At 70.9% G+C, this 227,162-nt stretch carries 202 protein-coding genes and 1 tRNA gene (2 of these 203 running past the window's edge); 106 read left to right on the top strand and 97 right to left on the bottom strand.

Going from position 1 to position 227,162, the window contains the following annotated elements:
• The 8 genes from guaA to LXM90_RS21420 all read right to left on the bottom strand — a co-directional run.
• A protein-coding gene (gene guaA, locus LXM90_RS21385) for a glutamine-hydrolyzing GMP synthase (protein ID WP_020091762.1) crosses the window boundary here: on the bottom strand, positions 1-376 show its beginning. The gene continues 1,181 nt to the left of window position 1, outside the view; the window shows 376 of its 1,557 coding nt (coding positions 1-376); it begins with the start codon at positions 374-376; its stop codon lies off the left edge, out of view.
• A gap of 187 nt (positions 377-563) precedes the next feature.
• A complete protein-coding gene (locus LXM90_RS21390; protein ID WP_020091761.1) occupies positions 564-983 on the bottom strand; it encodes a hypothetical protein in 420 nt (139 codons plus the stop codon).
• The gene (locus LXM90_RS21395) at positions 980-1,372 is read right to left on the bottom strand and encodes a hypothetical protein (RefSeq protein WP_026604729.1); all 393 of its coding nucleotides are present in this window, start codon (positions 1,370-1,372) and stop codon (positions 980-982) included. The genes LXM90_RS21390 and LXM90_RS21395 overlap by 4 nt, the downstream gene beginning before the upstream one ends.
• A 315-nt stretch (positions 1,373-1,687) precedes the next feature.
• On the bottom strand, positions 1,688-2,977 hold the full coding sequence (locus LXM90_RS21400) for an NTP/NDP exchange transporter (protein ID WP_234081037.1): 1,290 nt from the start codon (positions 2,975-2,977) through the stop codon (positions 1,688-1,690).
• Between the two features lie 108 nt (positions 2,978-3,085).
• The gene (locus LXM90_RS21405) at positions 3,086-3,841 is read right to left on the bottom strand and encodes an NADPH-dependent F420 reductase (RefSeq protein ID WP_020091758.1); all 756 of its coding nucleotides are present in this window, start codon (positions 3,839-3,841) and stop codon (positions 3,086-3,088) included.
• Complete coding sequence (locus LXM90_RS21410; protein WP_020091757.1) at positions 3,831-4,736, bottom strand: aldo/keto reductase; 906 nt, start codon at positions 4,734-4,736, stop codon at positions 3,831-3,833. The genes LXM90_RS21405 and LXM90_RS21410 overlap by 11 nt, the downstream gene beginning before the upstream one ends.
• 114 nt (positions 4,737-4,850) lie before the next feature.
• Entirely contained in the window at positions 4,851-5,189 is a 339-nt protein-coding gene (locus tag LXM90_RS21415) for a hypothetical protein (protein ID WP_020091756.1), read from the bottom strand.
• Between the two features lie 75 nt (positions 5,190-5,264).
• The gene (locus LXM90_RS21420; RefSeq protein ID WP_020091755.1) at positions 5,265-5,720 is read right to left on the bottom strand and encodes a CHRD domain-containing protein; all 456 of its coding nucleotides are present in this window, start codon (positions 5,718-5,720) and stop codon (positions 5,265-5,267) included.
• A 259-nt stretch (positions 5,721-5,979) separates the two neighbouring features.
• Between LXM90_RS21420 and LXM90_RS21425 the strand changes: the two genes are divergently transcribed.
• Both LXM90_RS21425 and LXM90_RS21430 read left to right on the top strand, forming a co-directional pair.
• Positions 5,980-6,056: transfer RNA gene (locus tag LXM90_RS21425), tRNA-Met, on the top strand.
• Between the two features lie 519 nt (positions 6,057-6,575).
• A complete protein-coding gene (locus LXM90_RS21430; RefSeq protein WP_020091753.1) occupies positions 6,576-9,821 on the top strand; it encodes a PAS domain S-box protein in 3,246 nt (1,081 codons plus the stop codon).
• Positions 9,822-10,084: 263 nt separating this feature from the next.
• Here the strand turns inward: LXM90_RS21430 and LXM90_RS21435 are convergent, their stop codons facing one another.
• Both LXM90_RS21435 and LXM90_RS21440 read right to left on the bottom strand, forming a co-directional pair.
• Complete coding sequence (locus tag LXM90_RS21435) at positions 10,085-10,741, bottom strand: antibiotic biosynthesis monooxygenase family protein (protein ID WP_020091752.1); 657 nt, start codon at positions 10,739-10,741, stop codon at positions 10,085-10,087.
• Positions 10,742-10,810: 69 nt separating this feature from the next.
• On the bottom strand, positions 10,811-11,047 hold the full coding sequence (locus LXM90_RS21440; RefSeq protein WP_020091751.1) for a hypothetical protein: 237 nt from the start codon (positions 11,045-11,047) through the stop codon (positions 10,811-10,813).
• Positions 11,048-11,219: 172 nt separating this feature from the next.
• Between LXM90_RS21440 and LXM90_RS21445 the strand changes: the two genes are divergently transcribed.
• Together LXM90_RS21445 and LXM90_RS21455 are read left to right on the top strand one after the other, a co-directional pair.
• The gene (locus LXM90_RS21445) at positions 11,220-11,915 is read left to right on the top strand and encodes an ArsR/SmtB family transcription factor (RefSeq protein WP_020091750.1); all 696 of its coding nucleotides are present in this window, start codon (positions 11,220-11,222) and stop codon (positions 11,913-11,915) included.
• 260 nt (positions 11,916-12,175) lie between these two features.
• Positions 12,176-12,538 carry a DUF1428 domain-containing protein gene (locus LXM90_RS21455; protein WP_234081038.1) on the top strand — a complete coding sequence of 121 codons (363 nt, stop codon included), beginning with the start codon at positions 12,176-12,178 and terminating at the stop codon, positions 12,536-12,538.
• Between the two features lie 64 nt (positions 12,539-12,602).
• Here LXM90_RS21455 and LXM90_RS21460 read toward each other — a convergent pair whose 3' ends face one another.
• The 3 genes from LXM90_RS21460 to LXM90_RS21470 form a co-directional block, all read right to left on the bottom strand.
• Positions 12,603-13,025, bottom strand: coding sequence for a DUF2852 domain-containing protein (locus LXM90_RS21460; RefSeq protein ID WP_020091747.1), 423 nt, complete (start codon positions 13,023-13,025; stop codon positions 12,603-12,605).
• A gap of 174 nt (positions 13,026-13,199) precedes the next feature.
• Positions 13,200-15,617, bottom strand: a complete 2,418-nt coding sequence (locus LXM90_RS21465; protein ID WP_026604727.1) for an MASE4 domain-containing protein — start codon at positions 15,615-15,617, stop codon at positions 13,200-13,202.
• A 332-nt stretch (positions 15,618-15,949) separates the two neighbouring features.
• Positions 15,950-16,759 (bottom strand): GntR family transcriptional regulator, encoded by an 810-nt coding sequence (locus tag LXM90_RS21470; protein WP_020091746.1) that lies wholly within the window; start codon positions 16,757-16,759, stop codon positions 15,950-15,952.
• 53 nt (positions 16,760-16,812) lie between these two features.
• On the opposite strand from LXM90_RS21470, the gene LXM90_RS21475 reads away from it, so the two are divergent.
• Positions 16,813-17,742 carry a PfkB family carbohydrate kinase gene (locus tag LXM90_RS21475; protein ID WP_020091745.1) on the top strand — a complete coding sequence of 310 codons (930 nt, stop codon included), beginning with the start codon at positions 16,813-16,815 and terminating at the stop codon, positions 17,740-17,742.
• A gap of 1 nt (position 17,743) precedes the next feature.
• On the opposite strand, the gene LXM90_RS21480 is transcribed toward LXM90_RS21475, so the two are convergent.
• Positions 17,744-18,829, bottom strand: coding sequence for a helix-turn-helix transcriptional regulator (locus LXM90_RS21480; protein ID WP_020091744.1), 1,086 nt, complete (start codon positions 18,827-18,829; stop codon positions 17,744-17,746).
• Between the two features lie 335 nt (positions 18,830-19,164).
• Here LXM90_RS21480 and LXM90_RS21485 point away from each other — a divergent pair, with 335 nt between their 5' ends.
• Together LXM90_RS21485 and LXM90_RS21490 are read left to right on the top strand one after the other, a co-directional pair.
• Positions 19,165-19,368, top strand: coding sequence for a hypothetical protein (locus LXM90_RS21485; protein WP_020091743.1), 204 nt, complete (start codon positions 19,165-19,167; stop codon positions 19,366-19,368).
• 16 nt (positions 19,369-19,384) lie between these two features.
• On the top strand, positions 19,385-20,071 hold the full coding sequence (locus tag LXM90_RS21490; protein ID WP_020091742.1) for a LysE family translocator: 687 nt from the start codon (positions 19,385-19,387) through the stop codon (positions 20,069-20,071).
• A 154-nt stretch (positions 20,072-20,225) separates the two neighbouring features.
• On the opposite strand, the gene LXM90_RS31935 is transcribed toward LXM90_RS21490, so the two are convergent.
• From LXM90_RS31935 to LXM90_RS21505, 4 genes are all read right to left on the bottom strand, one after another.
• On the bottom strand, positions 20,226-20,354 hold the full coding sequence (locus LXM90_RS31935; RefSeq protein ID WP_020091741.1) for a hypothetical protein: 129 nt from the start codon (positions 20,352-20,354) through the stop codon (positions 20,226-20,228).
• Between the two features lie 108 nt (positions 20,355-20,462).
• Positions 20,463-20,699, bottom strand: a complete 237-nt coding sequence (locus tag LXM90_RS21495; protein ID WP_020091740.1) for a DUF6894 family protein — start codon at positions 20,697-20,699, stop codon at positions 20,463-20,465.
• A 143-nt stretch (positions 20,700-20,842) separates the two neighbouring features.
• Positions 20,843-22,198, bottom strand: coding sequence for a sigma-54-dependent transcriptional regulator (locus tag LXM90_RS21500; protein WP_020091739.1), 1,356 nt, complete (start codon positions 22,196-22,198; stop codon positions 20,843-20,845).
• Positions 22,195-24,057, bottom strand: coding sequence for an ATP-binding protein (locus tag LXM90_RS21505; protein WP_020091738.1), 1,863 nt, complete (start codon positions 24,055-24,057; stop codon positions 22,195-22,197). Before LXM90_RS21505 ends, LXM90_RS21500 begins: the two co-directional genes overlap by 4 nt.
• Before the next feature lie 295 nt (positions 24,058-24,352).
• Here LXM90_RS21505 and LXM90_RS21510 point away from each other — a divergent pair, with 295 nt between their 5' ends.
• Entirely contained in the window at positions 24,353-25,696 is a 1,344-nt protein-coding gene (locus LXM90_RS21510) for a dicarboxylate/amino acid:cation symporter (RefSeq protein WP_020091737.1), read from the top strand.
• Between the two features lie 160 nt (positions 25,697-25,856).
• Here the strand turns inward: LXM90_RS21510 and LXM90_RS21515 are convergent, their stop codons facing one another.
• Positions 25,857-26,933, bottom strand: a complete 1,077-nt coding sequence (locus LXM90_RS21515; protein WP_020091736.1) for an HD-GYP domain-containing protein — start codon at positions 26,931-26,933, stop codon at positions 25,857-25,859.
• Positions 26,934-26,956: 23 nt separating this feature from the next.
• Positions 26,957-27,508 carry a protein phosphatase CheZ gene (locus tag LXM90_RS21520; RefSeq protein WP_020091735.1) on the bottom strand — a complete coding sequence of 184 codons (552 nt, stop codon included), beginning with the start codon at positions 27,506-27,508 and terminating at the stop codon, positions 26,957-26,959.
• Positions 27,509-27,971: 463 nt separating this feature from the next.
• On the opposite strand from LXM90_RS21520, the gene LXM90_RS21525 reads away from it, so the two are divergent.
• Genes LXM90_RS21525 through LXM90_RS21535 form a run of 3 tightly spaced genes read left to right on the top strand, consistent with a single transcriptional unit; the run spans position 27,972 to position 30,534 of the window.
• The gene (locus LXM90_RS21525) at positions 27,972-28,565 is read left to right on the top strand and encodes a TadE/TadG family type IV pilus assembly protein (protein ID WP_020091733.1); all 594 of its coding nucleotides are present in this window, start codon (positions 27,972-27,974) and stop codon (positions 28,563-28,565) included.
• Positions 28,565-29,203 (top strand): TadE/TadG family type IV pilus assembly protein, encoded by a 639-nt coding sequence (locus tag LXM90_RS21530; RefSeq protein ID WP_042673245.1) that lies wholly within the window; start codon positions 28,565-28,567, stop codon positions 29,201-29,203. The genes LXM90_RS21525 and LXM90_RS21530 overlap by 1 nt, the downstream gene beginning before the upstream one ends.
• The gene (locus tag LXM90_RS21535; protein WP_234081039.1) at positions 29,137-30,534 is read left to right on the top strand and encodes a TadE/TadG family type IV pilus assembly protein; all 1,398 of its coding nucleotides are present in this window, start codon (positions 29,137-29,139) and stop codon (positions 30,532-30,534) included. The genes LXM90_RS21530 and LXM90_RS21535 overlap by 67 nt, the downstream gene beginning before the upstream one ends.
• Positions 30,535-30,549: 15 nt before the next feature.
• On the opposite strand, the gene LXM90_RS21540 is transcribed toward LXM90_RS21535, so the two are convergent.
• Entirely contained in the window at positions 30,550-31,167 is a 618-nt protein-coding gene (locus LXM90_RS21540; RefSeq protein WP_026604724.1) for a helix-turn-helix domain-containing protein, read from the bottom strand.
• A gap of 139 nt (positions 31,168-31,306) precedes the next feature.
• Here LXM90_RS21540 and LXM90_RS21545 point away from each other — a divergent pair, with 139 nt between their 5' ends.
• Genes LXM90_RS21545 through LXM90_RS21560 form a run of 4 tightly spaced genes read left to right on the top strand, consistent with a single transcriptional unit; the run spans position 31,307 to position 34,765 of the window.
• A complete protein-coding gene (locus LXM90_RS21545; RefSeq protein ID WP_026604723.1) occupies positions 31,307-32,080 on the top strand; it encodes an ABC transporter substrate-binding protein in 774 nt (257 codons plus the stop codon).
• Between the two features lie 5 nt (positions 32,081-32,085).
• Complete coding sequence (locus LXM90_RS21550; RefSeq protein ID WP_012317380.1) at positions 32,086-32,739, top strand: amino acid ABC transporter permease; 654 nt, start codon at positions 32,086-32,088, stop codon at positions 32,737-32,739.
• Positions 32,736-33,467, top strand: coding sequence for an amino acid ABC transporter ATP-binding protein (locus tag LXM90_RS21555; RefSeq protein WP_020091727.1), 732 nt, complete (start codon positions 32,736-32,738; stop codon positions 33,465-33,467). Before LXM90_RS21550 ends, LXM90_RS21555 begins: the two co-directional genes overlap by 4 nt.
• Before the next feature lie 8 nt (positions 33,468-33,475).
• The gene (locus LXM90_RS21560) at positions 33,476-34,765 is read left to right on the top strand and encodes an NAD(P)/FAD-dependent oxidoreductase (RefSeq protein WP_020091726.1); all 1,290 of its coding nucleotides are present in this window, start codon (positions 33,476-33,478) and stop codon (positions 34,763-34,765) included.
• Positions 34,766-34,781: 16 nt separating this feature from the next.
• On the opposite strand, the gene LXM90_RS21565 is transcribed toward LXM90_RS21560, so the two are convergent.
• From LXM90_RS21565 to LXM90_RS21575, 3 genes are read right to left on the bottom strand one after another with little or no spacing between them, the layout of a single operon-like run.
• Positions 34,782-35,945: an MFS transporter gene (locus LXM90_RS21565; protein ID WP_020091725.1), complete on the bottom strand. Its 1,164-nt coding sequence runs from the start codon at positions 35,943-35,945 to the stop codon at positions 34,782-34,784.
• 30 nt (positions 35,946-35,975) lie between these two features.
• On the bottom strand, positions 35,976-36,413 hold the full coding sequence (gene arsC, locus LXM90_RS21570; protein ID WP_020091724.1) for an arsenate reductase (glutaredoxin): 438 nt from the start codon (positions 36,411-36,413) through the stop codon (positions 35,976-35,978).
• The gene (locus LXM90_RS21575) at positions 36,406-36,765 is read right to left on the bottom strand and encodes an ArsR/SmtB family transcription factor (RefSeq protein WP_020091723.1); all 360 of its coding nucleotides are present in this window, start codon (positions 36,763-36,765) and stop codon (positions 36,406-36,408) included. Before LXM90_RS21575 ends, arsC begins: the two co-directional genes overlap by 8 nt.
• Before the next feature lie 50 nt (positions 36,766-36,815).
• On the opposite strand from LXM90_RS21575, the gene arsH reads away from it, so the two are divergent.
• On the top strand, positions 36,816-37,583 hold the full coding sequence (gene arsH, locus LXM90_RS21580; RefSeq protein ID WP_020091722.1) for an arsenical resistance protein ArsH: 768 nt from the start codon (positions 36,816-36,818) through the stop codon (positions 37,581-37,583).
• A gap of 49 nt (positions 37,584-37,632) precedes the next feature.
• Here the strand turns inward: arsH and LXM90_RS21585 are convergent, their stop codons facing one another.
• Both LXM90_RS21585 and LXM90_RS21590 read right to left on the bottom strand, forming a co-directional pair.
• Entirely contained in the window at positions 37,633-37,953 is a 321-nt protein-coding gene (locus LXM90_RS21585) for a hypothetical protein (protein WP_020091721.1), read from the bottom strand.
• A gap of 175 nt (positions 37,954-38,128) precedes the next feature.
• Positions 38,129-38,305, bottom strand: coding sequence for a hypothetical protein (locus LXM90_RS21590; RefSeq protein WP_020091720.1), 177 nt, complete (start codon positions 38,303-38,305; stop codon positions 38,129-38,131).
• A gap of 382 nt (positions 38,306-38,687) precedes the next feature.
• Here LXM90_RS21590 and LXM90_RS21595 point away from each other — a divergent pair, with 382 nt between their 5' ends.
• Positions 38,688-40,670, top strand: coding sequence for an acyl CoA:acetate/3-ketoacid CoA transferase (locus LXM90_RS21595; RefSeq protein ID WP_020091719.1), 1,983 nt, complete (start codon positions 38,688-38,690; stop codon positions 40,668-40,670).
• A gap of 81 nt (positions 40,671-40,751) precedes the next feature.
• Here LXM90_RS21595 and LXM90_RS21600 read toward each other — a convergent pair whose 3' ends face one another.
• Positions 40,752-42,164 carry a class I SAM-dependent methyltransferase gene (locus LXM90_RS21600; RefSeq protein WP_026604721.1) on the bottom strand — a complete coding sequence of 471 codons (1,413 nt, stop codon included), beginning with the start codon at positions 42,162-42,164 and terminating at the stop codon, positions 40,752-40,754.
• Positions 42,165-42,274: 110 nt separating this feature from the next.
• Here LXM90_RS21600 and LXM90_RS21605 point away from each other — a divergent pair, with 110 nt between their 5' ends.
• The 3 genes from LXM90_RS21605 to LXM90_RS21615 all read left to right on the top strand — a co-directional run bounded on the left by LXM90_RS21605 (position 42,275) and on the right by LXM90_RS21615 (position 44,922).
• Complete coding sequence (locus LXM90_RS21605) at positions 42,275-43,087, top strand: glycosyltransferase family 2 protein (protein ID WP_042673236.1); 813 nt, start codon at positions 42,275-42,277, stop codon at positions 43,085-43,087.
• 90 nt (positions 43,088-43,177) lie between these two features.
• A complete protein-coding gene (mdcB, locus tag LXM90_RS21610; RefSeq protein WP_020091716.1) occupies positions 43,178-44,092 on the top strand; it encodes a triphosphoribosyl-dephospho-CoA synthase MdcB in 915 nt (304 codons plus the stop codon).
• Positions 44,093-44,187: 95 nt separating this feature from the next.
• Complete coding sequence (locus tag LXM90_RS21615) at positions 44,188-44,922, top strand: DUF3750 domain-containing protein (RefSeq protein WP_020091715.1); 735 nt, start codon at positions 44,188-44,190, stop codon at positions 44,920-44,922.
• A 52-nt stretch (positions 44,923-44,974) separates the two neighbouring features.
• Here LXM90_RS21615 and mqo read toward each other — a convergent pair whose 3' ends face one another.
• The 4 genes from mqo to LXM90_RS21635 all read right to left on the bottom strand — a co-directional run bounded on the left by mqo (position 44,975) and on the right by LXM90_RS21635 (position 50,117).
• Positions 44,975-46,705: a malate dehydrogenase (quinone) gene (mqo, locus tag LXM90_RS21620; RefSeq protein ID WP_020091714.1), complete on the bottom strand. Its 1,731-nt coding sequence runs from the start codon at positions 46,703-46,705 to the stop codon at positions 44,975-44,977.
• Positions 46,706-47,273: 568 nt separating this feature from the next.
• Positions 47,274-47,822 (bottom strand): lipocalin-like domain-containing protein, encoded by a 549-nt coding sequence (locus LXM90_RS21625; RefSeq protein ID WP_234081041.1) that lies wholly within the window; start codon positions 47,820-47,822, stop codon positions 47,274-47,276.
• A gap of 146 nt (positions 47,823-47,968) precedes the next feature.
• Positions 47,969-49,093 carry a DUF2778 domain-containing protein gene (locus LXM90_RS21630; RefSeq protein WP_020091712.1) on the bottom strand — a complete coding sequence of 375 codons (1,125 nt, stop codon included), beginning with the start codon at positions 49,091-49,093 and terminating at the stop codon, positions 47,969-47,971.
• Between the two features lie 229 nt (positions 49,094-49,322).
• A complete protein-coding gene (locus LXM90_RS21635; protein WP_020091711.1) occupies positions 49,323-50,117 on the bottom strand; it encodes a lytic murein transglycosylase in 795 nt (264 codons plus the stop codon).
• A 676-nt stretch (positions 50,118-50,793) separates the two neighbouring features.
• On the opposite strand from LXM90_RS21635, the gene LXM90_RS21640 reads away from it, so the two are divergent.
• Together LXM90_RS21640 and LXM90_RS21645 are read left to right on the top strand one after the other, a co-directional pair.
• Positions 50,794-51,480 carry a class I SAM-dependent methyltransferase gene (locus LXM90_RS21640; protein WP_020091710.1) on the top strand — a complete coding sequence of 229 codons (687 nt, stop codon included), beginning with the start codon at positions 50,794-50,796 and terminating at the stop codon, positions 51,478-51,480.
• 50 nt (positions 51,481-51,530) lie between these two features.
• Positions 51,531-52,142, top strand: coding sequence for a membrane protein (locus tag LXM90_RS21645; RefSeq protein WP_020091709.1), 612 nt, complete (start codon positions 51,531-51,533; stop codon positions 52,140-52,142).
• A gap of 40 nt (positions 52,143-52,182) precedes the next feature.
• Here LXM90_RS21645 and LXM90_RS21650 read toward each other — a convergent pair whose 3' ends face one another.
• Positions 52,183-53,874, bottom strand: a complete 1,692-nt coding sequence (locus LXM90_RS21650) for an aminotransferase class III-fold pyridoxal phosphate-dependent enzyme (protein ID WP_020091708.1) — start codon at positions 53,872-53,874, stop codon at positions 52,183-52,185.
• A 32-nt stretch (positions 53,875-53,906) separates the two neighbouring features.
• On the opposite strand from LXM90_RS21650, the gene asd reads away from it, so the two are divergent.
• Positions 53,907-54,818, top strand: a complete 912-nt coding sequence (asd, locus tag LXM90_RS21655; RefSeq protein ID WP_020091707.1) for an archaetidylserine decarboxylase — start codon at positions 53,907-53,909, stop codon at positions 54,816-54,818.
• A gap of 10 nt (positions 54,819-54,828) precedes the next feature.
• Here the strand turns inward: asd and LXM90_RS21660 are convergent, their stop codons facing one another.
• The 4 genes from LXM90_RS21660 to LXM90_RS21675 form a co-directional block, all read right to left on the bottom strand.
• Positions 54,829-55,365 carry a methyl-accepting chemotaxis protein gene (locus LXM90_RS21660; protein ID WP_020091706.1) on the bottom strand — a complete coding sequence of 179 codons (537 nt, stop codon included), beginning with the start codon at positions 55,363-55,365 and terminating at the stop codon, positions 54,829-54,831.
• A complete protein-coding gene (locus tag LXM90_RS21665) occupies positions 55,365-56,576 on the bottom strand; it encodes a Tar ligand binding domain-containing protein (protein ID WP_081636447.1) in 1,212 nt (403 codons plus the stop codon). The genes LXM90_RS21660 and LXM90_RS21665 overlap by 1 nt, the downstream gene beginning before the upstream one ends.
• Before the next feature lie 318 nt (positions 56,577-56,894).
• The gene (locus tag LXM90_RS21670; protein WP_020091704.1) at positions 56,895-57,197 is read right to left on the bottom strand and encodes a hypothetical protein; all 303 of its coding nucleotides are present in this window, start codon (positions 57,195-57,197) and stop codon (positions 56,895-56,897) included.
• A 138-nt stretch (positions 57,198-57,335) separates the two neighbouring features.
• On the bottom strand, positions 57,336-58,046 hold the full coding sequence (locus LXM90_RS21675) for a GntR family transcriptional regulator (protein ID WP_026604719.1): 711 nt from the start codon (positions 58,044-58,046) through the stop codon (positions 57,336-57,338).
• Positions 58,047-58,158: 112 nt separating this feature from the next.
• On the opposite strand from LXM90_RS21675, the gene LXM90_RS21680 reads away from it, so the two are divergent.
• From LXM90_RS21680 to LXM90_RS21740, 13 genes are all read left to right on the top strand, one after another.
• Positions 58,159-59,217: a zinc-dependent alcohol dehydrogenase gene (locus LXM90_RS21680; protein ID WP_020091702.1), complete on the top strand. Its 1,059-nt coding sequence runs from the start codon at positions 58,159-58,161 to the stop codon at positions 59,215-59,217.
• Positions 59,214-60,230 (top strand): NAD(P)H-quinone oxidoreductase, encoded by a 1,017-nt coding sequence (locus LXM90_RS21685; protein ID WP_026604718.1) that lies wholly within the window; start codon positions 59,214-59,216, stop codon positions 60,228-60,230. The genes LXM90_RS21680 and LXM90_RS21685 overlap by 4 nt, the downstream gene beginning before the upstream one ends.
• Entirely contained in the window at positions 60,230-61,957 is a 1,728-nt protein-coding gene (locus tag LXM90_RS21690; RefSeq protein ID WP_234081042.1) for an acetolactate synthase catalytic subunit, read from the top strand. The genes LXM90_RS21685 and LXM90_RS21690 overlap by 1 nt, the downstream gene beginning before the upstream one ends.
• A gap of 67 nt (positions 61,958-62,024) precedes the next feature.
• Positions 62,025-63,245: an ABC transporter substrate-binding protein gene (locus LXM90_RS21695; RefSeq protein ID WP_020091699.1), complete on the top strand. Its 1,221-nt coding sequence runs from the start codon at positions 62,025-62,027 to the stop codon at positions 63,243-63,245.
• A gap of 56 nt (positions 63,246-63,301) precedes the next feature.
• Entirely contained in the window at positions 63,302-64,189 is an 888-nt protein-coding gene (locus LXM90_RS21700; protein ID WP_020091698.1) for a branched-chain amino acid ABC transporter permease, read from the top strand.
• An 11-nt stretch (positions 64,190-64,200) separates the two neighbouring features.
• Positions 64,201-66,042 carry an ABC transporter permease subunit gene (locus LXM90_RS21705; RefSeq protein ID WP_020091697.1) on the top strand — a complete coding sequence of 614 codons (1,842 nt, stop codon included), beginning with the start codon at positions 64,201-64,203 and terminating at the stop codon, positions 66,040-66,042.
• Positions 66,029-66,733 carry an ABC transporter ATP-binding protein gene (locus LXM90_RS21710; RefSeq protein ID WP_020091696.1) on the top strand — a complete coding sequence of 235 codons (705 nt, stop codon included), beginning with the start codon at positions 66,029-66,031 and terminating at the stop codon, positions 66,731-66,733. Before LXM90_RS21705 ends, LXM90_RS21710 begins: the two co-directional genes overlap by 14 nt.
• 1 nt (position 66,734) lies before the next feature.
• Positions 66,735-67,541: a 3-oxoacyl-ACP reductase FabG gene (gene fabG / locus LXM90_RS21715; RefSeq protein WP_020091695.1), complete on the top strand. Its 807-nt coding sequence runs from the start codon at positions 66,735-66,737 to the stop codon at positions 67,539-67,541.
• A gap of 40 nt (positions 67,542-67,581) precedes the next feature.
• Positions 67,582-68,391 carry a shikimate dehydrogenase family protein gene (locus tag LXM90_RS21720; protein ID WP_026604716.1) on the top strand — a complete coding sequence of 270 codons (810 nt, stop codon included), beginning with the start codon at positions 67,582-67,584 and terminating at the stop codon, positions 68,389-68,391.
• A gap of 33 nt (positions 68,392-68,424) precedes the next feature.
• Positions 68,425-70,047: a GMC family oxidoreductase gene (locus LXM90_RS21725; RefSeq protein ID WP_020091693.1), complete on the top strand. Its 1,623-nt coding sequence runs from the start codon at positions 68,425-68,427 to the stop codon at positions 70,045-70,047.
• 142 nt (positions 70,048-70,189) lie between these two features.
• On the top strand, positions 70,190-70,474 hold the full coding sequence (catC, locus tag LXM90_RS21730) for a muconolactone Delta-isomerase (protein ID WP_020091692.1): 285 nt from the start codon (positions 70,190-70,192) through the stop codon (positions 70,472-70,474).
• Positions 70,475-70,487: 13 nt separating this feature from the next.
• Positions 70,488-70,784 (top strand): YciI family protein, encoded by a 297-nt coding sequence (locus LXM90_RS21735; RefSeq protein ID WP_020091691.1) that lies wholly within the window; start codon positions 70,488-70,490, stop codon positions 70,782-70,784.
• Positions 70,785-70,866: 82 nt separating this feature from the next.
• The gene (locus tag LXM90_RS21740) at positions 70,867-72,084 is read left to right on the top strand and encodes an ABC transporter substrate-binding protein (RefSeq protein ID WP_042675772.1); all 1,218 of its coding nucleotides are present in this window, start codon (positions 70,867-70,869) and stop codon (positions 72,082-72,084) included.
• An 83-nt stretch (positions 72,085-72,167) separates the two neighbouring features.
• Here LXM90_RS21740 and LXM90_RS21745 read toward each other — a convergent pair whose 3' ends face one another.
• The 7 genes from LXM90_RS21745 to LXM90_RS21775 all read right to left on the bottom strand — a co-directional run bounded on the left by LXM90_RS21745 (position 72,168) and on the right by LXM90_RS21775 (position 77,578).
• Complete coding sequence (locus tag LXM90_RS21745) at positions 72,168-72,896, bottom strand: winged helix-turn-helix domain-containing protein (protein WP_020091689.1); 729 nt, start codon at positions 72,894-72,896, stop codon at positions 72,168-72,170.
• A gap of 144 nt (positions 72,897-73,040) precedes the next feature.
• Positions 73,041-73,331, bottom strand: a complete 291-nt coding sequence (locus LXM90_RS21750) for a hypothetical protein (protein ID WP_020091688.1) — start codon at positions 73,329-73,331, stop codon at positions 73,041-73,043.
• 118 nt (positions 73,332-73,449) lie between these two features.
• The gene (locus LXM90_RS21755) at positions 73,450-75,336 is read right to left on the bottom strand and encodes a CHASE2 domain-containing protein (RefSeq protein WP_234081043.1); all 1,887 of its coding nucleotides are present in this window, start codon (positions 75,334-75,336) and stop codon (positions 73,450-73,452) included.
• Complete coding sequence (locus LXM90_RS21760) at positions 75,333-75,854, bottom strand: FecR domain-containing protein (protein WP_020091686.1); 522 nt, start codon at positions 75,852-75,854, stop codon at positions 75,333-75,335. Before LXM90_RS21760 ends, LXM90_RS21755 begins: the two co-directional genes overlap by 4 nt.
• 23 nt (positions 75,855-75,877) lie before the next feature.
• Positions 75,878-76,558 (bottom strand): Crp/Fnr family transcriptional regulator, encoded by a 681-nt coding sequence (locus LXM90_RS21765; protein WP_020091685.1) that lies wholly within the window; start codon positions 76,556-76,558, stop codon positions 75,878-75,880.
• A 310-nt stretch (positions 76,559-76,868) separates the two neighbouring features.
• A complete protein-coding gene (locus LXM90_RS21770; RefSeq protein WP_020091684.1) occupies positions 76,869-77,009 on the bottom strand; it encodes a hypothetical protein in 141 nt (46 codons plus the stop codon).
• Between the two features lie 89 nt (positions 77,010-77,098).
• The gene (locus tag LXM90_RS21775; protein ID WP_042675771.1) at positions 77,099-77,578 is read right to left on the bottom strand and encodes a cupin domain-containing protein; all 480 of its coding nucleotides are present in this window, start codon (positions 77,576-77,578) and stop codon (positions 77,099-77,101) included.
• Between the two features lie 233 nt (positions 77,579-77,811).
• On the opposite strand from LXM90_RS21775, the gene LXM90_RS21780 reads away from it, so the two are divergent.
• Positions 77,812-79,242, top strand: coding sequence for a sensor histidine kinase (locus LXM90_RS21780; protein ID WP_020091682.1), 1,431 nt, complete (start codon positions 77,812-77,814; stop codon positions 79,240-79,242).
• Positions 79,239-79,904, top strand: a complete 666-nt coding sequence (locus tag LXM90_RS21785; RefSeq protein WP_026604713.1) for a response regulator transcription factor — start codon at positions 79,239-79,241, stop codon at positions 79,902-79,904. Before LXM90_RS21780 ends, LXM90_RS21785 begins: the two co-directional genes overlap by 4 nt.
• A 33-nt stretch (positions 79,905-79,937) precedes the next feature.
• Here the strand turns inward: LXM90_RS21785 and gyrB are convergent, their stop codons facing one another.
• The 5 genes from gyrB to LXM90_RS21810 form a co-directional block, all read right to left on the bottom strand.
• Positions 79,938-82,382 carry a DNA topoisomerase (ATP-hydrolyzing) subunit B gene (gyrB, locus tag LXM90_RS21790; RefSeq protein WP_020091680.1) on the bottom strand — a complete coding sequence of 815 codons (2,445 nt, stop codon included), beginning with the start codon at positions 82,380-82,382 and terminating at the stop codon, positions 79,938-79,940.
• A gap of 178 nt (positions 82,383-82,560) precedes the next feature.
• A complete protein-coding gene (locus LXM90_RS21795; RefSeq protein WP_020091679.1) occupies positions 82,561-83,523 on the bottom strand; it encodes an aldo/keto reductase in 963 nt (320 codons plus the stop codon).
• 5 nt (positions 83,524-83,528) lie between these two features.
• Positions 83,529-84,173, bottom strand: a complete 645-nt coding sequence (locus LXM90_RS21800; RefSeq protein ID WP_020091678.1) for an MBL fold metallo-hydrolase — start codon at positions 84,171-84,173, stop codon at positions 83,529-83,531.
• Between the two features lie 101 nt (positions 84,174-84,274).
• Positions 84,275-84,658 carry a hypothetical protein gene (locus LXM90_RS21805; RefSeq protein WP_020091677.1) on the bottom strand — a complete coding sequence of 128 codons (384 nt, stop codon included), beginning with the start codon at positions 84,656-84,658 and terminating at the stop codon, positions 84,275-84,277.
• A gap of 67 nt (positions 84,659-84,725) precedes the next feature.
• Positions 84,726-86,393 carry an alpha-amylase family protein gene (locus LXM90_RS21810; RefSeq protein WP_020091676.1) on the bottom strand — a complete coding sequence of 556 codons (1,668 nt, stop codon included), beginning with the start codon at positions 86,391-86,393 and terminating at the stop codon, positions 84,726-84,728.
• Between the two features lie 156 nt (positions 86,394-86,549).
• On the opposite strand from LXM90_RS21810, the gene LXM90_RS21815 reads away from it, so the two are divergent.
• Positions 86,550-89,594, top strand: a complete 3,045-nt coding sequence (locus tag LXM90_RS21815) for a penicillin-binding protein 1A (protein ID WP_234081044.1) — start codon at positions 86,550-86,552, stop codon at positions 89,592-89,594.
• A 28-nt stretch (positions 89,595-89,622) separates the two neighbouring features.
• Complete coding sequence (locus tag LXM90_RS21820; RefSeq protein ID WP_020091674.1) at positions 89,623-90,684, top strand: hypothetical protein; 1,062 nt, start codon at positions 89,623-89,625, stop codon at positions 90,682-90,684.
• A gap of 15 nt (positions 90,685-90,699) precedes the next feature.
• Here the strand turns inward: LXM90_RS21820 and LXM90_RS21825 are convergent, their stop codons facing one another.
• The gene (locus LXM90_RS21825; protein WP_020091673.1) at positions 90,700-90,918 is read right to left on the bottom strand and encodes a hypothetical protein; all 219 of its coding nucleotides are present in this window, start codon (positions 90,916-90,918) and stop codon (positions 90,700-90,702) included.
• 268 nt (positions 90,919-91,186) lie between these two features.
• On the opposite strand from LXM90_RS21825, the gene LXM90_RS21830 reads away from it, so the two are divergent.
• Both LXM90_RS21830 and LXM90_RS21835 read left to right on the top strand, forming a co-directional pair.
• Positions 91,187-91,435, top strand: coding sequence for a hypothetical protein (locus LXM90_RS21830; RefSeq protein ID WP_012317333.1), 249 nt, complete (start codon positions 91,187-91,189; stop codon positions 91,433-91,435).
• Positions 91,436-91,611: 176 nt separating this feature from the next.
• Positions 91,612-92,250: a hypothetical protein gene (locus tag LXM90_RS21835; protein WP_026604712.1), complete on the top strand. Its 639-nt coding sequence runs from the start codon at positions 91,612-91,614 to the stop codon at positions 92,248-92,250.
• 15 nt (positions 92,251-92,265) lie between these two features.
• On the opposite strand, the gene LXM90_RS21840 is transcribed toward LXM90_RS21835, so the two are convergent.
• The gene (locus tag LXM90_RS21840; RefSeq protein ID WP_020091671.1) at positions 92,266-92,844 is read right to left on the bottom strand and encodes a polysaccharide biosynthesis/export family protein; all 579 of its coding nucleotides are present in this window, start codon (positions 92,842-92,844) and stop codon (positions 92,266-92,268) included.
• A gap of 189 nt (positions 92,845-93,033) precedes the next feature.
• Here LXM90_RS21840 and LXM90_RS21845 point away from each other — a divergent pair, with 189 nt between their 5' ends.
• Entirely contained in the window at positions 93,034-95,253 is a 2,220-nt protein-coding gene (locus LXM90_RS21845) for a GumC family protein (RefSeq protein WP_020091670.1), read from the top strand.
• Between the two features lie 12 nt (positions 95,254-95,265).
• Here LXM90_RS21845 and LXM90_RS21850 read toward each other — a convergent pair whose 3' ends face one another.
• On the bottom strand, positions 95,266-96,417 hold the full coding sequence (locus LXM90_RS21850; RefSeq protein ID WP_020091669.1) for a GNAT family N-acetyltransferase: 1,152 nt from the start codon (positions 96,415-96,417) through the stop codon (positions 95,266-95,268).
• Between the two features lie 273 nt (positions 96,418-96,690).
• On the opposite strand from LXM90_RS21850, the gene LXM90_RS21855 reads away from it, so the two are divergent.
• Entirely contained in the window at positions 96,691-97,752 is a 1,062-nt protein-coding gene (locus LXM90_RS21855) for a polysaccharide deacetylase family protein (RefSeq protein WP_020091668.1), read from the top strand.
• 25 nt (positions 97,753-97,777) lie between these two features.
• On the opposite strand, the gene LXM90_RS21860 is transcribed toward LXM90_RS21855, so the two are convergent.
• A complete protein-coding gene (locus LXM90_RS21860; protein ID WP_020091667.1) occupies positions 97,778-98,434 on the bottom strand; it encodes a DUF2155 domain-containing protein in 657 nt (218 codons plus the stop codon).
• A gap of 128 nt (positions 98,435-98,562) precedes the next feature.
• Positions 98,563-98,979 carry an NADH:ubiquinone oxidoreductase subunit NDUFA12 gene (locus LXM90_RS21865; protein WP_020091666.1) on the bottom strand — a complete coding sequence of 139 codons (417 nt, stop codon included), beginning with the start codon at positions 98,977-98,979 and terminating at the stop codon, positions 98,563-98,565.
• Positions 98,980-99,493: 514 nt separating this feature from the next.
• Here LXM90_RS21865 and LXM90_RS21870 point away from each other — a divergent pair.
• Both LXM90_RS21870 and LXM90_RS21875 read left to right on the top strand, forming a co-directional pair.
• Positions 99,494-103,225, top strand: coding sequence for a vitamin B12-dependent ribonucleotide reductase (locus LXM90_RS21870; protein WP_020091665.1), 3,732 nt, complete (start codon positions 99,494-99,496; stop codon positions 103,223-103,225).
• A gap of 461 nt (positions 103,226-103,686) precedes the next feature.
• Positions 103,687-104,415 (top strand): SDR family NAD(P)-dependent oxidoreductase, encoded by a 729-nt coding sequence (locus tag LXM90_RS21875; RefSeq protein WP_026604709.1) that lies wholly within the window; start codon positions 103,687-103,689, stop codon positions 104,413-104,415.
• Positions 104,416-104,478: 63 nt separating this feature from the next.
• On the opposite strand, the gene LXM90_RS21880 is transcribed toward LXM90_RS21875, so the two are convergent.
• Entirely contained in the window at positions 104,479-104,874 is a 396-nt protein-coding gene (locus tag LXM90_RS21880; protein ID WP_020091663.1) for a tautomerase family protein, read from the bottom strand.
• A gap of 117 nt (positions 104,875-104,991) precedes the next feature.
• Between LXM90_RS21880 and LXM90_RS21885 the strand changes: the two genes are divergently transcribed.
• The 7 genes from LXM90_RS21885 (at position 104,992) to LXM90_RS21915 (ending at position 113,610) form a co-directional block, all read left to right on the top strand.
• Positions 104,992-105,876, top strand: a complete 885-nt coding sequence (locus LXM90_RS21885; protein ID WP_020091662.1) for a LysR substrate-binding domain-containing protein — start codon at positions 104,992-104,994, stop codon at positions 105,874-105,876.
• 361 nt (positions 105,877-106,237) lie between these two features.
• On the top strand, positions 106,238-106,627 hold the full coding sequence (locus LXM90_RS21890) for a tautomerase family protein (RefSeq protein WP_020091661.1): 390 nt from the start codon (positions 106,238-106,240) through the stop codon (positions 106,625-106,627).
• 280 nt (positions 106,628-106,907) lie between these two features.
• On the top strand, positions 106,908-108,119 hold the full coding sequence (locus LXM90_RS21895) for an ABC transporter substrate-binding protein (protein WP_026604708.1): 1,212 nt from the start codon (positions 106,908-106,910) through the stop codon (positions 108,117-108,119).
• 135 nt (positions 108,120-108,254) lie between these two features.
• A complete protein-coding gene (locus LXM90_RS21900) occupies positions 108,255-109,127 on the top strand; it encodes a branched-chain amino acid ABC transporter permease (protein ID WP_020091659.1) in 873 nt (290 codons plus the stop codon).
• 38 nt (positions 109,128-109,165) lie between these two features.
• A complete protein-coding gene (locus LXM90_RS21905; protein WP_020091658.1) occupies positions 109,166-111,214 on the top strand; it encodes an ABC transporter permease subunit in 2,049 nt (682 codons plus the stop codon).
• Entirely contained in the window at positions 111,207-111,929 is a 723-nt protein-coding gene (locus LXM90_RS21910) for an ABC transporter ATP-binding protein (protein ID WP_010682999.1), read from the top strand. The genes LXM90_RS21905 and LXM90_RS21910 overlap by 8 nt, the downstream gene beginning before the upstream one ends.
• A 379-nt stretch (positions 111,930-112,308) precedes the next feature.
• The gene (locus LXM90_RS21915; RefSeq protein WP_020091657.1) at positions 112,309-113,610 is read left to right on the top strand and encodes a CNNM domain-containing protein; all 1,302 of its coding nucleotides are present in this window, start codon (positions 112,309-112,311) and stop codon (positions 113,608-113,610) included.
• A gap of 124 nt (positions 113,611-113,734) precedes the next feature.
• Here LXM90_RS21915 and LXM90_RS21920 read toward each other — a convergent pair whose 3' ends face one another.
• The gene (locus LXM90_RS21920) at positions 113,735-113,986 is read right to left on the bottom strand and encodes a hypothetical protein (RefSeq protein WP_042674660.1); all 252 of its coding nucleotides are present in this window, start codon (positions 113,984-113,986) and stop codon (positions 113,735-113,737) included.
• A gap of 303 nt (positions 113,987-114,289) precedes the next feature.
• Here LXM90_RS21920 and LXM90_RS21925 point away from each other — a divergent pair, with 303 nt between their 5' ends.
• The 3 genes from LXM90_RS21925 (at position 114,290) to LXM90_RS21935 (ending at position 115,430) form a co-directional block, all read left to right on the top strand.
• Entirely contained in the window at positions 114,290-114,550 is a 261-nt protein-coding gene (locus LXM90_RS21925; RefSeq protein WP_020091656.1) for a hypothetical protein, read from the top strand.
• 222 nt (positions 114,551-114,772) lie between these two features.
• A complete protein-coding gene (locus LXM90_RS21930) occupies positions 114,773-115,036 on the top strand; it encodes a hypothetical protein (RefSeq protein ID WP_042674661.1) in 264 nt (87 codons plus the stop codon).
• A gap of 142 nt (positions 115,037-115,178) precedes the next feature.
• Complete coding sequence (locus LXM90_RS21935) at positions 115,179-115,430, top strand: hypothetical protein (RefSeq protein WP_020091655.1); 252 nt, start codon at positions 115,179-115,181, stop codon at positions 115,428-115,430.
• 136 nt (positions 115,431-115,566) lie between these two features.
• Here LXM90_RS21935 and LXM90_RS21940 read toward each other — a convergent pair whose 3' ends face one another.
• On the bottom strand, positions 115,567-115,851 hold the full coding sequence (locus LXM90_RS21940) for a hypothetical protein (protein WP_020091654.1): 285 nt from the start codon (positions 115,849-115,851) through the stop codon (positions 115,567-115,569).
• Positions 115,852-116,107: 256 nt separating this feature from the next.
• Between LXM90_RS21940 and LXM90_RS21945 the strand changes: the two genes are divergently transcribed.
• From LXM90_RS21945 to LXM90_RS21965, 5 genes are all read left to right on the top strand, one after another.
• Positions 116,108-116,830 (top strand): MarR family transcriptional regulator, encoded by a 723-nt coding sequence (locus tag LXM90_RS21945; RefSeq protein WP_234081045.1) that lies wholly within the window; start codon positions 116,108-116,110, stop codon positions 116,828-116,830.
• 14 nt (positions 116,831-116,844) lie between these two features.
• Positions 116,845-117,564: a hypothetical protein gene (locus tag LXM90_RS21950; protein WP_020091652.1), complete on the top strand. Its 720-nt coding sequence runs from the start codon at positions 116,845-116,847 to the stop codon at positions 117,562-117,564.
• Positions 117,565-117,731: 167 nt separating this feature from the next.
• Complete coding sequence (locus LXM90_RS21955) at positions 117,732-118,733, top strand: catalase (protein WP_234081046.1); 1,002 nt, start codon at positions 117,732-117,734, stop codon at positions 118,731-118,733.
• A gap of 136 nt (positions 118,734-118,869) precedes the next feature.
• The gene (locus LXM90_RS21960; protein ID WP_020091650.1) at positions 118,870-119,418 is read left to right on the top strand and encodes a peroxiredoxin family protein; all 549 of its coding nucleotides are present in this window, start codon (positions 118,870-118,872) and stop codon (positions 119,416-119,418) included.
• Positions 119,415-120,131, top strand: a complete 717-nt coding sequence (locus tag LXM90_RS21965; RefSeq protein ID WP_020091649.1) for an MOSC domain-containing protein — start codon at positions 119,415-119,417, stop codon at positions 120,129-120,131. Before LXM90_RS21960 ends, LXM90_RS21965 begins: the two co-directional genes overlap by 4 nt.
• A 75-nt stretch (positions 120,132-120,206) precedes the next feature.
• On the opposite strand, the gene LXM90_RS21970 is transcribed toward LXM90_RS21965, so the two are convergent.
• Positions 120,207-121,799: an FAD-dependent monooxygenase gene (locus tag LXM90_RS21970; protein WP_020091648.1), complete on the bottom strand. Its 1,593-nt coding sequence runs from the start codon at positions 121,797-121,799 to the stop codon at positions 120,207-120,209.
• A gap of 386 nt (positions 121,800-122,185) precedes the next feature.
• Here LXM90_RS21970 and LXM90_RS21975 point away from each other — a divergent pair, with 386 nt between their 5' ends.
• Positions 122,186-123,808, top strand: coding sequence for an adenylate/guanylate cyclase domain-containing protein (locus tag LXM90_RS21975; protein ID WP_020091647.1), 1,623 nt, complete (start codon positions 122,186-122,188; stop codon positions 123,806-123,808).
• 16 nt (positions 123,809-123,824) lie between these two features.
• On the opposite strand, the gene LXM90_RS21980 is transcribed toward LXM90_RS21975, so the two are convergent.
• Complete coding sequence (locus LXM90_RS21980) at positions 123,825-125,714, bottom strand: M23 family metallopeptidase (RefSeq protein ID WP_020091646.1); 1,890 nt, start codon at positions 125,712-125,714, stop codon at positions 123,825-123,827.
• Between the two features lie 381 nt (positions 125,715-126,095).
• Between LXM90_RS21980 and LXM90_RS21985 the strand changes: the two genes are divergently transcribed.
• Together LXM90_RS21985 and LXM90_RS21990 are read left to right on the top strand one after the other, a co-directional pair.
• A complete protein-coding gene (locus tag LXM90_RS21985; protein ID WP_026604704.1) occupies positions 126,096-126,425 on the top strand; it encodes a CsbD family protein in 330 nt (109 codons plus the stop codon).
• Between the two features lie 435 nt (positions 126,426-126,860).
• Positions 126,861-127,121 (top strand): hypothetical protein, encoded by a 261-nt coding sequence (locus LXM90_RS21990; protein WP_020091644.1) that lies wholly within the window; start codon positions 126,861-126,863, stop codon positions 127,119-127,121.
• 64 nt (positions 127,122-127,185) lie between these two features.
• Here LXM90_RS21990 and bcsS read toward each other — a convergent pair whose 3' ends face one another.
• Complete coding sequence (gene bcsS, locus LXM90_RS21995; RefSeq protein WP_020091643.1) at positions 127,186-128,001, bottom strand: cellulose biosynthesis protein BcsS; 816 nt, start codon at positions 127,999-128,001, stop codon at positions 127,186-127,188.
• Positions 128,002-128,160: 159 nt separating this feature from the next.
• Positions 128,161-130,584 (bottom strand): response regulator, encoded by a 2,424-nt coding sequence (locus LXM90_RS22000; protein WP_020091642.1) that lies wholly within the window; start codon positions 130,582-130,584, stop codon positions 128,161-128,163.
• Positions 130,585-131,010: 426 nt separating this feature from the next.
• On the opposite strand from LXM90_RS22000, the gene bcsA reads away from it, so the two are divergent.
• Genes bcsA through bcsN form a run of 5 tightly spaced genes read left to right on the top strand, consistent with a single transcriptional unit; the run spans position 131,011 to position 140,138 of the window.
• Entirely contained in the window at positions 131,011-133,410 is a 2,400-nt protein-coding gene (gene bcsA / locus LXM90_RS22005; protein ID WP_026604703.1) for a UDP-forming cellulose synthase catalytic subunit, read from the top strand.
• Between the two features lie 5 nt (positions 133,411-133,415).
• A complete protein-coding gene (locus LXM90_RS22010; protein ID WP_043712205.1) occupies positions 133,416-136,007 on the top strand; it encodes a cellulose biosynthesis cyclic di-GMP-binding regulatory protein BcsB in 2,592 nt (863 codons plus the stop codon).
• A complete protein-coding gene (locus LXM90_RS22015) occupies positions 136,004-137,158 on the top strand; it encodes a glycosyl hydrolase family 8 (protein WP_020091639.1) in 1,155 nt (384 codons plus the stop codon). The genes LXM90_RS22010 and LXM90_RS22015 overlap by 4 nt, the downstream gene beginning before the upstream one ends.
• On the top strand, positions 137,143-139,152 hold the full coding sequence (locus LXM90_RS22020; RefSeq protein ID WP_026604702.1) for a hypothetical protein: 2,010 nt from the start codon (positions 137,143-137,145) through the stop codon (positions 139,150-139,152). Before LXM90_RS22015 ends, LXM90_RS22020 begins: the two co-directional genes overlap by 16 nt.
• The gene (gene bcsN, locus LXM90_RS22025; RefSeq protein WP_234081047.1) at positions 139,149-140,138 is read left to right on the top strand and encodes a cellulose biosynthesis protein BcsN; all 990 of its coding nucleotides are present in this window, start codon (positions 139,149-139,151) and stop codon (positions 140,136-140,138) included. The genes LXM90_RS22020 and bcsN overlap by 4 nt, the downstream gene beginning before the upstream one ends.
• Positions 140,139-140,173: 35 nt before the next feature.
• Here the strand turns inward: bcsN and LXM90_RS22030 are convergent, their stop codons facing one another.
• The 5 genes from LXM90_RS22030 to LXM90_RS22050 all read right to left on the bottom strand — a co-directional run bounded on the left by LXM90_RS22030 (position 140,174) and on the right by LXM90_RS22050 (position 144,468).
• Positions 140,174-140,515, bottom strand: coding sequence for a hypothetical protein (locus LXM90_RS22030; RefSeq protein ID WP_081636443.1), 342 nt, complete (start codon positions 140,513-140,515; stop codon positions 140,174-140,176).
• 41 nt (positions 140,516-140,556) lie between these two features.
• Positions 140,557-142,068: a DUF2336 domain-containing protein gene (locus LXM90_RS22035; RefSeq protein ID WP_020091637.1), complete on the bottom strand. Its 1,512-nt coding sequence runs from the start codon at positions 142,066-142,068 to the stop codon at positions 140,557-140,559.
• Positions 142,065-143,174, bottom strand: a complete 1,110-nt coding sequence (locus tag LXM90_RS22040; protein ID WP_234083044.1) for a lytic transglycosylase domain-containing protein — start codon at positions 143,172-143,174, stop codon at positions 142,065-142,067. Before LXM90_RS22040 ends, LXM90_RS22035 begins: the two co-directional genes overlap by 4 nt.
• An 89-nt stretch (positions 143,175-143,263) precedes the next feature.
• Entirely contained in the window at positions 143,264-143,893 is a 630-nt protein-coding gene (locus LXM90_RS22045) for a flavin reductase family protein (protein ID WP_020091635.1), read from the bottom strand.
• Between the two features lie 11 nt (positions 143,894-143,904).
• Entirely contained in the window at positions 143,905-144,468 is a 564-nt protein-coding gene (locus tag LXM90_RS22050) for a nitroreductase family protein (protein WP_020091634.1), read from the bottom strand.
• Between the two features lie 153 nt (positions 144,469-144,621).
• On the opposite strand from LXM90_RS22050, the gene LXM90_RS22055 reads away from it, so the two are divergent.
• On the top strand, positions 144,622-145,539 hold the full coding sequence (locus tag LXM90_RS22055; protein WP_026604700.1) for a hypothetical protein: 918 nt from the start codon (positions 144,622-144,624) through the stop codon (positions 145,537-145,539).
• 30 nt (positions 145,540-145,569) lie between these two features.
• On the opposite strand, the gene LXM90_RS22060 is transcribed toward LXM90_RS22055, so the two are convergent.
• The gene (locus LXM90_RS22060; RefSeq protein WP_103985209.1) at positions 145,570-146,457 is read right to left on the bottom strand and encodes a DMT family transporter; all 888 of its coding nucleotides are present in this window, start codon (positions 146,455-146,457) and stop codon (positions 145,570-145,572) included.
• A gap of 279 nt (positions 146,458-146,736) precedes the next feature.
• On the opposite strand from LXM90_RS22060, the gene LXM90_RS22065 reads away from it, so the two are divergent.
• A complete protein-coding gene (locus tag LXM90_RS22065) occupies positions 146,737-147,135 on the top strand; it encodes a PRC-barrel domain-containing protein (protein ID WP_020091631.1) in 399 nt (132 codons plus the stop codon).
• A 51-nt stretch (positions 147,136-147,186) separates the two neighbouring features.
• Here the strand turns inward: LXM90_RS22065 and LXM90_RS22070 are convergent, their stop codons facing one another.
• Positions 147,187-147,429: a hypothetical protein gene (locus LXM90_RS22070; RefSeq protein ID WP_020091630.1), complete on the bottom strand. Its 243-nt coding sequence runs from the start codon at positions 147,427-147,429 to the stop codon at positions 147,187-147,189.
• Between the two features lie 281 nt (positions 147,430-147,710).
• Here LXM90_RS22070 and LXM90_RS22075 point away from each other — a divergent pair, with 281 nt between their 5' ends.
• The 4 genes from LXM90_RS22075 to LXM90_RS22090 all read left to right on the top strand — a co-directional run bounded on the left by LXM90_RS22075 (position 147,711) and on the right by LXM90_RS22090 (position 149,143).
• Entirely contained in the window at positions 147,711-148,205 is a 495-nt protein-coding gene (locus LXM90_RS22075; RefSeq protein WP_020091629.1) for an HD domain-containing protein, read from the top strand.
• A 109-nt stretch (positions 148,206-148,314) separates the two neighbouring features.
• Positions 148,315-148,521, top strand: a complete 207-nt coding sequence (locus LXM90_RS22080) for a hypothetical protein (RefSeq protein ID WP_020091628.1) — start codon at positions 148,315-148,317, stop codon at positions 148,519-148,521.
• 120 nt (positions 148,522-148,641) lie between these two features.
• Positions 148,642-148,899 carry a hypothetical protein gene (locus LXM90_RS22085; RefSeq protein ID WP_020091627.1) on the top strand — a complete coding sequence of 86 codons (258 nt, stop codon included), beginning with the start codon at positions 148,642-148,644 and terminating at the stop codon, positions 148,897-148,899.
• Between the two features lie 94 nt (positions 148,900-148,993).
• Complete coding sequence (locus tag LXM90_RS22090) at positions 148,994-149,143, top strand: hypothetical protein (RefSeq protein WP_020091626.1); 150 nt, start codon at positions 148,994-148,996, stop codon at positions 149,141-149,143.
• Positions 149,144-149,328: 185 nt separating this feature from the next.
• Here the strand turns inward: LXM90_RS22090 and LXM90_RS22095 are convergent, their stop codons facing one another.
• The 10 genes from LXM90_RS22095 to LXM90_RS22140 form a co-directional block, all read right to left on the bottom strand.
• Positions 149,329-149,517: a hypothetical protein gene (locus tag LXM90_RS22095; protein ID WP_020091625.1), complete on the bottom strand. Its 189-nt coding sequence runs from the start codon at positions 149,515-149,517 to the stop codon at positions 149,329-149,331.
• A 344-nt stretch (positions 149,518-149,861) separates the two neighbouring features.
• On the bottom strand, positions 149,862-151,550 hold the full coding sequence (locus LXM90_RS22100) for a methyl-accepting chemotaxis protein (protein ID WP_026604698.1): 1,689 nt from the start codon (positions 151,548-151,550) through the stop codon (positions 149,862-149,864).
• Between the two features lie 227 nt (positions 151,551-151,777).
• Complete coding sequence (locus LXM90_RS22105; protein WP_020091622.1) at positions 151,778-152,227, bottom strand: DUF3617 domain-containing protein; 450 nt, start codon at positions 152,225-152,227, stop codon at positions 151,778-151,780.
• A gap of 260 nt (positions 152,228-152,487) precedes the next feature.
• Positions 152,488-153,756, bottom strand: coding sequence for an MSMEG_0569 family flavin-dependent oxidoreductase (locus LXM90_RS22110; protein ID WP_020091621.1), 1,269 nt, complete (start codon positions 153,754-153,756; stop codon positions 152,488-152,490).
• Positions 153,753-154,934 (bottom strand): MSMEG_0565 family glycosyltransferase, encoded by a 1,182-nt coding sequence (locus LXM90_RS22115; RefSeq protein WP_234081048.1) that lies wholly within the window; start codon positions 154,932-154,934, stop codon positions 153,753-153,755. Before LXM90_RS22115 ends, LXM90_RS22110 begins: the two co-directional genes overlap by 4 nt.
• Entirely contained in the window at positions 154,931-155,926 is a 996-nt protein-coding gene (locus LXM90_RS22120) for a sll0787 family AIR synthase-like protein (protein WP_020091619.1), read from the bottom strand. The genes LXM90_RS22115 and LXM90_RS22120 overlap by 4 nt, the downstream gene beginning before the upstream one ends.
• On the bottom strand, positions 155,923-156,465 hold the full coding sequence (locus tag LXM90_RS22125; protein WP_020091618.1) for an MSMEG_0567/Sll0786 family nitrogen starvation N-acetyltransferase: 543 nt from the start codon (positions 156,463-156,465) through the stop codon (positions 155,923-155,925). Before LXM90_RS22125 ends, LXM90_RS22120 begins: the two co-directional genes overlap by 4 nt.
• Positions 156,465-157,568, bottom strand: coding sequence for an MSMEG_0568 family radical SAM protein (locus tag LXM90_RS22130; RefSeq protein ID WP_020091617.1), 1,104 nt, complete (start codon positions 157,566-157,568; stop codon positions 156,465-156,467). Before LXM90_RS22130 ends, LXM90_RS22125 begins: the two co-directional genes overlap by 1 nt.
• A complete protein-coding gene (locus tag LXM90_RS22135) occupies positions 157,522-158,598 on the bottom strand; it encodes a Nit6803 family nitrilase (RefSeq protein ID WP_020091616.1) in 1,077 nt (358 codons plus the stop codon). The genes LXM90_RS22130 and LXM90_RS22135 overlap by 47 nt, the downstream gene beginning before the upstream one ends.
• A gap of 69 nt (positions 158,599-158,667) precedes the next feature.
• Positions 158,668-159,150 (bottom strand): MSMEG_0572/Sll0783 family nitrogen starvation response protein, encoded by a 483-nt coding sequence (locus tag LXM90_RS22140; protein ID WP_020091615.1) that lies wholly within the window; start codon positions 159,148-159,150, stop codon positions 158,668-158,670.
• 359 nt (positions 159,151-159,509) lie between these two features.
• Here LXM90_RS22140 and LXM90_RS22145 point away from each other — a divergent pair, with 359 nt between their 5' ends.
• The 3 genes from LXM90_RS22145 (at position 159,510) to LXM90_RS22155 (ending at position 163,864) form a co-directional block, all read left to right on the top strand.
• Entirely contained in the window at positions 159,510-160,949 is a 1,440-nt protein-coding gene (locus LXM90_RS22145) for a PLP-dependent aminotransferase family protein (protein ID WP_020091614.1), read from the top strand.
• A 440-nt stretch (positions 160,950-161,389) separates the two neighbouring features.
• Positions 161,390-162,874, top strand: a complete 1,485-nt coding sequence (locus LXM90_RS22150; RefSeq protein ID WP_234081049.1) for a methyl-accepting chemotaxis protein — start codon at positions 161,390-161,392, stop codon at positions 162,872-162,874.
• Positions 162,875-163,045: 171 nt separating this feature from the next.
• Positions 163,046-163,864 (top strand): hypothetical protein, encoded by an 819-nt coding sequence (locus LXM90_RS22155; protein WP_020091612.1) that lies wholly within the window; start codon positions 163,046-163,048, stop codon positions 163,862-163,864.
• Positions 163,865-163,916: 52 nt separating this feature from the next.
• Here the strand turns inward: LXM90_RS22155 and LXM90_RS22160 are convergent, their stop codons facing one another.
• The 3 genes from LXM90_RS22160 to LXM90_RS22170 form a co-directional block, all read right to left on the bottom strand.
• Complete coding sequence (locus LXM90_RS22160; protein ID WP_234081050.1) at positions 163,917-164,630, bottom strand: hypothetical protein; 714 nt, start codon at positions 164,628-164,630, stop codon at positions 163,917-163,919.
• Between the two features lie 88 nt (positions 164,631-164,718).
• Positions 164,719-166,503 (bottom strand): glycosyltransferase, encoded by a 1,785-nt coding sequence (locus LXM90_RS22165; protein WP_026604695.1) that lies wholly within the window; start codon positions 166,501-166,503, stop codon positions 164,719-164,721.
• Positions 166,503-168,200, bottom strand: coding sequence for a hypothetical protein (locus LXM90_RS22170; RefSeq protein ID WP_026604694.1), 1,698 nt, complete (start codon positions 168,198-168,200; stop codon positions 166,503-166,505). The genes LXM90_RS22165 and LXM90_RS22170 overlap by 1 nt, the downstream gene beginning before the upstream one ends.
• A gap of 158 nt (positions 168,201-168,358) precedes the next feature.
• Here LXM90_RS22170 and LXM90_RS22175 point away from each other — a divergent pair, with 158 nt between their 5' ends.
• Both LXM90_RS22175 and LXM90_RS22180 read left to right on the top strand, forming a co-directional pair.
• A complete protein-coding gene (locus LXM90_RS22175; RefSeq protein WP_020091609.1) occupies positions 168,359-169,354 on the top strand; it encodes a glycosyltransferase in 996 nt (331 codons plus the stop codon).
• Positions 169,355-169,386: 32 nt separating this feature from the next.
• The gene (locus LXM90_RS22180; RefSeq protein ID WP_234081051.1) at positions 169,387-172,590 is read left to right on the top strand and encodes a glycosyltransferase family protein; all 3,204 of its coding nucleotides are present in this window, start codon (positions 169,387-169,389) and stop codon (positions 172,588-172,590) included.
• A 55-nt stretch (positions 172,591-172,645) separates the two neighbouring features.
• On the opposite strand, the gene LXM90_RS22185 is transcribed toward LXM90_RS22180, so the two are convergent.
• Positions 172,646-173,740: an aldo/keto reductase gene (locus LXM90_RS22185; protein ID WP_234081052.1), complete on the bottom strand. Its 1,095-nt coding sequence runs from the start codon at positions 173,738-173,740 to the stop codon at positions 172,646-172,648.
• Positions 173,741-173,835: 95 nt separating this feature from the next.
• Here LXM90_RS22185 and LXM90_RS22190 point away from each other — a divergent pair, with 95 nt between their 5' ends.
• Positions 173,836-174,747 (top strand): LysR family transcriptional regulator, encoded by a 912-nt coding sequence (locus LXM90_RS22190; RefSeq protein WP_234081053.1) that lies wholly within the window; start codon positions 173,836-173,838, stop codon positions 174,745-174,747.
• A gap of 53 nt (positions 174,748-174,800) precedes the next feature.
• Here the strand turns inward: LXM90_RS22190 and LXM90_RS22195 are convergent, their stop codons facing one another.
• The gene (locus tag LXM90_RS22195; RefSeq protein WP_020091605.1) at positions 174,801-175,679 is read right to left on the bottom strand and encodes an SDR family oxidoreductase; all 879 of its coding nucleotides are present in this window, start codon (positions 175,677-175,679) and stop codon (positions 174,801-174,803) included.
• Positions 175,680-175,801: 122 nt separating this feature from the next.
• Between LXM90_RS22195 and LXM90_RS22200 the strand changes: the two genes are divergently transcribed.
• The gene (locus tag LXM90_RS22200) at positions 175,802-176,692 is read left to right on the top strand and encodes a LysR family transcriptional regulator (protein WP_020091604.1); all 891 of its coding nucleotides are present in this window, start codon (positions 175,802-175,804) and stop codon (positions 176,690-176,692) included.
• 54 nt (positions 176,693-176,746) lie between these two features.
• Here LXM90_RS22200 and LXM90_RS22205 read toward each other — a convergent pair whose 3' ends face one another.
• Positions 176,747-177,700 (bottom strand): LysR substrate-binding domain-containing protein, encoded by a 954-nt coding sequence (locus LXM90_RS22205; protein ID WP_020091603.1) that lies wholly within the window; start codon positions 177,698-177,700, stop codon positions 176,747-176,749.
• Positions 177,701-177,808: 108 nt separating this feature from the next.
• Here LXM90_RS22205 and LXM90_RS22210 point away from each other — a divergent pair, with 108 nt between their 5' ends.
• Positions 177,809-179,098 carry a D-serine ammonia-lyase gene (locus tag LXM90_RS22210; RefSeq protein ID WP_020091602.1) on the top strand — a complete coding sequence of 430 codons (1,290 nt, stop codon included), beginning with the start codon at positions 177,809-177,811 and terminating at the stop codon, positions 179,096-179,098.
• A gap of 115 nt (positions 179,099-179,213) precedes the next feature.
• On the opposite strand, the gene LXM90_RS22215 is transcribed toward LXM90_RS22210, so the two are convergent.
• From LXM90_RS22215 to LXM90_RS22225, 3 genes are all read right to left on the bottom strand, one after another.
• Entirely contained in the window at positions 179,214-179,465 is a 252-nt protein-coding gene (locus LXM90_RS22215; RefSeq protein ID WP_020091601.1) for a PilZ domain-containing protein, read from the bottom strand.
• A gap of 117 nt (positions 179,466-179,582) precedes the next feature.
• Entirely contained in the window at positions 179,583-179,888 is a 306-nt protein-coding gene (locus tag LXM90_RS22220; protein ID WP_020091600.1) for a hypothetical protein, read from the bottom strand.
• A gap of 291 nt (positions 179,889-180,179) precedes the next feature.
• Entirely contained in the window at positions 180,180-180,467 is a 288-nt protein-coding gene (locus LXM90_RS22225; RefSeq protein WP_020091599.1) for a hypothetical protein, read from the bottom strand.
• Positions 180,468-181,057: 590 nt separating this feature from the next.
• Between LXM90_RS22225 and LXM90_RS22230 the strand changes: the two genes are divergently transcribed.
• Genes LXM90_RS22230 through LXM90_RS22245 form a run of 4 tightly spaced genes read left to right on the top strand, consistent with a single transcriptional unit; the run spans position 181,058 to position 187,938 of the window.
• Positions 181,058-184,324: an efflux RND transporter permease subunit gene (locus tag LXM90_RS22230; protein WP_020091598.1), complete on the top strand. Its 3,267-nt coding sequence runs from the start codon at positions 181,058-181,060 to the stop codon at positions 184,322-184,324.
• Positions 184,324-185,709 carry an efflux RND transporter periplasmic adaptor subunit gene (locus tag LXM90_RS22235; RefSeq protein ID WP_020091597.1) on the top strand — a complete coding sequence of 462 codons (1,386 nt, stop codon included), beginning with the start codon at positions 184,324-184,326 and terminating at the stop codon, positions 185,707-185,709. Before LXM90_RS22230 ends, LXM90_RS22235 begins: the two co-directional genes overlap by 1 nt.
• A gap of 5 nt (positions 185,710-185,714) precedes the next feature.
• Positions 185,715-186,566: a response regulator transcription factor gene (locus tag LXM90_RS22240; RefSeq protein WP_307188506.1), complete on the top strand. Its 852-nt coding sequence runs from the start codon at positions 185,715-185,717 to the stop codon at positions 186,564-186,566.
• On the top strand, positions 186,553-187,938 hold the full coding sequence (locus tag LXM90_RS22245) for a sensor histidine kinase (RefSeq protein WP_020091595.1): 1,386 nt from the start codon (positions 186,553-186,555) through the stop codon (positions 187,936-187,938). Before LXM90_RS22240 ends, LXM90_RS22245 begins: the two co-directional genes overlap by 14 nt.
• 78 nt (positions 187,939-188,016) lie before the next feature.
• Here LXM90_RS22245 and LXM90_RS22250 read toward each other — a convergent pair whose 3' ends face one another.
• A complete protein-coding gene (locus LXM90_RS22250; RefSeq protein ID WP_020091594.1) occupies positions 188,017-188,310 on the bottom strand; it encodes a hypothetical protein in 294 nt (97 codons plus the stop codon).
• A gap of 562 nt (positions 188,311-188,872) precedes the next feature.
• The gene (locus LXM90_RS22255) at positions 188,873-190,471 is read right to left on the bottom strand and encodes a porin (RefSeq protein WP_419149869.1); all 1,599 of its coding nucleotides are present in this window, start codon (positions 190,469-190,471) and stop codon (positions 188,873-188,875) included.
• 751 nt (positions 190,472-191,222) lie between these two features.
• On the opposite strand from LXM90_RS22255, the gene LXM90_RS22260 reads away from it, so the two are divergent.
• The 4 genes from LXM90_RS22260 (at position 191,223) to LXM90_RS22275 (ending at position 197,790) form a co-directional block, all read left to right on the top strand.
• Positions 191,223-192,995, top strand: coding sequence for an ethylbenzene dehydrogenase-related protein (locus LXM90_RS22260; protein ID WP_020091592.1), 1,773 nt, complete (start codon positions 191,223-191,225; stop codon positions 192,993-192,995).
• A gap of 14 nt (positions 192,996-193,009) precedes the next feature.
• Complete coding sequence (locus LXM90_RS22265; protein WP_020091591.1) at positions 193,010-194,047, top strand: 2Fe-2S iron-sulfur cluster-binding protein; 1,038 nt, start codon at positions 193,010-193,012, stop codon at positions 194,045-194,047.
• A 75-nt stretch (positions 194,048-194,122) separates the two neighbouring features.
• The gene (locus LXM90_RS22270) at positions 194,123-194,932 is read left to right on the top strand and encodes a PstS family phosphate ABC transporter substrate-binding protein (protein WP_020091590.1); all 810 of its coding nucleotides are present in this window, start codon (positions 194,123-194,125) and stop codon (positions 194,930-194,932) included.
• Complete coding sequence (locus LXM90_RS22275) at positions 194,929-197,790, top strand: putative bifunctional diguanylate cyclase/phosphodiesterase (RefSeq protein WP_020091589.1); 2,862 nt, start codon at positions 194,929-194,931, stop codon at positions 197,788-197,790. The genes LXM90_RS22270 and LXM90_RS22275 overlap by 4 nt, the downstream gene beginning before the upstream one ends.
• A gap of 43 nt (positions 197,791-197,833) precedes the next feature.
• Here the strand turns inward: LXM90_RS22275 and LXM90_RS22280 are convergent, their stop codons facing one another.
• The 4 genes from LXM90_RS22280 to LXM90_RS22295 form a co-directional block, all read right to left on the bottom strand.
• The gene (locus tag LXM90_RS22280; RefSeq protein ID WP_020091588.1) at positions 197,834-198,316 is read right to left on the bottom strand and encodes a DUF1203 domain-containing protein; all 483 of its coding nucleotides are present in this window, start codon (positions 198,314-198,316) and stop codon (positions 197,834-197,836) included.
• Positions 198,317-198,414: 98 nt separating this feature from the next.
• Positions 198,415-199,470, bottom strand: coding sequence for an adenylate/guanylate cyclase domain-containing protein (locus LXM90_RS22285; RefSeq protein WP_020091587.1), 1,056 nt, complete (start codon positions 199,468-199,470; stop codon positions 198,415-198,417).
• A gap of 33 nt (positions 199,471-199,503) precedes the next feature.
• The gene (locus LXM90_RS22290) at positions 199,504-199,863 is read right to left on the bottom strand and encodes a response regulator (protein ID WP_026604690.1); all 360 of its coding nucleotides are present in this window, start codon (positions 199,861-199,863) and stop codon (positions 199,504-199,506) included.
• A gap of 49 nt (positions 199,864-199,912) precedes the next feature.
• Complete coding sequence (locus LXM90_RS22295; protein ID WP_026604689.1) at positions 199,913-202,840, bottom strand: response regulator; 2,928 nt, start codon at positions 202,838-202,840, stop codon at positions 199,913-199,915.
• 302 nt (positions 202,841-203,142) lie between these two features.
• Here LXM90_RS22295 and LXM90_RS22300 point away from each other — a divergent pair, with 302 nt between their 5' ends.
• The 10 genes from LXM90_RS22300 to LXM90_RS22345 all read left to right on the top strand — a co-directional run bounded on the left by LXM90_RS22300 (position 203,143) and on the right by LXM90_RS22345 (position 213,296).
• A complete protein-coding gene (locus tag LXM90_RS22300) occupies positions 203,143-203,352 on the top strand; it encodes a hypothetical protein (protein ID WP_020091585.1) in 210 nt (69 codons plus the stop codon).
• 299 nt (positions 203,353-203,651) lie between these two features.
• Positions 203,652-203,792 (top strand): hypothetical protein, encoded by a 141-nt coding sequence (locus LXM90_RS22305; RefSeq protein ID WP_020091584.1) that lies wholly within the window; start codon positions 203,652-203,654, stop codon positions 203,790-203,792.
• A 458-nt stretch (positions 203,793-204,250) separates the two neighbouring features.
• Positions 204,251-204,340 (top strand): K(+)-transporting ATPase subunit F, encoded by a 90-nt coding sequence (locus LXM90_RS22310; RefSeq protein WP_020091582.1) that lies wholly within the window; start codon positions 204,251-204,253, stop codon positions 204,338-204,340.
• Between the two features lie 22 nt (positions 204,341-204,362).
• A complete protein-coding gene (kdpA, locus tag LXM90_RS22315) occupies positions 204,363-206,078 on the top strand; it encodes a potassium-transporting ATPase subunit KdpA (protein ID WP_020091581.1) in 1,716 nt (571 codons plus the stop codon).
• Between the two features lies 1 nt (position 206,079).
• Positions 206,080-206,274 (top strand): hypothetical protein, encoded by a 195-nt coding sequence (locus LXM90_RS22320; RefSeq protein ID WP_020091580.1) that lies wholly within the window; start codon positions 206,080-206,082, stop codon positions 206,272-206,274.
• 106 nt (positions 206,275-206,380) lie between these two features.
• Positions 206,381-208,471: a potassium-transporting ATPase subunit KdpB gene (gene kdpB / locus LXM90_RS22325; RefSeq protein ID WP_020091579.1), complete on the top strand. Its 2,091-nt coding sequence runs from the start codon at positions 206,381-206,383 to the stop codon at positions 208,469-208,471.
• Positions 208,472-208,492: 21 nt separating this feature from the next.
• On the top strand, positions 208,493-209,098 hold the full coding sequence (locus tag LXM90_RS22330) for a K(+)-transporting ATPase subunit C (RefSeq protein ID WP_020091578.1): 606 nt from the start codon (positions 208,493-208,495) through the stop codon (positions 209,096-209,098).
• Between the two features lie 263 nt (positions 209,099-209,361).
• Positions 209,362-212,079: a sensor histidine kinase gene (locus LXM90_RS22335; protein ID WP_026604688.1), complete on the top strand. Its 2,718-nt coding sequence runs from the start codon at positions 209,362-209,364 to the stop codon at positions 212,077-212,079.
• The gene (locus LXM90_RS22340) at positions 212,076-212,804 is read left to right on the top strand and encodes a response regulator (protein ID WP_020091576.1); all 729 of its coding nucleotides are present in this window, start codon (positions 212,076-212,078) and stop codon (positions 212,802-212,804) included. The genes LXM90_RS22335 and LXM90_RS22340 overlap by 4 nt, the downstream gene beginning before the upstream one ends.
• 45 nt (positions 212,805-212,849) lie before the next feature.
• Entirely contained in the window at positions 212,850-213,296 is a 447-nt protein-coding gene (locus LXM90_RS22345) for a PTS sugar transporter subunit IIA (protein ID WP_020091575.1), read from the top strand.
• Between the two features lie 16 nt (positions 213,297-213,312).
• Here LXM90_RS22345 and LXM90_RS22350 read toward each other — a convergent pair whose 3' ends face one another.
• From LXM90_RS22350 to LXM90_RS22360, 3 genes are read right to left on the bottom strand one after another with little or no spacing between them, the layout of a single operon-like run.
• Entirely contained in the window at positions 213,313-214,653 is a 1,341-nt protein-coding gene (locus LXM90_RS22350) for an NCS2 family permease (protein WP_020091574.1), read from the bottom strand.
• The gene (locus LXM90_RS22355; protein WP_020091573.1) at positions 214,653-217,388 is read right to left on the bottom strand and encodes a molybdopterin-dependent oxidoreductase; all 2,736 of its coding nucleotides are present in this window, start codon (positions 217,386-217,388) and stop codon (positions 214,653-214,655) included. The genes LXM90_RS22350 and LXM90_RS22355 overlap by 1 nt, the downstream gene beginning before the upstream one ends.
• Positions 217,385-218,224: an FAD binding domain-containing protein gene (locus tag LXM90_RS22360; protein ID WP_020091572.1), complete on the bottom strand. Its 840-nt coding sequence runs from the start codon at positions 218,222-218,224 to the stop codon at positions 217,385-217,387. Before LXM90_RS22360 ends, LXM90_RS22355 begins: the two co-directional genes overlap by 4 nt.
• A gap of 173 nt (positions 218,225-218,397) precedes the next feature.
• On the opposite strand from LXM90_RS22360, the gene pucL reads away from it, so the two are divergent.
• Together pucL and LXM90_RS22370 are read left to right on the top strand one after the other, a co-directional pair.
• Positions 218,398-219,240: a factor-independent urate hydroxylase gene (gene pucL, locus LXM90_RS22365; protein ID WP_020091571.1), complete on the top strand. Its 843-nt coding sequence runs from the start codon at positions 218,398-218,400 to the stop codon at positions 219,238-219,240.
• 413 nt (positions 219,241-219,653) lie between these two features.
• Positions 219,654-221,138, top strand: a complete 1,485-nt coding sequence (locus LXM90_RS22370) for a methyl-accepting chemotaxis protein (protein ID WP_026604687.1) — start codon at positions 219,654-219,656, stop codon at positions 221,136-221,138.
• 25 nt (positions 221,139-221,163) lie between these two features.
• Here LXM90_RS22370 and LXM90_RS22375 read toward each other — a convergent pair whose 3' ends face one another.
• Positions 221,164-221,883, bottom strand: coding sequence for an HWE histidine kinase domain-containing protein (locus LXM90_RS22375; protein ID WP_026604686.1), 720 nt, complete (start codon positions 221,881-221,883; stop codon positions 221,164-221,166).
• 1,292 nt (positions 221,884-223,175) lie between these two features.
• Between LXM90_RS22375 and LXM90_RS22380 the strand changes: the two genes are divergently transcribed.
• Both LXM90_RS22380 and LXM90_RS22385 read left to right on the top strand, forming a co-directional pair.
• A complete protein-coding gene (locus LXM90_RS22380) occupies positions 223,176-224,906 on the top strand; it encodes a methyl-accepting chemotaxis protein (RefSeq protein WP_106735903.1) in 1,731 nt (576 codons plus the stop codon).
• Positions 224,907-224,941: 35 nt separating this feature from the next.
• A complete protein-coding gene (locus tag LXM90_RS22385; RefSeq protein WP_042672214.1) occupies positions 224,942-225,892 on the top strand; it encodes a substrate-binding domain-containing protein in 951 nt (316 codons plus the stop codon).
• A gap of 48 nt (positions 225,893-225,940) precedes the next feature.
• Here LXM90_RS22385 and LXM90_RS31940 read toward each other — a convergent pair whose 3' ends face one another.
• The gene (locus LXM90_RS31940) at positions 225,941-226,069 is read right to left on the bottom strand and encodes a hypothetical protein (RefSeq protein WP_020091564.1); all 129 of its coding nucleotides are present in this window, start codon (positions 226,067-226,069) and stop codon (positions 225,941-225,943) included.
• 55 nt (positions 226,070-226,124) lie between these two features.
• Here LXM90_RS31940 and LXM90_RS22390 point away from each other — a divergent pair, with 55 nt between their 5' ends.
• On the top strand, positions 226,125-227,162 hold the 5' portion of the coding sequence (locus LXM90_RS22390; protein ID WP_020091563.1) for a cytochrome ubiquinol oxidase subunit I. 405 nt of this gene lie beyond the right edge of the window; only the first 1,038 of its 1,443 coding nucleotides appear in the window; the start codon lies at positions 226,125-226,127; its stop codon lies off the right edge, out of view.

Below are 227,162 nucleotides of genomic sequence, written 5' to 3' on the forward strand. Positions count from 1 at the left end.
TGTGCCAGACGCCCTTGAACAGCGGGCAGTCGGCCAGGATCTCGACCTCGGCGCGGCCGAACTCCGCGTGGTGGCCGCCCTCGACGGCGCCGCCGAGCTGGGCCGCCATGGTTTGCTGGCCGTAGCAGATGCCGAAGACCGGGACGCCCGAATCGAACACGAGTTGGGGCGCGCGGGGCGAGGCCGCGACGGTCACCGATTCGGGGCCGCCGGAGAGGATTACGCCCTTGGGCTTCTGCTCGCGGAACGCGGCCTCGGCCTTCGTGAAGGGCACGATCTCGCAGTAGACGCCCTCCTCGCGCACCCGGCGGGCGATGAGCTGCGTCACCTGAGAGCCGAAATCGACGATCAGGATCTTGTCGTGGTCGGTGTTCATCGCGGGCGATTATCCGAAGCCCGCGGCGCGTGCAACGCACAAGTCCGGATTGTCCGGCCTTCCGACGTGCCGTCACCGACGGAATGCCGGACCCGACCGTCAGGTCCCGCGCGTCGCCGTCGCCCCGTCGGTGCCGGCGCGGCCAGCCGCGCGCGGCGGTCTCGGCTGGCCCGACGCGCGCCAGCTCTCAGTCGAAGTTGCGGACCTTGGCCGAGCCACCGAGGCTGATCGCGGGTTTCGCGGCGGCGCCGGCGAGGCTCACCTTCTTCTGGCCGGGCGGGGTCTTGGCGCGCAGCTGCGGGGCGGGCTCGGGAGTCGGTCGCGACGGCTTCAAATGCGCCTGGCCGTGGATCACCGAGCCGATCTCTCCCGCCACGCGGATCAGGTCGTCGCGCTCGCAGGAACGGGCGACCTTCAGCCCGAGCTTGTGCATGTGGCTCTTGCCGTAGAGGTAGGCGGCGAGCTGCGCGCGCTTCAGCGGCGGGATCTGCTCCAGGATCAGCGGCAGGTCGAAATCGTCGGCCCGGTACACAGAGCCCAGAACCTCGAGGGTCACCGGGCAATCGACTTCGGGCTCGGCGCCGCTGGTCGGATGCGCTTGCGTCATGGATGCCTCTCGGAGGTCGATGGATCGGGACCGGGCTCGGATGCCCCGGAGCCGGGGTCGAGTTCAACCCCTATCGGAACGGTGAGGTTCGCAATCCTGTCCTGCGCGGGCGCAGGCGTCGGTGGCGGGACAGGTTCGGGCTTCCAAGCGCCCAGGCAGCCGGTGCAGACCGATTCGATCACCGCGCGGGCATGAGCCTGCCGGCGGGCCCAGAGCATCTCCCGGGCGAGGCGCGCCGCCTCGGCGTCCGGCAGCGGGCGGATGCGGATGAAGAGTGGCTCTTGCGCGGCGACGGGTGCCGGTGTCAGGGCGAGGAGCCCGACCAGCGCCATCGCGGGATCGGCGGCACGCCACCGGCGCCGCGGCGCCGACCATGCGGGTCCCGCCATGTCACTCTCCCGCCCGGAACGAGCGCGATACCTCACCCGTCAGGGTAAACCGCCTCTTAACGGCCGCCGCGGCCGCGCGGAACTTCACCTCGGGAAGCCGGTAGAACCAGGGGGGACCGAGCGGGAGACGGCTTGATGCCTCAGATGTTCGACTGGATCTTCTTCGCGATCATGCTGCCGTTCCCGGCCTATCTGGTCTGGGACTTCATGCGGCATCGATAGGCGGGGCGAAACGGCGCTCACCCGCCGGGCGAAGCGGCCGCACGGCCGACCGGCGCGGTCCGTTCGGGCTCGATGCCCGGCTCCGCCGCCTGCTCAGCCCCGCCGCTCCTGCGCGCGCCCGAGCCAGACGCTGTTCACGAGCCACGCCATCGACAGCGGGATCGCGGCGCCGGCCACGCTGGCGCTGCCGAGCCCCATGCCCTGGATGCCGGTGAACGACCACGCGCCGACCTGATCGCCCAACCGGTAGACCACCGTGTCGATGAAGCTCTTCGCCTTGTAGCGGTCCTCCCGGGGGACGACGGTGAACAGCACCTCGCGCACCGGCCGGGCGATCGCGAAGTTCCCGGCCCGGCGGAGCACCTGGAACGCCACGATGACGCCGATCGTCGGCCAGAGCGCGAGCGCCGCGAAGCCGAGGATGCTGAAGGCCGGGAGGATCGCCAGCGTGAGGGCGACGCCGATTCGGTTCACGATCCGGCCCGTGAGGAACAGCTGGATGCCCAGCGTGAGGACGTTCACCGCGAGGTCGACGCTGGCGAAGAACGCCGTCTGCGCGCCGCGGTCCGGGAAGCTCCGCTTCGCGATGCCCGCCTGCTCGAAGTACAGGAACGTCGAGGTCACCGAGAACAGCAGCAGGAACAGCGAGATGTTGAGCAGGTAGGGCGATGCGAGAGTCCGGGTGACGCCGGCGAGCACGCTGCCGCCGATCGTCCGGTCCTGCCCGTCCTCGGCGCCCCCGTCGCGGCCCGGCACCTCGTGCAGCTGCGTCGACAGCGCGGCGAGCCCGCGCATGCAGAACACCGCGACCTCGAGGAGCACCACCGCGCACAGCATCAGGCCCCAGGTCGGGACGTTCTTGGCCAGGATCGCCGTGGTCGCCGAGCCCGCGATGGCGCCGAGCGTCGCGCCGGCCGCGATGAAGCCGAACAATCGCTTGCCCTGGGCGTTCGAGAACACGTCGACGATCGTCGCCCAGAAGATCGAGACCACGAACAGGTTGAAGATCGACAGCCAGACGAAGAACACCCGGCCGATCCACACGCCCCACTCGGCGGGCGCGAGGTAGAGCGTCAGCGCGAAGGCCAGGATGTTGGCCGCGAAGAACCGGTACGTGATCGGCACGAACCGCGCCCGCGGCATCCGTTTCACCAGGTAGGCGAAGGGCAGGTTGAGGGCGAGCATCCCCACGAGGGTGGCGGTGAACAGCCAGGGCAGGTTCTCGATGCCGCCGGCGACGCCCATCTGGTCCCGGATCGGGCGCAGCACGTAGTAGGCGGCCAGGATCGAGAAGATGTAGGCCCAGGACCAGGCCAGAGCGCGGCCCTCGCCGGGCTGAACGTCGATCAGGCGCGCGAGCGTGCCGCGGGCGGGTTCAGGCATGGGCCGATCTCACCGGAATGGGCTTCTTCCCCGGACGGGCCTCCCTCGGGGAAGGCTCGGTCGGACCCCTCGCCGTTGCGGGGCCCGGCGAGGGGCCGGACGACGCGCCTACTTCGCCAGTCCGAGTTTCTCGCGCATCTCCGGCGCGGTGACGTCGTGACCGAAGCCCGGGCTGCCCATGGCGAACTTGTCGGCATCCTTGAGCGGGCCGACCACCACCGGGTCGAACCCGGCGTCGCGGACGAGGCCCTCGGCGACCTTCAGCGCCTCCGGGTCGTCCCCGGCGATCGGGATCGCCATCCGCCCGCCCGCACGACCCTTGCCGCCGTCCGCGCCCTCCTTGGCGAAGATCTTGTAATTGGCCGCATTGAAGGCGCGCACGATCTTGGCGCCGGGGAAGTACTTGGCCGAGGTCGCGCCGATCCCGCTGGCCTGGACCTCGTCGTAGAGCGCGCCGTCGCGCTTCTGCGTGGCGTTGCCGGCATCGAGCACGACCTTCCCCTTGAGGGACGGGCCGATCTCCTTCGCGAGGTCCGGATAGGCCTTGTAGGGGACGGCGATGAACACGGCGTCGCCGAACTCGATCGCCTCCTCGGGCGTGCCGGCCCTGGCCTTGGGCCCGAGCTCCGAGACCATCGCGGCGAGCTGCTCCGGGTGGCGGGAGGCGAACATGACCTCGTGGCCGTCCTTGACCCAGAGCGACCCGATCGTGCCGCCGATGTTCCCGGCGCCGATCACGCCGATCCGGATCTTCTTCGCGCCGTCCTGGGCCGCGGCGGGCACGGAAGCGGGAAGAGCGGCGGCCACGGCGAGGCCGGCCGCGAGGGCGAGCGCTGCGCGGCGCGAGGTGAGATCAGACCGCATCGATGAACGTCTCCATCTGCTTGCGCTGCGCCGCGTCGGGCAGCTTGCCCCGCGCGGCCCCGAGGTTGTCTTCGACATAGGCGGCCTTCGCCATGCCGGGGATCGGGCAGGTCACGGCCGGGTTGCCGAGCACGTATTTCAGGAAGAACTGCGGCCAGCTCGCGCAGCCGAGATCCTTGGCGACCGCCGGCAACTCCTTGCCCTGGACCGCCTTGAACAGGCGATCGCGGCCGAACGGCACGTTGGTCATCACCGCCACGCCGCGATCCGCGGCCAGCGGGAGTACGCGCTCCGCGGCGGCACGGTTGTCGATGGCGTAGTTCACCTGGATGAAGTCGAGGCTCTCGCGCTTCATGACGGCCTCCAGGGCGTCGAGCTGGTTGTCGCGCCAGACCGTGACGCCGACGTACCGGACGCGCTTCTGCGCCTTCAGATCGCGCAGGACCGCCAGATTCCCGGTCACGTCGATCAGGTTGTGGACCGCCACCAGGTCGAGGGTGTCGACCTTCATGCGCTTCAGCGATCGGTCGAACTCCGCGAGCGTCGCGTCGCGGCCGGTCGTGTCGACCTTACTGGCGAGGAAGATCTTCTGGCGCAGGCCGGGCTCCGCCAGGATCAGGCCGAGGACGTCCTCGGCGGTGCCGTAGCTCGGGGCCGTGTCGATCACCGATCCGCCGAGTGCGACGAAGGTCTTCACCGCCTCCTTCAAAGGCGCCACCGCCTCGGGCGTCGGCTCGACCTCGTAGCGCCGGGACGTGCCGATCCCCATGGCCGGAAGCATCTCGCCGGTGGAGGGTATCGGGCGGCGGATCAGCGGCTCGGCCGCCGCGGCGAGGCGGCCGGCGAGCGGGGCGATAGCGGCTGCGGCGATGACGGCGCGACGGGATACGGGCATGGCCGGCCTCCGACGGATTCAGGACCTGCCGGGAGATAGGGCGCGTCCGCGCTCTGTGTATTCTTAATTCTCACGCTTCCGCGAGGGATGCGCGCTGCACCTTCGAGGCTCGGTCTAATCTTCCTCGGGCGGGTCCTCGAATTCCGCGCCCTCGGTATCGGGGGCGATGCGGAACCTGTACTCGTCGATCGCCAGGAACGCCCGGTGGGCGACCTGCGGATCGATCCCGTCGCGGACGACCAGGGTCTGGAAGTCGATGAACAGGCGCGCGACGCGGGCCTCCTCCGTCAGGGTGGCCAGGGCGGACGAGCTCGCGCCGGCGCGCATCATGTAGCGCTTGGCCTCTCCGGCCGCGTCTGGCGCGGGCAGGACGACGACCTGCCCGGCGGTCTCCGGCTTCAGATCCGCCCAGCGGACGGGCGTCCAGGCGATGATGGCGTCGGTGTGCTTCATCGAAGGCTCCGGCAGGTGGACGGGGATCCGCCTACCGGGCGCGGCCGGGAACGTCGAGGCTCCCGGCGTTCCGGATCAGGGTGCGCGCTCCATCTGGCCACGGATCTCGCCCTTCGGGTTCGCGGCGGTGTGGAGGTTGAAGTAGACCTTCCCCGCCTCGAGATCGGCGGCCTTGGCGTCATCGAGGGCCGCCTCGCCGGTGAAGGGGCTGCTCGCCGCCGTCACCGGCACGAGCACGCCGGCATTCTCGCCCGCCTTGGCCGGTCCGTGGAAATGGGCGGCCGTGACCGGCCCGGTGAGGCCGCTGTACTGGCCCGACCAGCTCAGGCGCTTGGTGGCGGGATCGAAGGTCGCGGTGATCTCGCCCTTGCCGGAGGACGCGGTTGCCGGGACCTCGCTGCCGCCGGTGAGCGCCGCGCGGTAGGTGACGTCCTTGCCCGCGGCGAATGCCGGACCCGTGGCGAGCGGCACCCCGAGGACGAGAAGGGCGGCGAGGCTGGTGGTCCAGCGATGGCTCTTGCGCGCTGTCATCGAACGCTCCGCGATCTGACGGGCCGTCGAGCGGCCCGTGCCAAACCTAGCGGGCCGGGACAGGTCGGACATGGCGGACGGGCTGTCGCCGAGCGATTCTCGGTGACAGCCAAGCGTTTCCCTCCCGCGCGCGACGGCACGCGGCCTGCCCGACCTCCGGAGGCGCGATTTGCTCACGGGAAGACGTTGACACGGAGCGCCCGCTCTTCCTATACCGCCGCCACTGCACGCATCGTCTCGATGGACGGTCGCGGCTCGTGGCGGGGTAGCTCAGCTGGTTAGAGCAGAGGAATCATAATCCTTGTGTCGGGGGTTCAAATCCCTCCCTCGCTACCAACAGTTTCATTAGTCGACGTCTATAAATTTCAAGTCTCATCTGAGCGTGCCGACCTCTGTGTCGGATCTGGGCCGCAGCCGGAACGCTGATCCTGAGGATCGCAAATCCTTCCGCGAGCGGCCGGTCTCTAGCACAATCAGTTCTTCGCTCGAGCGCTTCGGTCGCACGCGAAGCCACTCACTTTTCAATCCCGTCTCGCTTGCCGCGAAGCAATGGACGTCTGGACTTGCTTCAGGATCTTGTACGGCTTGCTTTCGAGGACGGAGATCGGCGCGTCGAGCGCTACCGACCTTTCGATCTCGGCCGGCCCGACAGCTGATCGGGTCGCGACCCTTTAAGGCAGGCGAAGGTTGATGCCGGCGAACACCGTCCCGTCTTGAAAGTTCAGGACGGTGTCCGTCCATCGCATGACGCGGCGGCCACGATTGCCGGGCGGACCGCGGCTGCCGGTCCGGACCGGCGGGCGACCGTGATCTCTCCAAACGGAACCGGCCGGGACTGGATGGCTTGGCCTCCTGATGCACGACTTCGAAGAGACGCCGGCCATTCGGGAGACGGTGAAATCGATCGGCCCGGACGTCGGCGCGATGTCGCGCGCGCAACTTGAGGCGGAGGTGCTGCGCCTGCGCTCGAGGCTGCCGGAAGCAGGGGGCGAGACCGTCGGCCGGGAGGTGCGCCCGGTGCATCGGACCGCCGGGCAGGACGCGCCAGCGAGCGAATGGCGCCACCGGGTCGTCTTCGACAACGTCAGGGACTTCGCCATCGTCGTCACCGACCGCGACGGCTCGGTCATCGACTGGAACCCCGGCGCCGAGCGGATCTTCGGTTGGACGTCGGAGGAGATGCGCGGGCAGCCCGCCGACCGGATCTTCACGCCCGAGGACCGTGCGGAGGGGCGCCCTGAGGCCGAGATGCGGCTCGCGACGAGCGAGGCGCGCGCCTCCGTCGAGCGCTGGCACCTCCGCAAGGACGGCAGTCGCGTCTGGACGTCGGGCGAGATGATGCCGCTGCTCGACGAGGCCGGTGCGCATCGCGGGTTCACCAAGATTGTCCGCGACCGCACGGCCGAGCATCTGGCCGCGAGGGCGCTGAGGGAGCGCGAGGCCCACCTCCGGCATACCGTCGAACTGAATCCCCAGGTGCCGTGGACCTGCGACCCGGCGGGCAACATCACCTCATACTCGAACCGCTGGCTGGAACTGACGGGCCAGGCACCCGGCGAACCCGACGGCGCGGGCTGGATGAAGGCCCTGCATCCGGAGGACGTCCCCCACACGGTCGCGGTGTTCTCGGCCTGTCTCGCCTCGGGCGAGCCGGTCGACGTGGACTATCGCATCAACATCGCGGCGACCGGCACGTACCGCTGGATGCGGGCGCGCGCGCGTCCCCGCCGCGACGGAGCCGGCGCCATCGTGGCCTGGTACGGGGTGGTTGAGGACATCCACGACCGCCGCCTGGCCGAGGCGGCGCTGCAGGAGAGCGAGGCCCGTTACCGGACGCTGTTCGAGACGGTCGAGGTCGGGTTCTGCATCCTCATGATGCGGTTCGACGCGGACGGACGGGCGGTCGATTACCTGATCGAGGAGGCCAATCCGGCCTTCGCCCGGCAGACGGGGGCCGACGTCGCCGGCCGCTGGGTCAGCACGTTCGCGCCCGACCTCGAACGGCACTGGTTCGACAGCTACGGCCGCGTCGCCCTGACCGGGGAACCCGCCCATTTCGAGAACTACGCCGCCGTGTTCGGGCGCTGGTTCGACGTGCGTGCGCATCGGGTCGGGGACCCGCGCGACCACCGCGTCGCGGTCTTCTTCAGCGACATCACCGCGCGCAGGAGCGCCGAGTTGCTGGCGGAGGCCAGCGCGCGCGAGCTCCGGCTCATCACCGACGCGCTGCCGGTGCTGATCGCGTTCATCGACGCCGGCCACGTCTACCGCTTCGCCAACGAGGCCTACAAGGACTGGTTTTCCGCCCCGCCCGGCGATGTCGTCGGACGCGATGTCCACGCGCTGCTCGGCCCGGCCGCCTACGCCGTGCGGCGACCCTTCATCGATCGGGCGCTCGGGGGTGAGCCCGTCACCTTCGAGACGGACTGGCCGCACCGCGACGGGCGCCACCGCGTCGCCGAGATCCGCTACCTGCCGCGACGGACCGCCGGCGGCCGCGTCGACGGTTTCCACGTCTTCGTGCAGGACGTGACCGTCCGGGTGCAGACGGAGGCCGACCTCGCCCGCCAGGTCGCCGTCCGGACCGCCGAGCGCGACCAGATCTGGCAGGCCTCGTCCGACCTGCTCTGCGTGGCCAACCTCGACGGCTACTTCGTCGGCCTCAACCCGGCCTGGTCGCGAACCCTCGGGTGGACCGACGCCGACATGAAGGCGCGGCCGTTCCTCGATTTCGTCCACCCCGACGACGTCGCGTCGACCGTGGCGGCGGCGGGGGGACTGTCGCGCGGGGAGGCCCAGCTCACGTTCGAGAACCGCTACCGCCGCAAGGACGGCAGCTATGTCTGGCTGTCCTGGAACGCGGTGCCCCGCGACGGGCTGATCTACTCGTCCGTGCGCGACGTGACCGAGATCAAGCAGCAGGCCGAGGCGCTGGCCAAGACGGAGGAGGCTCTGCGGCAGTCGCAGAAGATGGAGGCGGTCGGCCAGCTGACCGGCGGCCTCGCACACGATTTCAACAACCTGCTCGCGGGCATCTCCGGTTCCCTGGAACTGATGCAGACGCGGATGAGCCAGGGGCGGATGGGTGACCTCGACCGCTACATGAGCGTCGCCCAGGGCGCGGCCAAGCGGGCCGCCGCCCTGACGCATCGCCTGCTGGCCTTCTCCCGCCGCCAGACCCTCGACCCCAAACCCACCAACGTGAACCGCCTCGTCCACGACATGGAGGAGCTGGTCCGGCGCACCGTCGGTCCGGCCGTCCACTTGGAGGTCGTCGGTCTCGCGGGGCTGTGGCCGGCGCTGATCGACCCGGGCCAGCTGGAGAACGCGCTGCTCAACCTGTGCATCAACGCCCGCGACGCGATGCCGGACGGTGGTCGCATCACCATCGAGACCGCCAACAGGTGGATCGACGAGGTCGGCGGCCGCCAGCACGACCTCGCGCCCGGCCAGTATCTCGGCGTCTGCGTGACCGACACCGGCACCGGCATGGCGCCGGACCTGATCGGAAAGGTGTTCGAGCCGTTCTTCACCACAAAGCCCACCGGCGAGGGCACGGGCCTCGGCCTGTCCATGGTCTACGGCTTCGCCAAGCAGTCCGGCGGGCAGGTGCGGATCTACTCCGAGGTCGGCGCGGGGACGACGGTCTGCCTCTACCTGCCGCGGCACTACGGCGAGGCCGACGAGGACGCGGTCGCGCGCAGGCTTTCCGAGGTCGAGCAAGCGGGCCAGGGCGAGACGGTGCTGGTCGTCGACGACGAGCCCTCGGTGCGCATGCTGGTCACCGAGGTGCTGGAGGACCTGGGCTACACCGCCATCGAGGCCGCCGACAGCGTCGCCGGCCTGAAGGTGCTGCAGTCGGACGTGCGCATCGATCTGCTGGTGACGGATGTTGGCCTGCCGGGGGGCATGAACGGGCGACAGATGGCGGACGCCGGCCGCGAGCGGCGACCGGACCTGAAGGTGCTGTTCATCACCGGGTACGCGGAGAACGCCGTGCTCGGGAACGGCTACCTTCGGCCCGGGATGCAGGTCTTGACCAAGCCGTTCGTGCTGGAGACCCTCGCCTCCCGCATCAAGGACCTCATCGCCGAGACTTGAACCCCCTCGTCCGAAAGGGCCGCGCCCCCAGAGGGCAGCCGACTGCTCGTGCAACGGGAGCGGGCGAGCCCTGGGGTGCCGCCAGCGAGGTGACCGCCTCGTGGATCGGTCGCCTCGTCCGTGATCCGGTTCCCCGGGCCGGTCGCGCACATGATCGCAGGGCAGGCCGCGGGACGACCGCGTCGTGCCACCGGGTCCGCATTCGCGAGACCGATGACGGAGCGACGCCGAAGGTGTTGATGCCCGGTTCTCGTCGTCGGGCCCTATCCCGGGGCTTGCACGGCCGGGTGATATTGCGGGCTCTCACGCCTGTCGAACATCCCGTAGTCGCGAATGATCCGAACAGCTCGGAGGCGCGTGCCGGCGACCGATGAGACGGCGTTCGCCGCGCCGGCATCTCTCCACGACAGCAGCACCAGCACCTTTCCTGGATTGGTGAAGGAATCGAACGCGTCCCAACTCACCAGCCCCTCGGTCCGCTGGTCGAGACCGAGCATGGCCATGAGGTCGACATCGAAGGGCGTGGGCCGGTCCGCCGACATCGCCTCCGACAGTGTACAGGCCTTGGCTTGGCCGACTTCCGTCTCATCGAGGCGTTGCTCGCGGACCCGATGTCCCGCCGGCGGGTGGGTGTCAGCCGTCACCTCGCCGACGCGGAGATGGTAGTCCGCGAACACCTCGGACCGGCCTTTCCCCTGGATCAGGTGATGACCGGCATGGGTGCGCCAGCGGATCACCGACTTCTCGTCCCGCCACGTCGAGTGCGAAAGGACCCAGCCCGGCCGCGTCCGGCTCGTGAAGCGCTCGTTGTCGATGAAGCCGTCGATGCCCTCGAGCTCAGGCTTCAGCACGCGCGCGTGTTCCAGATAGGCGTCCTTGCGACCGTCGCCGGGTCGGACTTCGAAGATGACGGAGAACATGGGCTCCTCCCTGGGTGTCGATACGGTTCAAGCCGGGACCGGCTCACTCAGACATGTGGCGGAGGCTCGTCAGAGGGCCCTACGCCCGGCCTCGAGATGCATCAGATGCGTGCCGCGCCCGAGCTTGATGTCACGCCGGTCCGGGGTGCCGGAGAAGGCATCGAGCAGCCACGCGGCGTCGGTCGTCAGACCGTCCCGCTCACCCCGGAACTGGGGAGACAGCCGGCGAAGGAACAGTGTGGGCCCGGATCGCGGATCTTCGATCCAATGATGCTCTTCCCTGTCGTCAATCTCATCGGGCGTCATAGGCGTCACCTATGGCCGTGGCGGGCGAACCGTCGGCACAGACGTGGCGCGGTTCTCCAGCTTCACGCTCCACTCTGATCCAGGGATCCCAGCCGAGTCAGCCGTAAACGCTTCGGTCCAAACCGAAGCGTCGTCGGATGCGGCGGGCATTGAGCGCGTGTAGGTTCAGCTCATGACGCAGGGTCCTGCACTCTCTGAGATCGGCGCGCTCGTCGGAGATCCCAGCCGCGCCAATATCCTGTCGACCTTGATCGACGGGCGAGCGCTGACCGCGACCGAACTGGCCTGGACGGCCGGCGTCGCGCCAGCCACCGCGAGCGAGCACCTGACGAAGCTCGTGGCCGGCGGCCTGCTCACGGTGTCGCGCCAAGGTCGGCACCGATACTTCCGCCTCGCCTCCATCGAGGTCGCCCGCATGCTCGAGGCCATGATGGTGATCGCGAACCGGGGCGAGCCGGAGGAAGCGTCGCGCCGAGCGACGCCGCGGATCGATCCAGCCTTGCGCGAGGCCCGCACCTGCTACGATCACCTCGCCGGACGGCTCGGCGTCGGGATCGCCGATGCGCTGGTCGCACGGGGACTGATCGTCCTGGGCGAGGAGGCGGGTGAAGTGACCGCATTCGGCAGTGCGTGGCTGGCCGCGTTCGGTGTCGAAGTCGAACCGGCCGGACGAACCCGCCGCCTGCTCTGCCGCCCCTGCCTGGACTGGAGCGAGCGGAGACCGCACCTCGCCGGCCGTCTCGGAGCCGCCCTGTGCCGCCGCTGCGAGGATCTCGGGTGGATCGAGCGTCAGCGCGACGGGCGCGCCATCCGCGTGACCGAGAGGGGAAGACTCGGCTTCGAGAGCGAGTTCGGCTTGGTCGAGTGACGGTCGGTCGTGATCCGGTCTGCACCCGCCAAAGCGATCAGAACGCCTTCCCCGGCAGGGGAAACAGTCCGGCGAACCGCTGCACGACGTCCCGGTCCCCGCCCGCCGCAGGAGATGGGCACGTTCATGTACGGCCGGAACTTCGAGGATCCGGATGGCCACGTCGTCGAGCTGATGTGGATGGACCCCGAGGCCGTGACGCGAGGGCACTCTCCGGCCTGAAGCCTTTCCGCGCGCACCCCGACTCGAGGAGGCAACCCATGACTTACGTGAGCGGGTTCGTCACGCCGGTTCCCGACGCGAACCGGGAGGCCTATGTCGCGTCGGCCAGGGCGGCCTGGGCGCTGTTCCGTGAGTACGGCGCGCTCCACCAGATGGAGGCCTGGGGCGACAACGTTCCGGAGGGCGAGCGGACCGATTTCCGGCGGTCCGTCGCCCTTCGCGACGGCGAGAGCGTCGTCCTCGGGTGGATCCTCTGGCCCGACCGGGAAACGGCAGACCGGTGCGAGGCCGCGATGCTAACCGATCCGCGCTTCCGCGATCTGACCATGCCGTTCGACGGGGCGCGGATGATCTTCGGAGGTTTCGCCGCGGTCTTCGAAGCGTCGCGCGGGGCGGCGTAGAGGAGACGAGGATCCTGATCCTCTACGGCGTGGCCCCGACGCTTCGGTGCAACCCTGAGGCGACCTAGCCTTTTCGATGTTCGGCCTGATCGGCGGTGCCGGCGATGTCGACCGCTGCCCCCGATCCCGCGGGATGTTCCGCCACGAAGCGCTCGAAGGTCGCGCGATCCTTGGCGCGCTTCAGCGCGTCGACGAAACCCTCGAAGTCCCGGAGACGCGTTTCGAGCGCGCGGCGCTCCCCCTCGATGCGGCCGATCTCGCCGTCGCGCCAGGCGTCGAAGGCGGTGTTGCCGCTGGTCCGGGGCGGCGTGAACCGGCGCCGCTCACGGAACCCGGTGCCGGGCCCGAGCGACCGGCGCAGGCGTTCGAGGCCCGGCAGGCCGGACAGCCCGAGATCGCGCCGCACGAGCGCCTGCCGCGCGACGAGGACGAGGGCGGCGAAGCTGCCGACATAGAGGGCATCGTGGATCCAGGGCATGATGGGCATGGGACAGCTCCTTGCGCGTGTCGGCGCCGTTGATGACGGACGGAGCATGCCGACATGCCGCTGCTGCGGGCTGAACCGGTCGGTTAAGGCCGGGTTAAGCCTTCAGGCCTGTTGACGGACAACCCGTCCGCGACGCCGCGCGATCGCGGGGCGGAATGCCGTGGGTCCGGGGGTTCAGCCCAGGACGACCCGGAGCTTGTTGGCGAGTTCGTCCCGTTGATAGGGCTTGCTCAGGAGAGGCAGGTCGGCCGGCACCGCGTGCTCGTCGAGCGCCGTGCCCGTGTACCCGGACGTCAGGAGCACCCGCAGGCCGGGACGCAGGCGCCGGGCCTCGACCGAGAGCTGCACGCCGTTCATGCCACCGGGCATGACGACGTCCGAGAACAGGATATCGATGCGCTCGGGGCCGCCCAGCCGCTCCAGGGCCTCCGACGCCCGGGTCGCGGTCAGGGTCCGGTAACCGAGCTCGCCCAGGCTCTCGACCGCCATCTCCAGCACCGCCGGCTCGTCCTCGACCACGAGCACCACCTCGCCGGAGGCCGCCCGCCGCAGCGGGAGGGTGTTGTCCGGCCGGGCCTCGACGGCCCTCTCGGCCGAGCGCGGCAGGTAGAGCTCGATGGAGGTGCCGGCGCCGGGCTCGCTCTTGATCTGCGCGTGCCCTCCGGCCTGCCGCACGAACCCGTAGACTTGGCTGAGGCCGAGGCCCGTTCCCTTGCCGACATCCTTGGTCGTGAAGAAAGGCTCGAAGGCGCGGCTGCGCGTGGCGGCGTCCATGCCCTGGCCCGTGTCGGTGACCGAGACGAGCACGTAGGCGCCCGGCCGCAGGTCGGGCCGGTCGGGAATCTCCGCGGCATCGAGGTGCCCGTTGCAGGTCTTGACCGTCAGGACGCCGCCGTCCGGCATCGCGTCCCGGGCGTTGACCGCGAGGTTCAGCACCGCACTCTCGAACTGTCCCGGATCGAGCCGGACCGGATCGAGGACCGCGTCGAGGTCGAACCGGATCTCGACGGTCTCGCCGACGGCCCGCTTCAGCAGGGCCTGGAAGTCCTTGAGCAGCCGGTTGGGGTTGACGGTCTCGGGCCGGAGCACCTGGCGCCGGGAGAACGACAGCAGCTTCTCGGTGACCTCGGCCCCGCGCCGCGCCGCCGTCATCGCCGACGTGGCCAGCCTCTCGACGCGCTGCGGGTTGTCGGGCTTGCGCACGATCATGTCGAGGTTGCCGACGATGATGGTCAGCAGGTTGTTGAAGTCGTGCGCCACGCCCCCGGTCAACTGGCCGATGGCCTCCATCTTCTGAGCCTGGTTCAGGCGTTCCTCGGCCTCGCGCTGGCGCGTCGTGTCCATCACGACGCCCGCCATGGACCGGGGCTGGCCGTTCCCGTCGCGGTAGACCTTGCCCCGCATCGTGACCGAGCGGGCGGCCCCGTCCTCGGCCCGCCGGATGTGGCAGTCGATGTCGAGGCGGCCCGTCCCGATGGCGGCATCGAACGCCGCCCGCACGGCGTCTCGGTCCTCGGGGACGACGTGCTCGACGAAGGTCCCGACGTCCCATGCCGCGACCGGAGCGCTGTGGCCGAAGATCGCGTCGTGCCTCGGCGACCGGCGCGCCGTGTTGCCACGGAGGTCGAGCTCCCAGTCGCCCATCTCGGCCGCTTCCAGCGCCAGGGCGAGGTTGTCGCGGGCACGCTGCAGCTCCGCCCGCCGGGCCTCCCGGTCCTCGGCGGCGGCCGCAGCCTGGGCGTACAGGAAGTCGACCTCGCGCAGGTAGACGCCGAGCAGGATGAAGCCGGCCACCAGGGCTTCCATCCGGCCCGCGAACCAGCCGACCGTGCCGCGGGCGGCGCCCGGAAGCGTGACCATGTTGTCGAAGACGAGCAGCAGAAGCGACACGGCCAGCCAGAGCTGGAGCACGGTCCGCAGGCGGGTCTTCCACCACAGCACGGCCAGCGCGATGACGGTCAGGGCGACCACGCCCGGCCCGATGCCCGAGGTGGTGAGCAGCCAGTAATCGTCGCCCTCGACGCATTTCGGCAGGAGGTGGACGTAGCGGACGGCCACCACGCCGGTGAGCGCGGCGGCCGCGACGGTCCCGGCGACGGTGGCCCAGCCGATCCGTCCGGCCTTTCCGCGCGGGGCCTGCGGCGGACGCTCGTCGCCCTCCAGGAGCGCGTAGGGCAGCGCGAAGAGCGGCGGCCCGAGATGCCAGAAGGTCCAGAGCCACGTCGTGGTGTCCGGCCCGTCACCGAGGAGCCGACCCTGCGCGAGGACGTTCGGGAACGACAGCATCTGCAGGAAGACGACGAGCGTCACGTAGAGGCTGCCGGCCCCGAGCACGAGCAGCGGCGCCGAGCCGATGCGGCGGTACTGCGTGAGGAACAGGTACGTGGTCAGGCCGTAGACCACGATCAGCGCCGATTGGTAGACGGGCACGAAGCCCGGCATCGGCGGCATCGGGCGGTTGGCGAACGGCAGCAGCGCGAGGGTGACGGCCCCGAACAGGAGGCTGACGGCGACCGCGAGCCGACGCTGCGTCCGGCCGGCCCGGGCTGTCGCCAGGGTCGCCAGGGTCGGCGCCGTCGAGGACTCGCTCATCGTGTGCTCCGGACCGAAGCGGGATGGCTGGCTGCGCCGGCTGATCGCTCGCGAGGCATCAGGTGTACCACGGCGCTTCTCGCTGTTCCACGCGAGGCACAGGGGCGTTCCCGTCCGTTAAAAGGGCGAAGCTCGGCCGTCGTTCCCGTGCCGTGACGGCGGTGGGCGACGGATGGCGGCCTCGGCGGAATCGCCTTGCCCGGCGAGAGTGGAGAGCACTTTCCTGAAGGAGGCGGGTCCCCGTCGCGGGCCGGAAGCGGTTCGAGCGGGGCATCGCCCAGCCCGTCGCGCGCACCGTAGGGAAGCGAGTCCGGTTCGGTCAGCCGGGCATACTACGCGCGCAGATTCAGCCGATAGCGATAGGCATCGCCTCGGAACAGGCCTTCCACGTACTCGATCATCACCGAGTCCTGATTGTAGCTGTGGCGCTTGATCAGCAGGCACGGGAGGGGCTGTTCGAAGGCGAAGATCTCGCACTCGTCAGCCGTCGGCATGGTCGCCTCCACCGTCTGCTCGCAGCGCACGAGGCGGCCGCCCGGGTGCCCGCTCAGGAAGGCGTAGACGGAACCGGAGAGGTCGCCGGTCTCGAGGGCGGGCACGGCGCGGATGTTGTACCAGGCGACCTCGCGCGACATCGGCACGCCGTCGCCGGAGCGAACGCGCGTCAGACGCAGGAACGGGGCCGTCGAGGGCAGGCCGAAGATCGATGCGATCGAGCGGTCCTCGGTGACCGCCCGATCGAGGATGCGCGAGGATGGGATCTTCCCCAGCTCCCGCATCTCCTCCGTGAAGCCCTTGAGCCGGTCCATACCCGGGCGCACGGGCTCGGGGGGACGGCGCACGAGGAAGCCGCAGCGCCCGCGCGGGACGAGCAGCTCGTTGTCGCTGAGTTCGGCATAGGCGCGTTGGACCGTCACGCGGCTGACCCCGAGGCTGTCGGCGAGCTGGCGCTCGGCCGGCAAGGTGACGCCCGGCGGCAGCGAGCCCGACAGGATCAGTTCGCGAAGCTGACCCTCGATCTGCCGGTACAGCGGCATCGCCGTGTCGGCGCGCAGGCGGAGGAGAGAGAGCACGGAGGGACGCTCGCCCTCCGCGAGGTCCGCCTCGACATCACCCTTGATCGTCCGATTTTTGGGGCGCACGTCCGATCGGCCTCCGGTACAGCTATTCGCAGTGTACAGGTTCGGAGCGCTCCATGCGCCTGTTCGTCGTCGGAAGCTTCGTGATCGCCTGCTCGGTCAAGGTCGCGCGGCTGCCGCAGGCGGGCGAGTCCCTCGATGGCTTGGCCTTCCTCGCCGAGCCTGGCGGCAAGGGCTTCAACCTCGCGCTCGCCGCGCACCAGCTCGGCGTCGAGGTGGACGGACTCTTCGCCGTCGGCACGGACGTGTTCTCCCCTATGGTCCGCGCCACCTTCGCGCGGGTCGGATTCGCCGAGGACATGCTGGTGCCGCATGCCGGCTCGACGGGCGCCGGCGTCGCGTTCGTCGACGCGGCCGGCGAGAACTGTCTCGCGGTCTGCCTCGGGGCCAACCTCGCCCTCGGTGCGGAGGACGTCCGAGCCGTCGCCGCCCGCCTCGAGCGAGCGGACCTCGTGGCGGCGACGTTCGAATCGCCGGACGCCTCGATCCGAGCGGCGTTCGCGCTCGCTCGGCAGGCGGGCATCCCCACGCTGCTGAATCCCTCCCCGATGCGCCCCATCGACCCGGCGATCCTGGCCGATACCGCGATCCTCGTCGTCAACGCGGTCGAGGCCGCCGACCTCGGCCTGGGGACTCCCGACGCCATCGCGGACGCCACGGAAGCGACGCCGGGGATCGCCGCCCTGCTCTCCGGAGGCCTCGGACTGCTGATCGTGACCCTGGGAGAGCGCGGCGCGGTGGCGTTCCGCCCCGGACTGTCCCCCCTCCGCCAGCCGGCCTTCGCGGTCGCGGCGGTCGACACGGTCGGCGCGGGGGACGCGTTCACGGCCGGGCTTATCGCGGGCCTGCTCGCGGGAGAGCCCCTCGACGCGATCCTGCGGCAGGCCGCGGCCTGCGGTGCGCTCACGACCTGCCAGTTCGGGGCTTTCGAGGCCTTTCCGACCGCGCAGGTGCTGGCCGCCTTCCTCCGCGACGCCGATATGTGAGTCACGCCGCGCCCAGGCGCTTCGTCGTCTGCCCGCTGAAGAGCGCGAGCGACGTGACGATGCTCAGCAAATCGGCCTGCCGCTTCGTTCCGGTCTTGTTGAAGATCGAGTTGAGCTGGGTGCGGACGGTGCTTGTCTGGACGCCGACGCTCTCGGCGTAGCTCTGCAGACGCAAGCCTCCGGCGAGCGCCTGGAGCAACCGCGCCTCCGCCGGGGTCAGGTCGAACAGCATGTTCAGCAGGCCGTCGTCCGGAACCGCCCGCGCGCCGACATGCACGAGAACGAGGAGCACCGCCGAGGCACCGAAGACGTCGCCGGGGCGCTGCTTCAGGCGCATGACATGAGCGATCTGAGGACGGTGATCAGAGTAGCTGCGCACCGGCATGGTCTGCGCCGGGCGCCGGCCGCCAACGACGTTGCCGATCGCGTCCTGCAGCAGCTTGCTGTTGATCAGGCTCTTGAAGAGCTGGCCGCCGTGCTGGCCGGGGGGCAGGACCTCCTCCCGCTCCTGCAGCCGGGCATTCATGGTCAGCACCCGACCCGAGGCCGACAGAACGGCGGCGGGGAGTCCGATCTGGCTGAGCGTCGCGGTCGTGACGCGGCCGCGCTCGCAGCTGAACTGGGCGCTGAGCTCGCAGGCGCGCACGAGGTGTGGTCGCAAGGCGTCAAGTCCGGGCAGGACGGAGGCCTCATGGGGGCCGGTTTGAGCCCGCCGTTCGGCGGTGACGATCGCGATGTCGCCTGTCGAAAGGGGAATCGTTGTGCCCACCTGCCAGAACGGCCTGTCGCCTTCGCGGGGCCAGCCTTCGTAGGAGGCCGGCACGAGGTCGACGTCGCGCGTGAAGCCCGCCTGGGCGTCGGTGCGCCACGGCGCCATCCGACCGCTGCTGCGCCCCGCGCCGGTCTGGTGACCGAGGCGCTGCTCCAGGGCCGGTGAGGCGATCCAGCGGGAGGTCCCGACGGGCGGGAGCACCGTGAGCACAGCGCCGTCCGAGTTCGCCATATCGCCGATGGACTGGAGGACGTCGGGCCAGAGTTCCGGCGTGCCCGCAGCCTCGTAGATCCGGTCGATAAGCGCTTCCCGCATTGGCACGTCCCGCGACGATTCTTCTGACCGCGGTAATACCAATATCAGTCCAAAACCGACATTTGCATCCTTCAAACAGAGGATGCCGTCCGGCAGGGACGGTGCGCCGAGGGCCGTTTCGACGGACTCACCGCCCCCCGGCCCCGGACACGCGGCGTCGACACGGCCGCCCGGAGCGCCGGCGCGGCTGTGTAAGTGCCTGGCGCCACGGTGCTTTGTCGCCCGACCGGGACGCCGGCGGCGAGCGCGGCGCGGCGCTGGCAGCGCCATCCGCCGAACAGAGGATGCCAGGGTTCCCGCCCTCCCTAGTGTGTCGACGCGAGGGAGGAACAGCCATGAAAACAGTCGTCGCCACCGCCGTGGTCGTCTTGTTCTGCGCCGGCGCCCGCGCCGACGAGCTGAACGACATGCCGGACATCGCGTGTGCCCAAGCGTCGTCCGCCGTGGAGCGCGATCACATCGGGTGCCCGGGCACCGACAGGGCGGCCGCGGGGTCCCGGGCGGCCGCCTCGCCCCTCGACCGCGCGGAAGACGACTGACCGGATTCCCGGTGCCATGAGCGTCGTCGCCACGGCACTGCTCACCGGCGCGAGTCTCGGTCTGTCCATCGCCGCGCCGATCGGGCCGACGAGCTTGCTGTGCGTTCAGCGAACGCTGTCAGGCGGCCTGTCGACCGGCCTCGCCACCGGGCTCGGTGTCGCCACCGTGCACCTGACATACGGGGGTCTCGTCATGCGCTGGGGCGCGGAGCTCGCCGCGGTGTGGTCGAACGGCGCCGTTCTCTCCCTGATCTCGGAGGCGGTGCTTCTCGCCCTCGCGGTCCGGGTGCTTCGCAGCGTCTCGGTGCTGCAGGAGGGCCGCGCGTGCTGCGACACCCTGGCGGTGAGCTACGGCAGCGCGGTCGTGCTGGCCCTGACGAATCCGGTCACCCCCGTGCTGTTCCTGGCCGCGATGCCGGCCTTCCTCGAGCGCGGGACCGCACCGTTCCCGGTCCTGGCGGCCGGTGTCTTCGTCGGCTCGTTCGGCTGGTGGGTTGTGCTCAACACCGCGGTGTCCCTGCTCCGGCGCTGCGTGACCAGCCGAGTCCTGAATCGGATGAACACGGCCGCGGGCCTTCTTCTCGCCCTCCTGGCGCTGAGCTTGCTCGTCCGGGGGCTGGACGGTGGCACGGCGGCCCGTTCGAGCAGCGCGGGCGTGAGCGGGGTGTCGGGCGCGGGCACCCGAGCGCCGAGCCGGCTCTGAGCCGCCGCGCAGCGCGGGACGCGATCTCGCCCCGGCTCGCAGCGCGGTCGACAGCGTGGCCGCCCCCGGTCGTGTCGGCGGTGATACCGCGGACCGGATCCGGAGAGCCGCGCCCGTCAGGAGCGTCGGAGGCGTACGGTGGACGCGGGCCGCGTCACTGCCTGCCAGGCACGGTGCCGTGGACGGCGTTGCGCCATGCCTCCGCGCCCCCGGCTTGGTGCCAGAGCCACGCCGTTGCCGCCACCCAGGGGCCACCAATCAGGATGAAGGCGATCAGACCCATGTCGTCCCTCCTCGGCTAGGGAACGCCAGCCTACGCCAAATCGACGCGAACGCCAGGTGGACCTGTCCCGGCCGCGCGCGCGCCGGGGCCGCTCGGCGTCTCGGCACGTCAGCCGACGGGGCCGGCATCGAGCGACACGCGGAAGCGCATCCGCACCACGCCCGTGTCGTCGCGGACCGCCGCGATGTAATCCTGGCGCCCAGGCCGGTCGGAGAGCCCCTGCGCGATCCGCGTCATGATCTTCACGGCCTGCGACCGGGCGGCTTCGAGACCGGGCAGGTCGTAGCCGTCCTTGTCGCGGACGAGCTCGGTTCCGTCGTGCAGGTCGATGAAGAAGCGGGGCATGGGCGGCTCGGCGGGGGGATCCGTCCGCTACGCTAAGCAGTTTCCGCACCGGCCCGCGTACCCCTTTTCGGCAGGTCGCCGTCGCGGCGCTCCCGTGATCGCGCCGGCACCGGCGGTGGCTCGGGACGGGCCGGGCGACGGCCCTAGCGGTAGTCGCCCGGGGTCAGACCGTGCCGGGCCATCTTGTCGTAGAGGGTCTTGCGCGGCAGGCCGAGGGCTTCCGCGGCGGCGCGGACATCGCCGCCGGCCATGATCAGCTCGTCGCGGATCAGCTGCCGCTCGAAGCGATCGACCTGATCGGTGAGGCTGGCGGCGGCCCTCTCGGCCGCGGGCTGCGCCGCCGCCGCGAGGCCCAGCGCGCAGCGCTCGGCGAAATGGCCGAGCTCGCGGACGTTGCCGGGCCAGGCGTGGCGGCGCAGGTGCTCGCGGATCGCCGGCGTGACGGGCGGCACCGGGCGCCCGAACTTCTCCGCGGCCCGGCGCAGGAAGTGCTGGAACAGCAGCAGCACGTCCTCCCCGCGGTCGCGCAGGGGCGGGATCGCGATCGTGATGACGTTGAGCCGGTGATAGAGGTCGTCGCGGAAGGTGCCCTGCGCGGCCGCCTGCCCGAGATCGACCTTCGTGGCGGCGACCACGCGCATGTCGACCGGGCGCACCTCGTTGGTGCCGAGCGGTTCCACGGTGCGCTCCTGGAGCACGCGGAGGAGCTTGACCTGCAGCGGCAGCGGCATGCTCTCGATCTCGTCGAGGAAGAGCGTGCCGCCCTGCGCGTGCTCGATGCGGCCGACCCGGCGCTTGAGGGCCCCGGTGAAGGCGCCGGCCTCGTGCCCGAACAGCTCGCTCTCCACGACGCTGTCGGGCAGCGCCCCGCAATTCATGGCCACGAGGTTTCGCTCCGCGCGGCGGCTCCACCGGTGCAGGGCGCCGGCCACGACCTCCTTGCCGGACCCGGTCTCGCCGAAAACCAGCACGTCGACGTCGGCCTGCGCCACCTCGCGCACCAGGGCGCGCAGGCCCACGATCTCCGGGGAGGTCCCGAGGAAAGCCGGATCCTCCTCGATCGCCGCGTCGAGCCGGGCCCGCAGCGCCCGGTTCTCGATCACGAGCCGCCGCCGCTCCAGCGCCCGGCGCACGGACACGACGAGCGCCTCGGCGGGATAGGGCTTGGCCAGGAAGTCGTAGGCCCCGTCCTGCATGGCGGCCACCGCCATGCGGATGTCCCCGTGGCCGGTGATCAGGATCACCGGCAGGTCGGGGTCGACCCGGCGCAGCCGCGTCAGGAGGGCGACGCCGTCGAGCCCCGGCAGCCGCACGTCGGTGACCACCACGCCGGGCGGCGCGGCCAGGATCGCCGCGAGCGCCGGCTCGGCGGCCGCGAAGGCCTCGACGGTGAAACCCTCGAGCTCCAGGCTCTGGCCGTTGGCCCGGCGCACGTCGGCCTCGTCGTCGATGAAGACGACGCGCTCGGTGCCCGCCTGCGCGTCCGCCGGTCCGCTCACGGTGTCGCTCCCACGGGCTTGCCCACGTTCGGGACTGCGTCCGCCGCCCGGATCATCTCCATCCGGAAGACCGTCCCGGCGCCGTCGCCGCCGGCCAGGATCAGGTTCCCGCCGCAATCCTCCACGATCCCGCGGGATATGGCGAGGCCCAGGCCGAGGCCGTCCGCCTTGGTCGTGAAGAAGGCGTCGAAGATCTGGCCGCGCACCTCCGCGGGGATCCCGGGCCCGGTATCGGCCACCTCGATCGCGACGCGCTCGTCCCCCTCGACGAGGTGCAGGCTGACGCGGGCCTCTTCGCGACCCGCCACGGCGTCGACGGCGTTCTGCAGCAGGTTGACCAGGACCTGCTCCAGCCGCGGGCCGTCCCCGAGGACGCGCAGATCCGGGGCGGGCCGGTCCGCCTCCAGCGGGACGTGCAGCGCGGCGGCGCGCGCCGCCACGAGCTCCAGCGCGTTGGCCACCACCTCACGCAGGGAAACCGGTTCCCGCCGCGGCGAGGCGCGGCGGGCGAAGCCCTTGAGTTGCCGGGTGAGGCCGGCGATGCGGTCGGTGAGCCGCCCGATGGCGGCGGCATTCTCGGCCGCGTCCTCGCCCCGCCCGCGGCGGATCAGGATCGCGGCATTGTCCGCGTAGGAGCGGATCGCCGCCAGCGGCTGGTTGATCTCGTGGGCCATGCTGGCCGCGAACTGGCCCAGCGCCGCGAGCCGGCCGGCCTGCGCCAGTTCGCGGCCGAGGCGCTCGCGCTCGGCCTCGGCGCGCTGCCGCTCCGCGATCTCGGCGCGCAGCTGGGCATTGGTCTCCCGCAGTGCCCGCGTCCGCGCCTCGACGCTCGATTCCAGCTCCGCCCGGCGCGCCGCGGCCTCGGCGAGCCGCGCCCGGGTCCGGCGGCCGCGATCGGTGAGCGCGAAGATCCCGTAGCCAGCGAATGCCGTGACGAGGGCCGCGATGATCCAGGCCTGCAGGCGTTCCCGCTCGACGGCGGTGCCGAGCGGCGTCAGCGTCCGCAGCTGCCAGTCCGTGCCCGGTACGGGCGCCTGCGACAGGATCGCGCTCCAGGCCGGCAGCGACCCGCGCCCGACCCGCACCACGTCCGGCTCGCCCGCGACCGGATGGAGCGGCAGGCGCTCCAGGCGGGCGTTGCCGAATTCTTGTCCCGCCTCGATCCGGGCGCGCTCGGCCGCGTCGACGGCGCTGAGCGTGTCGAAGCGCCAGCCCGGCTCGCTGGTGACGAGGACGATGCCACGGGCGTCGGTGACGAAGGTGACCTCGCGGGCGGCCCGCCACGCCGACTCGACGGCGTCGAACTCGACCTTCACCACGACGACCCCGCTCCCGGCCCCGATCCGGCGCGCGAGGTACAGGCCCGGCCGTCCGCTGACCGTGCCGAGGGCGAACTGGGAGCCGGCCCCGCCGGCCAGGGCCTGCTTGAAATACGGGCGGAACCCGTAGTCCCGGCCGACGAAGCTGCGATCCTCGCCCGCGTTGCTCGCCGCGACCGTGAGTCCGTCGACGCGGATGATGTAGATGACCGCCGAACCCGTGGCGGCGGCGACCTGGGCGAGCCGCCGGTCGACACGGTCGAGGAGGTCGCGCCCGGGATCGGGACCGACCGCGGCGGCGACCTCGGGGTCGGCCGCGAGCGCCAGCGGCAGGGACGCCTGCTTCTGCATCTCCGCGAGCAGGACGCCGACCTGAAGGCCGATCGCCGAACGGGCGCCGCGCCGCAGGTCTGAGAGGGCCCAGCGCTCCGCGGCGCGCCCGGCGAGCCACGCCGTCACGAGGATCGCGCAGAGCCCGACCACGACGGCGACACCCCGGCGCGAAGGCGGGCGGTGACCGGAGGGCGGGTGCCCGGTCACTGACGGCGGGCCAGTGCGGAGATCCGGACCGTTCCGACCGGTGACGTGCGGGAATCCGCAAGACCACCCGCGGCCCTGCCGGGAGTCTGCTTGAAAAAAGCTATCTCCAGCAAGTGGTTAAAGAAATGTAGCGGCCGTCGGTCAATTGGCATGCCGGTTGCCATTCTCGTCACGAAACGCAGCCATGTCGTCAGAGAACGGCTGCGCGCCGGAAGGCCAACAGCAAGCGCGGACACCGCCGGGACACCCCGACGCGAGCCGCCCCGCCCGAAACCCGAGACAGGGAGAACGCCCGATGGCTGTCGTACCGTCACCACTCACCGCCCCGCATCCGCCCGCCAAATCGAAGCCGCTGTACCGGACCCTGTACTTCCAGGTTCTGGTCGCCGTCGCGATCGGCATCCTGCTCGGCCATTTCTACCCGCAGCTCGGCGCCGAGTTGAAGCCGCTGGGCGACGCCTTCATCAAGCTCGTCAAGATGATCATCGCGCCGGTAATCTTCCTGACCGTCGTCTCCGGCATCGCCGGGATGACCAACCTCGAGAAGGTCGGTCGGGTCGGCGGCAAGGCGCTGATCTACTTCCTGACGTTCTCGACGCTGGCGCTGATCGTCGGCCTCATCGTCGCCAACGTGCTCCAGCCAGGCAACGGCCTGCACATCGATCCGAAGTCGCTCGATCCGAAGGCGGTCGCCACCTACGCCGGCAAGGCGAAGGAGCAGAGCATCGTCGACTTCCTGATGAACATCATTCCCACGACGGCGGTCGGCGCGTTCGCGGGCGGTGAGATCCTGCAGGTGCTGTTCTTCTCGGTGCTGTTCGGCTTCGGTCTCGCCTTCCTGGGCGACCGCGGCAAGCCGGTGCTCGACATCATCAAGGTCCTGTCCGAGGCGATCTTCGGCGTCGTCAACATCATCATGAAGGTCGCCCCGATCGGCGCCTTCGGCGCGATGGCGTTCACGATCGGCAAGTACGGGATCAGCTCGCTGGCCAACCTCGCCTACCTCGTCGGCGCCTTCTACCTGACGTCGGCGATCTTCGTGCTGGTCGTGCTCGGGGCGGTCGCCCGCTACAACGGCTTCTCGATCATCAAGCTCATCCGTTACATCAAGGAAGAGCTGCTCCTCGTGCTCGGCACGTCGTCCTCCGAGTCGGCACTGCCCTCGCTGCTGGAGAAGATGGAGCGGGCCGGCTGCTCGAAGCCGGTCGTCGGCCTCGTGGTGCCCACGGGCTACTCGTTCAACCTCGACGGCACCAACATCTACATGACCATGGCGGCGCTGTTCATCGCGCAGGCGACCGACACGCCGCTGAGCTACGGTGAGCAGGCGCTGCTGCTGCTCGTCGCCATGCTGTCGTCCAAGGGTGCCGCCGGCGTCACCGGCTCGGGCTTCATCACCCTGGCGGCGACGCTCGCCGTGGTGCCCTCAGTGCCGGTGGTCGGCATGGCGCTGATCCTCGGCGTCGACCGCTTCATGTCGGAGTGCCGGGCGCTGACCAACTTCATCGGCAACGCGGTGGCCTGCATCGTGGTGGCGCGCTGGGAGAACGAGGTCGACGAGGCCAAGCTCGCCGCGGCCCTGTCCGGCCAGACCATGGCGCCGCTTCCCCCCGCGCCGGCTCTCCAGCCGGCCGAGTGAGCCAGCGGCGTCGCGGGCCGCGCACGGCGCAGCGCGCGACGCCGTGACGGTGGAAAACGCACGCCGCGCCGCGGATCCCACCGCGGCGCGGCTCTCGCATGCCGAAGGAACGCGGCCGAAGGAACGCGACGGAGCCGCGGCCCGACGCCGCCGAACGCTGTCAGGCCGCGTCGAGGGTGTGGGGCGCGAAGGCGGCGACGACCGGCCGGAACGCGCCGACGATCGCGGGGTCGAGCCGCCCCGCCATGCCCTCCAGGATCGCGTAGGCCGCCTCGCTCGCCATGGGCTGCTTGTAGGGCCGCTGCTCGATCAGGGCCGCGTGGATGTCGCAGACGGTGACGAGGCGGACGAGGTCGGGGATCTCCTCCCCCTTGAGCCGGTCCGGATAGCCCGACCCATCGAGCATCTCGTGGTGCGACCGGACGACGTGCAGCATCTGCTGCTCGAAGCCCTGATCGACGAGCATGCTGTAGCCCTTCTCCGGATGCAGCCGCATGACGGCCAGCTCGGCGTCGTCGAGCCGGCCCGGCTTGTTGAGGATCGCGGCCGGGATGTGGATCTTGCCGACGTCGTGCAGCAGGGCCGCCTTGGTCAGGCGGTGGCGCTCCTGCTCGCCGAGGCCGAGGCTCGCCGCGAAGGCCGCCGCCAGACCGGCGACCAGCAGGCAGTGCTGGTGCGTGGCGTCGTCGAACTGGCGGACCGCCCGGACCCAGTCGCGGATCCCGGTGTCCCGGATCGCGAGGTCGATGGCCTGGGTTCCGTTGTCGATGACGCCGGGCGTGATCGGCTGGTCGGGCACGAACACCGAGGCGTAGAATCCGCGCACCGCCGCGGCCGTCCGCACGGCGCAGGCCGGCAGGGGCTCGTCCGCGAAGGTCGCGAGGCGCGCGGTCGCGCGCGGCGCCCCCAGCGTCTCCCGCAGGCGATCCGTGTCGAAGGGCGCGCACAGCGTGTGGGTCGCGCCGAGGGCGACGCCGAGCAGCCGGGTTCGTGGGCTGTCGGTGTGGAGCAGGACGGTCAGCGGAGCGCCGTGCCGGACCTCCGCGAGACGGCGGCGGAGGCGCTCGACGGAGCTCGCGCCCAGATCGTGCACGTCGGTGACGATCGCGGTCGCGCCGCCGAGGGGCAATTCCGCGGCGCGCAGATCGTGGAGCTCACAGGACAGGCCATCGGACAGGTCCTGAGCCAGGACCTGGCTGCGTGCGGGATCGTCCGTGATGAGGAGTATCCGGCCCATCGGCACGCCTTCCGGACCGCGCCTTACGGGAACATCGCGTCGACCGTGTCCTGCGATACCGAGGCGTCGCCGGGCAGGACGGGGCCGTTGAGCAGGGCCGCCTCCTCGCTGCGCGTGTCGGCCGTCGGATTCGGCCGCGACGGCGGGTCGCCGGGACCGGACCAGACGCGCAGCATCTCGCCGATCCGCTCCTCGACGAGGACGATCGTGCGCACGACCTTCGAGATCCGCTGGCCGGTAAGGTCCTGGAAATTGCAGGATTCGAAGATCGTCTGCATCTCGATCTGGATGGCTCGGGCGTCGGCCCGGTTGGCGTCCTCGCCCGACCGTCTGACGATGCCGCGCGCGAGCGTGTCCACCTTCTCCGAAGCCGTCAGGATCGCGTTGGTGGCGTCCTCGGTGCCCTGCACCACGGCGAGGAGCTCGTCCCGCGCGCGGCTCGTCTCCTGTTCCTGCCGGAGGTCGGCGATCTCCTGGCGCGTGCGCGCGATCGCGTCGGAGATCGACAGGAGCTGGGTCCGGAGGAGCCCAACACCCTCTTCGATGGAGGCAACGTCCGGCAGAGCGCGGGCCATGATCGGGGATCGCCATGCGGTTTATATTGCCCGGTGAAACTATCGGCGACCTCTTAAGCCGCGCTTAATGGCACTTATCTCGACGCGATTCTGTGCCGCTCCGGCCGATCGTGACTGTGCAATGTCCTATTTCCACGTCATCCATACGTCAAAGCACGCCGAACGTGCGCCGAACCCGCGCCTCGTCTTGTCGACCGCTTCGCGCGACGTCGACGCGACGATCTCCGCCTGACCGACGAGTGCGATCTCGCCGCGTTACCGATGAGGGCTGGAACAGCGGCGCTCTCAACTGTTGGTTGATGCTAACGAACTATTCCGGCGCCCGCTCGGTAGCACATGTGCGTGAACGGCACGACTTTGAGCAGTGATGCGCGGAGAAAAGTAAGCTTTTGATGCTCTCTCGAGCTCGGTGGTTCCGATTTCGAGTTGGGATGTGAGCAGGGCAATCCGAGCGGCGTCGCGCTTGCTCGACCTCCGAGAACGGGCCGCGCGCTTCGCGCGGGCACGCGGGGGCGCGACGGCCGTGGAGTTCGCCCTGGTGGCCCTGCCGTTCTTCGCGCTGGTCGGGGCCTGCCTCGAGAACGGGATCGTGTTCTGGGAGCAGGAGATCCTCCAGCAGGCGGTGTCCGACGCCAGCCGGCAGATCTACACGGGCACGTTCCAGACGACGAACGCCGGCACAACCGACCCCGCGACGCTGATGAGCCGCTTCCGGACGGCGATCTGCACGCAGCCGAACGGCACGCCCCGGATCACGATCTTCACCTGCGCCAACGTCCGGGTCAGCGTGATGAAGGTGGCCGATTACGGGTCCGCCACCCCGGTCTCGCCGGTCGCGACCAACGCCAGCGGTGCGAGCGACTGGAACCCGAACTTCGCCAGCTACGCCTGCGCCGGGAACTCGGCCATCGTGATCGTGCAGGCCGCGGTCGACATCCCGGTCTTCTTCCCGCTGCTCGGTGCCGCCGTGCCCAACCTGCCGAACAAGCGGCGGGTGCTGCAGGCCGCGACGGTGTTCAAGGTGGAGCCCTACTCCGCGCCGTCGGGGTGCTCGTGATGGGCGGCCTGCCGATCGGCTTGAGCCGCTTCCGCCACGATGAGCGCGGGATCGCCGCCGTCGAGTTCGCGCTCGTCCTGCCCCTGCTGATCGTCCTGTATTTCGGGACCGCCGAGCTGACGCGCGTCGTCGACGCGACCCGGAAGCTGACCCTGTTCGCGCGCACGCTGAGCGATCTGTCCGGACGGGTGGACAACGCTCTGGCGACCCAGAACGGGATGGCTCTGGCGACGCAGGACGGGATGACGAAGATCACCAGCGCGGCGACCGCGATCCTGCGCCCGCTGGACGCGTCCGGCCTGCAGATCGTGGTCAACGCGATGGGCGTGGAAACGGTCAACGGGTCGCTCAAGGGCTTCGTCTGCTCCAGCTGGCCGCAGAACGCCACGAAGCGCCCGGCCAACCAGGCCAACGGGAGCAACGGACTCCCCGCCACGCCGGCCGCCTATCAGTTCGACGGGGCCCGCTACATCCTGGCGGAAGTCACGATGCCCTACACCCCGATCATCGGGAGTGCTCTGTACCGCTGGATCTTCGGCGGCCGCGGATTGACCTTCTCGCGGCAGATCCCGTGGTCCGAGCGCACCCCCAGCGAGATCGTCATGCCGGGCGGCACCGCCTGCCCGGTCTACAACTAGTGTTTGAGGGAAGGCCCGTGTCGGTGTTCCGCATCCGGTTGAACCGCGCTCTCAGGCTGGCCGTCGCGGCGTTTCCGCGGGCGCGCTCCGGTCAGGTCGCGCTGACGTTCGCGCTGGTCACGCTGCCGGTCATGTTCGCCACGGCGGCGGCGATCGATTACGGGCGCCGCAACGCCGCGAAGACCCAGCTCGACACCGCCCTCGACGGCGCCGTGCTCGCGGTGATGTCGCAGAAGACCAACACGATCCCGGCGACGACCTTGCAGAACATGGAGACGCAGTTCCGCGCCGAGGCCGCCAAGGTTCCGGGCGTCACGGTGACCTCGTTCGTCCCCGGCGCGCCGGTGAACAGCGCGAAGACGCTGAGCCTCACCGCCACCTACACGGCGACGGTCAAGACCAGCCTAGCATCGATGATGCAGATCCCGGCCATGCCCATCAGCGGCACGTCCTCGGCGACCCGCAACACCTCGCAGTACATCAACTACTACCTGCTGCTCGACAACTCGCCGTCGATGGGGCTCGCGGCGACCGATGCCGACGTGAGCAACATGAAGCGCGCGACCAACGGGTGCGCGTTCGCCTGCCACCAGCACACCTTCGACAACAAGGGCAACATCATCGGCGACGATCAGAACGACTTCTACCATGTGGCGTCGCGGAACAACATCAAGCTCCGCATCCAGGTTCTGAGGGACGCGGTCTCGGCGCTCGTCGATCAGGCGAATGTCAGCATGTTGCTGCCGCAACAGTTCCAGATGGAGATGTGGACCTTCAACGATTCGGTGACGCAGACGCGGCTGCAGGCGATGACGCCGACCTTAAACAATATCAAGATCGCGACCCCGAATATCGATATCGCCTACGCCTACTACAATCAGTCCGACAATCAGACCGATTTCGAGCGGGCCATCGCGAAGATGAACGCGACGATCCCGGCCAGCGGCGACGGGCTGACGCCGGACAAGCCGATCCGGTTCCTGTTCATGGTCACCGACGGCGTCGAGGACACCGGCGGCAGCGTCACCAACCAGAGCGCGGGTTTCCAGATCCAGAGCAACCGCTTCATCGGGCCGCTGAGTCCCTCGACCTGCACGAATCTCAAGAACAAGAACGTCAAGATCGGGATCATCTACACGCAGTACCTGCCGATCTACGACAACGATTTCTACAACAGCTACGTCAGGCCGTACGAGTCGAAGATCGGGCCGGCCCTGCAGGCCTGCGCGTCCGACGGCATGTATTTTCCGGTGACCACGAACGGCGACATCACCGCCGCCATGCTGAAGCTTTTCAGCACCACGCTCGCGAGCGTGCGCCTGAGCAACTGACGCGCCGCGCCCCGCTCACGTCGTCGCCGGTGATCCGAGGACGTTGACCCACAGGACGGTGGTCTGGCTGCGCGGGTCGGGATTGCTGAAGCGGTGCGGCCGCCGGCTCTCGAAGCGGAAGCTGTCGCCCTCCGCGAGCTGGAGCGTCCGCGCCTCGACGATCAGGGTGAGGCGCCCCGCGAGGACGAGGCCGGCTTCCTCGCCGTCGTGGCTGAACGGCTCGTCGCCGGTGCTCGCGCCGGGCTTCAGCACCATGTGGAACAGGCTCATCCCCTGCGTGCCCCCTGGCGGGGTCAGGAGCTGCTTGGTGATGCCGGCCCGCCAGAGCTGAAGTTCCGGCCGGTCCTTCCGGAACACGACGATGGGATCCGGGTCGGGCGCGTCCGGCCCCGCTTCGAACAGGCCGCCGATCCCGATCTGCAGCGTGTCGGCGAGCAGCGCCAGGACCCGCAGGGACGGCGACGACAGGCCCCGCTCGACCTGGCTGATGAAGCCGATCGACAGGCCCGTGCTGGACGCCACCGCCTCCAGCGAGAGTCCGCGCGCGCGACGCAGGCCGCGCAGGCGCTGACCCACAGCCCGGTCGACCGGTTCCGGACCCGTTGCCTCGCCTCGGGGGATGCTCACCGTCACGCCAGCCTGCCTCTCGTGTGCTTCTTCATGCACGTGAAAGTCGCTTGCGTCGATACCGAAAACGTGCGGTATTCTTCACGAGAATGAAATCGGGCCCGGCTTCCGCCGCGTGACCCGGGCACTGCACGGGAGCGGCACCATGAGAAGACGGTTGGCCAAGCTGTGTCTGTCGTCGGCGCTGCTCCTCGGCGTCCTCGGCGCTCCCGTCGGCGCGCAGGCCCTGAAGGTGGGATCGACGCCCACCGGCCTGCCCTTCACCTTCCTCGATACCAAGACGAATAGCATTCAAGGCGTGATGGTCGACCTCGTCAACGCGGTCAGCAAGGAGGCGGGTTTCACGGTCGCGGTCGAGCCGCTGCAATTCTCGACGCTGATCCCGGCGCTCACCGCCTCGAAGATCGATATCATCGCGGCGGCGATGTTCATCACGCCGCAGCGCAAGGAGGTCGTGTCGTTCTCGGCGCCCGTCTACAGCTACGGCGAGGGGCTGATCGTCCCGAAGACCGACACGAAGGACTACACGTCCTTCGCCGACCTGAAGGGCGAGACGGTGGGCGCCCAGGTCGGCACCGCCTTCGTCGAGCCGCTGAAGAGGTCGGGCCTCTTCAACGAGGTGAAGATCTACGACGCGATCCCCGACATCATCCGGGACGTCAATTCCGGGCGGCTGAAGGCCGGCTTCGCCGACGCGCCGATCCTCGCCTACTACGTCAAGCAGGGCCTGTTTCCCGGCGTCCGCCTCGTCGAGACCTTCAAGCCGACCGTCGTCGCCTCGGTCGGCCTCAGCGTCCGCAAGACCGACACCGAGCTCCTCGCCAAGATCGACAAGGCGCTCGCCAAGCTGAAGGCCGACGGGACGCTCCAGGCGATCCTGACCAAGTGGGGTCTGCCGCCGTCGGCCGACCGGTCCTGACCTTCATGCGCGAGTTCCTCGCCGACGCGCAGGACTACCTGCCGATCCTGCTGCAGGGCGTGCAGCTCACGATCCTGATCACGATCGCGTCCCTGGTGGTCTCGACGCTGCTCGGGCTGGTCTGGGCGGTGATGCGGGTCTCCGGCATCGCGATCCTGTCGGGCTTCAGCGCGGTGATGATCAACATCCTGCGCGGCATCCCGATCATCGTGCAGCTGTTCTACATCTACTTCGTGATGCCCGATTTCGGCCTGTCGCTCACCGCCGTCCAGGCGGCGATCATCGGGCTCGGCATCGCCTACTCGGCCTATCAGGCCGAGAACTTCCGCGCCGGCATCGAGGCGGTGGATCGCGGCCAGGTCGAGGCGGCGCTGTCGATCGGCATGGGCTGGGGCATGACCATGCGGCGGGTGATCCTGCCGCAGGCGATCCGGATCGCGCTGCCGCCCTACGGCAACATCATGATCATGATGCTCAAGGACTCGTCGCAGGCCTCGACCATCACGGTCGCCGAGCTGGCGCTCCAGGGAAAGCTGATCGCCTCGTCGACCTTCAAGAACACCAGCGTCTACACGCTGGTGGCGCTGATGTACCTCGCGCTGAGCCTGCCGCTGATCCTGCTGGTCCGCCACTTCGAGGCGAAGGGACGGCATCGATGATCGTGCTGGAGGACGTCCGCAAGCATTACGGCGCGCTGGAGGTGATCAAGGGCGTCTCGGCCGAGGTCACCAAGGGCGAGGTCGTCTGCATCATCGGGCCCTCGGGATCCGGCAAGTCGACACTCCTGCGCTGCATCAACGGGCTCGAGGCCTACGACGGCGGCGAGATCCGCGTCGACGGGCAGCGTGTCGACCGGGACAAGCGCGGCATCAAGGCGATCCGCACCCGGGTCTCGATGGTCTTCCAGCGCTTCAACCTGTTCGCCAACCGGACCGCGCTCGAGAACGTCGTCGAGGGGCCGATCCACGTGAAGGGCGAGCCCCGGGGCGAGGCCGAGGAGCGGGCGCGCGCCCTGCTCGCCCGGGTCGGGCTCTCGGGCAAGGAGCACGCCCGGCCGAACGAGCTCTCCGGCGGGCAGCAGCAGCGCGTCGCGATCGCCCGGGCGCTCGCCATGCGGCCGGAGGCGATCCTGTTCGACGAGCCGACCTCGGCCCTCGATCCCGAGCTCGTCGGCGACGTGCTGAAGGTCATGCGCGCCCTCGCCGACGAGGGTATGACGATGCTCGTGGTCACCCACGAGATCGGCTTCGCCCGCGAGGTCGCCGACCGGGTCCTCTTCCTCGACGGCGGCCGACTCGTCGAGCAGGGGCCGGCCGCCGAGGTCCTCAACCGGCCGCAGAATCCGCGTACCCGGGACTTCCTGCAGCGCGTGCTGCACCCGCTCTAGGACACGCCGTGGCCGAACCGTTCCCGCTCGCACCCTCGCTCTGGGCCACGACGGCGGCGCCCGCGCCGGACACGCCGCCGCTGGCCCGATCCGGCCTAGCCGAGGTGGTGATCGTCGGCGGCGGGTTCTGCGGCCTGTCCACCGCCCTGCATCTCGCCGAGCGCGGCATCCGACCCGTCGTGCTCGAGGCGCAGGAGGTCGGCTACGGCGGGTCCGGTCGCAACGGTGGCCAGGTCATCCCCGGCCTCAAATACGATCCCGCCGACCTCGTCGCGCGGTTCGGTCGGGAGCGCGGCGAGCGGCTCGCGCGCTTCGCCGGCGGGACCGCCGACGTCGTGTTCGACCTCATCGCCCGGCACGGGATGGACGTGCCGCATTCCCGCGCCGGCTGGATCCAGGGCGCCCACACCGAGGCCGGGCTCGCCGAGGTCGCCAAGCGGGCGGCCCAGTGGGCGGATCTCGGTGCGCCCACCCGCGTCCTCGACAGGGCCGAGACCGAGCAGCTGCTGGGGACCGACCGCTATCTCGGCGGCTGGCTCGACAGCCGCGGCGGGGCGATCCAGCCCCTGAGCTACGCCCGCGGCCTCGCCCGGGCCGCCCAGAAGGCCGGCGCCACGATCCACGGCGGATCGCCGGTCACCGGCCTCGAACGGACCGGATCGGGCTGGACCGTCACCACGGCCCAGGGCGAGCGGGTGACGACCGGCCGGGTCGTGCTGTGCACCAACGGCTACACGGGCGGCCTGTGGCCGAACCTCGCGCGGACGGTGATCGCGGCGAACTCGTTCCAGGTCGCCACGGTGCCGCTGACCGACAACCTGCGGCGCTCGATCCTGCCCGAAGGCCATGTCTCCTCGGACACGCGCAAGCTCCTGCTCTACTTCCGCCTCGACCATACCGGACGCCTGCTGATGGGCGGCCGCGGTCCGTTCCGGGAGCCGCGCGACCCCGCCGACTGGGCCCATCTCGAGCGGATCGTCGGCAAGCTCTTCCCCCAGCTCGACGGGATCGCCTTCGACCATCGCTGGTGCGGCCGCGTCGCGATCACCCGGGACTACCTGCCCCATCTCCACGAGCCGGCGCCCGGGCTCCTCATCGATATCGGCTGCCAGGGCCGGGGCGTCGGCCTCCAGTCGGCGATGGGCCGGGCGATGGCCGCCTACATCGCGACCGGAGATGCCGGCAACCTGCCCCTGCCGCTGACGCCGATCGAGCCGCTGCCGCTCCACGGGCTGAACCGGCTGTACGTCTCGGCGATCATCGCCTGGTACCGCCTGCGCGACGGCGGCATCCGCTGATCCTACCGGCTCGCCGTCACCGCGCGCGCCACAGCGCCCCGATCAGGCCCAGGGCGGCGAGCGCCAGCGCGAGGAGCATCCACCACAGGGCCCCCGGCCCGACATGGGTGAGCACGACGGCCCCAGCCGGCGGCGCCAGGGCCTGGGCGGCCAGGGCCGGCCGGGCGAGGCGGCCGACCACCAGCGGGTAGCGCACGGGGCCGAACAGGGCGAGCGGGACCGTGCCGCGAGCGATCGAGTAGATCCCGTTGCCGCCCGCGTAGAGCACCAGCCAGAGCGCCACGCCCGGCAGCCCGGCCGCAAGGAGCCACAGCCCGAGGGCGATCAGGCCGAAGGCGGCCGTCAGTGTCCAGAGCGGGTGGTGGCGGCCCTTGAGGGAGATCTCGGCGACGCGGGCGCTCACCTGCGCGGGCCCGATCAGCGCCCCGTACGAGACGGCGGCGGCGAGCGACACGCCGCGCGCCTGCAGCAGGGTGAGCAGGTGGACCGACACCTGGGACATGATCGCGCCGCCGAGGACCAGCACCCCCGCGAACAGCAGGAACGCGCGGCGCTCCCGGGTCGATAGCGGCGCGGACCCCGCCTCCTGTGGCCCGTCGGAGACCGGGAGTTCCGGCGCGTGCGGGATCATCGCGAGGATGAGCGGCAGCGTCACGGCGAGGTGCAGGCCGGCATAGGTGAGGCAGGCGCCCCGCCAGCCGACATGGGCCACCAGGAAGGCCGAGAGCGGCCAGCACACGGTGCTGGCGAACCCGCCCCAGAGGGTCAGCGTGGTGATGGCCGGCCGCGCGGCCGCGCCGTAGAGCCGCCCGAGGGTCGCGAAGGCGGGGTCGTACAGGCCGCAGCCCATGCCGGCGCCGAGGATCAGCCAGCCGGCGAGATAGATCGGCAGGCTCGGCGCCACGGCCACGACGGTCAGCCCGGCGGCGAGGAGCAGCGCCGCGAGGGCGAGGACCGGCCGCCCGCCGTGCCGGTGGATCGCCGCCCCGACATGCGGCGAGGCGAGGGCCGCGACGAGGAGGCCGAAGGCCAGTCCGCCGACCACCCAGGCGAGGGGCCAGCCGGTGCTCTCGGCGATGGGGGCCGCCATCACCGCCGGCAGGTAGAACGACGAGCCCCAGGCGAGGATCTCCACGACGCCGAGTGCGGCGATCACCGGCCAGCGGCTGGCTTCGCTCATGTCCGGACCGCCGCCACGGCCCGCGGGCGCTCAGGCCGTGGCGACACGGCGGCCCTGCTCGTCGACCACCGGCTCGCCGTCCTCCTTCACGAACCCGCCCCGCTGCGGCGGCAGGAGATCCAGCACCGCCTCCGATGGGCGGCACAGGCGTACGCCCTTCGGCGTGACCACCAGCGGCCGGTTGAGCAGGACCGGATGCGCCGCGACGGCGTCGAGCAACTGCCCGTCGGTCAGGTCCGGGTTGCCGAGGTCGAGCTCGGCGTAGGGCGTGCCCTTCTCCCGGAGCACGTCGCGCACCGACAGCCCGGCGCGGTCGAGGAGCTGTAGCAGCAGCGCGCGGGCCGGCGGCGTCTTGAGATACTCGATCACGTGGGGCTCGATCCCGGCGTTACGGATCATCGCGAGGGTGTTGCGCGACGTGCCGCAGGCCGGATTGTGGTAGATCACGACGTCGAACGGCTCAGACATGTGCGGCGTCTCCCGAGGGGCTGAGGCAGGCGGCCAGGGTCTCCGCCGCCGGCGTGCAGATCTCCGCGCGGCCCTGGCAGCAATCGCGCATCAGGAACGCGATCAGATCGGCCAGCACCGGGTAGGCGGCACTGTAGAGGATGGAGCGACCGTCGCGCCGCGAGCTGACCAGCCCGGCGCGGCTCAGTTCCTTCAGGTGATGCGACACCGTGGCGGCCGACACGCCGACCGCCGCGGCCAGCGTCCCGGAGGCGAGGCCCTCCGGACCGGCTCTCACCAGCGCCCGCACCAGCCGCAGTCTGTGCTCCTGCGCCAGGGCCGCGAAGGCCGTCAGGGCTTGCGCGTCGTCCATTTTCCCGACAATCTTCAAACGGTTGTTTGAACGTATGAGAAAGCGTCCCGGTGAGCAAGAGCCCGGCCCCTGCCCCTTCGGTCCGTGACGGCCTGCCGAATCTCAGCGCGGCGCATTTCGCAACGCCGACCGACGGGGCCGGTCGGGGGATCCCGCTCGCGCACGCGCCGCGCTTCCTGATCCTGTACGGGTCGCTCCGCGAACGCTCCTTCAGCCGGTTCCTGGCCTATGAGGCCGCGCGGCTCCTGGAGGCGATGGGCGGCGAGGTCCGCATCTACCACGCCGACGGCCTGCCGCTGCCCGACGACGCGACCGCCGACCATCCGAAGGTGCGGGAGATCCGCGCCCTCTCGGCCTGGTCCGAGGGGCAGGTCTGGGTCTCGCCCGAGCGGCACGGCGCGCTCACCGGCGTGATGAAGAGCCAGATCGACTGGCTGCCCCTGTCCGAGGGGAGTCTGCGCCCGACGCAGGGCCGGACCCTCGCGGTGATGCAGGTCTCGGGCGGCTCTCAGAGCTTCAACGCCGTGAACGCCCTGCGCGTCCTCGGCCGCTGGATGCGGATGATCACGATCCCCAACCAGTCCTCGGTGCCGATGGCCTACCGGGAGTTCGACGAGGCGGGCCGTATGAGGCCCGGGCCGCTCTACGACCGGGTCGTCGACGTGTGCGAGGAACTCATGAAGTTCACGCTGCTGACCCGCGGATGCGCCGATTACCTCGTGGACCGCTACAGCGAGCGCAAGGAGCGCGATCCCGACCGGCTCGCCGGTGTCGCGGCCGATATCGGCTTCGCGAAGCCCTCACCGCCGGGCGCCTGAGCCCCGCCGGCCCGAGCGCGCCGCCACGCGGTCCGGCCCGGGCCGGTGCTCACTGGAATCGCCGCATCTCCGGCGCCAGCGAGCGTCCCGCTTCGAGGAGGGCGCGGACCTTGCGGGTCGCGTGCTGGAGGATGTCCGGCCGCGCATCCTCGTAGGACGTCTCCTCGACGAAGCTCCGCAGGGCCTCCGTGATCCGGTCCTCGATCTCGTCCATCAGGGCGAGCCCCTCCGGACCTTCCCGCCGCAGATGCGCGTCTGCGAGCGTCAGGTAGGCGGCGCTCGCCAGCAGGAAGGCGATCCCGTTCGCCTCCTGAGCCGCCGCGGAACTCGCGTCGCCGCCGTCCATGCCGTCTGCGACGTCGTCGTCCATCGGCTCACATACTCCCCGTTCGTTGCTCACGCTGTGCCGCTCCCGCCGCGTCGCGCCAAGTAGAGAAAAAGGGTCGGTCCCCGTCCCCATTCGGGCGACGTCGGGGGCCGATCCGGACCGCCGGCCCCGCGTCGCCGCCGGGCGCCGGACCGGTCCGCTCGCCTCTCCCCGGGCCTCAATGGCCCGGATCGGCGCGGTCCTCGGTCGCGCGCCGCTCGCGCATCCGGAGCAGTGCCCGGCGCCAGGCATCCACCACCGCCGCGCGTGCGCGGGCATCATTCTCGCGGTCGGACTCCGCCGTCCGGGCCTTGCCGTCGGCCTGCCTGCTCCGGGCTCTCGGATCTCGGTTCATGATCGCCTCCTGTCGTGTCCAGACCGAGAGACACCGGATCCCGGGACGCCGCGGTGAGGCGGCGCACGCGGACCATGGAAATCGCGTGCGGCGGAGCACAGGCGGCCGACGGCCCCGCGACGCGCGCAATTTTTCTGATCGTGGACCGAAGAGTTTTTCAGGAGCGCCCACACTCATTTTCGGAGTACTGTCACGGCGCCGGCATGTGCCCTCGTGCGATGCCGCAAATATTGATGCGGTGCAATAACGATCGTATTCAAAACTCAGCCGATCTCCGGGGCCGAGACGTCCCGGCACCACGGGGGCGGCGCATGGCACAGTCGGAGGCGACGGGCATCACGGCCGGCCGCACCTCTACGTGCCGGGGAGGATCACGGGCTCCATGAGGAAGAACAAGGTCATCTCGGCGGAAGAGGCGATCGCGCTGATCCGCGAGAACGACGTCGTGACCACCACGGGGTTCGTCCAGAGCTGCATCCCGGAGGCCCTGCACGCCGCCCTCGAGAAGCGGTTCGTCGAGACCGGATCACCCCGCGGCCTCACCCTGATCATGACGGCCGGCGCCGGCGACAGCAAAGGGCTCGGCACCGGCCGCCTGCACCATGACGGCCTTCTCACGCGGGTCATCGCGGCCAATTTCGGCCGCATGCCCAAGGTCGCCAAGGCCGCGCAGGACAACCTGATCCGCGGCTACAACCTGCCCCAGGGCGTGATCTCCCAGCTCTACCGGGCCTGCGCGGCGGGCCAGCCGGGTCTGTTCTCGAAGGTCGGCCTGAAGACCTATGTCGACCCGCGCCACGGGGGCGCCAAGGTAAACGAACTGACTACCGAGGACATCGTCAAGCTCGTCGAGGTCGATGGCGAGGAGTGGCTGTTCTACACGGCGACCAAGATCGACGTGGCCTTCATCCGGGCCACCTCGGCCGATCCGTCGGGCAACCTCTCCTACGAGAAGGAGGCGCTGACCCTGGACTGCCTCGCCCAGGCCATGGCGGCCCGCAACAACGGCGGCATCGTCATCGCCCAGGTCGAGCGCATCGTTGACGACGGCTACCTTCTGCCGAAGGACGTGCGCGTGCCCGGCATCCTCGTTGACTGCGTGGTGGTCGCCGAACCCGAGATGCACCGGATGAACTACGGCGTGATGCACGACGCGGCGCTCGCCGGCGAGATCCGGGTCCCGGTCACCGGCATCAAGCGGATGGCGCTCAACGAGCGCAAGATCATCGCGCGCCGCGCCGCCTTCGAGCTGCCGCCGAACGGCGTGGTCAATCTCGGCGTCGGCGCGCCCGAGGGCATCTCGTCGGTCGCCAACGAGGAGAAGATCACCCCCTACATCACCCTCACCACCGAGGCGGGCGCGGTCGGCGGGGTGCTGGCGTCCGGTTCGAGCTTCGGCGCGGCCACGAACGCCGACTGCATCATCGACCAGAACCAGATGTTCGACTTCTACGACGGCGGCGGCCTCGACATGACCTGCCTGGGCATGGCCGAGTGCGACGCGGCCGGCAACGTCAACACCTCGCGGTTCGGCGGCAAGCTGAACGGCTGCGGCGGCTTCATCAACATCTCGCAGAACGCCCGCACCGTCGTGTTCGCCGGGACGTTCACGGCCGGCGGTCTCGAGATCGCGGTGTCCGACGGTCAGGTGCGCATCGTGAACGAGGGCAAGGCCCGCAAGTTCGTCACCCAGGTCCAGCAGAACACCTTCTCGGGCCCCTACGCGGTCGAGCGGTCGCAGCCGGTCCTCTACGTGACCGAGCGCTGCGTCTTCCAGCTGACTCCGGAGGGCTTGGAACTGATCGAGGTCGCGCCGGGGATCGACATCGAGCGCGACATCCTCGCCCACATGGATTTCGCGCCCGTCGTGCGCAATCCGGTGCCGATGGATCCGCGCATCTTCCGCGAGGAGCCGATGGAGCTGATCTCTGATCTGCTCAACCTCGATCTGAAGTCCCGCGTCAGCTACGACGGCGAGCGCAACATCCTCTTCGTCAACCTGGAAGGCTGGTACTGCCGGGTAAAGGGCGACATGGACGAGCTGCGCATGACCATCGTCGAGGCCTGCCGGAAGGCGGGCCAGCGGGTCAACGCCGTGATCAATCACGACGGCTTCCGGCTCAACGAGAACTTGGTCGACGACTACGCCGGCATGGTCCAGTACCTGCAGGCGAACTACTACGCGACCACGACCCGCTACGCGACCAGCGCCTTCCTGCGCCTCAAGATGGAGGAGGCCCTGAACAAGCGCGGGGTCGCGCCGCACGTCTTCGAGCGCAAGGAGGAGGCGCAGGCCTTCGTCAGCAGCACCGAGGACAAGAAGGCCCGCAAGCGCATCTCCCCGGCGGTCGCGTCGGCGGCGTGACGGCCGGCCGGGTCCGCTCCGGGCGCGCCGGGCGCGCCGGGCGCCGCTCGCGCCACGGCGCGGTCGGTGCCGCGGCCAGCCTCAGGCGACCGGCAGGCCGAGGACCCGCCGCGATTCCTCGGACAGCACCGCGTGGCGCGCCGATTCGGGGCCGTCATTCGGCGTCCGCGCGGCCGCCTGCGTGACGAGGTCCCGGAACCGCTTCTTGTCGAGGGCGCGGCCGCGCAGGCTTCCGAGCACGGCGTCCAGCACCATGCGGACCGCCCGGGCGCGCTGGCGCTCGCGCTCCAGTTCGGCGGCGAGCAGCGGATCCCCGAACTGGGCCGCGCCGAGCGGCGCCACCAAGACGGCGCCGTCGATGACGGCGGGATCCCGGTCGTCGGTCTCGACCGCAGAATCCGTGATGCCGTCGAGGATCTTGGTCGCTTCGGTCAGCAGGATCTTGTGCTGGACCGCCGCCGAGAGGTTCCCCGGAACCTTCTGGCTCGCCGCGGCGATCAGGCGCTTGAACTCGGCCCGATCCAGCCCGAAACGGCCGATGCTGGCCCGGAGCGCCGCCAGCACGGTGCGGAGCGCCTCGGTCCGGTAGGTCGCCTTGAGGAGCTGATCCCGCAGCGCCCCCGCCGAGGCCATCTCGACGAAGGACGTCTCGGGCAGTTGCTGCACCTGCTCCGCCAGCTCGACGATGGCGCGCTGCATCAGCGCGGTGCGCTGCTCGCGGATCTCGTCCGGCGCCAGCTGCTCGCGTCCCTTGCGGAGCCACACGAAGAATTCCGTCGCGTCCCGGTCGAGGAAATCCTCGACGCGCAGATCGATGTAGCCGAGCTGCGCCAGCTCCAGGATCATCAGATTGAAGCTCGCCGGCACGAACACCCAGGCATGGGCGTCGGCGTAGTAGGGCAGTTGCGCGGCGCCGAGCCACTGCGGCTCGTCGGTGAGCGGATTCGCGGGAATGGCCGGCCGCGTGTCCTGGCCCGACCAAGCGCCGACCGTGCCGTTGTCCTTCAGCGCCATGTTCAGGGCGTAGTCGATGTGGGTCCGGACCGTGTGCCGGTTCCGCTTCTCCAGGAACGCCGCGACCGCGTCCGCCGTCCCGGTGAGGGAACGGTAGAAATCGAAGCATTTGCGCTTGTCGGGCACGGCCAGGATCACCACGCCGTCCGGCCGAAGCAGCGTCTCGGCGGCGCGCAGGAAGGTCACGATGTCGGTCGTGTGCTCGATGACGTGGCTGGCGATGAACGCGTCGAAGGTGCCGTGCTGGTCGACCGGGACCGCGTCCGCGATCGAGCCGCCTGTCCAGACGAAATCCACCTCCTCGATGCGGTCGACCGTCTGGTCGTGATACTTCTCGATGAGCTCCGAGCGCGGCGCGTGATCGATGACGAACGTGTTCCAGCCGTCGCGCTTCGGCGCGAGCGGGCTGAAGCTCGGGCCAATCTCCACGATGCGGGCGTCCTTGGTCAACGACCTCAGGAGTTGCTGCGCACGATCCATTGCCACTAAGCTCCGATCAAACGCTTCGCGAATGCGCTGTAGACGCGCGGTGAAGGCCGCGTTGGCGGGAAGGAATACCGTTGCACAAGAGGCCGCTCGCCGCCGTCACGATGGCCTACAACGAGAAGACCATGCTTCCGCTCTGGCTGAAGCACTACGAGCGACAAGTCGGGGCTGAAAACTGTTATATCCTCGACCACGGTTCCGACGACGGCTCGACGACCGGACTGCGCGCGAACGTCGTCCGGTTGCCGCGGTTGCCCCTGAACGAGTGGGAGCGCGCCCACACGGTCAGGGATTTCTGCGCATCGCTGTTCATCGGCTTCAAATATGTTCTCTATGCGGATAGCGACGAGCTGATCCTCCCCGATCCGGACGTATCGTCTACTCTCTCCGATTACATCGCCGCGCGGCCGCTGCCCCCCATCCTCGATTTGTTCGGGGCCGACGTCATGCACGTCGGGGACGAGGCCCCTATCGACGTCGCGGCACCGATCTCCGGCCAGCGGGGCTACATCCGGCCGATATCCACCCTGTGCAAGGCGACCATCGTGTCGGAGCGGGTCGACTGGCACGTCGGCTTCCACTGCCTGATCCAGGACCACCGCCCCGATTTCCGCGACCTGTTCCTGTTCCACCTGGCGTATCTGGACCACGACATCCTCTTCAGGCGTCAGCAGAAGCGGAATGCGGCCGCGCCGATCGGCATCCCGAACTCCCACCACGCCATCGACCCGACGGAGTTCCTGGCCTTCGTGAAGGCCGATATCGGTCGCGTCCCGCGCCGCCCCGTTCAGATGCGTCCGGGTGAGGCCCATTTCGAGACCACGAAGCGGTTGTTCGCCGACGCGATCGAGCGCAAGAGCGCGATCCAGGCGCCCGACCTCTGGACGCTGCCCGAGCGCTTCGTCGGATCCTTCTAGGGCAGGACAGTCGAACCGGCTCGGAGAACGCCGCGTCTGTGCCGGCACGGCCATCCGGTATATCTCGGGCCGCCCGACGCCGCTTCGGCCATGCCGGCGAACCCTTGGGGAGCTTCGACCCTGCGCGACGATCAGAGCCTCATCGCGCCGGGCGCGGACCGGAGCAACGCCGCCGCGCCCTGGGCCGAACGCGTCGCGGATCTCGCGCACGCGGCGCTCATCGGCGAACTGGAGACCTGGCCCAAGCCCGGCCTCGTGAGCCCGGTCGATTCCGGCAGCCACGACGACATGGATGCGGAGACGCTCCGCCGCAGCGCGGCGGCGCTCCGGCCGTTCTTCGCGGAACTGGTCGCGGCGGGCGCCCGCGATGCCGTAATGGCGGAACTCCGGGCAATCGGTCTGGCCGCCGAGACCGCGATGATGCGGGCGACCGGCGGCGTCAACGCGCATCGGGGCGCCATCTTCTCGCTGGGGCTGATCTGTGCCGCGGCGGGAGCGCGGGGCGTGGGGCCCGGTGCGGAGCGCGCGAGCGCCGAAGGGCTGGCGGAGGCGGTCAGTCACCTCTGGGGGACAGCGATCACCCGGGCGCCGGTCTCGGCCGTCAGCCACGGCGGCCGCGCGGCGCGGCGCTTCGGCGTCGGTGGCGCCAGCGCCGAGGCCGCGGCGGGCTTTCCGACCATCCGCGCCGTCGCCCTGCCCGCTCTCCGCTTCGGCCGATCGTGCGCCCCCCACGATGCCGAGGCGGCCCGCGTGCACTGCTTCTTCGCCCTCCTGGCGGTCGTCGACGACACGAACCTCCTGCACCGCGGCGGTGCCGACGGCCTCGTCGGCGCGCGCGCGGCCGCCGCGACCTTTGTCGACGCCGGAGGCATCGCGGCCCCCGACTGGCGGGCGCGCGCGGCGGCGATCCACCGCGCCTTCGTGGCCGCGCGCCTGAGCCCCGGCGGCTGCGCCGATCTCCTCGCCGCGACGCTGCTGCTGGACGCCCTCGCCTCCCCACCCTGACGCGCGCGCAGCCCCGGGGCGCGTCGGTCGCAGTTTCGCGGATGCGGGCTCTACCTACATGCGGATTCTATCCCGCCCTCCCCCCCGGACCGCCCGTGACCCTGTTCAGGATCGCCCTCCTCGCGCTCGCCGCGCTCTTCCTCGTGCCGGTGGCGATCTCCGCCCTGCTCTACGCGACGCGGGCGAGCGGCGACTGGCGTCTGGCGGATCGATCCAGCGCCGGCCTGCTGCCGCGCGCGGACGCGCATCCCGGCGCCGTGCTGCGCATCTTCTCGGCGCGGACCGTGAGCTGGCGCGGCATCGTGGCCACGCACAGCTGGATCGTCGTCAAGGAGCGCGGCGCCCGCGCCTACAGCCGGTTCGACTACACGGCCTGGGGCCAGCCGATCTGGATCGACCGGTTCGTGCCGGACGGACGCTGGTTCGGGAACCCGCCGACGGTGGTGTTCGCGGCCGACGGCGCCGAGGCGGAGGCGATGCTCCCGCGGATCCGGCAGGCCGTGGCCGAATACCGGTTCAGCCGGCCCGGCGACTACGTCGTGTGGCCCGGCCCGAACTCGAACACCTTCGTGGCCGCCGTCATGGCGGCGGTGCCGGAGATCCGCGAGAGCCTGCCCACCACCGCGATCGGCAAGGACTTCCCCTATGACGGGCGCTGGATCGGCCTGACGCCGTCGCGGACCGGGATCCGCATCAACCTCGGCGGCTATGCCGGGGTAACCCTCGGCTGGGTCGAGGGCCTGGAGCTGAACCTGCTCGGCGGCGTCGCCGGGATCGACCTGCGCCGGCCCGGTCTCAAGCTGCCGGCCCTGGGTCGGGTCGGGCTCTGAGCACCGACGCGCTCCCGGGGCGCGCGACCGTCGGCGCCCCGGGACGCGCCGCTCACGGCGCGAGGTCGTGGACCGGCTCCTTCACCGGCGTGGCGCTGCTGTTCAGCACGGTGCTGCCGGTCGAGACCGGCTTCAGCACGGCCCGGTCGATCTGCGGCGGGGTCGGGAGCTGGAGCTGCGCGCTCGTGTCGGCCCACTCGCGCGCGACGCGGTCGGGATCGTCGTTGAGCTTCGTGCCGTAGCTCGGCACGATCTCCCGGATCTTCGCCTGCCATTCCGGCGTGGCGACCTTCTGGGCGAAGACCTTCTCCAGCACCTGCAGCATGATCGGCGCCGCCGTGGAGGCGCCGGGCGAGGCCCCGAGGAGCGCCGCGATGCTGCCGTCCCTGGCGTTGACGATCTCGGTGCCGAGCTTCAGCACGCCGCCCTTGTTCGGGTCGCGCTTGATGATCTGCACCCGCTGCCCCGCCTGCCAGAGGCGCCACTCCTCCTTCTTGGCCTTCGGGAAGTACTCGCGCAGCGCCGCGATCCGGTCGTCGTCCGACAGCATCAGCTGCCCCGCCAGGTACTCGACCAGCGGGAACTCGTCGACGCCGACCTTCATCATCGGCCAGATGTTGCTGGTGGTCGTGGAGCTGAGGAGGTCGAAGTACGAGCCCTCCTTCAGGAACTTGGTCGAGAAGGTCGCGAACGGCCCGAACAGGATCACGCGCTTGCCGTTGATCACGCGGGTGTCGAGATGCGGCACCGACATCGGCGGGGAGCCTACGGACGCCTTGCCGTACGCCTTGGCGAGATGGAGCGTGGCGACGTCGGGATTGTCGTTGATCAGGAACGAGCCGCCCACCGGGAAACCGGCATACTCGTCGCCCTCGGGGATGCCGGATTTCTGCAGGAGGTGCAGGGCACCGCCGCCCGCGCCGATGAACACGAACTTGGCGTCGGTCGTCCGGCGCGTCCCGTCCTTCAGGTTCTTGGCGGTCACCCGCCACGAGCCGTCGCCGTTCTTGGTGATGCTCTCGACCTCGGTGGAGAGCCGGAGGTTGAAGCTCGGCTGCTTCTTCAGGTGGGCGACGTACTGGCGGGTCACCTCGCCCCACTCGCAGTCGGTCCCGAGCGGCGACCAAGTCGCGGCGACCTTCTGCTTCGGGTCGCGGCCCTCCATCATCAGCGGCACCCACTTGCGGAGCTGCTCGGGATCCTCCGAGTACTCCATGCCGGCGAAGAGCGGGCTCGCCTTCAGGGCCTCCCAGCGCTTCTTCAGGTAGGCGATGTTGTCGTCGCCCCAGACGAAGCTCATGTGGGGCGTGTAGTTGATGAAGGCGCGCGGGTCCGTCATCACGCCGGTCCTGACCTGATGGGCTAGGAACTGCCGGGTCACCTGGAACGCCTCGTTGATCTCCACCGCCTTGGCGATCTCGATCTGCCCGTTCTTCTTCTCGGGCGTGTAGTTCAGCTCCGCCAGGGCCGAGTGTCCTGTGCCGGCGTTGTTCCAGCCGTTCGAGCTCTCGAGGGCGACCTGATCCAGCCGTTCGACCATCTGGATCGACCAGTTCGGCTCCAGCGCGTTCAGCCAGACGCCCAGCGTCGCGCTCATGATCCCGCCGCCGATCAGCAGCACGTCGACCTTGCTGTCCGCGCCCTCGGCCAGGGCCAGCGCGCCCGGCAGGGCCGCCAGCGCTAGGCCGGTGGCGGCCGTGCCGAGGAGCCGCCGCCGGCTCAGGGGCAGCACGTCCGCGGCCCGGCGGTCGCGCCGGTGTTGGGTCTCGTCGTCGCCACGCATGGGCAGATCCCGCTTTTGCGTACCGCACGGCCCGATCGGCCGCCGCGCGTACGGAAGACACTCGATGCGACGGGCGCGAATCCCGCCCGTCCGGCCTTCCGGATCGTTTCCCCGTTCCCGTCGCGGCACGCTCGCGGTCTCGCTCAACCCGGCACGACGGTCCTGCCCTGGCCCGCATCGCGTCCGTCGTCCCCGAGCCGCACGGATCGTGGGACGACGGGGCGCGCTCGCGCGACGCAGAGGCCTTCCCTCCGCCTAGGCGCGCGATCTCGCCGGAGAACGGATCACCGGTTCAAGACCTCGCTCGCGCGGTGGCGCGATTGCCGGGTGGGCGGGAAGATGCTGGCTGGCTTGGCTCAGCAGATTGATGGTGGCCTCATAGAGGACGGGGCCTGAAAGGACAATTACTGCCAGGGTTGCAATCGCCGCCATCCTGTCAGTCCGTCGCGACGACCGGCGCGCATGGCGGCGACCCGCCGATAGACTGGCCGCGATCGGTCGCCCGATCCGTCGCCCGGTCCGTCGCCCGGTCCGTCGCTCGACGCGACGGCGTGGCGAAGGCGCGCCGCTACGGGATGTGCTTGAACCGGATGATACTGCGCGACAGGCGGCCGTCATCCCAGTTGGGCATCACGCGCCAGGGAGTCGTGACGTCGGCGTAGTCGCCGTCGATATGGATGGTGCGGCGCTGCTCGGTGCCGACCCATTCGGGCGCCCACGCGGTCTGCACGCTGGTGACCCACTGGTCACCCTCGATCCGGTAGCGGCCGATATAGGCGACGAGGGTCTTCATCAGCGCGGCCCGCTCGGCGTCGGTGGTCGCCGGCGTGCGGGCGCTGCCCTCGAGGTTGAAGGCGACCCAGCCGTCCTTGGTGAAGATGACGCGACCGCGCGGCGTGCCGCCCATGGCGTCGACGAGCGTGCCGGTCTCCTTGTCCTCGACCTTGTAGGAGACGAGTTCCCAGGTGCCGACGATCCGGTCCGCCAAGCGCGCCCCGACCACCGCCGCGCCGACGCGGTCCGGCGCGGAGGCGCTCCAGGCCAAGTCGGCCGCCAGGACACCGGAGAGCGCCAGGAGGATTCGGACGGCCGCGGCGGCCGATCGTTGTGCGGGCATGGTCTGGACCGGGGACTCGCGTGTCGCGGCGCCGGAACGCGCCGCCACCGCGTTCTGCGGGCCGGCACGGCGCGTTCCAAGCGCCGCGCGAGCAGTGCTGGTAGACCGTCTGCGCGCTTGCGGCCGTTGCCGCGGGCGAGCCGTCGTCAGCCGCCGTTGCGGGCCATGCGGGTCGTGACCGTGCCGGCGGCGAGGCTCGGCAGCGGGTCCTGCGTGCCGCTGACGACCACCAGCCGCTGAACCTCGCCGCGCAGGAAGGCCTGGAGGAACCGGTCGTAGTCGCGGAACGATACGCAGCCGTTCGAGTCGCCGCGCGGGCCCAGCATATAGGTGTGTGCCAGCAGGCCGACACGGCCGTAGACCGCCTCGTTGCCGCCGACCGGCGTGAGGCGGATCGCCCGCACGCCGTGGAAGGGCCGTTCGCGCTCGGTGAGATCGTAGGTGCCGGGCGGAGTCGGGCCGCGCATCCGGACGTTGACGAGGCGCGGCTCGTCCAGCCCCTCGCCCAGGCCGGAATGCGCCTCCAGGCGCTCGCCGTTCGGAAGGGTCACGGTCCGGGCTGCGATGTTGTAGACCGCGATGCCGGCCGAGGGGCCCGGATCCCGGGCCGGGGCCAGCGGCGGCGAGACGCGCTGCTGCGGCGGCGCGACGTCAGCCGGCTTGCTCTCGAGCGCCGTGTAGGCCAGCGCCGGTCCGCGCTCGATGCCGAACAGCTTCTCGATGAACGAGCGCTCTTCGGGTTGGGGGATAGGCTGAGCCGCCTGCGGCATCTCGCGGCGCGCCATGCGCCGGTCGGACCGCCGGGCGAGTGCGGTGCCCGCGGGCCCGCGGAACTCGGGCGGACGGGGGATCGGCAGCGGGACCACCATCGCGCTGAGCGGTGTCTCGGTGACCTGCGTTCCGGGCTGCGCGTCGGCGCCGGCATCGGCGCTTTCGGGGACGGGTTCGGGCGTCAGCGAGGGTGGGGCGATCTGATTCCAGGCCCATCGTGACTGCGAATTGCCGAGGGCGTCGCGACCGGGCTCGGGCGATTCGGCGGCCTCCGGCTCGGCGGCGGCGGTCTCGGCCCTGTCCTCCGCGGACGGTGCGGGCACCGGCGCTTCCGTCCGGGCGTTCTCGATGCCGGTTATCGGGACCGGGGCGCGATGCAGGACGCTGCCCCCGAGGGCGGCGAGCGTCACCGCGCCGGTGAGCACCGTCAGGGGCGCGAGCCAAGTGCTGCGCGCGTTCCGGGTCTTGAGGCCGTCCAGCGGCACGGATTCGACAGCCATCGCGGTTGCCCATGCTCCTCGTCGCGAGGCGGGGCTTGCCGGCTGCCGCCTTCCGCACAGGATACGGATCCGCGGCGGGCGGACCGGCCCCGCTCAGCGTGAGACAGCGGGGTCGGGCCGGCTTTTCTGGGGCGATGCGATGGTCGATCTTGGCTCGATCGGGACCATTTTCGGGCGCGCCGCCGCAGTTCTCGCAATACGTCTCGGTCTATTCGAGGCCGAGATACTGCTAATTGTTGTCGATCTGGCGCCCGAGAATGGCGATCGCTTTCTCGTAGACCGGCGCCGCGTTCCAGCCCTGGATCGCCGCGAAGTTCGGCTCGCCGGGCTGGTAGCCGGCGCCGGCCCGCCAGCCATGCGCCTTGAGGAAATTGGCCGTGGACGACAGGGCGGCGCCGACGTTGTTGAGGTCGCCGGTGCCGTAGGCCAGCACGTTCTTCGGCAGGAACTGGGTGTGCCCGACCTCACCGTGCGCCGCGCCGCGGGTATTCGGTGTCAGGAGCCCGCGATCGACCAGGGTCAGCGCAGCGTAGAGCTGGTCCGTGAAGTATTCGGAACGCCGGCAATCGTAGGCGAGCGTCGCCACCGCGGAGAGCGTGTTGACGTTGCCGCGCACCGCGCCGAAGCCGGTCTCCATGCCCCAGATCGCCAGGAGCGGGCCCGGCGGAACGCCGTAGCGCTGCTCGATCGAGTCGAAGAGGGCCGCGTTCTGCTGCTTCAGCGCGCGGCCCCGCTTGACGATGGTCGGGCCGCCGCGCTTGGCGAGAAACTGCTCCAGCGACAGCTTGAAGCTGTGCTGCCCCCGGTCCGCCGAGATGGTGGCGGTCGAGTAGGTTGTGTTCTGCAGCGCCGCGAGGCTGGCCGCGCTGGCCCGGCCGCGCGCCTCCTCGGCGAATTGCCGCTTCCACGCATCGAAGCCGGCCGCGGTGTTGCCGCACTGCGCGGCCTGCGCCTGCCCGGCGCTGAGAGCGATCCCGGCGAAGGCCGCGACCGCGATGGTCTGACGCCGCAAATTCTCGATCACGCGAAACACTCCTTCGGCGCGTCGTCGCGCCCTGTCCTGCTGGGGATACCGGGTCACATCTCGTCGATATCAGGGCGAGAAAATGTCGAAGGCGCGACCTGCAGGCTTCCCGCCCTCAAATCATCGCGCATCTCGGGATCTGCGACGAGACCGCAACGGCAGGGTCTTCGGAGCATCGTGAACACCGCGTGTGCGAGAAGCCGACGCGCGGCCGATGCGCGGCCGAGGCGTTCGTCACCGGGCAAGATCAGGTAGCTCGAAGGGTCGCATATCACCCCTCGTGCATAGATGTGACGCGTGGCACATCAGTATTTTGCCAGCAAATGGAATGGCCGTTGGCGTGTTTGACGGACATGTCACAAGCTTGTCAAACGAACGACATAGCTTTGCCGGCGGAAAGACTTCTGCGGAGAGGCGGGGTGGGGTCGTTGATGATCCGGGCGGCGTGGCACGATCGAGATCCCGCCTCCCTCGCCCATTGTGACCGCCCCCTGCCTTGTCGCGACGCCGCTCGGCGCTCTCGAGGCGGACAAGCGCGAGCCCTTGGCTGGATCTTGGTCTGACCGACGGACGCGCGGTGACGCGAACTGAGCTGGTGAACGCCTGCCTCAGACCTGCAGCCCACGGTCGAGGCGAGCCGTCGGGCCGACCTAGCCGACAACGAGACAGGACGCCCATGGCCCTCGGAATGCACGACACCGGTTCCTCGCGCGCGGGCACGCTCGGACCCGATCTCGACCGCGACGGCGTCGCCAAGGCCTACGGCCGCTGGGCCCCGGTCTACGATCTGGTCTTCGGGCCCGTCTTCGCGCAGGGCCGTACCCTGGCGGCGGCCGCCGCCGAACGGATCGGCGGCCGCATCCTGGAAGTCGGCGTCGGCACCGGCCTGTCGCTGCCGGCCTACAGGCGCGCCCGCAGCATCGTCGGCATCGATATCTCGGCCCCCATGCTCGAGAAGGCGCGTCAGCGCGTGGCGCGGCTGCGTCTGCGCAACGTGGAGCGCCTCGCCGTCATGGACGCCGAGCAGCTCGACTTCCCGGACGCCGCCTTCGACGTGGTGGTGGCGCAGTACGTCGTCACGGCTGTCCCCAATCCCGAGGCGGCGCTGGACGAGTTCGCCCGGGTGCTGCGCCCCGGCGGCGAGATCGTGATCACCACGCGGATCGGCGCCGAGGCCGGCCTGCGGCGCGCGGTGGAGCGCACCCTCGCTCCGGTGACGAGCCGCCTCGGATGGCGGACCGAGTTCGCCTGGGAGCGCTACGCGGCCTGGGCCGCCGGCGCGCCGGTGGAGATCGTCGAGCGCCGGGCGCTCCCGCCGCTCGGCCACTTCTCCCTGCTGCGCCTGCGCAAGCGCGCCGCCTGAACGCGCAACAGCTTCGACCAACCCACCACCATCGATCGGGGACCCACATCATGGCGAGTTTTCGGGAGGCACTGCGCGTTCAGCGCTGGGACGACCACCGCTACTATCACCACAACCGCGTCAATCAGAGCTTGCACGTGGTGAGCGCGATCAGCTTCCTGGTCGCCTACGCCCTGGCGTTCAGGGATCCGGCCACGGCGGCCCTGATCGGCTGGCTGGTGGCGATGACCTCGCGGCAGGCCGGCCACCTGTTCTTCGAGCCCAAGGGCTACGACCACGTCAACGACGCGACCCACGAGCACAAGGAGGAGATCAAGGTCGGCTACAACCTGCAGCGGAAGGTCGTGCTCCTGGCGATCTGGGCCCTGTCGCCCCTGCCGCTCTACTTCGACCCGAGCCTGTTCGGCCTGATCGCGCCGCACCAGAGCACCGCGGACCTGATCCGCAACGTCGGCTGGATCTGGCTGTGGCTGGCGCTCGCCGGCCTGCTGTTCCGGATGGTGCAGCTCTTCGTCCAGCGCGACGTCCAGACCGGCCTCGTCTGGGTGACCAAGATCCTCACCGACCCGTTCCACGACATCAAGCTCTACCACAAGGCGCCGCTGGCCCTGCTGCACGGCGAGCTGGTCGAGGAGCGGGAGCCGCACGAGCGCGGCGCCTGAGCGGGGGGCGCGCGCCGGGCCCGTTCCCCGGCGCGCCGGATCAACCCTGATCCGGTGCCCGCAGGCCCAGGCGGGCCCCGAGGCCGCCCAGACGGATGGCCGCGACCTCCCGCAGGATCGACCGGCGGATCGCCCTGTCGCTCGGCGCGCCGCCGTCCCACCAGCCGTCCGCCCGCATGGCCCGCGCCGCCGCCTCGAAGCGCGTCGCCACGGCCTCGAAGGCCGCGTCGTCGTACGCGAGGCTGAAGATCATCCGGCCGGTCCCGACCCACGACAGGGCCAGCCCCTCGGCGCGCAGGTAGAATTGCAGCATCCAGTTGTAGCGCGACGGCTCGGTGTACAGGACCGTCCACACCGTCGACATGTTGGCGACCCGCACCGGCAGGCCGGCCTCCGCCAGCCGGGCGTTCAGGTGACGTGCGCGCGCGTCCCAGGTCGCGTCGAGGTCGGCGTAGAGTGCGGCCACCGCCGGGCTGTCCAGCCGGTCGAGGAACGCGCCCATCGCTCCCATCACGTAGGGATGGGCGTTGAAGGTGCCCCGCGCGAAGCAGATGTCGACGGGCCGGTCCTCCCTGTACCGGCGCATCAGGTCGGCGCGCCCGCAGAGGACGCCGACCGGCAGGCCGCCCCCCAGGGTCTTGCCGTAGGTGACCATGTCGGCGCGCAGGCCGAAATACGCCTGCGCGCCGCCGCGGGCGAGCCGGAAGCCGAGGAAGACCTCGTCGAGGATCAGCACGATGCCGCGGGCACTGCACACCGCCCGGAGGTCGTGGAGCCACTTGGTGTAGGCGGCGCGGTCGAAGGACGCCCTGCGGCCGCTGTCGACCAGCGCGGAATCGGCCGGCGCGCCGGCATTCGGGTGCATCGCCTGGAGCGGGTTGACCAGGACGCAGGCGACGTCGCGGCGGCCGGCGAGCACCCGCAGCGTCCGTTCGGACATGTCGGCCAGGGTGAGCGTGTCGCGGGTCGGGACCGGGTTGCCGATGCCCGGCTGCACCTCGCCCCACCAGCCGTGATAGGCGCCGCACAGGCGGACGATCCGGCGGCGGCCGGTGTGGTAGCGGGCGAGCCGCACGGCCTGCATCACCGCCTCGGTCCCGGACATGTGGAACGAGACCTCGTCGAGGCCCGAGATCGCCTTCAGCCGCGCGACGTTGCCGGTGACGACCGGGTGGAGCGGCCCGAGCACGGGACCGAGGGCCGAGACCCGCGCCGCGCCCTCCTCCAGGCAGGCCCGATAAAAATCGACGCCGAACAGGTTCACGCCGTAGGAGCCGGCGAGGTCGTAGAAGACGTTGCCGTCGAGGTCCGTGACGGTGACGCCGGCGGCGGCGGCCGCGAAGGCGCCGGTGCCGAGATGGGCGCGCACGTGCCGGGCGTACTGGAACGGCACCCGGTAGAGCCCGGTGAACTGGAGATCCGAGAGCCCGTCGCGGACCGCCTCGGTCTCGGCGCGTGTCCGGGCGAAGCGCGCCCGGAACAGGTCGGAGAGCCGCGCGAAGCCGGCCTCGCGCCGGCGCGCCACCGCCTCGTCCGGATCGTCCGACCGGAAGAAGGCGCGCTCCGAGTAGGCGTAGTTCGGGATCAGCCCGGCGACGCGCCGGGCCATGCGGGCGTGGCCGGTGAGCGAGCGATGCTTCGCCCGGGAGAGCTGCAGGCGCTCGGCCGCCCGCGGCAGGGCGAGCACCGCGGCGACGGTGGTGGCGGACAGGGTGACGAGGAGCGCGGACATCGCCCCGCGCCCTACCGGAGGCGGTTCACGGCATGATGACGGTTTCCGGATCCCGGCTGCGGACGGTTCTGGCGCGTGTCGGGGCGCAGGAGGATCTCAACTTCCTGCTGACGAACCGCCTGCCGCGCCGTCTCGCCACCCGCTTCATGGGCTGGTTCAGCCGGATCGAGCAGCCGCTGATCCGCGACCTCTCGATATCGACCTGGCGGCTGTTCTGCGACGTCGACCTCCGCGACGCGCGGGAGACGCACTTCCCCAGCCTCCACGCCGCCTTCGTGCGGGCCCTGCGCCCCGGTGCCCGGCCGATCGCGGCCGATCCGGCCGTGCTCACGAGCCCCAGCGACGCGATCCTCGGGGCCCATGGGCGCATCGAGGCCGGACGCCTGTTCCAGATCAAGGGCCTGTCCTACCCGCTCGCCGACCTGCTCGGCGGGGATGTCGCGCTGGCGCGCGCCCACGAGGGCGGCAGCTACGCCACCCTGCGCCTGACGGCCGGGATGTATCACCGATTCCACGCGCCGCACGACCTGCGGGTCGAGTCGGTGCGCCATATCTGGGGCGACACCTGGAACGTGAATCCGATCGCCCTGAAACGCGTCGAGGCGCTGTTCTGCCGGAACGAGCGCGCCGTCCTGCGCCTGCGCCTCGCGGAGGGCGGCCACGCGGTGACGCTGGTGCCGGTGGCGGCCATCCTCGTTGCCGGGCTGCGGCTCGGCTTCCTGCCCGAGGGTCTCGCCCTGCGCGAGACGGGCGGACGGACCCTGCCCACCGCGGCGCGCCTCGCGAAGGGCGCCGAGATGGGCTGGTTCGAGCACGGCTCCACCATCGTGGTGCTGACGCCTCCGGGCTTCACGCTCTGCCCCGGGCTCGCCGTCGGATCGATCCTGCGGGTCGGCGAGCCCCTGATGCGGCTGCCACCGCTCCCCGGATCGCCCGGCCGCTGAGCGTGTCGCCTCAGGCGGCCCGCACCGCTGCCAGGTACTCCGCGACCGCCGCGTTCAGGGTCTCCGACTGTCGCGACAGGGCGGTGGCCGCGTCCAGGGCCGCGGCCGCGGTCCGGCCGGTCTCGCCCGCGGCCTGCGTGATGCGCCCGATCGTGACCGTGACCGCCTGGGTGCCGTCGGCGGCCTGGCTGACGTTCCGCACGATCTCCTGCGTCACCGCCTCCTGCTCCTCCATCGCGGCCGCGACGCCCGTGGCGATGGTCCGAAGGTCCAGGACAGCGGCGGTGATCGCCTGGATGACGTCGACCGCGCGGTGGGTCTCCTTCTGAATGGTCGCGACCTGTTCGGAGATCGTCTCGGTCGCCCGGACGGTCTGCGCCGCCAGCGCCTTGACCTCGGTGGCGACGACGGCGAAGCCGCGTCCCGCCTCCCCGGCGCGGGCCGCCTCGATGGTGGCATTCAGCGCGAGCAGGTTCGTCTGCGCGGCGATCCCGGCGATCAGGCTGACCACGGTCCCGATCCGCTCGGCGCCGTCGGCGAGGCTCATCACGAGGGTGTTCGTCTCGACGCCTCAGTGGCCGCGCGCCGGGCCATGTCCGAGGAGCGCGTGATCTGGCCGTTGATGGACCCGATCGACGTGGCCAGTTCCTCGCCGGCCGCCGCGACGGTCTGAACGTTGACCGCTGTCTGCTCGGCCGCCGAGGACACCTGGAGCAGCTGCGTCGCGGTCTCGCCGGCGCTCCGGTCCATCGTCGCGGCGGCGGCTTCCATGGACGAGGCGCTGGCGGACAGCGCCTCGGTCAGGCGATCCATCCGGGCACGGAACGCCGCGGTGGCGCTGTCCAACGTCTCGGCGCGGCGCGCCTTCGCGGCCGCCTCGTTGGCGGCGGCGGCATCCGTCGCGCGCTTCGCGACGAGCGCGTCCTTGAAGACCTGGACAGCCTTGAGCATCGCGCCGATCTCGTCGCCGCGGTCCGCACCGTCGATCCGCACGTCGAGGTCGCCCGCGGCGAGACGGGTCATCGTTGCCGTGGTCCGCGCGATCGGGCGGGTGACTTGGACGAGGATCACGCGGATGCCGTACCCGACCGCGAGCGCGGCCCCGGCGAGTGTCGCGAAGAGCAGGATTCGCAGGCGCCGCGCCATCGCGTCCGCGCGTTCGAACTCGGCGCGGGCCTCGCGGACCTGCAGGTCGGACAACTCGCCGATGGCCGCCGTCGTCGGACCCATCGCGCGGAGCAGATCGATCCGGGTCGCGGTCACAGCGTCGAGGTCCCCCTTCGTCAAGGCGCGGACGAGGTCGGTGACGATCGCCACGTCCCGATCGAATCGCGTCGTCAGGCTCGCGACGAGCTGTGCCTCCTCGGGCGTGAGGTACGTGGTCAGGTAGGCGGACCAGGCTTCCTTCGCCCGTGCCAGCTGGCGATCGAGGATCGTCACGGCTTCGGACGCCTGAATCGCGTGGAACTCGAAATCCCGCGTCGCGGTCAGCATGGCATCGAAGGCATCGCGCATCGCGCCGAACTGGCTGAGCGGCATGACCCTGTCAGCGTAGATCGATTCGAGGCCCCGGAAATCTCTGTAGAGCGCGTAATTGCTGAGCGCTGCTGATCCTACGAGGAGTGTACCCAGCACCCCGAGAAGCGCGAAAAGCCTACCTTTGATCGTGTGAATCATCGATGGCGACCGTATCGTAGTCGGAGTCTCGAGCGACGATGGCGGTCTAACACTCCGCATGAGCGTTTCAAGAATTTTCATGTCCTTCGAGACGGCGATACCGTGAAAATTTCACGCCGTAGGATCTGGTTTTTTGAGAAAAACGACAGTTTATTGAGATCAAGATTTGTTCATCGGTTCGATCGTGCGAGCAATGTTAATTCTGTTCCTCGGATGGACGTTGAAACGCGGGCGTTCAGGTGATGCGTCCAGTTCGATGCCGGCGGCTCCGTGAACGCCGCGCAGCACCACAGCTACGACTCGCGCACAGCGCCGTCGATTCTGCGGAACGGTGTCCTGCTGTAGCCCGGTGTACAGACCTTCGGGTGGCGGGCCGCGTTCGACGACGAAGCCTGCCGCTCAGCGCTGCACGGCCTCGATATCATCCTCGTAGATCGAGTCCGGCTGGCAGGCGTGCCATTCCTTCTTCTCGTCCGCCTGCCCCTTGCGGCCCCAGCAATAGCCCGCCTGCGCCAAGCGTCCGCTCAGCCGATCGCGCAGCCGACACTGCTCACGCGTGATGGCGGGATCGCCGGTGCTCTCGCAGGCGCGTGCGGCGTTCGCCTCGGCCGTCAGCAATTCCGGGACGGTCGGAAGCTGCTGCTGGGCGCGCGCGCCCGTGGCGGCGAAGACCAGAGCGAGGACGGCGAGATCGGCGCGCATGGGCGCACGATAATCGAGCTCCGGCGTTCCGCAACCGCGGGCCAATCGACGCCGGCGCCTTTGGGGCCGTGGCCGCCGAGGTCGGCTCGTTGCTTCGGCCATCGATCGATCGCTCATGGACTCTCCGCGAGCCGGTCATCACCCTGTGGCGGCCGCGCGGACATGCGCGAACAGGCCGCTCCCGCCGCGCTCGATGTCCTCGCGCACGGCATCCCGGGCCGCCTCCGGGTCACCGCGGCGCAGGGCGTCGATGATGCGGCGATGGGGGTGCGGCTCCCAGTCGGGGACGCCGTCATCGTAGAGGTGCGACAGGATCGGGCCGCAGCGCACCCACAGCAACTCCACGATCTCGTACAGGATCGGCATCTGTCCGAGCCTGCACAGCGTCAGGTGAAACTCGGTGTTGAGGTTCACCGCCCGCGCGAAGTCGCGGCTCGCGTGACAGTGCGAGATCTGCGCGTGGATCGCCTCGAGGTCGTCGACCTCGGCCGCGCGGCTGGCTGCCCCAGCGGCGGCGGCACGCCCCTCGAGATCGGTGCGGATCGCCCGGATCTCCAGGAGCTGATCCAGGGTCAGGCGGGGCACGACGACGCTGCCGCGCGCGTCGAGGGCGAGGGCCTTCTCGGCGACGAGCCTGAGAAGGGCCTCGCGCATGGGGGTCGCGCTGATGCCGAACCGGGCCGACATCGGCCGGAGCCGCAGGCGCGTGTCGGGTCGCAACTGCCCGCGCATCAGCGCGACGCGCAGCTCGCGGTAGGCCCGCTCGCTCAGGCTCTCCTTGACGATCGGACGGACCCAGTCCGGCACGATATCGCCTGTTTCCGGTTCGGACGCCGAAGCGCTTGACATATTCCTCCCCTTCGTCCGATGTTTGTTATAACAAATTACGCCTAGCGTCGACGGCACGTGCCGCGAGGCAGGCCGCCGGGCCGGCAGGCTCGGCGGGAGACAGGGGACGGAAATGCTTGCGTTACGCAAGGCGACCGCCGCCTTCGGGGCGGACCTCGTCCACGTCGATGCGCCCGCTGCCCCGGGCACGGGACGCGTCACCGTCGCGGTCGCCGCGGCCGGCATCTGCGGCAGCGACATCCACGCCTTCGAGTGGACCCCGGGCTACGGGTTCATGACCGCGTTCATGCCGGTCACTCTCGGTCACGAGTTCTCCGGGACGGTCCGGGCGGTGGGGGACGGCGTGACCGCGCTCGCGGTCGGCGACCGAGTCACCTGCTGGCCGACGGTGCCGTGCGGCGCCTGCGCGGCCTGCGCCGCCGCGCGGCCGCAGGATTGCCAGGGCCGCCGCATCGTCGGCCTGCACGCCGACGGGGCCTTCGCCGAGCAGGTCGTCGTCCCGGCCGACAATTGCCGCCGCCTGCCGGACGGGTTGCCGCTGACCGTCGCGGCCCTGGCGGAGCCGCTTGCGGTCGCGGTCAACGCGGTGGATGTCGCGGAGGTCGGTCCCGGCGACCGCGTGGCGGTGCTCGGGCCGGGCCCGATCGGCCTCTGCATCGCCTTCGTGGCACAGCAGCGGGGCGCGGACGTGCTGCTCGCCGGGCTCGACGACGCCGCGCGCCTCGACCTCGCCCGGCGGATCGGCATCCGCCACACGGTCGATCTCGCCGACATCGGCCTGGACGACGCCGTCCGGCGCACCTTCGACGGGGAGGCCGACCGGGTGGTCGAGGCGACCGGTTCCGCCCGGTCGGTCAGTGACGGGTTGGCCGTCCTGCGCTCGGGCGGCGTGATGGTGGTGGCCGGCATCCATTCCGGCTCCCTCGACCTCGACCTGACGGGTTTCGTGCGCAGCAAGCAGCAGCTGCGCGCGGCCCACGACACGACGGCCCGCGCCTTCGACGCCGCGCTCGCGCTCCTCGCGGCGCATGCCGGGACGCTGGCGGCGCTGATCACCCACCGCCGCCCCCTCGCGGAAGCCGGGGCGGCGTTCGAGCTGGCGCGCAGCCGGCAGGCCATGAAGGTGCTGCTTCTCCCGGAAGCGGCGGCGAGCCGGGAAACGGAGCGATGAGCATGGGCATGCGAGCCGTGATCGCCGACGGACAGGGCGGTCCCGAGGTCCTCCGGATCGTCGAGCGTCCGCGCCCGGAGCCGGGACAGGGCCAGGTGCTCGTGCGCGTCGAGGCCGCGGGCATCAACCGTCCGGACGTGATGCAGCGCGAGGGCCGCTACCCGCCGCCCCCCGGCGCCTCGGACGTGCTCGGGCTCGAACTCGCCGGGATCGTCGAGGCGCTCGGGCCCGGCGCGGGCCGCTTCCGGACCGGGGACCGGGTGATGGCGCTGGTCCATAGCGGCGCCTACGCCGAGTGGGCCGTCGTCGACGAGGCGGTCGCTCTGCCCGTGCCGGAGGGCCTCCCGGCGGTCGAGGCGGGGGCGATCCCCGAGACCTACTTCACCGTCTGGAGCAACGTGTTCGAGCGCGCCCGGCTGCAGGCGGGCGAGAGCCTCCTGATCCACGGCGGCTCCTCGGGTATCGGCACCACGGCGATCCTGCTGGCGAAGGCCCGGGGCGCCCGGGTGATCGTCACCGCGGGCTCGCCCGAGAAATGCGCGGCCTGCCTGACGCTCGGCGCGGACGCGGCCATCGATTATCGGCGGGAGGATTTCGTCGCCGCGGCCAAGGCCGCCACCGGCGGGAGCGGGCCCGACGTGATCCTCGACATGGTCGGCGGCCCCTACATCGCCCGCAACCTCGATGCCGTGGCGGTCGACGGGCGCATCGCGCAGATCGCCTTCCAGCAGGGCTCGCGGGTGGCGGAGATCGACTTCCAGCCGCTGCTGATGAAGCGGGTGACGCTCACGGGCTCGACGCTGCGCGCCCGGCCGGTGGCCCTGAAGGCGCGCCTCGCCGAAGCCCTCGCCGAGCACGTCCTGCCGCTGCTCGCGGCGGGCCGCGCGCGGCCGCCGATCGATTCCGTGTTCCCGTTCGAGCGGGTCGCGGAGGCCCATGCCCGCATGGATGCGGGCCAGCATATCGGGAAGATCGTCCTGTCGATGGGCGACGCCGCGCACGGGAGCCGCTGATGTCCGAGATGTCCGAGCGCGCCAACATGACCGGTGCCCACGCCCTCGCGGCCGCGCTCCACCGGCACGGCGTCCGCGACGTGTTCGGCCAGAGCATCCCCTCGGCGCTGTTCCTGGCCGCGCCGCACCACGGCATCCGCCAGATCGGCTACCGCACCGAGAACGCGGGCGCCGCCATGGCCGACGCCTACGCGCGGATCTCCGGCCGGGTCGCGGTGGTCGCGGCCCAGAACGGTCCCGCCGCGAGCCTGCTGGTGCCGGGCCTCGCGGAAGCCCTGAAGGCCTCGATTCCGGTCGTGGCGATCGTCCAGGACGTCCACCGCCGCTTCACCGACCGGAACGCCTTCCAGGAACTGGACCACCTCGCCCTGTTCGCGGGCGTCGCCAAGTGGGTCCGCCGGGTCGCGGTCGCCGAGCGCATCGACGACTACGTCGACATGGCCTTCGCGGTCGCGGCCTCCGGGCGGCCCGGGCCGGCGGTGCTGCTGGTGCCCCTGGACCTCCTCGACGAGCGGCCGGACTTCGAGGCCGCCGCGCCGCGCCGGTCGGCGATCCTGGGCACCTACCCCCTCGACCGCACGGTCGCCGACCCGGCCCGGATCGCCGAGGCCGCGGACCTGATCGCCGGCGCGCGGCGTCCCCTCGTGATCGCGGGCGGCGGCGTCCATTCCTCCGGGGCCTACCCGGAACTCGCGGCCCTGCAGGGTCTCGGACTGCCGGTCGCCACCACGGTGATGGGCAAGGGGGCCGTCGCCGAGACCGACCCGCTCTCCGTCGGCGTCGTCGGGTACTTCATGTCGCCGCGGGCGCGCTCGTCCCACCTGCGCAGCCTCGTCACGGAGGCCGACGTCGTCCTCCTCGTCGGCAACCGCACCAACCAGAACGGCACTGACAGCTGGTCGCTCTACCCGGCGGACGCCCGCTTCATCCATCTCGACGTCGACGGGGGCGAGGTCGGCCGCAACTACGAGGCCCTGCGCCTCGTCGGCGACGCCAAGCTGACCCTCGCCGCCCTCGCCGAGGCGCTCCGGCAGCGCGACCTCGCGGGATTGGAGGGCCGCCGCGCGCCGCTCGCCGACACGATCGCCCGCGCCCGCGAGGCCCAGGCCGGCGACATGGCCCGCCTCGTCGACATGGAGGCCGCGCCGATCCGGCCGGAGCGGATCATGGCGGAGATCGACGCGGTCACGACCGCCGAGACCGTCGTCGTCGCCGACGCGAGCTACGCCTCGATCTGGATCGCCAACTTCCTGACGGCGCGGAAGGCCGGCCAGCGCTTCCTGACGCCGCGCGGCATCGCGGGCCTCGGCTGGGGCCTGCCCTTCGCCCTCGGCGCCAAGGCCGCCCGCCCGGACGCGCCCGTGATCTGCGTGACCGGCGACGGCGGCTTCGGCCACGTCTGGTCGGAGCTGGAGACGGCGCGGCGCATGCGGCTGCCGGTCATCGTCGTCGTCCTGAACAACCAGATCCTCGGCTACCAGAAGCACGCGGAGCTGAGCCTGTTCGGCGACTTCACCGACGTCTGCGACTTCGAGGCGGTCGACCACGCCGCCATCTCGCGGGCCTGCGGCTGTGCCGGGACGCGGGTCGAGCGCCCCGAGGATCTCGCACAGGCGCTGCGCGACGCGCTCGCCGGCGGCGCCGTGACGGTGATCGACGTGATCACCGACCAGCGCGCCTACCCGCCGATCACCAGCTTCGAGGGCAAGGACGCCCTCGCCTACTGACGCCGACGATTGACCCGACCGGAAGGCGCGCGAAGCGCCGGGTCGACGACTGACACGGGAGGAAACGATGAGAGTTCTGGCGCGTGCACTCGCCGCCGCCCTCGTGCTGGGCGCCGCGGCCCAGGCGGCGGGACCGACGACGGCCCGAGCCGCCGACGTGAAATTCGGCGCGCTCTTCCCGTTCAGCGGGCAGCTCGCCCTGCTCGGCGAGGAGAGCGCCCGGGGCGTCGAGATCGCCGTCGACGAGATCAACGCCGCCGGCGGCGTCCAGGGGCAGAAGGTGGTGCTCGCCCGCGGCGACGCCGTCGACAACAACCAGGCGATCGGCGAGGCACGCCGCCTCATCTCCCTGGAGAAGGTGGCGGCGATCTTCGGCTCCTACTCGTCCGCCCGCTCCATCGCCGCGAGCCAGGTGGCCGAGCTGTCCGGCATCCCGTATTTCGAGCTCGGCGCGGTGGCCGAGGAGGTCACCGGGCGCGGGCTGCAATATCTCTACCGCACCAACCCGACGGCCGAGGACATGGCCAAGCTGGCGGTGGAGATGATCGTCAACAAGGTCGCCGCCGGGCTCGGCAAGAAGCCCGAGGACCTGAAGGTCGGCATCATCTACGAGGATTCGAGCTACGGCACGTCGGTGGCGGGCTTCCAGAAGAAGTTCGCCGCCCAGGCCAAGCTCAACGTCGTGACCGCGCAGGGCTACCCCGCCTCGACGGTCGACATGTCCTCCCTCGTCCTCGACCTGAAGGGGCGCGGCATCGACGTCCTGCTCCAGACGTCCTACCAAAACGATTCCGTGCTGTTCCTGCAGCAGGCCAACGAGGCGGGCTTCAAGCCGGGCGCCATCATCGGCGGCGGCGGCGGCTACTCGATGCAGCCCACCGCCGACGCGGTCGGCCACAAGGTCATGGAGGGCGTGCTCGACACGGATTTCACACAGTACCTCGTCAACACGAAGTACACGCCCGGTATCGAGAACTTCGTCGCGGCCTATCAGAAGAAGTACGGGAGCGCCCCGCGCTCCGGGCACTCCCTGAACAACTACGTCGGCGCCAAGCTCATCCTCGAGGCCATCGGCAAGGCGAAGGGCTTCGAGCCCGACACCATCGTCAAGGCCGTCCAGGCCATCGACGTGAAGGACGGCGTCACCGCGGTCGGCTACGGGTTCAAGTTCGGCAAGAACAACCAGAATGAGCGCGCCGCGATGATGGGCATGCAGTGGCAGGGCGGCAAGCTCGTCACGGTCTATCCCGACAGCGCCGCCGTCGCGCCCATGGAGATGCGTAAGTAACCGCAGGTCTCCGAAGGTAACAGCGCCGCCGTCACGCAGGTCCACGGAGATCGGGGATGGACGTCTTCCTCCAAGTGCTCGCCAACGGGGTGATGCTCGGCGGCCTGTTCGCGATCGTCAGCGTCGGGCTGACCCTGATCTTCGGCATCGTGAAGGTCGTGAACTTCGCCCACGGCGAGTTCCTGATGGTCGGGATGTACCTGACCTATCTCGCGGTGACCGGGCTCGGGCTGCACCCCTTCGCGGCGGTGATCCTCGTCGTGCCGGTCCTGTTCCTGCTGGGCGCCCTCACCCAGCGGTTCCTGATCCAGCCCCTGCTCGCCGCTGGCGACCATCACATCCAGATCTTCGCCACGGTGGGCCTGTCGACGGTGCTGATCAACCTCGCCCTCCTCGTCTTCGGGGCCGACATCGCCAACACGCCGCCGTCGGGCCTGCGCCAGCCGCTGGAGATCGGCCCGGTCCGGGTGCTGCTCGGGCAGGTGGTGATCCTCGGATCCGCGATCGTGCTGGTGGCGGGGCTCCAGATGTTCCTGGCGCGCACCCGCACGGGCCGGGCGATCCGCGCGGTCGCCCAGAACCGCGCGGCGGCCGAGCTGATGGGCATCGACGTCGACCGGATCTACGCCCTGACCTTCGGCATCGGCGCGGCCTGCGTCGGGGTGGCGGCGGTGCTGATCGCGCCGCTCTACCCGACCTCGCCCAACAGCGGCACCTACTTCGTGCTGATCGCCTTCGTGGTCGTCGTGCTCGGCGGCCTCGGCTCCATCCGCGGCGCCTTCGTCGGAGCGATCCTGATCGGCCTGATCGACAGCGTCACGGGCTTCTACGTCGGCGCCGACATGCGCGAGGTCGCGGTCTTCGGCGTGTTCCTGGCGATCCTGATCCTGAAGCCCTCGGGCCTCTTCGGGCGGCAGCTGCGGCTGTCCCACGTCTCGCCGTGAGGGAGCCCGCGATGACCGATATCCCGCTCGCCGCAGCACCGTCCGCGGCCCCGACAGCCGCACCGTCCGCCGCACAGTCCGCCGCATCGTCCGCCTTCCCGCGCCGGGGCGCGGCAGCGCTGGCGCTCGTCCTCGCGGCCCTGGTGGCGGTGCCGGTCGCGGTCGGCAACCCGTTCATCTACCACGTCTTCATCACGATCTGCGTCTTCGCCGCGCTCTCGACCGCCTGGAACATCGTCGGCGGCTACGCCGGCCAGCTCTCCCTCGGCCACGGCATCTTCTACGGTCTCGGCGCCTATTGCGGGATGCTGCTCGTCGGCGCCGGGATCAGCCCGTGGATCGGCATGGTGGCCGGCGCCGCCCTCGCCGTGCTGGTGGCGCTGGCGATCAGCTACCCGTGCTTCCGGCTGCACGGGCCGTTCTTCTCGCTGGCGACCATCGCCTTCCTCGAAGTCTTCCGCGTCCTGGCGCTGCATTTCCGGGACCTGACCGGCGGCGCTACCGGTCTGATGATCCCGCTGAAGTTCGGCTGGACGTGGATGGTGTTCCGGGATCGCTGGCCGCCGCTGGCCATCGCCTTCGGGCTCCTCCTGCTGACCCTGGCGGTCGCGTGGTGGATGCGCAGCCACCGGATCGGCTTCTATCTCGTCGCCACCCGCGAGCGGGAATCGGCCGCGCGCGCCGCGGGCGTGCGCACGGTGCGGGTGCGGCTCGTCGCCGTGGCGGTGTCGGGGGGGCTCACCGCGATGGTCGGTACCTTCCACGCCATGTACCTGACCTTCATCGAGCCGGCGGCGATGTTCTCGCTGACCCTGTCGATCCAGATCGCGATGTTCGCGCTGATCGGCGGACTCGGCACGGTGTTCGGGCCGCTCCTCGGCGCGCTGCTCCTCGTGCCGATCACCGAGCTGGCCCGCGGCTGGCTCGGCGCCAAGGCCCTGGGGCTCCACGGCCTCGTCTACGGCCTCGTTCTGGTGCTCGTCGTCCTGTTCCTGCCCAACGGGCTGATGGGCCTCGTGTCCCGCTTCGCGCGGGCCCGCGCTGGCGGCCGCGGCGCGCAGGCGGCGTCGGTTCCGGCCGTTCCGCGGGCCCCGGAGCGGCCGCCGGTCGGCGCGGACCTGATCCGGGTCGAGGGCCTGCAGAAGCGCTTCGGCGGCCTGCACGTCACCAACGATGTCGGCTTCACGCTCCGGGAGGGCGAGATCCTCGGCCTGATCGGCCCCAACGGGGCGGGCAAGACCACCGTCTTCAACATGATCTCGGGCTTCCTCAAGCCCGATGCCGGCACGGTGAGCGTCCGCGCGCCGGACGGGACGTGGCACCGGCCGGGCCGGCCGTCGGATTTCGCGACGCTCGGCGTCGGCCGCACCTTCCAGATCGTGCAGCCCTTCGCGGCCATGACGGTCGAGGAGAACATCATGGTCGGCGCGTTCCACCGCCACGGCGACGTCCGCGAGGCCCGGGCGGTCGCGCGCGAGACCGCCGAGCGGATGGGGCTCGCGCCCTGGCTCGGGAGCGAGGCGCGCGGCCTCACCATCGGGGGCCTCAAGCGGCTCGAGGTCGCCCGCGTGATGGCGATGCGCCCGCGCGTGCTGCTGCTCGACGAGGTCATGGCCGGCATCAACCAGACCGACGTGCGCCGCGCCATCGACCTGATGCTGTCGATCCGCGACACCGGCGTCAGCATCATCGCGATCGAGCACGTCATGCAGGCGGTGATGGCGCTCTCCGACCGGGTGATCGTCCTGAGTTCCGGGCAGATCATCGCCCAGGGCAGCCCGCAGGATGTGGTGCGCGACGCAGCCGTGATCGAGGCGTATCTCGGCAAGGAGTTCGCCCATGCTCACGCTTGAGCGCGTGGATGCCGGTTACGGCGCGACCAGCATCCTGCACGCCGTCTCGCTCGAGGTGCGCGCCGGCGAGGTGGTGACGATCGTCGGCGCGAACGGGGCCGGCAAGACGACGACGCTGCGGACCATCGCGGGCCTGGTGAAGCCCACCCGCGGCCGGATCCTGTTCGAGGACGAGGACGTCACCCGGCTCTCGGGCCACGAGATGGTGGCGCGCGGCGTCACCCTGATCCCGGAGGGGCGCCAGCTCTTCCCCGAGATGACGGTGCGGGAGAACCTGCTGATGGGCGCCTACCGCCGCGCGGCGCGCGAGCGCCAGTCGGAGACGCTCGCGGACGTGCTCGACCTGTTCCCGCGGGTGCGCGAGCGCCTCGACCAGAATGCCGGCTCCCTCTCGGGCGGCGAGCAGCAGATGGTGGCCATCGCCCGCGGGATGATGGCCCGTCCCAAGCTCCTGATGTTCGACGAGCCCTCGCTGGGCCTCGCCCCGATCGTGGTGGCGCAGGTCTTCGCGGTGGTGGACCGGATCGTGAAGACCGGCGCCACCGTCCTGATCGTCGAGCAGAACGTGTTCCACACGCTGCAGGTGGCCGACCGGGGCTACGTTCTGGAGAACGGCGAGATCGTCCTCGCCGACGCGTCCGCGGCCCTGCTCGACAACGACCACGTCCGACGCGCCTATCTGGGGATCTGAGATGACCGAGCGGCAGACGAACCCCGAGGCGATCGTCCGGCGCGCGAGCCACGCCGGACGGCGCGTCCTCGTCACGGGGGCCGGCCGCGGGATCGGCCGGGCGATCGCGGAGGGGTTCGGCGCGCGGGGCGCCCTGGTGGGCGTGGCCGACGTGAACCCGGACGACGTCGCGGCGACCGTCGCGGCGATCGAGGGCGGAGACGGTCGCGCCCTGCCGCTGCGCCTCGACGTCGCCGACTACGCGGCCGTCGAGGCGGCCCTGTCGGAGGCCGCCGCCGCGATGGGCGGCGCGTTCGACACGGTGGTCAACAACGCCGGCATCTCGCCCAAGCACGACGGGGCGGCCCACCGGGTCTGGGAGATGGACCCGGCGGAGTGGAGCCGCGTCGTCGCGGTCAACCTGACGGGGGCGTTCAACACCGTCCGCGCGCTGGCGCCCGCGATGTGCCCGGCCGGGCGCGGCTGGATCGTCAACATGTCGTCGGTGGCGGCCAAGACCCACTCCCCGATCGTCGCCTGCCACTACGCGGCCTCGAAGGCCGGCCTGATCGGGCTCACCAAGCACCTCGCGGCCGAGCTCGGCCCGTTCGGCATCCGCGTCAACGCGATCGCGCCGGGGCGGATCGAGACCCCGATGGTCCGGGCGGTGGGCCGCGCCGTCAACGACGAGCAGGTGCGCCTGACCCCGATGGGCCGGCTCGGCGCCCCCGAGGAAGTCGCGGATCTCGCCCTCTACCTGACCTCCGCCGAGGCCAGCTTCGTCACCGGCCAGACCGTCGACGTCGCCGGCGGCCTCTACATGACGTGAGCCGGGACCGGTCGGACAGGCGATGGACGGGAGGACGGCCATGAGCAGCGCGGTCACCGCGGCCGGGATCACCGGGCGGACCCGGGTCTACGGGATCCTGGCGGACCCGATCTACCACGTGAAGGCGCCCGAGGTGATGGGGGCGCTCTTCGCCCGCCACGGCGTGGACGGCGTCCTCGTCCCGCTGCACGTGACGGCGGACGGCCTCGCCGCCGTGATGGACGGGCTGCGGCACCTGCGCAATTTCGGCGGCTTCATCGCCACGGTCCCGCACAAGACCGCGATGACCGGCCTGTGCGACGCCCTCACCCGGGAGGCCGAGCAGATCGGGGCGGTCAACTGCGTCCGGCGGGAGGCGGACGGGCGCATGGTCGGCACGATGCTCGACGGGATCGGCTTCGTCGAGGCGCTGCGCGCCTCGGGCCTGGAGCCGCGCGGCCGGAGCGCGGCGCTGGCGGGGGCCGGCGGCGCGGCGAGCGCCATCGCCTTCGCGCTCGCCGAGGCCGGTGTCGCCCGCCTGACGATCCTGAACCGCACCGCCGACCGCGCCCAAGCGCTGGCGGAGCGCCTGCGCGCCGCCTATCCCGGGCTGGCGGTCGCGGCCGAAGGCGTCCAGGCGGAGCACGATCTCCTCGTCAACGGCACGTCGCTCGGGATGCGCCCGCAGGACGCCGCCCCCTTCGACCTGGGCGCCCTCCACGCCGGCCAGTTCGTCGCCGAGGCGATCATGGATCCGGAGATTACGCCGCTGCTCGCCGCCGCGCTGAGGGCGGGCTGCCGCGTCCAGAAGGGCCTGCCGATGCTGGAGTGTCAGATCGCCCTGATGGCCCGCCACATGGGCGCCCTCTGAGGCGGGAACCGGGGACTGAGCTTGGGGCGCACCGTGGGACCGACCGACATCGACGCCGTCGCGGCCGGCGCGTTCGACTACGTGATCGTGGGCGGCGGCACCGCGGGCTGCGTCCTGGCCAACCGCCTGACCGAGTCCGGGACGCACCGGGTCCTGCTCCTCGAGGCGGGGGGACGGGCGCGCAGCCCCTGGGTCGCGATCCCGGCGGGCTTCAGCCGCCTGCTCCAGCACCCATCCTACAACTGGCGGTTCCGGACCGAGCCCGAGGCGGCGACCGGCGGCCGGGTGATCGCGGTCCCGCGGGGCAAGGGCCTCGGCGGGTCGACGCTGATCAACGGCATGATCTACGTGCGCGGACAGCCGCAGGATTACGATGCCTGGGCGCAGGCCGGGTGCCGCGGCTGGGGATTCTCGGACGTGCTCCCCTATTTCCGCAGGCTCGAGGATTACGAGGGCGGCCGCGAACCGTTGCGCGCCCGCGGCGGTCCGCTGCCGCTGACGGAAGTGGCCGAACGTCCTGCGATCGCGGAGGCCTTCATCGCCGCCGCGCAGGCGGCAGGCTACCCGCGCAATCCCGACTACAACGCGGAGAGCCAGGACGGCTTCGGCTACTACCAAGTGAACCAGCGGCGCGGCCGGCGGGTCAGCGCCGCCGATGCCTATCTGCGGCCGGCCCTGGCCCGCCCGAACCTCGCCGTCGTGACCGACGCGCACGTCCTGCGGCTGACCTTCGACGCGGGTCGGGCGAGCGGCGTCGCCGCTCTGGTCGGCGGCCGCGAGCGGCTCTTCCGCTTCCGCGGGGAAGTGATCCTCGCCGCGGGTGCGGCCCAGACCCCGCAGATCCTGGAACTGTCCGGCCTCGGCGATCCGGCGATCCTCGGAGGGCTCGGCGTCGCCGTGCGGCGCGCCCTCCCCGGCGTCGGCGCCAACTACATGGACCATTACTGCACGCGCATGAACTGGCGCGTGCGCCTGCCGGTGACGCTGAACGAGCAGACCCGCGGCCTGCGCCTCGGCCTCGCGGCGGCGCGCTACCTCGCGACGCGGCAGGGCATCCTGGCGCTGGGGACCGGTCTCGCCCACGGCTTCGTGCGCACCCGGCCGGGGCTCGACGGGCCCGACGTGCAGTACTTCTTCATGCACGCGAGCTACGCCAACGCCGCCGAGCGCAAGCTCGACCGCCTGCCCGGCATGACGATCGGCGTCACGCAGTTGCGACCGGAATCGCGCGGGACGATCCACGCCGCGTCGCCCGACCCGCTCGCGCCGCCCGCCATCCGCCCGAACTTCCTCGCCACCGCGGAGGATCGCCGGGCGATGGTCGAGGGCATGAAGATCGCCCGCGCCATCGTCGCGCAGGCGCCGATGGAGCGCTTCCGCGGGGCCGAGCTCAACCCCGGTCCGGACTGCCGGACCGACGCGGACTGGCTCGATTTCGCGCGCCGCGACGGCCAGACGATCTACCACATCTGCGGCACGTGCCGCATGGGCGACGATCCGGATTCGGTGACGGATCCCAGCCTGCGCGTGCGCGGCGTGGCCGGCCTTCGGGTGGCCGACGCCTCGATCATGCCGCGCATCGTCTCCGGCAACACGCAGGCCGCGGTGTTCATGATCGCCGAGAAGGCCGCCGACCTGATCCTTGCCGATGCCTGATCCGGTCTGGCCATCGGGCGCCGCGGCGCGTACGGCAGCCCCGCGCCGGTCTCGGCCGCGTCTCGGCGTCGTCCGGCGCTTCGCGACGCAGCAGACCGCAGGTCAAACGCCCCGGCACGACCGGCGGCAGAGGTTCGACGTCATGCTCTACATGGTCCACATGCAGGTCAACATTCCGGCGTCCCTCCCGAAGGAGGAGGCGGCTCGCCTGAAGGCCGAGGAGAAGGCCTACGCCCAGAAGCTCCAGCAAGATGGCCGATGGCGGCATCTCTGGCGCATCGCCGGGCAGTACGCCAATTACAGTGTCTTCGACGTGGCGGGAAACGATGAACTTCACGAAGTCCTGAGTTCGCTGCCGCTCTACCCGTATATGGCGATCAGCGTGACGCCGCTGGCGCAGCATCCCTCCGCGATCGCGGCCAACTGACCGGACCACCGCCATGCCTTACATGATCGAGACCTTCGACAAGGCCGGGAGCCTGGACGTCCGCAGGGCGAACCGCGCGGAGCATCTCGTCTACCTCGACCGGATCAAGGACCGGCTCCTGGCCTGCGGCGCGAAGCTGAACGACGACGGGAGCGACGCCGGCGGCGGCCTCTACGTCGTCGACGTCGAGACCCGCGCGGAGGCCGAGGCGCTCATCCACGCGGACCCGTTCTACAAGGTCGGGCTCTTCGAGCGCGTCGAGATCCGGCGCTGGCGCAAGGCCTACCTGGACGGCCGCAGCTATCTCTGAGACCGAGGGAACGCGGTTTCGAAGGACAGGCGGCCTTCCGGTACGGGGCAGCCGCTGAAGAACAAGAGATTGGGAGGAAACAATGATCCGTCGTCCTTGGGTGGCGGCCGCCGCGTTCGGCGCCGCTGCCCTCACCGCCCTGCCCGCCTCCGCGCAGTACGCGGATGGCGGCATCAAGATCGGCATCCTGACCGACATGTCCGGCGGATACTCGGATCTGGCCGGCCGCGGCTCGGTGACGGCCGCGCAGCTCGCGGTCGAGGATTTCGGACGTCCGATCAACGGTCGGAAGGTCGAGCTCGTCTTCGCCGATCACCAGAACAAGGCGGACATCGCCTCGTCGATCGCGCGCCGGTGGTTCGATACCGAGGGCGTCGACGCCATCTTCGACACCAATTCCTCGGTCGCCGGGCTGGCGGTGCGCGAGGTCGCGCGCAGCAAGGGCAAGATCGACATCAACTCCGGCGCCGGCTCCATGGCACTGACCAACGCCGCGTGCTCGCCGACCGGCGCCCACTGGTCGTGGGATACCCACTCGCTCGCGGCCGGCACCGCCGCGGCGCTGGCGGACGATCCGAAGAACACGTGGTTCTTCATCACGGCCGACTACACCTTCGGGCACGATCTGGAGGCGCAGGTCACCCGGGTCGTGAAGGCCAAGGGCGGCACGGTGCTCGGGTCGGTCAAGCACCCGTTCCCCAATCCGGATTTCTCATCCTACCTGCTGCAGGCACAAGCGTCGGGCGCGAAGATCATCGGCATGGCCAACGCCGGTGCCGACACGATCAACACCATCAAGCAGGCAAGCGAGTTCGGCATCCTGCAGGGTGGCCAGAGGCTGGGCGGGCTCAACATCTTCCTGACCGACATCTACTCCGTCGGATTGCCGGCGGCGCAGGGCATGATCCTGACGACGGGCTTCTACTGGGACATGGACGACCAGACGCGCGCCTTCGCGCGGCGCTTCGGCGAGCGGATGGGCGGCCGGATGCCGACCATGGTCCAGGCCGGCGACTACTCGGCGGTTCTCCACTTCCTGAAGGCGGCCGAAGCCGCCGGCACGGATGACGGCCTGAAGGTGATGGCCAAGATGCGCGAGCTGCCGATCCAGGACTTCTTCGCCCGCAACGCCACGCTGCGCCCGGACGGCCGCATGGTCCACGACATGTACCTCGCCCAGGTGAAGTCCCCGGCGGAATCGACGGGGCCCTGGGACTTCTACAAGATCCTGAAGACGATCCCGGGCGACCAGGCGTTCCAGCCGCTCTCCGAGAGCACGTGCAAGCTGGTGAAGGGCTGACGCGCGCCTTCGCGGCTCGTCGCTCACAGGGGGGCGCGGGCCGTGCACCCCTGTCTCCACCGGGGTCGCCGCTCGCGACGGCCCTAGTGGGACGTGCTCTCGACCGCGGCGGCGAAGACGTAGCCGACCCCGCGCTCGGTCACGATGAGCTTCGGGTCGCTGGGCCTGCGCTCGATCTTCCGGCGCAGCCGCAGGATCTGCACGTCGATGCAGCGATCGAAGACGTCGTCGTGGACGCGGGTGACCTGGAGCAGGTACTCGCGCGTGAGCGGACGCTGAGGTGCGTCGAGGAACGCCGCCAGGAGCGCGTAGTCGCGCTTGCCCAGGACGACCTCTTTTCCGTCGGGATTGATCAGACGCCGGCGTCGGCGGTTCAGGACCCAGCCGTCGAAGCGCCGGCACGGCGCCTCCGCCGGACGGGACGAGGCCTGCGCCGCGACGCGGCGGAGGACGACGCGCACGCGCGCCAGGAATTCGCGCAGGCCGTAGGGTTTGACGATGTAGTCGTCGGCGCCGAGTTCGAGGCCGAGCACGCGGTCGAACTCCTCGCAGCGATGGGCCGTCGTCAGGATGACGGGAACATCGCTCACCGCGCGCAGGTCCCGCAGCAGGTCGAGGCCGTTCTCCGCGCCCGGGCGAAGATTGAGCACCACGAGGTTGAACTGCGACGGATCCGCGAGCTCTCCGCGCGCCTCGGCCCGCGTCGACGCCGGGACGACGTCGACCCCGTGCCCGTCGAGGTATCCGGAGACGACACGCTGAACCTCCGCGTCATCGTCGACGAGCAGAATGCGCAGGCCGTGATGATGCATAAGCGATGCTCCTCCGGAGTCCCGACTGGCGCGATCATCGGAGCAGCGGTCCGAAGGTGTCCGGCCGTCCCGGGGCGGCCGGATGCGCGTCGTCATCCCGTCGCCTGCCGATCGGCTTGGCCGCTGCTCCCACGGCGTGACGGTTCATCGGCAGGCCCGCTCGTAGCGGCCCCACACCGGGCTGAAGAACAGGCGACAGTCGCCGAAAAAGCCGCCCGCGGCGTATCCGCCCGCCGGGCTCCACCAGCCATGGCCGCCGAAGCGGTGATGGAAGCCGTGATGGAAGCCCCCGTGGTGGAAGCCGTGATGGAAGCCGCCATGGTGCCCGAAGCTTCCTTGCCCGAAGCCGCGCGCTTCGGCTCGTCCGGGCACGGTCGCCAGGGCGGCGAGGGCGAGACAGGACAGGATCGCGGTCTTCGTCGAGGTGATCGTCATGAGATGTCTCCCGTTGCGATACGGGGACGATGCACCGGAGAGCCCGGGGTGGACTGTGACCCGGGTCACAGTTTCAGTGTGATCCTCCGGCCGGTCAGCGACGCGCTCGGGGGAGCGGCTAGGACGTCGTCGCGCGCGGGTGGCGCAGCCAGACCTCAAGGGGCTGGCTGCGGCCGCGGATCGCCGCGGTCCGGCTCTCGAATCCTCCCTCCGACCGCTCGAGCCCGGCCGCCTGCGCCAGCTCGGCGCTGAGTGCCAGGCGAGCGTGGGCGTCCGCCGCGACCGCCAGCAGGCGGCTCGCCACGTTGACCGTGTCGCCCGTCGCGGTGATGTGCTGGTTGGTGTCGCTGCCGAGGCGCGAGAGGATCACCGGCCCGTAATGCGCGCCGATGCGCAGATCGAGGGCCGGCCCGGATCCGTGCAGGACCGGGCTGTCCGCGACCCAGGCGCGCGTGCGGACGATGAGTTCCTCCGCGGCCTGGACGGCGTGCGCCGCCTGGTCCGGGTCCGGATCGAGGGCGCCGAACAGGATCATGGCGCCGTCGCCCATGAAGTTCACCACGACGCCCCCGCGCAGGGTCACCGCTTCGTCGACGAGATCGTGGAACGTCTTGAGCATCGCCCGCGTCCGCGCCGGGCCGAGCTGCTCGCTCCGGCGCGTGAAGCCGGTGAGGTCGACGAACAGCACGGGGATGTCGCGCGCGATCGGCTCGGCGAGGTAACCCGGGTCGCGCGCGAGCCGCTCGGCCAGGGCGGCAGGCTGCATCCGCCGCAGCACCTGCTCGGACCGCGCCACGCGCGCGCTCTGGCGGCGCTCGAGCGTCTGGCGGCCGACCGCGCAGACCAGCGCCGGCAGTCCCACGGCCGCGAGCGGCAGGGCGGCGCTCAGCCAGATGCCGTGGGCGAACGCGACGGCGCCCGCGGCGAGCCATCCTGCCGTCGCGAGCAGGACCAGGATCAGGCCCGGGCCCGGCGGCAGCACCGCGATGGCGAGCGCGGACCCGACCGCCAGGAGGACCGAGGCCGCGGCGTCTCGCTGCCGCACGCCGGCGTCCCGGACGAGGGCGTCCCCCGTGGTGAGGTGGGCGATGCCGGTAGCGAGGAGTTCGACGCCGGGCAAGACGGGATCGAACGCGGTGGCGAAGGTGTCGCCGCCGCCGAGCGCGGTGACGCCGATCACGACGATGCCGTCCGAGAGCGCCGCGGCCGGCGCCGTCCCGTCGAGGAGGGCGGCCGCGCTCACCGTCGCGATCGTGCGTCGCGGACCGTAGGGGCGCAGCGGAAGGTGGTAGCCGAGGTCCAGCGACAGGGCGCGGTCGCCGATCTGGACGCGCCCCTTGCTGAGCACGGGGTCGTTGCGCGCCGCCAGGGCGGCCGCGCGCAGCACGAAGGACGCGGCGACGCCGTCGGCCGTGCGCACGACCAGGGGGAGATGGCGGGGTACGCCGGACGCGTCCTCGGCGACGTTGACGACACCGGACGCGACGTCTTCGCCGAGCTTCGGCGACGGCCGGTGGAGCGCGGTGGCGAACGGGATGCCGTCCTCGCTGGCGCTCCCGTCGAAGACCGCAGCCGAAGCCAGGATCGCTGTGGTCTTCCCGAGGGCGACGGCGAGCGCGCTGTCCGCCTCCGGCTGCCGCCCCGCCTCGAGGAAGAGCACGTCGACGGCGATCACGCGCGGGCGGGCCTCCGCCACCCGCTCGACGATCCGCGCCATCGTGGTCCGCGAGACCGGGAAGCCGCCTTCGCGCCGCACCGTCGCGTCGTCGACCGCCACCACGGTGAGGTTGGCGGGCGGCGTGCGCGGGCCGGCGAGCCGCAGGCGCAGGTCCGTGAGGGCGGATTCCAAACGATCGAGGGGCGTCGCGCGCCCGGTGAGATGGAGATGGCCGAGCCAGGCGCCCCAGGCGAGCGCGCCGAGCGACGCGGCGAGCAGGAAGACGCGCCGCGCCAGCCGGAAGGTCCGGTCGGGCGTCGGAGCCGCCGGCCGACCGGCCTCGCTCAACGCCCGAACCGCTCGAGCAGACTCCTGACGCGCTCCTGGGGCCAGCGCCGGACCTCCAGAGGGTCGCGGCCGTCATCGACGTCGACCCCCTCGCCCGGCCCGAGCGTGACGGCGACCTGCGGGTCGGTGCGCCGGGCGACGTCGACCCGTCCCTGGGCCACGAAGACGGAGGTGCGCGCCCGCGTCACGTCGACGGCGTAGACCGTGCCCCGCACCGAGGCCACCGCGTGGGGGGTGAGGATCTGGAAGCCGTCGCGGCGGACGCGGCGGCTCGCCGGGATGGTGACGAAGACCGCGTTGCCGCCGATCTCGGCGCCCTTGAGATGTCCGTCACCGTCGGGTCCCACAGGGCGCAGGCTGCCCGCGCGCTCGGTTTCGAGCGTCAGGCCGTCGGCGCAGTGCAGGATCCGCAAGGGCGGATCGAAGCGCGTCGTCTCCGTACATCGCGTCTGCGCTGCGGCGCTCGACGCCGCGATGGTGAGGGCGGCCGTGGCCGCCAGGCGCGCTGTCGTTCTCATGCGGTGAAGCCCTGTCGCCCCGATCATGTCTGCGCCCGCGCGCCCAGCGCGACGAGCCGGTGTGAGGCCCGCACGGTGACGCGCGCGCGGCCGAGATCGATGAGGCCCGATCTCTGCCAGTCCTGCAGGACGCGGTTCACGCTCTCCCGCGCCGCGCCGACGAAGGCCGCGAGTTCCTGCTGCGTCACCTGGATCTCGGCGCCGTAATCCTCCGACAGCATGATCAGGCGCCGGGCGAGGCGCATGTCGAGCGGCAGCAGCGTCGCCTCCTCCATGCGCGCGCTCATCCAGCGCAGGCGCTGGCACAGCAGGCCGATGATCCGGACCGCCAGGGCGGGATCGCCGTGGAGCAGTTTGAGGAAGGCCCGCCCCTCGACGACGAACAGGTCGGCCGGCTCGAGCGCCACGGCCTCGGCGGTCCGTGGATGGCCGTCGAGGAAGGCGATCTCGCCGAAGACGTCGCCCGGCCCGAGCAGGTTGAGGGTGACCGCGCGCCCGTCGTCGGAGCCGGCCCCGATCCGGATCTGCCCGCGCCGCACGGCGTAGAGGGCATCGCCCGGATCGCCCTTCTGGAAGAGGATCTCGTGTCGCGCGAGGCTGCGCGTCGTGCAGAGCCCGGCAATGGTCTCGATCGCCTCCGGACCAAGCTCAGCGAAGAACGCGTTGGCCTTCAGAAACCGAACGAGCGTGTGCGGCGTGCTCACGACTGCATCTCTCCGGCCGTCGAGCTGGGGCTTATGCGCGTGTCGAGGGCCGATTAGCAAGGCTTACACTGCGAGAGCGGAGGAAGATCATGGGCTCCGCCCGCGGGCGTGCTCACGGCGGCGACGATTGTTACAGGCCGCGCGCCCGCTCCAGCATGCCGGTGGCCCGTCCGCCGATCACCCCGCACGGCGCCTGGCTGTCGCCGGCGGCCGCGCGGGGCAGGATCGAGGCGTCGAAGACCGTCCGAACGTCGCGGCCCGCTCGGGCGGTGCAGCCCTGGAGCCGGTCGGTGACCGCGGCAGCACGGATTCAGTCCGCCCTCGCCGCGCCGGACGGGCGGAACGCCCGCGCGCTGCCGCGGGCGCGGCAGAGGTCGGCGCGGGCCGCGTTCGCCGTCACGTCGGCCGGGTGGGACAGGTCGTTCGCCTCGATGACCGGCGGCGTCGCCATATCGGCGCGCCGCGCGCGATCAGGCCTCTCGAGAGCGTCTGCGGCGGGTCGGAGCGACTGTCGCGCGCGGATCGTACCCCCGTGGACGATCACTTGTCCGAGCGCGTCTTCCTCGGATCGTCGGAGGGATTGATGTAGTCGAGCCCGAAGGGCCCTGTTCCCGAGACCTGGATCACGGCCGGGTCGCGCGTCGTCCACAGCGCGTGGGGCATCTCGGCCGGCAGATACAGGAAGGCACCCGGCCGGAGAGACTGACCCCGGCTCGCGTCGATCGTCTTCCCCATGTCGTGGACGAGTGTGCCGGACAGCAAGGTCACGCTCTCGTCGGTCGCGTGCGTGTGCGGAGCGATGACGTAGTTCGGCGGGAACCGGAGCCTGAGCGTGAACGGTCCGGGCTTGTCCGGATCGCCGGCGATGATGCTGATCTCGCTGCCCTTCGGGAGGGAGGGCGGCGCGGCGCGCCACTGGACGGCTTCGTCACCGGTGACCATGACCATCTCGCCCGCGCGCGCGTCCGGCGCGAGGCATGCGAGGAAGAGGACGAGACAGCAGCTCTGGCGCAAACGCATCGACAATCTCCAGATCGGCGCTGGGGCGAGCCCGGATCGAACCTGTCCGCTGACGCCGAGCCCACTCTACCGTCGGCGGCGCTCGCGACAGGGTCCGTCCTGTTAGACCGCGCGCCTTCGGACCCGCTACGGCAGAACGCCCGTACCGACCCGGGCAAATCGCACGACCTTGCCGGAGACCCTTCCAAGACGGTCGCGCGCTCGCGTACTCTCGGCCTTTCGGGAGAACACGGGTGACACCCTTCAGGCTCAAGCAGGTCCTGGCCGTCTGGGACGCGCGCGAGCTGGATCTCAAATGGGCCCTCGTCGGACGCATCGCGCTGATCGCGATCCTCTGCGCTGCCGGAGCGGCCGCCTACGCGATGCACGACGTCGCGGCGAAGACCCGACAGCGGAACGCCGAGACGGCCGATGAGGTGCATAAGCAGCTCCGCCTCCAGCTCCTGCGAATCGAGCGGGCAGCCGACATTCCCCAACGCTTCCCGGATTGGGAGATCATCACCCGGTACGCTCTGCAACCGGGCCAGTGCGTGCAGCTGATCCCGGCGGAGGCCGGTCCGACACGGTCGAGCTGCTTGGGCGTCGAGGCGCACGCGCGCGCCGCACCCGACTGGTTCGCGACGCTCTACCGGTTCCTCTTCTTCGCCGGATCCACCGTCAGCCTGCCGCTCGAGCATCAGGGGTCGCGGATCGGGATCGTCGAAGCGGACTTCGATCCCGACGCGGTCGTCGGGTCGGCGTGGATCGTGCTGAAGCAGGTGTCCGGCGCTCTCGCGGCCATGACCGTCGTCCTGTGCGTGCTGGTCTACGGCGCGGTGGCGCACGCGCTGCGTCCCGCCAACGAGATCCTGATCGGTATCGATCGCGTCGCGAAGGGCGACCTCGCGTGGCGTCTGCCCAGCCTCCGCCTGCGCGAGCTCCGACGCATCGCGACGGTCTTCAATCAGCTCGCCAGCCATCTCCAAGTCGCCACGCGGGAACGTGCCGAGCTCGCGCGCCGGCTGATCGATGCCCAGGAGCAGGAGCGGCGGTGGCTGTCGCTCGAACTGCACGACGACGTCGCGCAGCGTCTGACGGCGTTGAGCCTTCTCGCCCGGTCGATCCAGGAGGGCGCGCGCTCCTCGTCGCCTTCGGTCGTGGCCGAGAGTGCCGAACTCGCCACCATGGCGTCGGACGCCGTGCGCGCGCTCCGGAGCACCCTCGCCGCACTCAGGCCGCCCGAGATCGACGATCTCGGGCTGCGGGTCGCGCTCCGGAGTCTGATCGCCGCCCAGGCGCAGCGCGCCGGGGGCCGGATCCACGTCACGCTCGCGGCCGACGCGCAGGCCGATCGCCTGCCCTCCGACGCGGCGGCCCATATCTACCGGATCGTCCAGGAAGGCCTCACCAACGCCGTCCGCCACGCGGCCGCGCGCACCGTCGCGATCGCGCTGAACGTCGCGGAGACCGACGGCGGCGCCGAGGTCCAGCTGATCCTCACGGACGACGGGAGCGGCGCCCCCGTGGAGGCGCTGGAGCGCCCGCATTCCGGTCTCGGCCTGCTCGGCATGCGCGATCGCGTCCACGCGCTCGGCGGGCAGATCGTGACGGAAACGGCCCCGGGCGGCGGGTTCCGCTTGCGGGTCCGCTTTCACGCCGCGCTCGCGGGCGACGAGGTGTCATGACCAAACGGCGCATACGCGTGATGCTCGTCGACGATCACGCCGTCGTGCGGGAGGGCTATCGGCGGCTCCTGGAGCGGCAGCCCGACATGGAGGTCGCCGCCGAGGCCGGGGACGGCGCGGAGGCCTATCGCGCCTACCGCATGGTGGAGCCGGACGTCGTCATAATGGACATCAGCATGCCCGGCCGCGGTGGGATCGACGCCATCCGGCAGATCCGGCAGGTGGATCCGAGCGCCCGCATCCTCGTCTTCAGCGTGCATGCCGCGGTGAGCTACGCGCTCCAGGCCATACGCGCCGGCGCCCGCGGCTACATTACCAAGAGCAGCGCTTCGGATCTCCTCATCGAAGCGGTGCGAAGCGTGTTCGCCAACAAGCTGACCCTGTGCGCGGAGATCTCGCACCTGCTGGCCGCGAGCCGGCTGGCGGAGGAGACGTCGCCGATCGACCAGCTGTCGCCTCGGGAATTCGAGATCCTGCGGATGATCCTCGACGCACGGCACACGGACGCGATCGCGGCCGATCTCAGCCTCTCGCCCAAGACCGTCGCGAACTATCACTACGCCATCAAATCGAAGCTCGGCGTCAGCTCGGACGTGGAACTCGTCTACTGCTGCATCCGGTGCGGGCTGATCGATCCCTTCGCGGTCGTCGGAGCGGACTAGAACGCGCGGGCGCGCGGCCCGCAGCGGTATGCGTCACACGTCCAGGTTCGCGACGCTCAGCGCGTTCTCCTGGATGAACTCGCGCCGGGGCTCGACCACGTCGCCCATCAGCTTCACGAACAGGTCGTCGGCATCGGTGACGTCCTTGACCTTGACCTGCAGCAGTGAGCGGACGTCGCGGTCGAGCGTGGTCTCCCAGAGCTGCTGGGCGGTCATCTCGCCGAGGCCCTTGTACCGCTGGAGCTGAAGGCCCTTGCGGCCGAAGGCCATCACGGCCTCGAAGAGCGCTACGGGCCCGTGCAGAACCGTCTCGTCGGACTTCCGCATCAGCGTGGCCGGCTCGCCGTAGATCTCCCGGAAGGCATCGGCCCGCTCGGAGAGGCGCCGGGCCTCCTGCGAGGTGATCAGGCCGGCGTCGAGGGTCGAGACCTGGCGAACGCCCCGGAGCGTCCGGCTGAGGCGATAGCCGCCCTCGAACGACTCGCCCTGCCAGCCCCGCTCGATCTCGTCGGCGATCGCGTCGAGCCGGCGGGCGGTCATGTCGGCCAGGACCTCGGCCTCACCCGCCCGCGACGCCGCCTCGGCATCGAAGGCGCCGGCCAGCACCGCCTGCTCGACCACGGAGCGGTCGTAGCGCGTGTGCAGGCCCTGCAGGATGCTCCGGAACGTCCGGGCCTCCTCGACGAGGCTCTTGAGCTGCGCCCCGGCGAATTCCGCGCCGGTGGAGAGTCGCAGGATTGCGCCGTCGGTGCCCTGGTCGATCAGGTAATCCTCGAGGGCGCGCTCGTCCTTCAGGTAGATCGCCCGGCGCCCGCGCTCGGCTTTGTAGAGCGGCGGCTGCGCGATGTAGAGGTGGCCGCGCTCGATCAGCTCCGGCATCTGCCGGAAGAAGAAGGTGAGCAGCAGAGTGCGGATGTGCGAGCCGTCCACGTCCGCGTCGGTCATGATGATGATGCGGTGGTAGCGCAACTTCTCCGGGTTGAAGCCCTCCCGGTCCGTGGAGGAGCGCCCGATCCCGGCGCCCAGCGCCGTGATCAGGGTGCCGATCTCCGCGGAGGACAGCATCCGGTCCGCGCGCACGCGCTCGACGTTGAGGATCTTGCCGCGCAGGGGCAGCACGGCCTGGAAGGTCCGGTCGCGGCCCTGCTTGGCCGAGCCGCCGGCGGAATCGCCCTCCACCAGCAGGATCTCGCACTTGGTCGGGTCGCGCTCCTGGCAGTCGGCGAGCTTGCCGGGCAGCGAGGCGATGTCGAGCGCGCCCTTGCGGGTCACGGTCTCGCGCGCCTTGCGGGCGGCCTCGCGGGCGGAGGCCGCCAGCACCACCTTGCCCATCACCGACCGCGCCTGGCTCGGATTCTCCTCGAGCCACGTGGACAGGCCCTCGTTGAGCACGTTCTCCACGGCCGGGCGCACCTCGGACGAGACGAGCTTGTCCTTGGTCTGCGACGAGAATTTGGGGTCCGGCACCTGCACCGAGATGACCGCGGTGAGCCCCTCGCGGCAATCCTCGCCGGTGAGCGAGACCTTCTCCTTCTTGGCGATGCCCGACGACTCGGCGTAGCCGGTGACCTGCCGGGTCAGGGCCGCCCGGAAGCCGGCCATGTGCGTGCCGCCGTCGCGCTGCGGGATGTTGTTGGTGAAGGGCAGGACCGTCTCGTTGAACGAGTCGTTCCACCAGAACGCGACCTCGACGCGAATTCCATCGCGCTCGGAGCTGACGACGACGGGACTCGTCATCCCGTCGATCGGCTTGCGGGAGCGGTCGAGATACCGGACGAAGGCCTCGATGCCGCCCTCGTAGTACAGCTCCTCGCGCTTCTTCTCGGCGTGGCGGGCATCGGTCAGGACGATGCGGACGCCGGAATTGAGGAAGGCGAGCTCGCGCAGGCGCTTCTCCAGCGTGCCGTAGTCGAACTCGATCATCGTGAAGGTGTCGGTCGACGGCAGGAAGGTGACTTCCGTGCCGCGCCTTCCGTTCCCGGGCCCGATGATCTCCAGGGGTGCCACGGCGTCGCCGTGGCGGAACTCCATCGCGTGCTCCTTGTCGTTGCGCCAGATGCGCAGGCGCAGCCACGACGACAGGGCGTTCACCACCGAGACGCCCACGCCGTGCAGGCCGCCGGAGACCTTGTAGGAGTTCTGGTCGAACTTACCGCCGGCATGCAGCTGGGTCATGATGACCTCGGCCGCCGAGACGCCCTCCTCCTTGTGGATGTCCACCGGGATGCCGCGCCCATTGTCGGAGACCGTGCAGGAACCGTCGGCGTTGAGCGTCACGGTGACGAGGTCGGCGTGGCCGGCCAGGGCCTCGTCGATGGCGTTGTCCACGACCTCGTACACCATGTGGTGGAGGCCGGAGCCGTCGTCGGTGTCGCCGATATACATGCCGGGCCGCTTGCGGACGGCGTCGAGGCCCTTCAGCACGCGGATGGATTCCGCGCCGTAATCGGCGGGCTCGGTCTGGGGGGTGTCGGCCATGAACTTCCTCGGCAGGCGGGCCTGATCGCGTCGGTGGCAGATGCGCCCTCGGGCGCCCGCGCCTGAACTCTCGCTTGGTCCGCCTGATATAGGGGTTCCGCGTTGAGATTGCACGATTTTACGGGTCCGCGGCGGGCCCGTCCCGTCGCTTTTGTGACGCCCGTCGCTTAACGCTGCGTTAGCCCTCGATGCCGCCCGCGCTCGCCGCATCCAGGCGGTCGATCGCCCCGGGTGCGAGCGTCAGCCGGACGGCGCCGAGCAGCTCGTCGAGCTGCGCCACGGAGGTCGCGCTCGCGATGGGCGCGGTGATGCCGGGGCGGGCGATGATCCAGGCGAGCGCGACCTGGGCCGGACTCGCGCCGTGGGCCTGCGCGACCGAATCGAGGACGTCGAGCAGCGCGAGGCCGCGGGGGTTCAGGTACTTGGCGACCCGGTTCTCCCGCGGGCGTCCCGCCGCGTCGTCGGCACTTCGGTACTTGCCGGTCAGGAAGCCGGCCGCCAGGGAGAAGTAGCCGATCACGCCGATCTGCTCGGCCCGGCAGAGCGGCTCAAGCTCGGCCTCGTAGCCGCGCTGGGCGAGGCTGTAATCGGGCTGCAAGCACTCGTAGCGCGGCAGGTCCGCGGAGGCCGAGACCGCCAGCGCCTCCGCGAGCCGGGCCGCGGTGTAGTTCGAGGCGCCGATCGCCCGGACCTTGCCGGCCGCGATCAGGCGCTCGTGCGCCCTCAGGGTCTCCTCGAGGGGCACCGCCGCGTCGTCGAGATGCGACTGGTACAGGTCGATCCGGTCGACCCCGAGGCGCCGCAGCGAGGCCTCGCAGGCCCGCTCGATATGGGCTGCCGAGAGGCCCTGGCCGGCCTCGCCCAGGTCCATGCCGACCTTGGTCGCCAGGACGATCCGGTCACGCGCGCCCGGTCGGGCCGCGAGCCACTTGCCGATCACCGTCTCGGATTCCCCGCCGACGTGGCCCGGGGCCCAGCGCGAGTAGACGTCGGCGGTGTCGATGAAGTCGAAGCCGCTCTCCACGAACCGGTCGAGGATCGCGAAGGACGCGGCCTCGTCGGCCGTCCAGCCGAAGACGTTGCCGCCGAGGCAGAACGGCGCGACCGTCAGGTCGGAGCGGCCGATGCGGCGCCTGTCCATGCGCGTCAATCCTGCAGGAAGGGGTTGGACACGCGCTCCGCGCCGAGAGTGCTGGTCGGTCCGTGGCCGGGGATGAAGGCGACGTCGTCGCCCAGCGGCAGGACCTTGTCCTTGATGGCGCGGATGAGCTGCTCGTGGTTGCCGCCGGGCAGGTCGGTGCGGCCGACCGAGCCCTTGAACACCACGTCGCCGACGAGGGCGAAGCGCGCGTCCCGGCTCACGAACACGACGCTGCCGGGCGAGTGGCCGGGGCAGTGGAGGATGTCGAAGCCGAGCCCGCCGACCGTCACGGCGTCGCCCTCGTCGAGCCACCGGTCAGGCGTGACGGGCCGGGCGGCGCCGAGGCCGTAATTGGCCGCCGTCTCGGGCAGGGAATCGAGCAGGAACTTGTCGGCCTGATGCGGGCCCTCGATCGGCACGCCGAGGCGCTCGCGCAGCTCGTCGGCGCCGGCGGCGTGGTCGACGTGCCCGTGGGTCAGCAGGATCTTCTCGACGGTGACGCCCTGCTCGCGGATCGCCGCCTCAATACGGTCGAGGTCGCCGCCGGGATCGACGACGGCGCCGACCTTGGTGGCGTCATCCCAGATCAGGGTGCAATTCTGCTGGAAGGGCGTGACCGGGATGATCCCGGCGCGTGGCGTACCTGGCATGTCGTCCCGCGTGTTGGTGGCGCCGCTCCGGACGCCCTCCGCCCCAGTTTAGCGTAGAACGCCGGTGGGCGGCACCCTGCGCGGCACCCTGCGCGGCACGCTCAGGCCGCGTCGCCCCTGGGGCGGCGCAGGCTGTCGTGAAGCGCCAGCATCTCGGCCATGCCGAGCGACCGCGAGCTCCAGCGGGTCTCCGCGGCGTTGACCTGGGTGAACCGGTCGTGGGACCGCCCGCCATAGGCGCCGAACAGGGCTCTGCCCGCCTCGACGGCACCGTCGCCGGGCGCCGTCTCGTCCGGCCGGTCGATCCGGTAGGACGGCGTCGGGGAACGGCCGGTCACGCCGATCCGCACCCAGGCGTCGCCGTGATGCTTCTGGCACATCCGCATGGTGCTCAGGACCTGGCGCAGGTAGGCCTCGCCGTCGGCGAGATCCGGCAGGACGTCCGCGATCGTCGCGTCCGGGGGATGATGCTTCGTCCGGGCCATGTCCCACCTCGCTCCGGCCTGTCCTACCGTGTCGGCCGGCCGAGGGCGAGCCGGGCCCCGGTATTCCTCACGTCGGCCGCCGCTTCAGCAGCGCGTCGAGCCCGCCGACGCGGAACCAGTGGTAGCCGTATCCCTCCAGGAACAGGCAGTGGCGGCCGTCGTCCTTCACTTCGCTGCGGGCGCCGGTGAGCAGGTCGACGAGGATGTCGTGCTCGCGATCCTCGGATCCCGACGCCATCGCGACCTCCACGGGCTCCGGCGCCAGGTTGTGGACGCACAGGATGGCATTGCCGCGCCACGCGTAGCGCAGCGCCAGGACCGACGGGCGCCCGGTCTCCATCGCAACGACGTCGCCCCAGCCGATCTCCGGCGCCTCTTTGCGCTGCCGGATCATGCTCTGCATCCAGTTGAGCAGCGAGCCCTCCTCGTGGCGCTGGTCGGCGACGTTCACGTGCGCGTAGCCGTAGGGGCCGTGGTCGATCAGGGGCAGGACGGTGCGCCGGGCCGTCGAGAAGCCGCCCTGGTGCTCGCTCGTCCACTGCATCGGCGTGCGGGCGCAGTCGCGCTCCGGCAGAGCCAGCTCGTCGCCCATGCCGATCTCGTCGCCGTAGCGCAGCACCGGCGTTCCCGGGAGGGTGAACATCAGCGAGTAGGCGAGGCGGATCCGGCGGGGATCGCCGGCCAGCATCGGCGCGAAGCGGCGGCGGATGCCGCGGTCGTAGAGCTGCATCCCCTTCTCGGGTCCGAAGGCGTCGAACACGCTCTGGCGCTGCTTGTCGGTGAGGCGTCCCAGATCGAGCTCGTCGTGGTTCCGCAGGAAGATGCCCCACTGGCAGGAGAGCGGGCGCGGCTTCGTCCGCTCGATCGCCTTGACGAGGGGCCGCGCATCGTGGGCCGCCAGGGCGTAGAAGGTCGCCTGATTGACCTGGAAGTTGAACATCATGTGCATGCGGTCGGCGTCGTCGCCGAAATAGTCGAGGTCCTGCTTCGGCAGGATGTTGGCCTCGGCCAGGATGATCGCGTCGCCCTGGCGCCACTGCAGGAACTCGCGCAGGTCGCGCAGCATCTCGAACTGCTCGCGGGGCTTGCCGCCGACATCGGCGCCCTTCTCGGCGATGACGAACGGCACCGCGTCCATGCGGAAGCCGGAGACGCCGAGCTGTATCCAGAAGCCCATGATCTTCAGGATCTCGGCCAGCACCTCCGGATTGGCGGTGTTGAGATCGGGCTGGAAGTTGAAGAAGCGGTGGAAGTACCAGGCCTTGGCCTTCGTGTCGTAGGTCCAGGTCGTCTCTTGCACGCCCGGGAAGACCATGCCCTCGTCAGCGCTCGCGGGGCGCTCCTTCGACCAGACGTACCAGTCGCGGTAGGGCGATTTGGGGTCGGACCGGGCCGACTGGAACCACGGGTGCTGGTCCGAGGTGTGGTTGACGACGAGGTCGATGAGGACACGCAGGCCCCGCTGCTTGGCGGCGTGCGTGAAGGCGACGAAGTCCCCGAGCGAGCCGTAATCCGGATCGACGCCGTAATAGTCGGCGATGTCGTAGCCGCCGTCCTTCTTGGGCGAGGGCTGGAACGGCATCAGCCAGACCGCGGTGGCGCCCAGGCCCTGGATGTAGTCCAGCCGGCGTTCAAGCCCGGCGAAGTCGCCGATGCCGTCGCCGTTGGCGTCCATGAACGTGCCGACGGACAAGCAGTAGATGATCGCGTTCTTATACCACAGGTCGTTGATCATGGGCCCCCCGGCATCGTCGCGCCTCACGAACGTGGGAGCCGGCCAAAGCGTTGCCGTGCGGCGTCTCCTTAAATCAGCCGCGTTGTGCACGCCCTGTTCAGGCGCGCTTCCGAAAGGTCCGCGCTCGCCCCGTCGCGTCCCCCGAATCCGGCCCGTATGAACGCCATCCTGATCAAGCTGTTCGCGACCGCCCTGACGCTCAGCCAGGTCACGACACGGCCGGACGCGGTCCGGACGCAGTTCGATCCCGCGACGGACGGCCCGGAGGTGGTGCGCCTGCTGCGCGACGGCTGCGCCCACATGCGCAAGGCCTTCGACATCGAGGACATCAATCTCGACGAGTTGATCACCACCGCGATGGAGGATCCGTCCACGGTCGCCGGTCCGGCCGCGCCGAAGATCCTGCACGGTCTCGACCTGACCGAGCTGAACACGAGCTACAAGCAGTTCTGCAAGGGCGAGAACCCCGCGAACTCGCCCTTCGACGCGAAGGCGGTGATCGAGTTCTACGACAACGCCACCAAGGATCTGCCCAGCGCCGAGGCCCTGCGCGACAAGGCCCTGCCGGGGATGACCCGGATCCTCGACGGCGCCGGCAAGCCCTTCGCCGAGGCGTCGGAGCCGAACGGCCGCCGCATCGTGGTGCCGATCACGGCGGTCCCGAACCTCGTCCAGAAGGCCTTCATCGCCGCCGAGGACAAGCGCTTCGAGACCCATCACGGCATCGACGAGCGCGGGGTGATCCGCGCCTTCATCGCCAACCTCGCCTCGCCGGGGCGGCCGGCGGGCGGCTCGACCATCACCCAGCAGGTGGTCAAGAACCTCTCGGTCGGCGACGACGTCACCTACGAGCGCAAGATCCGCGAGATGATCGTCGCGTCGCGGCTGGAGCGCATCCTGACGAAGCCGCAGATCCTGGGGCTCTACCTCAACGGCATCTATCTCGGCCGCGGCGCCTACGGTATCGAGATGGCCGCGCAGAGCTATTTCGGGAAGCCGGTGGGGCAGCTGACCCTGCCGGAAGCGGCGCTCCTCGCCGGCATGCCCAAGGGGCCGAACTTCTACAGCCCGGACAAGTACCCCGACCGCGCGCGGGAGCGGCGCGCCTACGTGCTCGCCCGCCTCAAGGAAGAGGGGACGATCACCGAGGCCGAGATGAGCGCGGCGATCAAGTCCGATCTCGGTCTGAAGCCGATCGAGACCGCGCGGCGCGATTCCGGCTTCTACGTCGTGGATTTCCTCAATCGCGAGGCCCGGACCTTCGCGGGCGTGGATTCGCTGACCTCCGGCTCGCTGACCGTCCGTTCGACGATCAACGCGGGACTGCAGCGCGCCGTCGAGGACGCCCTGCAGGACGGCCTCGCCAATTACGAGCGCGGCACCGGCCGTCAGGCCTTCACGGGGCCGGAACTCAACCTCGTCGACAGCGTCCGGCGGATCCAGGCGGCGACGCCGGCCCCGGAGGGCTCCGCCTCGGCCGCGCCCGCCGTCACCGGCGCGCGGCCGGAGGCCGCGAAATCCGACGCCAGGCCGGAGGCCGGGCCGGCCGCGAAGCCGCGCCGCGGCGAGAGGGTCGCGGCCGTGCCGCAGAAGAAGCCGGCGTGGCTGCTGGCGCTCGAGAGCGCCCGCCCGGTCCTCTACGACGTTCACTGGCCGATGGCGGTGGTGCTGGAGACCGGCCGCGGCGGCGTGAAGGTCGGCCTCGCCGATGGCCGCACCGCCTCCCTCGACCCCGGCATCGCCCACGGCAAGCTGCAGCCCTACGACGTGATCCGCGTGAAGGTCAGCGCCGGCAAGGGCGGCCCGCGCGCGCAGCTCCGGGTCCGGCCGACCGTCCAGGGCGCGGCCCTGGTGCTGGAGAACCAGACCGGCCGGATCCTCGCGATGGCCGGCGGCTTCTCCTACCCGCTGAGCCAGCTCAACCGGGTCACCCAGACGGTGCGCCAGCCCGGCTCGACGCTGAAGCCGCTGACCTACCTCGCCGCGCTCAACGCCGGCCTGCAGCCGAACACCCTGGTGATGGATTCCGCCGTGACCCTGCCGCCGATCGGCGGGGCCGGCGATTCCTGGTCGCCGAAGAACTACGAGGGCGGCGGCTCGGGGCCGACGACCCTGCGGCGCGGCCTGGAATTCTCCAAGAACCTCGTCACCGCCCGGCTCCTCCAGGGCGGGATCGCCCCGAAGGCGCCGGCGAGCCTGAAGCGGGTCTGCGACATCGCCCTCGAGGCGCAGATCTACGCCGAGTGCGAGCCCTACTACCCCTTCGTCCTCGGCGCGCAGCCGGTGCGGATGCTCGACCTCGCGGGCTTCTACGCGGCGGTGGCCAACGAGGGCGCCCGCCCGGCGCCCTACGCGCTCGAATCGGTCGAGCGGGACGGCAAGCCGCTCTACACGCACGCCGCCAAGGAGCCGGTGCGGATCGCCTCGGCGGACCGCGTGGCCTTCTACCAGCTGAAGACCATGCTGCAGGGCGTGACGCAGCACGGCACGGCCGCGGCGCTCGCGAAGGTCTCGGCCTACGTGGCCGGCAAGACCGGCACCTCGGAGAACGAGAACGACGCGTGGTTCGCCGGACTGACCAATGAGATCAGCGTGGTTGTCTGGGTCGGCTACGACAACGCCGACGGCACCCGCAAGACGCTCGGCCGCGGCCAGACCGGCGGCCACGTCTCGGTGCCGATCGCCTCGGCGATCCTGCAGGCGGCCTGGGCGAACGGTGTCGCCAAGACGCCGCTGCGGGGCCCCTCCCCCGAGGCGCGCCCGTTCATCGCCGACCTGCCGATCGACCCGCGCAGCGGCGTGCGGATCGCCGGCGGCGGCTTCCTCGAGCATTTCCGCACCAGCGGCGACGGGCGCATGGCGGACACTCAGTACCGCCTCGTGCCGCGCGAGACGCTCTACGCCATGCGGCCCGACGCGCAGGACGGCGACCTCGCCGGCGACGACGGCGCGAGCGTCGCGGGCGACTACTACGGCAACATGACCGGCGAGCGGCCGCGATCCGACTTCCTCGACCCGTTCGGCGAGCGTCCCGCGCCGCGCAGCCGCCGCGCGCAGGGCGACGTGGATCTCTACGGTCAGGATCCCTACAAGCCCTGGCCGGGCCAGACGAATCGCTCGCCCTTCGGCGGGGACGACGACGCGCGCCGCCCGCGCCGCCGCGATCCCGACTACCTGTTCGGCGAAGACCCCGGTTACTGACAGCCCTCCCCGACAGACGAGAATCCCGTTGCGCCAGCAGCTTCCCGCGGCCCTGGCGGCCGCCCTCACGGCCGCGCTCCCGGCCCTCCCGGCACGCGCCCAGACGCCCGCCGCCAACACCGCCCCGGCGCCGGGGCCCGAGCGGATCAAGGAGGTGCCCTCGGTCACGGCCGTCGATCCGGCCGCGATCAAGCCCGGCCAGATCCTGTTCACCGACCATCGCGACAACCCATCGGCGCCGGAGAACGGCCTGATCCCGTACCTCGACTGGCTGAAGGCGCGGCCGGCCGAGGCGGCGGCGCTCGCCCCGTATCCCGGCTACAAGGAGCCGGACTACACGGTCACGGTGAACGGCGTGACCAAGCCGCGGCACGAGACCCTGAAGGTCTACGTCGCCGAGGGGCGCTTCGTCGTCTCACGGCCGCCCGAGGCGATCGACCTCCAGGCCTTCGCCAACCTCGCCTTCGTGCAGAAGATGGATCCGGCGATCAAGCACCGCACCCTGGCGGTCGCCGACGTGACGCCCAACAAGGACCCGGCCGCCGCCTTCGCCAAGCGTCCCGACCGTCCGTGGTGCGAGGGCGCCGGCGCCTGCATCGAGTCGCGCTACGACCTCGAGGGCAAGCTGCCGCTCGGCGTGAAGCTCGCCAACAAGCTCGAGGAAGGCTCGACCAAGAAGATCGCCGAGTTCGTCTCGTTCCAGAGCGAGCTGCGGGTGCTCGGGCCGGACCAGGGCGACCGTCTCAAGGCGCTGACCAAGATCGACACCGCGGTGACCGGCGGCCTCGAGCAGACGATCTTCTGGGTCAACCAGATCCTGCGCTTCGGCAAGTTCCTGGCCGTGTTCCAGCCGATGCCGAACGACCCGACCAAGACGGTGGTCACCACCTATATGGCGCTGGCGATCAAGGGCGACGTCCTCGACCGCAAGGCCGAGTACGCCCGCGTGCCGGTACTCAAGAATCTGCTGCCCGCGCAGGTGCTGATGGGCAATTCCAGCTTCAACACCGGCAACTCGATCAGCGCCGGCCTGCCGGTCTACGCCCGCAACCGGATCGCCACCTTCGCGGACGCACTCACCAAGCGGTGACGCGCCGCGCGCGCCTCACATCCCGCGGTTGCCGATCGTCGGCAGCGTCGGCTGGGTGTAGGCGCGGTTCACGTCGCGGCGGGTCTGGGTGCCGTTGGTGTTGCCCGAGGCCCGGTAGTTGTCGAGGTTGAAGGTCTCGGCGAGGCCGCTGCGGGAATCCGGGCCGTCGCTGGTGCTGCAGGCGCAGAGGCCGCCGAGCGTCAGCGCGGAGAGGGCGAGAAGGGTCAAGCGCATCGCGTATCCTGAAAGCGGGCCGTGGCCGGCCCGCGACCGGCCACGGCCGGAGCGGCCCTCACGGGACGTCTCGCGGCATGGTCAGCGCGGAGGCGCCTCCGTCAAGGTCGCGCGCAAGATGTAAATCCGTTCTGCCGCCTCCGATGCGCGCCGGCCACGGAAAATCCACCACAGACCCGGATTGCGGCGGATAGGGCCGGCCAATCGTGTTGAGTTCGGCCCCCTCCCCCTGGCGAATCCCGGTCGTTTCGGGCGACAACCCTCCGCGATGAGCAACGTCTTGCCCTTCCGTCCGCGCCCGACCGTCACCCGCCTCGCTCGCTGCGAAGTTGTGACCGTGGCCGGTGATCTCCTCGCCCTGCTGGAGCAGCTCGAGGATGTGAGCGCCCGCGCCGCCGCGATGGGGCGTCCGGCGATTGAGGTCGAGCGCACCGTCCAGCACCTCTTGGATGCCGTGAGCGCCGTGGAGCGCGCCCTCGACTGCATCGGCGAGGGCGAGCAATCGGCGCCGGGCTAGACCGCGTCCCTGCGCGCTCGGGCGCGCCGGGCTCCTGACCGCGGGGACGTCGAATCCCGCGCCGGCGGGTCGCCGCGGGGCATTCCTAAGCAGACTCTAAATCATCCGGAACCCTCCAGTACGCCTTGCGGTTGAGGGTCGGATGCTCGCGTCGGGCGTCGCTTCCGGAGGGTGCTATGAGGCTTCGCACGAGCAGCTTGCTGGCCGTCATGGCGGCCGGCGGTCTCCTCGCCGGGACGGCGATGCGCGCCCAGGCCGCGGAGGTCGGATTCCTCGAGATGCTGTTCGGCGCCCGGCCGGCCCCGCAGCAGGCCCAGCCGGCTTCTACCCCAGCCCCCGCCTTCGACGGCCGCGCCTTCGGCCGCCACGCGACCCCGCGGCTCGGGGCGGCGCGCCGCCGCTTCCAGACCCGCTACGCGGCGCTCCCGCTCAAGATCCGCGTCAAGGAGCGGGAGATCAGCGAGCGCCAGACCCCCATCGACATGAAGGGCGGCGCGACGGCGGCGCTGCTCAAGGACGAGACGCTGCGGCCGGGCGACATCGTGGTGCTGAATTCCGGCGCCCGGGTGTTCACCGGGAATCCCGACAAGCGCCACGCGATCCGGGATTTCGAGCCGGTCCAGAACTCGCGCTTCGTGAGCCGGGGCACGCGGAAGGTCCTGGCCGGGCTGTTCACGCCGGTCGGCGCCGTGCCCGCGCAGGAGGCGCGGCGGATGATGGCCCGTGCCCGGCAGCCGATGCCCGAGGTGGCGACGCCGATCCCAGCGCAGAAGACCGCCATGCGGGTGATCAACCCGTGGCAGGGCGGGCAGTGACCGGCGCGGCGCCGCTCAGAAGAAGCGTTCCTTGATGACGATCGTGTCGCCCGGCCGGACCGCGTAGGTCATCGGCACGATCCCGGAGATCAGCGAGCCGCCGGCGTCGCGGGTCAGGACGGCGTAATCGCGCGCTGCCCGGGGGCCGAAACCGGCCGCGATCGCCACCGCCGTCTCCACGGTCATGCCGTTGACGAACGGGTACTGACCGGAGGTGGTGACTTCGCCGAGGATGTAGAACGGTCGGTAGGCGTCCACCTCCACGGTGACGTGCGGCTCGCGCACGTATCCGGAGGCCAGCTTGGCCTCGATCGCCTTGGCCGCCTGCGCGGTCGTCTGACCGCCCACCTGCACGGTCCCGATCAGCGGCATGGCGATGCGCCCCGCGCCGTCGACCGCGTATATGTTGGACAGGTTGTCCTGGCCGAACACGATCACCCGCAGCTTGTCGCCCGCCGCCAGCGTGTACCGCGCGGCGATCGAGCCGGTGCCGGTGGCATCGAGCTGGTCGGTGCGGAAGCTCGGCCGCAGGCAGCCGCCGAGCGCCAGAGTCGAGCCGAGTGCGAGGAGCAGAGCGCGCCGGTTCATCACCATCGCCGTCATGGATGCAGTTGCGGGGTGATGTAGGCCGTTAAGGTTAATGAAACTTGATCACCGCGCGACGGAGGCGGTGCCGTCACCGGCCCGCGCGGCCCTTAACTCTTGAGCAACCTTAACATCCACTAATGGCCGCGGGACGGCAGTAATGCCCGCCCGGCCTGTCTCCGCGTTCAGAGCGTCCGCATGTCCACGATCCGTCAACGCTCGATCTACGCCGTGCCCGGATCCCAGCCGCGCGCCGAGGAAGGCCTCGGCCTCGCGCAGCTGCCGCGGATCCTGCGGCGCTCGATCGGCTGGGTCGTCGGGCCGACCCTGGTGGTCGCCCTGGGCGCGAGCGTCTTCGTCAACGTGGTCAGCCCCCGCTACACCGGCGAGGCGAAGGTGCTCCTCGAGAGCCGCGACCCGGCCTTCGCCCGCACCGCGCAGGAGCGCGGCGACCAGCTCGCGCCGATCGACGAGCAGGCGGTGGCGAGCCAGGTGCAGGTCGTGATGTCCCGCGATCTCGCCCGCGAGGCGATCCGCCGACTCAAGCTCGTCGGCAACGCCGAGTTCGATCCCGGCGCGGGCAGCATCGGCGCCGTGCAGCGCGTGCTGATGATGCTCGGCATCGGTCCCAATCCCCTGGACCGCCCCGCCGAGGACCGGGTCCTCGACGCCTACTTCGACCACCTCCTGGTCTTCCCTGCCGGCAAGTCGCGCATCCTGACGATCGAGTTCCGCGCGAAGGATCCGAAGCTCGCGGCCGAGGCCGCCAACACCATCGCCAAGCTCTACATCGGCTCGCTGGAGGCCGATAAGGTCGACACCGCCCGCTACGCCTCCACCTGGCTCGGCGGCAACATCGACGGGCTGCGCAAGCGCGTCGCCGAGGCGGAGGCCAAGGTCGAGGCGTTCCGCGCCAAGAACGGCCTCGTAGGCAGCACCGGCCTGGCCGGGCGGCCGCTCAACGCCCAGCAGCTCGGAGAGCTGTCGAGCCAGCTCTCCGCGGCGCGGAGCCTGAAGGCCGACCTCGACGGCAAGGTGAAGGCCATCAAGGACCTGATCAAGGACGGGCGCGCCTTCGAGATTCCCGACGTCGCCAACAACGAGGTCATCCGCCGGATCGTCGAGAACCGGATCTCCGTGCGCGCCCAGCTCGCCCTCGAGTCGCGGACCCTCCTGCCGGCTCACCCGCGCATCAAGGAGCTGCACGCCCAGCTCGAGGACCTCGACGCCCAGATCAAGGCCTCGGCCGAGCGCGTCGTGCGCACGATGGAGAACGACGCCAAGATCGCGGGCGCCCGGGTCGAGAGCCTCCAGGCCGCCGTCGACGGCCAGCAGGACGTCGTCGTCCGCGGCAACGCCAGCGAGATCCAGCTCCGCGCGCTGGAGCGCGAGGCCAAGGCGCAGCGCGAGCAGCTCGAATCCTATCTCGGCCGCTACCGCGAGGCGGCGGCGCGCGACGGCGAGGCCGCGACCCCAGCTGACGCCCGCATCGTGTCCCGCGCGGTGACGCCCGAGGTTCCGTCCTTCCCGAAGAAGCTGCCGATCGTCGCCTTCGCGACGCTGCTGACGCTGATGCTCTCGGTCGGCGGGGTCATCGCCAGCGCGCTGCTGGCCGAGTCCGGCCGCGCCGCCGGCGACCGCGACGGCGATCCGGCTGACGATCGGCGGCGCCGCGAGCCGGTGCTGGATCGACCGTCCTTCACCTTCCCGGAGGCGACGCCGGCCGCCCGCTGGTCCGAGGCGTCGGGCGCGGCTGCCGCCGCGTCGGCGGCGCCCGCCGCGGCCACGGCGCTCCGCTCCCCCGACACGTTCGATCTCGCGCCGCTCGTCGCGCGCATCGCGGCGGCGCCCCGCGCACCGGAGGCGCAGGCGGGTCGCCGCGTCCTGATCGTCGAGACCGAAGCCCGTCGCGGCGTCCCGACGCTGCCCGAGGCCCTGACCCGCGCCCTCGGTCGCGAGGGGAGCCTCGTCGCCGTCGACCTGAACCTGCCGAACGACGGCACGGCGCGGCTCGGCTTCGCCGACCTCATCGCCGGCGAGGCCGCGTTCCTCGACGTGATCCAGGCACGCCGGGACGGCGGCCAGCATCGGATCGAGGCGGGGCTGCTGGAGTCGACCGTCCTGTTCGACGAGCCCGATGCCCTGGCCCTGACCTTCGAGGCCATGGCCGAGGCCTACGACTGGGTGGTCTTCCGGCTCCACGCCGCGCCGGGGGCCGTCGACCTCCTCGAGCTCGTGGCCGGCTTCATGGACAGCGTCGTCATCGCGTCGAACGCCGATGCCGAGGATCCGGCGCTGGCCGACCTCTACGCCCTCGCCGAGGAGGCCGGCGCGGGGCAGATCCTGGTCGCGCAGGATCGCCCAGCCGCGTCCGATGTCGAGGAGGCGCGGGCGGAGCTGCGCCTCAACGCCGCCTAGGCCGCGCGCCGATCAGGACCGGCGCAAGGTGCGGAGCCGCTTGAGGGCGGCGTAGAGGCGCGGGTCGCGCTTGATCCGCCGTTTCGTCCGCGTCAGGCCCCGGCGCAGGGCGCCGTAGGCCCGGCCCCGCAGGGTGACCGGGATGATCGTCTCGACGAGGCTGATCGTCTCGTCGCAGATGCTGGCCTTGTAGCGCGCCTCGCCGACGCCGAGATCGAAGCCCTGCCGGCCGCGGGCGGTCTGGTCGCGCACGAGATGCTGCAGGAGAAGGTCGCCGGGACTGTAACGGGCGACCTCGGGGTCGCCGTCGAACGCCGTCATCATGCCGCTGAACCGTCGGTCGCTGACGGCACCGCCGAAGGTGGCGAGAACGCGGCCGCTCTCGGCGAGACACAGGGCGTACAGCTCCACGGCGGGCTCTGCGCCGGTCGACGCGGCCGTCAGGAAGGACCGGATCGCGGGATCGGCGTAAGGGTCGGCCACGCCCATGCCGGCGAAGCGGGCCGATTTCTGCGCGAAGAACGCCGCCAGCAGGCGCGCCGCCTCGTCGGCGGACTCGGCGCGGCGGTAGACGATCGCGCCGTGCGCCTCCACGAGGCGCTTCTCCTTGGAGCGCAGCTTCTTCCGGGCGTCCGCGCTGAAAACCCGGCGCACGGTCGCCTCCGGATCCGGCCCGAGCATGAGGCCGTAGCCGTCGCTGGCCTCCGCCTCGCCGGTCGCGGCGAGCGGGTTCGCTGCCCCGTCCCACATCCGGGGCTGGTGCTTGAGCGCGAAGGCGTCGATCCCCTCAGCGCGGCCGGCGCGGATCAGCGCGGCGACGATGCTGCCGGGCCCGATGGCCGCCGCGTCGCGGGTGGCGAAGAGCGGCATGTGATAGTTGGCGTGCGTGCCGCCGACCGTGCGCGCGAGGCGCAGCCCGTGCTCCCGGCTCAGGGTGAACGGGACGAGGATGCGCGGCCGTCCGTCGTCATCCCGCAGGACCGCGACGCGCGCGCGCTCGGCCAGTCCCGTCGCCCGCAGGTAGGCGCTGATCCAGTCGAACCGCTGATACGGCGTGCCGAGGCTCGCCGGATCGGCTTCCAGGCGCCGCCACAGCGCCTCCGCCGCGGTCAGATCGGGGATGACCTCCGCGACGAGCCCCCCGGCGCTGCGCGAATCGACCATGTCCGTTCCCGCTACGTGGACACCGACCGCCATGACCCGATCTCCCGGGGACCGCGCGCGATCCCGTGCCGCGCAAACCCTGACGGCAAGCGGCTGAACAGCCCGTCACTCCGATCGATGATGGCGCGATACCGGCGCCGGACGGTCCGTCAAAGAACAGTCGTGGCTAATGATAGCTTGCTTTCGCCGCGGCCACGCATGCTTTCGGCTTTGTTTACCCGGGCGAGCCAAGGCTGTGCCGAGCTGGGCCGCGGGCCCGAACGGTTCAGGGCCATGCTGTCGTCGCGTGCCAAGCATCGGGTCTTCGCGTCCGGGTTCCGCGCGATCCAGGCGCTCGGGGCGGACCGCTGGCTCAGCCCCGCGGCGCGCGGCCTCGGCGTGATCCTCACTTTCCACCACGTCAGCCCCGACCCGGTCCCGGCCTTCGCGCCGAACCGCCTGCTCGGCATCACCCCCGAGTTCCTCGATCTGACCCTGCGCGAGCTCGATGCCCGCGGCTTCGAGATCATCGGTCTCGATTCGGTGCCGGAGCGGCTGGCCGAACCGGATTACGGGCCGCCCTTCGCGGTCCTGACCTTCGACGACGGCTACCGCGACAACGTCGAGCACGCCCGTCCCGTGCTGGCCCGCCACGGCGCGCCGTGGACCCTGTTCGTCACCAGCGGCTTCGCCGACCAGGCCGGGCGGCTCTGGTGGATCGAGCTGGAGCAGGCGATCGCGCGCCTGGACCGGGTGCGCATCGACGTCGGCGCGCGGAGTCTCGACCTTCCGGCGCGAAGCCCGCAGGAGAAGGCGCTGGCCTTCGAAGCCCTGTACCGCGACCTGCGGCGCGGGGACGAGGCGGACCTCCTCGACCGGATCGCGGCCCTCTGCCGGCAGGCCGGCTTCCCACCCGGACGCCTCGCCGCCGATCTGTGCCTGTCCTGGGCGGAACTGCGCGACCTCGCCGCCGACCCGTCCGTCACCGTCGGCGCCCACACGGTCAGCCATCCGATGCTCGCCAAGCACGCTCCCGCGATCGCGGCGCGCGAGATCGCCGAGGGGCGCGCGCGGATCGAGACGGAACTCGGGCGGCCGGTGCGGCACCTCTCCTACCCGGTCGGGGATCCGACCTCCGCCGGCCCGCGGGAATTCGCCCTGGCGCGGGAGATGGGCTTCGCGACGGCCGTGACCACGCGGCCCGGCCACCTCTTCGCCGAGCACGCCGCGCACCTCCAGGCCCTGCCCCGGGTGTCGGTGAACGGTTGCCACCAGACGCGCGCGGCGCTCGCCGGACTGCTCTCCGGCGTCCCGTTCCTGGCGTGGAATCGCGGGCGACGGCTCAACGTCGCCTGAGGCGACGACCCGCCCGCGGGCGGCGTCAGCGGAACAGCGCGTCGAACAGGTTCTGCGGCTGCTGCTGCGGCGGCGGGGCCGGCGCCGGCCCCTCGTTCGACGGGAAGAACTTGCGCGAGGGCTTCTGGCGGGGCTGCACCGGCACGCCGCGCGGCGCCTCCACGTCCACCTGCCCGTTGGCATTGAGCTGCTGGGCGGTCTTGGTCGCGTCCTTGCCGGGGCGCTTCGCCTTCTCGGGCTTGGCCGCCACGGCCGGGACGTCCTCCTGCTCCTTGGCCTCGGCGATCACGTCGCTGCCGCCCTTACAGTCGACCAGCCACACGTCGTAGATCGGGTGCTCGATCGCGTGCAGGCCGGGGCTCGACGCGAACATCCACCCGGTGAAAATCCGGCGGTACTTGTTGTCGAGGGTGACCTCGTCGACCTCGAGGAACGCCGTGGTCTTGGCGCTCTCGGTCGGCGGGCGCGTGTAGCAGACCCGCGGGGTGAGCTGCAGGGCGCCGAACTGCACGGTCTCGTCGACCGCCACCTCGAAATTGACGATCCGGCCGGTGATCTTGTCGAGGCCGGAGAACACCGCGGTCGGGTTCTTGATCTTGTCGGCGGCGGCGGGGCCGGCGCAGACGAGGAGCGCGAGGCCGGGGGCGAGCGCGCGGCGTGCGAGGGCGATGATGCGGCTCAAGGCTCGGACCCCTGGACGAGGGTGACCGGCCGCGCCAACGGGTGCGCGGCGGGCGATCGGGATTGACCCGTCATGAACACCGGAACGGTGGCGGCAAAAGGGCGCCGGCTCCGCGACGGGTCGCGGCTCTACTCGCCCGGCGTCCAGGACACGTAGTCGCCGGTCGCGGCCGGCCGCTGGCCCCAGGAGAGCTGCGAGCCCGCCGGCCTATACGCGTTCGCGGTGCCGGTCTGGTTCTCGATATGGGGCTTCTGCCACGCCTTCGGCTGGTAGGTCTCCTCGCTCGGCGCGACGTCGACGTTGTGGCAGAGCCAGCCGCGCCAGCCGGGGGGCACCTTCGAGGCGTCGGCGTAGCCGTTGTAGACGACCCAGCGGCGCTCCGAGCCCACCGAGCGGTCGATCAGCGCGCCCTCCGCCTTGTAGTACTTGTTCCCGAACTCGTCCTCGCCGACGAAGATGCCGGTGCGCGCGGTCTGGAGCGCGACGGAGACGGTCTGGCCGTTCCACCACGTGAAGATGCGCAGCAAAGTGTCCTTCAGCGCCATCGCCGGTCCCGGAATCGTGGCGCGCCGCGAGGGCGCTCGTCGGCGCCGTTATGGTGACCGCGCGCGTGTGAGTCCAGCCGCATGACGGAAGTGTCGCCCCGGGGCAACGCTCGGCCCGCGCTTTCGGCCTCCGGTTCCGGCCATCCGCCGGCTCCGCTCCCTAGGGTTGTGAATCTAAAATTTTCCCGATCCGATTCCCGAAAGCCGGAAGGACACTTATCCCGGCCCGGGACGATATCCACAGGCTTTTGCGAGCCGGCACAACATCTAGCGGGGAACAAGGCCGTCGAACACCACTTGTTGACGTGAGAGTGAAGGCGGCGGTAATCTCCCTGCATCGGTCGCGCCCCGCGGAAGTGGTGCGTTGGGCAGGGGCGGCCGTTCCTAATTTTCGTTCGCGGGACCGAGGCACGTCTCTCAGCCGGGCGTGGTTGGCCGCGAATCCCACTATCGGGCTAGACCCCGCGTCGCGCGGGGCCGGGACCCTCGTGTCCCGACGGGAGAGGTGTGTTTCATGCGGTTCGAGCGTCGCTACACCACGGCCGGACAATCGCCCTACGCCGGGATCCCCTTCCGCAAGGCCCTGAGCGAGATCCGCAACCCGGACGGCTCGGTCGTGTTCCGCCTCGACGGCATCGACGTGCCGGAGAGCTGGAGCCAGGTCGCGAGCGACGTTCTCGCGCAGAAATACTTCCGCAAGGCGGGCGTTCCGGCGCGGCTGCGCAAGGTCGAGGAGAACGCGGTCCCCTCCTTCCTCTGGCGCTCGGTGCCGGACGACGCGGCCCTGGCCGAGATCCCCGAGGACGAGCGCTTCGTCTCCGAAGCCTCCGCCACGCAGGTCTTCGACCGGCTCGCCGGCTGCTGGACCTACTGGGGCTGGAAGGGCGGCTACTTCTCGTCGGAGGAGGATGCCTCGGCCTTCATGGACGAGCTGCGCTTCATGCTGGCCCGCCAGATGGTGGCGCCGAACTCGCCGCAATGGTTCAACACCGGCCTGCACTGGGCCTACGGCATCGATGGCCCGAGCCAGGGCCACTACTATTGCGACCCGCAGACCGGCGTGCTGACCAAGTCGGCCTCGGCCTACGAGCACCCGCAGCCGCACGCCTGCTTCATCCAGTCGGTCCAGGACGACCTCGTCAACGATGGCGGCATCATGGACCTGTGGGTGCGCGAGGCGCGCCTGTTCAAGTACGGCTCCGGCACCGGCTCGAACTTCTCGATGCTGCGCTCGGAGAACGAGAAGCTCGGCGGCGGCGGCAAGTCCTCGGGCCTGATGAGCTTCCTGAAGATCGGCGACCGGGCGGCCGGCGCGATCAAGTCGGGCGGCACCACGCGGCGCGCCGCCAAGATGGTGATCGTCGACATCGACCATCCGGATATCGAGGCCTTCATCGACTGGAAGGTGAAGGAGGAGCAGAAGGTCGCCGCCCTGGTGACGGGCTCGAAGGTCGTCTCCAAGCACCTGACCCTGGTGATGAAGGCCTGCACGCAGTGCGAGGCCGAGGGCGATGCCTGCTTCGATCCGGAGCGCAACCCGGCGCTCAAGCGCGAGATCAAGGCCGCCCGCCGCGCCTCCGTGCCGGATTCCTACATCAAGCGCGTGGTGCAGTTCGCCCGCCAGGGCTTCACCAAGATCGAGTTCCCCGTCTACGATACCGACTGGGATTCGGAGGCCTACCTCACGGTCGCCGGCCAGAACTCCAACAACTCGGTCTCGCTGACCGACGACTTCCTGCGCGCCGTCGAGGCGGATGCCGACTGGCAGCTGACCGCCCGCACCACCGGCAAGGTCACAAAGACTCTGAAGGCCCGCGACCTGTGGGAGCGGATCGGCGAGGCCGCCTGGGCCTCTGCGGACCCGGGCCTGCACTTCAACACCACGATGAACGACTGGCACACCTGCCCGGCGGGCGGGCGGATCCGGGCCTCGAACCCGTGCTCCGAGTACATGTTCCTCGACGACACCGCCTGCAATCTCGCCTCGGCGAACCTGCTGACGATGTATGACCGGGACACCAAGCGCTTCGACGTGGAGGCCTTCGAGCACCTCAACCGCCTCTGGACGGTGGTGCTCGAGATCTCCGTGATGATGGCGCAGTTCCCGTCCAAGGAGATCGCGGAACTCTCCTACCGCTACCGGACGCTGGGTCTCGGCTACGCCAATATCGGCGGCCTGCTGATGACCATGGGCCTTCCTTACGATTCCGACGCGGGCCGGGCGCTCGCCGGCGCGCTCACGGCGATCATGACCGGCGTCGCCTACGCCACCTCGGCCGAGATGGCCGCGGAACTCGGCACCTTCCCGGCCTACGACGAAAATGCCGACGCGATGCTGCGGGTCATCCGCAATCATCGCCGGGCCGCCCACGGCGAGGCCGGTGGCTACGAGTTCCTCAACGTCGCGCCGGTCGCCCTCGACCACGCCAACATCCCGCAGGCGGATCTGGGCGACCACGCCCGCGCCGCCTGGGACCGGGCGCTGAAGCTCGGCGAGGAGCACGGCTACCGCAACGCCCAGGCCACCGTGATCGCGCCGACCGGCACGATCGGCCTCGTGATGGATTGCGACACGACCGGCATCGAGCCCGACTTCGCCCTGGTGAAGTTCAAGAAGCTCGCCGGCGGCGGCTACTTCAAGATCATCAACCAGGCCGCTCCGGACGCCCTGCGGGCGCTCGGTTACCGCGAATCCGAGATCGCCGAGATCGAGGCCTACGCGGTCGGCCACGGCTCGATGGGTCAGGCGCCGGGCATCAACCCGACGACGCTGCGCGCCAAGGGCTTCACGGACGAGAAGATCGCCGCGGTGGAGAAGGGCCTGAAGTCGGCCTTCGACATCAAGTTCGTGTTCAACCGCTGGACGCTCGGCGACGATTTCCTCACGCAGACCCTCCGGGTCCCCGCGGAGAAGCTGTCGGACCCGACCTTCGAGCTGCTGCCGTTCCTCGGCTTCACCAAGAAGGAGATCGAGGCCGCCAACACCCACATCTGCGGGGCTATGACCCTGGAGGGCGCGCCGGGCCTGAAGCTCGAGCACTACCCGGTCTTCGACTGCGCCAACCCGTGCGGCCGGATCGGCAAGCGCTACCTCTCGGTCGAGAGCCACATCCGCATGATGGCGGCAGCGCAGCCCTTCATCTCGGGGGCGATCTCCAAGACCATCAACATGCCGAACGACGCCACGGTCGAGGATTGCAAGGCGGCCTACCTGCTGTCCTGGCGCCTCGCCCTCAAGGCGAACGCCCTCTATCGCGACGGCTCGAAGCTGTCGCAGCCGCTCAACTCGGCGCTCATCTCGGATGACGAAGACGAGGCCGATGAGGGGATCGAGGCCCTGATCCAGGCGCCGGCCGCCGCCAAGGCCGCCGCCGCCGCGGAGAAGATCGTCGAGCGCGTGATCGAGCGCGTCGAGCGGATCCGCTCCCGCGAGAAGCTGCCGGCCCGCCGGAAGGGCTACACCCAGAAGGCGGTGGTGGGCGGCCACAAGGTCTACCTGCGCACCGGCGAGTACGACGACGGCCGCCTCGGCGAGATCTTCATCGACATGCACAAGGAGGGCGCGACCTTCCGGAGCCTGATGAACAACTTCGCCATCGCGATCTCGCTCGGCCTCCAGTACGGCGTGCCGCTCGAGGAATACGTGGAGGCTTTCACCTTCACGCGGTTCGAGCCGGCCGGCTTCGTGCAGGGCAACGACGCGATCAAGAACGCGACCTCGCTCCTCGACTACGTGTTCCGCGAGCTGGCGGTCTCGTATCTCGGCCGCGCCGACCTCGCCCATGTCAGCCCCGCCGAGATCGGCGGCACGGTGATCGGCGGCGGCGAGAGCGGCGACACGACCCGCGAGGGCCCGAAGCCCGCGCCGGCCTCCTCGGTCGTGTCCCGCGGCCTGCTGCGCGGCTCGGCTGACCGGCTCACCCTGATCCAGGGTGGCCCGGCCGGTGCCAGCCTCGGGGTCGGTGCGGCGAGCGCCGGCCAGTCGGCGCCTGCCGGCGGCACGGTCCACGCGCTCCGCGGCAGCACGGCGCTGAAGGCGGAGCCTGCGGTGGCCGGTCAGGCCGAGACGATCGCCGACACCCTCCCCTTCGCCAAGGCGGAGAGGAGCGTCGCAGACCGGCGGGCCGAGGCGAAGATGAAGGGCTATGTCGGCGAGGCTTGCCCGGAATGCGCGAACTTCACGCTGGTCCGCAACGGCACCTGCCTGAAGTGCGACACCTGCGGTTCGACGACAGGGTGCTCCTGATACGCCGACGGCTCGTACGATAAAGAAGGCCTAAGTTGCTTGCCGCTCTGAGTTGAACCTGCTGAGGTTTCAGCGAGATATATCTCAGAGCGGCATTCGACCGCCTGCGTCCGAGAGGGGCGCCGATTAGCGGACGGTATCCGCGCTCGCTGTACCGGTCAGTGATCCCCCGAACATGTCGAGCATGTTCGGGGGAAGCTGCGCTTAGACGGACCAATGGTCTCTGCGCTGCGCGTGCGACGAGATCGAGACCTGTTCGCGATGAGCCGGTCGCACCTGTGATGGTGCGGATCAGGCCTTCGCCCTAACCGAGAGCCGGAAGGGTGCACGACGACGCGGTCATCGCGGCTGCCAAGCGGCCAGAGGGCGCCTATGTATCGTGCGAGGCAACGCCAGCCATCGAACCGGGCTGGTCTCGACTGAAGGTAGCCGATCCGCGCGCCCGCTGAGACGACGTCGCCATGACCTCATCGACTTCGACCAGAGCGGTCGTGATCGGCGCCTCCGGCGGCATTGGCCGAGCCCTTGTCTCCGGACTGGCTGCGAGCGGAGCCTACGCTCCGATCTTCGCCCTCTCGCGCTCGCAGCCATCGTTCCCGCACGGCATCCGCAGCCACGCGATCGACCTTACCGACGAGGCGTCGGTCGCTGCGGCCGCGGCTGCGGTCGCGGAGGCCGGACCGGTCGGTTTGGTCATCGTCGCGACCGGCATCCTCCATCAGGACGGCGTCGCGCCCGAGAAGGCGCTGAAGGCGCTCGATCCCGGCGCGATGGCCGCCGTGTTCTCCATCAACGCGATCGGCCCCGCCCTCGTCGCCAAGCATTTCGTCCCGCTGCTGGCACGAGAGGGACGTTGCGTGTTCGCAGCCTTGTCGGCACGGGTCGGATCGATCGAGGATAATCGCTCGGGCGGATGGTACGCTTACCGCGCCTCGAAGGCGGCTCTGAACCAGATCCTGCGGACCCTATCGATCGAAGTGGCCCGCAGCCGCCCGGACGCGATCGTCGTCGGCCTCCATCCGGGCACGGTCGCTTCCAACCTGTCGCGGCCCTTCCGCCCAGATCCGGGCGCCCCCGGCGTCTTTCGACCCGACGAGAGCGCAGCTCATCTTCTGCGCGTGCTCGGCGAGCTCGACGTGGCGGACACCGGAAGCGTCTTCGCCTGGGACGGCGCGCGCGTCCCGGCCTAGGGCTCGGAACCGGTCAGCGCGAGGCGGCGGTCCCGCCAGGCAGATCGCATTGCCCCGGACGGATCAGTCCACGTCGTCCTGGACGTAAGACGCCAGGCCGTTGCCGAAGGACCACTCGTCTCGCGCGTTCGGCGACAGGACGATGAGCACGTCTTCCGGACGAAGACCGGGATCGGCGACGAGGTTGTCGGTGATCGCTCTGTAGAGAGCCTTCTTCTTCGCCGTGTCCCGCCAATTGCCCGCGACGATGTTGATGATCACCACGTCGTCGGTGCGTTGAAGCCCGAGATAGTCGGAATCGTAGATCAGCTCGTCCGGCGCGTGCTGATGGATGAGGTGAAAGCGGTCGTCTGCGGGCACGCCGTAGGCGTTGCGCAGGCCGCGATGGATGCCGTCCGAGATGGCTCTGATATGGGCCGGTGACTTGCCCTTGAGGAGCGAGATGCGAACGAGGGGCATGGCTTGCGGTCTCCTGCGACGTCGAGCGGCTGGCCGCCTTGACGCTCGCCGTTTACGCCCCCAGGATCGTCCGGAAAATTTGAAACACCTGAATAAAGACTTTCCGGAAATTGAAGCATGGCGACGCGCACCAACCTCGACATGGACGTGCTCCGCACCTTCGTGACCGGGTTCGAGCTCGGCAGTTTCGCCCGCGCGGCCGAGCGACTGGGGCGGTCGCAATCGGCCGTCAGCACGCAGCTCCGGAAGCTGGAGGAACAGGTCGGTCAGCCGCTCGTGCAGAAGGCGGGACGCGGTCTCGCGCTGACCGCCGCCGGTGAGAGCATGCTCGGCTACGCGAAGCGGCTCTTGGAACTCAACGACGAGGCGGTCGACCGGCTGCGCGGACCCGAGCTCGAGGGCTGGGCGCGGCTGGGCCTCGCGCAGGATTTCGCCGAGGGCTGGCTGCCGGCGGTGCTCAAGCGGTTCTCGCGGGCCTATCCGCGTGTGCGTATCGAGGTTCAGGTCGGGCTCGGCGCGCAGCTCGTCGAGAAGACCCTGAGGGGCGAGCTCGACGTCGCGCTGGTCTGGGGGGACGGCAGCGGTGCCCCTCACGCGCACCGGGTCGCCGAAGTGCCGATCCACTGGATCGGCCCCCCGGACTGGCCGGGTCTCGCGGACCCGGTCCGGGAACCCGTCCCGTTCGCGGCCTTCACGCCGCCGTGCACGTTCCGGTCCGCGGCCGTGTCTGCCTTGGACGGTCGCGGCTTGCCCTGGCGGCTAGTCTTCACCAGCCCCAGCCTCTCGGGACTCTGGGCCGCCGCCGAAGGTGGCTTGGGTGTCACCGCGCGCACCGCCGTCGGCCTGCCGAAAACGCTGAGCGTTCTCGATCCGGCCGCGACCGGCCTGCCGCCTCTTCCGAGCGCGTCACTGACACTCCACCAGGCCGAAGCCGAATTGGCGCCGGCCGTCGCGCGGCTCACCGATATTCTTCTCGAGACCATAAGGGAGCACGTCGCGTAAGGGCGCGATGGCCAGTGACGGGCTCTCGGCGCGCCGCAGACACCCCGGTCATCGAACATCAGTCCTCTCGGTCTCTGCCCGCGTACGAACGGTGATCGATCGCCCCGGCCAGGACTTCTCGAGGAGAGACCGCGAGAGGCACCCGACCGCTGTTCGGACCTTGCCCTGTCCGCGTCGCGAGGCTCGATCACGGGGCGGCGGAGCCGAGGGTGACGTGGCTCGCGCCAGCGGAGATGAGGCCCCATCATTCGGTTTTGTCGAACACAGGGTGGCGAACTTTCAAATTATCCGAACACTCCAGGTCACGTAAGTCTTCGTCCGTTGGCCGCCGCGGCGGTCGCGAAGCCACGGACCGACGACCATGCCCTTCATCAATGTCAAAGTCGCGGGTACGCCCCTCGCACCCGAGCAGATCACGGCGATCCAGGCGGGCATCACCCGGTTGATGGCCACTGTCCTGCACAAGGTCGCGCCTCTGGTCGGCGTACTGGTCGAGGCGGTGCCTGCCGCGGGATGGAGCGTCGGTGCCGAGCCGATCGCCCGCGCCGCGCAAGTGGACGCCATCATCAGCGCGGACACGAACACGCCCGATGAGAAATCGCGCTTCATTTCTGAAGTAAACCGGCTCCTGAAGACCGTCCTCGGGGCCGAACTGGCGGAGGTGTCCTACATCGTCATCCACGAGGTGCCGAAGGACAGCTGGGGTTACGACGGCCTGACCCAGGCGGAGCGCGGGCGCCGCCGCGCATAGCTCGCAGCGTTCCGCAGGTGGGGGCGCCGGATCATGTGTCGGCCGACCGGCGCCGCCGGCCTGTCACGAACGCGCCCGGCGCTTAATCCGACTGCCGGCACCAACGACGTGAAATTGTGGTGCCTGCAGCTTTTACGACATGTGGAACGGACAATCTGTATTAATCGTCTGGGATCGCCCAAAATCTCAGCTTGACGGCTCGACCCGTCTCGGGAGATCTCCCTCCCAGAGTGCCACGGTGAAGGGCACACCGCGCACGCGGAATCTTGGAGAGGAAACGATGGTCTTCGCAGGTCGCGCTGCAGCCGCGGTGCTGTTATTGACGATGGTGTCGGCCCCCGCGCGGGCCGCGGACCCGATCAAGATCGGGCTGAGCGGGCCCTATACGGGCGGCTCGTCTTCGATGGGTGTCTCGATGCGGGACGGCGCCAAGCTCGCCGCCGCCGAGATCAACAAGGCCGGCGGCGTTCTCGGCCGGCCGATCCAGCTGATCGAGCGCGACGACGAGGCCAAGAACGAGGTCGGCGCGCAGGTCGCGCAGGAACTGATCAACAAGGAGAAAGTCGTCGCGAGCGTCGGCTTCATCAATACCGGCGTGGCTCTGGCCGCCCAGCGCTTCTACCAAGAGGCCGAGATCCCGGTCTTCAACAACGTCGCGACCGGGACGATCATCACCAACCAGTTCAAGGAGCCGGACTACGACGCCAACTACGTCTTCCGGAACTCCGCCTACGACGTGCTTCAGGCCGGCCTGATGGTCGACGAGGCCCTCGCCCAGGGTCACAAGAAGATCGCGGTCCTGGCGGACTCGACCAATTACGGGCAGCTCGGGCGCGAGGACATCGAGAAGTATCTCGCGACCAAGAACGTGAAGCCCGTCGCGGTCGAGAAGTTCAACATCAAGGACGTCGACATGACGGCCCAGCTGCTAAAGGCGCAGCAGGCCGGCGCCGAGGTGATCCTGGCCTACGGCATCGGGCCGGAACTGGCCCAGATCGCCAACGGCATGGCCAAGCTCGGCTGGAAGGTCCCGATGATCACGAGCTGGCCGTCCTCGATGCAGAGCTTCATCGACATCGCCGGCACGAACGGCAACGGCGTGATCATGCCCCAGACCTTCATCGAGGATCAGACCCTGCCGAAGCGCAAGGCGTTCCTTGAGAACTACTACAAGACCTACGGTGTCACGAAGATCCCGACCCCCGTGGCCGGCGCCCAGGGCTACGACTCGATCTACCTCCTCGCCGCGGCGATCAAGCAGGCCGGCGGCACCGACGGCGCCAAGATCCGCGCCGCCCTGGAGAACCTGAACGAGAAGGTCGAGGGCGTGGTCACGACCTACGACAAGCCCTTCACGGCGAAGGACCACAACGCCATCTCGCGCAACATGGTCGTGTTCGGGAAGGTGCAGGACGGCAAGATCGTCTACGCCAAGGACGAGGACGCCAAGAACGCCGGCGTGGTTCGTCTGAAGGAGAAGTCCTCGAACTGAGGATCCGGACGCTGCGCCCGCGACGGGCGCGGCGTCTCCCTCGGGGCCGGCGGCGTCACAGCCCGCTGGCGCTCAGCACAGCGGTCCCGCGGCGCCCGCCGCGCGACCGGACGTCCCTCCGGCGACAGCGATCCCATGGAAATCCTGCTCCAGCTCATCGCGTCCGGCGTCGCGGTCGGCATGATCTACGCCGCCATCGCGTTCGGCTATCAGCTGACCTTCGCGACCTCGAAGACCCTCAATTTCGGCCAGGGCGAGGCGCTGGCCCTCGGGGCCCTGTTCGGCCTGACCCTGGTGCCGTTCGTCGGCTACTGGCTGATGATCCCGCTGGTCCTGGTCTTCGGCTTCGCCCTCGGAGCCGTGGTCGAGCGCCTCGGCGTGCGCCCGGCCGTGAAGATCAAGTCCGAGTACGGGTGGATCATGGCCACCATCGCGCTCGGCATCATCTTCAAGAACGTCGCCGAGAACGTCTGGGGACGTGACGACCTGAAATTCCCCTCCCCGCTGCCCGAGACGGCGCTCCAGGTCGGCGGCGTGCGCGTCCTGCCGATGGAACTGCTGATCGTCGCGGGTGCGCTGCTGATGATGCTGGCGGTGGAGATCTTCAATCGCAAGTCGATCTGGGGGAAGGCGGTCGTCGCCACCTCCAACGACATCGACGCCGCCGGGCTGATGGGCATCAACACCCAGAAGGTCATCACCCTCTCCTACTCGATCAGCGCCATGACGGCGGCCTTCGCGGGCGTGCTGGTGGCGCCCGTCACCCTGACCGGGGCGACGATGGGCTCCGTGCTGGCGCTCAAGGCCTTCGCGGTGGCGATCATCGGCGGCCTCGAATCCGGCCTCGGCGTCATCGTCGGCGGCCTGATCCTCGGCGTCGCAGAGACGCTGACCGGCTTCTACATCTCGACCGGCTACAAGGATGTGCCGGGCCTGATCCTGCTCCTCGTCGTCCTCTCCATCCGCCCGGTCGGCCTGTTCGGCAAGGCCGTCATCAAGAAGGTCTGAGCGTGACCTCCCGCGCAATTCTCACGGCAGCCTGAGCCATGGCGCAGACCCTCGCCCCCACCGAAGCGCCCGCCCCGGCGGCCGCCCCCAGCCTGTCGCGCCACGTCGGCATCCTCGGCGCCGTGCTGCTGGTCGTCGGCCTCGCGGTCTTCCCGCACGTGGTCACGAGCTCGTACTACATCCACCTGATGATCGTGATCGCGATCTACGCGATCCTGATCCTCGGGCTCGACATCGTGGTCGGCTATACCGGGCAGGTGAGCCTCGGCCATGCCGGCCTGTTCGGCGTCGGCGCCTACTCGGCGGCGGTGCTGTTCCTGCACTTCAAGCTCGGGATCTGGTGGGGCATCCTGGCCGGGATCGGGGTGACCTCCGCCTTCGGCGTGCTGCTCGCCGTGCCGGCCCTGCGGGTGACCGGCCCCTACCTCGCCATGGTGACGCTGGCCTTCGGCACCATCGTCCAGATCTTCATCAACGAGCTGACGCCGCTGACCAACGGTCCCCTCGGCATCACCCTGCCGCCGGCCCGCGTCCTCGACTTCTCGCTGCTGGGCCTCCAGGCCCCCTGGGGCGCGGCCGGCCGCAAGCTCGAGTTCTACTACCTGGTCTGTCTGGCGCTACTGGCCACGATCCTGGTCGTCAACCGGGTGGTGCGCTCGCCCTACGGCCGCGCCTTCGAGGCGCTGCGCGACTCGCCGATCGCCTGCGATTGCATGGGCGTCAGCGTCTACCGCTACAAGGTCTACGCCTTCGTGATCTCGGCGGCTTTGGCCGGCCTCGCGGGCGCGCTGTTCGCGTGGTCAGAGCGCTACGTGGCGCCGAACTCCTACGGGTTCGAGCTGACCGTGCTGTTCCTCCTCGCCGTCACGATGGGCGGCCGCAAGTCGCGGGCGGGGCCGATCATCGGCTCGGCGATCATCGTGATGATGCCGAACGTGCTCGCCGATATCGGCCTGGTGCGGATCATGGCGGGGATCATCGCCGCCGCGGCACTGGTCGTGGGCGCTCTCGCCCTCCTGCGTCGCGCAGAGAACCGGTTCGCCCTGCTGGTGCCGGTCGCGCTCTGCCTCGCCTTCTTCCCGGCCACGCTCGCGCTCGAATCGGTCACCGACTTCCGGCTGACGGTCTTCGGCCTGATGATCCTGTTCGTGGTGTATTACCTGCCGGACGGGATCGTGGGCTTCCTCCGTGAGAAGATCCCCGCCCTGCGCCCGGCCCACACGGCCGAGGGCAAGAGCCTCCATGCCGAGGGCGCGGCCCTCAGCGTGCAGAGCGGCGACCGGGGCGCCGACCCGCTCCTCACCGTCGATCAGGCACTGATGCAGTTCGGCGGCCTCAAGGCGCTGGCCGGCGTCGATCTCACGGTGCGGCCGGGCACGATCCACGGGCTGATCGGTCCCAACGGATCCGGCAAGAGCACGATGATGAACGTGCTCACCGGCATCTACAAACCGACCGGCGGCAGCGTGACCCTCGCGCGCGGCCAGGGGACGAAGCGCCTCGACGGGCGCACCCCGTCGGAGATCGCCGCTGCCGGCGTGGCACGCACCTTCCAGAACGTGCAGCTCTTCCGCGAGATGACCGCGCTCGAGAACGTGCTGGTCGGCCTGCACCACAGCTTCCGCGGCACCCTGTTCGACGCGATCCTCGGCACGCCCCGGCGGCGCCGGGAGGAGCGCGAGCAGCGCGCCCGCGCCATGGCGATCCTCGACTTCGTGGGCCTCGGCGCCCTGGCGCAGGTGGAGGCCCGCAATCTGCCCTACGGCAAGCAGCGGCTCCTCGAGATCGGTCGCGCGCTCGCCCTCGACCCGGTCCTGCTGCTCCTCGACGAGCCGGCCGCGGGCCTCACCGCCCCCGACATCGCCGAGCTGACGGCGATCATCCGCAAGATCCGCGATGCCGGCATCACGGTGATCCTGATCGAGCACCACATGGACGTGGTCATGGGCCTGTGCGACCGCGTCAGCGTCCTCGATTTCGGCCACAAGATCGCCGAGGGCAGCGCCCGCGAAGTGCAGGCCGACCCGAAGGTGGTCGAGGCCTATCTCGGCAGCCCCGTCGCCGACGAGGAGATGACCCATGCTTGAGGTCACGGGTCTGTCGGCCGGCTACGGCCAGGTGGAGGTTCTGCACGGCCTCGACTTCCAGGTTCCGAAGGGCCAGGTCGTGGCGCTGATCGGCTCCAACGGGGCCGGCAAGACCACCACGATGCGCGCCCTGTCGGGCATGATCCGGCCGCGGGCCGGTTCGATCCGCCTCAACGGACAGGAGATCGGCGGCCTCGACAGCCACGACGTCGCCCGGTTCGGCCTCGCGCACTCGCCGGAGGGCCGGCGCGTCTTCCCGACGCTCTCGGTCGAGGACAACCTGACCCTCGGTGCCTTCCCGCGCCTGACCGGCTCGCGTCCGAAAGGCGACGTCGCGGCCGACCGCGAGCGGGCCTTCGAGATGTTCCCGCGGCTCAAGGAGCGGCGCGCCCAGCTCGCCGGCACGCTCTCGGGCGGCGAGCAGCAGATGCTTGCCATGGGCCGAGCGCTGATGCTGCGGCCCGAGATCCTCCTGCTCGACGAGCCCTCGATGGGCCTCGCTCCCAAGCTGGTGGAGGAGGTCTTCCGGATCATCCGGCTGCTCAAGGCCGAGCAGGTGACGATGCTGCTCGTCGAGCAGTTCGCCATGGCGGCGCTCGGCGTCGCCGACCACGCCTACGTGCTGGAGAACGGCCGGATCCGCTTCCAGGGCCCGGCGCAGCAGATGCGCAACGATCCGGCCGTGCGGGCGGCGTATCTCGGCGGCAGCCACTGACATCCGACCGCGGATCGGTGCCGCGCGTGGCCTGGGATGTCCCCCAGTCCCGGCGCCCGGCATGAACCTGTCTCGCCGGGGCCGGCGGGTCACGCCCGGCGCACCGTCGTCGGCGCGGCTCGCGAATGCCTGACGGTCGGCGCATCACCCTCGCGGACAAGCGCCCGCGCTCACGAACGCCCTACAGGATTGTCCGACGCCGGGGTGCGGGCGGCCCGGTGTTTGCTGAGGTTCGCCGGGGACAACGCTGAGGCCGGTCGGGCTCTGATGCCCGTAGGCCGCGCCGCCGCTCTCCTGTAGAGACCGTCGGGACGCGGCCGGCGCGACGGCCACACGGGAGGTGTCGATTTTGGACGACGGTTGGGCGACTGCCTTAGGGTTGTTTGCCGTCCTCGCCCTGGTTCTGGCGAACGGCTTCTTCGTCGCAGCGGAGTTCGCCCTGGTCGCGGTGCGCAGGAGTCGCGTCGCCGAACTCGTCGCCGAGCGGCGCGTGAACGCGAAGGCGCTGCTCTGGGCCACGGACCACCTCGACGCCCACCTCGCGGCGACGCAGCTCGGCATCACCATCTCGTCCCTGGCGCTCGGCTGGGTCGGCGAGCCGGCGCTGGCCCACCTGATCTTGCCCACCCTGACGTGGCTGCCGGACATGCTCTCGACGGCAGCCGCCCACACGGTCGCCGTGGTGATCTCGTTCGTCATCATGACGGCGCTGCACATCGTGCTGGGCGAGTTGGCGCCGAAGAGCCTCGCGCTCCAGCGCAGCGAGCGCACGGCCCTGGCGGTGATCCGTCCGCTCAGCGTGTTCCTGTTCGTGTTCCGCCCGGCCATCCTGTTTCTCAACGGGCTCGGCAACGGCGTCCTGCGCCTGTGCGGATTGCAGCCCGGCCACGGCGAGGGCGGCCACCACTCGACGGCCGAGCTCAACCTCCTGGTCGAGGCGAGCCGCGAGGCAGGCCTCATCCGCGAGGCCCAGCAGGAAGCGGTCGAGCGCATCTTCCGGCTGGGGGACCGCCGGGTTCGCGAGATCATGACGCCGCGCCACGAGGTCGAGTGGGTCGACCTCGACGGATCGCCCGAGGAGATCACGCGGGCGGTCCGCGCCTGCAGCCACGCCCATGTCGTCGTGAGCCGTGGCGGCATCGACGAGGTCGTCGGCGTGCTGCGCAAGCAGGATCTGCTCGATCAGATCCTCGACGGGCGAGCCCTCGATATCGCCACCGCCATGCGGCCGCCGAACGTCGTCCACGAGGGCATGACGGTGCTCACGGCGCTGGAGAGCTTCCAGCGCAACCCCGTGCAGCTGGCGGTGATCGTCGACGAGTACGGCAGCCTGGAAGGCATCGTCACGCAGACGGATCTCCTCGAGGCGATCGCGGGCGACATACCCGAGGTCGGTGAGGACCCGGCGGTCGTCGAGCGCGAGGACGGCTCGTTGCTCATCGACGGCATGATGCCGGCCGAGGACGCGTTCGATCGTCTCGCCTTCAACGATCCGCCGGGCACGGACGACTACACGACTTTGGCCGGCTACGTGATCTTCCAGCTCGGCCGCATTCCGGCGGCGGGGGACGCGTTCGTGGCGGAGGGGTGGCGTCTCGAGGTGGTCGACATGGACGGCCGTCGCATCGACAAGGTCCTCGCCACCCGCTTGCCGGCGCGGGCGCCGGTCGGAGGGGCGTGACCGCGTCGCCGGGCCATCAATCGGCGCATATCCAATCGGCGCATATGCCTGCGAGAATCGCTGGCGCGTCGTCTCGCGCGGCGGTAGTCGTCGACCGCGCGAGTTCGGAGCGATATCGCGACCGTCAGTAGCGATCGTAGCGATAGCCACCGTAACGTCGCCCTTCGTAGAAGCGCGCGTCCCTGCGTCCGTAGCCACCGAACTCACGGTGGCGGCGATAGCCGTGCGCGGGCGCCCAGGGTGGCGGGCCGCCGTGACGGAAGCCCCGCTCTCCGCGGGCCCAGGGCGGATCGGCGAAGGCGGCCGAGGTCGATCCGAGGATGCCTCCGGTTAGTGTCAGTGTGCCGAGCAGGATCAGCGTTGGCGTGCGGATCATGGATGCCTTCCTCACAGCGGGGGCGTCCCGCGTCGCCCCAGATACGGTGCTCCGCGGCAAACCGTTCCCCGCCGTCGCGAAGGCACGAGGCCGGTCAGCTCGAAGCCTCTCCGAATAACCGCGCGGTCTTCAGGATCGCTCTGGTCCGAGAATAAGAACAGGTGGCGATGGAACGGCACAGGTCCCGGTGGAACAGGCGTTCACAGCGTGATCGTGCGCAGTCACGACGTCGATAGCGGCACGAATTGTCGGAACGGTCCCGGCGACCCTGCCGTTTAGGGGCTCCAAAACAGGAGACGCCCCATGACACGCTTGCCGATTATCGTCCTCGCCACCCTCGCTCTCGGGGGCAGCGCCGTCGCCGCCGAGCAGGGGGCCTCGTCCAAGACTCCGGGCCACGAGATGCAGGATCGCGGGAGCCGGGCCGGGAGCCCGGGCGCGTCCGGTTACGCGCCGGGCCACGAGATGAAGTCCGGCGGGACGGACTCGGCCGGTTCGACGTCGCGAAGCGGCGGAAGCACGACGGGCACCACCGGCACCAACTCGACCGGCACCCGTCGCTGACACGACCGTCGTCCCGTCCGGTTATTTTGCTCGACGGGACGAACCAGCTGCAAGTCGAGCAATGCTGATCAATAAGGATCCGGGCTCGGTTCCGGCTCATGAGGCGCGGATCGTCGAAGATGAATTGTCGATGAACGGCAGGATTGATTAATTTCGTGAGCCGTGGAACGCGATGATTGGCGACTGCATTTCTCGTTTCAGTTCGATGAACGAGGTTGGAGTATGAAGAAGCTTATCACGACCCTGGTCGCCGGCACCGCGCTGCTGGGTGCAGTCTCTGCCGCTCAGGCCCATGAGTGGGGTGGCGGCTATGGCTACGGCTACGGTCCGGGTCACGGCCATTCTCGCGTGATCGTGCGCGAAGGCTATGGCGACGGCTATCGCGGCGTTCGCTTCGGCCACCGAGACTGGGATCGTCCGGATTTTCGCGTGATCGAGCGTCGCGGGTACGGTCATCGTTACCACGACGACGATTGGGACGATTGATCCGACCCGGATTGATGCGGAGTAGAGAGGCGCCCGACCGGGCGCCTCTTTTTTTATTTCCGATCATCGGCGCACCGCATGCAACGGTTTGGCGCCCGTCCGGCTTTCTGAGCGGTTCATCGACACGAGGAACAGCATCGCTATGCCGGTACGTCTGATCACGACTGCTCTGCTTCTGTCCGCAGGGGCCACGGCCGCGCTCGCCGCGCCCATGTCGGCCGACGACAAGGCGGCGCTCCAGCAGCAATGCATGGGCGATTTCACGACCTTCTGCGGTGGCATGCCGCCCGACGATGGGCCCGAGACCCAGGCCTGTTTCGAGAAGAATATGGCCAAGCTGTCGCCGGGCTGCCAGGGCGCCATCCAGAGCTACAAGCAGGGCAAGAAGGGCTGATCCAACCCGGCTGTCGTCTCCCAAGATCGGACGCGATCAGCCTCGCCATCGGTCCCGCGCGGGACTGATCGCACAGGCAATACAGCGGATCGAAGACCGTAGACGCGGGGGCGGCCCGAGCCGCCCCCGCCGGTGTTCAGTAGCTGTAGGACCGGCGCGGGTAGGCCTGGGGCGCGCCGTACCCGGTGTCGCGCGGCTGGACCCGCGACCCGTACTCGATCTCCTTGCGCCGCGCCTGCCGGTTGGCGAGGTAGCGGCCGCCCAGGCAGCCGGCGACGGCGCCGACGACGCCGCGCTCGGCGAGGTAATGGCCCGCCAGACCGCCGATGATCGCGCCCTTGATACAGCCCTTCGCCTCAGCCGCACCGACGCTCATGAGTGTCACGAGAGCGATGGCGGATGCTTGTCCCACGATGCGCATGCTGATGCTCCTCTTCGATCCGGAAGAGAATGCACCTGCGTCACGACCGTTCCGGACGTCGGAAAAGGGGTCGGCGCCCCCTTGTTCGTCGCCGCGGAGGTCCGACTGTTTCGCGCGCGTCGCTTCGTCCTGATGTCGGCGCCGATCCTGTGGCGCCGCGACCGACGATCGTGCCGGACGGAGCCGTCGCCGTCGGAGGCCGTCCTCCGGAAGCAATGGCCCGGTTCAGGACTGCGGTGCGCGTACGGAGCGACGGTTGCCGCTCCGCTTGACTCTAATACTTAGGACTCCTAATTATCCTCTCATGGACCACGCGGCCGACCCAGATCCCGTCCTGATCCGCCTGCGCGAGGGCTTCGAGCGCGTCGCCCTCGTGCTGCGGGCCGATCTGTGGGCGGCCGCGGGCGATGCGGGCCTGAATCCGACACAGGCGCAGGTGCTGGCGCTGCTCGCGGGACGCCCGGCCGGCCTGAGGGCGAAGGAGATCGCCGCGCATCTGGCCGTCTCGGCACCGAGCATGGCCGACACGCTCGCCGCGCTCGCCCGCAAGGCCCTGCTGACGCGCGCGCCCGATCCCGCGGATGCCCGCGCGGCGATCGTGCGCCTGACCGACGAAGGCCGCGCGCTCGGGCGCGCCCTCGCCGCGGCCACGTCACAGGTGATGTCGGCTCTGGCGCGGCTGGCGCCGCCTGAGCAGGCAGATCTCCTCCTGACCCAGATCAAGCTCATCCGGACCCTGCAGCAGGCGGGTGCCATCCCCGTGCAGCGGATGTGCGTCAGCTGCCGCCATTTCAGGCCGAACGCCCATCCGGCCGAGGCCCAGCCCCACCATTGCGCCTTCGTGAACGCTGCGATCGGGACCCGGGATCTCCGGCTCGATTGCAGCGAGCATGAAGCGGCCGATCCCGACGTCCAGGCTGCCACCTGGACGTCCTTCGCGAATGGATCGCAGCCCCTCCGAGCACCACGAGAGACCTGAAAGGACACATCGTCATGACGAGGATCAAGGCACGGGGCGTCGGCCTCGTGGCGGCGGCTCTGTGCGCGCTCTCCACCGGTGCCTCGGCCGGGCCCATCCGGGCGCAGCCGAGTCCCGCTGTCCTGGCGTCGTTCGACATCGTCGAGACGACGATCGCGACCAAGGGCGACACCGCCGTCTTCACCACCCGGGTCCGGGGCGAGGCGGGCAAGGACAAGCCGAATGCCACCGGCAAGTTCGAGGGCTCGAGCGTCTACGCCTACGTCTGGCCGACGACCCTCGATAGCGACGCGATCGGCTTCGACAAGGCTCAGGGTATCGTGGCGCTCGCCGTCACCTTCCACCCCGATTTCGACGACGCGGCCTACGGTGCCAGGAACCGCCATGTCTGGCACCCGCACTGGGTGGTGCTCGCCAAGGACGCGGCCTGCGGCGGCGGCCTGAAGGTCGTCGATATCCCGGACGGCGCGAAGCCGAAGGTTCCGCCGACCTGGCCGAAGGTCCCGCTCCTGATCGACAGCCCGGACTACCCGACCACCTTCCGGGGCGACACGGTTCAGGTCGAGATCCCGGTCTCGCTCATCACCGGCATCAAGGGTGCCTCGTTCGACGGGGTGACGTCCGGCCTCAAGGTGAACGGCAACCTGCACGCGCCGCTGCTCTGCGTCAGCGACGTCTTCAAGGTCGCCTCGGGCAACCTGTCACTGCCGGGCAAGGTGACCCCTCAGAAGTAGGACGCGCGACAGGAAGCGGTTCGGCGACTGTCATCGCCGAACCGCCGGAAGATCCCCCTCCGAGCATCAGAGAAGGACGAGTCACCATGGCATATGCCCGCCTCGACGATCCACCCCCGGCCGCGGCCGGGCTCTCGCCGCGCGCAGACGTGATCGATCGCCGACCCGTGAGGGCGCCGACCGCGCCGAGGATCGCGGCGCTGGCACGCCTCGGCGGGATCCTTCTCGCGCTCCTCGCGCCGCCGACAGGGGCGATCGCCGCCGATGCCCAGGACTTGGTGGAGGCTCTGCGCACAGTCGCCGGCAGTCGGCCCGGCGTGCGCCCGACCTTCGCCAAAGGACAGTGCGTCCGCGGCACCTACACCCCTGCGGCCGAAGTGGGACAGGTGACGCGGTCGATCAGTTTCACGCGGCCGTGGCCTCTCGTCGGGCGGTTCTCGGTCGGCGGCGGCAACCCGTCGGTGCCGGACGCGACCAGGACTGTCCTGCGCGGCTTCTCGATCAAGCTCCTGTCGGACGGTGGCGAGACCCATCTGCTGTTCGAGAACGCGCCGGTCCACTTCGCGCGGACCGTCGACCAGATGCTCGCGTTCCTGCAGGTCCGCGTTCCCGGCCCCGACGGCAAGCCGAATCCGGAGGCCATCGCGGCCTTCGCGAAGGCCAATCCGGAGACGACGCGCCAGGCGGCCTTCGTCGCCGGCAAGCCTGTCCCGGGCAGCTATGCCGGCCTCGTCTATTGGGGCGTGCACACGTTCACGGGGCTCAACGCGGACGGCCGTGCCGTGCCCTTCAAGTTCAAGATCGTGCCCCGAGCCGGCGAGATCACCCTCAGCGACGAGGAGGCGAAGGGCAAGCCTGCACACTTCCTGGCCGACGCGCTTCGGGAAGAGCTGTCGAAGGGCCCGGCGGGGTTCGACGTCGTGGCCCTGCTCGCCGGGCCCAACGACGATCTCGGCAGCGACATCACCCAGCGGTGGACCAACGAGGACGACCGGAAGGCGGTCACCCTCGGCACGATCGCGGTGACCGGCATCGAGCCGAACGAGACCTGCGACCAGGGCACCTTCGACCCGGGACAGCTGGCAGACGGCATCGACGCGCCGAAGGACGAGATCTTCGCGGCGCGCCGCACCGCCTACGGGATCTCGTTCGGCCTCCGCTCCCAGTGAGCCTCCGCGGCCCGGCGGCTGCCACCGCCCGGCCGCCACACCCGCGGGCCGCGCCTCGACAGGGCGCCGCGCGGCCAGCGGCCGATGCGACCAGACGGCCGCCCGTCATCGACGACTGGAGCTCCGGAGAAGCGGCATGACCATCCTGGCCCCCGAACTCGTGACCGGTCGCTGGTTCAACACGCCCGCGCCGCTCTCCCTCGCCGCGCTGCGCGGCACGGTCGTCGTGCTGCACGCGTTCCAGATGCTGTGCCCCGGCTGCGTGGCGCACGGCACGCCGCAGCCCGAGAAGCTGCACCGGATGTTTGCCGGCAACGGCGCAGTCGCGGTGATCGGCCTGCACGCGGTGTTCGAGCATCATGCCGCCATGACCGAAGTCGCCCTCGAAGCCTTCATCCACGAGTATCGTCTGACCCTGCCGATCGCCGTCGACTTCCGCGAGGACGACAGTCCGATCCCGCAGACGATGCGGCGCTACGGTATGCGCGGAACGCCGACCACGATCGTCATCGACCGCGACGGACGCGTCCGGGAACACGCCTTCGGGCAGGTCGACGACCTCGCGCTCGGGATCCTCGTGGGCTCGCTGATCGCGGCACCGGGCACGGGATCGATGCGCGGGAAGTTGGCACCGGACGGGTGCGAGGAAGCCGGCTGTAGGCTCACGGAGGCAACGCGGCCATGACGGCGCCTCTTCTCCCACCCGTCCTCCCGCTCGTCCTCGCCGGCCCGGTCGCGCCGCTGGGACCGGACGGTCCGCCGAGCGGCATCGTCAAGAACCCCGTTCCCGGGCCGTGGCGGATCACGGCGACCGGTCTCGTGGGCGATGTCCAGGCCGATCTCCGGTACCACGGCGGTCCCGAGAAGGCGCTCCACCAGTATCCGCAGGACCATTACGCCGCCTGGGCCACCGAGATCGGCGATCATCCGCTGCTCTCCGCACCGGGCGCCTTCGGTGAGAATCTCGCCACGACGGGCTGGACGGAGCGCGACGTCTGCGTCGGCGACGTCGCCCGCTTCGGCTCGGCGCTGTTACAGGTCAGCCAGGGGCGCCAGCCCTGCTTCAAGCTCGACCGACGCTTCGGACGATCCGGGATGGCGCTCGCCGTGCAGAGAACGGGGCGGACGGGCTGGTACTGGCGGGTCCTCGAGGACGGCGTCGCCGAGCCGGGCGACAGGATCGAGCTCCGCGCGCGTCCGCGGCCGGACTGGTCGCTCGCGCGCCTGATCCACCTCTTCTACGTCGACACGCGCAACCGGTCCGAGCTGCACGCCGCGAGCGCGATCCCGGAACTGGCGGAGAGCTGGCGCCTGCTCCTGCGCCGACGCTTGCGGACCGGCGCGGTCGAGGACTGGTCGAAGCGCGTCACCGGACGGGATGGCGGGCCGGGCGCCTGATTGCGGGCGCGTCGATGCGGTTGGGCCTCGGACGAGGGGCCGGGCTGCCGGTCGGATGCCGGCCACGGCACGCGCTCATTGCGGGAAGGCCGACGGGAACAGGCGCCGGAGATGCGCGTGCAAGCCGGGCTCGCGCCACGTCCGGCCGCGCCAAGCGAGGTGCCCGTCCGGCCGGATCAGGCAGGCCATGGTCCCCGCGCCGTAAGCCTTACCGAAGGCCCCCGTCGGATCCGCGAGCGTCGTCACGCCCGGGATGGGCACCACGCTGCCGATGACGACGACCCGGACGCGGGTACGGTGCTGGCGGGCCCAGATCGGCAGATCGGGGCCGGCCACGGCGTCCGACATCCCGGCTGCATAAATGAGGAGGACGTGCTCGGTGCCTCTGAGTTCGTCGAAGAGCCGCGTTGGGAAGCCGAGTCCGTCGCGGACCAGCCCGTTGACGTCGGGCGCCCGGTCGCCGGCCCTCGTGCCGGCCTCCGTCGGCTCCGTCGCGTCGCCGGTGATCCAGGCCGTGTTCCGGTAGCTGACGAGGACCTGCGTGTCGGCGAGGCGGTCCGGCGCGCCGCCGCGCTCCCGACCGTATCCCTCGCTCGCCGTCCGGGTCCGCGCGATCACGTCCGCGCCCACCGGGCGCCGCTCCCCCTCGTAGCTGTCGAGGAGAGCCTCGGGGCTGGCGCCCCGAAGAACCAGGGCGAGCTTCCAGGCCAGATTGTAGGCGTCCTGGATCCCGGTGTTCATCCCCTGCCCGCCGGTCGGCGGGTGGATGTGGGCGGCATCGCCCGCCAGGAAGCAGCGGCCGCGCCGATAGGCGGCGGCGAGGCGCATGCTGATGCGGTACACCGACGACCAGCGCAGGTCCGACAGGCGCGAGCCGTCCGGCAGGAGATCGTCGGCCACGGCCTGCAGGTCGGCCAGCGACGGGCCTTGAAGCTCGGCCTGGATCCCGTGGTCCGACCCGCCCGCCGGCACCAGATGCTGCGGCGCGAGCATCGAGACGCGGTAGCGGCCCGGCTCGGGGAGCGGGATGGCGATGAACATGTCGGGCGGGGCGTCCTCGTTCAGTCGCAGCGCCCGGACCGCGAGGCCGTAGGGTACATCCCAGGCGATATGCACGTCACCGAGCATGAACGGCCAGGGATAGGCCTCGCCCTCGAACGGGATGCCGAGCTGGCGCCGGACCGTGCTGTGGGCACCGTCGCAGCCGACGACGTAGCGGAAGTGCGCCTCCGCGACCGCACCGTCCGCCTCCTGCAGGTGCGCGCGGATTTCGGCGCCGTCCTGCTCCAGGGCCGTCAGGCGCAGGCCGCGCTCGACCCGGACTCCAAAGCGCTCCAACTGACGGTTCAGGACGCGCTCGGTCTCGAACTGGGGCAGACCGAGCGACGCGTAGGGCAGATCGAGCGGTGGACTGACCGCGTCGATTGGCGGCTGGCCGTGCAGGATCGTGCGCAGGCCCGTGAGCCAGAGACCCGCGTCGATCATCTCGCGGGCGAGGCCCATGTCCTCCCAGACTTCCAGCGTGCGCGGGGTAACCCCGATCGCGCGGCAATAGGGCGACGGCCGCGCCGCAGCATCGACGACCCGGCAGCGCGCCCCGTGCCGGGCGAGTTCGCAGGCGAGCGTCAGACCGACCGGACCGGCCCCCACGATCAGTACATCCGCCATCGCACCCTCCCCGGACCGATCCCGAATCGTCCCAGCGCCCGCACCTATCTGAGATCGCCTGACCGGAATCACGCCGTCGACGCGCGGACTATAGGTGCCGTTCGAAGGATCCGCCGCAGGCACGGCTCGGGATGCGCCGCTCCCGACCGACGACGATGCGCCGATCCCGCGACAGCGGCTCAGCGCGCGTTCCGGAGAGCCGACGGCGGAGGGCGCGCTACGACCTCCCCAAGTCGATTGATTTCGTCGACTGTGTTTCGCGCAGACATTGCATTGATGCCGCGGTTCGGGGGGGGCGAAAAGTCAATGCTTCTCGAGAAAGACATCATTGTATATGGAGCTGACCAGTATGGGGGCCGTGTCCTGGCGCCCCGGGGTCGCGAGAGATGTCGAGTTTCGACGAGTCGGTCGCGCGCCAGCAGCGGTTCATGGGACCGCTCCTGGTGGCGGCGATCCTGTTCGGCCTGGCCGGGCTGCCGGTCGCGGTCTGGCTCGACCTGCGCGGCCTGTCCGAGCGCATGCTCGCCACGCAGGCGATCGAGACCGGCCGGATCATCGACCAGATGCGCAGCTTCTACGCCAGCGACGTCGTCCAGGCGGTCAACGCCGCGACCGGCCGGGTCGAGACGCGTCACGATTACAAGGGGGTGCCGAACGCGATCCCGATCCCCGCGACGCTCTCCCTGGAACTCGGCGAGCGGATCAGCGGCGGCGACGGCGCGGTGAAGTACCGTTTCGTCTCCGATCTCCCGTTCAAGGACCGCAAGCCGCACGATCTCGACAGCTTCGAGACCCAGGCCCTGGCGGACCTCCGGGCGCACCCCCAGACCGGCTTCGTCAGCGAGACGACGGGGTCCATCTTCGACCGGCAGGTGCGCATCGCGGCGCCGATCCGCATGGAATCCGCCTGCGTGCGCTGCCACAACGCCCATCCCCTGAGCCCGAAGACCGACTGGAAGGTCGGCGACGTCCGAGGCATCCAGGAGATCGTCCTGCACCAGCCGATCGCCGCCAACGTCTTCGCCTTCAAGTACCTCCTCGGCTACTTCATCCTGGCGGCGCTCGCCGGCACCACCTTCCTGCTGCTGCAGGCGCGCCAGTCCCGCCTCATCGACCGGATGAACAGGGAGCTGACCGAGTCGAACGGGTTCCTGGCGTCGGTCTCGGTGCAGATCGCCAAGTACATCTCGCCCCAGGTCTACAAGAGCATCTTCAGCGGCGAGCGGGACGTGTCGGTGGCGACCGAGCGCAAGAAGCTGACGATCTTCTTCTCCGACATCAAGGACTTCACCGCGACCACCGAGCGCCTGCAGCCCGAGGAACTGACCGCGCTGCTGAACGAGTACCTGACCGAGATGACCGCCATCGCGGTCAAGCACGGCGGCACGGTGGACAAGTATATCGGCGACGCGATGCTAGTCTTCTTCGGCGACCCGGAGAGCCGGGGCGTCCGCGAGGACGCGCAGGCCTGCGTTCGAATGGCGATCGAGATGCAGAAGCGCCTGGGCCAGCTCAACGCCCGCTGGCGGCGATCCGGCATCGAGCGCCCGTTCCAGGCCCGGATCGGCATCAACACGGGCTACTGCAACGTCGGCAATTTCGGCAGCGACGAGCGGATGGACTACACGATCATCGGCGCGGAGGCGAACCTCGCCGCCCGCCTGCAGGCGGCCGCTGTCCCGGGCGGCATCACCCTGAGCTACGAGACCTACGCGCTGGTGAGCGACATCGTCCAGGCGAGCCCGCAGGAGCCGATCCGCATGAAGGGTATCAGCCGCGAGATCGTCCCCTACGCCATCGAGGGCGACCTCACCGCCGAGGCCCCGGAGACGATCTTCTCCGAACACGCCCGGGGGATCGACTTCTACGTCGACGTCGACGCCCTGGAGATGGAGGGCGCGGCGCGACTCCGGAAGCGCCTGCTCGACACGCTCGCCGCCGTCGACCGCCGGATGACCGGGGCGGGCACCCCCTCGGATGACGGCTCGCGGCCCTCCGCGGCCGGCTGAGGTCCGGGCGACCGCGTCAGAGCGGCAGGGCGGACATCGCCAGGGCGCCGTGGTGGCGGAGCGCGTTCGTGGCCGCCACCTGCCGCTTGAAAGCCGTCATCAGCCTGGGCGAAACGCCCTGGCTGTCGGGCAGGCGGATCGTCATCGGGTCGAGGAAGCGCCCGTTGACGCTCACCTCGTAGTGGACGTGGGGGCCCGTCGAGAGGCCGGTCGAGCCCATGTAGGCGATGACCTGCCCCTGATGGACGGTCGCGCCGACCTGAACGCCGTGCGCGAGCCGCTGCAGGTGATTGTAGGCCGTCACGTAGCCGTTCGCGTGGTGGATCTCGACGCGATTGCCGTAGCCACCGCGCGGGCCCGCATACGCCACGGTCCCGTCGCCCGTCGCCATGATCGGCGTGCCGGCCTTGTTGGCCCAATCGACGCCGTTGTGGAAGCGGGCGTAGTGGAGGATCGGATGGACGCGCGTGCCGAACGGGGAGGTGATCCGCCCGTCGGCGATCGGCATGCGCATCAGGAACTTGCGGAGCGAGTTGCCTGTCTCGCTGAAGTAGCTCGCCGTCCCGGCCTCGGGCGCCTCGAAGCGGTAGGCGCGGTGCTTCACCCCGCCGAGCGTCAGGGCGACGTAGCGCACCTCCGGCGGGCCGCCGACCTTCTCGCTCGGGCTGAACAGCACCTCCAGCCGGTCGGACGGGGCGATCCGGCGCTGCATGTCCAGGCCGAACGCGAAGATGCCGACGATGCGCTCGGCCAGGATGCCGGGCATGCCGTTGCGCAGGACCGCCTCGAAGATGCTCCTGTAGAGGCTGGCGCCCGAACCCTCTCCGTCGCCGTCGTCGCCGGAACGCGACGCCGCGACCTGGGCCGACGGCGGCGCCACCGTGACGAAGCCGCCGGAATCCCGTTCCGCGACGATCTCCTCGACGCCGCCCGCGCCGTAGAGCGTCACCCGGGCGATCCGGCGCGCGGCCTCGCCGGCGCGCGACCGGACGAGGAGAAGGTCAACGTGCTGCCCCTCGGCCAGCCCGGTGCGGGCATGCTCGCTGAAGGCGGCCAGGATGGCGGTCACGCTCGCGGGCTCGGCGCCGTTCGCCGCCAGCGCGTCGGCCAGAGTCTCGCCGCGCTTGAGCACGACGTCGCGCGTCTCGGTCAGGCTCAGGCCGGAGGCGGGCTGGGTCTCGGCGAGGTCGGTGATGTTCTCCGGGACGACCCGCACCTCGATCGCGTGGAACGGGTCGCGGCCCGTATCGGCGCCGGCGGCGGTCGCGGCGGCGTCGGCCGGCGCGGCGACCAGGATCTGCGAGAGCAGCCGCTGCGGCGCGAGCGGCGCGGCGATCCGCGGCCCCGTCTCGCGCGCCTCATCCGACTGCCTCTCCACGAGGGCCGTGACGTCCTCGTCGCTCAGGCCGGGCGCGTCGTCGGGAACCGGCGTGCCCTCGAGCGCGGAGCGCGTGATCGTGACCGTGGTCCCGGACGGATCGTCCACCGGCTCGTCTGCGACAGGGGCGACCTCTCCGTCCGCGGCGAGCTGGCGCGTCGGATCGAAGGGTGGGATCTGCCCGTCGACCGCGTCGCCGGAGGACAGGCTCGTGACCAGTCGCACGAAGGGCTGGGTCCGGATAATCTCGCGCTCGCCGACCTGGTGGGTCACCGGCGCGGAGAACTCCTCCCGGTCCGAGGCGACGAGTTGGCGCCGCACGAGGCGGTCGCCGCGCTGTCCGACCACGCCTTGCCCCTCCGCGACCTGGGCGGGCCCCTGGCGGAATGTCGGCTTGGCTGGCGCGAGATCGGTGTCGACGGACATGCGGAGCGCCGCCCCCATGAGGGCCGCGCCGCAGGTGGCGATCAGGCAGCTGGCGCAGAGCCAGCGCAGGTTCAGCCGTCGCCGGTCGAGCGGCGTCGTCACTCCGTGGGTCGGGGCCGCGACCGCGCTGCGCGACAGGGACCTGTGCAGAATGGGCAGCCCGCCGCGCGGTGCTCGTCCGCCCTCGTTCATCCGGTCCCCTCACGCTCAAGCTCGCCGCTTCGGCGGTGAGTGCGGCCTGAATGAGGCTGCGACTTGCGCCTGGCGCGACGCTCGTCCGCTCAAGGAGCGCACGTGTCGAACGCGGTACCGGCGGGCAGGACGGGGCATTCGTCGACCGCCCACGATCGTTTCGACCGGACTCCGCCACGGAGCCGGGGAACGCCCGGCGCAGATCGCTGTTGCCCCAGTCGCCACGGAGGGATCGGGGTCCGACCGCCGCGACTTCGGCACCTTGCCGCGACACATTCGGAGAACATGGTCATGGTCGACACGGACAGGGTCACGGGCGCCGCGCGCGCGTTCGGCGGGAAGGTGCAGGGCGCGGTCGGCGACGCCGTCGACTCGGACCGTCACGCGCTCGAGGGGCGTCTCCGGGAGGCGCAGGGCACCGCCGAGAATCTCTACGGCCAAGCCAAGGACGCCGTGCGGCACGCGGCCGACGAGGTCTCGGACCACGCCGCCGAGGCCTACGACCGGAGCCGCCACGTCGCCTGGGAAGGTCATCAGAAATCCGTCGAGTGGCCGCACGCCTCCCTGATCGTGGCCGGTCTCGTCGGCTTCGGTCTCGGTTTCCTCGTCAGCCGTCTCTGACACGGATCGCCGCGTGCCGCCGTCGGCTTCACGTCGACTGGATCGCGGGGCCGCGAGCGCCGTGCGCGATTAAGTCGGCACGGAGGCCAGGGCCGAGCCCGTGCCGCGGGAGGCGCGGGCCCCCTCTCCCGCGCGAGAGGGGGATGGCGCCGGTTCTCGACCGGGAACCGCCGTCCTAATCGAACCATCGCACATCGGTCGGAAGCGACCCGAGCGGGTTCAGGCACATGCCGCACGCAGCCGCCACGCCCGTCGGAAGCCCATCGGCGCTGCCTGGCCGATCCTTGCGGCACAGAGGGTGTCGGCGACCTGCGAGGGTCCACGCCCGAGTCCGGGAATGAGCCTCCAGTATCCACGCTGTTGGTAACTTGTGTTCCGTTATGGAACAGAGTCATTGGCTCTATTCTCGCTCTAGACACCGCTGAGAGGTGTCTAATGCATCAGTTTATCGGCCTATTTGCCATCTTCGTCACGCTGGCCGGCGTGCTCCACACCTGGGGTGCGCCGCGCTGGGCGATCGCCGGCCTCTGCCTGATCGGTCTCCTCGGCGTGTCGGCCACCGTCGTCGGCATTCAGCCAAAAGTGGCCCCGTCGCCGGTGTCCCAGGTGCAGTCGCTCAACGACGCGATGCAGCCCGTCTTCGAAGGCGTCTGGGACCCGCTGCGGCCCGGCCGGCTGCTGACGACGTCCCGCTAGCGTCTCCGGTCCGCCCGGGCTCCGCCGCGGGCCGCGGGTCCGGTTGGACAGCCCGCGCCGTACCCTAGAAGGTCGAGCGCGCCTCGATGCTGGAATAGTACCCGGAGCCCTGCACCCGATCCCGGACGTAGCCGGCGGCCACCGACATCTGGACGGGTCCGAAGCGGACGCCGGTCAGGTGGGCGCCGATCCGGTACTGGCGGAAGAAGTCGTCGCCGAGGAACAACGCCTCGGGTCCGATATAGACGCCGTCGGCGAGCATGTAGCCGACGCGCAGGCGCGAGTAGTAGGCGTTGAACTTCGTCGAGTACGAGCCGTAGGCCGAGACCATGGTCCGGTCGGTCGGCGTCGCGTAGAAATTGCCCGCGACCTTCAGCCCGACGCCCGTACCGACGACCGGGTTGCCCGGATCGGGAATCGACAGCTGGTTGCTGCGGACGTTGAAGCCGATGAATCCTGCGAGGGCCGCGTCCTTCCAGACCCACTCGTAACCCGCCTGCAGGGCGCCTTCCTGCTGGTAGCCGGTGACCCGCGTCGCGACGGACCGGCCGGGATACGAGTAGGTGCCACCGATGGCGTCCACGCGGACCCGCAGGCCGTCCCGGGTGGGTGAGCCGTTCGGCGCGGCGGTCACCGTCACGGAGCCGAAGGCCGAGCTGTTCGACGTGACGCTGGTGGATCCGTCGACCGCGACGGCCCAGCTGTCGTCGACCGCCTGCTGCGAGGCGCCCGTGTACCAGTCGGCGCCGGCGCTGCGCGCCGGGAGGTCGGCGGCGGCGGCCTGCGTGGCGGAGGCCGCCGCGCAGGCGCACGAGAGGGCCAGAACGGTCGTGTACGGAGTGCGAGGACGTCGGGCAGCTGATTCCGCAGTCCCGCCCATATTCGAAAGCTCCGTTAAGGTACGATTTACGCTTTAACCAACACTCGTCGACAATAGTTAACATTCACTTTTGGAAGGACTGAGTTTCGATCAGGGCGTCTGCGCGGAGAGCGAGCGCGAGAACCACGCGGTCGCTGCGTCGGGCGGGACGCGCGGCGATCAGGCCGCGCGCGCGCGGACCGCGGCGTCGAGGACGACCTGCAGGTCCTCGTTGCGGAAAGGCTTGTCGATCCGCAGGAAGGTGTCGGCGGAGCGCGGCAGCTGGCCGTGTGGGCTGGCGAGGATGACCCGAATCTGCGGGTACCGCTCGACCACGGTGGCGGCGAGCTGGAGGCCCGCCATCACCGGCATCGATTGATCGACGATCATCGCGTCGAAGGCGGCGTCGCGGGCGAGGATCTCGAGGGCGTGCGCCCCGGAGGCGGCCTGGACCACCGCGTGGCCGAGATCGGCGAGCACCTCTGCGACGCTGGCCCGCACGAGGCCGTCGCTCTCCACGAGCAGGATCTTCAGCCCCGCCGCGCGGATCGGAGGGAGCGTGGCGACGGCCGGGGGCGCGGCGGGCAGCCAGAACTCGGCCAGGAACGGCTCGGCGCCGGTGCCGTCGCGGATCAGGCGCCAGTGGCCGCCGGTCTCGGTCACGAGCGCCGCGGCTGCCGCGAGGGTCGGGCCTGCTGCCGTCGGCAGCGGCGCGGCCTCGGGTCGGCGACCGCTGCTGACGAGCACGCGCACGTAGGCCGCAACTTCCGCCGCGGCGCCCATGTCCTCGGGGGTGCCCTCGACGGCCGCGATGGCGAAGCCGGCGAGGCCGGCGTCTCGAATATGGAAGGCCAGGTTGAGGAGCAGCAGCTCCAGCACGCGCTCGCTGCACAGGACGGGCGGCAACCCGGCGGGGATGCGGTTGAGGACCGGCATCTCGCCGAGGGCGTTCGCGGCCAGGAACGGCAGGTAGCCCTCGAAGGTGGTGGCGAGGTCGGTCTCGGCGAGGGTGATGCCGGTCTCGTCGCCGCGCACGAGGTGCAGCATCCGGCGGGTGAGCGCCGCGCCCCGGCGCGCGCCGGCCGTCGCCCGCCCGACCAGCCGTTCCTGGTCGTCCCCGAGGGTGTGGCGCCGCGCCAGCAGCGTGAGATTCGTCAGGACGACGGTCAAAACGTCGTTGAACTCGTGGACGATGCCGTCGGTCACCCGCCGCAGGACGAGGTTGCGACGCGGCTCGACGGGCCGCGGCAGGGTCGCCCCCTCGCCGCCCGGCAGCTTCCGCATCAGGGCGAAGAGCCGCCGGTCGCCCCTGGCATCGGCGAGGCACAGCAGCCTTACCTGGACCTGCTGCTCCGGCCAGTCGCGGAGGTGCAGAGTCACGTCGTGCGGGCCGTCGGCCGCGAGGGCGGCGTCGCGCGCCCGGTCGAGCACGGGCCGGTCCTCGGCGACGAAGCAGGCGGCGAACGGGGCGGCGACGGGGGCCCCGTCGTCGCCGGCCGCGCTCCGCGAATCCAGCAGGGTCCGGCCGGTATCCGGATCGATCTCGCAGCAGGCCCAGCCGGAGACCGCCTCGAAGGTTGTCAGCCGCGCCTTGAGGCGCGCGACCTCGGACCCGGCGCCGGCCATCTGCAGCCCGGCACTGCGGCGATGCCCCGCGAAGACGTCCGAGAGCGCCGCGAACTCGCCGATCCAAGTGCGGGGCGCTTCGGTCTCGCCGGCGGTCTCGCTCTCACCCCTCAGGAGGCGGCGCAGCGGTCGCGTCAGCCGCTCTCCCGCGACGAAGCCGAGCGCCGCCGCACAGAGGATCAGGGCGAGCCCGACGCCCAGCATCCGCCAGTCCGGTGACGCGGCGAGCGCCGCGCCGGAGGGCACGGCCTGCGCCGTCACCAGCCATCCCGGCGAGCCGATCTCGGCCGCGAGACGCATCGGCGTCGTGGCCGAGACGGCCGTCGTCCGGAACGGGCTCGGGGCCCCCGACAGGACCCGGCTGTCCGGGGTGGCGACGAGGAAGCCGAGGGTGTCGGGCAGCGCCGCGGCGCGCCGCACCTCCTCCTCGACCTTGGTGAGATAGCTCGGGTCGGCGTCGAGGCGCAGCAGGCCGTCCTGACCGCGCTCGCCCAGCGCCACGGCGGTCCCGAACGGCGAGTCGGCCTCCGCCCCGTCGCTGACCACGATGACCCCGGCCGCGCGGCCGCGCAGGAACCACGTCTGCCGCGCGACGCTGCTGCCGACGCGGCGCTCGTCCCGGGCCGCCAGCACGGTACCGTCGGGCGCGACGAGGACGGCGTCCCGGTAGACCGGGTTGAGGTCGAGCCACCCGCGCAGGCGCGCGGCGCGCTGGTCGGCGGAGAGCAGGCCCTCGTCGTCGCGGAGCATCAGGGCGGCGCTGCGCGCGTCGACCACGGTCTGCCGCAGCCGCGCCGCGAGGGCGGCGACGTAGGCGCGCGAGGCCGAACCGACCATCTCCTGCGGGGACGCCGCGGGTCCGGGCCGCGCGGCCGGGACGACGATCAGGACGGCGGCCGCGAACCCCGCCGCCGCGGCGATCGCCACCTGCAGAGCGTTGAGCAATCCGAGGGAGATCTGCAGCGGCTTCGCGGTCATCCGTACGCCCGGGGGTCGGTGCCGAGCGAGGCGCGATTTTCGTTAAGGGTCGATTAAGGCCCGCGGCGCAACCCGGCCGTGCCCCCCGACGCGGGCGCGGTCCGCCGGGCGGGTCGTTCCGACTATCCGTGGCGCTCTGCGTCGCCTGCCCCGCACCGAAGCCGGTTATAGCGAAGCTTTAGAACGGAATATTAATGTATTCGGCGCAACGGCGCGTCCCGATCCCGCTCTCGCAGCCCGATCGACTTCGCCGCGCCGGGCATCATCTGGGTTGCTTGCATTCCTAAGTTAACTGTAATTTCCGGCGAAGTGGAGTGGGCTGGATATTACGAATGGGTTTGTTCATTGACCATCGTCGCTGTACAAACCCGGCGGTAGAGCCGTTGCACCTCGATCCGAGGGATTTTTGGCCCGGGAGGCTGTAGCGTGAGGCAGGCGTTGCGTTGGCTGGCCTGGGTTGGGGCGACAGTCGCCAGCCTCGCCCTGCTCAGCCAGCCGGTCGGGACGCAGGCCCAGCTCGCCATGAGCCTCGCCGCCATGGCGGTGATGATCGTGCTGTGGGCCGTGCTCGACGGGCCGCGCACGCGGTTCGTCTTCATGGCGCTCGGCAGCCTCGTGGTGCTGCGCTACATCCTGTGGCGGCTCACCAACACGCTGCCCTCGCCGGGCGACCCGGTCAGCTTCGGCTTCGGCCTGATCCTGCTGGTGGCCGAGCTCTACTGCGTCTTCATCCTGTTCGTCAGCCTGATCATCAACGCGGACCCGCTGCGGCGCGACCCACCGCCGGCTGCCCCGGCCGCCGACCTGCCCACGGTCGACGTGTTCGTCCCGAGCTACAACGAGGATGCCGCGATCCTCGCCATGACCCTGGCGGCGGCGCGACAGCTGAACTACCCGCCCGAGAAGCTCACGGTGTGGTTGCTCGACGACGGCGGTACCGACCAGAAGTGCAGCGATGCCGACCCGGCCAAGGCCGCGGCGGCGCGCGCCCGTCGGGGCGAGCTGCAGGCGCTCTGCGACGAGCTCGGCGCCCGCTACCTCACCCGCGCCCGGAACGAGCACGCGAAGGCGGGCAACCTCAACAACGGTCTCGCCCATGCCCGGGGGGACCTCGTGGCGGTGCTGGACGCCGACCACGTCCCGTTCCGCTCGTTCCTGACCGAGACCGTCGGCTATTTCGCGCAGGATCCGCGCCTGTTCCTCGTGCAGACGCCACACGCGTTCCTCAACCCCGACCCGGTCGAGCGCAATCTGCGGACCTTCGAGCGCATGCCCTCGGAGAACGAGATGTTCTACGCGGTCACGCAGCGCGGCCTCGACAAGTGGAACGGCTCGTTCTTCTGCGGCTCGGCGGCCCTTCTGCGCCGCACCGCCCTCGACGAGGCCGGCGGCTTCTCGGGCATCACCATCACGGAGGATTGCGAGACCGCCTTCGAGCTGCACTCGCGCAACTGGAACAGCGCCTACGTCGACAAGCCGCTGATCGCCGGCCTGCAGCCCGACACACTGGCGGACTTCATCGGCCAGCGCTCCCGCTGGTGCCAGGGGATGTTCCAAATCCTGCTGCTGAAGAACCCGGCCTTCCAGAAGGGCCTCAAGCCCATCCAGAAGATCGCCTATCTCTCCAGCATGACCTTCTGGTTCTTCCCGATCCCGCGGCTGATCTTCATGTTCGCGCCGCTGCTGCACATCTTCTTCGACCTGAAGATCTTCGTGGCCAGCGTGGACGAGTCGATCGCCTACACGCTGACCTACATCATCATCAACTTGATGATCCAGAACTACATCTACGGCAAGTTCCGATGGCCGTTCGTGTCGGAACTCTACGAGTACATCCAGGGCGTCTACCTGGCCAAGGCAATCGTCTCTGTCATCGCGTCGCCCCGCAAGCCGACCTTCAACGTCACCAACAAGGGGGCGACCCTCGACCACGACCACATCTCGTCGCTCGCCCTTCCGTTCTTCCTGATCTACCTGCTCCTGATGCTCGGCTGCGCCGTCGCGGCGTGGCGCTACCTGTACGAGCCCGGCGTGACCAACCTCATGCTGGTGGTCGGGCTGTGGAACTTCTTCAACCTGCTCACCGCGGGCGCGTCCCTCGGGGTCTGCGCCGAGCGGCGCCAGCTCGAGCGCACGCCCTCCCTGGCGATCGATCGCCAGGGCGTCCTCACGGTCGCCGGCCACAGCGTCGACGTCTCGATCGAGCGCGTCTCCGCCGAAGCCTGCACCCTGCGCCTCCTCGGCGGCGCCCTCGATCCGGGGCTCACGCGCCCGCCGCTGCGGGGGACGCTCAGCGTCGAGCCGACGGCCGGCGCGCGCCGGACCGCGCCGCTGCCGGTGCACCTGGACCAAGCGACGCGCGACGGACAGGAACTCGTCATGCGGGTGAACTTCGGCACGCTGGCCATCCGCGACTACCCGGCGCTCGCGGGACTCATGTACGGGGACGCTGAGGCGATGCGGCGCTTCCAGCTCCGGCGGCGGCGGCACAAGGACATTCCGACCGGCACGCTGCAATTCGCGTGGTGGGGCCTGGTCGAGCCGTTCCGCGCGCTCCGCTATCTTCTCGCGAGCCGACGCCCCAGGCCCGTCGAGATCGAGGAGGCGCCGATCTACGACGCACCGCACGACGCCGCCGCGGCACCGGCGCCGGCTCCGGTGCCGTCCGTCCCGGCACCGGCGGCCCCCGTTGCGGCGCCGTCGCTGCCCGCGACCGCCAAACCCACCGACATCGAGAGCGGGGACGACTGGGTCCGCCTGATGATGGATTACGAGAACGAGCGCACCCTGGCCGAGCTTCGCGGCCGGCGCACGAGCGCGGCGTGACGGCGATGGGTGCTCGGCTCCGCCTCCCCGTGCTGGGACTGCTGCTCGGTCTCACGAGCGTTCCTGCCCTGGCCCAGAGCTTCCTGGGCTCGGGGCCGGCGGAACGGCTGACGGTCCCGCCGAGCGGCAACGCCCTGCGCGCGCCGTCCGAGGACGGGTCGGGCCCCGCGCGCCGGCCGGACGCGTCGGCGACGGAGACGCGGCCGACCGCGCGCCCGTACGAGCCGCCCCGGACCGCCGCGCCTCAGACGGTGCCGCGCGCGGCGATCCAGGCGACCATCGCGCCGGCGCGCCGGCTTCCGTCCGGCCCGCGCGGCTTCCGCCTGACCGGGGAAGAGGATTCCCTACGCTACCCCGTCTACCTCACCGAGGCGCAGACGCGGGGACCGGCACGGCTGCGCCTCTCCTACCTGTCGGCGATCTCGGTGGCGCCGGAGAGTTCCGAACTCGCTGCCTTCGTCAACGGGACGAAGGTCGGCTGGACCCGCATCCAGGCGCCCGGTGCCGTGAAGGTGGTGGAGTTCGCCATCGGCGACGGCGTGCTGAAGCCCGGCTACAACGCCGTCACCTTCACCGCCAGCCAGCGCCATCGCGTCGACTGCTCGGTCGGGGCGACCTACGAATTGTGGACGCAGATCGATCCGTCGCGATCCGGCCTCGTGGTCCCGCCGGCGACCGACATGGACGTCCGGTCTCTCGCCGCCGCGGAGCCGGACGAGAGCGGCGCCCTGCCGATCCAGGTCATCCTGAACGAGCGCCCGAACCTCGCTCGCCTGGAGCGCATGATCGAGGCAGTGCAGGCCCTCGCCCTCGTGGGACGGGTCGCCCGTCCGACGGTGACCTTCGGCCCTCCACTGCAGGGCCGAAACGGCATCAACCTCGTCGTCGGTACAGCCTCCGAGATCGCCGGCATCGAAGGCGTTCCCGAACTCGGGCCGATCAGCGGGCCCCGCCTCGCCATCCTGCCGGCGCGGCCGAACACACCGCCGACCCTGGTCGTCACCGGAACCCGCGACGAGGACGTCCGTCAGGCCATCACCAACCTCGCCGTCCCACCCGACAACGGGACGCCGGGCGGGCTCAAGGCGGTCCAGCTGTTCCGCGGCTACATGGTGCACGGCGGCGAGAATCTGACGCTCGACCGCCTCGGCGTGACGTCCCGCGAGTTCTCGGGGCGCCTGCTCCATGTCGGCTTCGCCCTCCGCTTTCCCGGGGATTTCGTCCCGGCCGATTACGGCAAGGTGATGCTCCACCTGGCCGGGGCCTACGTGGCCGGGCTCTCCTCGGAGGCCCGCATCGTCATCGACATCAACGGGCGCAACGCGGCCAGCGTCCCGCTGCCCGACGGGCGCGGTGAGGTGTTCGACGACAGCGCGATTCCCCTGCCCTTCAGCCTCTGGCGCCCGGGGGTGAACCACGTCGAGATCTCGGCGCAGCTGCCGAACGCCGCCGACCAGGTCTGTGACACCCTCAGCCCGGCGGCCAAGCAGGCGCGCTTCCTGTTCCTCGACCGCTCGCGGATCGAGATCCCGCATTTCGCCCGGGCGGCGCGCAGCCCCGACCTCGCGGCGATCAAGGGGGGCGCCGTACCGTTCGTCGTCCCGGGGCAGCGCGCGCGCCTCGTGCTGCCGACGCCCGACCGCGACAGCGCCGACGCCGCCGCGACCCTCGCCGCCCGACTGGCGATGGCGGCCGAGCGCGTCATCGATTTCGAGGTCGTGACCCAGCAGCAGGTCGTGTCCGACACGAGCCAGCTCGTGGTCGCGCCCGCCCGCGCCCTCGACCCGGCGCTCCTGGAATCGGTCGGTTTCGATCCGCAGCAGGTCCAGCGGGTCTGGGAAGGCCGCGCCGACATGGTCGCCACCCCGGGCCAGTTCGGTCCCGAGGGCGTGCTCACCCTCGATCGGCTGCGCCGCAACCTCCCGATGCGTTGCGCCCTGCCGACCCTGATCCCGCAGGTGCGCCCGGCGCAGCCCGCCCCGGCCCAGCAGGCGCCGCCGTCCCAGGGCGAGACGAGCGCCGGGCCCTCCCCGACCAAGGCCCCGGCCCCCTCGCCGGGCTCCGCGTCGGACCGTGAGCTCATCGACCGCTGGGAGGCGTCGACACGCGGCTCGCGCCAGATCTGGGCGGCCCTGGACAGCGTCTGGAACGAGATCACCGGCACGGTGCACTCCCTGCGCCAGACGATCACGGCGCAGGTGAAGCCGGACGAGACGGTCGAGGTTCCGGCCACGGCCTCGCTGCTCATCGCCGAGGGACCCCCGGTCCAGGCGAGCAACACCGTGATCGTGACCGCGCCGAACGCGTCGCTGCTGAAGGCGTCCGTCTCCTGCCTCGTCGACCCGGTGGTCTGGGCGAGGCTCGGCGGCAGCGCCGCCTTCCTCGACGCGTCGAACGGCACGCTGGTGACGTCCCGGCCCGAGCGGATCGAGATCGTCGAGACGCAGCCGCGATCTCTGCCGAACCTGCGCCTCGTGTCCGCGGCTTGGCTGTCGATCAACACGGAATACTACGTGGGCATGACCCTCGCGATGGCTCTCTGCCTCGGCCTGGCCACCACGAGCCTCGTGCGCAACGTCGGCAGGAAGAATCCATGAGTCGCCGCGCCCGCACCCCCCTCGCCGCAGCTTTCCTCGCCGCGGCGATCCTGCCCGCGGCGGCCGCCTCGCCCCAGGACGAGCCCGCCGTGCCTCCGAGTACCGCGCAGCCGGGCACGCAGCCCGCGCAGGCGCCCCGGACCGCGATTCAGGGGCTCGCCGGCAAGCTCGGCAACGACGCCGCGTGGCGGGCCTACCGCGCGCGGTTCATCACCGACCAGGGGCGCGTGGTCGACACCGCGAACGGTCAGATCAGCCACAGCGAGGGCCAGGGCTACGGCATGCTGCTCGCCGTGGCGGCCGGTGATCGGGTCAGCTTCGAGCGGATCTGGGGCTGGACCCGGGCCAATTTGATGGTCCGCGGCGACGAGTTGCTGGCGTGGCGCTGGTCACCCGACAAGCGTCCGGCGGTCAGCGACATGAACAACGCCACCGACGGCGACATCCTGATCGCCTGGGCGCTCACCGAGGCGGCCGAGGCCTGGAACGAGCCGAGCTACCGGACCGCCGCGCGCCGGATCGCCATCGAGTTCGGGCGCAAGACCATCCTGTTCCGGGACCCGCACGGGGCGCTGCTGCTGCCGGCGGTCTCGGGCTTCTCGGCGCGGGAGCGCCCGGACGGTCCGCTGATCAACCTCTCCTACTGGATCTTCCCCGCCTTCCCGCGCCTCGCCCTCGTCGCGCCGGAATACGACTGGGCGGCCCTGACGCGCAGCGGCCTCGCCCTGCTGCGGCAGTCGCGCTTCGGTCCGAGCAACCTGCCCACCGAGTGGATCTCCGCCAAGGAGGCGCCGCGTCCAGCGACCGGCTTCCCGCCGCTGTTCTCCTACAACGCCATCCGGATCCCGCTCTACCTCGTCTGGGCGGGACTGGTGCGGCCCGACGACCTCGCGCCGTTCCAGGCCCTGTGGTCGGGCGCCGATCGGGAACGGCTGCCGATCGTCGACACCGGCGACGGGCGGAAGGTCGAGTGGCTCACCGAGGCCGGCTACATGGGGCTCCCGGCCCTGGTGGCCTGCGCCCTCGACGGGACGCCCTTCCCCGAGGATGCGCGCGGCGACATCGGCAACCAGAACTACTACCCGGCCACTCTGAGCCTCCTCGCCCTGACCGCGGCCCGCATGCGTTACCCGTCATGCCTGAAGTCCTGACCGGTCGTCCGCCGGCACGCCTGCGACCGGCCGCGCCCTGCCTCCTGATGCTGGCGCTGTCCACCGCGCCGGCCGCCGCGCAGGTCGACGCGCGACCCGGTCCCGCGCCGCAGTCTCCCGCCGCGCCGACACGGTCCGAGCCCCGCATCGTCTACGGCGACGGCCCGCGCGCGCCGGCGATCCTGGCCGACCCGGCCACGTCGCGCACGACCGACATGGTCGACGAGAGCGCGCTGCGCTACTACGCGGCCCAGAAGCAGACGACTCGGATGAAGGCCGAGATCGCCCGCCTGAAGCGGCTCTATCCCGGCTGGAACGAGCCGCCGGACCTCAACGCGCTGCAGCCGAGCCCGCCCGAAGAGGCGCCCCTGTGGGACCTCTTCACCGCGGGGCGGTTCGACGACCTCCGCGCGGCGATCGTCGCGCGCAGGTCGATCGACCCCGCGTGGCAGCCCTCCGAGGAGCTCGCGCGCAAGCTCCGCCGGGCCGAGTTCCGGTCCCGGATCACGGCGCTCACCGGCAAGGACGCCGACGCGATCATCGACCTCTACCGCGCCGATTCCGGCGCCCTCGATCCGCTCGACGTCCAAAGCATCTGGATGGTCGCCGACGCCCTGGGCGATACCGGCTCGGGCGACGAGGCCTTCGAGCTCTACAAGTCGATCCTCGACGGCAACGCCGATTCCGGCGTGCGCCTCGCCACCATCCAGAAGGCGATGGCGCATCTGCGCATGGCGCAGGCGGAGCGCCTGATCGAGATGGGGCACCGGGGCGCGAACGGGGCCTCGGAATTCGACGCGATCCGCCTCGACATCACCCGTGCCCGGATCGCGGCCTTCCTGCACGAGGAGAGCGCCGAGACCCCGACCCCCGCCGATCTCGCGGCCTTCCAGGCCGTCGCCCGCAAGAGCGGCGATCCCACCCAGACGAGCCTCCTCGGCTGGTACGCCTACAAGCGCCGCCAGTTCCGGGAGGCGCTCGAATGGTTCAAGCAGGCGATCGCCCGGGGCGGCGACGCGATGGTCGCCCACGGGCTCGCCCTGACCCTGCGCCAGCTCGACATGGCGCGCGAGGCCGAGGAGGTCGCCTACGCGTGGCGCGACAAGTTCGTGGGCAACGAGCTGCTCTACATCGACATCCTGGAGCAGAAGCTGACGCTGCCCCGCCCGCCCGCGATCGAGCCCGCGCGCATCGCCCGCTACGCCCAGGTCGTGACGGCCTCCACCTCGGGCGAAGGCGCCCAGGGGCTGGCGTGGTACGCCTACAATTCCTGCCAGTTCGACACGGCGCTGGAGTGGTTCCAGCGGGCCGTCGCCTGGATGCCGAGCGAGGGGACCGTCTTCGGCTACGCCCTCACGCTGCAGCGTCTGAAGCGGCAGCGTCCGTACCTCGAGGTCGTGAACCGCTACGACGGCCTCTTCGCGAAGGTGGTCGACCTGCTGTTCCGCGAGAATGCCGGCGGGTCGCCGCTGCCCTGCGACCCCGTGCCCGCCGCCGCCGGGCCCGCACCCGGGCGGCACGCCGCGCCCGCGGCGCGGGTCGAGACGCCGCCGATCAACCGGGTGCCGCGGCCGGACCTGCCGCCGGCCGGCGCGGACGCCAAGCCCCTCGCCGTACAGCGCAACGAGTTTCCCCTGGCGGTCTCCATGGAGAACGCGCTCCGCTACCCGCCGCCGGGGCTCGTGCGGGTCCTGGCCGAACCCGTTCCCGCGGGGACCTACGCCCGCGAGCCCGCGACCCCGGCGCCGCCCCTGGTGGCCCGGCGCGTGCCCGGCGCGGGCCCGATGCCTTATGAGCGGTTCGGCTACGCCCTGCTCCCGGACTATCGCGGCGTCGACAAGCCCGAATTCCTGTCGCCGCCCGCCGCCGGGACCCTGTGGCAGGACCAGCAGGCCGAGCGCGGGCGACCCGAGAATTCCGAGGCGAAGCGGTTCCAGCTGCCCGCGCGCTCGGCCTACGACACCTCCGCCACGACCGAGCGGACCACCCCGTGAGGCGCGCGGCGATCCGTACGGCCCGGCTCTGCGCCCTGGCGTGTCTCCTGCTGCCCGCCGTCGCGCGGGCGCAGACGGTCCCGGTCCTGACCCTGCCCGGCGCCGGGACGCTGACCGCGGTGATCGAGACGCGCGAGCGCGACGGGTTCGACCAGCGGCTGCGCTATGCCGGCGGCGACGGTCGCAACCACGCCGAGATCGCCCTGCGCCGGGAGACCGCCGACCTGCTCCTCGCCTTCCCGCCGCGGCTGGCCAAGCCCAGCGAGTTCGGGATCGCGGGGGAGATCGCCGTCCGGTTTCCCGGGCAGGCGATGACGGTGCGGCCGCCGCTGCGGAACGCCTACGGCCCGGTGGGCATCGCGCTCGGCGCCGACTGCCTCTACGCGTGGCAGTGGATCGAGGGCGGACGCGGCGTCGCGTCCGCCGGCGGGCAGCCGCCCGCTCTGTTCCAGGCGGAGCCGCTCGCGCGCCGCGCGATCTCCCTGCGGATCCGGCTGTGCCGCACCGCCGAGGCCAGCCTCGGCGACCTCGTGCGGGCGGTGGAGGGCCTCAGGATCGCCCTGCCCGGCATCCGCCCCCCGCTGGTTGTCGCGCGTGTCCCGCCGCGTCGGGTCGCGCCGCGGGCCGCCGTCCGCCGCCCGAGCCGGCCGCCCGCGGCCGAGGCACGCCGAGACGAGGTTCCGCCGGTGCGGACGCCGGCCGCGTCACCGCCGCAGGTGCCCGTGGCGTCGCCCGTCGCACCACCCGCGGCGCCGCCCGTCGCGCCGCCGGCACCGTCCCCGAGCGCCGGGGCGCCGGATCAGAAGCGCTACATCGTGCCGCCGACCCCCCAGACCCCCGCACCGGTGCTGACGGAGCCGGGCGGCCAGCGCTACATCACCGAGGGGAGCGGCAGTGGGATCGCACCGAAGCCGGCGCCGGGGCAGGCCCCCGGCGAGACCTTCTTCCGCGACCTGCCGCCGGAGGCCTATCGGCCGCCGAACTGAGTTCAGGTCCGGGCGCCCGCCTCGGATCTGAGCCGTCAAAGCACGAAACGCCCGAGCTCGTTCGCCGGGAAGGTTCGGAAGCGCCGGTATCCGCCCTGCACGGCCTGGGCGAGGGACGCGACGCCCGCGAGATCGCCCGCCTCGGCCCTGCGGGAATCCGCTTCGGTCAGGACGAGGCCCACCGTGATCGAGACCGCGCTGATCGCGACCGGCACGGCGAGAACGTGTCGGCCGGTCAGCCCGTCGGAGGCGACCACGTCGACCGCGTAGAGGCTGAACAGGTAGGCGCGCTCCGCGATCAGCGTCCGCGCCTCCGCCAGGACGTAGCGCGGCTCCTCCCCCGGCACCCGGCGATATCGGGAGATGTCCGGTGCCATCGCTCCCCCGAGCGCCGAGCCTTGGCGGATCCAGGCGGCGATCAGGCGGCGATGCGCTCCGGCTTATCCTCGCTCGCGGCCGGCTCCGGCCCGGCGGGGTCCCGGCTGGCGCGGAAATGATCGAGGATGCTGTCGCCCAGACCGTCGAGCACGAGGTCGGTCGCGGCCTGGACCTCCGGGTCGACCTCCTCGGGCCGGTACCAGGCCAGGATCTGCTCGGGCAGCGCGTCGAGGATCGCGCCCACCGGGTTGACCGGCTCGGCCTCGGCAGGGCCGTCCGCGGCGTCGGCGATCGCCACGACGACCGGGGTCGCCGTATCGCTCTCCTCCGCGAAGGCGGTCCGGCGCTGGCTCTCCAGGGCGGCGCGCCACGCGGCGTCGGCGGCCTCGGCCTCCCGGCGGGCGGTCTCGCGCGCCAGTGCCTGGGCGGCGATGGCGCGGGCCACCTCGCGCGCCTCGTCGCGGGCCGCCTCGGCCTCGTAGCGGTTGAGCAGCGTGATGACCGGGTGCATCTCCGGATCCGACAGGTCGCCGCAGGCTCCGATGGCGGATTCGATGAGGCGCCGCGACAGGCCGGTGCCCCGGACCGGGGCCGCCGCGCGGGCGAGTTCCTGCCAAGCGGAGAGCGCCGCCTGCATCGCCGGCAGGAGCGCTTCGGGCAGCCCGGCGCGGTCGTGCAGGTCCGCGAACAGGCGCGGGTCGCGCATGGCCCGGGCGACTCCGGCATGATCCTGCCCCGACAGGTCGGCCAGGGCGGCGAGCGCGAAGTCCGTCCGGCCCGAGAGCACGGCGCGCAGGATCAGGCCCGCGGTCAGCTGCCGGGTCGCGCGCAGGTGCGTCACCAGCCGCGTCACGGCGGCCGCGCCGAAGCCCTCGCAGGCCTCGAGCGCGACGCGCTCGCCGGCCTCGCGGCTCATCCGGTCCAAGCGCTCGGCGCCGAGCCAGGCGCGGTCGGTGACGAAGCCGGTGAGCGCCCGCGCCACCGCGATCCCGAGGGCGTGGCGCACCTCCGGCGGCAGGTCGGCGCGGGCGAGGAGCGCCTCGCGCAGGGCGGCCTCGTCGCCGCGGCGCTCGATCATGCGCAGCATCCGGCCCGCGGTGATCTTCGCCGTCGGATTGGCCGCGAGTACGACCAGCGTGTCGGTCTCGCCGATCTCCGCCAGGGCGCCCGCGACCGCGTGCGAGAGGTGGTGCCGGGCGGCGATCACCGCGCGGGTGGCCTCGTCGCCGAGGGCGGCCGCGTCCACGAGGTCGGCGTCGGTGAGGACCGGCGAGCGGGCGAGCACCGGCCGCGCCACCTCGGGAACGTCGGAGGACAGAGCGACGACCAGCGGGCGCGGCGCCCGCGCCGAGGCCGCGCAGGTCTCGGCGAGCGCCCGGCGCACCAGCGGCGACGGGTCGTCGAGGAGCGCGAGCAGCGCGGTCTTGGCCTCCCAGGCCGCGTCGGCGCCCAGGTCGCCGTAGAGGTAGGTCCGGGCCAGCGTCGCGGTCGCCTCGGCCCGGCGCTCGGCCGAGGCGTCCTGCGTCCAGGCCAGAAAGTCGCGGATGATCATCGACCGCTCCGGGGGGCGAACAGGCTGGTCCTGCTGCCGGACATGGACGCCGCGGCCGCGAGGTCCGCGGGTCGGCGGGGCGGCAGCGGCGGATTGAGGAGGGCGGCGCCCGGCGGCGTCGCCGCCGGTCCGGCCGTTGCGCCCATGACGGCACCCGTGATGGCACCCGTGACGGCGGGCTCCGCGATGGCGACGCGCGGTGGCGGCTCGGCGTCGGAGCGCGGGAAATAGGTCGGCGCCGCGTGCTGCAGCGGCGCGGCGCTGTTGCGCGCCTGCCAGAGACGGGCCGCGGCGTCGGAGGCCGCGCCGCGCTGGTCCGTCTGGAACAGGCTGCGCAGGTCCGAGGTCCCGCCGAACGCGGTCGCCGCGCTGGCGTAGGCCGAGACGGCCTGCGGCGCCGCGGCGCCGTCCTGGCGCAGGCCGGTCAGGTCGGTGGCGGCGGCGCCCTGGGCCGCCGCCGAGAGGCTGGCATAGAGTTCGGCAGCACTCCGCGGCCGGCCGGCGCGGTCGTAGAACAGCGCCCGGTTGGCACCGGCCGCCTCCGGCAGGTCGAGGGCGGCGGCGCGCTCGGGGAAGGCGCGGGCGGTCGAGATCAAAGCGGCCGCGCCCTTCGCGCCCAGCACGTGGGCCGCGTAGAGATCGCCCGCGGTCGGCTCGCGGCCGAGGGCGCCCGTGAGGGCGTCGGCGTTCTGCTGGGTCAGCGCGCCGGCCAGCGTCGCGGAGATCTTGGGATCGCGGCGCAGGTCGAGGATCGCCTGCCGCTGGCCCGCGTCGGGAACCGTGTAGGTGCCGTCCGACTGCCGGGTGATCGCGTCGGCCTGCGCCTGCAGGCCGAGCCGCGGCCCGGCATTCTTCATCACGCCGAGCCAGGTCTGCTCGATGAACTGGAACAGGCCGGTGGCCGAGGAGGTGCCGGCCTTGGCGGCGGGATCGAGGGCGGATTCCCGCCGCGCCGTGGCGAGGAGATAGTCGAAGCCGACGCCGCTCGCCGTCGCCCCGTCGCGGATGGCCTGGACCACCGGCCCGGAGGCGGGCGTGCCCGGCAGCGCCCGCGCCTGGGGCGGCGGGCTCTCCGGTGGGCTCGACGGCGTGGTGAACAGGAACATCCGGGCGGGCACGGTGCTGGAGACCGCCCGAACCTGCGCCCGCTATGGTAAACAAGTCCTCAATCGGCCGCGCGCGACCGGTTCCTGTTTCAGGACCCGGTGAACTCCCCCGCGCCCTTCGGTCGGCGCATCTGGAAGCGCGTGTCGGCGGTTGCGTGGAAGTAGTCGAAGTACCCGCCGCGCATGATCGGGTGCATCGCCGCCGTATCGACCATTCCGTCCGCAACGTACCGCTCGTCGACGTAGATCGACACCACCTGCCCGATCACCAGGAAGTTCTCCGCCTCCCCGCCCGAGAGGGGCACCAGCGGCACGGTCTGGAGCCACCGGCACTCCAGGGCCGCCGGCGAGGCGGCCACGCGCGGCGGCCGCACCTTCTGCGAGGGCGCGGTCTCCAGGTTGGCGAAGGCGAACTCGCTCGTTCCGCGCGGCAGCGGCGCCGAGGAATCGTTCATCCCGTCGCGCAGGTCCCAGGTGGCGAGACTGCAGACGAACTCCCGGCCCTCCTCGGCGAAGGTCATCGCGTCCTTCCGGCCCGAGGAGGAGAACGCGACCATGTTGTCGGCCACGGCGTTGAAGAACGAGTAGGGCGCGAGGTTGAGCGCGCCCGCGCGGTTCATGGCGCTGATCCAGCCGATCGGTCGCGGCGCGACGATGGCCTTCAGCGGGTTGTGCGGGAGGGCGCGCGACTCGCGCGGCAGGTCGAGGTCGTAGTGCACGGCCGGTCCCTTCAGAGGTAGGTGACGATCTCGTCGAGGGCCGGCCGCGGCCGGTCGGAGGGCACCTCGCGCGCCCGGCCGATATGGACGAAGCCGGCGAGCTTCTCGGTGGGCGCGAGGCCGAGGGCGTCGAGCACGCGGCGGTCGTAGGCGCACCACTCGGTCAGCCACGACGTGGCGAAGCCGGCGGCGTTCGCGGCGATCACGAGGTTCATGGTGGCGGCACCGGCGGAGAGCACCTGCTCCCAGTCCGGGATCTTCACGTGCGGGCCCGCCCGCGAGACCACCGCGACGACGACCGGCGCGTGGGTCAGGCGGGCGCGTTCCTGCGCGAGCCGCTCGGGCGCCGCGTCGGGATTGTCGGCCGCGAAGGTCGCCGCGATGACCTCGCCAACCTTCGCCCGGGCCTCGCCGGCGATGACGATGAAGCGCCAGGGCGCGAGCTTGCCGTGGTCGGGCACCCGCGAGGCGGCCGTCAGGATGGATTCCAGCTGCGCCCTGTCGGGCCCGGGCTCGTCCAGCAGCGCCGGCGGCACCGAGCGTCGGGTCTTCAGGAGATCGAGGGTGGCGGTCATGCGCTCCGTCCCGGTATCGCGTCCCGACCGGGATGTGGCATGCGCGGGCCGCCGGTGGAAGAGCGGCCTTGCCGCCGCCACGGTCGGGAGTCAGAGGCAGGCCCGGACGATCCGGTGTCGCGACCGGCGAGACGAGCAGAGAAGGGCCGACCGATGCGCATGAGGCTTGCAGCGACCGCGCTGGCGATGCTCGCCGCCGGCCCGCCGGCCGCGCTCGCGCAGCAGGACCCGTTCCAGAACCGGCTCGGCGGCGCCCTGCCCTCGCCGTCGATCACGACCCCGAACCTGCCGCCGTCCCTGCCCCCGGCCGAGCCGGACGCGCAGCTGTCCCTGTCGGCGCTCCTGTCGGGACCGGGCACGGCCCTGCGCCAGGGGCTCGCGTGGCGGATCTACGAGGATCGCGGCGACGGCACGCGGCCGTCGATCGTCGCCCGCTCGACCGAGGCCGAGCCGCATTTCACCCTCGCGCCGGGCGCCTACGTGGCGACCGTGACCTACGGCTTCGCCAGCGCCTCGAAGCGGATCGTGATGGGCGGGCAGCCGACGACCGACACGCTGCGGGTGGCCGCCGGCGCCCTGAAGCTCGCGGGTGCGGTGGGCGATCAGAAGATCCCGCCCGGTCAGGTGATGTTCTCGGTCTTCGTCCCGGTCGGGACCAATTCCGAGGGCCGGCTCGTGCGCGCCGGCATCAAGACCGGCGAGCTGCTGCGCCTGCCGGAGGGCACGTACCACGTCGTCTCGACCTACGGAGAATCGAACGCGATCCAGCGCGCGGACCTGCGCGTCGAGAACGGCAAGGTCACGGAGGCGACACTCAACCATCGCGCCGCGACGGTGACCCTGAAGCTCGTCGCCGCCCCCGGCGCCGAGGCCTTCGCGGGCACCGCCTTCTCGGTCCTCACCCCCGGCGGCGACACGATCCGCGAGGCGATCGGCGCCTTCCCGCAGGTCACCCTGGCGGAGGGCGACTACGTGCTGATCGCCCGCCACGACGGGCAGGTCTACACCCGGGAGTTCAAGGTCGAGAGCGGGCTCGACCGCGACATCGAGGTCGTGGCGAAGTCCGGCTGACGCTCCCGGGCCGACGGCTCGGCGTCGTTCTCAGGCGAAGCGCCGCGCCAGCGCCACGCAGGCGGCCACGGCCAGGGCGGCGGCGATCATGGCGGGCTCGATGTGCTCGCCGAGGACCAGCGCGGCCACGCCGAGGCCCAGGAACGGCTGCAGCAGCTGCAGCTGGCCGACCGACGCGATGCCGCCGCGCGCCAGGGCGCGGTACCAGAACACGAAGCCGATGAGCATGCTGAACAGCGCGACGTAGCCGAGTCCCGCCCAGGCCGGCAGCGGGATCGCCGCCAGCTCGGCCGGCCGGAGCAGCAGCGCGAGGGGCAGGCTCACGGGCAGCGACAGGACGGTGGCCCAGGCGATCACCTGCCAGCCGCCCAACCGGCGGGCCAGGACGCCGCCCTCGGCGTAGCCGAGTCCGCAGAGCAGGATCGCGGCCAGCATGAAGGCGTCGCCGGGACCCGGCGGACCGTCGAGCCCCCGCGCGGCGAAGCCGACCGTGACCAGCGCGCCGGTGATCGAGAGCAGCCAGAAGACCGGTGACGGTCGCTCGCCGGAGCGCAGCGCGCCGAACAGGGCGGTGGCGAGGGGCAGCAGGCCGACGAAGACGGTGCCGTGCGCGGCGCCGACCGTGCGCAGGGCCAGGGCGGTGAGGAGCGGGAAGCCGACCACGACGCCCGCGGCCACGATGGCGAGCGCCGGGAGATCGGTGCGCCGCGGGCGCGCCTGCCGGAGCGCCAGCAGGGCGGCCGCGCCGGCGAGGCCGGCGAGCGCCGCCCGGGCCGCGCTGAGGAACAGGGCGTCCATGCCGGTCAGCGCGAGGCGCGTCGCGACCAGCGACGCGCTGAAGATCGCGACGCCGATGAGGCCGTCCACCCAGGCGCCGGTCGCCGGTCCGCGCGTCGTCTCGATCACTCCCCCCGCCACGGCTGTCCCCTCCCGATACGTGCGGGTCCCGGCATGCCGTGCCGGGGCGCGGTCGGCCAGGAACGGTGGGGGCGCGGCCGGGCAATCTGTCCCGGTCGATCTTCGATACAGTTGGCCACCCCGTTCACCGCGTCGGAGCCTCGTGAGGGGTGTCGCCGCGCGGGTCGTGCGCCGGCCGAAGGTTCCATGTTCCGCGCATTAACATTTCCGTGCAGTCGCGGAACGATGCGCCCGAGGCGGCCATTTCAGACCACCCATACCGGGCCACTGGAGTACACCATGCGCCGCCTCGTCATCGCCGCCTTCGCCGCCGCCGCCCTCGCCGGGCCCGCGCTCGCCGCCAACGAGGCGCCGCAGACGGTCGCGCCCAAATTCGAGACCGTGCCGCAGGACGCGGTGCTCAGCTACAACCTCATCGGTCTCAACGTGACCGACGCGCAGAACAACACGGTCGGCGAGATCAAGGACCTCGTGATCGATCACGGGAAGCTGGCCGGTTACATCGTCTCGGTGGGCGGCTTCCTCGGCCTGGGCGAGCGCTACGTCGCGGTCTCGCCGAGCTCGATCGCGCTGGGCTACGACGCCGACGCGAAGAAGTGGAAGGCCATCATCGGCGCCAGCAAGGACCAGCTGAAGGCGGCGCCGGAGTTTAAGTACGAGGGCAAGTTCAAGCGCTGAGGCACACCGCCGCGGCCGGGCCCAGCGCCCGGCCGACCCGGCGCCCCGCACTCAGACGGAGGCGTCGAGGGCCTGTCGCGCCAGGCGGGCGACGAGGGCCTCCCGCTTGGCCTGGCGCAGCACGATCCGCGCCGCGGCCCGCGCGTTGGACGCGCGCAGCTCGGCCCGCGGGCCGCCGTCGCGCAGGGCGCGCCACGCCAGCGCGCGGAACCAGCGGACGTTGGCCAGCGCCGCCGCCCTGCGGCTCAGCGGCCCGCCGACATCCAGCGGCTTCTCGAGTGTTCCGGACGTCATGGTCTCGATCCTGAAGCGCGACTCGCCGCTTGTCCGATTATGGAACAACAGATGGCGATTCCACGGGAGCTGAGCAATAGTGTTGCCAACGTGAACTTTTGAATCGAGCGCGAAGACTGCGCATCCACGAAATGAGGTAGTCCCGCCCCGGGACGGCACCGGGCGACGGGGCGCCGCGCGGCAGGCGATCCTGCGGGAACGCCGCGGCGGGGACCCGACTTCCCGCAACGGGAAGCCGGTGCGGCGCCGATCCGGGCCGGTCGATCTGGAGAGCCGGTCGCGTGCCGACGATTTTCGATGCCCATACCTTCGCCCTCACGGCGCATGCGGGTCAGCTCGACAAGGGCGGCGAGCCGTGCATGCGGCACCTGGAACGCGTTGCGAACGCCGCCCAGACCCGGGCCGGTCACGCCCGACTCATCGACGGGCTCGACATCGACCCGATGCGAGTCATGCAGGCGGCGCTCCTGCACGATGTGCTGGAGGACACGCCGCGTACGGCGGCGGACCTCCGCGCCGCCGGCTTCGAGGCCGACATCGTCGAGACGGTGACGCTTCTCACGAAGCCGCAGAGTCGGATCGCGTATTCCGAGCGGATCACCACCCTGATCGCGGCCGGCAACCTCGCCGCGCTGCTGATCAAGATGTCCGATACCGAGGACAACCTCTGCCCGACCCGGATCCCGCCCAACGCCGCGTTCCTGCGCGAGCGCTACGCGACGGCGTTCGAGCGCCTGAAGGCGGCGGCGGCGGCGCGCGGGTACACCGGCCGCTGAGCACCAACCCAGGCGGGGAACATTCGCGCGAGCGTCCGGTAGATGATGCAACGCCCGGGCTGACCGCCGAGGTTCCGGACCCGGGGATGTGAGTGCCGGAGAAGCGCCGATGACACCGTCGACCCGTTCACCCGCCGCGATCAGCGACGAGGGGCGCCACGCCCGCGACCGCGGCGATCCGATCACCGCCAACCCCTATCCGGCGGATTCGGAATCCTGGGCCACCTGGGATCGCGGCTACCGGATGCCCGACGAGCAGGCGCGCGCCGCCACCCCGGCTGCGGTCCGGGAGGACGCGCCACCGGAAGCATCGTGATCCGGGACCCGTGCCGGCCGGTCGGCGACGCGGTCGGAACAGCGGCGGTGGCGCGGGGTTGCCCGCACGACCGGTAACGGCTCCGCGAGAGCGATTGCCGGACCGAGAGGGAGATCCGCCATGAAGGTCACGAGTCTCGCCATCGCCGCCCTCCTCGCGGCCGCGATTCCCGCCACGGCAGCCGAGAATGCCGGCAGCGCGACCAGCCGGTCGGGCACGGCCAACAGCACCGGCCCGAGCGACGCGGGGTCCGGCTCGACACCCGGCGCCGCCGGGAGTGGCCCGTCGACCGGCTCGATGAGCCGCTCCGGTACGACGAACAGCACCGGCCCGAACGATGCCGGATCCGGCTCCAAGCCGCCGGCCGGCGGCCGCTGACGGGACCGCGTCGCGCAGCGAGCGGCGCGGAGATCCTGTTTGGCGATATCGCCAAACAGGATCTCCGCGCCCTCACACGCTACAGGGAGGATCCATGTCGGCACGCACCCGCATCTCACTCGCCGCTCTTCTGCTGCTCGGCCTCGCCGCCTGCGACGACAAGCAGGCGCAGAACAACACGCCGACGAAACCCGACTCCACCAAGATGGAGCCGCAATCGGCGCCGAACACGCAGAAGCGCTAGAGCCGTTCCCGAACGGGGCAGGTGCGGACGGGGACGCTCGCCTAGCCGCCGCTGTTCGTTACGCGGGTCCGTTGCCTCTGTGGCGGAGGCCACACGTCTCTGCGGCCCGACCGGGGAACCCGGTCATCCGGACCGTCGCGACACCTCCGGGGTCGGCACCGGCGACGGCCGGGCATCCCGGGCAGTCAAGTCCGGATCGGCGAGGGACTTGTCTCGGATTGGCCGGTGGTTGCGCCGGTCGGCGGATCGCCGGACGGGTCGGCGATCAGCGGTACGGCGGCGCCGAAGCCGAGAGCCGCCTCGACGAGGATATCGTCGAGCGCGTCCGCGACCCACACGGCGCCGTCGAGGACGGATGTCAGGATTCGAGTCATCTGCACCTCCCTCCCGCATCCCGGGTCGCCGCCGCCGGACGGCGGCGACCCGGGATGCGGTCTTCAACCGGTTCGCACCCGCCGTCTCAGACGAAGTGCATCGGGAGGGCACGGTCCAGGATCTCGACGTAGGTCCCGGCGAGAACCGCGACGGTGGCGGCGGCGACGGCCGTGGCGAGGGCGAAGCGGGCAACGAGGGTCATGGAAGTCTCCATCAGGTCCGCGACTGTGTTCGCGGTGTAACCCTGATGTAAGCTCAAGCTTTCCCCGCCGAGGTGCTGCGGCACACCCCGGCGATGAACTGGCCGGAGCGGCCTATATCGCCGGGCTCCTCAGTCGGCGCGTCAGGCGGCGCGCACGGTCGCGAGGAACCGACCGACCTCGGCGGACAGGTGCTCGGACTGGCGTGACAGCTCCGAGGCCGCGCCGAGAACCTGGCTCGCCGCCGCGCCGGTCTCCTCCGCGGCGCCGGCCACGCCGGCGATGTTGCTGGTCACCTCGCCGGTGCCCTGCGCGGCCTGGGTGACGTTGCGGACGATCTCCTGCGTCGCCGCGCCCTGCTCCTCGACGGCGGCCGCGATCGAGGTGGCGACGCTGTTGATCTCGCGGATGCGCCCGGTGATCGTCCCGATGGCGGAGACCGCCTGACCGGTCACGCCCTGGATCCGGCCGATCTGACTGGAGATCTCCCCGGTCGCGCGGGCGGTCTGTTCCGCCAGCGCCTTCACCTCGGAGGCGACGACCGCGAAGCCGCGGCCCGCCGCGCCCGCGCGGGCGGCCTCGATCGTGGCGTTCAGCGCCAGGAGGTTGGTCTGACCGGCGATCGAGGAGATCAGGCCCACCACGTCGCCGATCTTGGCGACGGCGCCGCTGAGTTCCTGCACGAGGGCGCCGGTCTCGTCCGCCTCGCCGGCGGCGGAGCGGGCCAGCTCGGCCGAACCCTGGACCTGGCGCCCGATCTCCTGGACGGAGGCGCCGAGTTCCTCGGCGGCGGCCGCGACGGTGCTGACGTTCGAGGCAGCCTCCTCGGCGGCGGCCGCGACCGCCCCCGACTGCGCCGAGGTCTGGCCTGCCATGGCCGACATGGAGCCGGCGGTGGCCTGCAGCTCGGTCGCGGAGGCCGAGACCTGCCCGACGATGCCGCCGACCGCCGCCTCGAAGCTGTCGGCCATCTGGCGCATGCCGATCCGGCGCTGCTCCTCGGCGGCGAGGCGCGCCTGCGCGGTCTCGGCCTCCAGCGCCTTCATCTGGATAAGGCCCTGCTTGAACACCGCGACGGCCGACGCGATGGTGCCAATCTCGGTCTTCTCGCCCTGATGCGGGATCTCGGCCGACAGGTCGCCGGCGATCAGCGCCTGCATAGGCCGCACCACAGCGGCGATGCCGCGGGTGACGCCGAGGACGATGATCACGCCCGACAGAACGGAGACCGCCACGGCGAGAGCGATCGCGACGAGGCTCACCGTCCAGGTCTCGTTGAAGACAGCGGTGCCCTGGGCCTGCGCGGCATCGGCGCCGGCGTTGTTAATGGCGATCAGCTTCTCGAGGGCCTTGGAGGCGGCGCGGCGCGGGATGAGGCCCTTCGTCTCGTAGAGCTGATAGGCCTCGGTCTTCTTCCCGGCCCGCGACAGGTCGACGACGTCGTTGCGCACCGCCTTGAAGGTCTGAGATTCGTGGTTGAACGCGTCGAAGAGCGACCGCTCTTCGGGTGAGCTGAGCAGGCCCTTGTAGACCGCGACCCGGTCGGCCAGCTTCCTGTCGAAGCTGTCCATATCCTTCTCGATGCTGGCGAGCAGCGCCGGATCGGTCGCCTGCGTGTGCCGCAGGAGAAGGCCGCTGCTGCGGGCGGTCAGCGTGTCGATCTCGCCCAGCGCCCGGATGCTCGGCAGCCAGTTCGTATCGATCTCAACCGCCTGCTCGCGCAATTTGCGCGTACTCACGAGCCCGAGCACGCCGAGCCCGATCACGAAAACGGTCAGGACCGAGAAGGCCACGACCAGCTTTGTACGAATGGAGACACTCTGTAGCGACACGGCGGCCTCGACGGAGCCGAATAGAACAATTCTGCGGCTGCACGACGCACGATTAGCGAAATGTATTTAATATCCGCTAATCAGACCTTCCCCTGACTCGCGGGCTGTCGCTCGCCGTCTCACGGAGGGATGCCGGTTTCGCGGCTTGGATCTCCGCGGCGGCGCCCGCGCGGACGCGGGGCGGCACCCGACGGGCTCGCCCGCGCCCGAGGCGCCTGCCGGTGTGCCTATCTGGCCGCCGGTTGGGGCATCTTCACGATCTTGCCGTCGGGCAGGATGATGTCGCCCGGGCTCTGTCCGGCCGCGCAGGGACCGATGTAGGTGGCGTCGATCACCATCTGGCGTCGCACGGGCTCCTTGGCGTTCGGCATGCCGGTCAGCGTCGTATCCACCTCCATGTGGATCTTGCTGTTGAAGTCGCCGCTGATCTCGGTCGTGCCCGCGGCCGAGATCGGGCCGAGCTTGCACTCGGTCTCGCCCTTGTAGCCGGTGCTCGTCTTGACGATGGTGCGCTTCGCGCAGTTCTGGCCGCCCCCGAACGCGGCCTGCGCGATCTGATCGGTCTTCTCGTCGATGCATTGACGCGCGGTCGTGTTGCCGTCGGGCGACGTGGTCTTGCTCTCCCACAGGCCGGCCTTGCGTGCCGGCAACGTCTCGGCGGAGGCCACACTGGTCATCGCGGACAGAATCGCCGCAATCCCGATACCGACGGTACGTGCTCGCATGGATGATCCCTGGCTCTGACGCGACTCAGGCGCCGCAACGGGGCGTGGCTAACCGATGCGATACAGGCGAACAAGTCGATCCTGGACCAGCGTTCGCTCCGGAACACTGGAGGGGATCGGCACTTCGGCCGCGGATACCCGGCTTGAGCGGTCCGAATGCCGGGATGACCGAGGGGAGGTTTCGCCCGGGTTTGACCGGATGATGATCCGACTCACACCGCCCGCTTCAGGCCGACCGCACCGGCGCCGAGACGCGCCTCGATCACCTGCACGATGTACTCGGCGTCGCGGCCGACCGCGCCGAAGCGGCCCGAGCCCCACGTGTTCAGCCAGGGCAGGCCGATGAAGGAGATGCCCGCCTCGGCCGTGACGCCGCGCCTGTGCTTCGGCTGGCCGGCGCCGTTGAACACGGACGCGTCGAGCCACCGGAAATCCGGCGCGAAGCCGATGCACCAGACCACGCTGGCGATGCCGGACCCTTCGAGGGGGAGCGCGGTGACCGGCTCGCCCGGCTCCCAGACCGGCGCGTAGCGCGCCTGGACCGGCGCCGCGATGCCGGCCGCGTCGATATGGGCATCGATGGCCGCGTTGATGCCGTTGTAGGTCCGGTCGGCCTGGTCGAGCGCGGGCCGGAGGTTGTCCCGGAAGCGGAGCGCGCCCGCCGCGTAGTCCTCGAGGACGCCGTAGAGCGCCATGCCCTCCAGGGCGAAGCGGCGCAGGTCGATATCCCGGCCGCCGTCGCGACCGGTCACGTAGTGGTTGGTGTTGTCCCGGACACCGTCGCGCAGCGGGTGATCGTCGACGGTCTTCTCGTAGTAGCCCATGTCGGCGAGCCACGCGACGACGTCGCGGCCGCGGTAGAAGCGGGCGCAGCGGGGTGCGTCGCCCACGGCGAGATGTACCTGCCGTCCGGCGAGATGCAGGTCCTCGGCGATCTGCGCGCCGGACTGCCCCGAGCCGACGACCAGGACCGCGCCGTCGGGCAGCTGCGCCGGGTTCCGGTACTGATTCGAGTGGATCTGGGTGATCGCGGGCGGCAGCTTCTCGGCCATGCGCGGGACGATCGGCGTGTGGTAGCCGCCGGAGGCCACCACGATCTCGTCCGCGGTGTAGTCGCCCTCCGAGGTCCGGACCGCGAACACGCCGTCGTCGCGCCGCGCCACGCGCGTGACCGCCACGCCCTCGCGGAGCGGCGGCCTCACCTTGGCGACGAAGGCCTTCAGGTAGGCGACGATCTCGTCCTTCCTCATAAACCCGTCCGGGTCCGGCCCGTCGTAGGGGTGGCCCGGCAGGTCGCACTGCCAGTTCGGGGTGACGAGGCAGAACGTGTCCCAGCGCTGCGTCGCCCAGGTGTGCGCGGCCGTGTGCTTCTCGAAGACGAGGTGCGCGATGCCGCGCTGCTTCAGGTGGTAGCTGACCGAGAGGCCGGCCTGGCCGCCGCCGACGACGGCGACGGGAACGTGACGGGTCGTTGTCGTCATGGCTGCAACTCCGTGAAGGCTGCCGCGCCGCGGGCGCAGGCGGCGTAGGCGTCGCGGTGACGCGTCGCGCAGGCGCGCCAGGAATGGGCGGCCGCGCGCTCCAGCCCCGCCGCCCGCAGGCGGGCGCGGGTCCGCGGTTCCAGCGCCGCCGCCATGGCGGCGGCGATGCTGGCGGGGTCGGCGGGGTCGACGAACAGCGCGTCGGCCGGCGTCAGGTACTCGGTGAAGGGCGGCCGGTCGGAGACGATCGCCGGCGTTCCGCAGGCCATGGCCTCCAGCACGCAGAGGCCGAACCCCTCGGTCCAGGACGGGAAGGCCAGCAGGTCCGCGGCCCGGTAGAGCGCCGGCATGTCGGCCTGCGCGACGGGCCCCGTCTCGATGACGGCCGCGCCGAGGCCCACCTCCAGACCCGCGGCGACGAGGGCCGCGCGGCAGCGTTCGCGGTAGCCGGCGTGGTCGAGGAGCGAGGCTCCGCCCGCGACGACGAGCTGGGCATGCGGGTGGCGCGTCCGCAGGCGCGCGAACCCCGCGATGATGCCGAGGCTGTTCTTGCGCTCCTCGAGGCCGCCGACGCTGAGGACGATCGGCCCCGCGCCGAGCCCCCAGCGCGCCCGCAGAGCCGCGTCGCCCTCCGCGGCCGCGGGGCGATAGACCGACAGGTCGACCCCGTTGCCGACGATCCCGGCCTCGGCGCCGATCGCGTCCCGAATCCAGTCGGCCCACAAGCGGCTGACGCAGAGCAGCCGGCCCGCCTCGCGGATCGCGCGGTCCTGCCAGCCCGCGAGGACGGGGTCGGCGAAGCTGTCGACGTGGTGGACGGTCCGGACGAAGCCCGGGATCAGGCGCCGGTGCTTCAGGGTCGCGAGGGCGTTGCCGCCGATGCCGTCATGGGCGTGGAACACGTCGAAATCGCGGGCCGCCGGGCTCGCGAAGTGGCGCAGGTAGTCGTGGATGCGGGTTCGTACGAGGTCGGTCGTCCCGCCCGCGACCGGCTCGGCGGCGACCGCCACGGTCGCGCAGGACGCGTCTCGGAAGAACCCGCGGACGGACGGGTCGGGCGCGTGGACCACCGCCGCGTGACCGAGTTCGCACAGGGCCTCGGCGAGGGCGAGGCAGTGGGCGACGCCGCCGCGCGGGTTGGTGGAGTGGGTCAGGAGGGCGACGCGCAGCGGCTTCACGGCGTCGCCCCCAGGCCGTCCCTGCCGCAGCCGATCAGTGGGCCGGCGGCGAAGTCCCACACGATGGCCTCGGCGCCCGAGGCGTCCCGCACCCGGACGGCCCGGCCGGCGTCGAGGCTCCCGATCCGGGCCGCCGCGATGCCGCGCTCGGCGAAGCGCGCGGTGACGGCCGCCGTGCGGTCGGGGCGGACGCTGACGAGGTAGCCGAAGCTCGGGAACGCCGTCAGCCAGCGCGTGAGCGGGACGTGGTCGGGCCGCGGGATCGCGTCGAGGTCGATGACGCCGCCGACGGCGGAGCATTCGAGCAGCATCAGGGCCGTACCGACGACCCCCGCCATGCTGATGTCCTTGGCGGCGCCGGCCAGGCCGTCCTCGGCGAGGCCCGGCAGCAGGGCGAGATCGCCGCGCAGCCGCGCGCCCGGCGCGCCGGTGGAGGCGTCCCAGTAGGGGTGCGGGTCGCGGAAACGCCCGCGCAGGTCGATGGCGGCGACGAGGTCGTCGCCGGGCGAGGCGTCGAAGCTCGTCAGCAGGCGCGGTCCCGCCCGGCCGAGCACCGCGACCGCGAGGTTGCCGGCGGCCGCGCGGGTGTTGGTGTGGCCGCCGACCACCGGGACGCCGTAGAGCGCGGCGGCGTCGGACAGGCCGGCCAGGATCGGGTCGGCGGTCCCGGCCTCCCGGGCCCAGAGGGCGTCGACGACGGCGAGCGGGCGCCCGCCCATGGCGGCGACGTCGCTCAGGTTGACCATGATCCCGCAATAGCCCGCGAAGTACGGATCGTCGGCCACGAAGCTGTCGAGGAAGCCCTCGATGGCCAGCAGCAGGTGCCCGTCGCCGTCGGGGATCGCCGCGCAATCGTCGCCGACCGGCACGGCCGCGTGCCGGCTCCCGAGCCCGAGCCGCCGCACCACCGCGTCGATGTCGCGCTTGTGGCCGACCCCGCGGGCCTCGCGGATCTGGCGGGCCAGCGCCCGGACGTCGATCCCGGCGGTCACGCGGCCCTGCGGAAGGTGAGGAGGCCCTGCTCGGGATCGTGCATCGGCGGGTAGGCCGCGAGGTCCGCCTCCATCAGGCGGTGGGGCCGCCCGTGCAGGTCCAGCGCGTCGAGGCTCTCCCAGTGCAGGGCCTCGAACAGCGCGACGTTGCCCTCCTGGACGTGCGCGAGGAAGCGGGTGCAGCCCCGCGCGTGGGCCGAGGACACCGCGACCCGGATCAGGCCGGTGCCGAGGGCGGCGGCGCTGCGGAACGGTTTGGCGACGGCGAGGCGCGAGCCCCACCACGTTCCCGGGCGCGCGCCGTCTTCGTGGATCCGCACGGTGCCGACGACGGCGTCCGCGTCGCCGCCGAGCGTCGAGAGGGCGCAGACCGGGATGGCGTGCGCGTCGATCGCGTCGCGATCGTCCGCACTGAAGATCCCCTGCTCCGCGCAGAAGACCTGCCGCCGCAGGGCCGCGCAGGCGCGCCGCTCCCAGGGCGCGACCGCGAACTTCACCCGGAAGTGGCTGGGCCGGTACGGCGGAACGGGGTCGAACATCAGGCCGCCTCCCCCGCGCGCTCGTAGGTGGAGAGCGCCGAGCAGGCGCCGCACCGGCCGCAGCCGGCCTTGATGTCGGTGGAGCGCAGGTTCGCCCGCCCCAGCATCTCCGCGAGCGGCTTCAGGACGGCGTGCATGAAGTCGTGCCCGGGGGCCGGATGGCTCTCCAGCGGCGTGCCGGAGATCGGCACGAAGGGCACCACGAACGGGTAGACGCCCATCCCGATCAGCCGGTCGGCCATCGCGAGGATCGCCTCCGGCGCGTCGCCGAGGCCGGCGAGGATGTAGGTGGAGACCTGGCCGCGCCCGAAGACCGGGACAGCGGCCGCGAAGGCGTCGTAGTACCGCTCCAGCGGCACGCCCGCCTTGCCGGGCATGATCCGCGCCCGCACCTCGGGCGTGACGGCCTCGAGATGCATGCCCAGCGCGTCGATGCCTGAGGCCTTCATCCGCTCGAACCAGCGGTCGTCGTCGGGCGGCTCGCACTGGGCCTGGATCGGCAGGTCGACGGCCGCCTTCACCGCGAAGGCGCTCTCGCACAGGATCGCGGCGCCGCGGTCGGTGGCGTTCGGCGTGCCGGTGGTCATGACCATGTGCTTCACGCCGTCGAGCAGCACGGCGGCGCGGGCGACCTCGGCGAGCTGCTCGGGCGTCTTGCGGGCCACCGTGCGGCCGGCCGCCAGAGACTGGCCGATCGAGCAGAACTGGCAGGTCTTCGCGCGGCTCTGGTAGCGGATGCAGGTCTGCAGCACCGTGGTGGCCAGCACGTCGCGCCCGTGCAGGACGGCGATCTTCGCGTAGGGCACGCCGTCGAAGGTGGAGAGGGCGTAGAAGCGCGGGCGGCCCGGGAAGGTGACGTGGCCGACCACGACGCCCGCGTGCTCGATCACCGCGATCCCGTCCGCGTCCGGCGGGCGCACGAGGAAGGGCGAGTCGAAGGCGGCCTCGGTGTGGACCGGCACCATCACGGTGCGGCCCGCGATGGTCATCGCCTTGTGGTCCGAGGGGCCGGCGCCGCCGCGGCGGCTCGGCGCGCCGGCGCGGCTGTCGGCGAGCCTAACGCCGCAGGATTGCAACGCGTTGATCAGGCGCTCCGTCGGCATCCCGATCAGGCCCGTCGGGGCCGGCGGGGATATGGGACGGCGCGTCGGAAGCGGGCTGCTGCTCATGGTCGGGGCTCCGGGGGGCGGTCTGCGAACGGGCCGGCCGCTGCACGAAGGCGGCCGGGCGGTCGTCGTGGAGCAGGCTGAGGAGTTCCGGCCGCGCGTAGTGGCCGACCGAGTCCATCATCCGCTTGCGCTTGGTCACCAGCGCGAGATCCATGTCGGCGATCAGGATGCCCTCGCCCGGTCCCAGGGGATCGGCGAGGTGCTTGCCCTCGGGCGACACGATGGCGGTGCAGTTCCCGCCGCGGCAGGCGCCGCGCAGGCGCTCGTCCGGGCAGACCTGCGCGACCTGCGCGTCGGTGAGCCAGCCGGTGGCGTTGACCACGAAGCAGGCCGCCTCCAGGGCGTGGTGGCGGATCGTCACCTCCATCTGGTCGGCGAAGATCTGGCCGACGAGGGAGCCCGGGAACTGCGCGGCGTGGATCTCCTCGTGGCCCACCATCAGGGCGTAGCGGGCGAGCGGGTTGTAGTGCTCCCAGCAGGCGAGCGCCCCAACGCGGCCGACCGCCGTCTCCACCACGGCGAGGCCGGCGCCGTCGCCCTGCCCCCAGATCATGCGCTCGTGGTAGGTCGGCGTGATCTTCCGGCGCTTGAGCTTCAGGGCGCCGTCCGCGTCGAAGATCAGCTGCGCGTTGTAGAGCGATCCGTGGTCGCGCTCGTTGACCCCGACCACGATCACGGCCCCGTGGCGCCGCGCGGCCGCGGAGACCGCCTGCGTCGCCGGACCCGGCACGGCGACCGCGCGCTCGTAGAGGCGCAGGTGCTCGGGCCCCTGGAGCGCGGGCGGGAGAACGAACGAGAAGTACGGATAGTAGGGCACGAAGGTCTCGGGGAAGACCATGAAGCGCGCGCCCTTGGCGGCGGCCTCGTCGACGGCGTTGAGCACGCGCTCCAGGGTGCCGTCCGGGCGGTCGAGGTCCGGCGCGATCTGGATCGCGGCAGCCCGCACGATCCGGGTCTCTGACATGGGTGGTCCTCCGGCTGAGCCAGCGGCTGCGCGCGTCGCGCGCGGCCGCCGGGGGCGTTGGCGCGGCCGTCAGACGGTCCAGGTGTCGATGATCACCGCGTTGTCGCGCTTGTGCAGGAGGATGCAGTCGAGCACGTCGAGGGGGTTGATCATACGAATACCCTCGATGAAGGCCGCCTCGCTGTGCCCGTACAGCGCCTGTGTCGAGAAGCGGCAGGCGTAGACCTTGCCGCCCTCGGCCATGAACTTCTCGAGCTGGTTGTTGAAGTTGAGATGGCCCGGGAACGCCTCGTCGCCGAGCCGGGGGAACCCGCGCTGGACCCCGAGGGTGATGCCGGGGCCGTAGAGCAGGATCGAGGTCTCGAAGCCCTTGCGCTGCAGGCGGGTGGCCTGGAGCAGGTTGACGAGGCCGATCGAGCCCTCGAACGCCACGGTGTGGAAGGTGACGAGGGCCTTCTGGCCGGGTTCGGCCTTCACGTCCTCGAAGACCTTCTCCTCGTAGTCGACCAGGACGTCGCCCTTCTTGTGCGGCTCGCGGTTCACGGCAGGCATTGCTCACGCTCCTCGATGGTCTGACCGGCGGCAGGGGGGGCTGCGCACGTTCAGACAGTCGGATGGCAAGCCATGTGCCAGATCGGAGCCGTCAGGAATGCATTCAATAACGCGCCCTGCGATGCATACAATGATACGATCAATTGAGCGAAGTCGATCCGCTCGGTTCTACTCGACGACGCACAATTCATCATCAGGATTTGCGCACGTCGTCGCCAGATGACGCGCGCTTCGGCGACGAGTATTGTACGCATTGCACGCATCGGTCGCGCCGTGATAGGCCGTCACGCGCCCGGTACGGCGCTTGCAAGCCATACAATCGATCATTGATCGGTTTTCAGGTCGCGGGTGCTGGACGGATGAAGGCTGGCGGGCGGGGAGGACGGTCGGTCGACCGGGGCGACGCGGCCGGTATCTGGACGCCGGACCTCAGGCGCTGGGGCAAGCCCCATTACCTAGCCATCGCGGACGCGCTGGCGGACGACATCCGGACCGGCCACCTGCTTCCGGGCACGCGCCTGCCGACCCAGCGCGCGCTCGCCGCCACGCTCGACCTCAACTTCACGACCGTGTCCCGCGGCTACGTCGAGGCCCACAGGCGCGGCCTGATCGAGGGCCGGGTCGGTCGGGGCACCTTCGTGGTCGACCCGGCGGACGCCGCCCGCACCGCTGGGCCAGCCCTTCCCCGGCGGCCGGGACCGGTCGACTTCACCATGAACCTGCCCCCGGAACCCGACCTGCCCGGCCTGCGGGCCCGCATGCGGTCGTCCTTCGCGGAGCTCTCGGGCGATCTCGCCGACCTCCTGCGCTACCAGGGCTTCGGCGGGACGGAGGCGGACAAGGAGGCCGCGCTGCGCTGGCTCGCGGGTCGCGGGATCGCGGCGGCGCGCGAGCGCCTGCTGATCTGCCCCGGCGCGCACAGCGCCCTGTCCAGCATCCTGGGACAGGTCGCGCAGGCGGGCGACACGATCTGCGCCGAGCGAATCACCTATCCGGGTATCCGGACCCTCGCGGCGCACCGGGGCCTGCGCCTCGTCGGCCTCCCGATGGACCGCCACGGGCTCGACCCCGACGCCTTCGCGGCCGCCTGCACGCGGGGAGCGCCGAAGGCCCTCTACCTCAATCCGCTGCTGCAGAACCCGACCACCGCGACCCTGTCCCGTGCCCGGCGCGAAGCCGTCATCGCGACGGCCCGCCGCTACGCGGTCACCATCATCGAGGACGACGCCTACGCGCGCATCTGCCCGGCACCGCCGCCGAGCTTCGCCGAACTGGCGCCCGAGATCACCTACTACGTGGCGGGCGTCGCGAAGTGCCTGGGCGCCGGCCTTCGCCTCGCCTTCCTGATTGCCCCGAACGCGCGGGCCGCCCTGCCCCTCGGCGACGCCCTGCGCGCTGCCACCGTGATGGCGTCGCCGATCTCGACCGCGCTGACGACGCGCTGGATCACGGACGGGACGGCGGACGCCATCGTGGATTTCGTCCGCGCCGAGTCGGCCGCGCGCCAGAGCCTCGCGGCCGCGCTGCTGCCCTCCGAGGCCTACGTCGCGGACCCGCACGCCTTCCATGTCTGGATCACCCTGCCGGCGGGATGGACGCGCTCGGCCTTCGCCAGCCATGGCCGCGCGGCGGGTCTCGGGGTGGTCGGCAGCGACCCCTTCTGCGTCGCGGGGACGCCGCCCGAGGCCGTCCGCCTCTGCCTCGGCGGCCCTTCGACCCGGCAGCAGATCGCCCACGGGCTGGAGAGGCTGGCCCACGCCCTGGACGGCTCGCCGGCGCTGGCCTCGACCTACATCTGACGGAGCCGGCCGCGTCCCTTCGACCGGGCGTTAGGTCGGTCGAATCGTGTCGTTGCGTGGCATCCAGCCGCATCGCGCCGCGGCGCGCCGATCCGGCGGCGAAGACCAGAAATCCTATTCTCCGTAAGCATATGAACTTCCGTGCAACCTGAGATCATGACGGCGCCGGATCTCGGTGTCGAAATCCGTACCCTCGATTGTATTTTCCACGAGCACTGAGATCGAAGATTGCGTAAAAATTTACTGCTCTGGTAGTTTTGAACTATCCCAGACCTTCTAAATCTCGAACTATTGTGCCGTTCAGATTTAAGTCATCGTTCACGATTGTGCGCAATCATTATGCGAGGCCGTCATGCCGTGACAGTAAATCAGCGGCAGATCCCAAGCAGAACCGCGTGTTTGCACTCGGGATCCCGGCAATGACAAGAAGGGATGGGATCATGCTCGGCGCCCTGCGCGGTCGTGAAGGTCTGGCGGAGAAATTCGATGCCCTCGACCGCTCACAGGCCGTCATCGAGTTCGAGCCGGACGGCACCATCATCACGGCCAACGCCAATTTCCTGACGATGATGGGCTACGCCCTGCCCGACATCCGGGGCCAGCGTCACGCCCTGTTCGTGGAGGCGGCGCATCGGGAGACACCCGCGTACCACGCCTTCTGGGACGCCCTGCGGCAGGGCACCTGCCAAGTGGCCGAGTTCAAGCGGATCGCCCAGGGCGGCCGCCACGTTTGGGTGCAGGCGAGCTACAACCCGGTGCTCGACCGCGCGGGCCGCGTCGTGAAGGTCGTCAAGTTCGCGTCCGACATCACGGCGCAGAAGCTGCTGATGCTCGACTACGCCGGTCAGATCGCGGCGCTGCACCGGTCGCAGGCGGTGATCGCCTTCGATCCGGCCGGCACGATCCTAGACGCCAACGGCAACTTCCTCGAGACGATGGGCTATCGCCTGGAGGAGATCCGGGGCCAGCACCACGGCGTGTTCGTGGACCCGGCCGAGCGGTCGTCCGCCGGCTACCGCGCGTTTTGGGAGGGCCTGGGCCGGGGCGAGTTCAAGGGCGGCGAGTTCCGCCGCATCGCCAAGGGCGGCCGCGACGTCTGGATCCAGGCGACCTACAACCCGATCCTCGATGCCAGCGGATGCGTCCTGAAGGTGGTCAAGTTCGCCGCCGACATCACCGCGCAGGTCCGGGAGCGCCACCGGCGCGTCGCGGCGCAGCGGGCGATCGGCGTCGACCTCGACGCGATCGGCACCGCCGTCGAGGGCGCCAGCCGCCGGACCGCGGAGGCCGTCGACCTCGCCGGGCGGGTTTCCGGCGACATCCAGAGCGTGGCCTCCGGCGCCGAGGAACTGTCGGCCTCGGTGGGCGAGATCAGCCAGCAGGTCAGCCACGCGGCGCGGATGGCCGGCGAGGCCGTCGAGCAGGCCCGGCACACCAGCACGATCGTCGAGGGCCTGAGCGGGCAGGCGGCGCAGATCGGCGACGTCGTGACCATGATCCAGGGCATCGCGGCCCAGACCAACCTGCTCGCGCTCAACGCCACGATCGAGGCGGCCCGGGCGGGCCTCGCCGGCAAGGGCTTCGCGGTCGTGGCCTCGGAGGTGAAGGCGCTCGCCGAGCAGACCGCCAAGGCCACGGATCAGATCCGCGACCAGATCACCACGACGCAGGCCACCACGCGCGAGGCGGTGTCGGCGATCGGCTCGATCCAGGGCACGATCCGGGCGCTCGACGAGATCTCGGCGGCGATCGCGGCGGCCGTCGAGGAGCAGTCGGCGGTGACCCAGGAGATCTCCGGCAGCATGCACACGGCCTCCCGCGGGGTCGGGACCATCGCGGGCGGCATGGCGGCGATCGCGCGGGCCAACGAGCAGGTCGACGCGGCCACCCGCCAGGTCCGGGAAGCCGCGCGCGCCGTCGGCTGAGGTCGCCCGCCCCGGTTCCGGGCGCGCACCGGCGCTCGCGGGTCGCCGCGACCGGTTTCAGACGGGCGGAATCGCCAGCCGGCCGCTTTGGCCCGGACAGGCCGCCCATGATAGCGAGGGCGCGGCTCCGATGCCGGCCCGGGTCGGCGGCGCGACGCGCGGGAAACGACCTTGGCGGCGATTTGGCTGACGGCCCTGATCCGGGCGCTGACCTCAGGGACCGTGGTGGTGCTCGCCTCCGTCCTGGCCGAATGGCTGGGACCGGTCTGGGGCGCGCTCGTCGTCAGCCTGCCGGTCTCCGCGGGGCCGGCCTACGTGTTCATGGCGATGGAGCACGACGCCGCCTTCGTGGCCGGGGCGGCCCTGAACGGCTTCGCGGCGAACGCCGCGACGGGCCTGTTCCTGATCGTCTACGCCCACCGGGCTGCCGGCCGGGACATGACCGCCACCCTCGGGCCGGCGATCCTCGCGTGGCTCGCGGCGGCCCTGCCGGTCTCGGCACTCACCTGGACGCCGACGACGGCGTTCCTGCTGAACGCCCTGGTCTACGGGGCCGGCGCGCTCTCGACCCGGCACGTCGTGCGCGCGACCCTCGTGCGGAGCACCGTCGTCGCGCGGCCGCGCCCGCTGGATCTGCTGATCCGCGCGAGCGCCGTCGCGCTGTTCGTCGCGGCCCTCCTGGCGCTGAGTACGGCGCTGGGCCCCGCCAGGACCGGGGTCATCGCCGCCTTCCCGGTCACGATGACGAGCGCCTTCGTCATCCTCCATCGCCGCATCGGCGGGGCGGCGATGGCGCGGCTGGCGAGCGTCGCGATCCGCGGGGTGTTCGGCTTCGGCCTGACCTTGCTGACACTCCACCTGATGATCCAGCCCTACGGTGCCGCGCTCGCGCTGACGGTCGCGCTCCTCGTCTCGCTGATCTACTCGGCGGGTCTCCTCGTGGTGCAGCCCCGTCCCGGTCGGCAGGAGCCCGGCATCGTCACGCGCTGAGGCGCGCCGTCCGACCGCGACCTCGTCGCCAGGGCGCAGCCAACGAAGCGCCTCAGAAGCCATCGTCCTCCCGCTGCAGGGCCCGCTTGCGCCAGGCCGTGAGCAGGCTGGCGAGCGCGTCGGGATCCAGCCCGTAGCTGTCCGGCAGACCCGCGTTGCGCCCGATCAGGTGCCGGTTCATCGCCCCGAGGCGCGTCGCGCCGGCGTTCGCGTCATCGAAGGTCACGAGGCGTTGTCCCGAACCCGGCATGGAGACCGGCTCGAACACGCTCACGTCACGCCACCGGACGTGCCGCGCGCGGCCCAGCTGCACGACGGTGAAGCCCGTCTCGTCGAGGTGCAGCGCCGAGCCGCGGATCGCCGTCAGGATGAGGAAGGGGACGCCGCCGAGGAAGAGCGCGACGCCCGGCCAGAGCAGCAGTTGCATCGCCGTGGAGGGCGCCTCGTGCAGCACCATCCAGAGCGTGACGCCGCCGAAGCCGGCGGCCATCAGGGCCAAGAACAGGAGTTTCCGCACCGAGGCGCGCAGGATCACGGGGCCGGGGAACTGCGCCGCCAGCGACCCCGCCGACCGGCTCTCGGATTCGAGCAGGTCCGGCCGCAGCTGCCACACGGCGACGGCCGCGCACACGCCGAAGAACACCGTTGTCGTGACGCCGCCATCCGCGCCGGTGGCGATCATCCCGAGGCCGGCGGCGACGAAGAGGAGGCTGATGCCGAGCAGCAGGACGTTCCGGCCACGGTCGCCGCGCGCGAGTTTCAACACGATCGCCCCGCCCTCCCGCGACGCCGATGGCCGGTGTGGCCACCCGCTTCCGAGACGCGACCATACAGGCCGCGCCGCGAGGCGGCGATCACGCGCGCCGCGCCGTGTGGCCGCTCTCGCCCAGCATCGCCAGCACCTGCGCGGCCCCCTCCTCCGGCGCGATGCGGGACGTGTCGAGGAGCGGCACCCGCAACTCCTCCGCGAGCGCCCGATAGCCGGCGATCCGGGCCTCGGTCATGTGCTCCGACGGGTTCGGGACGCCGCGCGCGACCATGCGGGCGATGGTGGTGGGACGGTCGGCCCAGCACATGACGGTGAACGGGCGCGGCTCCCAGCCCGGACGAAAGGCCGGCGAGAGGAGCTGCGAGGCGGTGAACCAGTGCCGGTCGAACACGACCGGTCCCGGCGGGGCGTTGGCGATCGCCGCCGCCACGGCCGCGTGCGCCACGTCGTCGGCCAGCACGTGCTGCCCCGTCCGGGCGAGGTGGACCAGGATGGCGCCGACCGGACCGCTGAACGGGTTGAGCACCGTGGCGCCGAGCGCCTCGGCGACGTGCCGCGCGATACTCGACTTGCCGGAGCCGTCGAGCCCGTCGACCGCGAGCGCGATCCGCGAGGCCTGGGCGGCCTTCTGCTGGGCCCGCGTCAGGTTCGAGGGGTAGATGCGGCCCTCGCGACGGCCGTGCTCGAGGTAGTGCAGCTGCCCCTGCCACGCGTGCTCGAACAGCGCCGCGAGGTCGGCGTGCAGCCGGATATAGCCGAGGGCGTCGAAATCCTCCGGCAGGGGCCCGTCCCGGCTCGCGAGGTCGGCGAGGCGCAGCGCGGTCTCGCGCGGCGGGCCGGACGGGCGCACCGCATCGGTCCGGCCCGCCCGCAGCGCGATCGCCTCCGCGACGACGGCGAGCAGACCGTCCGCGTAGGTGTCCCAGTCGAGCGCCCGGATCCGCGCCCGTCCCGCCTCGGCCCGGGACGCGGCGCCGGCCGGATCGGTCGCGATCCTGTCCACGGCCTCCGCGATGGCCGCGCCCAGCGCCGCGTCCGGACCGTCCGGCACCACCAGGGCCGTGACGCCGTCCTCGGCGAAAGCCAGCGTGCCGTGCACGGTCGAGACGAGCGGCGTGCCGCAGGCCATCGCTTCCGCAGCCGGGTTGCACCAGCCGGCATGCGCCTCCGCGCTGCAGAACGCGTCGAGCCCGTGATACCACGCGGGCAGGTCGGACTCGGGCAGCGGCCCGTGCACGACGAGGCGGCCCGACGCCACCAGATCGGCGCGCGCGCCCACCAGCCCCCAGTCCGGCCGTCCGAACCAGTGCAGGGCCCACGCGTCACCGAGCTTGTCGAGCGCCGCGAGCTGCGCGGCGGGGCGCTTGTTGGCGATGCCGCCGAGCCGGCGCCGCGCGCCGCGCGCGGGCGGCGAGACGGGCGGCGCGAACAGCCCGCTATCGACCGCACCGACGAGGCGCCGCCACGGCAGGCCGAGGGCCTGGAGGGCGGCGTCGTCCCAGTGGTCGTTGTTCGCCACGACGAGGTCGGGCGCGAGGGTCCGCGTGACGCGCGCGTAGGCGTCGCGCCGCACCGGCGCGTTGAGGAGGTGCTGGATCCGGGCGCCGAAGTTCGGGGCCCGGAGGTCCACGAATCCCTCGATCGTGGCATCCGGGAAGCCGCCGCCGGGCACCATGACGGCGTCCCAGCTCGCGCGCGCGGCGTCCTCGCGGTGCAGGACTGGCAGCCGCGTCTCGAACCCGTCCTCGCCGGTGCCCAGAGTCAGGTACGCGAACGCGTGACCGCGACGCGCGAGCACCCGCCCGACCCGCTCGAACCGGAGCAGGCCGCCCGTCAGCGCCAGGTGGTCACAGGCGACGAGCAGCCGCATCACGGGGTTCCTCTGATGAGACGCAGGAGGCGAAGGGACAGGCCGCTGCCGTCACCGGCTGAAGCGCGGCGGGCGTCGAGGGTGTCCTGGAGGTGGTCGCGCGCGCGGTGCATCTCGGCCGCGTAGGCGATCACGCGGTCGGTGCGGCGGACGCTTTCGCGCGCGGCGGCCTCGTGCGCGGCGGCGTCGGCGGCGCGCGCGGCGCGCAGGGCCGCGTTCTCCTCGAGCAGCCGCGCGATCTCCGCGGAGGCCTCCGCGAGCGCAGCGCGCGGATCCGCGTCGATCCGGGTCTCTTCGCCGACCGGCAGGCGCGTCGCCGCCGCCCAGTCCAGGCCGCGCTCCGTCACCCGGTCGCTGACGATCGTCTGGAAACGGCTTTCCCGGGCCAGCCGGTCGGCGAGCTGCGCATCGTCCAGAGCCAGCCCGAGTCGCGGCAGCAGGGCGCGCAGGGCATCCAGAAGGGTCAGCGTGGACAGCCCGCCGGGACGCCAGTCTCGCGCATCGGTCAGCGCGTTGACCAAGCCCCGCACGGCGAGGTGGCCAGCGTCCAGAGGGACCCCGAGCTCCCATTCCAGGTCTATGAACGTGCCGTCGGCGCCCGAGACGAGATTCTTCGGGATGGCGTCGAGGGCCGGTCCCGGGAGGATCGTCTGGGTCTCGAGCAACGCTCCCGCCGCGAAGCGGCGCGAGACGGCTTGAAGCCACGTTCCGGCCCAGGCGGCGACGGCGTCCGGGCACCAGCCTTCCCGCGCCAGCCGCGCCTCGAGAACTTCAGACCAGAGGGAGCCCGGCACGTAGGTCTCCGACGGCAACAGGTTCGTGACGCCTCGAACCGCGGCGGGAAGGTCGGGATACGCGCGCGCGCGGCGCACCGCGATCTGCGACCCGGCCTCCGCGAAGGTCACCAGCCGCTCGAATTCCGGCCGGCGGCGCAAACCCGCGTGGATCGCCAGCCGGTCGTCCGGCGGCAGCGGCTCCGCCGATGCCGCGATCACGAAGGCGGGCGCCAGATCGCCGATGAGCCCCTGCTCCGCCACCGTCGCCCAGGCGCGCCGCGGCGAGAACAGCGCGCCCGCGCGGGCTGCCGGATCCGGCCCGGCCGCGCCGATCGCGAGCAGTCCGGGATCGAACCCGCCCGGCCGCGCGAGGCCCCGCTCGGCGATGAAGCTCACGGGCTCCTCCCGCCCCGGGAACGGGAACCACCATTCCTGATAGGCCAGGCCGCGGGCCTGCAGGGACCGTTTCAGGCCTGCCCGCGTGGGCAGCCGGAGGCCGTCCGACCTGAGGCGTCCCTCGAGGCTCGGGAAGCCGCGCTGCCCCACCGTCTCGGAGCCCGCAGCGAGTCCGTGGAGCGAGAGGGCGTTGTCGATGACGAGGATCAGCCGCCCGCCGGGCCGCAGCCGTTCCTGGGCCCAGGCGATCGTCGCGTCGAGCGCGTCCCGGCCCCCGTCGTCGCGACACGACAGCAGCCCCGTCAGCACGACGCCATCGAAGAGGGTGGAAGCCGGCAGGTCGGCGCCATCCGCCGTGGTGACGAGGGTGGCGTCGGAAGCCCAGCGCGCGCGGCTCCCCGCGTCGGGCTTCGGGCCCAGCAGCAGGAGCGTGCCGGTCAACCACGGCAGGAAGGGGCGCAACGCCTCGGCGCAGGGCTCGCGCGGCGGGTGCGGCGCGCCTATTGCCACTTCATCCCGTGCCATACTTCCTGATTGCCAACATTAAATTGCCCGGAATTACCCAATCGCCAAGTGGTTGGGGGAAATTAATCGACGAAATGGACATGCGACAGTTGCGTGTCTACTTACAATTGGCATTAACCTGCAATTAAAACTGGCCCGTCTCGCCGAGGTCACGAGGGATGAATTTCGTCAGCGCGATCTCGTTGGCCGGGCCGCACGTCCTGGTCACGAGCACCTTCCCCGATGCGCTCAACAGGAATCCCGGGATCCGGAGCGATCTGGCAGAGGGCTTCGCCGAACTGCTCGGCGCCGAGCGCGTCAGACACACCCCTCTGGAACTGGCGGTCGCGGCGGTTCGGGCGACCCGGCCGGATGTCGTGATCGCGGTCGGAAGTCTCGTGCCTGACCTGGCGGATCTGCGCGCGCTTCGGCGGGCCGCGGACGCCGTGGGTGCCGTCCTGATCTTCTGGCTGACGGACGACCCGTACGAGTTCGACTACGCCTTCAAGGCGGAACTCTACGCCGACATCGTTGTGAGCAACGATTCCTGGGCGGCGCAGCACTACCGGCACCCCGACGTCCACCACCTGCCGCTGGCCGCGGCGCCCGACCGGCATTTCCGGCCGATCGCCCCGGTGGCGGAGCGGGAGACAGTCCTGTTCTTCTGCGGCGTCGCCTACCCGAACCGCGTCGCCCTGATGCGCCGGATCGACGATCTCCTGTGCCGGCACGTCGTGGAGATCCTGGGCGCCGAGTGGCCGGACACGCTCCAATGCGCGGTGAACCGCCGCCTCACGCCGGCGCAGATGGCCGACTACGCCGCGGCGGCGCGGCTGACGCTCAACATCGGCCGCGACCTCGACGTGGCCAATCGCCGGCTGTCGCTCCCGCAGGCGACGCCGGGACCGCGCACCTTCGAGGTCGCCCTGTCGGGCTCGGCGCAGCTGTTCTTCGTCACCGGCCTGGAAATCTGCGCGCATTTCGAGCCGGACACGGAGATCCTGCTGGTGGACGGCGCGGCCGATATCGCGCGCGCCATCGAGCGGTCGCTCGACGAGCCCGGCGCGATCGAGGCGATCGCGCGCCGGGCGCAGGCGCGGGCGCTCCGCGAGCACACCTACCGGCATCGCGCGGCGCGCCTGCTCGACCTGAGCCGCCTGACGGTCCCGGCCTGATCACGCCGCCGCTGAGACGGACGAGACCGCGCATGTCCGACCTGTCGATCCTGCTGCTCGACACCGAGCCGCAGACCCACAACCGCTACCTCGTGCTCGCCATCGCGGACGCGCTGCGCCGGCATCCCGCGGTCGGCCGGGTCCATGTCGGCGGGCACGGCGATGCCCTGGCCGCCTTCGTCGAGCAGGGTCTCGACACGCTGATCGCTTTCGGCGGCGCGCGGGCGCACGCGCCCCTGGTCGGTCGGCTCGCGGGGCTCGCTCGGACCAGCGTGCTCTGGACCACGGAGGATCCGTACGAGCGCGAAGCGAACGTGCGCGGGTCGGGGGTCTTCGATCTGGTCTTCACGAACGACCTTGCCACGGTCCCGGCCTACGGAGGCCGGGCACACCACCTCGCCCTCGGCGCCTCCTCGCTCTTCCACGATCTCCCGGTGCTCGAGGACGACGCGCGCTACCGCTACGACCTCCTCTTCATCGGAACGGCGTGGCCGAACAGGGTCGCGACCCTGAACGCGCTCTCGGCCAAGCTGCCGCGGGACGTGAAGTTCAAGCTGGCGCTGCCGTGGAACGCGCATATCGGTCCGCCGGAGCTGGAGGACGAGGCGCTCGTCACGGACTGGCGCTGCGGCAACCGCGACTTCGCCCTCCTGGCGAACCGCAGTCGCGTCGTGCTCACCCTGCCCCGGATCTTCTCGGCGGCGCGCGCCGATCAGGCGACCGGTTCGACGCCGCCGCCGCGGCTGTTCGAGACGGCGCTGGCCGGCGGCTACCAGGTCGTGGTCTCGCCCGAGCCGGAGACGGCCGCCTACTACACGCCGGGCGCCGAGATCGCGCTCTGCGACGACGAGGCCGGTGCGGTCGAGGCGATCCTGACGGCCCTGACCGAACCGGAGGCCCGCATCGCGCGCGCGCGCGCCGCGCAGGCGCGGACCCGCGCCGAGCACCTCTACGACCATCGCGTGGCGACGATCCTGGACGCGGTGATCGACCGGCGCCGGACGCAGACGCGCCGGCCCCCCCTCGAACCGTCAGCGCCCCGCACGGTCCTGATGCTCACCCACAACCGGATGGGGCATCGTCCCGGCGGCGGGGTCGAGGTCTATCAGGAACTGCTGACCGAGCTCGGCGAGCCGTACCGCGTCCTGTTCCTCTTCTCCGTCTTCGGCGACGGGCGCTGGTCGCTCCGGCTCGAGGGCCCGGGGATCGCGGAGAGCTTCGCCTGCGGTCCCGTCACGCCGCCGCTCTCGACGGACCCGTTCGTGGAGGGGATCTTCCAGAGACTGCTGTTCGAGCATCAGGTCGACCTCGTCCACATCCATCACCTGATGCACGTCCCGCTGTCGCTGCCGCTGATCGCGCGGGCCTGCGGCATACCCACCGTCTACCACCTGCACGACCATTTCCTGATCTGCGAGCGCTGGCTGCTGCTCGATCACACCGGCCGGTTCTGCGACGTCGTCAATCGCGGGGCGGACCAGTGCGACGCGTGCCTGGTCTCGGGAAACCAGTATCCGCCCGGCTCCAAGGCGCGCCGCGACGGCATGATGACCCTGGTGACCGACGCGATCGACGCCTTCGTCACGAGCACGCCCGCCACGGCGGAGTACCTCCGGCGCTACTTCCCCGGCATCCCCGCCGACCGGATCGTCGAGATCCCGATGGTGGCGCCGAACACCGCGCCGGCCGGGGCGCGGCCGGTGTCCAGGCGCAGGCGCGACGGCGATCGGCTGACCGTGGCGATCCTGGGCAATCTCGCGGCCCACAAGGGCGGCCAGCAGGCGATCAACCTGATCCGGAGCTGCGAGGCCTATCCCATCCATTTCAAGGTGATCGGCCGCATCGACGACCCGTACCGCGAGGCGGTCGCGGGCCTCGGACCGGATCAGGTCACCGTGACCGGCGCATACGAGCAGCACGCGATCGGCGGCCTGCTGGCCGGCTGCGATGTCTCGCTGCACCTCTCGACCTGGCCCGAGACGTTCGTCATCGCGCTGACGGAGGCGTGGCAGGCGGGCCTGGTCCCGATCGTCGCCGATATCGGGGCCCTGGCCGAGCGCGTCGAGGACGGGATCGACGGGTTCAAGGTCCCGCCGGACGATGCCGGCGCCGTCCGCGCGCGCCTCATCGCGCTACACTACGATCGCGCCCGCCTCTCCCGGATGCAGGCCTCCATCGGCCGGAAATCCTTCCCCGACACCGACGGCCACCTCGGGTCGGTCCGCGCCCTCTACGAGCGCCTGATCGAGGCGCGGCCGCTGCGCCACGGACGGGTTCCCAGCCACCTGCGGCACGGTTTCGACCTGCGGCTCGAGACCCTGGGATACCGGACGAACGCCGCCTCCTGGACCAGCGCGGCGATCGCGTGGGATGAGGCGGCCCGAGCGCCGGAGGCGTCGCCCACCGTGATGGCGGCGGCGCGCGCGCGCCCGGTTCCGGAGATGCCCGACGCGTTCCGGCGTCTAACGCTGAGGCCGGTCCGGCGCAGCGAGTGCGGCTGGAGCCTCGACGTGCTGCGCACGGACGAGCGCCTTAACCGGAGCCTGGATCTCTCGTTGGTCGTCGCGCGGGCTTCCGTGTTCCTGCGCGGCTGGCTGCACGTCTCGGGGCCGGCGCCGAAGGCGATCTACCTGCGGCTGACGGGTCGCACCGGGACATCGTGGGTCGCCCTGCAGAGCGATCTCCGTCCGGACGTGGCCAAGTGGTACGGTGAACCCGCCGCCGCGACGTCCGGCTTCACCGGCCAGATCGACGTCGCGGGGATGTCCTTCGGACGCTACGCGCTCGCGATCGTCCAGATCGCCGACGGTAGCCTGCGCATCCTCGAAGACGTCGCTTCGATCTTCATCGCCCCCGACACCGAGCCGCCGGCGCGCTTCGTTCCGGAGCCGCGCCATCTCGTCAGCGGGCCGCCGCACGTCCCGGATCTGCACCACAGCCTGCCGGATGCCGGCGACGCGCTCCGCGTGTCGCCGGGGCAGCTCTGGGCCGCGGAAGTCGCGTTCCCCGGGACCGCGCCCCGGCTCGGCAAGGACACGCTGGCGGTGTTTCGCGGCACCAACGGTCAGACGTGGCGGGCGCCCGTCCTCAAGATCGACGAGCGGACGGTGCGCATCACCGCCTCCGTCCCGAACATCGATCCGGGCGCCTACACGGTGTCCCTGGCCGAGCCGCACAACAGGACGTTGCGGACCCTCGCGACGCTGTTCCGCACCCAGGTGGCGCGTTCGGAGTGACGGGAATCACCGGCAAGCCCGGTCTCGATCCCCCGAGCCGACCCCGGACGTGGGCCTACCACGCCTCGACCCGTTCACCGCCGAAGATGCGCGAAGTCGGCAGCTCGAAGATGAAGTAGGGATTGAGTTGCGGCGGAGCCGCGGCCTCATCCAGGCGGGACTGCTGCTCGGGCGTCAGGACGACCTCGAGGGCGGCGATGTTCTGCGCCAGCTGCTCCGGGCGGCTCGCCCCGACCAGGACCGAGGCGACGCCGGGGCGCCGCGCGACCCAGGCCAGCGCCACCTGCGCCATCGGTCGGCCGACGTCCGCGGCGACCGCCCGCAGCACGTCCACCACCGCGAAGTTCGCCTCGGTGAACAGCATGCCGCCGAAGGGGTTGTCGCCGTTGAGCCGGCCGTCGCTGCCGCCCTCGGCCGCGTCGCCGGCCCGGTCCGGGAGCGAGCCTGCCGGACCGGCCTGAGCGAGCTTCTCGCGGCCGTACTTGCCGGTCAGCAGGCCGGCCGCCAGCGGGCTCCAGGGCACCAGCCCGAGCCCGAGGGCGCGGCCCGCGGGCAGCACATCGAGTTCCACGCCCCGGTCGAGCAGCGAGTAGGCGTATTGCAGGCCGATGGGTTCCGGGAGGCCGTGGGCACGGGACAGCGCGGCGATCTGCGCGGCGTACCAAGCGGGCGCGTTCGAGAATCCGTAATACAGGATGTCGCCGCGCGCGACGGCGTCGGTCAGCGCCCGGAGGACTTCCTCCGGCGGCGTGGTCCGGTCCCAGACATGGGTCCAGTACAGGTCGATCCAGCCGGTCCTGAGACGGCGCAGGGAGCTCTCGAGACCGGAGCGGATGTTCCGCGCGCTGTTGCCTCCGGCGAGCGGCGTGCCCTGCGCGCGCGGGAAGCCGGACTTCGTCGCGACGACCAGGCGGTCGCGCAGACCGCGCGCCGCGATCAGGTCGCCGAGCATCGTCTCGCTCGCACCGCCCGCGTAGACGTCGGCCGTATCGAGGAAGTTGCCGCCCGCTTCGACGTAACGGTCGAAGATGGCCGCCGAGACCGTCGCGTCGCTGCCCCAGCGGGCGGCGCCGAAGGTCATGGTCCCGAGCGCAAGGGGGCTCACGGCCAGACCCGAGCGTCCCAGGGTTCGATAGTGCCTCAGATCCATCGCCGCACCTCACTGTTGAGGGCTTGGTCGTAGTCCGGCGTCGGGATCGGGATTAGCCGTGGTATTCCGCATGCACCTGTGAGCACAGTTCAGGAATGCGGCGCGGCACCCTCGAAGATCTGGCGGCTTTCGCGGCGGTGGCGCGCCATCGCAGCTTCACGCGGGCGGCCGCGGAGATGGGGCTGTCGCCCTCCGCGCTCAGCCACACGATGCGGGCTCTGGAGGCGCGTCACGGCGTGCGCCTGCTGGCCCGCACCACCCGCAGCGTCGCGCTCACTCCGGCCGGCGAGCGGCTGCTGCGGTCGGTCGGCCCCGCGCTCGAGGACGTCGCGCGCGGGCTCGACGCGCTGGCCGAGTGGCGCGGCGCGCCGTCGGGGCGGCTGCGGCTGACGACCTTCGCGTACGCCGCGCGGGCGATCCTCGAACCCAGACTGCCCAACTTCCTGATCGACCACCCGGCCGTCTCGGTGGAGGTGATCGTGGACGACCCCCTGACCGACATCGTCGCCGCCGGCTTCGACGCCGGGATCCGCTTCGGCGAGACGGTCGAGCGCGACATGGTGGCGGTCCGGGTCGGACCCGACCTGCGCACGGTGGTCGTCGCGACCCCGGACTACTTCGCCCGTCACCCGCGCCCGGAGAGCCCGGCTGACCTGGAAGCGCATTGCTGCGTGAACTACCGGCTCGTCGGCGGCGGTGGGTTGCTGCCCTGGGAGTTCGCCCGCGACGGCCGCGAGATCCGGGTGCGCGCGGCCGGCCAGCTCGTCGTGAACGATGGCCGGCTCGCGGCCGCCGCGATCCGGGCCGGTGCCGGGCTCGGCTACATGCTGGAAGACGAGGCGGCCGACGACCTAGCCGCGGGACATCTCGTCCAGGCGCTGGAGGCGTGGTGTCCGTGTTTTCCCGGCTGCCACCTCTACTACCCCGACCGGCAGGTCACGCCCGCCCTGCGCAGCCTGATCGACGCGCTGCGGTGGCGGGAGGCGCCGTCGCCTCCCTGCCCGTGAGACCGTGCCCGCGTGACAATGCCTGCGAGACCGTACCCGCGGGGCCTCCCCGCTCAGGCGCCCCGCCAGTCGCGGGCGACCTCGCCCGCGAAGTCGCGGTAGCTGCGCGGCCTGCGGCCGAGGAGCCTCGCGAAGTCCGCAACCTCGGCCTCGGTCGCGACGGCGCCATCCTCCTGGTAGCGGCGCATCATCACCCGCAGGTCATAGGCGAGCCAGGCGGGGGCGAAGCTCCGGAGCCGCTGCTCCAGCGCGTCGAGATCGTCGCCTCCGTAGCGGACCGCGCGCCCGAGGGCCTCGGACCAGATCTCCGCCAGGGCGTCGCCCGTCAGGGCGTCCGGCCCGACGACGTCGTAGGTCTCGGCCGGAAGACGGTCGGCCGCGCGCTCGCGGCGCAGCAGCGCGTTGGCCGCCGCCTCGGCGATATCGCGCACGTCGACCATCGAGACGCCGGCCTGCCCGAGGGGCACGGCATACAGGCCGGCCCCGAGAAGCGGCTCCTTCTGGGCGAGGTCGTTCTGCATGAAGTAGGAGGGCCGCAGCACCGTGGCGGGCAGGTCGAGGGCCGCGATCATCCGCTCGACGGCGTGCTTGCCGGTGAAGTGCGGGGCATCGACGAAGGCCTCGCTCTTGAAGACCGAGAGATAGACGATGCCGCGCACGCCCGCGTCGCGGGCGAGGCTGAGCGTCGTGATCGCCTGGGTCAGCTCGTCCGGCGCGTTGGCGACGAGCAGGAACAGGGTGTCGACCCCGACCAGCGCCGCGCGCATCGCGTCGATGTCGGCGGGATCGCCGCGGGCGGCCTCGACGCCGGAGGGGAATCGCGCCTTCTCGGGCGAGCGGGTCAGAGCGCGCACGGCGGCCCCCGCGGCGACGAGATGATCGATGACGGCGGAGCCGATGCGGCCCGTGGAACCGGTGACGAGGATGGTCATGGCGGATCTCCTGGATGCGGGGCGGCCCCGAGCGGGCCGCCGATGATCCGAAGATGCGCCGTTCCTTTTCTGAGCCATAGTCGGCAAGATCGGGACTGGGTGTCCCGGATCTGGAACAGCACATGGACCTCGCGGCGCTCGCCGACTTCAATCTCGTCGCCGGCCACGGCGGCTTCGGCCGCGCCGCCCGGGCGAGCGGGCGGCCGAAGGCGACGCTGTCGCGGCGCGTCGCCGAGCTCGAGGCGAGCCTCGGGACGCGGCTGATCGAGCGGGGCGAGCGCAGCCTGCGCCTGACAGAGGCGGGGGCGCTCCTCCACGCCCGGACGGGGCCGCTGCTCAGCGAGATCGCGGAGGCCGGCGCCGTCGTCGGTGGCGGCCTCGACCGACCCCGTGGGCGGCTCCGGGTGAGTGCGCCGCTGCTCCTGTCCGACACGCAGCTCGGCCGCGTCGCCGCGGACTTCGCCCGCGCCTATCCCGAGGTCGAGCTGGAGATCTCCGCCGAGGACCGGTTCGTCGACCCGATCGAGGAGGGTTTCGACGTGATCATCCGGGTCAATCCGAAGCCGGACGAGCGCCTCGTCGGGCGCTGTGTCCTGCGGGACGAGCTCTGGCTGGTGGCGCCGCCCGAGGTCCCGCGTCCCGAACAGTCGGCCGGGACCGACGCGGCGACCGTGCCGGCGGCGGTGCGCTGGACGCCGCGTCAGGACGAGACGTGGCAGGTCCATGACGGCCGGACGCGCCGGACCTACGCGCCCGTGCCGGTCCTGCGCCTGTCCTCGCTGCCGATGCTGCGCGACGCCGTGGTGGCGGGCGCCGGCGCGGCGCTGCTCCCGCGCTCGCTTGTCGGGGGCGACGTGGCGGCCGGACGCCTCGCCTGCTGGGGCTGGCTGGAGGGGCCGCCGACGGAGCTGTGGGCGCTCCACACGTCCCGGCGCTTGGTCAGTCCCAAGGTGAACGCCTTCGTCGCCCATCTGGCAGCCGCGCTGTCGACGGATCGACCCGCCCGGCGGTAGATCGAGCGTTCGAACCGAGGGGCGCCGAGCGCGGCGCGCGCGCGGGACGGTGCCCTATCCGCATTCTGCCGCACCGCCCCGACGCGGCGCCTCGGGCGAGCCCGGCGGACCCGCCATCGTCCGGCCGAGCCAGTCCACGAAGGCCGCCGCCGGCCCTGCGGGTGGCAGGGCACGCACGAGAACGAAGTACCGGAGCCCGTTCATGAGGGCCGCGTCGCAGGCGGGCACGAGGCGCCCGTCGGCGCGATAGGGCGCGACGATCAGCGATCGCCCCAGGGCGATGCCCGAGCCGCCGAGCGAGGCGCGCAGCGCCAGTTGCGCGAGGTTGAAGTAGAGATTCTGGACGCGGCCGCCCCAGGGCGCCCCATGGACGCCTATCCAGCGATCCCACTCCTCCGAGACGCTCGCGGCCGCCTCCCACGGCGTCGCGTCGTGGAGCAGCACGACGGCCCCGCCGGGATCCGCCGCATCCCGGTAGGCCGGGGCGCAGACCGGGTAGACCGGCTCGGGATGGTCGAAGACGACCGTCGCACTGGGAGGCGGCGCCGGGCCGTAGCGGATCGCGACGTCGATACCGGACTGCGCCATGCGTCCCGGATCCAGGTCGTGGGTCTCCCCGAAGACGGCGACGTCGATGTCGGGATGCGTGTCGCTGAAGGCTTTCAGCCTTGGCGCGAGCCATTCCGAGGCCAGGGAGGGGACGCAACTGATCCGCAGCGTCGCCCGGCCCTCGCGCCGTTCCCCCCGGAGCAGGGCCTCGCCCATCCCGTCGAAGCCGCTCCGCGCCGCGGCGAACAGGTGGTGACCCGCGGCAGTCAGCCGGATCTCGCGGGTGCCCCGCTCGAGCAGCGGGTAACCGAGGCGCCGCTCCAGCCGCTGGATCCGCTGCGTGACCGCGCTCTGCGTGACGGCGAGGCGGTCGCCCGCACGGGCGAAGCCGCCCGCCTCGACCAGGACGCGGAAGAAGAACAGGTCGCCGGCCAGGCGCGCGTCGAGCCTGACGGGCATGCCCGATCATAAGCGGGCCTAATAGACCGCACCAGAGAATATAATTGGCCGCATGAGCGCCGCTCGCGCAGGGTCGGCGCGGACAAACCGGGCAGGATCGGGAGCGCCATGGCAGCCGTCGACGGGATGCAGACTCAACCGCCGTGCGACCGGATCCCGGAGGCGGTCAGGCGCGCCAGCCCCACGGTCTGGATGAACCCGGCGCTGGACGCCACCGCGTCCGTCCTGCCCGGACTCGCGACCGGCCGTGCCGACGTGGACGCGGCCGTGGCGCGCTGGCAGCGGTTCGCGCCGCTCTTGGCGCGCCTCTTCCCCGAAGAGGGCGCCGGCCGGATCGACTCGCCGCTCGTCCCGCTGGAAGAGCGCCTGTCCCGTGACGTCCTGGACGGCGCCGACGGGCGCGTGCTGGTGAAGGCCGACCACGCGCTGCCGGTGACCGGCTGCATCAAGGCGCGCGGCGGCGTCTACGAGGTCCTGGCCTATGCCGAGGACCTGGCCGCGCGGGCCGGGCTGCTCACCGAGGGGCGATCCTACGCGGCCTTTGCCGACCCGGAATTCCGCGCCCTGTTCGCCCGCCACGTGATCGCGGTCGGCAGCACCGGCAATCTCGGCTTCAGCGTCGGCCTGATGGGGCGCTCGCTCGGCTTCGCGGTCGAGGTCCACATGTCCCACGACGCCAAGGCGTGGAAGAAGCAGCGCCTGCGCGAACTCGGCGCCCGCGTCGTCGAGCATCGCGGCGATTACGGGGCGGCGGTCGCGGCGGCCCGCGGCGCGTTCGCCGGCCGCGCGGACGCCCATTTCGTCGACGACGAGGATTCCGTCGACCTGTTTCTCGGCTACGCGGCCGCGGCCCTCGACCTTCAGCGCCAGCTCGCGGAGTCCGGGATCGCGGTGGGCCCGGCGCAACCCCTGTTCGTCTATCTGCCCTGCGGCGTGGGCGGCGCGCCGGGCGGCGTCGCCTTCGGCCTGAAGCTCTTGTTCGGTGACGCCGTGCACCCGGTCTTCGTCGAGCCGGTCGCGTCCCCGTGCATGCTGGTCCAGCTCGCGGCCGGTCTCGAGCGCACGGTCAGCGTCTACGATGTCGGCCTCGACAACCGCACCGCGGCGGACGGGTTGGCCTGCGCCTCCGCGTCGATGCTGGTGGCCCGGACGCTCGAGAAGCTGGTGGCCGCCGTGGTCACGGTGCCCGACGACGCGCTGTACCGCTGGCTCAGGGTGATGTGGACCGAGGCGGGCCTGCGCCTGGAGCCCTCGGCGGCGGCGGGCTTCGCGGCGGCCGGGCGCTTCGCCGCCACGCTGCCCGCGGCGGTCGGCGCCGCGGCCACCCACGTGATCTGGACGACCGGCGGCGCGCACCTCCCGGCCGAGGAATTCGAGGCGGCCCTCGCCCGCGGTTGAGGCGCGCTGGACGTCGGATCAAAAACCGAGACCGCGCGGCCGCGGCTCCTGGATCGTGCCCGATCGCCAGGCGATCCGCGGCCGATTCAAAGTGAGGGCCAGACCCGGCCGTCGCTCACTCCATCAGGTCGGTCAGGGCCCCGATCTCGTCGGCGTTCTTCCAGACCGTCTCGCAGCCGATCACCGTGTCGGTGGCGTCGATCGTAAGCGTGAACGCGGGGGGCACCCGCTCGGTCCCGACGAGCCGGAGGCGAACACCCCACCGCGACATGTCGTGCACCACGCAGGGGATGGCGGGATGGCCGGCCACCGAGATGCATCCGCTCAGGTTGACGGAGACGCGTCGGGCGTTGCGCTGGTTGTCCATAAGTACTCCGCGCTAGAGCGCCGGAGGATAAGCGGCGACCGATCAAGGGCCGGTTTACGAACTGAACTCAATTGCGCCTAAAATTCGCGTCGAGGTGGCTAATACCGAAGTCTCGACCTACCGATTGGGAAGCCACCGGGAGACGAAGGTCAGCGGACGCGACGTGCCGGCCCGGCCGTCGGCATCCGCACGCGCGTCCTCGTCCGGCAGCAGCGACCCGATCAGGCGGAGCAGCTTCTCCCGCTCCTCCCCGGTGAACAGCACGAGGAAGGAACCGAGATCCAGTTGGACCTCCGGCGCGTCATCGCCCGGGGAGTGAGAGACGTAGGGCTGTCCGGTCTGGAGGTCGCGCATCAGGGCCCAGCGGTCGCCGCCGACGCCGACATGGAATTCGCGCGCTATCCGTGGGCCCTGTTCAATCATTGCTCATCCCGCACGCCGTCAACGTGCAATTTTCAACGGGATAGAGCGCGCAAACGCCTTGCGATATAACCTGGCTCAAGAATTCACAGGTATCGTCGACTGCAGCCCCACCGGCGCGAGCCGCCGGTGACGGGATGTCGGCGCGGTCTCGGGCTGGAGGTTGGTGCACTTGCGGCGCAGGATCGCGGACGATCCGACGCCGGACTGACATGCCCCATCTCCGCGCGGCAAAGGGCGCGTTTTCGGACCGAGAAGGGCGAGCGCTCCGCTCTCGCCCGGTCGGCGCCGGCCCTAGCGATACGCGTGGGGGCGTGAGCGCTCGAAGGCGGCCGCGCAGGCCGTGTCGAAGAGCTTGCAGGGCGGCGGGGCGTCGCCCGGTTCGACGAGCATCGGCTGTCCGCGGATGTCTCCGGTGGCGTGAGCCTGCGAGTACCGTGACCGCGGGTCGAAGTAAGGATCCGAAGTGTAACTGCTCATGAAGGCGCCTCCTGCCGGCATCTCGCTCTCGGACAGCGCCACGCCGGTCTGCAGCGACAGTGAGAGCACCGAGACCAAGATCAGCAGACATCGTCTGGTCATAGGCCTGCTCCTCCTTGAGCGCACGAGATCGGCAGCGCGGAAGCCGCGCTCCGGATGTCCTGGATGTGTCCGACGAGACCGCCGCGGGCGTCAGCGGCCGGTCTCTGCGAGCAGGCCCGCCACAACGCGTGCGCGCTTCGGAACAGCCGCCCGACGGGATCACAGCGTGGCCGCGACGCACTGCCTTCAGCGACGTTGGCGGGTCAGCCCATCTCGACATTCGGAAGATGGCGCAAGCCGAGCACGCACTGCAATAAAATAGGCTTTTCAGCAGTGAAAACGAAATTGATTTGAGAAATTTTCTTTAAAATTCGATGCGCGCCCGTCCGGCCGCGGCCTGGGTCGGAGACAGTTCAAGCATCGGTTTCGCGACGCACTTTAGAGATCCGCTGCCGCTTTAAGTTTCTTAAACGCGCTTTATTTTGTCGTGCCGAATTCATTCGAAGAGTGTCTTTGCCAGGACTATAACTTCGGCGTGCCGGGCATTCGCCCTGCCTTCTCTTCGCACACGAGGCTTGATCGGCTCCCAGTTCACGCGGGCATCCCGCGGGAATGGGAGCCGGGTCACGGCGGGACACCCGACTGATCACATGGAACTCGTCCGGTTCGCTCTGAAGTTTCGCAAGAGCTTCTATGTTCTTGCCGTCCTCATGTTCCTCGCGGGGCTCGGCTCGATCACCGTCGCGCCGAAGGACGTGCTGCCCGCCGTCGATATCCCGGTGGTGGTGGTGGTGTGGACCTATAACGGTCTCGACGCGACCGACATGGTCCAGCGCATCACGAACTACAGCGAGTTCTCGCTGTCGAGCAACGTGAACAACATCCGCCGAATCGAGTCGACGTCGATCCAGGGCACGGTGACCGAGCGGATCTACTTCGATTCCGCGGTCAGCATCGATCTGGCGATGACCCAGGTCGACTCGGCGATGAACGCGATCCGCTCGCGCATGCCGCCGGGCGTGCAGCCTCCCGTCATCATGCGCTTCTCCGCCTCGTCGGTGCCCGTCATTCAGATGGCGCTGTCGTCCTCGAAGCTGCCGCTCACCAAGGTCTTCGACTACGCGCAGTACCGGACCCGTCGCCGGCTCGCCGAGGTGCCGGGCTCGACCCTGCCCTCGCCCTACGGCGGCGCGCCGCGTCAGGTCATGGTCGATCTCGACCCCGGCAAGCTGCGCGCGATCGGCATGACGCCGCTCGATGTCCTGAACGCGGTCCTCAAGCAGAACCTCGTCGTGCCCTCGGGCCTCGCGAAGATCGGGACGCAGCAATACACGGTGCGGCTGAACTCGAGCCCGCAGCTGGTCGATCAGCTCAACCGCATTCCGATCAAGGTCGAGAACAACCAGCCGGTCCTGCTGCGCGACGTCGCCCATGTCCGGGACGGCTCGCCCCCGCAGATCAACATCGTCCGCGCCGACGGCCACCACTCCGTCCTGTTGCAGGTCCTCAAGAACGGCGCGGCCTCGACCCTGGACGTCGTGAACGCCGTCAAGGCCGCCCTGCCGGACATCCACGCGGCCGCGCCGAAGGGCATGACCATCACGCCGCTGTTCGATCAGTCAGTCTTCGTCTCGGACGCCATCTCCGACGTGGTGCGCGAGGCGGTGATCGCTGCGGGGCTCACCGGTCTCGCCATCCTGCTGTTCCTCGGCTCCTGGCGCTCGACCATCGTGGTGCTGGTCTCCATCCCGCTCTGCATCCTGACCTCCCTGTCGATCCTGGTTGCTCTGGGCCAGACCGTCAACGTGATGACCCTGGGCGGCCTCGCCTTGGCCGTCGGCATCCTCGTGGACGACGCGACGGTCGCGATCGAGAACACCTACCGGATGTTCGAGGAAGGCTTCTCCTTCCGGCGCTCGGTGGTCGAGGGCGTGGCCGGCATCGCCAAGCCGGCCCTGATCTCCACGCTGGCGATCTGCTCGGCCTTCTCGGCGGTCTTCTTCCTCACGGACGCGCCCCGCTACCTCTTCGTCCCGCAGGCCGAGGCGGTGGTCTTCGCGATGCTGACCTCCTACCTCCTGTCGCGGACGCTGGTGGCGATCCTCATCGACGTCCTGGTCGCCCCGGAATACGCCCGGCATCACGGCCCGGCCGCCGAGGTCGATGGGGCGTCACCACCCCGCCGCCGCTCCGTCCTCAGCCGGATTCTCCGTGCGCCGACACGGCCCCTCGCTTGGCTGCTTCAATATCCGCTGCGCGGCGCCCTCGCCTTCCGCAACGCGTTCGAGCGCGGGTTCGCGCGCTTCCACGCGGGCTATGTCGGCCTCCTGTCCGCGGTGCTCGGGCACCCGGCCCGCGCGCTGTCCGGCGCGCTCGCCGTCGTCGCGGTGACAGCCGCGATCTTCCCCTTCGTCGGTCAGGACTACTTCCCGCAGATCGAATCCAGCCAGATGACCCTGCATATCCGCACCCGGCCGGGCGAGCGGATCGAGCAGGCGGAGAAGACCTTCGCGCAGGTCGAGGACGTCGTCCGGCAGGTCGTCCCGAAGGACGAGCTCGGGCTCATCCTGGACAATATCGGCCTCCCCGCCTCGAACTACAACTTCGCCTTCATGGATGCGTCGTTCGTCGCCTACAATGACGGGCAGATGCTCATCAACCTGAAGGGTGAGCATAAGCCGATCTCCTTCTACGAGAAGCGGCTGCGCCAGGTCCTGCACCAGGCCTTCCCCGACGACACCTTCTACTTCCAGCCGTCCGACATCATCACGCAGATCCTGAATTTCGGGACCGTCGCGCAGATCGACGTGCAGGTCTCCGGGCGGCACGATGCCGAGGACCTCGCCGTGGCGCAGGACCTCGTCCGCCGCATCGCGGCGGTCCGCGGCGCCGTCGACGTCCACCTGCACCAGATCGTCGACGCCCCGCAGATGTACGTGAACGTCGACCGCAGGCTGGCCTCCGAGATGGGCGTCAGCGAGCAGTCCATCGCGCAGAACCTGAACGTCTCGCTCTCCGGCTCCTTCCAGGTCAGCCCGAACTTCTGGGCCGATCCCAAGTCCGGCATGCCGTATCAGCTCTGGGTCCAGACGCCGGAGTGGCGCAACGCCGACATCACGCAGCTGATGAACACGCCGGTCTCGGTGCACACGGACGCGGGTGACAGGCCCGGCATCCCGATCCTGCTGTCGAACATCGCCACGATGCAGCGGCAGCCTGAGCAGACCGTGATCAACCACGTCAACCAGCAGCCGACCTTCGACATCCTCGCCAACGTCCAGAACGCGGATCTCGGCAGTGTCCGAAACGCCGTGGACCGGATCGTCGCCGAGGAGCAGGTCAAGCTCCCGGCCCCGGACAAGATCCTCGTCCGCGGCCAGATCGAGAGCATGGAGAGCGCCTTCTCGCGCATCGAGCTCGGGCTCGGGATCGCGCTGGTGGCGGTCTACCTGCTGCTCGTCCTGAACTACCAGACGTGGGTCGACCCCTTCGTGGTCATCGCCGCCCTGCCGCTGGCCTTCTGCGGCATCGTGATGAGCCTGTTCATCACCAGCACGGCGTTCTCGATCCCCGCCCTGTTCGGCGCGATCATGTCGGTCGGCGTGGCGAGCGCGAACTCGATCCTGCTCGTCACATTCGCCAAAGAGCACCGCGAGGCCACCGGCTGCTCTGCCCGCGAGGCCGCCCTGATGGCCGGCCATACCCGCCTCCGGCCGGTGCTCATGACCGCCTCCGCGATGTTCCTGGGCCTGATCCCGATGGCGATCGGGTCCGGCGAAGGCGCCGAGCAGAACGCCGCCCTTGCCCGCGCGGTGATGGGCGGGATCGGGATGGGCACCGTCTCGACCCTGCTCTTCGTCCCCCTTCTCTACACCCTGCTCCGCCGCAACCCGATCAAGCCCCTCGAGGATTATTGATGACCCGTTTCAACGACGCCCCCGGGAGCGGCGCCGAGGCTGCCGCGCGGGCGCACCAGCACGCGGTCGAGATCGACCCGCTGCGGCAGGACGGGGCCGGCGAGGCCCTCGTCCACGCGGTGCCGCCGCCGCCGCGCAAGCGCCCGTTCCTCGTGGCGTTCCTCGCGCTCGGCAGCGCCCTCGGGCTCGGCGCCTGGCACCATTGGGAAACCTACCAGGCCTCCCTGGAGACCCAGGCCGAGGCCGTGAACTTCGTTCCGACGGTCCGCACCGGGCCGGCGCAGGTGGATGACGGGCCCATGACGCTGACCCTGCCGGGCCAGACCGAGGCCTTCGACCATGCCGACATCTTCGCCCGCGCCACCGGCTACATCGCCGAGCGCCGGGTCGACATCGGGTCGCGGGTCAAGAAGGGCGACCTGCTGGTCCGGATCGCCGCGCCCGACCTCGACCAGCAGGCCCGGCAGGCCGAGGCCCAACTCGGCCAGTTCAAGGCGCAGCTCGCCGTCGCGCAGGCGGATGTGGAGCAGGCCAAGGCCAGCGTGACGCTCGCGAACGTGACCGACGCCCGCACCGCGACCCTGGCCGGACAAGGCTGGGCCTCGAAGCAGAACGCCGACCAGACCCGCGCGGGGATGCTGACCGCCACCGCGACCCTCGCCGCCGCGCAGGCGAAGGTGAAGGTCGCGGAAGCCAACATCACCGCCCAGCAGGCGACCGTCGACCGGCTCCGCACGCTGACCACCTTCGAGAACGTCGTCGCGCCGTTCGACGGCATCGTGACCGCCCGCAAGGTCGATGTCGGCGACCTCGTCCACGGCGATGCCGGCTCCGGGACGCCGCTCTTCACGGTCGACAGCACCGATGTCCTGCGCGTCGCGGTGCAGGTGCCGCAATCGGCCGCCGTGGGCATCCGCGACGGGGTGAAGGCGCGCGTCCAGGTCGCGCAGATCCCGGACCGGACCTTCGACGGCACGGTCTCGCGCAGCTCGGTGGCTCTCCAATCCTCGGTGCGGACGCTGGACACGGAGGTCGACGTCGCCAATCCCGACGGAATCCTGCGGCCGGGCCTCTACGTCGCCGTCACTTTCGCGGTGCCGCGCACGCATCCGCGGGTGATCGTGCCGTCCGAGGCGCTCATCTTCGACGCGGAGGGGACGCGCGTGGCCGTGGTCGGGGCGGACGACACCGTCCGGCTCCGGCCGATCACGATCGCGCGCGATCTCGGCACGCGCCTCGAGCTGCGCAGCGGCCTCGACAGCGGCGAGACCGTCGTCCTCAACCCGCCCGCCGGCCTTCAGGACGGCAGCCGCGTCGTCCCCCGCGGCTCCGTCGCCTCTCAGGTCCCGACAGCCAAGCTCTCCGAGCAGGCGAGCGCGGAGTGAGGCGCATGGTCCAGATCCCTCGCTCCCTTGTAAGCTTCGCCGGCGGGATGACGCAGGTCGGCCGCCGCGACCGAACCGCATTTGACTCCGGCTCCGAAGAGGATAATTCCACCTCTCCCTCCGAGCCGCAGGAGACCAGACAGGGCCGGCGAATACAAAATAAGAAGGAAAAACGAATGGCCAGCGTATTGGTAGTCGAGGACGACCGGCGGGTCGCCGCGGAGATCGGTTCGGCCCTCGCGGAATACGGATTTCAGGTCGACGAAGCCCCCAGTGGCAGCATCGGACTACGCAAGGCCCTGGACGGTAACTTTGACGTGATCGTGCTCGACCGGATGCTCCCGGAGATCGACGGCCTGTCGCTGCTGACCGAGCTGCGCGCCGCGAAGGTCTCGACGCCAGTCCTGATCCTCAGCGCCCTGTCGGCCGTCAACGAGCGTGTCGACGGGCTGCGCGCCGGCGGAGACGACTACTTGGCCAAGCCATTCGAGTTCATCGAGCTGACCGCCCGCGTCGACGCGCTGGCGCGGCGCAAGATGGCCGCGGAGGCGGTGAACGAACTCGTCGTCGGCGACCTGCGCCTCGACCTGATCGAGCGCGTCCTCCACTGCGGGAACCGGGAAATTGAGCTCCTGCCCAAGGAATTCGCGATCATCGAGTTCCTGATGCAGAACGCCGGCACGCTGGTGAGCCGGAAGATGATCTTCGAATCCGTCTGGGGCTACAGCTTCAATCACCAGTCCAGCGTCATTGACGTCCACATCGGCAAGATCCGCAAGAAGCTCGATCCCGACGGGCTGAACCCGCGGATCCACACGGTGCGCAACACGGGCTTCATCCTCCGTGCGCCTTCTTGAGGTCCGGCGCACCAGCGGATTCCGCGTCGCGTGCCTGTTCTTCGCGACCTTCGGGACCGCCTCGCTGGCGCTCTCGGGCTTCCTCTACGTCGACACGCGCAGCTACGGCCGCAAGGCCGCGTTCGAGTGGGTCGAGTGGGAATCGAAGCACCTCCTGAACCTGTCGCCGCGCGCGCTGCGCGAGCGGATCGACGCGTCCGAGGATTTCGCCGAGGGCGGCCGCCCGCTCGTCCTGTTCGGGCCCGACCACGTTCGCCGGGCCGGCGCGCCGATCGCCTTCCCCGACAGGGCGCCGATCGGGAAGCCGTTCATCCTGGCGCAGCCGCTGGATCACCGCAGCCGCACGCTCTTCAGCCAGCTCACCGAGCTTCCGAGCGGCGAGTACGTGCTGGTCAGCCGCTCGGCCCAGGATCTCCAGTCCCTCGAGAAGGCGCTGGTCGAGACCTTTGTCTGGGGCATGGCCGCCACCATCGTGATCGGCCTGATCGGTGCCGTCGTGTTCGGCGCCGGCTCGCTGCGGCAGAACGATGCGATCACCAAGGCGGTCGAGCGCATCATGCGCGGCGACCTGAGCGAGCGCCTGCCGACGCGCGGCGTCTCGGCCGACCTCGCTCACCTCACGCGCGTCGTGAACGACATGCTCGACCAGCTCGAGCGGCTGATGCTGGAGATCAAGGGCGTCAACGAGAACATCGCCCACGACCTGCGCACCCCGCTGACCCGGGTGGTCGGCACGCTGGAGCGGTCGCTGCGCAAGGCCGACAGCGTCGCGGCCTTCCGCGCCTTCAACGAGGACGTCCTGGCCGAGGTCAAGAGCATCGTCGTCCGGTTCTCGGCCCTGCTGCGCATCTCCGAGATGGAGGACCGCCTGCGCCGATCTGGCTTCACCCAGGTCGATCTCGGCCGGCTGCTCGAGGATGCGGTGGAGTACTACGAGCCCCTGGCGATCGAGCGCGACATCCGACTTCTCTGGGACCGGCCGGACGGCCCGTGCGCGATCGAGGGCGACCGCAGCCTGATCTTCGAGGCGGTGAGCAACCTGATCGACAACGCCCTGAAGTTCACGCCGGCCGGCGGGCAGGTGACGGTCGCGCTGCTCCGGAATCCGACGGGGATCCAGGTCACCGATACGGGCTGCGGCATCCCCGCGGAGGAGCTGAGCGCCGTGCGCGCCCGGTACCGCCGCGGCGCGCTGAAGACCGACAAGAGCGGGTTCGGGATCGGCCTGAGCCTGGTCGATTCCATCGCGCGGCTGCACAGCGCCACCTTCGACATCGCCTCCGACGGGAGCGGCTGCCGCGTGACCCTCAGCTGGACCCACAGCGTCGCGGGGCACCCGTCGATCGACCTCCTGCCGGCCGCATCCCTCTGACGCCGTCGTCACGCCGTCGCGCCCGGCCGGTCCCGCATCGCGGGGCGTGCCGGGCGCGGGGCCGAACCGGGTGGGCGCTCAGTAGGCGGGCTGGCCGCGGCGGCGCTCGCGGCTGTTGAGATGGCTCCACTGGCGATTGGCCGGGACGGTCTCGACCGCGCTGGGCCGCTGGATCGCGGCGCTGTAGCCGGTCGCTCCCTCCCACATGCCGCCCGCCTTGTCGTTGCCCTCGGAGGCGGACCACGCGTCGAGGCCGCTGCCGTTGGTCCGGACGATGAGGCTGGGATCGATGGTCGCGCCACCGTCCTGAGCGAGAGCAGGTCCCGCGATCAGCATCGCGCCCATCGAGCAGGCGAGGACGATGTTCTTCATGATGATCTCCCGTTACACAAACTGTCGCTCACCGGCGACGTGGTAGTAAGATGCTGCAATACCCATTTAAACTCTATATTTTATTGCGGAATAATTCTTTCGCTCTTTGGACGGGCTTCAATCTTGAAACGATTTTTGAATTTCTCGTGGAGGATGGCCTCAGGTCGGCCACATCCCGGTCACCGGGATCGGGGCTTGTGTCGCCCAGGCCTGACGGACAATCCTGCCCGGCTTGCGCCGGCAGCGAGCACGAAAAAGCCGACCGGTTGCCCGGTCGGCGAAGTCGTATGGGTCTGAAGCTCTGGGTCAGACCGGCCCTGCCCTGGTACCCGGGCCAGCCGCTCTGAAACCATAGCATCCGCTCGGTCGGCGGCGAAGCAAGCCGCTGAAGAGCTGACTCTCTTGTAGATGATTTTGCGACGATCGCAAGCAAAAGATCTTTTATTTGTTGAATATGGCCCAATTTACGAGATAACTTACTTGGCGTTCCAAATAGAGAAGCCCGGCCTTGCGGCCGGGCTCGAGACTGGACGTTGCGCCCGCGAAGGCGCGTCGGATCGGTTCAGAAATCCCGCTGCACGCGGAACCGGAATTGGGCCGCATCCTGCGAATTGACGTAGCGCAGCGCGTTCTTCGAGATGTCCGGCGTGACGCCGCTGTTGAGCGCCGTGCGGATGTACTCGCCCTCGACGCCGATATCGAGATCCTTCACGGGGGTCCAGATCAGGCTGGCGCCGGTGATCATCTGGTTGTTGCCCCGCAGGATGGGACTCGTGGCGAAGGCCAGGGCATTCGACGCACTGGCGCCGGCCGGGGCGAAGCCGAAGCCGAGGAGGCCCAGCGCGTTGCGCCCCTTGGAGCTGTAGTCGATCTGCGCGTAGCTGCCGAAGAAGGCCGAGCGCCAGGCGGGCGACCAGTAATGGAGCAGGGAGGCGACAGCGGAGAACGAGGTCGACAGTTCGAGGCGGCCGGTCGCGGGGTTGAGCACCGCGTCCGCGTAGTATTGCGCGAACGAGCCGCCGCCGACCGGCGCCGCGCCGAGGGCGTCGTACGGCGCCGTGTAGTTGGAGATGCCCGTATAGGCGATGGCACCCTGCCCGTAGGCGCCCTGGAGGTAGAGCGTGTCGCCCGTCGCGATGAACGGCAGGTTGACCTTCAGGCCGCCCTGGACCGCCCAGCCGTAGGCGTTCGAGGCGCGTCCCGTCGGCGAAATGCCCAGGCCGGTCGTGGCGGTGGTGATGCCCGCGACCGTGCTGCCGGCGTCGCCGGCATTGATCTCGTGGACGGCGGCCGAGAGCTGCGCCGAGCCCCAGGCCTGGTCGATGCGGGCCGCGCCGACGAAGTCCGGCATGCGGCTCTTCTGGGTGACGTCGACGAAGGCGACATTGCCGGGACCGACGACGATCGGCGCCAGCCAGGTCGAGGGGGTGAACGGGTTGAAGGCGTTGCTGTAGCCCGCGAAGCCGCCACCGGCCGTGAAGGCCCCGACGGCCGAGCCTGTGCCGAAGATCGGGAAGCGCCGGTAGGTCGGATCTTCCATCGAGGCGGTCAGCGTGATGCCGTTCCCGAGGATCGCCGAATAGGCGAGCAGGTTCGTGCTGAACGTATCGGAGCCGGCCGTGCCGCCGATCAGCTCGAAGTCGTGCGCGTAGAAGTCGAAGAAGGAGGACGCGCGGCCCGCGGTGAGCCCGGCGAACTGAATGAAGGCCTTATCGGCGTTGACGTAGGTCTGCGTGCGCCCGAAGGCGTCGGCGCCGAGGCCCGCGATGGCCAAGCTCTCGCGCTGCCGGGATCCCGAGGTCAGGAACGGGCCGCTGCGGTTGGCGACATCGATGCGCAGGAAGGCGCGCAGGGTTCCGTAATCGGTCTGGGTCCGCGAATCGACGTTCAGACGCATCAGGCCGAGATAGCCGGTGAGGTCGCCGCCGCCGCCCGTGCGAACCTTGCTGGTCTGATACAGAAAGTCATACCGCGCCCGTCCGGACAGACGAATGCAGGTATCGGTCCCGGGGATGTAGAAGAAGCCGGCGCCGTAGGCGTTGCAAACGCGTACGAACTCGACCGGCGCAGCCTTAAACGTCGGGAGATCGGCAGCGTACGCACCGCCGATCGGGATCATCAGGGCCGAGGAGCCCAGTAACAGCGCCTTGATTCTGGTCATCATATCCCCGCATCCGACGCCGTGGTCGTGCCACTGCCAGCGTCAACCCAATGATCCGCGTTCACGCACGTGTACGGGTCCCGACACGGTGCGACGTCGCAGTATTTTTTGAGAATTGGCCGCTCTATCGCTCGGCAGCTTGACCGTATCTGTCAAGATTTGATTTTACAAATAAATTGCGATTGCGTTTTTCAACCGAAATTGACTTCCTGAAATTTGTTTTTGTATCTGAATTGATCACGGAAATGGGAGCGCGCGGGTGAGGCGAGCTGCGGATCGCGGCCGCGTCGGCTCAGCGAGGCTGGTTGATGGCGCGGTCCATCGCGTGGACTCCGCCGACCGAGACCTTGAGTTCTGCGCCGTGGATGTCGCTAGCAGCGATGAAGAGGCATCTGCCGCCCTATCAGGCCTGCTCCCTGAGATCCGGCGACAGATCCCGTGCCGGCGCTAGGAGACCCTGTCTTCGAGCATTCTTGACTGAGCGCTCTGTCATGACAGGTGGCTGAGGTGCCGCTCTGAGGCCGTACCCTGTCGGCCGCGTCCGCCTCTCGTCGACGCGCGACCCGAAACAGTTTGCGCCGCGGCGGGGCGGAGCCGCCTTCCCGGCTGACCGACCGAGCCGAGACCGCCGTTAAGCATATCGATCAAGAGTTATAGATTGCAAAGCTCGGCTATATCCCGCGGCCGGCATCATGATTTACAAAGTTCTAACGTAGCGCGTCCAATTTGCGGCGACGGTGCGGAGGATCGAATGTCGGAACCGCTGACCCTCGCGCCGCATCCGCCCGGCGGAGCCGAGACCGCCCCCGGGTGGCGTAGTACAGCCGCCGCGCAGGTCGACCGGCATCCCCGTTCCGATGTCGGGACCATCGTGATTCACTGGGTGGTCGCCATCGCTATGGTGGCGAGCCTGCTCACGGGCCTGCGCATCTCGGCCGACGCGCCCGTGGCGCGGACCGCCAAGTTCCTGGCGCCCCTGCTTCCGCAAGGTGAAGTCTGGACCGTCCACTTCGTGGCCGGCCTGACCCTGTTCTTCGGAGTCACCGCCTATCTGGTCTACCTCGTGCGCGGGCGTCTCACGGATCGCAACGGCCTGTCGCGGCTCCGCGCCCTCCGTGTCAGCGGGCGAAGCAAGGCCGCCCGGAAGGCACGGTGGGGCGGCATCAACGTCGCGCTGCACTGGCTGATCTACGCCGTCACGCTCGTCCTGACAGGCACCGGGGTCGCGCTCTACCTCGGCTATGGCGGCTGGGTGGTCTGGCTGCACGCCACCTGCGCGCTGGTCGCCCTGGCCTACATCGCGGTCCATACCCTCGCGCACTTCATGTACGGCGGCCTGTGGCAGCTCCTTCGGTTGTTCCGTCCGGCGGCCCTGGCGGACGATGCGGCGCGGCGGCGGCGACCGCTCCTGGCCGCCGCCATCATCGGCCTCCCCGTCGTCGGCGGCCTCGCCTTCGCGGACGTGAAGGGCCGCTCCACGCTGGTGATCGACAAGGTGTCGGCCGGGCCCGACCTGTCGAAGCTCCTCGAAGACCCGGTCTGGCGCACCGCGCGCCCGGTCTCGGTCCGGACGATGCAGGGGGCCAATTTCGGCGGGACCGGTGAGACCACCGTCGAGATCCGCGCCGTGCGCGACGCGACGAACGTGTATTTCGCCTTCCGCTGGTGGGACCCGTCGCGCTCGCTCAAGCGCGTCCCGATGATCAAGAAGGCGGACGGCTGGCACCTCCTCGACGCGGACGCGGCGCGCGCGGACGTGACCGCCTACTACGAGGACAAGCTGGCGGTGATCTTCTCGCGATCCGACGCGTTCGGCAGCGGCGGGTCGACCCATCTCGGCGCCCGGCCGCTGCCCGACGCCCCCGCCCCGCTCAATGGCCGCGGCTACCACTACACCACCGACGGCAGCTACATCGACATGTGGCAGTGGAAGGCGGCCCGCGGCGGCATGCTCGGCGTCGTCGAGGACATGCATATCGGTCCGCCCACCGACCCCACCGCCGCCGAGCGGGCCGTGAAGGGCCGCTACCAAGCCGGCTACTGGGGCGATCCCGGCACCAGCGCGTACCGCTACAACTTCAAGTTCGAGGGTCCGGGCGGCTACGCGGGGGCGGTCGAGCCGCTGCGGCTTCCCAAGGACTGGCAGGCGACGGTGGCCAGGCTCGGCACCGTGGATCTGGACTTCGATGCCAGCACGTCGCCGGGCTCGGCGTGGTGGATGGTCGAGAAGACCGAGACGGTGCCGTACTCGGCGGCCGCCGACGCGGAGATCCCGGTCGGCACCGTGATGCCGGGCGTGCTCATGACCGACGGCTATACAGGGGACCGCGCCGGGATCTCGGCGGCCGCCGACTGGGCCGACGACCACTGGACCCTCGTCGCCGCGCGCAAGATCGCGACCGGCAGCAAGTACGACGTCGATTTCCTGCCGGGAAACACCTTCTACCTGTATGTCTCGGCCTTCGATCACACGCAGACGCGGCACACGCGGCACATGCGGCCGGTCGAAGTCTTTCTGCGCTGAGCCGGGAGCGCGCCGTGGCCGAACGCGTCACCCTCGTCATCAACGGAAGGCGGGTCAGCGCCAGCGCCGGCCAGACCCTGCTCGACGCGGGTCTGGCGGCCGGCCAGGCGATCCCGCACGACTGCGCCACCGGGCAGTGCGACACCTGCCGCGTCCGGATCCATGCGGGCGCGGTCGACGATGCGGGGACGCGCATCGGCGAGACCGTGCAGGCCTGCCGGGCTCGCCTGACCACCGACGCGGTCATCGAATTCGACGAGGTTCCGGAAGCCGTCCGGCGGGCCGGCACCGTGGACCGCGTCGTCGATCTCACCGCCGAGATCGTCGAGGTGACGGTCGCGCTGCGCAAGCGGCTGACCTACCTGCCCGGCCAGTATGTCCGGGTCTCCTTCGCCGGGCTGCCCGCGCGGGACTACAGCCCGACCCTGCGCGCGGACGGCTCGGGCGAACTGAACGAATTGATCTTCCAGATCCGCCGCCAGCCCGACGGCGCGGTCTCGCCGCTGCTCGGCGGCAGGATCGGACCGGGAACCGCGGTGAAGGTCGAGGGCCCGTTCGGGACCGCCTTCCACCGGCTCGGGCGCGGCCGTCTCGTGATCGTCTCATCGGGCGTCGGCTGGGCGCCCGCCTGGGCGGTCGCCCGCGCGAGCCGGATGCGTGAGCCGGAGCGCGACCTGCTCGTCGTGGCCGGCGCGCGGCACCCGCAGAATCTCTACATGCGCCCGGCGCTCGACTGGCTGCGCGCGCGGGGGGCGACGACGGTCCTGACCTGCAGTGGCGGCAACCCGCCTCCGGATGCCCGGCCCGGGCGGCCCACGCTCCACATGCCGATGCTCACGCGCGACGACACCGTCCTCGCGGCGGGCGCCCCCGAGATGGTCGCGGCTGTCCAGTTCCTCGCCGCGGCGACCGGGGCGACCTGCTACGCCGATCCCTTCTACGCGGCCGCGCGCGGCGCCGACGGGAGGCCGCCATCCGACACGAACTTCCTGCAGCGCTTCCTCCAGCGCGTCGCGGGTCATCGGACCGCTAAAACGGAGCCTGTCGCCTAGCAGATCGTCAACCACACCTTCGGTGTACGGTATCCGGTGACCTCGGGTTAAACACTCGAGGCGCATTCTCGGGTTATGGCACTGTTATTCACGTCTCTTCGGCGCATCATCGCGGGCGGAATCATCCTCCTGGCCCTGCCGGCCGCCGCGCGCGCGGACGACCTCGCGGTCGTCGGCACGGGCGACGGGATCGAGATGCTCCAGGCCGTGGCGGCCGCCTACAATGCCGAGAGCGGCGACGCGCGCGTGTCGGTGCCGCCGAGCATCGGTTCCGGCGGCGCCGTCGCGGCCGTAGGCGGCGAGCGCCAGAGGCTCGGGCGGGTCGCGCGCCCGCTGACCGAGGCCGAGAAGGCCCAGGGACTCGTGGAGGTGCCGCTCGCCCGCATCCCCTCGGCGATCTTCGTCCATCAGGGCGTCGGCGTCACCAACCTGACCAGCGCGCAGACCGCCGCGATCTTCGCCGGCACGGTCGACAATTGGAGCGCCCTCGGCGGTCCCGATCTGAAGATCCGCGTCGTCCGGCGCGAGGACACGGACAGCACGCTCACGGTCCTGCGGGCCACCATGCCGGGCTGGCGCGACCTCGTCCTGACCAGCCGCTCGAAGACCGCGACCACGACCCAGGACGCGATCGCCACGGTGCGGGAGACGCCCGGCGCGATCGGCTTCGGACCGTACTCGCCGGCGCTCGCGGGCGATCTCGCGGTCCTGACGATCGACGGCCGGGCCCCGCGCGATCCGACCTATCCGAGCGCCGTGACCCTCGCGCTGATCTACAAGGCCGCCACGCGCGACGCCGCGGCGTCGGCGTTCCTCGCCTTCGCGACCTCCGACCGCGCGGGACAGGTCATGGCGGAGCGGGGCGGCGCCCCGCTCAGGCCGTGACGGGCACCGTCTTCTCGCGTTCCCTGCGCGCGCGCCTCGTCGGCGCCACGCTCTCGACGGCCGCGATCGCGCTGGCGGCGTTGGTTTTCCTCGTGGTTCTGCGCTCCGGCCAGACGCTCCGCGAGCAGGCGCAGGAGGTCTCGACCTGGTCCGAGGCCCAGCTCTCCGACCGCCTGCTCAGCGACGCCAAGCTTGCCGCGGCGCGGCTGCAGATGCAGCGCGAGGACGTCGAGCGGCGCTTCGCCACCATGTCCAAGCGCTGGGACGTCGCGAAGGCGGTCTTCTCCGGCAACACGGTGGCGGCCTCGGAGCTTCTGCGGCCGGCTCTCGCCCTCGCCGATCTCGACGGCGCCATCGCCTTCGACCTCAATCTCCGCGCCCTGACCGCCGACCGCGTCGAGGCGGACCTCCTCGCCGCCAACGCGGCGTTCCGGACGTCGCCCGTCGCGGCGTCCCTGCGGGCCGTGCTCGCCCGCAACGATCGGGAGCACGCGGACGGGTTCGTGCTGTCGCTGCGCTGGGACGACGCGCTCGCGCGGGCGCTCGCCGCCACCGAGAGCGGCACGGTCGCCGACATCTTCGGCGAGCCGCTGTTCGACGATTTCGGCGAGGTGATCGGCGGCCTCGTCGGGTACCGGGTCCTGCGCGCGCACGAGCCGACCCTGACGGCGTTCGCGTCCCTCAGCAACCGCGACGTCCTGATCCTCGCCGACCAGAACCTCCTCTCCTCGGCGGGCTCGGAGGTCTCCAACGCCCAGCTCGGACCCGCGTCGGGCGCTGAGCTGCACGCCGTGCTCGGCGCCGAGAAGGTCGCGCGCTGCATCCCGCAGCCGCCCGACATACGCCTCTGCGTCGCGGCGCCGCTGCGAGAGCTGCAGCAACTCACCGGCAAGGTCGTGGGCATCGGCGAGGAGAGCTCGCGCGCGCTGCTGCGGACGCTCAGCGTCGTCGCCGGTCTCACGCTGTGCCTCGTCGCCGTCGTCATGCTCTTCCTGTCGAGCCGGATCACCCGTCCCCTGGTGCGCATCACCCAGACCGTCTCCGAGGTCGCGCGCGGCAACTGGCACGTCAGCGTGCCCGATATCGACCGTGCCGACGAGGTCGGCGATATCGCGCGGGCCGTCGTCGTGCTCGAGCATTCCCTCTCGGAGCGCGATCAGCTGCGCGACGACGTGTTCCGGCAGAACACGGTCCTGACGGAGCGCGAGCGGCAGCTGCAGGAGCAGAACGAGCGCTTCGACGCCGCCCTGAACAACATGTCCCAGGGCCTGTGCATGTTCGGCGTCCACGGCCGGCTCAAGGTCTACAATTCCCAGTTCTGCCGGATCTACGGGATCGCTCCGGGCGTGCTGGATCTCGACCCGACACAGGATGAGGTTCACCGGCTCGCTGGTCTCACGGACTGGTCGGCCGCGGAGAGCGGGCCGATCCGCCGGACCCTCACCCGGACGCTGGCCGACGGCCGCTGCATCGAGATCACGGTCGAGCCGATGGCCGATGGCGGCTGGGTGGAGACCCACGAGGACGTCACCGCGAGCGTCACCGCGCAGGCGCGGATCGCGCATCTCGCGACCCACGACGCGCTGACCGGCCTCTCGAATCGAGCGCTCCTGGCCGACCGTCTGGCCGCCGCCTTCGCGGACCATGCGGTCGGCGGCCGGGCGGTGACCGTCATCTGTCTCGACCTCGACGACTTCAAGGGCATCAACGACACCCTCGGACATCCGGCCGGCGACGAGCTCCTCCGACAGGTCGGCCGCCGCCTCACCGGACTGTGCCCGTCCGGCGGCACGGTGGCGCGCCTCGGCGGCGACGAGTTCGCGATGGTCCTCTTCGAGGCAGACCTGCCGGACGGCGTCCTCGCCCTGGCGGAGCAGATCCTGATCCAGCTCAGGCGGCCATTCTTCCTCGCCGGCCAGTTCGTGTCCGTCGACGGGAGTCTCGGTATCGCCGTCTCCGGCACGGAGGATGCCGACGGCGACGATCTCCTGCGCCGCGCCGACGTCGCCCTCTACGCCGCGAAGGCCGACGGCGGTCGGCGCGTCCGCGTCTTCGAGCAGGAGATGGAGGAGCGTCAGAACCAGCGGCGCTGGCTGGAACGCGAGCTGCGGCTGGCGATCGGCACCGCGCAGATCGAGCTGCACTATCAGCCGCTGTTCGACCTGGCGACGAACGCGGTGACGAGCTTCGAGGCCCTCGCGCGGTGGCACCACCCGGAACGCGGGATGATCTCGCCCGGCGAGTTCATCCCGGTCGCCGAGGCGACGGGGCTGATCGACGCCCTCGGCGCCTACGTGCTCGAACGGGCCTGCGCCGATGCCATGACGTGGCCCGGCTCCCTGCGGGTCGCCGTCAACATCTCGCCGATCCAGTTCCGCGAAGGCAATCTCGACCGTTTCGTCGAGGAGGTCCTGCTGAAGACCGAGCTGCCGAGCCACCGTCTCGAGCTGGAGATCACCGAGTCGGTGATCCTGAGCCAGGATCAGGCGAGCTTCGAGATGCTGAGCCGCCTGCGCTCCTTAGGCGTGCGGTTCTCGATGGACGATTTCGGGACCGGTTACTCGTCTCTCTCCTCCCTGAACACCTTCCGATTCGACAAGATCAAGCTGGACCAGTCCTTCGTCCGGAACCTCCTGGAGAAGGACGAGGCGGCAGCGATCGTCCACGTCGTCGCTGAACTCGGCCGCAGCCTGAAGATCACGACGACGGCCGAGGGCGTCGAGACCCCGGAGCAGCTGGCCCGGCTGCGGGCGAGCGGGTTCTCGGAGGTCCAGGGCTACCTGCTGAGCAGGCCGATCCCGGCCGCTGGCGTAGCGGCCTTCATCAACGCGCAGGAGCATATCCACGTCGCGGCCTGACCGAGCCCCGCAAAGGCCCGTTGGGCGGCTCGGTGGCTCGCGCTCAATCGGCGACGCGCTCTACGCGGGACAGGAGGCACCCGGGCCGCGCCGTGTGGATGTTGACGAAGCGGGTGCGCGGATCGTCGAGGGCGCGGCGGAGCGGAACCTCGGCCTCGCTCCCGGGACAGACCTGCCCGAGATCGTAGAGGCAGAGATGGTCCGCGTCGTAGGCACGGACCGAGACCAGCGTGTTCGCGCGGACGATCGGCGCGAGGCCGTCGGCCGCCTCGGCGCGCTTACACTCGTCCGCATGCAGGAAGATCGGACTGGGTGTCCAGTAGATCCCGCGCGGCTCGGGCAGATCGTAGGATCCGAGCAGCATGGTCTCGCCGGGCCGGCCGAGCTGCAGGCAGTGTCGGCAGGGAAAGCCGCCATCCGCCGTCGCGACGACCCGACGAACCGGGTTGTCCCGGTCGTCAAGGCCGGTGGTACGGAAGCGATCGGCGGTCTCCGTCGGGATCGGAACGCAGCGATAACGGGTCATGGTGCACCTCCGGGACGGGGCCCTAAGCTCCGTCCCGGCGCGCCGCATCCCGCTTCTTGCTGCGCAATCCGGAACGCTCCGCGGCCGCCGCGGGCGTCTCAGGCCGGGGTCGCGTCGCCGGCCGCGAGGGCGTGGCAGTACACGTCGACCGCGCCCTTGCCCTTCAGCGTCACCGGGCCGATCGGCCGGACGTCGCGCGGGTCCGGCAGGCGCGCGAAGGCCTCGCGCGACAGGTGCAGCGCGCACCCGTCGCCGAGGCCCGCGAGCCGGGCGGCGACGTTCACGGTGTCGCCCCACAGGTCGAAGGTGAACTTCGTCCGGCCGACGATGCCGCCGACGACCGGCCCGATATGGATGCCGCCGCGGATCCGCCAGCCCGGCTCGCCCTCGGCCGCGATCGCCACCATGTCGGCGGCGCAGCGGATGGCGGCGGAGACCGGGTCGTCGTGCGGCCGCAGCAGGTTGGCCGTGGCCATGAAGGCGTCGCCGATCGTCTTGATGTTCTCCAGGCCGCGCGCCTGCGCGACCACCTCGAAGGCCTCCGCGAGTCGCTGGATCTCCGCGACGACGACGTCCGGGCTCTGATCGTGGCACCACGTGGTGAAGCCGACGAGGTCGATGAACAGGACGCCGACGTCGCCGAACAGCCGCGGCTTGACCTGCCCGGTCTCCATCAGCTCCGCCACGGCCGAGACCGGCAGGATGGCGTGCAGGAGCTCGTCGGCGCGCTTGCGCTCGCGCTCGATGGTCCGCAGATGCGCGACCTCGCGGTCGTGCGCCCGCTTCCGCTCCAGGCAGGACCGGATGCGCGCCTCCAGGATCACGGGCTCGAAGGGCTTCGGCAGGTAGTCGAAGGCGCCGAGCTCGATGCACCGGACGATGCTGCCGATCTCCATGAGGGCGGAGATCATCACGACGGGCGTGTGGCGCCACGCCTCGTGGGCCTTCATCCGCTCGAGCACGGCGTAGCCGTCCAGGGCCGGCATCATCACGTCGAGGAGCACGAGGTCGAACGGCTCCTCGCTCAGCCGATCGAGGGCCGCCCGCCCGTTCGCCGCCCGCACGCTGGCGTGGCCGAGGAGCTCCAGCTCCTGCTCCAGCAGGTCGAGGTTGAAGGGCTCATCGTCGACGATCAGGATGCGGGCTGGCTCCACGGGTCCTCCCTTCCTGGCGTGAGACGGCCGCGCTCAGCCGAGCCAGTGCTGCAGCTTCGCGAAGAGCAGGTCCTCGTCGACGGGCTTGGTCATGAAGTCGTCGCAGCCGGCGGCCCGCGCGCGGTCCTCGTCGCCGGTCATCGCGTTGGCGGTGATCGCCATCACGGGGATGGCGGCGGTCGTCGCGTCGGCCTTGATGCGGCGCGTCGCCTCCCAGCCGTCGACGAGCGGCAGCGACAGGTCCATGAGGATGAGATCCGGCCGGTGCGCGATCGCCATGTCCACGCCGGCGGCCCCGTCGACGGCGATCAGGATCTCGTACTCGTCCTCGAGCAACTGGGTCAGCAGATCGCGGTTGAGCGCGACGTCCTCGACGATGAGAATCCGCTTCATGGGCCGGTCCCGGGCGTCGCGGGCCGCCAGGAACGGGTCGTGTCCGACCTCATCGGTCACCGTCGGCGGTCTCGGTCTCCAGGACCGGCAGCACGCGGCGGACCTCCCGGACCAGGGCGGCGCGATCGAGTCCGCCCTTGTCGATCAGTCCGAGCACGCGCTCGCGGAGCATGCCGCGCTCGGCGGAGTCGAGGGACGCGGCGGTCAGGACCACGACGGGGATCGACCGGGCGGAGGGATCCGCCTGCAGGGCATCCAGGAAGGCGAGGCCGTCCATCCGCGGCATGAGCAGGTCGAGGAGGATGACGCTCGGGCGGGCCTGCGCGATGCGCTCCAGTCCGGCCGCCCCGTCGGCCACCCAGTCGACGGTGCAGTGCTCCGAGTCGAGGAGCTGGCGCACGAGGTCGGGCACGTTGGGATCGTCGTCGATCACGAGGACGCGCTCGTTGTCGGGGGCGATCCGAGCAAGGGCGCCGATCAGGGCCTCCCGCTCGAACGGCTTCACGATGTAGTCGGTCGCGCCGAGCCGGAAGCCGAGCTCCTTCTGGTCGACGATGGAGATCAAGACGACCGGGATGTCCCGGGTCAGCGGATCGGTCTTCAGCGCGTGGAGGACCTGCCAGCCGTCGGTGCCGGGCATCATGATGTCGAGGGTGATGGCCCGCGGCTGCAGCTCCCGGGCCTTGACCAGCCCTTCCTGGCCGCTCGCCGCCCCGACGACCGTGTAGCCGGCATCGGCGAGGTTCTCCTTCAGCAGGTAGACGACGTTGGGATCGTCGTCGATCGCCAGCACGACCTTGGCGCCCGAGCGCGGCGCGGTGACGGCGGCGGGTGCCGGCTTCGGGGGCGGCGGCACCTCGGCGCCGCCGGCGATCCGCGGCGGGATGGTGAGCGTGAAGGTCGAGCCCTCGCCCTCGCGGCTCTCGACGCCGATCCGGCCGCCGAGCAGGCGCGCGAGCCGGTGGCTGATCGCGAGCCCGAGCCCGGTGCCGCTGTGGGACCGGGTCGCGCTGTTGTCGACCTGATGGAACTCCTCGAAGATCGCGCTCAGGGCGCCCGCCGGGATGCCGATGCCGGTATCCATCACGGCGAACTCGATGCCCTCATCGACCGAGCGGACGCGGAGCGTGACCGATCCGGCCTCGGTAAACTTGATGGCGTTGCTGAGCAGGTTGATCAGGATCTGACGTAGCTTCTCCTCGTCCGTGCGCAGCATCGGGGGCGGGTCCCGGACGTCCCGGACGAGGCGCACGCCCTCGTTCTTGACGAGGGGCTCGACGGTGCGGAGGCACAGGTCGAGGACCGGCTCCAGGGCGAAGTCCGAGGGTTTCACCTCCATGCGCCCCGCCTCGACCTTGGCGAGGTCGAGGATGCTGTTGATCAGCGAGAGCAGGTGCTCGGAACTCGCCAGGATCTTCTCGAGATTCTCGAACTGCTTGACCGGCAGGACATCCTTCGCCCGCCGCATCACCAGCCGGGTGAAGCCGATGATCGCGTTGAGCGGGGTCCGCAATTCGTGGCTCATGTTGGCGAGGAAGCTGCTCTTGGCGCGGCTCGCCTCCTCGGCCGCCTCCTTCGCCTGACGCAGGCTCTCCTCGGCCTGCTTGCGCTCGATCACGCGGCCGAGCTGCGCGCCGATATTGCTCATGACCCGGAGCAACGAGGCGTCCGGCGGGGACGCGTCACGGGCGAAGAACTCCAGTACCGCGACGACGTCGCGCCCGACCGTCACCGGAAAGGCGAACCCCGCCCGGATGCCGTGCTCGACCGCCGCCGGCGCGCGCGGGTCCGCGGCCATCGACGGGTCCCCGACGCTCCATTCCGGCGCGCCCGAGACCAGAACGCGGCCGGCCAGGCCCGATCCGGCGGCCAGCGACGTGGCGGCCGTGGCAGCCTGGAATCGCGCGACATCCGCGCCGGGGTCGCAGTGCCAGATGCCGGTCGGGAGCAGCGTCCGCGTCCCGTCCCGGGCCAGGATATGGGCGTGACCGACGGGCCAGCCGGCGTGCTGCGCGACGCGCTCGAGGCAGAAGCGCAGGGCGTCCTCGACCGTCGGGGCCTCGTTGGCGGCCGCGGCGGCGGCCTGGAGCAGCTCGACGAAGGCGGTCTGCTTCTGCAGCGCCAGCTCGGCCTCCTTGCGCTCGGTGATGTCGCTCCAGGACTCGACCACCTCGACGGGCTGGCCCGTCGCGTCCCGCAGGAGGCGCTGCTCGTCCCGGACCCAGCGATAGGTGCCGTTCGCGTGCCGGAACCGGTACTCGATGACGTTGTGCCCGTCCGCGAGCAGATTCGGGAACTCGGCGAGAACGCGGTCGCGGTCGTCGGGATGGAGCCGCTCCAGCCAGAATTCCGGCCCCGACAGGTAGTCGCCCGGCTCGTAGCCGAGGAGATCGCGCACGTTCTCGCTGATGAAGGTCGGCGCGTTGCGGCCCCCCACCTCGAAGCTGCAGATCATCGACGGGGACGCGGTGAGCAGGTAGGTCAGCCGCCCCTGCGTCGCCTGGAGCACCTGCTCGGCGCGCTTGATCTCGGTCACGTCGGTGTAGACCGCGACGACGCCGCCGTCGTTGGTCTTGCGCTCGTTGACTTGGACCCAGCGGCCGTCGACGCGCTGCTGCAGAAGCGGACCGCGCGGCGCGCGGTAATGGGCGATGCGCTCGGCGACCCAGGCCTCGACGCTCATCCCGTCCGGCCGTACAACGCAGGACTCCGCGACGGCGTTGGCGATGGCTTCGAAGGTCACGCCGGGCACGATGATGGCCGACAGGCCGGGATGGAAATCCTGGAAGTGCCCGTTGCACAGGACGAGGCGATCGTCCGGGTCGAACAGCGCGAAGCCCTCCGAGCTGCTCTCGATCGCCTCGACGAGCTTCTGCTTGGCGACCCCGGCCTCATCGAGAGGCCCGGCGCTCCGGCTAGGGCCGGCGTCGGCGGCCCGACCTGTCTCGCTGGGTGATCCGGCCGGCGCGTGGGACATACCTCGAACCACTCCGACACCGACGCGCCAGTGGTGACGCCTTGCCCTGCCAAGCCTGATCTGCGCGATGCCCGCGGGCGCGCAATTCATTATTCGGCACCGTCGCATGGTCTATTTTGCGGATCAAGCTGTACGGGAATCGCTGTCCCGCCCCAGTCACGGGCTCGCCGTTCGTCGCCCGGTTCGTCGCCCGTCTGCCGGCTTCTCGCTTCCAATCCCGTCCGGAACGCATCGGTGCCATGTCTCGGCGCGGCGTGGCGGCACGCCGAGAAGGTGTATCTTCCGTGAAAACGGAGGAAACGATGGCTTACAAGATCACTTTTCGCCGCGGAAAACGCGAGAGCTTCACCAAGCTGTGGCCGTGCGACCTCGAGGCGGCGACGGCCTACGCGCTCGCGCAGCTCCCCCTGCAGCAGCGCGAGAACGGGGCGACCTCTGTCACCGTGGTCTGCGAGCGGACCGGCGAGGTCGTGTTCAACTCGACCGAGCAGCCCGAGGCCGCGACGGTCTAGGGCGTCGCCCGGCCGCGGACCGGACGCTCCCGGAGGGGCTGCGTCGTGCAACCAGATCCCCTCCGTGCGCCCGAGCCCGTCCCCGCATCGCCGGGTCGGGCCGACCCGGGATCCGGCGCCCACGTCTCACCGCCCCGCGTCCTGCACGCGCTCGATCCGCGCTTTCTCGGGCTGACGGGCGCGCTGGCCCCCCATCCTGATGACATCCCTATGCCGGACGCCCCGCGCGCGTCTTGGTCCCTCACGGCCGATGCCGACGTGGTCGCGCCATCGGGCATCAGCCCGGATGGAGCCTCCGCATGCCGATCGTCCGTTACATCCTCGCCGAGTGCAGGGCCGACCGCGTCTTCGCGCTGATGGTCGTCGCGCTCGGCGGGTGGTCCGCCGTGTCCCTCGCGCTGCTCGCGCTGAACGTCTTCGAACCCCTGCGAGTCCAGTGAGCGCCGGAGCCGCGTCGCCGTCCGGCACGGCACCCCCGGGGTTATCCATCCAGCCGCTTGCGGGCCGCTGCCGCGTCTGCGGCCTCGCCTACGGCGGCATCCTCGGCCGCGAGGCGGGGGTGATCCGGCTCGATCGCGCCCGGTGGCGCCGTCTCTGCCCGGGCGCGGCGTGGCTGACCGTGCCGGCCGCCTGCGCGGGTCTTCGGGCCAGCTTCGGCGCGGACGCCGGATCCTAACGCGGCCCTTATAAACTCCCGCCCGGTCCCCGCTCGAACCCTAACGCGGTTCCCGGCGACACTGCCGGTCGGCCAAGGCCGGCCGCGGAGCCTCCGCGGCCGGTCCGCCGAACCGGACCCGACCACCATGCTCGACATCGTCTTCCTCGCAGCGGGCCTCGCCTTCTTCGCCGCGGCGGCCGGCTACGCGGCCGCCTGCGACCGGCTCTGAGAGAGGCCGCCATGACCCTCGATCTCGCCCTCGGCGCCTGCGTGACCGCCGGCCTCCTCGTCTACCTCACCTACGCCCTCGTCCGCCCCGAGCGGTTCTGAGCGGCCCTGACGGATTCTCCCCATGACCCTCAACGGCTGGATCCAGATCGCGCTGTACGGCGCGATCGTTCTGGCGCTCGTGAAGCCCCTTGGGTCGTACATGACCCGCGTCTTCACCGGAGAGCGCACCCTCCTCTCGCCCGTTCTCGGACCGATCGAGCGCGGGCTCTACCGCGTGTCCGGCATCGATGACCGCCAGGAGCAGCACTGGCTGGCCTATACGGGCGCGGTCATCCTGTTCCACGTGCTGGGCTTCGCGGTGCTCTACGCGATCCTGCGCCTGCAGGCGGTACTGCCGCTGAACCCGGCCGATCAGAGCGCGGTGGCGCCGGATCTCGCGTTCAACACGTCGACCAGCTTCATCACCAACACCAACTGGCAGTCCTACGGCGGCGAGACCACGCTGTCGTACCTGTCCCAGATGCTGGGCCTGACGCACCAGAACTTCCTGTCGGCGGCGACCGGCATCGCGGTCGCGGTGGCGCTGATCCGCGGGTTCGCCCGCGCCTCCAGCGGCACGATCGGCTCGTTCTGGGTCGATGTGACCCGCGCGACCCTCTACGTGCTGCTGCCGATCTGCATCCCCTACACGCTGTTCCTGGTCTGGCAGGGCATGCCGCAGACGCTCAGCGCCTACGCGGACGCCACGACGCTGGAGGGCGCCAAGCAGACCATCGCGCTGGGCCCGGTCGCGAGCCAAGTGGCGATCAAGATGCTCGGCACCAACGGCGGCGGCTTCTTCAACGCCAACGCCGCGCACCCCTTCGAGAACCCCACCGCCCTGTCGAACTTCGTCCAGATGGTCTCGATCTTCGCGATCGGCGCCGCGCTGACCAACGTCTTCGGCCGCATGGTCGGTGACGAGCGTCAGGGTTGGGCGATCCTCGGCGCCATGGGAATCCTGTTCCTGGCCGGCGTCGCCGTCACCTACTGGGCCGAGGCCAACGGCAGCTCGGTGCTCAGCAGCTTCGGGCTCACCGGCGGCAACATGGAGGGCAAGGAGGTCCGCTTCGGGATCAGCGCCTCGGCGCTGTTCGCGGTGATCACCACCGCGGCCTCCTGCGGCGCGGTGAACGCGATGCACGACTCGTTCACGGCGCTCGGCGGCCTGATCCCGCTGCTCAACATGCAGCTCGGCGAGGTCATCATCGGCGGCGTCGGCGCCGGCCTCTACGGCATGCTGATCTTCGTCATCGTGGCGATCTTCGTGGCGGGCCTGATGGTCGGCCGCACCCCCGAATACCTCGGCAAGAAGATCGAGGCGAAGGAGGTGAAGATGGCCATGCTCGGCATCCTCTGCCTGCCGCTGATGATGCTGGGCTTCACCGCCCTGGCGACAGTGGTGCCGGCGGGCCTCGCCGGCCCGGCCAATGCCGGCCCGCACGGCTTCTCGGAGATCCTCTACGCCTACACGTCGGCGGCGGCCAACAACGGCTCGGCCTTCGGCGGGCTGACGGCCAACACGCTGTTCTACAACAGCACGCTCGCTGTCGGCATGCTGGTCGGCCGGTTCTTCGTGAAGATCCCGGTGCTCGCCATCGCGGGCTCGCTGGCGGCCAAGAAGACGGTCCCGGCCTCCGCGGGCACGTTCCCGACCCACGGCGGCCTGTTCGTCGGGCTGCTGGTCGGCGTCGTGCTCATCATGGGCGGCCTGACCTTCTTCCCGTCGCTCGCGCTCGGCCCGATCGTGGAGCACTTCGCGGGCGCGGCCGGCCAGACCTTCGCGACAGGGGGCTGAGATGCCGCGCGCTTTCCCCGCCCGGCGCGTCCCGCGCCACCACCTCGCGCTGCACCGCTCTCCACTGCGGCACGACCGCGGCGGCGCTCAGCCCCTGCGGACCTCCGACCTCATCCTGGCGCTCCTCGGCGTCGTGATGCTCGGCGGCTTCGCCCTGCTGGCCGCCTACGCGCTCACCCTCGGCGCCGTGGGCTGAGCCTCCGCAACCGTGATCGCGCGCGCAGCGAAGCGCGGCCCTGGGCTGCTTCGCTGCGCTCGCAAGGACGGCAGCCTCACTTCAATCTCCCTTCCGGACATCTCCCATGTCGCGTCAGACGTCATCCCTGTTCAGCGCCGCCCTGATCGGGCCGGCCCTCCTCGGCTCGCTACGAAAACTCGATCCGCGGGCCATGATCCGAAACCCGGTCATGTTCGTGGTCGAGGTCGTGGCGCTCCTCACCACCGTGCTGTTCGTCCGCGACCTCGTCACCGGCGGCAGCGACCTGCTCTTCTCGGGCCAGATCATCCTCTGGCTGTGGTTCACCCTGATCTTCGCCAACTTCGCCGAGGCGCTCGCTGAGGGCCGCGGCAAGGCCCAGGCCGACAGCCTGCGGCGCACCCGCACCGAGATGACCGCCAAGCGCCTGACCGGCCAGGGCCGGGCCTTCGAGACGGTGCCGGGCACCACGCTCAGGGTCGGCGACGTCGTCCTGGTCGAGGCCGGCGACCTGATCCCCTCCGACGGCGAGGTGATCGAGGGGGTCGCCTCCGTGAACGAGGCGGCCATCACGGGCGAATCCGCCCCGGTGATCCGCGAATCCGGCGGCGACCGCTCGGCGGTAACCGGCGGCACGCAGGTCCTCTCGGACGAGATCAAGGTCCGCATCACCGCCGCGGCCGGCTCGACCTTCGTCGACCGGATGATCGCCCTCGTGGAGGGCGCCTCGCGGCAGAAGACGCCGAACGAGATCGCCCTGAACATCCTGCTCGCCGGCCTCACCATCGTGTTCGTCTTCGCGGTGGCCTCGATCCCGAGCTTCGCGAGCTACGCGGGCGGGTCCATCCCCGTGATCGTGCTGGTCGCCCTCTTCGTCACGCTGATCCCGACGACGATCGGCGCGCTGCTCTCGGCGATCGGCATCGCCGGCATGGACCGGCTGGTCCGCTTCAACGTGCTCGCCATGTCGGGCCGCGCCGTGGAGGCGGCGGGCGACGTCGACACGCTGCTCCTCGACAAGACCGGCACGATCACCCTCGGCAACCGTCAGGCGACCGAGTTCCGCCCCGTCCGCGGCGTCAGCGCGCAGGATCTCGCCGACGCGGCGCAGCTCGCCTCGCTCGCCGACGAGACGCCGGAGGGCCGCTCCATCGTGGTGCTGGCCAAGGAGAAATACGGCATCCGCGCCCGCGACATGGCGAGCCTGAACGCCACCTTCGTGCCGTTCACCGCGCAGTCGCGGATGTCGGGGGTGGATCTGCAGGGCACGTCGATCCGCAAGGGCGCCGTCGATGCCGTCATCGCCTCGGTCTCGGGCCAGCCCATCGCCTCGCGCGACTCCAACGTCGCCCTGGCCGTCCGCCCCGAGGCCGAGACCGGCGTCGTGACCGAGATCCGCGCCATCGCGGAGGAGATCGCCAAGGCCGGCGGTACGCCGCTCGCCGTCGCCAGGGACGGCCGCCTGCTGGGCGTGGTCTACCTCAAGGACATCGTGAAGGGCGGCATCCGCGAGCGCTTCGCCGAGCTGCGCCAGATGGGCATCCGCACGGTGATGATCACCGGCGACAACCCGATGACCGCGGCGGCGATCGCCGCCGAGGCCGGCGTCGACGACTTCCTCGCCCAGGCCACCCCGGAGGACAAGCTCGCGCTGATCCGCAAGGAGCAGGCGGACGGCAAGCTCGTCGCCATGTGCGGTGACGGCACCAACGACGCCCCGGCGCTGGCCCAGGCCGATGTCGGCGTCGCCATGAATACCGGCACCGTCGCGGCCCGCGAGGCCGGCAACATGGTCGACCTCGACAGCGACCCGACCAAGCTCATCGAGATCGTCGGCATCGGCAAGCAGCTGCTGATGACCCGCGGCGCGCTGACGACCTTCTCGATCGCCAACGACGTGGCCAAGTACTTCGCCATCATCCCGGCGATGTTCCTCACGCTCTACCCGCAGCTCCAGGCGCTGAACGTCATGGGCCTGGCCTCGCCGCAGAGCGCGATCCTGTCGGCGATCATCTTCAACGCCCTGATCATCGTGGCGCTGATTCCGCTGGCCCTGCGCGGCGTCACCTACCGGGCCGTCGGCGCGGCCGCGCTGCTGCGCCGCAACCTCCTGATCTACGGCCTCGGCGGCGTCCTGGTGCCCTTCGTCGGCATCAAGGCCATCGACCTCGCCGTCAGCGCCCTCCACCTCGCCTGAACCGGTCCCCGGAGACCTGCCATGCTCAACCAGCTTCGCCCCGCCCTGGTCCTGCTCACCGCCCTGACGGCGATCACGGGCCTCGCCTACCCCCTCGCGATGACGGGCCTCGCCAGCGCCATCTTCCCCGCGAAGGCCGCCGGCAGCCTGATCGCGCGCGACGGCACGGTCGTCGGCTCCAGCCTGATCGGCCAGAACTTCACGGGAGCCGGCTACTTCCACGGCCGGCCCTCGGCGACGACGGCGCCGGACCCGTCCGACGCCTCGAAGACGGTGCCGGCGCCCTACAACGCGGCGAACTCGTCGGGCTCGAATCTCGGGCCGACCAGCGCCGCCCTCGCCGAGCGGGTGAAGGGCGATCTCGACGTGGTCAGGGCCGAGAACCCGGATGCGCCCGTCCCGGTCGACCTCGTCACGACCAGCGGCTCGGGCCTCGACCCGGACATCTCGCCCGAGGCCGCCTACTTCCAGGTTCCCCGCGTCGCCAGGGCCCGCAACATCCCGGCGGACAAGCTGCGCGCGCTGGTGTCGTCCCGCATCGAGGCGCGCACCCTCGGCATCCTGGGTGAGCCGCGCGTCAACGTGCTGGCGCTGAACCTCGCGGTCGACGATCTCGCCCGTCGCTGAGGCGCGCCCGACAGCGGCTCTGGATGACATCCCGTCAGGCCGGATCGATGTCGATCGGCCTGACGGACATGACACGTGTGGTTCGACAGCGTGGGCGCACCTCGATGCGGCACGCTGCGGATTCCGCATCGTCATTGCGAGCGGAGCGAAGCAATCCAGCCGCGCCACGCTCACCGGCATCCCGCTGCCCTGGGTTGCTTCGCTCCGCTCGCAATGACGCGACGATCCCGCGTTGTCCGCGGCGTTTTGCTAAGATGGCGATCATGCCCGAGACCGGCCGCGACCCGACCCGCCCCTCCCCCGACGCCCTGCTCGAAGCGGCGCGCCGCGGGGAACGGACGCGCGGCCGACTGAAGGTGTTCCTCGGCGCCGCCCCCGGTGTCGGCAAGACCTACGAGATGCTGACCGTCGGGCGGGCGCGGCTGAAGGCAGGCCTCGACGTCGTGGTCGGCGTCGTCGAGACGCACGGCCGCGCCGAGACCGAGGCCCTGCTCAACGGGTTCGAGACGATCCCCCGCCGTTCCGTTCCGTATCACGGCACCGTCCTGCAGGAGATGGACCTCGACGCCCTGCTGGCGCGCCGGCCAGCCCTCGCCTTGGTCGACGAGCTCGCCCACACCAACGCCCCGGGCTCGCGCCACCCGAAGCGCTACCAAGATGTCGAGGAGCTGCTCGATGCCGGCATCGACGTCCTGACGACGCTCAACATCCAGCACGTCGAGAGCCTCAACGACGTGGTCGCGTCGATCACCCGCATCCGGGTGCGCGAGACGGTGCCGGACGGCGTCCTCGACCGGGCGGACGACATCGAGGTGGTGGACCTCAACCCCGACGACCTGATCCAGCGCCTGAAGGACGGCAAGGTCTACGTCCCGACGCACGCCGAGCGCGCGCTCAAGCACTACTTCTCGCGCGGCAACCTCACGGCGCTCCGCGAGCTGGCGCTCCGGCGCACCGCCGACCGGGTCGACGACGAGCTGCTCGGCCACATGCGGGCCAACGCGATCGCCGGTCCCTGGGCGGCGGGCGAGCGCGTGCTGGTCTGCGTGAACGAGGATCCCCGCTCCGCCGGCCTCGTGCGCCACGCCAAGCGCCTGGCCGACCGCCTGCACGCCCCCTGGACGGCGCTCTCCATCGAGGGCGCGCGGGCGGCAGCCCTGAGCGAGGCCGAGCGCGACCGCATCGCCGAGGCCCTGCGGCTCGCCGACCGCCTCGGCGGCGACGCCGTCACCCTGCCGGGCGGGCGCCGGATCGCCGACGACGTGCTCGACTACGCGCGCTCGGCCAACGTGAACCACATCGTCGTCGGCAAGGCGAACCGCTCGTGGCTCTTCGAGCTGGTCAACGGATCGGTGGTGTACGACCTCGTGCGGCACAGCGGCGCCATCAGCGTGCACGTCGTCCCCGGCGAGGCCGTCCCCGACGAGAAGCCGGCGCGCCGCGCCGTGGCGGTGACCGCGCCGCGTCCGGGGCGCGACGCGCGGCCCTACGCGATCGCGCTGGCGGCGATCGCCGCGGGCCTCGGCGCGGCCATCGTCGCGGAACCCTACGCGGGCGTCGAGAACGCCGACCTGTTCCTGCTGACCGCGGTCGTGGCGGTGGCGGTGCGCTGGGGCCTCGGGCCGTCCCTCGTCTCGGTGGTGGCGGCCTCGCTCGCCTACAACTTCTTCTTCCTGCCGCCGGTCTACACGCTCACCATCGCCGATCCGACCAACGTCGCGGCGTTCCTGCTCTTCACCCTGGTGGCCGTCCTGGTCTCGAACCTCGCCTCCCGCGCGCGTCGCGTCGCGGTGGTCAGCCAGGGCCGGGCGCGGGCCACGGAACGGCTCTTCGGCTTCTCGCGGAAGCTCGCCGCCTGCGGCACCCTCGACGACGTGCTCTGGGCCACCTGCGCCCAGGTCGCCGCGATGCTGAAGGTGCGCGTCGTCCTCCTGCTGCCGGACGGCCAGGCCGTCACGGTGCGGGCGGGCTACCCGCCCGAGGACATGCTGGACGAGGCCGATCTCGCGGCCGCGCAGTGGGCCTTCGACAACGACCAGCCCGCGGGCCGGGGCGCCGACACGCTGCCGGGCGCCAAGCGCCTGTTCCTGCCGATGCGGACCGGGCGCGGGACGATCGGGGTGATCGGCCTCGATTCCGACGGCACCGGGCCGATCCTGTCGCCTGAGGGCCGCCGCCTCCTCGACGCCCTGGCCGACATGGGCGCCCTCGCCATCGAGCGGGTCCGGCTCGTGGAGGATCTCGACCGGGCCGAGCGCGCGGCCGAGACCGACCGCCTGCGCCAGGCGCTGCTCACCTCGATCAGCCACGACCTGCGCACGCCGCTCGCCTCGGTCCTGGGCGCGGCCAGCACGCTGCGCGACCTCGAGGCGGCGCTGCCCGCGGACGCCAAGGCGGAGTTGCTGGCGACGATCATCGAGGAATCGGAGCGGCTCAACCGCTTCATCGCCAACCTCCTCGACATGACCCGGCTGGAGGCCGGCGCGGTGGCGCCGAACCTCTCCGCGCAGGACGTGGCCGAGACCGTCGACACCGCCCTGCGCCGCACCCAGAAGATCCTCGCCGACCACCGCGTCGCCGTGGAGGTCGAGGCCGACCTGCCGCCGCTGGCGCTCGACCCGGTCCTGTTCGAGCAGGTCCTGGTCAACCTCCTCGACAACGCCGCCAAGTACGCGCCCGAGGGCTCGACCGTGACGGTCCGGGCGCGCCGCGCGGACGACCGGGTCCGGATCGCCGTGCTGGACGAGGGCGACGGCCTGCCCGAGGCGGATATGGAGCGGGTCTTCGACAAGTTCTACCGCGTCCGGAAGGGCGACCGTGTCCGGGCCGGCACGGGGCTGGGCCTCGCCATCTCCCGGGGCTTCGTCGAGGCGATGGGCGGCACCGTCACGGCCGAGAACCGCCCCGACCGCGGCGGCGCCTGCTTCACCGTCAGCCTGCCGGTTCCGGCCCGGAGCGCGCCCAGGGACATCGCCGCATGAGCCCCACGATCCTGGTCGTCGACGACGAGCCGCCGATCCGCAAGCTCCTGCGCATGGGCTTGGCCACGCAGGGCTACGCAATCCTGAAGGCGCCCGATGCCCGGACCGCCCTGGCGCTGCTCGGCCGGGAGGGCGTCGATCTCGTGATCCTCGATCTCGGCCTGCCCGACATGCGCGGCCACGACCTGCTGCGGTCGGTTCGATCGAGCCATCCCGACCTCCCGGTCGTCGTGCTTTCGAGCCGCGACGACGAGAGCGGCAAGGTCGAGGCGCTCGATCTCGGCGCCAACGACTACGTGACCAAGCCGTTCGGCATGGCGGAGCTGCTGGCGCGCCTGCGGGCCGCCATGCGCCACCAGCTCGCCGCGCGGGGCGAGCGGCCGATCTTCCGCGTCGACACCCTGTCAGTCGATCTGGTCCGCCGGATCGTGAAGGTCGACGAGGCCGAGGTGAAGCTGACGCCGCGCGAGTACGATTTCCTGCGCGTCCTGGTCCTGCATGCCGGCAAGGTGCTCACCCACGCGCAGCTGATGCGCTCCGTGCCGTCCTCGTCCGATCCGCAATACCTGCGCGTCTACGTGCGCCAGCTCCGCCAGAAGCTGGAGGCGGATCCCGAGCGCCCGCGGATCTTGCTGACCGAGACCGGTGTCGGCTACCGCCTGCGCGCGCCCGACGACGAGCCGGCCCCGCCGCACCGCGGCGCCGGCGGCGCGACCGCCCACTGATCCCGAGGACGACCCGATGTGTCCCAGCGCCCGCGATCCCGCGCGATGAGTGTGGACCGGATCCTCGCGCCCTCCGACGCGCTCGTCGGCCTGCGCGCCGCCGGCAAGGGGGCGCTGCTCGAGGAGCTGGCGCGCCGCGCCGCCGGCGTCCTCGGCCTCGCCGCGGAGACGATCCTCCCCGCGCTGATCCGGCGCGAATCCCTGGGTTCGACCGGGGTCGGCGACGGCATCGCCCTGCCGCACGCGCGGCTCGAGGGCATCGCGCGCCCCTACGGGATCCTGGCCCGGCTCCGCGACCCGATCGATTTCGACGCGGTCGACGATCGGCCGGTGGACCTCGTCGTCCTGCTGCTGCTCCCGGCCGTCGCCGAGGGCGAGACGCTGAACGCGCTGGCCTGCGTGGCGCGGCGCCTGCGCGACCCCGGGGCCGCCGCGGCGATGCGCGCCGCGCGGGACGCGGCGGCGCTCTACGCGGCCGCGACGGGCCGGTAAGGGCGCCGCGCGGCCGTCAGTGCGCGCCGCCGGTCTCGACGAACTTGAACAGGAAGACCGCCGCGATCACCCAGACGATCGGCTTCACCTCCCGGGCGCGGCCCGCCAGCAGCTTCAGCGCCGCGTAGGTGATGAACCCGCAGGAGACGCCGGTGGCGATCGAGTAGGTGAACGGCATCAGCAGGGCCGTGACGCAGGCCGGCACGACCTCGGTGATATCGTCCCAGTCGAGCTCGACCAGCTCGCGCAGCATCAGGCAGGCGACGTAGAACAGCGCCGGCGCCGTGGCGTAGGCGGGCACCGCGCCCGCGAGCGGCGCGAAGAAGAGGCAGGCGAGGAACAGCACCGCCACGGTGGCTGCCGTGAGCCCGGTGCGGCCGCCCTCCTCGACGCCGGAAGCGCTCTCCAGGTACGCCGTCGTGCTCGACGTGCCGAGGAGCGAGCCCGCGAAGACTGAGACGGAATCGGCCATCAGCGCCCGGTCGAGGCGGCGCATCTTCCCGTCGGTCAGGAGTCCGGCCCGGCTCGCCACGCCCATCAGCGTGCCCGTGGCGTCGAACAGCTCCACCAGGAACAGGACCAGGATGACGTGGAGCAGGCCCGCCGAGAGGGCACCCGGGATGTCGAGGGCGAACAGGGTCGGGGCGATCGACGGCGGCAGGGAGACGATTCCCTGGAAGGTGTTGCCCGCGAAGACGAAGCTCAGCGCCGTGACGGTGAGGATGCTCGACAGCAGCGCCGCCCGCACCTTCCGGGCGGAGAGGACGGCCACCATCAGGAAGCCCAGCACCGCCAGGATCGCTTCGGGCTTGTGCAGGTCGCCGAGGGTGACGAAGGTCGCCGGGCTCGCCGCGACGAGGCCGGCGTTCTTGAGCGCGATGATCGCCAGGAACAGGCCGATCCCGACCGTGATGGCGATCCGCATGGAGCGCGGGATCCCCTCGACGATCAGCGCGCGCAGGCCTGTCAGCGTGACGATCAGGAAGCACACGCCCGAGATGAACACCGCGCCGAGGGCGGCCTGCCAGCTGAAGCCGAGCTGCTGGACCACCACGTAGGTGAAGTAGGCGTTGAGCCCCATGCCGGGCGCGAGGGCGATCGGGTAATTGGCCCAGAGCGCCATGATCATCGAGCCGAGCGCCGCCACGAGGCAGGTCGCCACGAAAACCGCGCCCCGGGGCATGCCGGCATCCCCGAGGATGCTCGGGTTGATGAAGACGATGTAGGCCATCGTCAGGAAGGTGGTCAGCCCCGCTAGCACCTCCGTGCGTACGCTGGTGCCGTGCTCGGCGAGGCGGAAGGTGCGTTCCAGGAGGCCGGGCCTCGCCGCCGGCACCGCGTCCCGCGCGCGATCCATCACGCGAGCCCCGCCCGGCCGGCCGCCACGGCCCGGTAGATCCTGTCCGGCGCGAAGGGGGTCGCGGTCAGGCGAGCCCCGGTCGCGTCCCGGATGGCGTTGCCGAGCGCCGCCGCCACCGGGTTGAACGGCGACTCGCTCATCGACTTGGCGCCGAGGGGGCCGACGCTGTCGTGGGTATCTGCGAAAAGGACCTCGGTGTCGGGCACGTCGGCGCAGGCGGGGATGTGGTAGTCGCGGAACGTCTGGGTAACGAGGCTTCCGTCCGCGGCGACTTGGACGTCCTCGTAGAGCGCCGCGCCGAGCGCCTGCGCGATGCCGCCCTCGACCTGACCGCGGCACTGCATCGGGTTGATCACCCGCCCGGCATCGGCTGCGTGGACGCTCCTGAGGATCCGCACCGCGCCGCTCACCGGGTCGACCGCCACCCGGAAGGCGTGGACGTTGAACGCCACCGAGCGCGGGCTGCCGTCGGCCCGGCCGGTCGCGTCCAGGGGACCGACCGCCGCCAGCGTGACCGGTCCGGCCGGCGTCTCGACCCGCTCCCCGTCGAAGCGGCAGGATTCCGGGGTCGCGCCCGCGATCTCGGCGGCCCGCGCGCGGATCCGGAGCGCGAGCGCCTCGGCGGCGCGCAGCGTCGCCAGGCCCGCCACCACCGTGCCGGTGCTCCCGTAGGCGCCGGTGTCGTGCCCGACGATATCCGTGTCCGCGCCCGCGACGCGGACACGCTCCGGCGCGGCGCCGAGCGCCGAGGCCGCGATCTGCCGATGCACCGTGCTGGTGCCGTTGCCGAACTCGGCCGTCCCGACGCGCACGGTGAAGTGCCCGTCGGCGTCCAGGCTGACCCGCGCGTCGGCGTGGTGGCCGCGCGGCGGGATCGTGTCGATCATCGCCATCGCGATGCCGGTCCCGGCGCGCCAGCCGGGTTCCGGCTCGGGCCCCGGATCGGACCGCAGCGCCTCCTCGACCAGGGTGAGGCACTGGTCGAGCCCGTAGCTGCCGAAGATCACGTCGTGCGGTTCCAGGCTGTTCGACACCATGGCGTCGCCCGGCTTGACGGCGTTGCGCCGCCGCAGGGCGAACGGGTCCAGGCCGAGTTCGCGGGCGACCTCGTCCAGCGCGGATTCCAGCGCGAAGATCGTCTGGCTCAACCCGTAGCCGCGGAAGGCGCCCGCCGGCACCGTGTGCGTGTAGACGGCGCGGCCGCTCACCTGCTTGTTCGGGCAGACATAGGCGGCCAGCACCTCGTGGCAGGCGTGGTGGATCACGCCGCCCGCGTGGTTCCCGTAGGCGCCGGTGTCGGACAGGACGTCGAGGCTCAGCGCCGTGAGGGTGCCGTCGCGGCGGGCGCCGACTTTCACGTCCATCCGCATCGGGTGGCGCGTCGTCGTCCCGACGAACTGCTCCCGGCGGGTCAGCTCCCAGCGCACCGGCCGGCCGGTGTGCAGGACCGCCAGGGCGACGAGATCCTCGGTCAGCATCTCCTGCTTTCCGCCGAAGCCGCCCCCGACCCGCGCGCAGACGACGCGCACCGCGTCCTTCTCGAGCCCGAACAGGTCCGCCAGCGCGTCCCGGGTCAGGAACGGCACCTGGGTGCTGGTGCGCAGCGTCAGGCGGCCGTCCTCGGCGTGCCAGCCGATGCAGCCGTGGGTCTCCATGGCGGCGTGCTGGACGCGCTGCGACCGGAACGTCCCGGCGTAGACGAAATCGGCCCCGGCGAGGCCCGCCGCCACGTCGCCGACCGCGCCGTGCACCTCGCCGGCGAGATTGGGATGGCTCTCCAGGGGCGGTGCGTCCTCGCCTGGGCAATCACGGGGATCGTGGACGCGGGCTGCGTCGGGATCGAGGGCGCGCTCCGGATCGAGGAGCGCCGGGCGCACCTCGTAGGTCACCTGCAGGGCGCGGCAGCCGGCCTCGGCGGCGGCTTCCGTCTCCGCCACCACGGCGGCGACGCGCTGCCCGACGAATCGCAGGATCGGGTCGAGGACCCGCGTGTCGGAGGCGTCGTCGCGCGGATCCTCGTGGCGGGCGGTCGAGAAGCGGCGCGTCGGCGCGTCGGCGTGGGTCAGCACGGCCACGACGCCCGGGACGGCGCGGGCGGCCGTCGCGTCGATCGCGACGATCCGGGCATGGGCGTGGGGCGAGCGCAGCACCTTGAGGTGGAGCGTGTCGCCGAGCGGCGCGTCCATCGTGAAGCGGGCGCGTCCGGACACGACCAACGGCGCGGCCGGTGCCGCGAGGTTGCGGCCCACAGGATCGCCGCAGCCGCCGCTCTCGACCGAGCGCGCGCTGCCGGCGATGGCCTCGCGCACGGCGCGGTAGCCGGTGCAGCGGCAGAGATTGCCCTTGAGGGCGGTGCCGAGATCCTGCTTCTGACCCTGGTCGAGGCTCGCCGCGGTCATGATCATGCCGGGCGTGCAGAAGCCGCACTGGAAGCCCTGGGCCGCCAGGAAGGCTTCCTGCATCGGGTGGAACGCCGCCGGCTCGGCCGCGTCGGCGCGGCAGGGACCGGCCAGCCCCTCGATCGTGGTCACGCTCCGTCCCTCGGCGCGGAAGGCCGGTACCAGGCAGCTGTGCACGGGCTCGCCGTCGAGATGGACCGTGCAGGCGCCGCAATCGCCGGCGTCGCAGCCCTTCTTCACGCCGAACCAGCCGGCCTCGCGGAGATAGGTCCGGAGGCACTGCCCGGCTCTCGGCGCGCCCTCGTGCGCGGCACCGTTGATCGTGAGCTTCATGACGCGGCTCCCGGCGACGGCGCCGCGTCGAGCGACCCGCGGATCTCCTCGGCGAAGTGCCGGGTCATGTGGCGGCGCCAGTCAGGCCGCCCGTGGACATCGTCGTGGTAGAGCGCGTCCGGGATCGCCTCGTCCAGCGCCCGCATCAGCGCGGCCGGATCCGGCAGACCGTCGAAGGCGAGGCGGAGCGGGCGTTTGACGGAGGCCGTGACCGTGAGCGCGAAGGCGCCGTCCGCGCCGCGCGTCCCGATCAGCAGCGCGCCGGAGCGCCCGTTCGGGCTGAGGCTGATGCGGCGGAAGGCCGTGCGACGCGCGAGCGCCGCGGCCGGCATCGACAGGCTCCGCAGGATCTCGCCCGGTGCCAGGGCGTTCCGCTGCGGCGCGAGGACGAAATCGAGGATCGGGAGCTCCCGCTCGGCCCCGTCGGCGGACCAGATCGTGCAGGTCGCGTCGAGGGCCGTCGCGAGGGCGATCATCGGCCCGGCCGGGAGTGCGAGGCAGACGTTGCCGCCGACCGTGGCCACGTTCCAGATCTTGAAGGAGCCGAGCAGCGCGCGGCAGCACTGGCCCACCAGCGGCGCCGCGTTCCAGCCCGGCGGCAGTTCCAGCCGGTCGAGCTGGGCGATGGTGCAGGTCGCCGCGAGGGTCAGGCCCTCCGCGTCGACCGCGTGCGGTGGCCAACCGAGCGCCGCGAGGTCGACGAGGCGCCGCATCCCGACCTGCGGCTCGGAGAACAGCCACGTCCCGCCTCCCAGGCAGGCATCGCCGTCCGCCCAGTCGGGAAGCTCGGTCCGACTCCGTGGCCGGACGACGGTCTCGATCGTGTTGAGGTCCATGCCCGCTCGCCGGTCCGAGGCCGGTTCGGCCCGGCCCAACACTATGCCGGTTCTAATCGGGCCCCGGTCAAGCCGCGCCGGCAACTTCGAACCTTGGCGCCCCCACGCACGTCGGCCTAGGATGAATCAGATTTGCGTGAGATGGCCGGCGGCGGTCCGGATCGGAGATCCCCATGGCCCTGACGGCATCGCGGTACGGCAAGGAACGGGTTCGCGTGCTGCGCCTCGCCCGCGACGGCGACCACCACACGCCGCGCGAGCTGACGCTGTCGGTCATGTTGACCGGGCGCTTCGAGGCGGCCTGGACAGAGGGTGACAACCGCGCCTCCATCGCCACCGACAGCATCCGGAACATGGTCAACGTGACGGCGGCGCGGCATCTCGGGCTCGACGCCGAGGGGTTCGTCGCCGCGGTCGCGCGGGTGCTGCTCGAGACCTACCCGCAGGTCGAGACCGTCACGATCGAAGCGGAGGAAGTTCGCTGGCTCCGCCACGCGATCGCCGACGCGCCGCACGGCCACACCTTCACGCGCGACGGGAACGGCGCCGGCTACGTGGGGCTCACCGCCGACCGGACTGGGTCGACCCTGCGCTCCGGATTGCGCGGCTACACCTTCATGAAGACCACGCAATCGGGCTGGACGGGGTTCGTGGCGGACCAGTACCGGACCCTGCCCGACACGACCGACCGCATCGCCGCGACCAGCATGGACGCGACCTGGACCTGGGCCTCGGCGCCGCACGATTACGCCGGAACCAACGCTCGCATTCTCGCGACGCTGTTGACCGTCTTCGGCACCACCTACAGCCGCGGGATCCAGGACAGCATGTACCGGATGGGCGAGGCCGCCCTGGCCGCCGTCCCGGAACTGGCCGAGATCGGCTTCGTCATGCCCAACAAGCACTACCTGCCGATCGACCTGACACCGTTCGGCCTCGACAACCCGGGCGTTGTCTTCCTGCCGACCGACGAGCCCTTCGGCCGGATCGAGGCGACCATCGGCCGGACAAGTTGATCAGTCCGCGCCGCGACGCCCTTCCCAGATTCCCCACGCATCATCGCGCGCCGCGTCGATCGGTGGGCTGTGGATCAGCGGTGCAATCCTACAACCGCAGGCTGGCAAGCGGCGGGCGAACGCGGGCGACGCACAACGCAAGATAGTCTCGCCCTTGATCTATGCTATCCCATGGCTTTTCATTAAGTGGGACTGTGCATTTAGCGGCTCACCGCGAATTTCTTGAGCAAAGCGAACCATTTTAACCGCCGCGCAACGGCATCCCGTTATCGAAGCCCGCGCTAGAGCCGGGCATCGACAGGTTTATGGTGTCGCCCGGCGCAATAAAAATTTATCTCGATTAAGAAATTCTTGATCCGACCGGCTCGGTGCGCGCTTCGGCCGCACCCTCATCTCAGGATGCGGAGACATCGATGTTCGAGGGTGTTCTGGCTGGTAGGGATCACGCGGCCAAACTCGCGGCGTTGAGCCGGTCCCTCGCCACCATCGAGTTCGCGCTGGACGGCACGATCCTCGACGCCAATCCGAACTTCCTGGAAGCCATGGGCTACGCGCTCGAGGAGATCCGCGGCCGGCATCACAGCCTGTTCGTCCCGCCGGCCGAGCGGGAGAGCGAGGCATATCGGGAATTCTGGGACAAGCTGCGGCGCGGCACCTTCGCCAGCGCCGAGTACAAACGGCTCGCCAAAGGCGGGCGGGAGGTCTGGATCCAGGCCTCCTACAACCCGGTGCTCGACGCGCGCGGCGGACCGGTCAAGATCGTCAAGTTCGCCACCGACATCACCGCCCCGAAGCTCCGCGCCCTCGATCTGGAAGGGCAGATCAGCGCGCTGCACCGCTCGCAGGCGGTGATCGCCTTCGCGCTCGACGGCACGATTCTCACCGCCAATGCGAACTTCCTCGACGCGGTGGGCTATCGGCTCGACGAGATCGTGGGGCGGCATCACAGCCTGTTCGTCGGCGAGGCGGAGCGCGCCAGCGAGGCTTACCGGCTGTTCTGGGCCGCCCTGGCACGCGGGGAGTATCAGTCCGGCGTGTTCAGCCGCACCGGCAAGGGCGGGCGGGAAGTCTGGATCCAGGCGACCTACAATCCGATCACGGACGCGGATGGACGGCCCGTCCGGGTCGTCAAGTTCGCCACCGACATCACCGCCCAGGTCCACGAGCGGCAGCAGCGCGCCGCCGCGCAGAGCGCCATCGGCGCCGAGCTGGACGCCATCGGCGACGCTGTGGCGGATGTGACGCGCCAGGCCGACGCGGCGGTCACGCGGGTGGACCGCGTGTCCGGCGACATCCGCTCGGTGGCCACCGGCGCGGAGCAGCTGTCGGCTTCGGTGGATGAGATCAGCCAGCAGGTGAGCCACGCCGCCGAGATGGCCGGGCAGGCCGTGGAGCAGGCACAGCGCACCGGCCGGATCGTGACCGGCCTCAGCGACCAGGCCGCGCAGATCGGCGCGGTGCTGAGCCTCATCGCCGGCATCGCCGCGCAGACCAACCTGCTCGCGCTCAACGCCACCATCGAGGCGGCCCGTGCCGGCGAGGCCGGTCGCGGCTTCGCGGTGGTGGCGTCGGAGGTGAAGACCCTGGCCGCGCAGACGGGGCGCGCGACGGAACAGATCCGCCAGCAGATCGCCTCGACGCAGGCGGCGACCCGGGAGGCCGTCGACGCCATCGACACGATCCAAAGCACGATCCGGGCCCTGGACGCGGCCTCGTCGACCATCGCGGCGGCCGTGGAGGAGCAATCCGCGGTGATGCGCGAGATGTCGGGCACCATGCAGACCGCCGCACAGGACGTCTCCGCGATCTCCGGCGGGATGACCACGATCGCGCGGGCGAGCGGTCGTGCCGACCGCGCGACGCGGCAGGTCCGGGAGACCGCGCGGACTTTCGGCTGAGGCGATCCGGGCGGTCGCCGCCGGGTCAGCCCGGATCGCCGCCTTCGTCCGCGCGCTCGTCCTCGACCAAGCGCCCGATCCGGGGAATCAGCGGGCAGGTGACCGTGCAGCGCAGGCCGTCGGGCTCGAAGGCGAGCGCGACGGTTGCCCGCAGCTCGTAGCTCAGCATCTCGGTGAGCACCTGCATGCCGAAGCCGCGCCGGCTCGGCTGCGCGACGCCCGCACCCCCCGATTCTTTCCAGACGAGCGTCAGGTCGCCCGGCGGGCTCGCCCCGGCGCCGGCGACGACCCAGGTGACGTCAACGCCGCCCTTCGAGAGACCGAAGGCGCCGTGCTCGATCGCGTTGCTGCAGAGTTCGTGGACCGCGAGGGCCATCAGCTGCGCGGCCTTCGGCCGGAGGCGCACGGTCGGCCCCGCCAGCGTCGCCTGTTCGCCTTCGCGGATCAGGTGGATCATCAGCTCGTCGGAGATGAGCGTGTGCAGGCTCACCTCGCCGAACGTGTCGGCCGCGACCCGCACGCGCGCGATGGCGTCCAGCCGACCTTCGAGATGCGTCGCGTAGCCGTCGACGGTCTCGGCGGTCTCGGCCGAGAGACGCAGGACCGCCCGCAGCATCGCCAACGTGTCGCGCAAGCCGTGACGCAGACCATCCGGTGTCCCGGACTCGTCCAGGAGGCGGCGAAGACGGGCGTTGTCCGCTTCGAGGTGCGCGACGCGCGCGGCCATTGCTTGGGGCTCTGCCATGTTCGCTCTCTCAGCGCCGAAAGCCGGGAGGTTCCGTTCAGCTCACATAACGTATCGCGGACCTGCGCCAGCATCACAGACCGGAGATTTTCGCTGAACCGGGCGGGAAGTGCCGGCTCGTGCCCGTCTGACCTGAACACGCCCCGCCGCGGAGCGATCATCGAGCTCCGAGATGCTGTCAGCCAATACCGGCGATCATTCGTCCAGGTTTCAGGCTGCGTTCTGACCAGAGGCCGATCTTCGACGAAGCACCTCCGAGCCGCACGCGAAGCTTCGGCCTTGATCACCCCGAGCGACAATCCGGCCGCGTCGACGTTCGCGATCATCCCGAGCCGGCCGAATGCCGGATGGCGGTTTCGGCAGGATCCGAGCGTCGTCGGGCCCGGTTCGACCTGCACCATCCGCCGGCGATCCGGAAAACGCCAGCGGTAGGGCGGCGGACGCGCCCGCCCAGGGGGCCTCGCATACGCCCCACGCCGGGCCGGAGTCCGACCCTTGTTTCGGTTCGGCTAACCGTCGCTGCCCCGGTCGCCTACCCGTGGCCGCACTTCGTTGTGTGGGAGACGGATGCGTGGCGGGACAAAGCTTGCGGAAGGCAGGACGGCTGAAGCGGCTCTGGCCCGGGCGCGCGGCTGCCCTTCCGCCGGCACCGCGTTCGCCGGGACTGGCCGACCTGCCTGAACCGCCGCCGCCGCGCGGTCTCACGGCCTCCGAGCTGATCGCCATGGCGCGCCAAGCCCGGGCCATGTCCGATCAGAGGGATCCGGCAAAAACCACGAGCGTTTCCTGAGGTCCGCCGCACGCTGTCGGGAGGTCGTCATGGGGCTGGTCGCCTTCATCGTCTTCGTCTGTCCCTGGATGGGCATCGCCGGCCTGCTGTGGATGCGGGCACAGCAGGCCAAGCCGCTCTGATCGAGCCTCCGTCGCCGCGTCGCCCGGCGATCGTCTCGGCTGCGATATGCCCTCCGAGCAGCCCGCCCGGAGGCACGCCATGGCCCGCGCGTCGGCCTGTATCGAGCCGGTCCTGAAGCTCACTGACGAGCGCGGCCGCGAGACTCTCCGGCAGCGACAGAATCGGACGCCTAGCAGCTTCCCCTACAATAATGCATCGCCCTCTCGCTCGCCATTCCGATATTTGTCTTATATAGTTTGATTGTGTAAATTATAAGTCTGCCGATATAAGCCTATGATCCAGCTTAACCGAGGGTCGAAGCGAAATTTCAAAAATTTTGACGCATTTGTTGGCCCACTGAAGGCAATTGATTTTTCCCGGTAGGTAAAATAGATGCACCATGGTGATCCTTCCTAGGGTCAGGATTGTGGTGCCATTCATTATTCGAACAACCCATCGCTGCACCCTGCGTTTCAGAACGATCCTGATCGTCTTCGCAGGATCGATGACCTCGCTCACATTTGTAATTGTCTACGTCCTGCTATTGCAGGTCGGAGCGATCGACGCTGCCAGCCGCACTCTGGCTCAGGAGATCGGGGCTGCCCGGGCTCTCGGCACCATGAAGCAGCGGACACAGGAGCTCGGTGCGTCGGAACGTCTCGCGCGCGCCGTATCGACCGAGGCCGACCCTCGAGAGGACATCGACCGGACAATTGAGCCGCACGAGGCATTCCTGAAGGCCTGGACCGCCTATGTGTCGACGATCAGGACGGCGGACGAGCGGGAGCGCGCTCGAGGTCTGTGGGACGCGTGGCAGCATTTCCTCGCCGTGGAGGCGGAAGCGGCCGCCCTCGACAGGGCTGGGGAACGTGATCTCGCCGACAGGGTGCGGGCGACGGCGCTTCAGGCCGACGCGGCAGCCGTCGCACGGGATGTCGACGCGCTGCTGACCGACCGCGACGCCGCGGTCGCCGAGCAACTCGGAGCTGTCGACGCCGCCGGCTCGACCTTGCGCCCGAGCCTCGTGGCCGGCTTGTCCGCCGCTGCGCTGGCTGCCCTGGTCCTGGTGCAGGCCATCCTGCGCGGCGTCGCGCAGCCGATGACAGCGCTCGCCTGCGCCATGCAGCGACTGGCCGACCACGATCTCACCGTCGCGGTCCCGGCGGCAGCGGTCTGCACCGAACTCGGCGTCATGGCGGCCGCGACGAGAGCTGTTCAGGAAACGCTGCGGCAGGCCGTGTTGCGGGACGCGGAGGCCGATCGGTCGCGCGCTCAGAGCGAGCAGCGCCGCGCCGTGATCGAGTACGCGACCGAGCGGGTCGAGACCATGATCGGCGGCATGGTCGAGGCAGTGTCTTCGACCGCCGCGGCACTGCGCGTCACCGCCGACGACGTGGGCCAAGCGATCCGCGATGGGGCGGTTCGAACGACCACGTTAGGCGCCGCGCTCGCGCAGACGCGATCGAAGGTCCGGCAGATCACCGTCTCTGCCGACACGTTCGGCGCGGCGGTCGAAGAGGTTGGGGCGCAGGCCGAGGCCACCGCGGCCCTGGCCGGAAGCGCCGCGGCGGACGCGGCCCGGACGACCACCCGCGTTCAGGCGCTGAGCAGCGCCGTCGACCGGATCGGCGACGCGGTCCGCCTCATCGCCAAGATCGCCGCACAGACGAACCTGCTGGCCCTCAACGCCACGATCGAGGCCGCCCGGGCCGGCGACGCGGGCCGCGGCTTCGCGGTGGTCGCCTCCGAAGTGAAGGCCCTGGCCGCGCAGACCAGGGAGGCCACCGAGATCATCGGCCAGCACGTCTCCGAGATCCGAGGCTCGACCGACGCGGCGGTGTCGGCGATCGCGGGCATCACGGCGCGGGTCGAGGACATGAGCCGCGCGGCGAACGTTATCGTCGAGTCCGTGGAGCGGCCGGGTGCGACCGCGCGGGAGATCGTGACGGCCATCGCGGAGGCGACCGACGGCACCGAGGAGTTCGACGCGGAGGGCGCGGGCGTCACCGAGATCCCCGAGGCGGCCGAGCCGACGACGGCCGTGTTGACCGCGGCCGACGGCCTGACCCAGGACGCCGCCCGTCTCGGCGAGGCGCTCGCTGGCCTCCTGGAGAGCCTCCGTGCGGCGTGAGGCGGGCCCGCTGAGAGCGGGACGGAACTGGCCGCATGAACTGGATTGAGTGGGCACGCGGCCGCTCGATCGGCGGGTCGCTCCGGAGGGGATCCCTCGTCCTCGCTCTCGCGGCTTGGGCGCTGCCGGCCTCGGCCACCACCATCGCGTTCCTGACACCGGTAGGCGTCGCCCGGCGCCTGCACGACGGCCTCGACGAGCAGGCACGCGCGCGGGGCGTCGCGACTCGCTTCGCCTACGCGCCCGACGGTGCGGGCGACGAGCAGATCGCGCAGGCGCGGCGGCTGATCGCCGAGAGAGCCGACGCTCTCGTGGTCGTGCCGGTCGACTCCGCGGCGCGCGAGGAGATCACCCGGCTGGCCCTGGAAGCCGACGTACCACTCGTCCTCATCGGCCACGGCGCACGGACCGACTGGTTCGCCGGACGCGTCACCCAGGTCATGCCGAGCGATCTCGTTGCCGGGCGGCTGCAGATGCGCAAGCTCGCCCAGATGTCGGGTGGGGCCGGACGCGTCGCGATCCTCGCGGGCAGCGCCACCGATCCCGTCTCGGCGCTCCGCAGCAGGGGTGCCAGGGAGGTGCTGGCGGAGAGCCCGCGCCTCCGCCTCGTCGCGGAGGCCGCGACGGATGCGAGTCGCGCGACGGCGCGGGCCACCGTCGCCGGGTGGCTCGCCCGAGGCATCGGCATCGACGCGATCGCCGCGACCAGCGACGAGATGGCGCTCGGCGCCGCCGAGGCGGTCGAGGCTGCCAGGATTCCGGCGGGCCGGATCCGCATCGGCGGGTTGGATGCCACCGCCGAGGGCATGCAGGCGATGCAGGACCTGCGCCTCGCCGTGACGATCTTCCAGGACGCGGGCGTCCAGGGCCGGCGCGCGGTCGACGACGCCCTGGCGCTGATCCGACGCGAGCTGGTTCCGCCCAGCGACTGGGTCCCGTCCGAGCTGATCACGGACCGCATGTCGACCACGCACTTCTCGCGCTAGACCGCGCCGGCGGGCAAACGCCAGTCGTCCCGGCGCCGGTTCGGCCCGTCAGTGCGCCATGAGGCAGCAGAGGGTGCTCGCCTGCAGGATGTCGCGGGTGGCGCGGGCGAGGGCCTTGATCCAGCGCAATCGCGCCGACGCCCTCAGATTCACGGCACCGGCCTTGAGCTGAATCAACGCGTCGCGATCCGTGCCACGGCAGAGCTGCCGCGTTCGTCCCCTGGAGACCGCGATGTCCGCCCTCGAACTGCCGAGTGCAGTCAATCTCGCGCGAGCCCAATTCGCGCTCACCGTCGTCTGGCACTTCCTGTTCCCGGCCTTCACCATCGGGCTCGCGAGCTACCTCGCCGTGCTCGAAGGCTTCTGGCTGCGCACCGGGAAGGCCGTCTATCTGGACACCTACCGCTACTGGCTCCGCATCTTCGCGGTTGCCTTCGCGATGGGCGTCGTGTCCGGCCTGGTCATGAGCTACCAGTTCGGCACGAACTGGTCGGTCTTCGCCGACCGGACGGCGCCGGTGCTCGGGCCGCTTCTCGGCTACGAGGTGCTCACGGCCTTCTTCCTGGAGGCGGGCTTCCTCGGCGTCATGCTGTTCGGCCTGGAGCGGGTCGGCAAGGGGCTCCACTTCCTGGCGACCTGCCTCGTCGCCGTCGGCACCCTGACCTCCGCGTTCTGGATCCTCTCGGCCAATTCCTGGATGCAGACACCCACCGGCCACGTCGTCGCGCCGGACGGCCGCTTCAACCCGGCCGACTGGTGGGCGATCGTCTTCAACCCGTCCTTCCCCTACCGCTTCGCCCACACGGTCACCGGCGCCTACCTCACCACCGCGATGATCGTCGGCGCCGTGGGCGCGTGGCACCTGCTGCGGGACCGGGCCAATCCCCGGGCCCGGCTGATGTTCTCGATGGCCATGTGGATGGCCGCCGCTGTGGCTCCGGCCCAGCTGGTGATCGGCGACCTGCACGGCGGCAATTCCTACGCGCACCAGCCCGCCAAGGTCGCCGCCATGGAGGGTCATTTCCAGACGGAGCGCCGGGCCCCCGCGATCCTGTTCGGGTGGCCGGACGCGGAGGCGGGCGCGGTGCGGGGCCGGATCGAGATTCCCGGCCTCGCCAGCCTCTACCTGACCCACGATCTCGACGGTGAGGTCCGCGGGCTCAACGACATGCCGCGCGACCTCTGGCCGACCAACCTCCCCCTGGTGTTCTGGTCGTTCCGGATCATGGTCGGCCTCGGCCTGCTGATGATCGCCCTCGGTCTCGCCGCG

The sequence above is a fragment of the Methylobacterium oryzae genome, from assembly GCF_021398735.1.
Lineage (GTDB): Bacteria > Pseudomonadota > Alphaproteobacteria > Rhizobiales > Beijerinckiaceae > Methylobacterium.

Excerpts from the sequence above, each read along its gene's own strand:
- LXM90_RS21390 (WP_020091761.1), bottom strand. The coding sequence starts at position 983 with ATGACGCAAGCGCATCCGACCAGCGGCGCCGAGCCCGAAGTCGATTGC.
- LXM90_RS21395 (WP_026604729.1), bottom strand. The coding sequence starts at position 1,372 with ATGGCGGGACCCGCATGGTCGGCGCCGCGGCGCCGGTGGCGTGCCGCC.
- LXM90_RS21400 (WP_234081037.1), bottom strand. The coding sequence starts at position 2,977 with ATGCCTGAACCCGCCCGCGGCACGCTCGCGCGCCTGATCGACGTTCAG.
- LXM90_RS21405 (WP_020091758.1), bottom strand. The coding sequence starts at position 3,841 with ATGCGGTCTGATCTCACCTCGCGCCGCGCAGCGCTCGCCCTCGCGGCC.
- LXM90_RS21410 (WP_020091757.1), bottom strand. The coding sequence starts at position 4,736 with ATGCCCGTATCCCGTCGCGCCGTCATCGCCGCAGCCGCTATCGCCCCG.
- LXM90_RS21415 (WP_020091756.1), bottom strand. The coding sequence starts at position 5,189 with ATGAAGCACACCGACGCCATCATCGCCTGGACGCCCGTCCGCTGGGCG.
- LXM90_RS21420 (WP_020091755.1), bottom strand. The coding sequence starts at position 5,720 with ATGACAGCGCGCAAGAGCCATCGCTGGACCACCAGCCTCGCCGCCCTT.
- LXM90_RS21430 (WP_020091753.1), top strand. The coding sequence starts at position 6,576 with ATGCACGACTTCGAAGAGACGCCGGCCATTCGGGAGACGGTGAAATCG.
- LXM90_RS21435 (WP_020091752.1), bottom strand. The coding sequence starts at position 10,741 with ATGTTCTCCGTCATCTTCGAAGTCCGACCCGGCGACGGTCGCAAGGAC.
- LXM90_RS21440 (WP_020091751.1), bottom strand. The coding sequence starts at position 11,047 with ATGACGCCCGATGAGATTGACGACAGGGAAGAGCATCATTGGATCGAA.
- LXM90_RS21445 (WP_020091750.1), top strand. The coding sequence starts at position 11,220 with ATGACGCAGGGTCCTGCACTCTCTGAGATCGGCGCGCTCGTCGGAGAT.
- LXM90_RS21455 (WP_234081038.1), top strand. The coding sequence starts at position 12,176 with ATGACTTACGTGAGCGGGTTCGTCACGCCGGTTCCCGACGCGAACCGG.
- LXM90_RS21460 (WP_020091747.1), bottom strand. The coding sequence starts at position 13,025 with ATGCCCATCATGCCCTGGATCCACGATGCCCTCTATGTCGGCAGCTTC.
- LXM90_RS21465 (WP_026604727.1), bottom strand. The coding sequence starts at position 15,617 with ATGAGCGAGTCCTCGACGGCGCCGACCCTGGCGACCCTGGCGACAGCC.
- LXM90_RS21475 (WP_020091745.1), top strand. The coding sequence starts at position 16,813 with ATGCGCCTGTTCGTCGTCGGAAGCTTCGTGATCGCCTGCTCGGTCAAG.
- LXM90_RS21480 (WP_020091744.1), bottom strand. The coding sequence starts at position 18,829 with ATGCGGGAAGCGCTTATCGACCGGATCTACGAGGCTGCGGGCACGCCG.
- LXM90_RS21485 (WP_020091743.1), top strand. The coding sequence starts at position 19,165 with ATGAAAACAGTCGTCGCCACCGCCGTGGTCGTCTTGTTCTGCGCCGGC.
- LXM90_RS21490 (WP_020091742.1), top strand. The coding sequence starts at position 19,385 with ATGAGCGTCGTCGCCACGGCACTGCTCACCGGCGCGAGTCTCGGTCTG.
- LXM90_RS31935 (WP_020091741.1), bottom strand. The coding sequence starts at position 20,354 with ATGGGTCTGATCGCCTTCATCCTGATTGGTGGCCCCTGGGTGGCGGCA.
- LXM90_RS21495 (WP_020091740.1), bottom strand. The coding sequence starts at position 20,699 with ATGCCCCGCTTCTTCATCGACCTGCACGACGGAACCGAGCTCGTCCGC.
- LXM90_RS21510 (WP_020091737.1), top strand. The coding sequence starts at position 24,353 with ATGGCTGTCGTACCGTCACCACTCACCGCCCCGCATCCGCCCGCCAAA.
- LXM90_RS21515 (WP_020091736.1), bottom strand. The coding sequence starts at position 26,933 with ATGGGCCGGATACTCCTCATCACGGACGATCCCGCACGCAGCCAGGTC.
- LXM90_RS21520 (WP_020091735.1), bottom strand. The coding sequence starts at position 27,508 with ATGGCCCGCGCTCTGCCGGACGTTGCCTCCATCGAAGAGGGTGTTGGG.
- LXM90_RS21530 (WP_042673245.1), top strand. The coding sequence starts at position 28,565 with ATGGGCGGCCTGCCGATCGGCTTGAGCCGCTTCCGCCACGATGAGCGC.
- LXM90_RS21545 (WP_026604723.1), top strand. The coding sequence starts at position 31,307 with ATGAGAAGACGGTTGGCCAAGCTGTGTCTGTCGTCGGCGCTGCTCCTC.
- LXM90_RS21550 (WP_012317380.1), top strand. The coding sequence starts at position 32,086 with ATGCGCGAGTTCCTCGCCGACGCGCAGGACTACCTGCCGATCCTGCTG.
- LXM90_RS21555 (WP_020091727.1), top strand. The coding sequence starts at position 32,736 with ATGATCGTGCTGGAGGACGTCCGCAAGCATTACGGCGCGCTGGAGGTG.
- LXM90_RS21565 (WP_020091725.1), bottom strand. The coding sequence starts at position 35,945 with ATGAGCGAAGCCAGCCGCTGGCCGGTGATCGCCGCACTCGGCGTCGTG.
- arsC (WP_020091724.1), bottom strand. The coding sequence starts at position 36,413 with ATGTCTGAGCCGTTCGACGTCGTGATCTACCACAATCCGGCCTGCGGC.
- LXM90_RS21575 (WP_020091723.1), bottom strand. The coding sequence starts at position 36,765 with ATGGACGACGCGCAAGCCCTGACGGCCTTCGCGGCCCTGGCGCAGGAG.
- LXM90_RS21585 (WP_020091721.1), bottom strand. The coding sequence starts at position 37,953 with ATGGACGACGACGTCGCAGACGGCATGGACGGCGGCGACGCGAGTTCC.
- LXM90_RS21590 (WP_020091720.1), bottom strand. The coding sequence starts at position 38,305 with ATGAACCGAGATCCGAGAGCCCGGAGCAGGCAGGCCGACGGCAAGGCC.
- LXM90_RS21595 (WP_020091719.1), top strand. The coding sequence starts at position 38,688 with ATGAGGAAGAACAAGGTCATCTCGGCGGAAGAGGCGATCGCGCTGATC.
- LXM90_RS21600 (WP_026604721.1), bottom strand. The coding sequence starts at position 42,164 with ATGGATCGTGCGCAGCAACTCCTGAGGTCGTTGACCAAGGACGCCCGC.
- LXM90_RS21605 (WP_042673236.1), top strand. The coding sequence starts at position 42,275 with ATGGCCTACAACGAGAAGACCATGCTTCCGCTCTGGCTGAAGCACTAC.
- mdcB (WP_020091716.1), top strand. The coding sequence starts at position 43,178 with ATGCCGGCGAACCCTTGGGGAGCTTCGACCCTGCGCGACGATCAGAGC.
- mqo (WP_020091714.1), bottom strand. The coding sequence starts at position 46,705 with ATGCGTGGCGACGACGAGACCCAACACCGGCGCGACCGCCGGGCCGCG.
- LXM90_RS21625 (WP_234081041.1), bottom strand. The coding sequence starts at position 47,822 with ATGCCCGCACAACGATCGGCCGCCGCGGCCGTCCGAATCCTCCTGGCG.
- LXM90_RS21630 (WP_020091712.1), bottom strand. The coding sequence starts at position 49,093 with ATGGCTGTCGAATCCGTGCCGCTGGACGGCCTCAAGACCCGGAACGCG.
- LXM90_RS21640 (WP_020091710.1), top strand. The coding sequence starts at position 50,794 with ATGGCCCTCGGAATGCACGACACCGGTTCCTCGCGCGCGGGCACGCTC.
- LXM90_RS21645 (WP_020091709.1), top strand. The coding sequence starts at position 51,531 with ATGGCGAGTTTTCGGGAGGCACTGCGCGTTCAGCGCTGGGACGACCAC.
- LXM90_RS21650 (WP_020091708.1), bottom strand. The coding sequence starts at position 53,874 with ATGTCCGCGCTCCTCGTCACCCTGTCCGCCACCACCGTCGCCGCGGTG.
- asd (WP_020091707.1), top strand. The coding sequence starts at position 53,907 with ATGATGACGGTTTCCGGATCCCGGCTGCGGACGGTTCTGGCGCGTGTC.
- LXM90_RS21660 (WP_020091706.1), bottom strand. The coding sequence starts at position 55,365 with ATGAGCCTCGCCGACGGCGCCGAGCGGATCGGGACCGTGGTCAGCCTG.
- LXM90_RS21665 (WP_081636447.1), bottom strand. The coding sequence starts at position 56,576 with ATGAAAATTCTTGAAACGCTCATGCGGAGTGTTAGACCGCCATCGTCG.
- LXM90_RS21670 (WP_020091704.1), bottom strand. The coding sequence starts at position 57,197 with ATGCGCGCCGATCTCGCCGTCCTCGCTCTGGTCTTCGCCGCCACGGGC.
- LXM90_RS21675 (WP_026604719.1), bottom strand. The coding sequence starts at position 58,046 with ATGTCAAGCGCTTCGGCGTCCGAACCGGAAACAGGCGATATCGTGCCG.
- LXM90_RS21680 (WP_020091702.1), top strand. The coding sequence starts at position 58,159 with ATGCTTGCGTTACGCAAGGCGACCGCCGCCTTCGGGGCGGACCTCGTC.
- LXM90_RS21685 (WP_026604718.1), top strand. The coding sequence starts at position 59,214 with ATGAGCATGGGCATGCGAGCCGTGATCGCCGACGGACAGGGCGGTCCC.
- LXM90_RS21690 (WP_234081042.1), top strand. The coding sequence starts at position 60,230 with ATGTCCGAGATGTCCGAGCGCGCCAACATGACCGGTGCCCACGCCCTC.
- LXM90_RS21695 (WP_020091699.1), top strand. The coding sequence starts at position 62,025 with ATGAGAGTTCTGGCGCGTGCACTCGCCGCCGCCCTCGTGCTGGGCGCC.
- LXM90_RS21700 (WP_020091698.1), top strand. The coding sequence starts at position 63,302 with ATGGACGTCTTCCTCCAAGTGCTCGCCAACGGGGTGATGCTCGGCGGC.
- LXM90_RS21705 (WP_020091697.1), top strand. The coding sequence starts at position 64,201 with ATGACCGATATCCCGCTCGCCGCAGCACCGTCCGCGGCCCCGACAGCC.
- LXM90_RS21710 (WP_020091696.1), top strand. The coding sequence starts at position 66,029 with ATGCTCACGCTTGAGCGCGTGGATGCCGGTTACGGCGCGACCAGCATC.
- fabG (WP_020091695.1), top strand. The coding sequence starts at position 66,735 with ATGACCGAGCGGCAGACGAACCCCGAGGCGATCGTCCGGCGCGCGAGC.
- LXM90_RS21720 (WP_026604716.1), top strand. The coding sequence starts at position 67,582 with ATGAGCAGCGCGGTCACCGCGGCCGGGATCACCGGGCGGACCCGGGTC.
- catC (WP_020091692.1), top strand. The coding sequence starts at position 70,190 with ATGCTCTACATGGTCCACATGCAGGTCAACATTCCGGCGTCCCTCCCG.
- LXM90_RS21735 (WP_020091691.1), top strand. The coding sequence starts at position 70,488 with ATGCCTTACATGATCGAGACCTTCGACAAGGCCGGGAGCCTGGACGTC.
- LXM90_RS21740 (WP_042675772.1), top strand. The coding sequence starts at position 70,867 with ATGATCCGTCGTCCTTGGGTGGCGGCCGCCGCGTTCGGCGCCGCTGCC.
- LXM90_RS21745 (WP_020091689.1), bottom strand. The coding sequence starts at position 72,896 with ATGCATCATCACGGCCTGCGCATTCTGCTCGTCGACGATGACGCGGAG.
- LXM90_RS21750 (WP_020091688.1), bottom strand. The coding sequence starts at position 73,331 with ATGACGATCACCTCGACGAAGACCGCGATCCTGTCCTGTCTCGCCCTC.
- LXM90_RS21760 (WP_020091686.1), bottom strand. The coding sequence starts at position 75,854 with ATGAGAACGACAGCGCGCCTGGCGGCCACGGCCGCCCTCACCATCGCG.
- LXM90_RS21770 (WP_020091684.1), bottom strand. The coding sequence starts at position 77,009 with ATGGCGACGCCGCCGGTCATCGAGGCGAACGACCTGTCCCACCCGGCC.
- LXM90_RS21775 (WP_042675771.1), bottom strand. The coding sequence starts at position 77,578 with ATGCGTTTGCGCCAGAGCTGCTGTCTCGTCCTCTTCCTCGCATGCCTC.
- LXM90_RS21785 (WP_026604713.1), top strand. The coding sequence starts at position 79,239 with ATGACCAAACGGCGCATACGCGTGATGCTCGTCGACGATCACGCCGTC.
- gyrB (WP_020091680.1), bottom strand. The coding sequence starts at position 82,382 with ATGGCCGACACCCCCCAGACCGAGCCCGCCGATTACGGCGCGGAATCC.
- LXM90_RS21795 (WP_020091679.1), bottom strand. The coding sequence starts at position 83,523 with ATGGACAGGCGCCGCATCGGCCGCTCCGACCTGACGGTCGCGCCGTTC.
- LXM90_RS21800 (WP_020091678.1), bottom strand. The coding sequence starts at position 84,173 with ATGCCAGGTACGCCACGCGCCGGGATCATCCCGGTCACGCCCTTCCAG.
- LXM90_RS21805 (WP_020091677.1), bottom strand. The coding sequence starts at position 84,658 with ATGGCCCGGACGAAGCATCATCCCCCGGACGCGACGATCGCGGACGTC.
- LXM90_RS21810 (WP_020091676.1), bottom strand. The coding sequence starts at position 86,393 with ATGATCAACGACCTGTGGTATAAGAACGCGATCATCTACTGCTTGTCC.
- LXM90_RS21815 (WP_234081044.1), top strand. The coding sequence starts at position 86,550 with ATGAACGCCATCCTGATCAAGCTGTTCGCGACCGCCCTGACGCTCAGC.
- LXM90_RS21825 (WP_020091673.1), bottom strand. The coding sequence starts at position 90,918 with ATGCGCTTGACCCTTCTCGCCCTCTCCGCGCTGACGCTCGGCGGCCTC.
- LXM90_RS21830 (WP_012317333.1), top strand. The coding sequence starts at position 91,187 with ATGAGCAACGTCTTGCCCTTCCGTCCGCGCCCGACCGTCACCCGCCTC.
- LXM90_RS21835 (WP_026604712.1), top strand. The coding sequence starts at position 91,612 with ATGAGGCTTCGCACGAGCAGCTTGCTGGCCGTCATGGCGGCCGGCGGT.
- LXM90_RS21840 (WP_020091671.1), bottom strand. The coding sequence starts at position 92,844 with ATGGTGATGAACCGGCGCGCTCTGCTCCTCGCACTCGGCTCGACTCTG.
- LXM90_RS21845 (WP_020091670.1), top strand. The coding sequence starts at position 93,034 with ATGTCCACGATCCGTCAACGCTCGATCTACGCCGTGCCCGGATCCCAG.
- LXM90_RS21850 (WP_020091669.1), bottom strand. The coding sequence starts at position 96,417 with ATGGTCGATTCGCGCAGCGCCGGGGGGCTCGTCGCGGAGGTCATCCCC.
- LXM90_RS21855 (WP_020091668.1), top strand. The coding sequence starts at position 96,691 with ATGCTGTCGTCGCGTGCCAAGCATCGGGTCTTCGCGTCCGGGTTCCGC.
- LXM90_RS21865 (WP_020091666.1), bottom strand. The coding sequence starts at position 98,979 with ATGGCGCTGAAGGACACTTTGCTGCGCATCTTCACGTGGTGGAACGGC.
- LXM90_RS21870 (WP_020091665.1), top strand. The coding sequence starts at position 99,494 with ATGCGGTTCGAGCGTCGCTACACCACGGCCGGACAATCGCCCTACGCC.
- LXM90_RS21875 (WP_026604709.1), top strand. The coding sequence starts at position 103,687 with ATGACCTCATCGACTTCGACCAGAGCGGTCGTGATCGGCGCCTCCGGC.
- LXM90_RS21880 (WP_020091663.1), bottom strand. The coding sequence starts at position 104,874 with ATGCCCCTCGTTCGCATCTCGCTCCTCAAGGGCAAGTCACCGGCCCAT.
- LXM90_RS21885 (WP_020091662.1), top strand. The coding sequence starts at position 104,992 with ATGGCGACGCGCACCAACCTCGACATGGACGTGCTCCGCACCTTCGTG.
- LXM90_RS21890 (WP_020091661.1), top strand. The coding sequence starts at position 106,238 with ATGCCCTTCATCAATGTCAAAGTCGCGGGTACGCCCCTCGCACCCGAG.
- LXM90_RS21895 (WP_026604708.1), top strand. The coding sequence starts at position 106,908 with ATGGTCTTCGCAGGTCGCGCTGCAGCCGCGGTGCTGTTATTGACGATG.
- LXM90_RS21900 (WP_020091659.1), top strand. The coding sequence starts at position 108,255 with ATGGAAATCCTGCTCCAGCTCATCGCGTCCGGCGTCGCGGTCGGCATG.
- LXM90_RS21905 (WP_020091658.1), top strand. The coding sequence starts at position 109,166 with ATGGCGCAGACCCTCGCCCCCACCGAAGCGCCCGCCCCGGCGGCCGCC.
- LXM90_RS21910 (WP_010682999.1), top strand. The coding sequence starts at position 111,207 with ATGCTTGAGGTCACGGGTCTGTCGGCCGGCTACGGCCAGGTGGAGGTT.
- LXM90_RS21920 (WP_042674660.1), bottom strand. The coding sequence starts at position 113,986 with ATGATCCGCACGCCAACGCTGATCCTGCTCGGCACACTGACACTAACC.
- LXM90_RS21925 (WP_020091656.1), top strand. The coding sequence starts at position 114,290 with ATGACACGCTTGCCGATTATCGTCCTCGCCACCCTCGCTCTCGGGGGC.
- LXM90_RS21930 (WP_042674661.1), top strand. The coding sequence starts at position 114,773 with ATGAAGAAGCTTATCACGACCCTGGTCGCCGGCACCGCGCTGCTGGGT.
- LXM90_RS21935 (WP_020091655.1), top strand. The coding sequence starts at position 115,179 with ATGCCGGTACGTCTGATCACGACTGCTCTGCTTCTGTCCGCAGGGGCC.
- LXM90_RS21940 (WP_020091654.1), bottom strand. The coding sequence starts at position 115,851 with ATGCGCATCGTGGGACAAGCATCCGCCATCGCTCTCGTGACACTCATG.
- LXM90_RS21950 (WP_020091652.1), top strand. The coding sequence starts at position 116,845 with ATGACGAGGATCAAGGCACGGGGCGTCGGCCTCGTGGCGGCGGCTCTG.
- LXM90_RS21960 (WP_020091650.1), top strand. The coding sequence starts at position 118,870 with ATGACCATCCTGGCCCCCGAACTCGTGACCGGTCGCTGGTTCAACACG.
- LXM90_RS21965 (WP_020091649.1), top strand. The coding sequence starts at position 119,415 with ATGACGGCGCCTCTTCTCCCACCCGTCCTCCCGCTCGTCCTCGCCGGC.
- LXM90_RS21970 (WP_020091648.1), bottom strand. The coding sequence starts at position 121,799 with ATGGCGGATGTACTGATCGTGGGGGCCGGTCCGGTCGGTCTGACGCTC.
- LXM90_RS21975 (WP_020091647.1), top strand. The coding sequence starts at position 122,186 with ATGTCGAGTTTCGACGAGTCGGTCGCGCGCCAGCAGCGGTTCATGGGA.
- LXM90_RS21985 (WP_026604704.1), top strand. The coding sequence starts at position 126,096 with ATGGTCGACACGGACAGGGTCACGGGCGCCGCGCGCGCGTTCGGCGGG.
- LXM90_RS21990 (WP_020091644.1), top strand. The coding sequence starts at position 126,861 with ATGCATCAGTTTATCGGCCTATTTGCCATCTTCGTCACGCTGGCCGGC.
- bcsS (WP_020091643.1), bottom strand. The coding sequence starts at position 128,001 with ATGGGCGGGACTGCGGAATCAGCTGCCCGACGTCCTCGCACTCCGTAC.
- LXM90_RS22000 (WP_020091642.1), bottom strand. The coding sequence starts at position 130,584 with ATGACCGCGAAGCCGCTGCAGATCTCCCTCGGATTGCTCAACGCTCTG.
- LXM90_RS22010 (WP_043712205.1), top strand. The coding sequence starts at position 133,416 with ATGGGTGCTCGGCTCCGCCTCCCCGTGCTGGGACTGCTGCTCGGTCTC.
- LXM90_RS22015 (WP_020091639.1), top strand. The coding sequence starts at position 136,004 with ATGAGTCGCCGCGCCCGCACCCCCCTCGCCGCAGCTTTCCTCGCCGCG.
- LXM90_RS22020 (WP_026604702.1), top strand. The coding sequence starts at position 137,143 with ATGCCTGAAGTCCTGACCGGTCGTCCGCCGGCACGCCTGCGACCGGCC.
- LXM90_RS22030 (WP_081636443.1), bottom strand. The coding sequence starts at position 140,515 with ATGGCACCGGACATCTCCCGATATCGCCGGGTGCCGGGGGAGGAGCCG.
- LXM90_RS22035 (WP_020091637.1), bottom strand. The coding sequence starts at position 142,068 with ATGATCATCCGCGACTTTCTGGCCTGGACGCAGGACGCCTCGGCCGAG.
- LXM90_RS22040 (WP_234083044.1), bottom strand. The coding sequence starts at position 143,174 with ATGTTCCTGTTCACCACGCCGTCGAGCCCACCGGAGAGCCCGCCGCCC.
- LXM90_RS22050 (WP_020091634.1), bottom strand. The coding sequence starts at position 144,468 with ATGACCGCCACCCTCGATCTCCTGAAGACCCGACGCTCGGTGCCGCCG.
- LXM90_RS22055 (WP_026604700.1), top strand. The coding sequence starts at position 144,622 with ATGCGCATGAGGCTTGCAGCGACCGCGCTGGCGATGCTCGCCGCCGGC.
- LXM90_RS22065 (WP_020091631.1), top strand. The coding sequence starts at position 146,737 with ATGCGCCGCCTCGTCATCGCCGCCTTCGCCGCCGCCGCCCTCGCCGGG.
- LXM90_RS22070 (WP_020091630.1), bottom strand. The coding sequence starts at position 147,429 with ATGACGTCCGGAACACTCGAGAAGCCGCTGGATGTCGGCGGGCCGCTG.
- LXM90_RS22080 (WP_020091628.1), top strand. The coding sequence starts at position 148,315 with ATGACACCGTCGACCCGTTCACCCGCCGCGATCAGCGACGAGGGGCGC.
- LXM90_RS22085 (WP_020091627.1), top strand. The coding sequence starts at position 148,642 with ATGAAGGTCACGAGTCTCGCCATCGCCGCCCTCCTCGCGGCCGCGATT.
- LXM90_RS22090 (WP_020091626.1), top strand. The coding sequence starts at position 148,994 with ATGTCGGCACGCACCCGCATCTCACTCGCCGCTCTTCTGCTGCTCGGC.
- LXM90_RS22095 (WP_020091625.1), bottom strand. The coding sequence starts at position 149,517 with ATGACTCGAATCCTGACATCCGTCCTCGACGGCGCCGTGTGGGTCGCG.
- LXM90_RS22105 (WP_020091622.1), bottom strand. The coding sequence starts at position 152,227 with ATGACCAGTGTGGCCTCCGCCGAGACGTTGCCGGCACGCAAGGCCGGC.
- LXM90_RS22110 (WP_020091621.1), bottom strand. The coding sequence starts at position 153,756 with ATGACGACAACGACCCGTCACGTTCCCGTCGCCGTCGTCGGCGGCGGC.
- LXM90_RS22125 (WP_020091618.1), bottom strand. The coding sequence starts at position 156,465 with ATGTTCGACCCCGTTCCGCCGTACCGGCCCAGCCACTTCCGGGTGAAG.
- LXM90_RS22130 (WP_020091617.1), bottom strand. The coding sequence starts at position 157,568 with ATGCCGACGGAGCGCCTGATCAACGCGTTGCAATCCTGCGGCGTTAGG.
- LXM90_RS22135 (WP_020091616.1), bottom strand. The coding sequence starts at position 158,598 with ATGTCAGAGACCCGGATCGTGCGGGCTGCCGCGATCCAGATCGCGCCG.
- LXM90_RS22140 (WP_020091615.1), bottom strand. The coding sequence starts at position 159,150 with ATGCCTGCCGTGAACCGCGAGCCGCACAAGAAGGGCGACGTCCTGGTC.
- LXM90_RS22145 (WP_020091614.1), top strand. The coding sequence starts at position 159,510 with ATGAAGGCTGGCGGGCGGGGAGGACGGTCGGTCGACCGGGGCGACGCG.
- LXM90_RS22150 (WP_234081049.1), top strand. The coding sequence starts at position 161,390 with ATGCTCGGCGCCCTGCGCGGTCGTGAAGGTCTGGCGGAGAAATTCGAT.
- LXM90_RS22165 (WP_026604695.1), bottom strand. The coding sequence starts at position 166,503 with ATGCGGCTGCTCGTCGCCTGTGACCACCTGGCGCTGACGGGCGGCCTG.
- LXM90_RS22170 (WP_026604694.1), bottom strand. The coding sequence starts at position 168,200 with ATGGCACGGGATGAAGTGGCAATAGGCGCGCCGCACCCGCCGCGCGAG.
- LXM90_RS22175 (WP_020091609.1), top strand. The coding sequence starts at position 168,359 with ATGAATTTCGTCAGCGCGATCTCGTTGGCCGGGCCGCACGTCCTGGTC.
- LXM90_RS22180 (WP_234081051.1), top strand. The coding sequence starts at position 169,387 with ATGTCCGACCTGTCGATCCTGCTGCTCGACACCGAGCCGCAGACCCAC.
- LXM90_RS22185 (WP_234081052.1), bottom strand. The coding sequence starts at position 173,740 with ATGGATCTGAGGCACTATCGAACCCTGGGACGCTCGGGTCTGGCCGTG.
- LXM90_RS22190 (WP_234081053.1), top strand. The coding sequence starts at position 173,836 with ATGCGGCGCGGCACCCTCGAAGATCTGGCGGCTTTCGCGGCGGTGGCG.
- LXM90_RS22195 (WP_020091605.1), bottom strand. The coding sequence starts at position 175,679 with ATGACCATCCTCGTCACCGGTTCCACGGGCCGCATCGGCTCCGCCGTC.
- LXM90_RS22200 (WP_020091604.1), top strand. The coding sequence starts at position 175,802 with ATGGACCTCGCGGCGCTCGCCGACTTCAATCTCGTCGCCGGCCACGGC.
- LXM90_RS22205 (WP_020091603.1), bottom strand. The coding sequence starts at position 177,700 with ATGCCCGTCAGGCTCGACGCGCGCCTGGCCGGCGACCTGTTCTTCTTC.
- LXM90_RS22210 (WP_020091602.1), top strand. The coding sequence starts at position 177,809 with ATGGCAGCCGTCGACGGGATGCAGACTCAACCGCCGTGCGACCGGATC.
- LXM90_RS22215 (WP_020091601.1), bottom strand. The coding sequence starts at position 179,465 with ATGGACAACCAGCGCAACGCCCGACGCGTCTCCGTCAACCTGAGCGGA.
- LXM90_RS22220 (WP_020091600.1), bottom strand. The coding sequence starts at position 179,888 with ATGATTGAACAGGGCCCACGGATAGCGCGCGAATTCCATGTCGGCGTC.
- LXM90_RS22225 (WP_020091599.1), bottom strand. The coding sequence starts at position 180,467 with ATGACCAGACGATGTCTGCTGATCTTGGTCTCGGTGCTCTCACTGTCG.
- LXM90_RS22230 (WP_020091598.1), top strand. The coding sequence starts at position 181,058 with ATGGAACTCGTCCGGTTCGCTCTGAAGTTTCGCAAGAGCTTCTATGTT.
- LXM90_RS22235 (WP_020091597.1), top strand. The coding sequence starts at position 184,324 with ATGACCCGTTTCAACGACGCCCCCGGGAGCGGCGCCGAGGCTGCCGCG.
- LXM90_RS22240 (WP_307188506.1), top strand. The coding sequence starts at position 185,715 with ATGGTCCAGATCCCTCGCTCCCTTGTAAGCTTCGCCGGCGGGATGACG.
- LXM90_RS22250 (WP_020091594.1), bottom strand. The coding sequence starts at position 188,310 with ATGAAGAACATCGTCCTCGCCTGCTCGATGGGCGCGATGCTGATCGCG.
- LXM90_RS22255 (WP_419149869.1), bottom strand. The coding sequence starts at position 190,471 with ATGACCAGAATCAAGGCGCTGTTACTGGGCTCCTCGGCCCTGATGATC.
- LXM90_RS22260 (WP_020091592.1), top strand. The coding sequence starts at position 191,223 with ATGTCGGAACCGCTGACCCTCGCGCCGCATCCGCCCGGCGGAGCCGAG.
- LXM90_RS22270 (WP_020091590.1), top strand. The coding sequence starts at position 194,123 with ATGGCACTGTTATTCACGTCTCTTCGGCGCATCATCGCGGGCGGAATC.
- LXM90_RS22280 (WP_020091588.1), bottom strand. The coding sequence starts at position 198,316 with ATGACCCGTTATCGCTGCGTTCCGATCCCGACGGAGACCGCCGATCGC.
- LXM90_RS22290 (WP_026604690.1), bottom strand. The coding sequence starts at position 199,863 with ATGAAGCGGATTCTCATCGTCGAGGACGTCGCGCTCAACCGCGATCTG.
- LXM90_RS22295 (WP_026604689.1), bottom strand. The coding sequence starts at position 202,840 with ATGTCCCACGCGCCGGCCGGATCACCCAGCGAGACAGGTCGGGCCGCC.
- LXM90_RS22300 (WP_020091585.1), top strand. The coding sequence starts at position 203,143 with ATGGCTTACAAGATCACTTTTCGCCGCGGAAAACGCGAGAGCTTCACC.
- LXM90_RS22305 (WP_020091584.1), top strand. The coding sequence starts at position 203,652 with ATGCCGATCGTCCGTTACATCCTCGCCGAGTGCAGGGCCGACCGCGTC.
- LXM90_RS22310 (WP_020091582.1), top strand. The coding sequence starts at position 204,251 with ATGACCCTCGATCTCGCCCTCGGCGCCTGCGTGACCGCCGGCCTCCTC.
- kdpA (WP_020091581.1), top strand. The coding sequence starts at position 204,363 with ATGACCCTCAACGGCTGGATCCAGATCGCGCTGTACGGCGCGATCGTT.
- LXM90_RS22320 (WP_020091580.1), top strand. The coding sequence starts at position 206,080 with ATGCCGCGCGCTTTCCCCGCCCGGCGCGTCCCGCGCCACCACCTCGCG.
- kdpB (WP_020091579.1), top strand. The coding sequence starts at position 206,381 with ATGTCGCGTCAGACGTCATCCCTGTTCAGCGCCGCCCTGATCGGGCCG.
- LXM90_RS22330 (WP_020091578.1), top strand. The coding sequence starts at position 208,493 with ATGCTCAACCAGCTTCGCCCCGCCCTGGTCCTGCTCACCGCCCTGACG.
- LXM90_RS22335 (WP_026604688.1), top strand. The coding sequence starts at position 209,362 with ATGCCCGAGACCGGCCGCGACCCGACCCGCCCCTCCCCCGACGCCCTG.
- LXM90_RS22340 (WP_020091576.1), top strand. The coding sequence starts at position 212,076 with ATGAGCCCCACGATCCTGGTCGTCGACGACGAGCCGCCGATCCGCAAG.
- LXM90_RS22345 (WP_020091575.1), top strand. The coding sequence starts at position 212,850 with ATGAGTGTGGACCGGATCCTCGCGCCCTCCGACGCGCTCGTCGGCCTG.
- LXM90_RS22350 (WP_020091574.1), bottom strand. The coding sequence starts at position 214,653 with ATGGATCGCGCGCGGGACGCGGTGCCGGCGGCGAGGCCCGGCCTCCTG.
- LXM90_RS22355 (WP_020091573.1), bottom strand. The coding sequence starts at position 217,388 with ATGAAGCTCACGATCAACGGTGCCGCGCACGAGGGCGCGCCGAGAGCC.
- LXM90_RS22360 (WP_020091572.1), bottom strand. The coding sequence starts at position 218,224 with ATGGACCTCAACACGATCGAGACCGTCGTCCGGCCACGGAGTCGGACC.
- pucL (WP_020091571.1), top strand. The coding sequence starts at position 218,398 with ATGGCCCTGACGGCATCGCGGTACGGCAAGGAACGGGTTCGCGTGCTG.
- LXM90_RS22370 (WP_026604687.1), top strand. The coding sequence starts at position 219,654 with ATGTTCGAGGGTGTTCTGGCTGGTAGGGATCACGCGGCCAAACTCGCG.
- LXM90_RS22375 (WP_026604686.1), bottom strand. The coding sequence starts at position 221,883 with ATGGCAGAGCCCCAAGCAATGGCCGCGCGCGTCGCGCACCTCGAAGCG.
- LXM90_RS22380 (WP_106735903.1), top strand. The coding sequence starts at position 223,176 with ATGGTGATCCTTCCTAGGGTCAGGATTGTGGTGCCATTCATTATTCGA.
- LXM90_RS22385 (WP_042672214.1), top strand. The coding sequence starts at position 224,942 with ATGAACTGGATTGAGTGGGCACGCGGCCGCTCGATCGGCGGGTCGCTC.